Origin of the sequence: Rhodococcus erythropolis R138 (assembly GCF_000696675.2) — a bacterium.
GTDB classification, from domain to species: domain Bacteria; phylum Actinomycetota; class Actinomycetes; order Mycobacteriales; family Mycobacteriaceae; genus Rhodococcus_F; species Rhodococcus_F erythropolis.
Window position 1 is genome coordinate 4,496,404 of the sequence record NZ_CP007255.1, and the last position, 230,686, is coordinate 4,727,089.

Consider the following 230,686-nt stretch of genomic DNA (forward strand, 5'->3'; position numbering starts at 1 on the left):
TCGCAGGACCAGGTTCTCCTTCTTCAGGAAATCGCTGAACGACAGCTCGTGCTTTTCGAGAGCTACTCGGTCCTGTGCGTAGCCGGCCGTGTCCGCGACGACGGTGTCCGCGGTCGGTCCGGCGAGCAGAACGCCGCACTCCTCGAACGTTTCCCGCACCGCAGCCAAGACGAGAGCCTTCGCCCGAGCCACATCCGTGCTGAACCGCTCGGCCCACCACTCGACAGACGGTCCGGCCCACTCGACCTCTGCCGTCGCATCGGACTTGTCGACGCCGCCGCCGGGGAAGACCGTCATGCCCCCGGCAAACGCCATCCCCTGTACTCGTTGAAGCAGGAAGATCTCGATCCCGGATTCGGCATCGCGCACCAAGATGACGGTCGACGCATCCTTGGGCTCGGGGACAGCGTTTGTATTCTCGTTAGCCATGCTTCGCGAACCTACGCGATCTGTGATCTGGGACGCATTTCAGGTCCCACTGAAGCTCACGCGCGATGAGCTCCTGACGGCCTCGCACGTCGTGCGAAGTATCGGCCGTCCGCCTTGTCGAGGCTGATGGACTGGCTGAATGCCGCGCTCAGATTTTCGGCGGTGATGACGTCGTCCAGAAGGCCCTGAGAGACGACCTCCCCTTCCTTGAGAAGGAGTGCGTGAGTGAATCCTGGCGGAATTTCCTCGACGTGATGGGTGATCAGAACGGTAGCCGGGGCGTCCGGATCGGCAGCCAGTTCGGCGAGTCTGGCCACAAGTTCCTCACGTCCACCGAGATCGAGCCCGGCGGCGGGCTCGTCCAGGAGAAGAAGTTCGGGATCGGTCATCAAGGCTCGCGCGATGAGGACGCGCTTGCGCTCGCCTTCGGAAAGCGTCCCGTACGTGCGATCCGCCAGGTGCTCGGCGCCGAGGCTTTCGAGCATCTCCACAGCGCGCGAGGTGTCCATGGATTCGTACTCCTCGCGCCACCGACCGAGAACGGCGTAGCCCGCCGACACGACGAGGTCGCTGACCTTCTCGTCGCCGGGCACGCGGTTCGCCAACGACGACGAGGACAAACCGATTCGCGGGCGCAACTCGTTGACGTCGACCTTGCCGAGAACTTCGCCAAGGAGGTGGGCAGAACCACTGGTCGGGAAAGTCTCACCGGCCGCGATGCGCAGCAGCGAGGTCTTGCCGGCACCGTTGGGTCCGAGCACCACCCATCGCTCGTCCAGCTCCACTTTCCAGGTGACGGGCCCCACGAGAGTGGACCCTCCCCGACGGATGAGTACGTTGTCGAAATCGATGAGCAGATCTGGATCAGGTAGCGGCACCCGAACATCTTCCCGCACATTCTCCGGCCGTTCACGGCAGGATCATCTTGCGTGTCGCCTCTCATCGAAACTCGCACCCCGACGCCCGGGTCTCCGTTCCCACTCGGCGCCAACATCGTGGACTCCGGAACCCAGTTCGCGGTCCACGCACCAGCTGCGTCGAGCGTCCAGATCTGCCTGATCGACCAGGACGGAAACGAAGATCGCGTCGAACTCCGGCAACACACGTACGGAATCTGGCACGGGATCATCGCCGGGATCGGTGCGGGGCAGCGATACGGAATTCGGGCAAGCGGCCCGTGGAATCCGCGCGCCGGACTGAGACTGAATCCACACAAGCTGCTCATCGATCCGTGGGCGCGCCGCATCGAGGGGGAACTCGGTGACCACCGTGCCCTCCTGTCGTACGCCGACGATCCTTTCGGCGACCCGTCTACCCTCGACTCGCTCGGCCACGTGCCGCTGTCCGTGGTGACTCCCGGCCTCGTGCCCGCCGGAGCCCGCCTCGAGACGCCGTGGGAGGAAAGCGTGATCTACGAACTGCATGTGGGCGCGTACACCGCCAGTCATCCAGGAGTACCCGCCACCCACCGCGGAACGTACCTCGGCCTGACGGCACCGGCCGTGATCGATCACCTCGTCTCACTCGGCGTCACCGCCGTGGAACTGCTTCCCGTACAGGCGTTTCTGACCGAGCACAGCGTCCGCGAGCGAGGAATGCGCAACCACTGGGGATACTCGACGGCGTCGTACTTCGCCCCGCATCCCGGATACGCGGCAACTTCGGGCGGCGAAGTCACCGAGTTCCGGATCATGGTCGACGCACTACACGCGGCAGGCATCGAGGTCATCCTCGACGTCGTCTACAACCACACCTGCGAGCAGAGTGTCGACGGAATCAGCGTCAGCTGGCGAGGTTTGGACGGCCCAGGCTACTACCTTCTCGACGGCGACGGCCGCGACATCGACCTGACCGGGTGCGGCAACACGGTCGACGCCTGCTCCCCCATCGCCGTCCGCATGATCACCGACAGCCTCCGCTACTGGGCCACCGAAATGGGTGTCGACGGCTTCCGATTCGATCTCGCGAGCGCGTTGGGTAGGCCGCGCGGCGGCGGCTTCGACCAGCGGGCGTCCATCTTGTCGGCCATCTCCTCCGATCCGGTACTGACCCGGTGCAAGCTCATCGCCGAACCGTGGGATGCCACTGCCGACGGTTACCAGGTCGGAAACTTCGGACTCCAATGGTCGGAATGGAACGACAAGTATCGCAGCACTATTCGCCAGTTCTGGAACGGCGGCTCCAGCGTCCGGAAGGTCGCGTCGCGCCTCGCCGGTTCCGAGGACATCTTTGTCGGCAGCGGCCGTCGCCCATGGGCGTCGATCAACTTCGTCACAGCGCACGACGGGTTCACCGCCGCCGATCTGGTCGCGTACAACCACAAGCACAACGAAGCCAACGGTGAAGACAATCGTGACGGCGCCGATCACAACGATTCGTTCAACCACGGAATCGAAGGCCCCAGCACCGATCCCGAGATTCAGGACGCCAGGGCACGTCATGTACGGGCGCTACTGGCCACGCTCGTGCTGTCGACAGGCACACCGATGCTCACCGCCGGAGACGAGTTCGGCCACAGTCTCGGCGGAAACAACAACGCGTATTGTGTTCCCACACTTGCCTCCCCGGCCGATTCGTGGGCCCTGGACTGGACGGCGGCCGATCAGTCGTTGGTGCAGTTCGTCTCCCGAGCGTTCGGATTACGCCGAGCGGCACCGGCGTTGCGTCAGCCCGAATTCTTCGAAGGCAGAAGAAGACTGGAGCACCCGGACCTCGTCTGGTTCGACGCTGCCGGCGTCGAGTTCGACGACACCGCATGGTACGACGAGAGTCACCGAACGCTGCAGGCCTGGATCGACGGAGCCGACGTTCGGTCTCACACTCGGACCGGGCGCCCACTCGGTGACGACAGTTGGCTCCTGATCCTGCATTCCGGTGGACCGGTTCAGGTCACCGTCGGCACTCCGGAATGGTTCGACGGCACATTGACTGCATCGTTCGATTCGGCGTCACCGACCGGCGAACCTGCCTCCACGGCCGAAGTTCCCGTCGGCACGGAGATCTCATTGACCGGACCCACGGTCTTGGCCTTACGTTCCGTGACACGTCCGCCGGTAACCGCTGCTGTCATGGAATCCGGCAGCACCTTGATCAGTAATTGAATCGTCGGCCCGATCCCGAAGGCGTACAACACTGTTCCGACGCCAACCGTTCCACCGAGGAGCCATCCGGTAGCGAGGACCGCGATTTCGATGCTGGTACGCACGAGCCTGACCGACAAGCCGGTGCGCGCCACCAGTCCTGTCATCAACCCGTCGCGGGGACCCGGCCCCATGCCTGCCCCGATGTAGAGAACGCTGGCCAGTCCGTTGAGGAGGATTCCCGCGACCATGATCGCGGCGCGAACTGGCATGGAATCAAAGACCGGCAAGAAGGCCAGTGAAGTATCCACCGAGATTGCAATGACCACGACATTGGCGACCGTGCCGAACCCTGGCCGCTGACGGATCGGAATCCAGAGCAGCAGTACCACCGCACCGGTAATCGCAGTGATCACGCCGAAACTGAGCGAAACATGCTCGGCCACGCCCTGATGGAACACATCCCAGGGGTCCAGTCCGAGGCCGGCTGTGATCATCATGGCCATCGAGAAGCCGTACAACCACAGACCAACGAACAGCGAGGCGAATCTCCGTATCAACACTCGACCATCTTGAAGGCCACTGGACTGTTCATCCATAGCCAAGTTGTCGATACTGGACTGGTCGGTTAGGTCTCTAAGGAACCGCAATGACTGTCATGGAGCCTGGTGCCACTTCCGTGAAGCCCGCATCACGAACCGCGACAGCCTCCGACCGCTTCAATCGGTCTACTGCCTCGGCCCACTGTTTCGGACTTGCGTCGCGTACCGAGCAGCGAAAGTCGTTCTGCGCCCATACCCAGCACTGTTTCTCGGACATGGCCGCTGCCAACAACATCGAGGCATGCCCTACCTGTGCCGACGCCTTGCCTACCGTCATCTCGAGCTCCGAGTCGATCCACAGCACCGGAAGACCGGGCTCGGGCTGGCCAGGCTCGTCGTGCTCCAGGTCGGTGCCACCGATCTGCAACTTCTTGATTCGCGGGTCCAGTTCTCCGACCGGCCCGGGAACCAGAGCCCGCGCCTGGGCGCCATCCACGTCGACGGTGATTCCCGGTACCTCTTGCGCGGCGAGCCACTGGGCTCCACGCGCTCGGCGAGACACTTTCCGGATCCGGGCACCCACCCACGCCGAATAGTCCTCGTGCCACGGGCCGGGCTCCCCGTCTTCGGTGAACCCGACGCGTTCGTCCAGGCACAGCGCCACTGCCGCCGTTGCGGCAGCCTCGAGCAGTGCAGTGCGCTTCGGCGGGTCTGCCTTCGGGATGTGGAGAATGATCGGCATCGCCAACACCAGTGCCGGATCCGCGGGATCGTCTCGCCCACCGTACCCAGCGGCCAACACCGCGTGGCGCTCGCTCCAGCGAGAATCGGGATCGGAACTGACTGCTGGATCGGAACTCATGGAATCGGTACGCGTCGTACGCCACCGTCGACGGCGTCCGCAGCCTCGACCTCGTCGCGGGTCACACCGAGAATGAACAGCACAGCATCGAGGAAGGGATGCGACAAAGCCGCGTCCGCGACCTCCCGCAACGCGGGCTTGGCGTTGAACGCCACACCCAGTCCCGCGGCGTTGAGCATGTCGATGTCGTTGGCACCGTCACCGACGGCGACAGTCTGTTCCATCGGCACACCGACCTGATCGGCGAACTTGCGCAGCGCAACGGCCTTCGCGGCGCGGTCGACGATTTCACCGATCACACGTCCGGTCAGCTTGCCGTCGACGATCTCGAGGGTGTTGGCGTGCACGAAGTCCAGTTCGAGTTCGTGTGCGAGGCCTTCGATGACCTGGCGGAAACCGCCGGACACCACGCCGCAGTGGAATCCGAGGCGGCGCAGGGTGCGAATCGTGGTGCGCGCCCCCGGCGTCAGTTCGATGCTCTCTGCCACCTCGTCGATGACGGACGCGTCGAGACCGGCGAGTGTCGCCACACGCTGGTGCAGTGATTCGGTGAAGTCGATCTCGCCGCGCATCGCAGCTTCGGTGACGGCGCGGACCTCGTCCTCGACGCCGGCCTTCGCGGCGAGCATCTCGATGACCTCGCCCTGTACGAGCGTCGAGTCCACGTCGAACACGATCAGACGCTTGGCCCGGCGAGCCAGTCCTGCGCGCTCGACTGCGATGTCGACGTTTTCGAGAGCGGCGACCTCGGCGAGTCCGGTACGCAGCTTCGCGTCGCCGTCGACAGTATCGGCTGCGCTGACGCTGAGTTCGAGGCCGGTGACCGGATAGTCGGCGACACCACGGATGGAGTCGATGTTGGCGCCCTGCTTCGCGAGTTCGCGTGCTACCGAGCGCATTGCGCGGGCATTGACGGGGCTGCCGAGAACAACGACCGCGTGAGTGGACACTGCAGGTCGACCTGGATCGGCACCGATTTCGATGTCGACGTTCATTCCGACCGTCGCCATCGCCTGTTCGAGCTCTTCCTGAAGGGCTTCGGGATCGTTCGGGCAGGCCACCATGACGCCGAGTGTCAGTCGACCTCGAATCACCACCTGCTCCACGTCGAGCAGACGCACATCGTGCCGCGACAGCGCCGCGAACAGTACCGAGGTGACGCCAGGGCGGTCCGGCCCGGTCACAGTCACCAGAACAGTGGTGTCAGAGGCACCCACCGAAAACTCCGATCGTTTCTTCGTTCGCGTCTTGATCGTCACTATTGTGCCAAGCGAAAGGCCCCACCCGTTACTCGGGCGGGGCCTTCGCTGATTACTTCAGTGTGTTACTTCGCTCAGGAGCGGCTGTCGGTGCCGGGGTCGCCTTCGTCCCCGACTGTGAGCGGCTCGTGACGAGCATCTTCGAGCACGGTGCTGGCGTTCTTCCCACCGTGACCGGGGCCGACGTGCGCTTCTGCGCGCATTCGCTCCACCATGTGCGGGTAGTGCAGCTCGAAGGCCGGACGCTCGCTGCGGATGCGCGGCAACTCGGTGAAGTTGTGACGCGGCGGCGGGCAGGTTGTCGCCCACTCGAGCGAGTTTCCGTAGCCCCACGGATCGTCGACGGTGACCACTTCGCCGTAGCGGTAACTCTTGAAGACGTTCCAGATGAACGGGAGCGTCGAGGCACCGAGTACGAACGCGAAGATCGTGGACACCGAGTTCAGAACCGTGAACCCGTCCGAGGGCAGGTAGTCGGCGTAACGACGCGGCATACCTTCGGCACCGAGCCAGTGCTGGACGAGGAACGTGCCGTGGAAGCCGACGAACGTGGTCCAGAAGTGCCACTTGCCGAGGCGCTCGTCCATCATGCGGCCGGTCATCTTCGGGAACCAGAAGTAGATACCGGCGTACGTGGCGAACACGACCGTACCGAAGACCACGTAGTGGAAGTGGGCGACGACGAAGTAGCTGTCCGTGACGTGGAAGTCGAGCGGCGGGCTCGCGAGGATGACGCCCGACAGACCACCGAAGAGGAAGGTGATCAGGAAGCCGATCGAGAACAGCATCGGCGATTCGAAGGTCAATTGCCCCTTCCACATCGTGCCGATCCAGTTGAAGATCTTCACACCTGTCGGCACGGCGATCAGGAACGTCATGAACGAGAAGTAGGGCAGGAGAACAGCGCCGGTCGCGTACATGTGGTGAGCCCACACTGCGATCGACAGAGCGGCGATGGCCAACGTTGCGTACACCAGGCCGCTGTAGCCGAAGATCGGCTTACGGCTGAAGACCGGGAAGATCTCCGAGACGATGCCGAAGAACGGCAGCGCGATGATGTACACCTCGGGGTGACCGAAGAACCAGAACAGGTGCTGCCACAGCAGCACACCGCCCGTTGCCGGGTCGAAGATGTGTCCACCGAGATGGCGGTCGACGAACAGGCCCATGAATGCAGCGGTCAGCAGCGGGAACGCCAGCAGGATCAGGATGCTGGTGATGAAGATGTTCCAGGTGAAGATCGGCATGCGGAACATGGTCATACCGGGTGCGCGCAGGCAAATCACGGTGGTGACCATGTTGACGCCACCGAGGATGGTGCCGAGGCCGGCGACAGCCAGACCCAAGACCCACAGGTCGGCGCCGACGCCGGGGCTGTGCAGCGCGCTGGTCAGCGGCGTGTATGCCGTCCAACCGAAGTCTGCTGCGCCACCGGGCGTGACGAATCCGGCCGTCGTGATGATCGCGCCGAACAGGTACAGCCAGTAGCTGAACGCGTTCAGACGCGGGAACGCGACGTCGGGTGCACCGATCTGGAGCGGAAGAATGTAGTTCGCGAAGCCGAAGACGATCGGGGTCGCGTACAGCAGCAGCATGATCGTGCCGTGCATGGTGAACAGCTGGTTGAACTGTTCGTTGGAAAGGAACTGCATGCCGGGTACAGCAAGTTCGGCACGCATCATCAGTGCCATGAGGCCACCGATGAGGAAGAAGGCGATGGAAGTCGCCAAGTACATGATTCCGAGCACCTTGGGATCGGTGGTCGTGATCATCTTGAAAATGAATGAGCCCTTGGGTCCCTGCCGCGGCGGGTAAGGCCTGGCCGGCGCTATCGTGGGGACTGGCTGGGGCGCTACGGCAGTCACTGATCCTCCTGAATGTGCCTTTGGTCGCTCCGCAGACTCCGTCAAAGAGCCCTTGGTTGCGCCCGCAGGGTCCGTCGCCCGGGCTGCGGACAACGGCTTCTGGCTTGCGCTCATCGAATCGTAGACCGTGACTCCGAGGCACCGCGACCCGGTCCTACTCTGCGTCGTACTCGAGCATCCGTTTTTGGGGGCACCAAACGAACGACCTGCGGTTTATGTTCCCTCGGGAGTCCGAACCCACATCCGAATCGGCGTGTCGTACCCGTCGAAGAATTCGGCCGGTGTCCGTTTTCGGCCATCTCCTCCACTGATAAGGTCACCCTCGCCTAACTCACCTCAGGAGTATTCAGTGAAATTCTTTCCCCGCCGCGCCGCGCTGGTAGCCGTCGCAGCCTCGATCGCCTTGGTCGTTCCAGCCTGCTCGAGTAACGACGAGCCCGCTGCAACCACCACCTCGACCGAGTCGGGCGCATTCCCCCGCACGATCGAACACTTCCGTGGAAGCACCGAAATCCCGGCAGCACCCCAGCGGATCGTCGCGCTCGACAACAGCTTCACCGACGCAGTCCTTCTCCTCGAATCCCCGCTCGTCGGCTACGTCGACTACCGCGAGCCCGGTCTGCCCGACTACCTCGGATCCTCGCGGGAGGAATTCGCCGCGGACGCCGTCTCGGTCGGCACGGTCAGCAGTGCAAGCCTCGAGAAGATCGCCGCACTGCAGCCAGACCTCATCATCTCCGCCGAGGTCCGCGACGGGAAGAACTACGAACAACTGTCCGCGATCGCACCCACCGTCTTCACTCAGACGACCGGCCCGACGTGGAAGGACAACATCCGCCTGGTCGGTCAAGCGCTGGGCAAGGAGTCACTGGCCGAGGCGAAGATCACCGAGTACGAAACCCGCGCAGCCACCGTCGGCAAGGAAATCAACGAGAAGGCGAACAACCCGGTCATCTCGGTAGTCCGATTCGCCGGTGAACCGACGGCACGCCTCTACCGCACCACCTCGTTCAGCGGCATCGTCCTTCAGGACGCCGGATTGAAGCGCCCGGACAACCAGGGACCTGACCCCGCCGATGCCGGAAACATCATGATGAAGATCAGCCCCGAGCTGATCAACGAAGCCGACGCGGACGTCATCTTCATCAGCACCTGGCAGGACGCCGAGGGCAAGAGCGCCGAAGCTGCGAAGCCGTTCCTCGAGAGCCCGCTGTGGCAGACCCTTCGAGGACGCAAGGTCGACGTGGACGATTCACGTTGGATGTCGCCGGTCAGCATCCAGGGCGCCCACATGATCCTCGACGACCTCTCGGACACGTTCGAGGTGGACAAGCAGAACAGCTGAGTCGAACAGCTAACCTGAACGGCGCCCGCTCACACAGGAAGCCGTCGACTTGTCTGTTCTCTCACGTACGTCTGTTCTCTCAACCACGTCCGCCCGCACGTCCATTCGTCGTGTCTCGATCCTGGGGATCGCTGCCACGATGCTCGTCCTCGGTGGTTGCTCGTCCGACTCGTCGGACGATCCCGCGAGCACCATCGTCCGGACCACTACGTCGATCGCCGGTGCCGGCGTGATGGGCATCGAACGCGACACCGCCACCGCGTGCCCGACGCCGACGCAAGCCGACCCGGGAGCGGGCCCCGGGGTGAAGCGTCGAGTCGTACACACTGCGGGTGAAACCGAGGTTCCTTCCGATCCCCAACGGATCGTGGTCCTCGACAGCGTCTCGATGGACGCCGTGTGCGCCCTCGGTCTGTGGGAGCGGGTAGTGGGCGCCGCGACCGGTGTCGACTCGCCTCAACCGTCGTACCTCGGTTTCGGCATCTCGGAGATTCCGAGCGTCGGCCCCGTGAGCGCACCCGACGTCAACGCCGTGAAGGCCGCCGCGCCGGACTTGATCCTCGGGTCCAGTCCGGCGTCCGACGGTTTGTACGGGCAACTCGACGCCATCGCCCCCACCGTGTTCGCCGGCGCGGATCCCGTGTACTGGAAAGCGCAGTTCGCCCTCGCCGGCCAGGCACTTGGCCGTTCGTCCGCGGCTGCGACGGAGCTGGACCGCTACCAGCAGGACGTCGTGCAACTCGGCGACGCATTGAATGCATCACAGACGCAGGCATCAGTGGTTCGGTTCGGTTCGAAGGACCTGCAGATCGAGGGTCCCGCATCCTTCGCCGGACAGGTCCTCAGCGACGTCGGCGTCCGGCGCCCACCGGCGCAGCGATTGACCGATGCGACCACAGCACCGATTCCGGCCGACGATCTCAGCGCCGCCGAAGGTGACTTGATCTACGTACTCTTCGACGGGCCGAACGGCCGTACCTACGGCACCGAGATCATGAAGAGCGACCAGTGGCAGGACCTCGCCGCCGCCACCGACCGGCGTGTGTTCGTCGCTGAAGACGAAATCTGGAACGGAAACGGGATGACTGCCGCCCGTGCCGTATTGGCGGACTTGAAGGGAACCTTGAACGGATATGCGAGCTGACTGGAACGAACCGCTACTCCCACATTCGAGGCGGCTCGCCACAACTGTGACGGTCGGGTTCTGATCATGCCGATCCCGGAATTCATTGTCGCTTTGCGCGAGAAGGTCGGTCATGCGCCGCTCTGGCTGTCCGGCGTGAGCGTCGTGATCCGCGACGACGACGGCCGGGTCCTGCTCACCCGCCGCGCCGACAACGGTCAGTGGGCCGTCGTGTCCGGCGTTCTCGAGCCCGGAGAGGAACCGTCGGCGGCGGCGGTGCGGGAGGCGAAGGAAGAAACCGGCGTCGACGCCGAATTGATTCGGATCACGAGTGTCGATGTCACAGAACCCATTACGTACCCCAATGGTGACGTGACCCAGTACCTCGACGTCTGCTTCCTGGCCAGGTGGACCGGCGGAGATGCACACGTGGCGGACGACGAAAACCTCGAGGTCGCGTGGTTCGCGCCGAGCGGATTGCCTTCGGACATGACGGAAACCTCGCGTCTGCGCCTCGCAAAAGCATTGCTGGACAAGCCGGAAGCGTGGTTTCTGCGCTGACCCACTCCCCCATCGACGACCGAAGCCCGATTCCCGCGTGTGCAGGAGTCGGGCTTCGTTGGGTGCAGGGTCGCTCTAGAAATCCCAGTCGTCGTCTTCGGTGTTGACGGCTTTGCCGATGACGTAGGAGCTTCCCGAGCCGGAGAAGAAGTCGTGATTCTCGTCCGCATTCGGTGAAAGTGCCGACAGGATAGCCGGATTGACGTCCGTCTCGTCCTTCGGGAAGAGGCCTTCGTAGCCGAGATTGTTGAGCGCCTTGTTGGCGTTGTAGCGCAGGAACTTCTTGACATCCTCGGTCAGGCCGACGCCGTCGTAGAGGTCCTGCGTGTAGTCGACCTCGTTCTCGTAGAGCTCGAAGAGCAGCTCGAACGTGTAGTTCTTGAGCTCTTCACGCTCGGCCTCGGTGAGCTGTTCGAGGCCCTTCTGGTACTTGTAGCCGATGTAGTACCCGTGCACGGCCTCGTCGCGGATGATGAGGCGGATGAGGTCTGCGGTGTTGGTGAGCTTGGCTCGCGAGGACCAGTACATCGGCAGGTAGAAGCCGGAGTAGAAGAGGAAGCTCTCGAGGAGCGTCGAGGCGACCTTGCGCTTGAGCGGCGACTCGCCGTTGTAGTAGTCGAGAACGATCTGCGCCTTGCGCTGCAGGTTGGGGTTCTCCTCCGACCAGCGGAACGCGTCGTCGATGTCCGGGGTGGAGCACAGCGTCGAGAAGATCGAGCTGTAACTCTTCGCGTGCACCGATTCCATGAAGGCGATGTTGGTGTACACCGCTTCTTCGTGGGGAGTGATCGCGTCCGGGATGAGGCTGACGGCGCCGACCGTTCCCTGGATGGTGTCGAGCAGCGTCAGGCCCGTGAAGACGCGCATGGTGAGCTGCTGCTCCTGCGCGGTCAGCGTTCCCCAGGACGGGATGTCGTTGGAGACCGGCACCTTTTCGGGCAGCCAGAAATTGCTGACGAGGCGATCCCATACCTCGGCGTCCTTCTCGTCCTGGACGCGATTCCAGTTGATGGCGGAAACGCGACTGACCAGCTTGACCATAATTCCTACCTAGCGAGAGAGATACTGCCGAATGTTGGCTTGCCTGAACACTACCCGTTGTGTCGGGTCCGCGATGCCAACACAACAACATGTGTCGCACGCGCCCCTCCACGAGTACAAAAAATGTGATATCAATTAAATATCACTTACCGATGGAAAGCGAGTCCCGCATGACCAGCACACCCACCGTGGCCGAGAAACCGACCGGAGTCGCCACCACAACGATCGCCGAACGCCCAGGCTGGGACCTGTCCGGCAGCTGGATGCTCCTCGGCGGCGTACTTCTCTTCCTGGCCGGAATCGCGCTGTCCGTCGTTGGCGGAGTTCTGGGACTCTTCACCCTGATTCCGGTCGGTGTGGTGCTGTTCATCGCGTCACTCCCCCTGCTGATGGGCCTGACCTTGGTGCAACCGAATCAAGCCCGAGTCCTTCAACTCCTGGGAAGCTCGTACAGCGGCACCCTGCGCACGCCGGGACTGCGATGGACAAATCCGCTGACTGTCCGTCGATCGATCTCGACGCGTATCCGAAACCACGAGACCGGTCAGGCGAAAGTGAACGACGCCGACGGAAATCCCATCGAGATCTCGGCGGTGGTCGTCTGGCAAGTTGCCGACACAGCGCTCGCGTCGTTCCAGGTGGACGACTACGAGGAGTTCGTCTCGGTGCAGACCGAGGCGGCCGTCCGCCATATCGCCGGCAGCTACCCGTACGACGCCGAAGGCCGAGTCTCGTTGCGCGAGAACGCCGATATCATCACCACCACCTTGTCGGAGGAGGTTCACGCCCGCGTGCGTGCGGCGGGTGTCGAAGTTATCGAGACACGCATCAACAGGCTCTCGTATGCACCCGAGATCGCCAGCGCAATGCTTCGGCGCCAGCAAGCGGGTGCAGTGATCGCCGCCCGCAAGCAAATCGTCGAAGGTGCGGTGTCCATGGTCGACATGGCACTCAAGCAGCTCGAGGAAAAGCACGTCGTCGAACTCGACGAGGAACGCAAGGCCACGATGATCAGTAACCTTCTGGTCGTGCTGTGCGGCGACCGCGACGCACAACCGGTGCTGAACACCGGTTCGCTCTACCAGTAAAGGAAAGGCCACATGGCCACGGATCCAGCTCCGAGATCGGAGCGTAAGAAGATCCTGCTTCGGTTGGACCCAGCGGTGCACGACGCGCTTGCCCGCTGGGCCGCCGACGATCTCCGAAGTACCAACGCCCAGATCGAGTTTCTCCTTCGGCGCGCACTCACCGAGCACGGTCGAATGCCGAAGAATGCCGGCAAGATGCACGGTCCAGGCCGTCCGCCGGCCTGATACCCCTGTGCGCCTTTTCGGTAGTAACCACTACCGAAAAGGCGCACGGGGGCGGAGCCCTTTACAGCATGCAGGAAACGCAGCCCTCGACCTCGGTGCCTTCGAGTGCCATCTGACGCAGACGGATGTAGTACAGCGTCTTGATGCCCTTACGCCACGCGTAGATCTGCGCCTTGTTGATGTCGCGGGTGGTGGCGGTGTCCTTGAAGAACAGCGTCAGCGACAGGCCCTGGTCGACGTGTTGCGTTGCGGCAGCATAGGTGTCGACGATCTTCTCGTACCCGATTTCGTAGGCATCCTGGTAGTACTCCAGGTTGTCGTTGGTCAGGTAGGGCGCCGGGTAGTAGACGCGACCGATCTTGCCTTCCTTGCGGATCTCGATCTTCGACGCCACCGGGTGGATGGAGCTGGTGGAGTAGTTGATATACGAGATCGAGCCGGTCGGCGGGACGGCCTGAAGGTTCTGGTTGTAGATACCGTGCTTCTGAACCGAAGCCTTCAGCTCACGCCAGTCGTCCTGGGTGGGGATGTGCAGCTTCGCATCGGCGAAGAGTCCGCGAACCTTGTCGGTTGCAGGCTCCCAGACCTGGTCGGTGTACTTGTCGAAGAATTCACCCGAGGCGTACTTCGACTCCGGGAAACCCTTGAAGTACGAGCCGCGCTCGATGGCGATCTTGTTCGACGCACGCAGTGCGTGGAACAGCACGGTGTAGAAGTAGATGTTCGTGAAGTCGATGCCTTCTTCGCTGCCGTAGAAGATCCGCTCACGAGCGAGGTATCCGTGCAGGTTCATCTGACCGAGGCCGATGGCGTGAGAGTCGTTGTTGCCCTGCTCGATCGACGGCACCGAGTAGATGTGCGTCTGGTCGGACACTGCCGTCAATCCGCGGATCGACACTTCGATGGTCTTCGCGAAGTCGGGCGAGTCCATGGTCTTCGCGATGTTCAGCGAACCCAGGTTGCAGGAGATGTCCTTGCCGACCTTCGAGTAGGACAGGTCGTCGTTGAACAGTGAAGGCGTCGAAACCTGCAGGATCTCCGAGCACAGGTTCGAGTGCGTGATCTTGCCTTCGATCGGGTTTGCCCGGTTCACCGTGTCCTCGAACATGATGTAGGGGTAGCCCGATTCGAACTGCAATTCGGCGACGGTCTGGAAGAACTCGCGAGCCTTGATCTTGGACTTGCGAATTCGCTTGTCGTCGACCATCTCGTAGTACTTCTCGGAGACGTTGATGTCGGAGAACGGAACTCCGTAGATGCGCTCGACGTCGTACGGCGAGAACAGGTACATGTCCTCGTTCTTCTTCGCCAGTTCGAAAGTGATGTCCGGGATCACGACGCCGAGAGAGAGCGTCTTGATGCGGATCTTCTCGTCGGCGTTCTCACGCTTGGTGTCGAGGAAGCGGTAGATGTCGGGGTGGTGCGCATGGAGGTACACGGCGCCGGCGCCCTGACGCGCACCCAACTGGTTGGCGTAGGAGAACGAGTCCTCGAGAAGCTTCATGATCGGGATGACACCCGAACTCTGGTTCTCGATCTTCTTGATCGGGGCGCCGTGCTCACGAACATTGGTGAGCAGCAAGGCAACACCGCCACCGCGCTTGGACAGCTGCAGTGCCGAGTTGATGGAGCGACCGATGGACTCCATGTTGTCTTCGATACGAAGCAGGAAGCAGGACACGGGCTCACCGCGCTGCTTCTTGCCCGAGTTCAGGAACGTCGGGGTGGCGGGCTGGAAGCGTCCGGCGATGATCTCGTCGACGAGTTCGACGGCCAAGTCTTCGTTGCCTGCGGCCAGGGTGAGCGCAACCATGCAGACACGATCTTCGAAACGCTCGAGGTAGCGCTTACCGTCGAAGGTCTTGAGCGTGTAGGAGGTGTAGTACTTGAATGCACCCAGGAACGTCGGGAAGCGGAACTTCTTGGCGTACGCGTGATCGATCAGGAACTTCACGAAAGTACGTGAGTACTGATCGAGAACCTCGGGCTCGTAATAGTTTTCCTCGACGAGGTAGTCCAGCTTCTCGTCGAGGTTGTGGAAGAACACGGTGTTCTGGTTGACGTGCTGCAAGAAGTACTGACGGGCTGCAGCGACATCCATCTCGAACTGGATCTCACCGTTGGCGCCGTACAGGTTGAGCATGGCATTGAGTGCGTGGTAGTCGAGACCGTTGGTGGAATCGCCGCCGCGTGCATCACGCTCTACGCTTCCTGCCGCGATCGTGTCAGTGATGGTTGGCGCCACTGCCCGTGCTCCTTCTCTGTTTCGAGATGATTCCAGAACTCCCCCAAGCCTTCTCGTACTCGGTCGACATCCTCGGCAGTGCCCATGAGTTCGAACCGGTACAGAAAAGGAACGTGGCATTTCTGGGAAATGATGTTTCCTGCATAGCAAAAGGACTCACCGAAATTGGTGTTTCCCGCCGCGATCACTGCTCTGATCAACGACCTGTTGTGTGGATTGTTCAAAAAACGAATGACCGGCTTCGGCACATAACTGGTGTCGCGCCCTGTCACGGTGACCCCGCCACCATAGGTGGGCAGAATCAGCACATAGGGCTCGTCTACACGAAATGAGCCGTCACGGTCATGGATAGGTATACGTGTCGCAGGCAGGCCGAGACGTTGGACGAATCGGTGGGTGTTCTCCGACACGCTGGAAAAATAGACCAGCGAAGTCATCGGTTGTCACCATTTTCTTGTACGGTGCCCGGAACTACTCAGATGTGTCGGCGGAGGTGTCCACCGCCGACACTGCGGCGCTTCAAGCAGCGACGGTCAGGGTCTTGATGCGATCGGGACGGAAACCCGACCAGTGATCTTCACCGGCAACCACGATGGGCGCCTGGAGGTACCCGAGAGCCATGACGTAGTCGCGGGCTTCGGCATCCTCGGTGATGTCGATGATGTTGTATTCGAGACCGGCCTTGTCGAGGGCGCGGTAGGTGGCATTGCACTGAACGCAAGCGGGCTTGGTGTAGACGGTGATGCTCATGAGAGTCCCTCTTTCGCTTAGCCAACAAAGGCCGATGTAGTGATGTTCAGCACCGATTCGACCGATTGCCGGAGTCTCGCTCGAGGCGTTCCGCGTTGTGGTCTCTCAGTGCTCAAGACACTACACCTAGTGGCCGACAGAAACACATAACGCGAGATGTTGTGAGTCACATCGTTGAAATTCCCAGGTAGCCCCAGTTCAGCGCACACATCTTCCGGCGCGTCGGCGTGTCGCCCGTCACATTTCGGCCGCAGGCCCGACAGCATCTGAAAACCACTACTCGGACCTACCATGAGCGTCGTGGAAACACCCCCGAAGGACGAAGCTCCGCGCCACAAGGCAACCGTGACGAGAACGCAGCAGGTGACACCTAAGATGCGCAGAATCACCTTCGGCGGTGCGGGCCTGAGCGACTTCGAGACGAGCGGGAGCCCCGACGAACGGGTGCTCGTCAGATTCCCCCTCGATCCCCCTCACGCCCGTAGTTACACGGTCCGCCGCTGGCAGCCCACGAAGAACGAACTGGAGATCGACTTCGTTCTCCACGGCCACGGCGGAGCTGCGCTCTGGGCCGAGAATGCGCAACCGGGCGAGACCGTAGATCTCTCGACTGCGAGCGGGTGGTTCAAGCCGCCGGCAGAGTGCGACTGGCTGCTACTCGTCGCCGATCATGCCGCACTGCCAGCGATCGGGCGGATCTTGGAAGAAGCACCCGACGGTCTACCGATCCACGTCATTGCACAGGTGCCCGCGCCGAGCGAACAGCAGACGTTCACGACTCGCGCCGACGCTCACTACCGATGGATCGACGAAGCAGACTCACTGCTCGCCGAATTGGCTGCCATTCCCCTGCCTCGCGGCGAGGGCTACATCTGGTGCGCAGTCGAGGCCGCGACCGCCAGACGCATCCGCGCCCATCTGCGTCGAACATCGGAAATCCCGGCACCCCGCATGCACGTGATGGGTTACTGGCGGGAGGACAAGGAGAACTGGGAGCGTCGGTACGCCGTCGTCGCCGACCGTATCGACGCCGCGATGGGCGAAGCGATGATGGCCGGCAAGGATTTCGAGTCGGTTCGCGACGCCGTCGACGACGCGATGGAACGCGAAGGGCTCTAGCGCACATATGGGCGCGACTCGCATACGAGTGAGGGCCATACCTTCCGGCATGGCCCTCACTCGTGAAACGGATTACGCGTTGACGAGCTGCTTGCTGGCGTCGACGAGGTCGGAGACGACCTTGGAGACCTGCGCGAGCACCTCTGCGTTCTCACGCGGGTGCAGCTCACCGAACAGTGCGCCGGTTCCACCGATGCTCAGTGCGGTGTCCTCGACGACCTTGCCGCCGGCGATGCGGACTGCCTTGGTGGTGTCTTCGTGTGCCCACTTGGCGCCGTTGCCGCTGGGCGAAGCGCTGATGACTGCGACAGCCTTGTCCTTGACTGCACCGACACCGTACGGACGCGAGATCCAGTCGATGGCGTTCTTCAGAACTGCGGGGATGGTGCCGTTGTATTCGGGGGTGACGAGCAGGAACGCGTCAGCGTCGCTCGCAGCGGCGCGCAGTGCGTCCACAGCGGGAATGGAAGCACCCTCGACGTCGATGTCTTCGTTGTAGAAGGGGACGTCGGCGAGGCCTTCGAAGACCGTCAGCGTTGCACCCTCGGGTGCGGCGGACACAGCCGTCTCGGCAAGCTGGCGATTGACGGATCCGGCGCGCAGGCTGCCGACGAGAACGAGAACATTGGTCTGTGACATAACGAGATTCCTTCGAGAGTGGTGCGGTTGGTGGCTCCGGTTGAAAGTTATATCAACTAAACGGACCGCGGTCCACTTACATTCCCCGGCCCTGTAACCTGATCCCGTGAGCGCAATCCCCCTCCCCCAGATCGGCGCCGTACCCGTCGAGCGCGGTGACGCAGCACGTAACCGCGTACTTCTGCTCGACGCCGCAGCCCTCCTCGTCGCCGAGCGAGGTGTCGACGCGGTCACGATGGATGCCGTCGCGTGCCGGGCCGGTGTGGGCAAGGGCACAGTTTTTCGGCGCTTCGGCAATCGATCGGGACTGATGCAGGCACTGCTCGATCACACCGAGCGAGAACTGCAGCAGGCATTCATGTTCGGCCCCCCACCGTTGGGTCCTGGCGCGCCGCCGATCGAGCGCCTCATCGCGTTCGGACGAGCCCGGATCGCCATGGTGGAAGTACAGGGCGAAGTCCTCCGAGCGGCGGAAAACGCTCCTGAATACCGCTTCGGCGGTCCGGCACGAGCACTCGGCATCGCTCACGTCATCGGACTTCTTCGAGGAGCCGGCGTCGAGGGCGACCTCGATCTGCTCGCTTCAGCACTGTTGGCACCGCTCGAAGCGTCGCTTGTCCTTCATCAGGTGCGCGATCTCGGGATGACCACCGAGCGCCTGGCCGCCGGCTGGGAAGACCTTGCCCGGCGCGTTACTCGATGTTGACTCCCCAGATCCGTCCCACCACTTAATGTGAGCCCATGCGCATCGCAGCTGCCGTCATCGGCCTCCTGACAATCGCCGCGGTAAGCGGTTGCTCCGCTTCGTCCGACTCCCCCGAGGACAAGACGGACCCCTCCGGCCGCGTCTTCATCTCGACCTCCGTCGACGGAACACAAATTCCCGGCGGTGGCCCGCTGACTCTCGATTTCAGCCAAGCGGGTCGAGTGTCCGCGAGCGCCGGATGCAACACGGCAAACGGCTCGGTCGAGTTCACCGAAGGCAAGCTGACCACCGGCACCATGGCGTCGACCATGATGGGCTGCCCTCCCGGCATCGCCGAATCCGACACCTGGACAACAACATTGCTGACCTCCGCGCCGACGTGGACCCTCGACGGCGACACCCTCACCCTGACATCGGACGACGCCACAGTGACTCTGCAGGACAAGAAGATCGTCACGCCGGATCGACCTCTGCAGGGCACGACGTGGACCGTCACGTCGCTCATCAGTCCCGATGCGATCAGTACGAGCCTGGCTCTGGAGACGTCAGCTCCCGAACTCACGATTGCCGCAGACGGTTCGGTCAGCGGAACCACCGGATGCAATCGCATGACCGGAAGCGCCCAGGTATCCGACACCACAGTCACGTTCACGCCGATGGCAACCACGCGAATGGCCTGCCCCGAGGAGAACATGGACATCGAGCGTCAGATGCTGGCGGTACTCGACGGTGAAGTGAGCTACACCGTCGACGCCGACACGCTGACCCTGCGCAAGCCCGACAACACCGGATTGATACTGACTGCGCAGGCTTGACCAGACGCTGCAGGCTCGATCAGACGTTGTCGAGCAGCCAGCGCCCCAATTCGCGGGCGCTGGCATCGATCATCGCGGGCCAGTCCAAGGCCGAGTCGTCCGCGTGATCGCTGACATGTTTGACGAGGCGGCAGGTAGCACCCGCAGCCTGCGCGGCGAATGCGATGGCAAACCCCTCCATGTCGACCAGATCGGCTCGCTGAGCGAGAGCGTCCCGGGTCGCAGTGTCGGCGATAAATGCGTCGCCGGTCGCCAACACCGAGTCGTCACCGCCGGCGAGTACTAATCGGTCCGCGACGTCGTGCCCCAGCGCTCGGATCGCGGTGCTGCTGATGTCGTGATTGATGACAACCCCGGGAACATAGAGGCCACCGTGGTGCGCGTGCAGCGCACCGGCGGTCCCGATGTTGACGACCAGCGGCAGATTCTCCCGCTCGTACCGCGCGAGAGCAGAGGCGACTGCTGTTGCAGCACTGACCTTTCCAATCCCCGTGATCAGCAGTTCGTATCCTTGCGGCACGTATGCCGCTTCCGACTTCGTCGCACTGACCACCAGAACGTTGTTCGCACTCATGTGCGCGACCGTACCGCCCCGGATACGGTGGCACTGCACGCGCCTGCTCACATCGCTAGAGTCCATTCATGGCCACACTGCGTGAAAGCATCATCGAAGAACTCGGCACAAAGCCGACAATCGACGCCGCAGCGGAGGTTCGCGCGCGAGTCCAGTTCCTGAAGGACTACGTGCGCTCGACCCCCGCCAAAGGGTTCGTTCTGGGAATCAGCGGCGGTCAGGACAGCACGCTCGCCGGAGCCCTCGCCCAACGCGCGGTCGCTGAACTTCGTGAAGAAGGCCACGAGGCCGAGTTCGTCGCCGTTCGACTCCCCTATGGCGCGCAGGCCGACGAATCCGATGCTCAGATCGCACTCGGCTTCATCAAGCCGGACCGCTCTCTCACGGTCAACGTCAAGCCTGGCGCCGACGCCACAGCCCGTGAGGCCTCCGAGGCGTTGGGGAACGGCGAATTACGCGACTTCGTCCGTGGCAACATCAAGGCGCGCGAACGAATGGTCATTCAGTATGCGATTGCCGGTCAGCTCGGCTACTTGGTAATCGGTACCGACCACGCCGCAGAAGCGATTACCGGCTTCTTCACGAAATTCGGTGACGGCGGCGTCGACATCACGCCGCTCACCGGCCTGAGCAAACGTCAGGGCGCTGCGCTACTGCAGGAATTGGGCGCACCCGAGAGCACGTGGCGCAAGGTGCCGACCGCCGACCTCGAGGACGACCGACCCGCACTGCCCGACGAAGTTGCCCTCGGCGTCACGTACTCACAGATAGACGACTACCTCGAAGGAAAGGACGTTTCCTCCGAGGTAGCCGAAAAGCTCGAGAAGATGTTCGCCAACACTCGTCACAAGCGCACGGTGCCGGTCACACCCCTGGATGACTGGTGGAAGTAACTCTTACCAGCGACTAGCTACCGAACAGGCTGCCGAAGACGTCGCCCAGCGAACCCGTTCCCGAAGCCGGATCCTTCTTCGCGAAGTTGGTGGTGCATCCGTTGAACTGCACCGCATCGACCAGCGTCGAGGTGGCAGCGGAGCCGGTCCCGACACTGACGCCGTAGTGGTCGACTACCGCTTTCGGGTTCGCGGCGACGATGTCAGCCAAAGGCACTGACACGCGGTCCTTGGCGCCGTCGATGTTCTGAGTGCTCCACCACACGCCCTTCTGGAGATCCGCGTGAACGCCGCCGTCAGCCGTCGGCGTCGCGTCGGGTCCCGGGACCCACACCAGGGTGGTGAATCCGTTCTCGAACTTTCCGCCGGTGGTTCCGGTGAGGCGGAGCTGGAACGCCGCAGTCGGCGTGGCGGCGCGCTCGGCGAAACCGATCGCCTTGCTGACTGCGTCGGACAGCTTGATACCGCCGGCCGAATGGTAGGAAACCGAACGATCGCCGGTACCGTCGACGGCCAGCTTCAGTGAACCGTCCTTGTCGAGAACGTTGTCGGCCGAGTACGACGCGGTCTGATCCTTCTCGTCGGTGAACGGGATGCCCCACCCGTTCGGCGTCGCTTCGGTGGACAGGGTCGAGCACGAGGCTTCCGGCGCAGAAGAGCCGAGAGAACCGGTGGACGGAAGCGCAGTAGCAATTGCCGGAGCGGTGAGTGCAGCTGCCCCGAGGAGCGCTACGACGACTCCGACACGGCGCGTGGAATTAATCGACATTGAAATACCTTTCACATATCCCGAGTGGAATTGCGCCAAAATTAACACATGTCGACAATTACCAACAGCGAAGGTATTTCTTTTGTCATCCAAACAGATGACAATTCACCTGGGCAATTAGAAGTGCATTTACTCCCCCAAAAGTAGGAGAAACTAAACAAAACGACCAATGCTGGACAATTGACCAACAATGGAGAAAACGGAGATACATGCCACTTGAGCTGGAGTGATCAAGATATAAATATTTGGACCGGGAAACCAAAAAAGGACAATACGACGGCAGCCCACAAATAGCTACGCCGGCAATTCTCGGACTAGCCTCCAGCGAAAGGCGGAAGAATATCGACGGCGCTACCGGAGGCTCGAGAGACGTCGCGGGTCAACTCGTCACCGACGAGGAAAGCCGAGACCGACAGCACTCGCTCCATCTCCGGTCCGTATCGCCCGACCAAGACCGCCACCAACTCGGCAAGTGTGTTGTCGGGCGAAATGGCGACTACCTCGCTACGGCAACCGGATACATCCGCTGCAGCAGCAAAGTAACGAACCGAGATCGAATGCGGATCAGCCACCAATCGCTCCCATACTTCTTTCCGGCGGAACGAAGTCCGCGGCGTCGATGCCGTGCCCTGCCCACTTGTTCCACATCGCACCGCGCCACAAATCCGCAAGTTCGTCGTCACTTGCTCCGGCCCTGAGCGCGGCACGCAGATCAACTTCACGGTCACTGAACAAACATGACCGAATTGTCCCCTCTGCAGTCATTCGCGTCCGATCGCAATCACTGCAGAACGAGCGCGTCACCGAAGCGATGATCCCCACCGTCATTTCAGTCCCGTTGACACGCCATTCTTCAGCAGGAGCCGACGGGTCTTCGCGACCGATTGCGGCCAATTCGAAACGCTCACTCAATACCGACAGCAATTCAGCCGCAGTCACCATGTTCTCGCGCGCCCAAGCATGGTCTGCATCGAGAGGCATTTGTTCGATGAACCGCAATTCGACTCCGGCGTCGAGGCACCACTGTAAAAGGTCCGCCGCGCCGTGGAGCGTTTCGCGCATGAGAACGGCATTTACCTTGAGCGGCGCAAGGCCAGCCACCGCGGCCGCTCGGATTCCCGCGAGAACCGAAGGCAACCTGTCTCGACGCGTCAATTCCGCGAAGTGCGCGCGATCAACCGAATCCAGGGAAACATTCACGCGGGTCAAACCAGCTGCAGCCAGCTTTGCGGCACGATGTTCGAGCCCAACGGCGTTGGTGGTCATGGCAAGTGGAATTCCTGGCACACGCGCGGCGCATCCCGCGATGATCTTTTCGAGGTCACTACGCATCAGCGGCTCGCCGCCGGTGAATCTCACCTCGCGAATACCGACTCGTTCGACACCGATTCCGACTACTCGAACGATCTCGTCGGCACTCAGAAGGTCTTCCGCAGCGATGGCCGGCAAGCCTTCCTCCGGCATGCAATACGTGCAACGAAGTGAACACTTCTCGGTGATCGAGACTCGCAGATCTCTGGCAACACGCCCGAACCTGTCGACCAGGAGATCCGTCTCGGGACGACCGGCGAGGGAGGCAGCGTCAAACCGCACGGTGGGAATTCCCATCGAGACCACTGTCATCACTTCACCAACTTCCGTATTGCTCCAGTATGACCGAAAGCCGTACTCCGTGTGTCGGACGGACCACACCGCCTAGGATCAAAACATGTCGAGGTTGTCGAGGTTACTGTCATGAGCGCGCGTTCGGTCGAGGAACACGCTGCGCACATCTCCGGATTGCTCACCGGCCTGCACACCCTCTCTCCGTCGGCGGTTCCGACGGCAGAAGCGTTGGGGCGCATAACTTGCTCGGATATCGCATCGCCGGTGGACCTGCCCCTCTTCCGCAACTCACAGATGGACGGATATGCGGTCGATGCTGCTTCTGTGGCCTCGGTTCCGACCACACTGACGGTTCGAGGCGTGATCGCCGCTGGAAGCGGAAAACCACCGAAACACCTTCCAGGATCGGCATTTCGCATCATGACCGGTGCGCCGCTCCCCGAGGGTGCCGACGCCGTCGTTCCCGTCGAGGACACCACGGGCGTCACCGAACACGTGGTCACCATCGAACGGGGCAGGTCTGTAGGCGAATTCGTTCGCGAACGTGGCAGCGACATCACTGCCGGAATGCTACTGGTCACGGCCGGAACACACTTGGAACCTCGCCATATCGCCGCGCTGAGCGCTGTGGGCCTGGCCTCGCTCGACACGTACACGAAGCCACGGGTCGCGATAATTACGACGGGCGCCGAACTGAAAAGTGCCGGAACAACTCTCGAACCCGGCGAGATCTACGATTCCAACGGACCAGCTTTGGCAACATTGGCCGAAGCCAACGGCGCCGATGTCGTATCCGTCGCCCGAAGCAGCGACGACCCCGCCGAGTTCCGCGAATTACTCTCGTACGCAACCTCGGTCGCCGATCTGGTTTTCACCTCCGGTGGGGTGTCCATGGGCGATTTCGAGGTGGTGAAGGAAACTCTCACCCCTCTGGGTGCACACTTCGGCCACGTCGCAATGCAACCTGGTGGCCCGCAAGGCACTGCAGTGGTGAACGAAGTGCCGGTCCTGAGTTTCCCGGGCAACCCGGTCAGCACGATGGTCTCGTTCGAGGTCTTCGCCCGCGGCGAACTGCGCCGGGCCGCGGGTCTGCCCGAGATCCCGCGCGAACGGCTGCCACTTACTGCACCGCTGCGTTCGGTGGATGGCAAGCGCCAGTTCCTGCGCGCGCGCAGAACTGCGGACGGTATCGAACTCGTGGCCGGACCCGGCTCGCACCTCGTTGCAGCCATGGCGTGGGCCGACGCCCTGATCGACATCCCCGCCGCCGTGACCGAACTCGGCGCGGGCGATCTCGTCGACGTCCTCCCGCTCTCGACTTCCTCGATTTGATTCACTCGATCTGATTCAAAGGACACTCATGACCGAATTGACACACGTCGACAGCGAAGGCCGAGCGCGCATGGTCGACGTCAGCGCCAAGGCCGAGACGACGCGCATCGCCGTCGCTGCCGGTGAACTCGTCACGACCGCCGAGGTAGTTCGCCTCGTCCGCGCCGACGGCATGCCCAAGGCCGATGTCCTCACCACCGCGCGCATTGCCGGAATCGCCGGTGCAAAAAAGACGTCAGAGCTGATCCCGTTGTGTCATCAGCTCGCGCTTTCGTCGGTCAAGGTGGAATTCGGGTTCACCGAAACCTCGATCACCGTCGAAGCGACGGCAAAGACTCGCGGACAGACCGGCGTCGAGATGGAAGCACTCACCGCCGTCGCGGTAGCCGGCCTGACCTTGCACGACATGGTCAAAGCGGTCGATCCCGGAGCCACTATGAACGGTGTTCGCCTGCTCACCAAAGACGGTGGTAAACACGGACATTGGACCCGCGGCACTCAGAACTCACAGACATCTCCGGCGCACGCCTTCGCCTCGCCACGGTCCGCAACCGTCCTCGTCGCTTCCACCGGCGGTGCCAACGGAACCAGACCCGACACCACCGGACCGACGATCGCAGCCTGGCTACGCGAGCGGGACTTCGAGGTGCGTGGACCGCTTGTGTACGCCGACGCAGACATCGCGGCAGGCATCGCTGACGCCAAGGAGGGCTCCCCGTCGCTTGTCATCAGCACCGGCGGCACCGGTGCTTCCCCCACGGATGCAACGCCGGAAGCTACCCGGGCAGTCTTGACCCGTGAGTTGCCCGGGGTCGCAGAAGCGATCCGAACCAAGGGCCTCGAGAAGACCCCGCACGCGTCACTGAGCCGTGGTGTGGCAGGTCTCACAGGTACGACGGTCATCGTCAATCTTCCGGGTTCTCCCGGTGGAGTGAAGGACGGTCTCGCCGTCCTCGAACCCATCATCGATCACCTGCTCGCGCAGGTCGCAGGCGGAGGAGCACACGATGAGTGAGCTACTGGCTCGGATCTCCGAGCAACCGATTCACGCAGACACCGTCGACGCCGCCGTTGCCGGTCCGAAGAACGGCGCTGTTGTGGTGTTCACGGGAACGGTGCGCAATCACGATGGAGGTCAAGCAGTTTCAGCGTTGGAGTACCAAGCGCATCCGGATGCCGAACGCTTCCTCCAGACGTGCTGCCAAGAGGTTGCAGCCTCGACCGGCCTGCCGGTTGCTGCGATCCATCGCGTCGGTCACCTCGAGATCGGTGATCTCGCACTGGTCGCCGCCGTCGCCGCCCCGCATCGAGCGGAGGCGTTCGCCGCGTGCGCCGAACTGGTGGAGCGCATCAAGCACGAGGTACCGATCTGGAAGCGGCAACACTTCGCGAACGGCGTCTCCGAATGGGTCGGGTTGTAGGTCGAACGCTCCGAGAAGGTAGAGTTGCGATCACTAGGTGCCTGAAATCGGGCATCCAGCGTCGTAGAACGCAAATTTTCTTGCTGAGTGCTCAATGCACCCGCTCTTCTTACGGCGAAGAAGCCTGCCGACCGGCAGCGCCGCCACCACTGTGCTTGATTGTTCGACCGGTTAATTCCCGTGTCGGCATCCGGGCACGAACACGTGCCCGAAAGGCTCTGAACACACTTGTCTGACATCTCTACGCCCGCTACCACCTTCGCAGCCCTCGGTGTGCGCGCACCGCTGGTGAAAGCTCTCGAAGACGGCGGAATCACTTCTCCGTTCCCGATCCAGATCGACACCCTCCCCGACACTCTTTCGGGGCGCGACGTACTGGGCCGCGGAAAGACCGGAAGCGGCAAGACCCTCGCGTTCTCCATCCCCATGGTCTCCCGCCTCGCCGGCGAACTGTCCGGAGGCAAGCGTCGTCCGGGTCGACCGCTCGGCCTGGTGCTCGCACCGACGCGTGAGCTCGCCACCCAGATCACCGCAACCCTCGAACCGTTGGCCGCCGCATACGACTTGCGCGTGACCACCATCTTCGGTGGCGTCTCGCAGCACCGCCAGGTTCAGGCTCTCAAGGCCGGAGTCGACATCGTCGTCGCCTGCCCCGGTCGCCTCGAAGACCTCATGAAGCAGAAATTCGTCAGCCTCGACGCCGTCGAGATCACCGTGCTCGACGAGGCCGACCACATGGCCGACCTCGGCTTCCTGCCCGTCGTCACCCGCATCCTCTCGTCCACCCCGCAGGACGGGCAGCGCCTTCTGTTCTCGGCAACGCTGGACAACGGCGTCGACAAGCTCGTCAAGCGTTTCCTCAAGAACGAGGTCATGCATTCGGTCGACGAGGCCAACTCCCCCGTCGCCGCGATGACTCACCACGTGTTCGACGTCGACGGCGTCGAAGCCAAGAAGGCTCTGGTCGAGAAGCTCGCTTCCGGTACCGGTCGTCGCATCCTGTTCATGCGCACCAAGCACCAGGCACGCAAGTTGGCTCGCCAGCTCACCGAGTCGGGCATCCCGTCAGTGGACCTGCACGGCAACCTCTCTCAGGCTGCTCGCGACCGTAACCTGGCGGCATTCTCCGCCGGTGAAGCGCGCGTCCTCGTCGCCACCGACGTCGCAGCGCGCGGCGTCCACGTCGACGACGTCGAGTTGGTCGTCCACGTCGATCCGCCGGCCGAGCACAAGGCGTACCTGCACCGCAGTGGTCGCACCGCTCGAGCAGGCAGCGCCGGCGACGTGGTCACCGTGGTTCTGCCCGAGCAGCGTAAGGATCTCGCGATCCTCATGCGTAAGGCGGCCATCAAGGTGACCCCGGTTCGTTCGACTGCCAGCTCCGAGCACGTCGTCAAGTTGGTCGGCGACATCGCACCGCACGTGACGCCGGCTCCGAAGGCTCCGGCCCAGCCGAACGGTGGACGCGGACAGCGTCCCGCCGGCCAGGGTGGACGCGGCGGCGCAGCACGTTCGGGTCAGGCGCGCTCCGGACAAGGCGGTCAGTCACGCGGTGCTCGCACCGGCGGAGTTGCCCGTCAGGAACATGCAGGCGGCGGCGCTCGCCGTCCCCGCACCGGCGGCGGCGCTCGCACCGCAGGCTCCACCGGGGGCCGTCCCGCGCGCTAGGCCACCCGGTACAACTCAATAGGTTTCGTAGTGGACAGCGTCGGCCAATGGCCGGCGCTGTCGCCATCCGAAGCGCTCGAGATCCGGAACCTGTTGAAACTCAGTCACCTTCCCGACGCACAGCCACGCAATGGGGCGTACGGGCGACGGAATGCCCATGAGTTCGGTGAGGTACTTCTCGTCGTAGAACGAAACCCAGCCGATGCCGATCTCCTCGGCCACTGCGGCGAGCCACAAATTCTGAATGGCGAGTACCGCCGAGAACAGTCCGGTGTCGTCGACGGTATGACGGCCGAGGATGTTCGGGCCACCGCGTGACGGGTCGTAAGTGACGACGATGCCGGTACCGCTCTCGGCGATTCCCTCGATCTTGATGGGGTCGAACGTCGATCGGCGATCCTCGGGCAAAGACTGCGCGAACTTCAGCCGGGCATCGGCGACGTGTGCCGCGAAGGTATTGAGCGTCTCCGGATTACGAACGACGACAAAATCCCACGGTTGCGTGTTTCCCACGCTCGGCGCGCGATGGGCGGCGTCGAGAATGCGCATCAGAGTTTCGTCGGGGATGACCTCTCCCGAGAACTCGGCGCGAACGTCTCGCCGTCGCCGAATCGCTTCGTACACGGATACATCTGATTCACTCACGCCCCGACGGTATAGCGGTGCAATCCCAGCATGGCGTCGGGGTGCGGTTCGACCGTTTCCTCGCGCACGCAGGCGCGGAGTGCGCTGCCGACCACTCCCGAATCCATCCCGGTACCGATCACAACCAGTTGCGTGGTTCGAGGTTCGCCCGACTTCCACCGCAGCGGCGTGATCCGAACATGATCACCCACCGATTGGATCTCGAATTTTCCTGTGTAACCCGGAATCTCGAAGTTCACGAATCCTTTGATGCGGTACACCCCCGGCGGTTGATTCTCGAGGAAATGCGTCAGAGCCCTGGCATCGAGTGGCATCTCCGACGTGAAATCAACCGATTCGTAGCGGTGGTGCAGGTGATCGTGGTGACACGAGCCGTCCTCGTGATCGTCGTCGTGCCCCTCGCGCAGGAGCTCGTCGAGGCTCAGTTGATCGCCCGGAGCGGGAGGGGTCACCTCACCGGAATCGAACAGCAGAGCAGGGTCTATCCGTGAATGCGCCGTCTCCACTATCGGCGCTCGCGGATTCAACTCGCGAATTCCGGCCGTGAATCTCTCACGCTCGGAGACCGGAACGCTGTCGATCTTGTTGACTACCACCAGGTCTGCCAGGCGGACATGTTGATCGAGCTCGGGATGTTCGCGGCGAACGGTGGAGAAATTGGCTCCGTCGACCAGGACCACCAGGCCGCCGTAGACGACAGACGGGTTCTCACTTCCGAGGACGAGTCGAATCATGTTCCGCGGCTCAGCAAGCCCGCTCGCCTCGATGACGATGACGTCGATCCCGGATTGCCGGTGCGCCAACTTGTTCAGCATCTCGTCCATGTCCGAGACGTCGACAGCGCAGCACAAACAGCCGTTACTGAGAGAGACCATCGAATCGACCTGACCGGCGACCATCATCGAGTCGATGTTGACGGAGCCGAAGTCGTTGACGATCACGCCGATGCGTACACCGTCGTTGTTGCGCAGAAGATGGTTGAGCAGCGTCGTCTTTCCCGAACCGAGAAAGCCTGCGACGACTATTACGGGAATCTGCTTCTTCGCCACCACACAACCTTCCGAAACCACACGTACCGATCAGTGATCGTAGTGGAGTGTGGCTCCGGAAGGTTCACGCTGACAGCAGACTCACACCGTGCAGAGCGGACGGATGTCCGACGTGCCCTCGGTGGTCGGTGACGTCAAGATCGTGCACGCGTTGTATCCACGGGATTCGGCGACCCGACGGATCTCACTCCAGCCGGCCGCGTCGACAATCGGGGACCGTGAGAGCACGAACCCGGAAAGCCTGAGTGGATCGCCCACCAGTGCCCACGAATAATCGTCGGCGATATACGTGACGATGTAGTTGGGCGGACCGTCCAAACTCTCCTGCGAGGGCACCCCGGGGAAGCTCACATGCAACTGGGCACCCGTTGCTGGATCGGTAACTCGGGCATTCCCGACGATCTCGTTGGCTTGGCCGGTCCACGTCGTACACGTGTTCTTCACGCTCACGTTCGACGAATCGACGATCCCGTAACTCGCCCGGGTGTCCTTCGCGCACGCGAGGTTGAAGGGCTGAGGAATCGCCGCCACCTGGTTCCATTCCCCTACGTAGCGCGCGGCGTCCAGGTTCGCCACCGGCTGCAGAGGTTCCCAGAGTGGGCTCGCCTGCGCGGTTCCCGAAAACAGCGTCGCTGCGGCGCACACTCCCGCAATCGCAATCGCACTTCGCCCCGACCACTTCATGTCATTGCTCCTCGTCTGTACAACGCTCGATCGGCATTGGTTCCTCAAGGTATTCGGAGCTGACGGACTGGAGGATGGGGACGTATGTAAAACTACTTTCGGTTTGTTATGGACCTACTTCACAAACCTTATGTAGTCTTTGCTCAAAGATAGCTGAAAGTCGGACGGAGCTACTGTGATGAAGGTTGTCGACTTAGGTCTCGAGCGCACTCGCTATGCAGTCATCGACGAGACGATCGAGTCGAGGTGGCGCCGAGTCACCTCGATGCAGCACGACAGCGTTGCCGTCGTGACTCCACGCGACCGGATCACTTTCGCCGAACTCGAACTCCGGACCGATGCATTGGTCCGCGAACTTCGCCTGCGTGGGTCACACGGGGCTCGCCCGGTTGCGGTCGATCTCGAACCAACCGCCGAGTCGGTGCCCGCCATCCTCGCTACTCTGATTTCCGGTCGGCCCTTGGTCATGATCGACCCACAACTCCCCGAGGCCCGGCGAGCGCACATCATGAGCGCCTCGGGCGCCGTCGCGCTGCAGTCGATCCTCGACGAATCGGCCGCAACCGGCTTCCGTTTCGACAACGCGCTGGAACCATCGAGTTCCGACCCTGCCATGATCGCGTTCACATCAGGGACCAGTGGAGCGCCCAAGGGAGTCGTGTTGAGCCACTCCATGTGCCTGAACAAAGCCGACGAACTTGCCGCAGCAATCGACCTGCGCCCCGATGATCACATCGGAAACCTGTTGCCCGTCAGTTTCGGAGCCGGAATCACGGCCCTGATCATGGGACTGATGAACGGCGTCACGGTCTTCTGCTGGGATCCACGCGTAGACGGAGTTTCGGGAATCGACGACTGGCTGATCGAGAATTCGATCACGACCGCGCACTGCGCGCCGTCATTCCTGCGGGCATGGTCAAGCCTCGAATCCGATGAAGCACCGGATAATTCGCTCGGATCGCTGCGGGTCGTCGTGACGTACGGGGAAGCAGTGCACGGCGAGGACTACGCGCGCCATCGCAGTCACGGCTTCGCTCGCGTCACGTACGTCAACTGGCTGGCCACCACCGAGACCGGTGTCGTCGCGTACAACGCGTTCCCACCACATTCCGAACTACCCGTCGGAGTGGTTCCGGCCGGACGTGCTCGCGACGGCAAGGATGTACAGATCGTCGATGTGAACGGCGTGCCTCTCCCCGACGGAGAGATCGGCGAGATACAGGTTGTCTCGAGCGATCTTGCCGATGGATACCACGGTGACCCGGATCGCACTGCGGCACGATTCACGCGCCTCGGCGACGGAGTGAGCATCTACCGGACCGGTGACCGGGGCCGTATCGACGAACGCGGCGAACTACAACTGCGGGGACGCGTCGACGACGCCGTCAAGATTCGGGGCTATTTGGTAGAGCCGATGGAAGTCGAGGCGCATATTCGTCGAATTCCCGGCGTCTCCGATGTTTTCGTGGCTGTCGTCCTCGAGAACGATCGACCGGAGATTGTCGCCTACGTGGTCCTGACCAAAGCCGTGATGGCACGGTCGGGCGCCGAGATGCGGCGCGAATTGGCGACATATCTGCCGGCCTGGATGCTCCCCCGACATTTTGTTCTGATGCCAGCGTTGCCGCGCAACGAAAGAGGAAAGGTCGATCGAACAGCGCTGCCCTCCGTCGAGGTGCGGTCCACTCCACCGACTCTCGCCGGGCCCGCCGAATTGTGGTTGTCCTCGATCTGGGAGTCGATTCTCGGTATCGACTCCATCGACCGTGATGACGACTTCTTCGAACTCGGTGGCGATTCGCTTGCTTCAACCGAAGTGGTGGCAAAGATTCACGACATGTTCCGGATCCGGATCACGGCGGCGGAGTTCGCGGCCGCCAGCACCGTCAAAGACCTTGCAGCGCTGGTGGATCGGTGCAGAATCGATCCCGATGATCGTGTCTGTCACAACACGATGGTTCCGCTGAAGCTCGAAGGGTCCGGGCGACCGCTGTTCATCATGAACGGAGCGGGGTGCCCATCGACGACGCTGTCCACCTTGTCGAAAGCGCTTCACACCGATCGGCCGGTTTACGCACTTCAGCCACATGGCTTCGAATCTCGCGGACTACCCGACCGGTCAGTGAAAGCAAGCGCCCGCCGTTTCATATTCGAAATCAAGAAGATTCAGCCCACCGGGCCATACCTCCTCGCCGGTTACTCGTACGGCGGCTACGTGGCGCTGGAGATGGCGTCACAGCTGTCCGAGTCCGGTGACACTGTCGAGCACGTCACCGTTCTCGACACCAGAATCTCCACCGAGACTGCCGCACGACTGGCCGGTCGAGCGGGCATCAGCCTGGATCCGTCGATCGTCGATCTCGCACCACAACCATCCACCAATACTCGATGGAAGCCGACCAGGCGCACCGTCGCGGCGATGTGGATCCGCACGCTCTTCGCCGGCATTCTGCAGTACCCACCGGCCACCCAGTGGACGGTGTTCCTCTACATCGGCGGCCAGGCGCTCCGGAAGCATCGGATGCGAACGTGCGCCGCGCCTGTCACGGTGATCCGTGGAGCCACCAACAACCGTGGACGTGAGATCTGGTCACTCATCGCCACAGGCTCCCTCGATTTCGACGACGTCGACGCGTGTCACGAAGACGTCGTCCGTCAACCGTACGTCCGCAAGACTGCGGCGATCATCGATCGAGTCTGCGATCGAGCGTGACCAACTGCGGCTCACGTCCAGCTGTAGAAGGGAGAGCGGCGTGGAGTGACAGCCCATTCGGTCGTCGACGAACAGACCCTTTCCTTGACGAATGCACCCGCCCTGCCCGCAATGACCACTCCCGTTGACTCGTCGACACGAGTGGTCCGCTGGAACACACCTCGCCGCCTCCCGAGACTGATGCACCGGCCTGCGAACTTCGGAGTCACCGGGCGCGGCGCGGAACCTTCGAGTCGATGCAGGATCGTTTCGGCCGCATGGACTCCCAAGGGGATCGCGGCCTGACAACTCATCCTCAGTGAAAGATCACCGACTGCGACGCCATCGCCCGCACCAAAGATGTTGGGGTGGGACGAGCATTCCAGTCGATCGTCGACCTTCAGACGACCGAGATCGTCGACCGGGAGGCCACTTCGGCGCGCCAGCTCGGGGACACCGAATTCTGTCGCGAGAATCGTGCAATCGGCCTCAACCCGTACACCTCCCGCTAGCTCGCAGGACGAACCGTCGATCCGAGTCACCCGGGATTCGGTGACAATATCGACCCCGAGGTCGGTCAATGTTCTGAGAATTGCCGATCGAGCACGCTCTGACAGGTCCGGGGCCACGATTCCTCCGGTCACCAAAGTGATTCGGCTGCTTCGATGCTCAGCCAATTCTGCGGCAGTCTCGATTCCGGTGAGACCGCCGCCGACAACGCAGACCGCAGCCTTCTCGTCGAGAGTCGCCAGCCTGGACGAGAGGCGGACCGCGTCCTCGAATTCGGCGACGCCGAACCCGTGCTCGTCCGCCCCGGCGATCGTGCTGGGTAACTGCCTACTTCCGACTGCGTAGACCAAGTAGTCGTAGTCGAGCACGCTGCCGTCGTCGAGGGTGAGCCTGCCGAGCGCCGCCTCGATCGTCGTCACCTCTCCGAAGACTCGGTGTGCCGCACGCGGTAGCGCCCTGTCGAACGAGACCGTCGCGTCGTAGCCAGCCCTGATGGAGCCGCTTCGCTGCCATGACGCCCGCATATCCTGCCCCGATTATGACCACGTGTGCACTCATGATTCTCCGTTCCGCCAACGGTCCCCATGCTGAGAATGCACGGGATGATCAGGCCTCATCGCGGACGTTATTGAACATTGACGCCCTGGCGTTATGGCGGTCGACACATCTAGGCAGAACTGTGCTGCATGCAATAGAGACTCGAAAAACGCAGGGTCGACAACACTGGCTCGAAAACAACAAATGCTCTGCACCGATTGGTGCAGAGCATTTGTTCGGGTGGAGCTAAGGGGACTCGAACCCCTGACCCCCACACTGCCAGTGTGGTGCGCTACCAGCTGCGCCATAGCCCCGTATTCAATTCACTCTAACAGTCGAACTCGCAGCGGCTTTTCTGCTTTCCGCTTGCTGGAAGAAAGTTACACCACTTGACTCCTGGGCAACAAATCGCCTGGTCAGAGCGAAGCGGCCGCTCCTCGTCCGAGCGGCCGCTTCAGCTCAGGAGGAGAGCTTGGAAACCCAGTCGCTGCTGCCCGTGTCAACGATCTTGCCGTTCGCCACTACCGTGGGCGTCCCGTTCGACCCGACATCCTTGAGCGCCTGGCTGGCGGCTGCGGCATTAGCCGCGGCGGCTTCGACGTTGGTGCCGGAAGAGATGCAGGTTGCCACGTCCTCGGATGCGCCCGCATCACGAGCGATCTGGGCGAGGTCGTCGTTGGTGTGATCGCTGCTGCCGCCCTCGGCAGGCTGCGTGTCGGTCGCGAAAAGCTTGTTGTGGAATGCGGAGTACGCGATCGCGTCACCACCCTGAGCGACGCAGAGCAGAGCGGCGCCGGCCCGTGTGGAGTAGTCACCGCTGCCCGACGCCCGGTTGAGGAAGTTCAGCATGTGGTACCGCACGGCGACGTCACCGTTGTCGACGGCGGCCGCGAGAGCCTGGCCACTGAGGTGCTCGAGGGCAGCGCAGGCCGGGCACAGCGGATCCTCGAAGAGATCAATGGTCGTCGCGGCGGAGGGCTTGCCGAGCAGCACCACTCCGTTGTCCTGCACCGTGACGGCAACTTCGGAACTCTGCACGGAGCCGTAGCCGTCGTTCTGGGGCTTGTTCTTGCTGTTCGTCCACAAGACACCGCCGATGACGAGGGCCGCGATCACGAGCACCGCGAGGCCACCGATGATGTAAGTGGAGCGGCTCGAGACCGGTTCCGGCGAGTATTTGTTCTTGCTGCTCTTGGTGCTCACGCTGATGCAGTCCTTCGTGCGTCGAAACGATTTACCGATTGCTTACCTTGCCACTGAAGACTGAGTATCCACTGAGAACGCCGCGCGTGATCCGGGCCCCAATGCGAGCGGCGAACGCGGGAACACGAGCAGCCAGACGGCAAGTGCCAAGAAGCCCAGGTCCCGGAGAATCTCCTTCAGATAGTCCCAAGCGCCGACGTCGGCTGCACCTCCGCCGCCGAAACATCCGCAGTCGATGGACAATCCCCTGGCCCACACCGAAATGATCACCGCAATGAGAACCGTGAGGATGACCACCGAGACCGCAGCGGATACTCGCACCGCCAACCCGACGAGGATCAGCAGGCCCAGCACTATTTCGACCAGGGGAAGAGCCGTCGCCACCGGACCTACCAGCGACTCGGGCAACAGTTGATAGGCGCGCACCGCGATCTTCGTCTGCACGGGATCAAAGAACTTGAGTCCCCCGGAAATCAGCCAAACGGCCGCCAAACCCAATCGGGCCACAAGACTCACGATGCGAATTGCCACCCGATCGAGAGTACAGAATGCCCGGTCAGTCCAGGTTTGTCCGCGCAGGAGTATCCGTTAGCACCGTCACATCAGTCAGATCTTCGACGACGGATTCGACGGGCTTCGTTCGCGACGGAACGAACAACCAACCCGTCGCCGACACGACTACTACGGCTCCCATCACCGCGAAGGCCGCCGAGTACGACACATGCTGGGCGATCAGTCCGGCACAAATCGGCGCCACTACCCCACCGATGTCGGACATCATCTGGAATACCGCCAGAACGGGTCCGCCTCGGGCCGTCGATCCGACAACATCGGCAACCGCGGCCTGCTGGGCCGGACTCATGAGCCCGGAGCCGACACCAGTCACTGCGGCGATGGCGAAGAACACCACAAGGTTGTCGGTGAATCCCATTGCGATGGTTCCCAGACCGCAGATGAGCAGACCGCTCACGACAAAGGGCTTGCGTCCGAAGCGGTCCGAGAGCCGTCCGGAAACGATCAACACCAACGCGTTTCCGACGGCAAAGATCGTGAGAGCGTAGGCCGCTATCGACGGGTCTCGGTCGAGGAACTCCACGACGAACAGAGGGACCATGGCAACGCGAACTCCGAAGATCACGCCGCCGAAGGCGAGGTTCGATCCGAGCGCTGCCCGGTACACCGGCGACTGAAGCCCTTCTGCGAGAGTCATCGACTTCACATCGACAGCCTTGTCCGGTGACGCCAGGTGAGATCCACGCAGGCTCACGAAGACAACGAGCGCGGCGATCACCAGCGCAACTGCGTAGATGATGAACGGCATCCGCAGACCGAACTGCAACAGCGCACCGCCGACCAGCGGGCCGCCGATCGATCCCATGAGAAAGCTTGTCGCGTACAGCCCCGAGACGCGGCCACGACTGTCCGGCGGTGACATGCGAATAATCAGCCCGAGAGCCGACACCGTGAACATGGTCGACCCGATACCGCCCAACGACCGGAACAGCAGAAGTTGCCAGTACTCCCCCGCGAAAGCGCACGCACCGGTCGAGACCGCGACGATCAAAAGGCCGACGATGTAGACCGGACGCTCACCGAGTTTCTGTACCAAAGTGCCGCTCATCGGCGCGAACACCAATCGCATGAATGCGAAAGACGAGATCACGATCGTGGCGGCGGTGACCGATACGTCGAAGCTGCGCGCGAACTGCGGTAGAGCCGGAGCGACCAACCCGAACCCGAGGGCGATGACGAAGCTGGCGGCGACCAGTACCCAAATTTCCTGTGGCAGCTTGGCTGCACGAGTTTTCATGTCGCCCGGAATTCTAGCCGGGCGACACGAGCGGTCCGCGAGCTAGTTCGCCTTCAAGACGCCGGACACCAAGTCCTTGGCCGCTGCCTGAACCTGAGCCAGATGATCGGCGCCCTTCATCGACTCGGCATAAATCTTGTACACGTCCTCCGTGCCGGACGGCCTCGCTGCAAACCACGCGTTCTCTGTCGTCACCTTGAGACCACCGATCGCCGCGCCGTTTCCGGGCGCCGCGGTCAGTGTCGCCGTGATCGGTTCACCCGCCAGTTCGGTCGCACTCACCTGATCGGGAGACAGTTTTGCCAAGACTGCCTTCTGTGCGCGTGTCGCGGGTGCATCGATCCGTGCGTACGCCGGGCTCCCGAACTTCTCGGCCAACGCGTCGTAATGCGCCGACGGAGACTTTCCCGTCACCGCGGTGATTTCCGATGCGAGCAACGCAAGGATGATGCCGTCCTTGTCCGTCGTCCAGACGGAACCGTCGTGGCGGAGGAAGGATGCACCGGCGCTTTCCTCGCCGCCGAATCCCACCGACCCGTCGAGCAGACCGGGAACGAACCACTTGAAACCGACTGGAACCTCGAGCAATTCGCGGCCCACACTGCTGACCACGCGGTCGATCATCGAGGAACTCACGAGTGTCTTGCCCACCTTGGTGTCTGCGCGCCACCCTGGCCGGTTCGCGAAGAGATACTCGATGGCAACGGCGAGATAGTGATTCGGGTTCATCAACCCGCCGTCGGGTGTGACGATGCCATGGCGGTCGGAGTCTGCATCGTTTCCGGTCGCGATGTCGTAGCGATCCCGAATTCCGATCAGCGACGCCATCGCGTCGGGCGACGAGCAGTCCATGCGGATCTTGCCGTCAGTGTCGAGCGTCATGAATCGCCAGGTCGGATCGACGAGAGGATTCACCACTTCGAGGTCGAGTCGGTGAGTTTCGGCAATCGCGCCCCAGTAGTCGACGCTTGCCCCGCCGAGGGGATCTGCACCGATCCTGATTCCGGCATCGCGGATTGCATCGAGGTTGAGGACAGAGGGGAGGTCTTCGACGTAGTACCGGAGGAAGTCGTAGCGTTCGACGCGGTCCAGCGCCTGCGCCGCCGTGACACGCCGTACCCCGGAAAGCCCCTTGCGCAGTAGCTCGTTCGCTCGATCGGCGATAACCGACGTCGCATCCGTATCCGCGGGTCCGCCGTGTGGCGGGTTGTATTTGAAGCCGCCGTCACGTGGCGGATTGTGTGAAGGCGTCACGACGATGCCGTCGGCCTTTGCCTCCGGTCCGGTCGAGTTGTATCGCAAGATCGCGTGGCTGACAGCCGGCGTGGGCGTGTAGGCATCGCGTGAATCGACGAGGACGACGACGTCGTTGGCGACCAGGACCTCCAGCGCCGACAGCCAGGCAGGTTCCGAGAGCGCATGTGTATCGCGGCCGATGAACAGTGGTCCGTCAATGCCCTGCGAGGCGCGGTACTCGACGATCGCCTGGGTTGTCGCCAGGATGTGAGCTTCGTTGAACGCCGCGTCGAGACTGGAACCGCGATGTCCTGAAGTGCCGAAAAGTACCTGTTGCATCGGGTTCTCGGGATCCGGGGTGCGCGTGTAATACGCGGTGACCAGATGAGGAACGTCGATCAGATCCTCTGGCAGAGCCACTTGTCCTGCTCGTTCGTGCGCCACGAATCCCCCTCGGCCCGGTGGTCGACCACTGTGTCGACGCGACTGTGGACAATTGTCTACCCTGGCCGCGTGGCGTGCACGCTCGACGCCGGATCGGTCAATCCGTAATCTGGATTCCCAACCACGCAGCGGACAGTCCGACGATCAAACTGACGACGATGTAGATCAGCGAGAGGGCCGTCTGGCGCCTCTCGACCATCCCGACATTCTCGTTCGCAAAGGTCGAGTAGGTGGACAAGCCACCGCAGAATCCGGTCGCCAGAAGTGCGGCCATCTCGGTGGAAAGAGCTGCCCCGGTGAACAATCCAAGGAGGAAGCAGCCGATCACGTTCGCGGCGAACGTCGCAGCCGGGAATCCCTTGTACGCGGGTACATACCGCGCCAACAGGTACCGGCCACTCGCACCAGCGCCGCCGCCGAGTGCCACCAGGAGAACTGTCATGCCGACGCTCCGTCCCGCGCGCGGATCCAGCGTTCACCGAGCCCTTTGCCCAGTGCTGCGGCGAGGATCGCGGGAATCAGTGTCCCGAGTACATAGAGAATCGATCGCCACGGACTCTCCGTCACGGCGTGAACCGCGAAGGACGAGAAAGTGGTGAAGCCGCCACAGAACCCGGTGCCGAGAAAGAGGTACCCAACCTTGTTGTGGACGAGGAGGGCCGCGAGAACACCGAGAACGAACGAGCCGACGACGTTGATGACCAGCGTCGTCCAGATGTGGGGAAAGAGCTCCCCCAGCCCGTATCGACTCAGTGCCCCCAATGCTCCGCCGACGGCAACCGCTCCCACCGCACCCGGCAGCTTCAGATCACCCATGCTCTCGCCTCACCCGAAAGAGCCTACGTCCCGGATCGGGCTTTCGGCGGGCGCGGAATGAAGTAACTTGTCCGCTGCTGATACTCGCGATAACCCGGACGCTGTTCCATATGTCGCTCGAGCAACCGCGCACCGGTAGCGAAGACCAGGAAGTACGTCATGGCGATCGGCGAGAGGACAGTCAACACTCCCGGCCACACGGACGCCGAGACGAGGAAGATCCCCCACCAGACGCATGCGTCGCCGAAATAGTTGGGATGCCGCGTCCACGCCCACAAACCTTGATCCATGATGTGGCCACGGCTACCCGGATCGGATTTGAATTCCTCCATCTGCCGGTCGCCGACCGTCTCGAACGTGACGCCGACAATCCACAGCGCGATACCGAGCACAACAAGAAGCCCGAAGCTGCCGTTCGATACTGCTGCGACCTGGATAGGCAGGGAGACGAACCACAACGAAATCCCCTGCGTGAGATAAATCTTGCGGATCGCATACAGCGTTCGATTACCCGTCGCTCGTCCGAGCATTTCTTCGTACCGCGGATCTTCACCCTTGCCGCGGGATCTGATCGCCATGTGCGTCGCCAACCGCAGACCCCAGATCGCCACCAGTGCAAGCATCAACAACCGGCGCCAGAGGTCGCCGGTTCCCACTACCGCGGACACGAGCGCGATCAGAACGAAGCCGGCGCCCCACGACACGTCGACAACATTGTGCCGCCCGATCCGTACACCGATGGTGGCTGTCACTGCCATTCCGACGGCGATCGCCAACAGGCTCGTGAGCGTGACCACTCCGAATGCGCCCCAGTCGAATCCGTTCATCGCCGCGACACCCACTGCGGCCGGACCGATTCCATATCCGATCGACCATCACCGTGCGGCCGGACCGACAGAATCTGATCGACGCCCATCCTGCCGTCCCGAAATGCCATTCCTCCGCCGACGAGGTAGAGACGCCACACCCGAGCGACTTCGACACCCACGAGATCCACGACGCGATCCCAGTTCGATTCGAAGGTCTCGATCCACGCGTCGACGGTCCGCACGTAGTGCTCACGCAGGGCGTGCACGTCCCGGACTTCGAGTCCACCTTCCTCGATCATCGCAACAGTGCGACCGACCGGCCGCATGTACATGTCCGGCGCGATGAACGACTCGATGAACGGACCTCCCCCGGGGTGCGCACCGGTGCGTGACATCTGCTGAATCAGCACACGGCCACCGGCAATAACGTTGTCGTGGAGCGCTTTCACGTATGTCGGATAGTTGTCCTCACCGACATGCTCACCCATCTCGATCGACGCGACCGCATCGAAGGGCCCGTCCGGAATCTCACGATAATCTTGGAGCCGGATCTCGACCCAGTCTTCCAAACCGAGTTCGCGGATCTTCGCGTCGACAAAAGCCTTCTGCTCCGCCGAGATCGTGATGCCGACCACCCGAGCGCCGTACTCACGCGCTGCATGCAGGCTCAGCGAGCCCCAACCACAGCCGACATCGAGGAACCGTAGGCCTCGCGCCCGATCGAGACCGACCTTGCGGCACACCAGATCCAGCTTGTCTGTCTGTGAGTCTTCGAGCGTGTACTCCGGCGCGTCGGAAGTCCAATAGCCCGAGGAGTACGCCATGTTCTCATCGAGGATCAGTTGGTAGAAATCGTTCGACAAATCGTAGTGGTGCCCGATCGCCTCGCGGTCGCGGGCGAGACTGTGCAAGCGGCCCTTCACCTGAGCCTGCGACGACGGTGGAGCCAAAGGTCTCCCGAAAATACCGAAGGATCGCGCAGCCTTGACCGCGGCCAGGACGAGAGACGGGGTCGGGGTAATCGACCCGAGCCCCCGCTCGGCAGAGACCTTCCACACGTGTGTGAGCGCATCACCGAGATCGCCTTCGACGTCGAGTTCACCGAGAACATATGCCTGCGCCGCTCCCAACTCGCCGGGATTCCAGAGCAAGCGTCGCAGCACATTCGGGCTGTAGAGCGTCACTTTCGGAGCATCTTCCGGACCTGCTGTGCTGCCGTCCCAGGCAGTCAATCTCACCGGAAGTTCGCCGCCGACAAGTGGACTGAGGATGTCCGAGAGACGGCCCGCAACGCCGGTACCTTGTGCCGTTCGATCCATCGTGGCGGTCATCGCTGATTCCTCCGATCGAGAACAATTTGCTGGACGTCGAGATATCCCGAGCGAAACCCTGCCTCGGAGTAGCAGAGATAGAAATGCCACATGCGCGCGAACACTGCGTCGAACCCAAGCGCGGACGCTTCGTCGGTGCGAGCACTGAAACGCTCGTCCCACAGCCGCAACGTCTGCGCGTAGTGATCGCCCATCGACATCCGCTCACGCACCCGAAGGGTTGTCATGCGTTCGGTGACGTCCTCTATCGCCCGCACCGACGGGAGAAATCCGCCGGGGAAGATGTACTTGTGCACCCAGGTGTAGGTGTTGCGGGTCGCGAGCATCCGATCGTGCGGCATCGTAATGGCTTGGATCGCCGCGCGCCCACCCGGCGCCAGCAGGGCGTCGATCGTCTGGAAGTAGCTTCCCCAGTACTGGTGGCCGACAGCCTCGATCATCTCGACCGACACGACGGCGTCGTACTCCCCCTGTACTTGCCGATAGTCGAGAAGGTCGACCTGAACGCGATCTGCCAGTCCCGCAGCGCTTATCCGCTTCGCCGCCAATTCCTGCTGTTCGACCGACAGGGTCACTGAGCGCACCGTTGCTCCGCGCTCGGCTGCTCGGATCGCCAATTCTCCCCAGCCTGTGCCGATTTCGAGCACTCGCGAACCGGGACCGACACCCGCACCGTCCAGCAGGCGATCGATCTTCCGATGCTGAGCCGCTGCGAACTCGTCCCACGACGGGGTAGCTCCCACCGACAGATCCTCGAAGAGAGCACTGGAATACGTCATGGTGTCGTCGAGGAACAGTTCGAACATCTCGTTCGAGAGGTCGTAGTGCCGGGAGATGTTCGAGCGCGTGTTCTGCGTCGAATTCCGCTCACTGCGAGGCTGCTTCGGAATGTAGAGGCCTCGTAGCCGCTGCAGGAAGTCGGGAATCAGCGTCGCCACCCGGGAGGCGAAGACTTCCAGGACCGCGGTGAGGTCGGAGGCTTCCCAATCGCCCGCCATGTACGACTCGCCGAATCCGATCAACCCACTGTCGCCCACACGAGCAGCGAAGTCGTCTGGACGGTGGATGACCATCAACGGCGAATCCGGACTACCTCCACCGGAGAACTCACCGTTGGGCATCTGAACGCGCAGCGGCAAGCGCGCGACCGCCTTGTGGAACAGAGCGCGGGCAACCGGCGACGCAACCCTCACTTTGAAACCGCTGGGCACCGTGGCAACGCCCGGCCACCGCTCGGATTCGATCGTGTGAGCGGAAGGTTCGGTGCCGAGAGTGGTTGTGGTCATTGCACTGCCTCCTGCGGGTGATGTTGCGGTCGGGGAACGATGGGTAAGCGCCTGGCCCACAGCCGGATTCCTTGAAATCTGATCTGCGCGGCGACTCGCAGCGGAGCCAGCGGGATGGAGAGCGCACTGCGGACGATCTCGCGCGTCGTCGCCGGCACACAACGACCGGACACCGTGGCTACGAATGGCGCCTTGCCGTCACGGGCCAGAACTATCGAGAGCGCGAGCGCGGTGTCGGGTAGCGGAAGTCGCATCCGGTACTCGCCGTCCAGATCGTTGAATGGAGACACGTAGAACTCTTTGGACGTGCGAGCCCCGCCGCGTTCGTCGGTTTCGAGCAGGTAGCAATGCCGCTCGCCGTAGGTGTTGTGAACCTCGGCAACGACGCACCGCTGACTGCCGTCGTCGTTCAGACACCAGAACACACTCAGTGGGTTGAACACATGCCCGAGAACACGTGCGTTCGCAAGCATGAGGATGCGGCCGCCGGCGAACTCTAACCCGTTTGCTGCCAGGAAAGTCTCGACGTTGGCACGAATCGATCGGGTGGGGTCGCCGAGGTGATCTCCGGCGTCGAACTTCGCCAAGGATCGCAGTGCCTTCGGGAGTTCGGGCAGATCGTCGACGTCGACGAGCCAGCTGTAGCTTCGGTACTCGAACTCGTTGTGCAACGGCTCCGTTCGTACGTGTCGGATGCTCGTATGAACGATGGACGGCGCGATGGGTGCGGACGGCGTCATGGGTGCAGTCACGGCCACCGACCTCCGACGCGTTCGGCGGCGCGCAGGCCAGACAGTGCACCGTCCTCGTGGAAACCCCATCCGTGGTACGCACCGGCAAACGCGAGCACGTCCGAGTCCAACTCGGGAAGCCGCGCTTGAGCGGCGACGGAGGTGGGTGTGTACTGCGGATGCTCGTAGGTCATCTGATCGATCACCGAGTCCGGGGACACCATTTCGTCTCCCCCCAACGTCACCAGGTAGCGCCGACCGGTCTCCGGCAGCCGCTGCAACCTCGTCATGTCGTAGCTGACCAGAACGTGATCTGGCTTCGCGTTGCATTCAGGGATGTAGTAGTTCCACGACGCGCGCGCATTGGTGTTGCCGGGCAGCACATTTTCGTCCGTGTGAAGTTGGGTGTGGTTGACGGAGTACGGCATTGCGCCGAGGACCTGGGATTCGGCAGGCGTCGGATCCGCCAAAATCTTCAGTGCTTGCTGCGGATGCGTTGCGACCACAACTGCGTCGAAGGTCTGGATCTGGTCGTCGCCGTCACGAATGTCGACGCGATCCTCGAACCGGTGGACGGCGCGAACCGGCGTGTTCAGGCGGATATCCCCGATACTTTTGGCGACGAGACGAACGTATTCGCCCGATCCACCGGTGACTGTTCGCCAGGTCGGCGATCCAGTGACGCTCAGCATTCCGTGGTGATCGAGGAACGAGAACAGGTACCGCGCGGGATACTTCAGCGCCGAGCCGGGATCACACGACCAGACTGCCGACACGAGCGGAGTCATGAAGTGAGCGGTGAAGTAGTCGGAGAACCGGCCGCTGCGCAGAAACACTCCCAGTGTCTGGTCGGGTGCCGACGGATCCGTGTTGTCGAGCAGAGCGCGGGCACGGCGATGGAAGCGCTTGACCTCCATCAACATCGACAGAAAGCTACCGTTGACAAGGAGCCCCGGCGTCGGGAGAACGCCGCGCAACCCTTGGCCTCCCGAGTACTCGAGACCGCAACCCCCACACCTGACCGACATACTCATGTCGGATTCCTGCGTAGGCACATCGAGTTCTGCGAACAATCGCAACAATGTCGGATAGGTGCGATCGTTGTGAACGATGAACCCCGTGTCGATGGCGAGGCTTCGCCCTTCCGGGTCGGTGACCGAATGGGTGTCCGTGTGCCCGCCGAGCCGTGAATCCGCTTCGTAGAGGGTGACGTCACTGTCCTTACTGAGCACCCACGCCGCTGTCAGACCTGCGACACCACTACCGACGACGGCCACCTTGCGCTTGTCGGAACTCATCGTCGTTCTCCCATCTTTGTTGCGGCTACCCCGCGACTCATTCGTGCGATTGCATCCGCGACGAGGCGATGCCAGGTCGCCGCCCGACGGAGCATGAAGTGGCCTGCGCCGCCGATGCCGATCCATTCAGCGCTCTTACCCGACTTCTGCAGTTCGTCAACTTTCCGACGAGACGCTGCCGGGTCGGTCCACGAGTCGGCCGTGCCGTGGAGCACAACCAGTGGTGTGTCCGAACGCAGATTCACCGACGTTCCATCGGGCCACCACGGCGCCAGCGCAACCACACCGACCACCGCCGGATCGCCACACAGTTCGGCGGCGACCCGTCCGCCCATCGAGTGGCCCAGCAAAATCACCCGAGCTTGTGCATTACGTTTCGTTATCGCGTCGAGTGCGGCTCGAGCGTCGGCGACCGGACTGCGCTCGGCACCGTTCCAACCACGCACCCGATAGCGAGCCTGCACCGCTTTCACACCGGAGCGGCGAAGCTGAGCGGTGAACGGGCGCATCCGAAGGTTGGACAGATGCCAGGCGCGAGCCGGGCGATGGCTCGAGACCTTTCCTCCAGGCAGCACGAGCACCACCAGGTGCTGGTCACCGTCCTGCTGTTGCCGTCGGTTGGGCGTCATGCATGGCATTCGGAGCCGAAAACCATTTGGATGGGGTTCGTAGAACTTCTTTTGTGAATCGTGAAGCACTCGTCGGTGACGTCCTCGACGCCATGGACGCCAACTTGGTTTCCCATGCCTGCCACCTGCATGAACACTTGCCGACTGCAACGGTCACGGTCACTGCGGACGTTGTCGTCGCAGACAGCGGCCTCGCCGACGACACTTTCAACATCATCGCTGGTGCTCGCTTCGCCGTACCTGCCGACGGGCCCGAAGATCGGCGACTGATCGACATCCTCGCCTCGATTCGGGCAACCGGACATCCGTTCTCCTGGTGGACCGGACCCCGCGATAATCCCTCTGACCTCGGGGCTCGACTGTCCGCCCTCGGCTGCGTGCGCTCCGAGGAAGAACGAGCGATGACGGCGGACCTTGACGTCGTCCCTCATCCGACGCCTGTCCCAGAACTCTCCGTTCATCGGGTGACTACTCGTACCCAGCTCGCCGACTATGCCGCCGTGATGGCCGCCAACTGGTCGCCGCCCTCAGCCGCAGTAATTGGATTCTTCGAAGACACCGCTGATGCCGCCCTCGATGAGCGTTCGCGGAGTTCGTTTGTCGTGGGGTACGCGAACTCCCAGCCTGTCGCCGGAGCCGAGGTCCACTTTGCCGCCGGCGTCGCCGGCCTGTATGGCGTCGTCACACTCGAAACGGCTCGCCGACGCGGATTCGGCTCGGCGGTCACCCTCGCCGCACTCGACATCGCCCGCGAGCGAGGTGCCCGAACAGCAGTACTTCAGGCGTCCAGCGACGGCGCACAGCTCTATCGAAACCTCGGCTTCAAGGATGTCGGCACCTACGCCGAGTACTCGATCGGCAGCAGTTAGACGTCCCCGCGGGGACGCTTTCACCCCGTATCCGTGAAGGTGTCGGCACCTGCATCTACCATCGAACGTACATTCGAAATGATGTCGGACGCGAGCCGGGGGGCAACCATGAACGCAGCATTAACCGAGAACGCAGCACTGATCGATGAAGAAACGCGGGGTTCCGCCCGAGACGACGTGGATCAGCTCGGCTCGGAAATCTGCGCCCTCGTCGGCCAGATCGCCGCGGCCACGGCTCGATTCCTTACCCTCCTGTCGAAATTCGACGAAGACCGCGGATGGACCGGTCCGGGACTTCACTCGTGCGCCCACTGGTTGTCGTGGAAGTGCGGAATGAGCCTGCACACCGGCCGTGAATACGTTCGCGTCGCCAAAGCGCTCCGACCTTTGCCCGAGATGCGGAAGGCCTTCGAGCAAGGCCGCCTGTCCTACTCGAAGGTTCGCGCCCTCACCCGGGTCACCACGCCCTCCAACGAAAAGCAGATGGTTCGGTTCGGATGTGAGGCGCCCGCAGCCCAGATCGATCGTCTCGCCGCAGGTCTGCGTAAAGCAACCGACAACGAATCCGGCAAAACCAAAGCGCCCGAACGTCTTCAGGTCCGCTGGCATTGGGACCCGGATTCGGGCGAATTTGTCATCAAAGGACGCCTGCCTGCGCAGGACGGCGCCCGAATCCTCGCAGCGTTAGGTGTGGCGGAACGTGAACGCACCCGAATCGCCGCCATCCGCCCCGTCGACGAGAAGGCCGCAAAGAACCCGGTCGGAAATATCGGGCCAGGTCTCGTCGCGATGGCAGAGCTCGCCACCGCCGCAGTCACGGACCGCACGTCCAAGGCCGCCGCGAACGAAGTTGTGTTCTTCCACGAAGCGAACACCGTCCGAGTGCCGAGCGGACCCGCATTGCCTCAAAATGCCGCGGAGGAAGTGCTCTGCAACGCCAAGCTTCGCCTGGGAACGACCAAGGAAGGATGCGTTCTGAATCTAGGCCGGCGGACTCGCGTCGTCAGCGCCAAACAAATGTTGGCGTTGAACTACCGCGACGGATGCTGCCGCACACCAGGATGCGGACGGACCCGCTTCCTGCACGCACATCACGTGAGATTCTGGGGACGTGGCGGCAATACGGACTTGGACAATCTGATCATGCTTTGCGGTACCTGCCACCGCGCGCTGCACGACGGCCAGTTCACGATCTCTGCACTCGGCGAGCAGAAGTTCGAGTTCCACTACGCCAATGGAGACGTCATCGACCCAGCACCGCCAACAGAGGGGTTCGCCGATGGCCTATTGCGCGGAGACGTACCCGACGACGCGATCGTGCCGGCATGGAGCGGAGAGCCCCTCCACCTCGATCACGCGGTCAGCGTCATCCTCGACGGCTGGGCCGCGTGAGCAAACATTGGTCTAGTCCAATCTGAATCCGTCGTGAACAATCGGACAACCCTCGCATTCAGGTAGTGCAATTGGTCTAGTCCTATCGCAATATCTTTAGCGTGACCAAGAAAATCGCACGCACCTCAGCCGCTATCACACTCCTCCTCGCCGGCGCTGTTGCTGCCGGAACTGCAACTGCTGCAGCAATTCCCGGATCGTCGGACCTCAATCCGTCGGCCGCCGAGAAGACAGTTGTCATCGGCCTCGACGGCACCATGCTCAGCCACATCAAGACCGCCGACGCTCCCCGTCTCCAGAAGCTGATCGCCGAAGGAACCAGCGGAGAATCTTCCATCCTCGGCCACACCACCATCTCCGGACCGTCGTGGTCGACCATCCTGACCGGAGTCTGGGACACCAAGCACGGTGTCAAGGACAACACGTACGCAGGCGCCCGCTTCGACCTCTACCCGAGCGTGTTCACACGGTTGGAAACTGCACAGCCCTCTCTGCTCACCGAGTCGATCTCCACCTGGGGCGGCATCGACAACATCGCATCCAGCGGCACGCCGAAAGCCGACGTTGTCGTCACCACTGCCGATGCAGGTTCCGGAGCGGCCACCGATGCTGCGACCGCTGACGCCGTCGCCCGCGACATCACTGACAAGGGACCTGACCTGATCTTCACCCAACTCGATCAGGTGGACGGCGCGGGGCACAGCGGCGGCACCAACGGCGCTGCGTACGAAGAGTCCATTGCCTCGGTCGACGCTCAGGTGGGCAAGATTGTCGATGCCGTTGATCAACGCGCAGCGAAGACCGGTGAGAAGTGGACGGTTCTGGTCACTGCGGATCACGGCCACAAGCCTGCCGGAGGGCACGGTGGCCAGACGCCGGCGGAAGCAACGACATTCGTCATTGCACGCGGTGCGGGATACGCGGCCGGCAAGACCACCGACGCGTACACGATCGCCGACATCACACCGACCATCCTCCGAAGCCTGGGCGTTGCATTGCCTGCCGATCTGGACGGTAAGCCGCTGGCCAAGGAAGCTCCCGGCTTCGTCGGCTCGGTCGACCTGGGATTCTTCGGCTCCTGATCGCAAGAAGACCCGGGTGCTCAGCAGAGTGCCGCAGCAAGACCGCAAAAAGGTCGGGCCGGAGAGCGTGTGCTCTCCGGCCCGACCTGTTGTGGAGCTGCCGGGAATTGAACCCGGGTCCTACGTTGAATCGCTAGGGCTTCTCCGTGTGCAGTTCGCTAAGTCTCTACTTGGATCTCCCAGTCTCGCGAACAAGCCAGGATGACGATCCCAGTCACTGTTTGATGTCCCATTCGACTCCGTGACCGAGCCGAACAGTAAAGCCCTCTAGCTGATGCCAGGAACCGGGTCGAGGGCTACCCCGGGCTGACAGACACGCTTCGCTACTTAGGCAGCGAGAGCGTAGTCGCGCTGATTGGAATCGGCGCTTATAGGTTTGCAGCGACGCTTACGGTGGTCTCTTGCCTGCACCGACACGCTTCCCCTAACTCAACACACGCAGTCGAAACCGTTCAGCCCCGTGTGTGCCCCGCGTCTTTCGTGGGGCTATTCACTATAACGCGCCGAAGTTCGGAAGTCATACCAATTAATCGGCGGCACTTTCCGTGTCCCTCGCCGCAGCTGATTCCCTGATAGCTGCGGTCTCACGCTCTGCAGCACCGGTGATGTTGGTGATCATCCCCTGGAAGACAACTCCGTGGAAAGGCAGGATCGAGTACCAGTACGCCCGGCCGGCGAGCCCGCGAGGGAAGAAGACCGCACGCTGATCGAGATGCGAACCCACCGGCCGTCCATTCGCACCCGCCGGACCTTCCAACACTCGCAACTCCAACCATGCTCCGCCCGGGACCTTCATCTCGGCGCGCAATCGGAGCAACTTGCCTCGATCGATTTCTTCGACCCGCCAGAAGTCCAGGGCTTCACCGGTGTTGAGCCGACGTGGATCCCGCCTACCCCGGCGCAGTCCGACCCCGCCGACCGCGCGGTCCATCCACCCCCGGATGGCCCACGCCAAAGGGAATGAATACCAACCATTCTCGCCGCCGATCGACTCGACGACCGACCAGAGGGTCTTCGGATCCGCAGCACAGTCACGTTCGCGGTGGTCTACGTAAACTGCCTCCCCTGCCCAGTCCGGGTCGGACGGAAGAGGATCGGACGGCGCTCCCGCGATCGTCGCGCCGGACCACGCCGTCTCCACCTCACCGGTCTCGATCTTGCGAAGCGCCAAACGCACAGCTTCCCGGTACGGTGTGAGGCCACCGGCCGGAGGCGGGATGAAGTCGTCGATGTCGTGGTTGTGCATCACCGCGTCGTTCTGCAGTGATTCGATCAGTGGCATCGCCAAGCCCCGCGGGATCGGCGTGACCAATCCCACCCAGTGACCTGCCAGACGCGGGGTGAGGACAGGCAAGACGAGGATGCGTCGGCGTACCAATCCTGCGACGTCGGCGTAGGTGTTCATCATCTCGCCGTACTGCATGACATCTGGCCCACCGATGTCGAAGGCGCGGTTGACCTCCGGCGTTGTCGCCGCGGCTGCGATCAAATAGTGAAGTACGTCACGCACCGCGATCGGCTGAATGTTGTTGTGCACCCACTTGGGTGTGGTCATCACCGGAAGTCGATTGGTCAAGTGGCGCACCATTTCGAAGGACGCCGAACCCGATCCGATCACCACCCCAGCTTGAAATACAACTGTCGGAACCTCGGAGTCGAGGAGGATCCGACCGACTTCGAGCCGAGACTGCAAGTGAGTCGACAACTCTCGGTCGGACGGATGAAGCCCGCCCAGGTACACGATCCGGCGCACCCCCGCATCGCGGGCAGCGGCGGCGACGTTCTCCGCGCTTCGCTTGTCGATATCCGAGAACGACCCTCCACCGCCCATGGCGTGAACGAGGTAGTAGACCACGTCGATATCGTCGAAAACACCTGAGAGGGAGGCACTGTCGGTCAGATCCCCACGCTTGATCTCCACGGAATCATGCCAGGGAACATCGCGTAGTTTCTCCGGGCTGCGCACCACCACTCGAACGCGATGGCCCTCTTCGACCAGACGAGGGGCAAGACGTCCGCCGATGTATCCGGTCGCACCCGTGATCAACACTCTCACTGCGTCCATCACCCCACGCTACGCACAATTCAACTGCGAAGCGCGAGTGCAACCTCGAGGTCGTCGTTGGTCAACATCATGTTGATCCCCGCTCCAGCCTTCGCCCCGGCGGCTGCGGCCATGATGACCTGGGCACCCGGGTCGACGACGTTGCCCGCAGCGAACACGCCGGGCACACTCGTCGCCCCCATCATGTCGACTGTGACGAAATCGCCCATCATCGTCTCAGCGCGCTGCGCGCCGAACGCGCGCAAGATCGCATCGTTGGGGTCCATCGTGAGGGCGCCACCGACAAAGACCGCCGAACGCGCGACCACAGTGCCGTCGGCCAACCGCGCGCCGACCAACCGATCATTCTCGACGACGGGACCGACGACCTCACCCTCGACGATCGAAATATCGCGAGCTGCAAGCTTTTCCCGATCTTCGGAACTCAGTTCGGTGATTCGATGGAGGAAGAGAACTACGTCGTCGGACCACTGGCGAACCATGAGGGCCTGGTGCATCGCAAATTCCGCGCTCTTGGCGATGACACCAAGCGGCTGTTCGCGCACGCTGTACCCGTGGCAGTACGGGCAGTGCAACACGTCGCGGCCCCAACGCTCGCCGAAGACTTCGAGTTCGACCGGCAGGCGGTCCGTCAGACCCGTTGCAACAAGGACTTTGCGCACCTGAATCTTGCTGCCGTCAGCCAGTTCTACCGAGAATTTCTCGCCGTCCCGTGTCACGGAGACAACGGTGCCGTCATGGAACTCGCCGCCGAATTTGCGGACCTCACCTCGGCCGATGGTCAACAATTCGGCGGGGTTCATGCCGTCGCGGGAGAGGAATCCGTTCATGTGATCGGCGGCCGCGTTCCGTGGTGATCCGTTGTCGAAGACGATCACGGACCTGCGTGCCTGACCAAGGATGAGTGCGGCGTTCAGCCCCGCCGCGCCGGCTCCGATTACTGCTACGTCGAATGAGTTCTGCGTCATGAATCCAGAATGACAAGAGATCGCGTTCTTGACAAACACTGTTGCCACTTTGGCAAAATAGATCCATGACCGAAACATCGTTCGAAGCCGTTCTAGCCGGCATCGGCCCTCGCCTACGTGCGTTGCGCCAGCAGTCCGACATGACCCTGGCCGACCTGTCAGAGACCACCGACATCAGCGTCAGCACACTCTCGAGACTCGAATCCGGTACTCGCCGAGCCAACTTGGAGTTGCTGCTGCCGATCGCCAAGGCACACGGCGTCCCGTTGGACGACCTGGTGAACAGCAAGATCAAGGACCCCCGCGTTCGAGAAGAACCGCGAACGGTCGGATGCATGACGGTCATTCCGCTGACCAGTCAGCCCGGCAACCTCCAGGCCTACAAGATGATCATCTCCCCCACCGACGACGATCGCGAACCGGGATCCCACGAGGGCTACGAGTGGGTCTACGTTCTGTCCGGGCGCATCCGACTCCAACTCGGCGACCGGGATTTCATCATGGGGGCAGGTGAGGCCGCCGAGTTCGACACCCACATTCCGCACCGCATCAGCGCTGCCGACGGCCGACCTGCGGAGGCGATCAGTCTCTTCGGGAAACAGGGCGAGCGTGTTCACCTACGCGCAGCGCCGGCCGACAGACGCGGCTGAAACACTAGGACTGAAAACGCTGGAACTCGAAAGAATCTAGGCGCCTGCGACGGCAATCATGCCGACCGCCGCCAGCGCCAACAGCATTCCCGCTTGTTGCACGCGGCTTACCCGCTCGCCCAGCATCACCATGGCGAGCAGAACCGTCGCAGCCGGATACAGCGAACCGATCACGCTGACCAGTGAGAGCATTCCGCCTTGGAAGGCGTAGATCATCGTCCCGTTCGCGACGACGTCGAGGACGCTGACGTACACCGCGAGCTTGAGTGGCTCGCCTCGTGGGAGAACGAAGTGACCGGCCGCCACCGCGACCAACCACACCACGACGGTCGCGGCGCCTCGAGATACGGCCAACGCCCACAGCCCGCTGCCCTCGCCGATCTGGTGAAGTGCGATGAACGAGAGAGCAAAGGCGCCACCGCTTCCGACGGTCAGAAGAGCCACTTGCCTGGTGAAGCGGAGAGTGATTCCGCCGGCAACCTCACCCGCGGTGTCGTCAGGTGACTCGCGGCTGACCAGGACGACGGCAACCAGCGCGACGGCTATACCCAGGTACGCGATCAACCCCGGCCGCTCACCGAAAGCGAAGCCGACGAGCACCGGAATACCCGCCACCAGAACAGCTGTCAGCGGCGAAACCACCGACATGGGGCCAGTTGCCAGCGCGAGATAGAACCACCACACCGCCAGACCACTCGTGACGCCCGCGATCGCGCCCCAGATCAAACCATTCAGTGTCAGCGTCCCGGATACGAAAGGTGCTGCGATCAGAACGATGACGAGCGAGAGCGGATACGAGACGATCACCACACGCAGTGCGGCAACTCGTCGTGATGCAACTCCCCCGACGAAGTCGCTGACTCCGTAGGCAACTGCCGCCACGAGGGCAAGCAGGATGGAGGTCAGCGCATGCCCTTGATACGACGACCGAGCTCGCGGGTCACCTCGCGCTCGGCGGTCCGCTTGGCCATGTCCTGGCGCTTGTCGTAGTCCTGCTTACCCTTTGCCAGCGCGAGTTCGACCTTGACCTTGCCGTCGTTGAAGTACATCGACAGCGGAACCAGTGTCTGGTTTCCCTCGCGGGTCTTGCCGACGAGGTGCTCGATCTCACGCTTGTGCAGCAGGAGCTTTCGGGTGCGGCGCGGTGAGTGGTTGTTCCACGTGCCTTGCGTGTACTCCGGAATGTGCAACGAGCGCAACCACACTTCGCCGTTGTCCACGGTGGCGAACGCATCGACGAGCGACGCCTTGCCTTCACGCAGACTCTTGACCTCGGTCCCGACGAGCGCGATTCCGGCCTCGTAGGTGTCGATGATCGTGTAGTTGTGGCGTGCTTTGCGATTGGTCGCAATGACCTTGCGGCCCTTTTCCTTCACTGTCCGGGCCTCTCAGTCCGCTGTCTTGCTGTCGAATGGTTCTTGCTGTTCCAGCATAGAAGCTCGTGCAAACCGATTATTCGCGGACGTACAGACGCAGTGTCACGTACGCCGTCACCGCGGCCATTCCGACGCCGGCAAGCACGAGGATCGGCGAGACGAACAGCACGTCACTGTTGGAGATCCGCGCCACGATATTGGCTTCGTAGACATCGGACAGGACCCCGTCGATGAAGACGTTCTTCGCCGTGAACAGTCCGGCAATGGCGAGCACCGCACCGATCAAGGCCGCCACGACGGCTTCGAGGAGGAACGGAAGCTGGGTGTACCACCGCGTCGCGCCGACCAACCGCATGATGTTGACCTCGGTACGACGCGTGAACGCGGCGATCTGGACCATGTTGGCGATCAGCAGGATGGCCGCGATCGCCTGGACGATCGCGATCGCGAACGCTGCGTTGCGCACTCCACCGAGCACGCTGAACAGTCGGTCCACCAACTCGCGCTGATTGAGCACACTCTCGACGCCGGGCCTCGAACCGAAGGTGTCGTTGATGACGCCGAACCGCTCCGGGTCACTGAGCTTGACCTTGAACGACGCCGGGAAGCTGTCCGGGCTCACCAGCGCTGCCAGCTCGGGCTGGTCCTTGAACACGCGCTCGGTGGCGTCCTTCACGGCGTCTTCGCGGTTGAGGTACTGAACCGCGACGACGGACGGAGTCTGCTCGAGTTCCTTGCGCAACGAACTGCAGATCTCCTGCTCGCAACCGGGATCAGCCGAAGAGATGTCGTCGGTCAGGAAGATCTGCACCTCGACGCGTTCGAGGAAGATCTGCTGGGTCTTGCCTGCCATCTGCACGACCAGCAGACCACCGCCGAAGAGACCGAGGGAGATCGCCGTCGTCAAGATCATGGCGATGGTCATCGTGATGTTGCGGCGTAGGCCGGTCAGTACTTCGCTGAAAATAAAGCTGGCGCGCATCGGGGAATCCGATTCCTTTTCGAGAGGCCGGTTGTTTCACGACAACCGGTGGGCGTACGGGACGTGTGGTCGTAGTCGGCGCTACCTGCCGACGCCGTACACACCCCGCGCTTCGTCTCTGGTCACCTTGCCGAGATCGAGTTCGATGACGCGTCGACGCATGGAGTCGACGATGTGGTGATCGTGGGTCGCCATCACGACGGTGGTGCCTGTGCGGTTGATCCGCTCGAGCAGCAGCATGATGTCCTGGCTCGTTTCGGGGTCCAGGTTGCCGGTGGGCTCGTCGGCGAGCAGCACGAGCGGGCGGTTCACGAATGCGCGGGCGATGGCGACGCGCTGCTGCTCACCGCCGGAGAGTTCGGTGGGCAGTCGATCGGCTTTGCCGGCCAGACCGACCATGTCGAGGACCTCGGGCACGGTGCGCGCGATGACGTTGCGGGGCTTGCCGATGACTTCCAACGCAAAGGCGACGTTCTCGGACACCGTCTTCTGCTGAAGCAAGCGGAAGTCCTGGAAAACACAGCCCATGCTCTGGCGAAGCTTCGGCACGCGGCGGGCCGCCAACTTGTTGACGTGGAAATCCGCGACCTCGATGTCACCGGACGTGGGCGACTCCATCTTGAGCAGCAACCGCATGAACGTCGACTTGCCAGAGCCGGAGGGGCCGATGAGGAAGACGAACTCCCCCTTCTCCACCTCCACGCTGACTTTGTCGAGCGCCGGCCTGGTGGAGGCCTTGTAGGACTTCGACACATTCTTCATGCTGATCACAACTAGCCAGTCTAGCCGTTATCTAACGGTGACCTTGGCGCCACGCGCGAGCACCCTCGTCCTTATCCGGTACCGGTGGTCGCAGGTGACTGTGGCACCGACGTCGGTGCCTGCATTGCCGCGCCAGGTTGCGGGACGGTCGTCGTCGCAGGAGTCGTCGGCACTGTGGTCGCAGACTGTTCGGCGTTTCCCGGAGCAGGCGCTGGACCAGAAGTCGGCGTCGGAGAACCGGAGCTGCCCGTACTCGATTCCGAGGACGGAGCCTCGGAGGTGGTCGTCTGCTCGGTCGAGGACGGCACGGGGGTCGTCGTCGACGGTTGTTTGACCGAAGGTGCGACATACGGCTCGGTCTGCGACGTGTCGACGCTCGGCGGCGGATTTGCTGCCGTTTCTTCCGGATTGAGGTACGTGTGCAGCAGATACGTGAGGATCCAGGCGACCACGAGAATGAACGTCGAGGTGCGCATCCGGCCACCGAAGAGCCGTGACGGAAGCCAGTCCAGGTGAATCAGGCGGTCGAGTCCGCGGCGCGGTTCCTGATCGGTCATTCGCTCGCCTCCTCGGTCCGTGCGGTGTGCAGATCCGGTGACACCGTGATCCCCTGACGTCGCAGTGCTGCGGCGACGCGGACACGAAGTGCTCGCCCGACCTGGAATTGTTTGCCAGGCAGCGTGCGCGCAACCATCCGCACGTTGACCTGATCGACCTCGAGGCTTTCGACGCCCATGACCGTTGGCTCGTCGAGCAGCAGTTTCTTGAGTCCACGGTCAGCCATCGCGTCGACTCCGACCTGACGAAGTACCTCGTTGACCCGGGTGAGGTCGGCAGTCGCCGGAACCGGAACGTCGATGACGGCGCGTGCCCAGTCCTTGGACAGGTTGGTCGCTTTCACGATCTGGCCGTTGGGAACGGTGATGACCTCGCCGTCGGAGTTTCGCATCCGCGTCACGCGCAGGGTCACGTCCTCGATGACACCTTCGGCGTCGTCGGAGGAGCCGGTAATCGCAAGTCGCACGGTGTCACCGAAGCCGTACTGGCGTTCGGTGATGATGAAGAAACCGGCAAGAATGTCCTGCACGACGCGCTGTGCACCGAAACCGAGCGCCGCACCGAGAACAGTTGCCGGCGCCACGAGACTGCCGATCGGCAAATTCAGTTGGTCGAGAACCTTCAGCGTCGCGATCACGTAGATGAACGTGATGACCACCCAGGTGATGACCTGCGCGACCGAGTGGCGATGCTTGGTCGCCTCGGAGCGAACCAGCGCATCGCCCAACTGATAGTTGGAGTCGATCTGGTCGGTGACCTTGTTGCCGCCCCAACTGACCAAACGGGCGAGAATCATCGCGCCGAGCACGGTCATGAGGACGGACAAACCGGTGGTTTGAAGCCAATCGAGCAGGTTCTGCCCAGGTCGAAGTAAAGTCATCGTGCCTTTCGGTATCCGAACGCTATGCGGACTGGTTCTCGCTCATGCGCCAGCGGATGCCGGCCTCGAGGAACCCGTCGATGTCGCCGTCGAGCACTGCCGACGGGTTGTTGACCTCGTACTCGGTACGCAGGTCCTTGACCATCTGGTACGGATGCAGAACGTAGGAACGCATCTGGTTGCCCCACGAGCTGCCGCTGTCGCCCTTGAGCGCATCCATCTCGGCGCGCTCTTCCTGACGCTTGACCGCGAGCAGCTTGGCCTGCAGGACGCGCATCGCCGACACCTTGTTCTGGAGCTGCGACTTCTCGTTCTGACAGGTGACGACGATTCCCGTCGGGATGTGTGTGAGTCGAACGGCGGAGTCAGTGGTGTTCACGGACTGGCCACCCGGACCGGACGAGCGGTAGACGTCGACGCGGATGTCGTTCTCGTTGATCTCGATGTGGTCGGTCGTCTCGACAACCGGCAGGACCTCGACCTCGGCGAACGACGTCTGGCGACGCCCCTGGTTGTCGAACGGGCTGATTCGGACGAGCCGGTGGGTGCCCATCTCGACGGACAGCGTTCCGTAGGTGTACGGGCCCTTGATCGCGAACGTCGCGCTCTTGAGTCCGGCTTCTTCGGCGTACGACGTGTCGTAGACCTCGACGCCGTAGTCGTGCTTCTCCGCCCAGCGGATGTACATACGCATGAGCATCTCGGCCCAGTCTGCGGCGTCGATACCGCCGGCGCCGGAGCGGATGTTGATGAGTGCGTCGCGCTCGTCGTACTCGCCCGACAGCATGGTCTTGACTTCCATCGCCGCGATGTCGTCACGCAGGCTCGCCCGCTCGGCGTCGGCATCGGCCACCGCGTCGGGGCCTTCGTCTTCTGCCAGTTCGTAGAGGATCGGCATCTCGTCGAGCCGCTCGCGTAGTGCAACGATGCGGCGAAGCTCCGCCTGGGCGTGGGATAGCTGGCTGGTGACCTGCTGGGCGTGTTCCTGGTCGTTCCACAGACCGGGGTCGGCCGCCTGGTGCTCGAGCTCGTCGATGCGTCGGCGCAGCTCCTCGACGTCCACAACCGATTCGCAGGTGCGAAGGGTGGTGTCGAGGGCGTTCAGGTCTGCAATTACGTCGGGATGCACGGTTCTCAAGGCTACCGGGTGCCGACCTGGGCTCTGCTGTGCGTCACCCTGTCCGCTCCCCCGTGCGTCACCTATTGGGATCACCGCGACTGGAAGCCTTGCCAACCAGGGTCCGAGGGAACCTACTGGAGTGATGACTGTCACCGACGAATACCTGCAGAACAACGCCGCCTACGCCGAGCAGTTCACCGGTCCGCTCCCCCTCCCACCCAGCAAGCACGTTGCCGTTCTCGCCTGCATGGACGCCCGCATCGACGTCTATCGGGTGCTGGGGATCCAGGAAGGTGAATCGCACGTCATCCGCAATGCGGGTGGAGTCGTCACCGACGACGAGATCCGATCCCTCGCCATCAGCCAGCGTCTGCTGGGAACTACCGAGATCATCCTCATCCACCACACCGACTGCGGAATGCTGACGTTCACCGACGACGACTTCAAGCGATCCATCCAGGACGAGATCGGCATCAAACCCAACTGGGCTGCCGAATCGTTCCCCGACATCGACGAGGACGTCCGTCAGTCGTTGAAGCGCATCGAGAACAGTCCGTTCGTCACCGCGACGACCTCCCTACGCGGATTCGTCTTCGACGTCGCCACCGGAAAGCTGAACGAAGTCCTCCCCGTTTGAGCCGGTAGGTTGTGTACCCGTGACCGATCGCGCATCCGACCTCGCACTCGCCCTCCGTATCGCCGACGAGGCTGACGCGATCACTCGCGCCCGCTTCGGTGCGCTCGATCTTCGAGTCGACGACAAGCCGGACCTCACCCCTGTCTCCGACGCTGACCTCGCTGTCGAGCGTGCAGTGCGCGCGACACTCGGTGAGCACCGACCGGAGGATTCCGTACTGGGCGAAGAATTCGGCGGCGACGCAGCCTTCGAGGGCAGGCAGTGGGTGGTCGACCCCATCGACGGGACCAAGAACTTCGTCCGCAACGTACCGGTGTGGGCCACGCTGATCAGCTTGCTCGAGGACGGCGTCCCCGTTATCGGCGTCGTGAGCGCACCCGCCCTGAATCGGCGATGGTGGGCTGCAACAGGTTTGGGCGCACATACGTCCTTCGGGGACAGTGATGCGCGGGCGATCCAGGTATCCGCCGTCGATCGCAGCGAGTCAGCGAGCCTGAGCTTCTCGAGCCTCTCGGGGTGGAAGGACCGCGGAATTCGCGATCAGTTCGTCGAACTCACCGACCACGTCTGGCGCGTGCGCGGTTACGGGGACTTCTTCTCCTACTGCCTCGTGGCCGAAGGCGCCGTCGACATTGCTGCCGAACCCGAGGTTTCCTTGTGGGATCTGGCAGCGCTCGACGTATTGGTCCGTGAGGCCGGCGGCGCGTTCACCGATCTGGACGGCGGCGCAGGTCCGCACGGAGGCAGCGCGGTCGCCACCAACGGACTGCTGCACGAAGACGTTCTAACCCGCCTGCGGTAACCACCCGAATACCAGAACATCCCACCCGCCGCAAGGGTCCGAGGGAGGAGTTCCGACAGGCCCGTCGGCAGGATTCGGCACGACATCTCGGCCCGTTGACTGGAAGTAGTTGATCACGCACTACTTCCAGGAGAACGATGAACCGGATTTCCAGGCGCACGATTCTGTTCGGTCTGGCCGCAGCGCCCCTCGGGCTCGCGGTGGGCTGCGGCGCCGACCCGGCAGCGAAGAGCGCCACGTTGGCGGTGGCCGGAACTTCGCGTCCGCTACCGATTCCGCCGCTTGCCGAATCCACCGTCGACGACGCAGGTGTTCGCCACTTCACACTCCGTGCCGGTGCCGGAACCACCGAGATCGTCGCGGGAAAACTCACCGACACTTGGGGTTTCAACGGATCCATTCTGGGGCCCACCGTCCGCGCCGAGCGCGGAGAATCTGTCGCATTCACGATCGACAACACACTGGCAGAGCCCACGACCGTCCATTGGCACGGCATGCATCTGCCCGCCAGATACGACGGTGGCCCGCACCAGACCATCGAAGCCGGCGGACGCTGGGAACCGGCGTGGACGATCGGTCAGCCGGCGTCGACGCTCTGGTATCACCCACACCCGCACGGATCCACCGAACGGCACGTGCAGCGCGGCCTTGCCGGACTGTTCCTGATCGACGATGCCGACACGCGGGCGCTGGACATCCCCAAAACCTATGGTGTCGACGATGTTCCGCTGATAATCCAGGATCGTCGATTCCTCGCCGACGGCAGCTTCGACGAATCAGATCCGACCGACATCGGCCTGCTCGGCGACACGATCGTCACCAACGGCATCTCCGACGCCTACCTCGACGTCACCACCGGGGTCGTCCGGTTGCGCATCCTGAACGGCTCTTCCGGCCGTCTCTACAACCTGGGGTTCCCCGACGACCGCGCGTTCGATCTGATTGCCACCGACGGCGGACTGCTCGAATCACCGATTGCGATCAAGCGGATTCAGCTCAGCCCCGGCGAACGAGCCGAGATCGTGGTTCGCGTCGACCCCGGTGCGACGACCACACTGGTGTCGTTCCCGATCGAGGACGGCGGTGGCGTGAGTTCCTCCGACGCCGAGAACTTCGGCATGAACGACCGCTTCGACATCATCGAACTGCGGGGCGTTGCCAGCCGCGCGTCACGGTCGACTCTCCCGGCGCAGTTGGCCGCACTGCCGCGTCTCGATCCGTCGAAGGCTAGCGTTTCCCGAACCTTCGATCTGCAGTGGTACATGATCAACGGGCAACGAATGGACATGAACCGCATCGACTTCGAGGCCGAGGTCGGCGCGACCGAGGTGTGGACGATCACCAACAAGGACAACTGGCCACACAATTTCCATGTCCACGACGTACAGTTCCAGATCCTCGACGTCGACGGTCGCACTCCCCCGCCACACTTGCGCGGACTCAAGGACACCGTCTACACACCGCCGGGCGGCAGGGTTCGCGTCGCACTGCAGTGGTCCGAGTACACCGATCCCACGTTCCCGTACATGTTCCACTGCCACCTGCTGATGCACGAGGACCAAGGGATGATGGGCCAATTCCTCGTCCTCGAGCCGGGACAGAAGGCGGCTCCGATGCAGATGGACATGCAGATGGACATGCCGATGCCTGGTTCGCACTCCGGTCACTGAGAGTTCTGCAAGTGGTACACAGCGAGGCGAACCCGATTGTCGCAACCGGTCTTCGACATCAGGTTCGCCACGTGTGTCTTCACCGTGGTCACACCCAGATGCAGTGAGTCTGCGATCTCCTGATTGCTCTTCCCTTCTGCCACCAGTGCGAGGACCTGCGATTCGCGATCGGTCAGCGGAACCCTCTCTGTCACCGCAGTGTCTGCGATACCACCGATCACCGCTCGATCCACAACGCGGCGGAGAAGTTCCGGAGTGAACACCATCTCGCCCTCGGCGATCCGCCGAATTGCGCCGAGCAGCTCGGCGGGTTCGGTGTCCTTGACGAAGAACCCCGAGGCCCCCGCGGCGAGTGCGGGATACAGATGATCGTCGTCGTCGAAGGTGGTCAACACGAGAATGCGCGCTCGACGACCGGCCTTGACGATCTGCTGCGTGGCACCGATCCCGTCCAGCCCGGGCATTCTCAAGTCCATCAGAATCACGTCGGGATCCAATTCGGCAGCGAGTGCTACCGCCTCGACGCCGTTCGACGCCTCACCGGCCACGGTCATGTCCTCGGCTGCAGCGCACAGCATCCGCAAACCGGCGCGCACCAGTCGCTGGTCGTCGACGATCAGCACGCTGATCACGAGACACCGCCCGAGACAACCAGTGGAATACTCACGTGCACTTCCCATTTCCCGTCACTGTTCGTGCCGGCGGTCATCTCGCCGCCGACCAACTCCGCGCGCTCCTGCATTCCCACCAGGCCATGACCTGCATTCCGGGGCGATCCCTCGACGTCGTTGACAACCCTGACATGCACCCGGTTGTCATCGCGACCGACCGAGACCGATACCAGCCCCTTCTTGTCGCCATGCTTCATGACGTTGGTCAGTGATTCCTGAATCACCCGCAACAACGTCAGCCTCCCGATCGCATCGAGATCGGCTGCGCCTGACTCGACATTCTCCTGGGTATCGAAAACCGACTGCACCTCGAAACCTGCCGCACGCACACGATCTATCGCCGCACCGATTTCCGCGTCGACGGCATCCGGCTCGACCAGAGCGACCTCACCGAGCGAAGGATCACGAAGTGCGACCAGAAGCCGACGGATATCGGCCAACGCATCCGACGCCGTCGCACGCACATCCGCGAGGACCTCACGCACGGCCTCGTCCTGGGGCGCCAAGACATGTTGAGCCACGCCGATTCTCAGGACGATCGATGCCATGTGGTGTGCAACCAGGTCGTGCAGTTCGCGGGCGAGCGCACTGCGCTCCGCAGCGCGGGTCTGCGCAAGATTGTTCGCGGCCAATTCACGCTGCGAGCGCAGATACAGTCCGAGCAGCAGTGGCAATCCCACGTACGCAAGCACTTTCACAGCCGTGGTGACCGAGAAGAATGCTTCGTGAGATTCGAACCAGATCCCCGCGAGCACCGAACCGCACCATCCTGCTGCCGATACGGCAACCATTTCTCTGCGCTCGGCCCGCATCGTGACGTCGACGACGGCGACAGCCCCGAGATACGGAACAAGTTCGGACAGCCCCCAGGCGTCGGCGACGAACATCGGAACGGCAAGCGCCGAGATGGCCAGGGACGCGAAGACCGGCCATCGACGGCCGGCGACGAAGGCGAGCGCCGACAGCATCGACAGTATCCAGTAGGTGACGGGAACTCGATACTCCCCCGGATACGTGCTGGCGATCAACAGGCACGGGACCACCACCAACGGCGCGTAGCGCATATATCGCTGTATCCGATCTGGCACCTCTGTCCGGCTCACCCCTCGAGCCTATGACGCGCATCATTTCGCGGTTTCTCGACAACAGACCTTACTGATGAGTAAGATAAAAATCGTCCAACGCCCCAACACCGAGAAACAGCTGGTGATCATGACCAAGCAAGACAGTGTTGCCCCCGACAAGAGCGCTCAGCGCAGCGAATCGGGCGCGCAGCGCGGCGGCGCCAAGGGTGCGCCCCGCGACACGTCCGCCGTCGGCCTGAACCCGATCAAACGCGACGCCATGGGCGCAGCCATGCGTGTGCTTACCAAGATCACCGGTTCGGAACTGGCCGAGAAGTTCAATCTGCGTCAGACCATCGATCGCGTGACCTACGAGGGCACCAAGACGGGCTTCAAAACCCTGGGTGCCGCCACTCGAGGATTCCAGAAGGTCTCGGGCAACGGTGCACCCAAGCGCCTGCCCGACAACCCGAGCAAGAACGCCGACTACTTCGATCTCACCCCGGACGACGACCAGAAGATGATCGTCGAGACGGTGCGTGAGTTCGCGGCCGAAATCCTGCGTCCCGCGGCCTACGACGCCGACGGCGCAGCTCAGGCCCCCGCCGATCTCTCCAAGCGCGCGGCCGAGCTCGGTATCACGCTGATCAACGTTCCCGAAGAACTCGACGGAGCAGCCGCCGATCGCGGCGCAGTCACCAATTCTCTTGTTGCCGAGGCACTTGCGCACGGAGACATGGGACTTGCACTTCCGATCCTCGCACCGAGCGGTGTTGCAGTTGCACTGACGCAGTGGGGCACCGACGCGCAGCAGAAGACCTACCTTCCGGCCTTCACCGGCGAGCAGGTCCCCGGCGCAGCAGTGGTGGTCAACGAACCACGCGCACTGTTCGATCCGTTTGCCCTGCAGACCAAGGCAGTGCGCTCCCCCAGCGGCTACAAGCTCAACGGCGTCAAGAGCTTGGTGCCCGCCGCGGCTACGTCCGAACTCTTCGTCATCGCCGCGGAACTCGACGGCAAGCCGTCCTTCTTCATCGTCGAATCCGACACCAAGGGACTCGTCGTCGAAGCAGATCCCAGCATGGGTCTGCGCGCCGCCGGCCTGGGTCGCCTGATCCTCACCGACGTCGCTGTGTCGGAGTCCGCACTGCTCGGCGACGGTGACGCCGAGCAGCGCAAGGCCGAATACGCCGACGCGATTCGCCTGGCTCGCCTCGGTTGGGCGTCCATGGCCGTCGGCACCAGCCAGGCAGTTCTCGACTACGTGATTCCGTACGTCAACGAGCGCGAAGCGTTCGGCGAGCCGATCAGCCACCGCCAGGCGGTTGCCTTCATGGTCGCCAACATCGGCATCGAACTCGACGGACTGCGTCTGGTCACGCTTCGCGGCGCTTCACGCGCCGAGCAAGGCTTGTCCTTCGCTCGCGAATCCGCTCTGGCCCGGAAGCTGGCTTCCGAGAAGGGCATGCAGATCGGCCTCGACGGTGTACAACTCCTCGGTGGACACGGGTTCACCAAGGAACACCCGGTCGAGCGCTGGTACCGCGACCTCCGTGCCATCGGCGTTGCCGAGGGCATCGTCCTCATCTGACGCCGCTGAACTTCCAGGAGAACCACGATGATCAACCTCGAACTTCCCAAGAAGCTCAAAGCATCAGCGAACCAGGCACATCAGGTCGCGGCGCAGATCTTCCGACCCATTTCACGTAAGTACGATCTCGCTGAGCACGAGTACCCCGTCGAGCTCGACACCATGGCCGCCATGGTCGAAGGCCTCTCCGATTCCGGTGGAGACATCGGCGGTGCCAGCGGCGGACGGTCCGACGCGAGCGCCAAGGGTGGCAACGCCAACGGCGGCAACATGTCTGCGCTCCTCAACTCGCTCGAAACATCTTGGGGCGACGTCGGACTCATGCTCTCGATCCCCTACCAGGGGCTCGGCAACGCCGCGATCGCCGCAGTGTCCACCGACGAACAGCTCGAACGTTTCGGCAAGGTGTGGGCCTCGATGGCCATCACCGAACCGAGCTTCGGTTCCGACTCCGCCGCAGTGACCACCACCGCCGTTCTCGACGGCGACGAGTGGGTTCTCAACGGCGAGAAGATCTTCGTCACCGCCGGTGAGCGTTCGACGCACATCGTCGTGTGGGCGTCGGTCGACAAGTCGAAGGGCCGAGCGGCCATCAAGTCGTTCGTCGTTCCGCGTGACGCACCGGGCCTGAGCGTTGCTCGCCTCGAGCACAAGCTGGGCATCAAGGCCTCCGACACCGCAGTACTCCTGCTCCAGGATTGCCGCATTCCCGCGGACAACATCCTCGGCAGCCCGGAGGTCAACGTCGAGCAGGGCTTTGCCGGCGTCATGCAGACGTTCGACAACACCCGGCCCCTCGTTGCAGCCATGGCCGTCGGCGTCGGACGCGCGGCTCTCGAAGAACTGCGCGGCATCCTGACCGAAGCCGGTGTCGAGATCTCCTACGACACACCGGTCTACAACCAGCATGCAGCTGCAGCCGAGTTCATCCGTTTGGAAGCCGACTGGGAGGCCGCGTACCTGCTGTCTCTGCGCGCGGCGTGGATGGCGGACAACAAGAAGCCGAACTCGCTCGAAGCGTCCATGTCCAAGGCGAAGGCCGGCCGCACCGGCACCGACGTGACGCTCAAGGCAGTCGAGTTGGCCGGAACCTACGGCTACTCGCAGCGCCCGTTGCTCGAGAAGTGGGGCCGCGACTCGAAGATTCTCGACATCTTCGAGGGCACCCAGCAGATCCAGCAGCTGATCGTCGCACGCCGCCTGCTCGGAAAGTCGTCCGCCGAACTGAAGTGACGGTCGAACTGAAGTGACGGTCGCACAGACCCGATCCCGAAACACTCCGCCCCGCCACCTTTCGAGGTGGCGGGGCGGACTGCTCGGCCGCCATCGTGAAACTTCACCACCGAAACCTGATTGCCCATTAGTGTGTAATCAGTCCTACAACGACGCTCGGAAGAGGTTCACGTATGCCCGGATTGGTCACCAAGGTCACTGACACCATCGGCGCGGCGGGGGTCATGTTCCGAGCCGGACTCGTCCCGTTCCCTCGCCTTGATCGCGGGCTCAAATCCATTGCAGCCGTGGACAAGTACGGACCCTTTGCCGGGCCGGTCCATGCACACGCCGAGAACGGCTACGACGCGGTGGCGATCATCGACGAGCGCGGACCCATCACCTATGCCGAGCTAGAGCGTCAGAGCAACGCGTTGGTCCGGGCGTGGCAGGCCGACGGCATCACGTCCGACTCCGTCATGGGTGCGATGTGCCGTAACCATCGAGGCTTGGTCCTGACCATGCTGGCGGCAGCGAAGAACGGAACGAAGCTCGTTCTCATGAACACGGGCTTCGCTCGGCCCCAACTCGTGGACGTCGCAGCGCGTGAGAAGGTGGTCGCCTTCGTCTACGACGACGAGTTCGCGGACATCGCCGATGCCTTGCCGGACGACGTCGTCGTCTATCGTTCCTGGCCAGAGGGCACGGCCGCGGACGGTTCCACGGCAGCTACTCTCGACGAGGCCATCGCCGGACGCACCACGTCGTCGGTGCCGGCACCCGAGAAGAACGGTGGCTTCGTCCTCCTCACCAGCGGCACAACGGGAACTCCCAAAGGCGCGCCGCGTGGCCACACCTCCCCTCTCGCGTCGGCACAGTTCCTCGACCGCGTGCCGTTGCGCCGCGGACAGACCATGATGATGGCGGCCCCCGCCTTCCACGGAACCGGCGTCTCGCAGTTCGCTCTCGCGTTGGCGCTCGGCCAGACCGTCGTCATGCATCGAAAGTTCGACCCGGAGAACACGATCAAACTTGTCGCACAATACAAGTGCGACAGTCTGGTCGTGGTCCCGACGATGCTCACTCGGATCATCGACCTCGGTCCCGACGTGCTGTCCAAGTACGACACGTCGAACCTGAAGATCATCTTCTCGGCTGGTTCGTCACTCTCACCCGATCTGTGCAAGCGAGTCACGGCCTCGTTCGGCTACGTCCTCTACAACCTGTACGGATCCACCGAGGTCGCGGTGGCGACAGTCGCGACTCCCGAGGATCTGACCATTGCGCCGGGAACCGCGGGCCGCGCGCCGGTGACCTGTCACGTCGAACTGTTCGACGAGAACAACAAGAAGATCACCACCCCACACACGATCGGCAGAATCTTCGTCGCCAGCGGGCTGAGCTTCGAGGGATACACCGACGGGCGTGACAAGGAACGTATCGACGGACTTCTCTCGACCGGCGACGTCGGACACTTCGACGCCAACGGCCTCCTCTTCGTCGACGGCCGCGACGACGACATGATCGTCTCCGGTGGCGAGAACGTCTACCCGCTCGAAGTCGAGAACCTGCTCGCCGATCGAGAGGACGTCTTGGAAGCGGCAGTCATCGGAGTCGAGGACGCCGACTTCGGGCACCGCCTGCGAGCGTTTGTCGTCGTCGCCCACGGCGCCGACCAGAACTCCGACGAGCTGAAGGATCACGTCCGGTCGAATCTCGCGCGCTACAAGGTTCCCCGCGAGATCGTCTTCATCGACGAACTTCCCCGCAACGCCACCGGAAAGCTGTTGCGCCGCGTCCTGATCGAGATGGAGATCAGCGAAGACTGAGCACAGTCACAAAGCGCTGAGCGTCCGGATCAATTCCGCCTCGTCGACGCGAGTGGAGTGCCCGTCGCGGAGCACGACCTCGCCCGCAACCAACACCGTGTCCACGATCTGACGACTGCCCGTCGTGAGAATGGACGCGCCCGGATCTCGCACCGGGAGGCAACCGAAGTCGCGTTCGAACCGAATCATGGTGAGGTCGGCGGGATCGCCCACGGAGATCCCGCCAGACCTGGCCGGCAGACCGAGTGCTGCGTTTGCACCGCCGGATGCGATGTCGATCATGGCTTCGAAGCCGAACAGGTCGGCGCGGCCGCGCGCGGCTCGCTGCACGTAGGCGCCGGTGCGCAGCGTCTCGAGCATGTCCTGAGTGTCGTTGCTGGCTGCGCCGTCCACACCCAACCCCACCGCGATCCCCGCGTCGAGGAAACTCGGGACGGGCGCGATTCCGCTACCGAGGCGCATGTTGCTGACGGGGTTGTACGACACTCCGACGCCGCGCTCCGCCAGCACCTTCTGACCACGGTCGTCGAGTTCGACGCAGTGGACCGCCAGCACCCGGTCCCACAAGAACCCATGGGAATCGAGGTAGTCGACCGCGTTCATGCCCGCGTGTTCGGTACACATCGTGTTGTCGGTCTGCGTCTCGAGCAGGTGAATCGAGACCGTGAGGTCGCGAGCCTGCGCGAACTCACTCACTTCCGACATCCCGTCCGGGGTCAGCGAACGTGGGTTGGGTACCGCGACTGCCACGTCAATGCGGGAACCGGCGACGTCCCGCATCATCTGATCCGTATGTGCGAGAACATCTCCGAGTGGTTGCATGAGCCGCGGATCGAAGCCCCACTTCCTCGTCTTGTCCGCCCGGTCTGCGGTTCCGCGTCCCAGCACCGCACGAATCCCGGTGTCGTGCAACGCCCGGATCACAGCGTCGTGAACCTCGCTGGACGGGTGCGGCCACATGTGTTCGACCAGGGTCGTCGTACCGCTGCGCAATGCCTCCAGCGAGGCTGCGACAGTGGCCGTGTATGCGCGCTCGGAAGTGATCTGAACCGACTCTTCTGCGACCGCGAGTAGCCATTCGAGAAGCGGTGTCCCTTCGGCGATCCCACGCATCAGTGACTGCTGAAGGTGCGTATGGGTGTTGACGAACCCAGGGATCAGATACGCCCCCGATCCGTCCACACTTCCAGGTGTGGCAGTGCCGGTCGACTTCTCGATCGATTCGACCACCCCATTCGAGACGACGACGTCGCGGCCGGTCAGCCATTGCCCGCCGCTGTACAACGTCACGTCCCGGATGATCGCGTCGGTCATGTTCTTGGGCGCGGTAGTCATCGCCAGTTCTCCTGAAAGTGTGTGACGGAACGGATACGGATCAACGCGCGAAGTTCGCGCGTACTCGCTGGTCGATGTAGTCCTCGGCAGTGATCGGCGGGTACTTGCCCGCCGGCCCCTCGATGGTCACGTCGCGGTTCGCCTGAGCGAAGAACGCGAGGCTGTAGCGGGCTCCCCGATAGTCGGTGACTCCGGGACTCTTGACCCGGTGGAAGTTCGACGGCAGGACATCATCACTCCATCTCATCAGCATGTCGCCGATGTTGCAGGTGATCGCTTCCTCGGCCGGCACCACCGACGTCCATTCCTGGGTGTCCATCTCCTTGCCCGGGCACAGTTGCAACCCGCCCTGACCGTCACGCTGGAAAAGCAATGTCAGGCAATCGAAATCGGTGTGCGCTCCGGCACGCCACATCCCTTCGACATCTGCGTCGGCGGCAAGGGGGAAGTAGTGGAGTAGTCGCAGTGTGCTCTGGTAGGTGGCCACCGACGGGTCATGTGCCCTGGTGAAGAAGTCTCGTTCGAATCCCAGCTTCTCGGCGAAGCACGACAACAGGTCCATCGCAATGCCCCAGCACTTGGCTTCGAAGTCCAGGATCGTTTCGCGGAATCCACCCAATTCGTCTGCAGTGGGCCACAGATCACCCATATGCGGGCGGGTCACCTGGTAGGACTCTTTCTGATCAGGCGTTCCGATGGACGGACGCACCTGCGTCATGCTCTCCCAGCCGGAGTTGAAACCCTTCTTGAGCGGATACTGCGCTTTAACCTCAGTGGGCAGTGCAAAGAATCGCTCGGCCGCCGCGAAAGCCTCGCGGACCTGGTCCAGATCGATTCCGTGATTGACGATTTGGAAGAATCCGATGTCGGTCGCTGCCGACCACAACTCCTCGGCGATCTCGCTGCGCCGGTTCTCGAAATCCGAGAGATCGATTCTTCGGACCTCGCGGTCGGTGGTCTCCGTGCCCAGGCCACCCATGCGGGTCTCGCGGTTGAGTTCTGTCATGTCGTACGTCATTTGCCGTGAGCTCCTTCAGCGGATTCCGATGGACCGATCGGTGAATTTGTCGGTGTAGATCTCTTCAGCAGTCAATGACTGCGGTATCGCCGCACCCCCGGCGTTGAGAATGGGCTTCAGTTCTTCGACGGTGTGAGCGACTCGCGTCATGTCAAACGTGCCGACGGATCCGTCTGCCTCGTTCGCGATCAGGCCTTTCTCTTTCAGGAGCTGGGCACTGAACGCTGCTTCACCCTCGGTGTAGGGAGAGAACGACACGTCCTGCGAGACGACGTCGACAATGGCAGCATTCGCCGTATCCGGCGCAGTGATGTAGTCCGCGGTGGCCTGCTGAATGATCGGAACCAGCTTGCTCAAACACGGCGAGAGTGTCTCGACCTTGTCGGCACGAACCGAAACATTGGACGCGTAGATGTCGAAACCCGAATCTTTCAGCAGGTCATAGGAAACCGGCTTGTCCCACGCCGGCGTCTCCTTCTCGTACGTGTACGGTTCCGAATTCGCGAATCCTTGCTGAGCGATGGTCGGGTCACCGACAAATCGCGAGGGAGCTCCGTCGTAGCTCGTGTCGAGCTGAGACTGCTTCAGTAGTCCTTTCGCCACGAGCCACTGCGGAAAGAGTTGCTCCTTGGAAACGACGACACTCGCGGCGGACTTGCCGATATCGGCAACACTCGTCCAGTCCGGATGAGACTCTTTGTCCCACATGAGGATTGCCGGGCTGTATTTGAGCAATGGCGTGACGGCCACAACGGGCTGACTTGCCGCTGCCGCGATCACCTGATCCCCGTGCACCAAGCCGAGAGTGATGGAATCGTCGACGTACATCTGGGAGCTGACGGATTGGAACCCGATTGCCGGTCCCCCGGCCCGCAAGGTCAGGTCGACTCCGGTGTCCTTCCCTCCGGCGACAAGAGTCCCACTGACGGACTTGTCGTCGGTGTCGACCGAATAGCCAGGACCGAGCATCTCGAAGAGCGCTCCCATATCCGACTGTGGCTGCCATTGGAGTTGAACCACAACGTTTTCCGGACAGAGACCCGCAAGGTTCTGCGCCTCGGCAGCTGGTTCGAGAGATTCGGCTTTCGCCGTCTCAGCCTCACTGGAGCTACACGCAGTCAATCCGATGGCTGCACACATGGCCAGTGCCGCGCCCGCCGCTCCCACACTTCTGCGATTGGAATGCACCTTGCGATTTGAATACACAGCGTCTCCTTCGTGAAAACAATTGGGATGTGGGCGAACCAAGAAGGGTGATCCGATGAGCACACTCTGCAGCACGTGGATTACATGCAATCGACTCGTTGTTTCCATCAGGTAACGCGCGCCAGGATTCTCGCTTCACCTGCAATGTCACCTCACATTTACATTCAGCAATCTAGGCGACATACATGCAATTCAAGATAGTTCCTACATCTTGAAGAACTTTTGCATGCATTACTGAACCGGAGGCTCAGATGGAACTCGCGAACACGATGCAGGATGCCGACGCTCGCAAGCTCACCGCGCCGATGCAGATGGTCTTTTCCGATGTCGTCAAGAAGTTCGATACCGGCACTGTCGCGCTGGACGGCATCGATCTGGACGTGGAGCGAGGAGACTTCGTCGCCGTGGTCGGACCCTCAGGCTGTGGCAAGTCGACTTTGTTGCGCATGGCGGCCGGCCTCGAGCGGCCGACCAGTGGTGCGGTTGCCCTCGACACCGAATCAGTTGGCTTCATCTTCCAGGAGCCGACTCTCCTCCCCTGGCGAACCGTGCAGGCCAACGTCGAATTATCGGCTGAACTCGGTGGCGGCGACAAAGCAGCGCGAAAGTTGCGCGCCGACGAGGCAATCCGCGCAGTCGGCCTTGCGGACTTTGCGAAACAACTGCCCAATGCGTTGTCAGGCGGAATGAAGATGCGTGTCTCGTTGGCGCGTGCGCTCACCCTCGCACCCGCTGTGATGCTGCTCGACGAACCTTTTGGTGCGCTCGACGAGATGACACGACTGGAGATGCAGGTAGAACTCCAAAGGCTCTACACCGACAAAGGGTTCACCTCGATGTTCATCACGCACTCGGTATCCGAGGCCGTGTACCTCGCAAACAAGGTGGTCGTCATGACCGCCAGGCCTGGACGAATACATTCGGTCGTGGACATCGATTTCCCGTACCCGCGTAGCCCGGAACTGCGCTACGACGCCCGATACACCGAACACGTCGCCGAGATCTCGGCCAGCCTCCATGGGAGCTCACGATGACCGAAGTCCTTGCAGTACAACAGGGCACCACCGTACGCAATACCGCCGTTCGTACTGATTCTGCGACCACGGCGCAAGCACAGGCACAGTCCGGACGGCCCTCTCGAATGAGAGCGCTCGGCACCTTCCTGCTCTATCCGCTGCTCTCACTTGCCGGCGCGGTCGCAGCGTGGTCGATCGTCAGCTACCTCGTTCTCTCCCCGGAACGTCGATTTCTCCTTCCGCCGCCGAGTCAAGTACTGACGAAGTCGCTACTCGACTGGAAACACCTCTCTCCCATGCTCGAAGCCCTCGCAGTGACGGCACAGGTTGCGCTGGTCGGCTTCGTCGTCGCGGTGGCAGTCGGCGTCGGAACCGGCGTGCTGATGAGCCAGGCCAAGTGGATCGAGCGGATCGTCTATCCATATGCCGTTGTGCTGCAGGTCATTCCCATCCTCGCCATCGTCCCCCTCATCGGGCTCTGGTTCGGCTACGGCATGACCGCGCGCACCCTGGTTTGCGTTCTCATCGCGGCCTTCCCGATCATCACCAACACACACTTCGGGTTGCAATCGGTCGATCGCGGACTGCACGAACTCTTCACCCTCGGCCGCGCCTCGCGTTGGGATCGACTGGTGAAACTCGAACTGCGAGCGGCAATGCCGGCCATTCTCACCGGCATCCGCACCGCCTCCGGCCTTGTTGTCGTCGGTGCCATCATCGGCGACATGTTCTTCGCCAAAGGACAACCCGGGATCGGGACCCTGCTCGACGTCTACCGAAGCCGCCTTCAGTCCGAGGATCTGATCGCCGCGATCGTGATCGCGTCGGTGTTCGGCGTCCTCGTCTTCTCTGCCTTTGGATTCCTCTCACGTGTGCTCGTCGGTAAGTGGCACACGTCCGGCCGCAAGGACTTTAAATGACCCACGAAATTCCCGCCTTCGAAATCCCTACGATCGATATCAGCCCGTACCACACCGGCGAGGCATCGGCTGCAAACGCCACCAACAGCACTGCCTGTGCGGAAGTGGCAGCTCAACTCGATCGCGCGTGCCGGGAGGTCGGATTCATACAGATTGTCGGACACAGCATTCCACGATCGGCGACCGACGGACTGGCCGACGCTCTCGACGAGTTCTTTGCTCTCCCACTGACGGTGAAGAACAACTATCGCCGTCCCTCGTCCGAGAACCGTGGCTACTCGCCACCGAAGTCGGAATCACTCAGCATGAGCCTGGGCGTCGCCGCTGCGAACCAGATGAACGATTTCTACGAAGCAATAGTCGTGGGCACAGAGGTGAGCGACTATCCGGGCGTCGACCTACCCGAGTCCAGCTACGCCGCCAACACTTGGCCTGAGGCCGCGCCCGGATTCCGACCGGCAATCGAAGAGTATTTCCGTCATGCCCAGGGCTTGGCACGAATCCTGATGTGCGCCTTTACTGACGCCCTCGGATTGCAGCCCGAGTACTTCGATTCGATGCTCGACCATTCGATCGACGCGATGAAGATGAACAACTACGCACTGCCTGAGGGCGAGATCCGCATCTCCGGCGACATGACGGGAATGGGCGCTCACACCGACTTCGGAATCTTGACCATCCTGTGGGCAGATCAAGTTCCGGGCCTTCAAGTTCTGAGTGCCGATGGCGTATGGCACGACGTCCAACCTGCCGACAGCGCACTCTTGATCAACCTCGGCGACGCAATGGCACGCTGGACGAACGACCGATGGCGCTCGACAGTGCACCGAGTCGACCCACCTATCGTCGATGGTCAGATCATCCGACGTCGCTCTGCCGCATTCTTTTTCGACGGAAACTACGACGCCGTCATCGAAGCACTGCCAGGGACTCTCGAACCGGGCGAGGTGGGATACCCGCCGATCACGATCGCCGAGAACATCGCGGCCAAAGTGGCCGGACTGAAAGGCGCGACGGCGCCCGACGTCGACAGTCGCAGCGCTGACCGGGTGCGCGCCGCCGGATAGCGCTCCCGGGTACCGTCGATATCGTGCAGGATCGAAGTGAGGACAAGATGACCACCACCGAACGAGCTTTGCTCACCGAGTCCGTGCACGAGACGCTTCGAGAACTGATCTTTTCGGGAGAGCTGGCGCCGGGGACACCACTGAGTGTTCCCGCGCTGGCGAGCAAGCTCAATGTCAGTCGTACGCCGGTCCGCGAGGCCGTGCAGCAGTTGATCTACGAGGGCATCGCGGTCCACACCCGAAATGCGGGTGCAAAAGTCGATTCGCTGGACGCAGAGTCTCTGCGCGCGGTCTTCGAGGTGCGTGAGGTACTCGACGGTCTCGCGGCGTTCAACGCGACGGCCAATGCCACGCATGAAACCGTGTCACAGCTGAACAAGATGGTGCAGGTGCAACGCGAACTTCTCGAGAGCCCGCCGGATCAGCGTCGCGATTCGACGCTGGACCTCGAGTTCCACACCTTGATTCGTGAGACTGCATGCAATCACCCGCTCAGTGAAGCCCTACATCGTCTCGACGGACAGTCACATCTCTACCGTTCGGACATGTGGAGCCTCGAGCTCAATCGGCGGATCGCCGTCACCGAGCACGCTCGTATAGTCGCGGCCATCGAATCGGGTGACGCCTTGGGGGCCAGAACTGCCGCGAGCGCACACGTAGCCGGGCTACTCGTCCGAACAACCCGGACCTGAAGCTTTACCGAAATGACGGGAACAACGTGTCAGGCCAGGTGATGTCGCCGTCGTTCTCGTCCACGAACGTACCGACACAGTCGCGCCCCAAAGCGCTGATCGCTCCCGAGATGACCTCTGGATGCTCGAGCTCGGTGAGATGGTCTGCTCCGGTTCCGGCCCCGGGAACGCCATCGATGTACACCCGGCACTGGCCCCCGTCCAACCGACCGTCCGCCCACTCGCCTGAGCTCTGCACCACCGAATAGTAGGCAGATCCAGGAGTGTCCTCACCGGCATTGAGCTTGGTGAGAACTTCGGAGAACATGCAGGTGTCGTAACCGTCGGCAGGGCCTTGTACGCAGCCACCGGGGCTACCGTACTGAGGAGCACCGATGGCGACGAATGAATCCACTACTTCGGAGCCACCGAGGAACTTCGCGTAGTACCGGGAGCTCAGTCCACCCGCACTGTGCGCGATCACCCCGACGGAGTCAGCGCCGGCAGCGTAGGAGCGAATCGAATCGGCAATCAGCTCGGCGTCGGCCGCAATCATCTTGCCGGGTGCGTCGACGAAGTGTGTCTCGTAGCCCGCAGCGCTCAGTGCCTCGTCGAGGGCGCGGTAGGTCGCCTGGTGCGTTTCTCCCGAGTTGTAGAGCTGCTGCCCTGGAACGATGAAGACCACGCGCTTCGCATCGGTGATCCGCCCACCGGCGGCAGCGCTTCCTGCCGAGAACGCCAGAGCGGTGGCCACCAGCGAAGTAGTCACCGCCATCGCCAAAAGAATTTTCGAGAGTCGCACGTCGCCACCCTACGACGGCTGCGCACAAAAAAGGACCGCCGCACTGGAATCCAGTGCGGCGGTCCTTTTCTAGTAGCGGGGACAGGATTTGAACCTGCGACCTCTGGGTTATGAGCCCAGCGAGCTACCGAGCTGCTCCACCCCGCGATGCATTGACAAAGTTACACGAGCAGATGAACGGAACGCAAATCGCCTGCGCTGGAGCGAAATACACGCCTGAAAGTCGAAGAATCGGGTGACTGGGTTCACAAAATGCCCGTGAGCATCAACACATAACAAGCATGTAACGAACGTACCTCGAAACGGCATCGGAAAGGCTCTACCAGCACAAACGCCGAAAATCCTGGATGGGAGAAGACCAGGTGGTCCGGAAAATCGCGAATCGACCCTCGTTCAGCGCTCCCGTACGGTCGGTCCCGGCCCGAATCAACCGGGCGAACGCCGACCCGCCGCTGCTCCACTCTGCCCCGCGGGATCGGAACCCCCGAAACCTTCGAGGGGCAGAGACACGGAGAGACAAGCGCCCGGGAAAGTCAGCACCATCGCCGACCCGCAGGCCCGCCGATGTCAGCAAGCGCGGAGAGGATTTACCCCGACATGACGTACACCAGCATCAGCAAGCGTGCATTCGGCACATTGGCAGTAGCCGGCGCACTTGTCGCAGTGCCCCTCACCATGAGCACCGGCACCGCTTCCGCAGCCACCCACAACTGGGACGGCGTCGCACAGTGCGAGAGCGGTGGCGACTGGAACATCAACACCGGAAACGGCTACTACGGCGGCCTGCAGTTCTCGCAGAGCACCTGGACCGCCAACGGTGGCACCGGCTCGCCCGCCAACGCTTCCAAGGAAGAGCAGATCCGCGTCGCCGAGAACACCCTGCAGAGCCAGGGCCCCGGCGCATGGCCCGTCTGCGGCCAGCGTCTGACCGTCGCAAGCGAGCCGGCAGTCGAAGAGGCTCCCGCCGCAGCACCGGCTCCCGTCGCCGAGGCACCCGCAGTTGCTCCCGCCGTCGAAATCCCGGCCGAGCTCAAGCCCGCCGCACAGCAGGCTTACGACACCGCTCGTGACCTCGCCGGCCAGTACGGATTCGCCGCACAGTTCCAGCAGCTCTCCGATGCCAACGCACCGATCGTTGCAGCATTGCGCTGATTCAGCTCATACAGCTTCACTGAGCACACAAGAAGGCCCACCATCCGATCGGATGGTGGGCCTTCTGCTATTCATGAACTGACGCCGCTTACCTCGGCAGCGCCTGGTACGCGTCAACAGCCTTCTGCAGGCGGTCGAGCGCAGCACCGTAGCTGGTGAAGTCACCGCTCTGTTGCGCCGACTTCAATGCCGCCATTGCCGAATTGACCTCGGCCAGCGCCTTCGTGACGTCATCCGAAGAAGCCGGCGGGGCCGGTGCCGTCGGAGTAGTCGGCGTTTCCGGTTGCGCTCCGGTATCCGGATCGGGTGCCGGCTGGGTGACAGTCGCTGCCGAACCTGCGCCCGGCCAAATCTGACTGATCGCCTCGGAGACGGTCGGTGCATAACCGATCCGAATGCCGTTGGTGTCGCTGAAGCTCACCAGCACACGCGCCAACTGAGGGAACGCGTTCTGCGAGTTTCGCTGCGAGTACAAAGGTTCGACGTAGAGGATTCCGCCCTCGGCAATCGGCAGAGTCAGCAGGTTTCCGTACTGAATCTTGTTCGACTGCTTGAGCAGTGACACTTCCGAAGCAACACGCGAATCCGACGTCATCGCAGACTGAGCCTGCTGTGGACCCTGAGTCTGCGTATCGGTCGGCAGCTGCAGCACCGTGAACTTGCCGTAGTTCTCCTTGTCGTTCGCCACCGAGATGTAGGCCGACAGCAACTCACGACTGAACCCGACCATCGGACTGGTCAGACGGAAATCCGCCTTCGCGGTGTCCTTGTCGCCCACCAGCACGTAGTACGGCGGCTGGTTGGCCGACGTGTCGATCGTCGGATCACTCGGAACCGACCAGAACGCGTTGTTGGTGAAGAACTCACTCGGATCGTCGACGTGGTACTTCGCCAGCATCTCTCGCTGAACCTTGAACATGTCTTCCGGGTAGCGGAAGTGCGCCTGCAGGTCGTCCGAGATTTCGCTCTTCGGCTTCACCGTGTTCGGGAAGACTCCCATCCACGCCTTCAGAACCGGATCCTGCTCGTCGACCTGGTAGAGCGTGACCGTGCCGTCGTACGCGTCGACCGTGGCCTTCACGGAGTTACGGATGTAGGAGAACTCCTGACGCGGAATGAGGCGCCCGGTCGTCTGGTCGATACTGTCCTCGACCAACCCGTCGAGCGAACTGCGCTGCGCGTACGGGTAGTCCTGGGCGGTGGTGTAGCCGTCGATGATCCACTGCATCTTGCCGTCGACCACTGCGGGGTAGGCAGCGCCGTCGGTCGTCAGCCAAGGCGCGACCTCCTCGACCCTTTCCTTCGGATCACGCTTGAAGATGATCTTGGAGTTCGAGCCGATTGCACTCGAGAACAAGATGTTGCGCTCGGTGTACTTCGCCGCGAATGCAAGACGGTTGAACCAGTTGCCGATCGAGACACCACCCGAACCGGTGTAGGTGTACTTAGAGGTGTCGGTGTCGTACTCACGAGGTCCCTCGCCGTCGACGGAACCGACGATCGAGTAATCGGCGTCCGACTGGCTGATCACCTCGCCGTAGTACGACCGAGGATTGTCCACCTTGAGGTTCTCGTTCTCGGGCGTGGTCGTCAGGTCGCTGACCGAGTAGATCGGGTAACCACCGGTGTTGTTCTGACTGTCGCCCTGCACGGCCGTTACTTCGTTTGCCTGGGCCGCGACGAAACCGTTGCCGTGCGTGTAGACCGTGTGCTTATTGATCCAGTCCGTCTGGTTCCCGGAAAGGTTGTTCGGCGACAGCTCACGCGCGGCGACAACGAAGTCGCGCAACTGGCCGTCCTGTTCGTAGCGGTCGACGTTGAGCGTCTGCGGGAACCCGTAGAAGTTCTTGAGCTGACGCTGAGCGGTGAACGTCGGCGACAGAATGGTCGGATCCAACAGGCGTGTGTTCGCGATCGTGGTCCGGTCGGCCGGAACGTCCTGGGGCTGCTTGGTGCCAACTCCCGGATAGTCGACGTAGTCGACGTTTTCTTCCGTGATCCCGTACGCCTGACGGGTCGCTTCGATGTTTCGTTCGATGTACGTGCTCTCCTTCTGCGCCGCATTGGGCTTGACGGAGAACTGCTCGACGATCATCGGGTAGACCGCACCGACGAGCACCGACGAAAGAACCAAGAGAGCGACTGCCATGGCCGGTATCCGAAGATCCCGCGTGAAGATCGAGGCGAAGAACGCCAACGCGCAGATGACCGCAATCGACAACAGAATCAGCTTCGCCGGCAGAACCGCATTGATGTCGGTGAAGCCCGGACCGGTGAACGTCGGTTCCTTACGACTACTCGACATCAACGAGTACCGGTCGAACCAGTACGCCACCGCCTTGAGGAGCACGAAGGTGCCGGCGATGACAGCCAGTTGAATACGTGCGGCAGTCGTGAATGTCCCAGCGCGCCCGGCCAACTTGATCCCACCGAAAACGTAGTGGGTGACCAGGTTTGCCACGAAGGCAAGCAGAATCGAGACGAACAACCAATTCAGAACGAAGCGGTAGAACGGCAGATCGAACGTGTAGAAGCCGACGTCCAAGTTGAACTGAGGATCGGTGATGCCGAACGGCTGACCGTTGAGGAACAACTGGATCGTGACCCAGTTGGCCTGCGCGATGAGACCGGAGAGAATGCCGATCGCGACCGGAATGATCACGCCGAACAGACGAAGCCTCGACATGACGGTCGTGCGGTAGCGCGCGATCGGATCGTTGGGTCCGGAGACCGGAACGAACACCGGACGTGCGCGGTACGCGAGAAGCATCGCGAGCCACACGATGGCTCCGACGACAATTCCGACCACGAGGAAGAGCACGAATCGCGTCAGCAGAACCTTGGTGAAGACACCGCGGTAGCCGACTTCTCCGAACCACAACCAGTCCGTGTACATGCCGATCAGTCGCGGCCCCACGAGCAGCAAGGCCGCCACTACGACAGCCACCACCAACAAGATTCGACTGCGTCTGGACAGAGAGGGTAAACCTGCGGGGGGCCGCATGCCCACGTGCCACGCTCCAAGATTTGGCGACGCCGTGGCGTCGCAACCGATTGCATCGATCACTGCGGCCACGCCCGAGTGGACTTGGCCGTTTCCGACCACTCTACGTAACAACGGTCACGGGTTGACAACACGGAGAGCAGGGAGCCGGACAGAAGGTGGGAGGATGAACGTGTGAGTGAAGAGAATATGAGCAGATCACCGAGTGCCCTCGCCCGGTGCGTTCATGAAGTTGTCGACCACATCGACGCCGAAGGCTGGGATCAACCGCCGAAGCTGTACGCGTTGGTGCCTACCGAAATGCTCGCCGCGGCCGAACCAGGACTGCTCGACCAACTCGCCGAGGGCGCCGAATACACACCGATCGAACAGGAATCGCTTCCCGAGGACATCATCGGCGGTTCACGGGCACTCGACGAGTTCCTGGCAACGACGCATTGGCCCGAGTCGGTGCAGGGTTGCATCCTGGTTCAGGAGATCGTCGTCCTGCCGCCCGAGGCGGAATCGGATCTCGATCACGCCACGGCGCCGGTATTGACCGATCAGCATGCTGCGGACGAGGTCGCGCGACTGACGGCCAACGCGCATCCCGATCGACGCGAGGCTCGACTGTTCGTCGGCGTGCTCCGTGACGGTCCTTCGCTGTCGCTTCTGCAGATGCGTCCCGACGAGGATGCGGATCCGTACGGCGACCTGGAACTGCTCACCTACGACGGTCTTGCACCTCACCTGGTTCACGCGTTGTACGCGACGCTCGACGAGGTCGAAGAAGACTGAAAAAAGAAGACTGACCGAGCCTGTCTTCGGCAAGGCAGGTTTCAGCAGCGGGGTGCGTCGCCGCCCGTGTTGAGGCTTTCGAGTGAGTCCACTGCGCCGGGCAGGTTGTCGACCTTGACGAGTCGAAGCCCGTCCGGCGCATTCTGTTTCGCCTCGTCACAGTTCTGGGCCGGCACGAGGAAGGTCTCAGCACCGGCTTCGGAGGCGGCGATCAACTTGTACCTGATACCGCCGATCGGACCGACCTCGCCGTCGGAGTCGATGGTGCCCGTTCCGGCCACGAACTTTCCGCCGTTGAGCTCCCCTGGAGTCAGCTTGTCCACCAACGCCAGTGTGAACATCAGTCCGGCAGAAGGACCGCCGATGTCGGCAAGGTTGAACTGCACGGTGAAGGGAACGTCCGGGACCTCGTTGGGCGTGACGCCGAGGTAACCCGATTCGGGCTTGTTGGGCCGCGCCCCGACGGTGACCGGCACAACGGTCTCCACACCCTCGCGAAGGACGGTGACGTTGATCGCGGTGCCGGGCGCGATCGCACCGACCGTGTCCTGAACGCCGGTGATGGTGGTTACCGGAGTGTCGCCGATCTTGACCAGGACATCGCCCTCTTGCAGGGCACCCGCGGCGGGGCCGTCCGGGGTCACCTTCGAGACAGTGAGTGCCACCGGCTTACCGAGAAAGTGCAGTGCAGCCAACTCGGCACTGTCCTCGGACTGCTGGAAGTCGGCGGTGTTGGCCTGCTGAATCTCTTCCTTCGACTTCTCAGGCGGATAGATCTCCGAGCGAGGGACGAGTCCGTTGCTGCCACTCGCCCACAGTCCGAACGCTTCGAAGACGTTGAGGCCGTCGCGAACCGACACCGTTGTCATGTTGAGGTTGCCGTCGGTGGGATCGACCTCGGTCCCCTGGATGTCGACGACGGGCTTACCGTCGACGTCGCCGAGGGTGTTGAAGGTGGGGCCAGGACCGAGTGCGACATAAGGAACAGTGACCATTGTTCCGACGACGCCCAACACGACGATGGGTGCGAGTGCGGCCAAGAGCGTCACTATCCGTCGATTCACCTGATCCAGAGTAAAGCGCGAAGGCGCCGGAGCACCGATCGCACCGCCTGAGCGCCGTGCGTGTTCGCCGTCAGCGTGACTCGGAGGGCGACTCCGACCGCTCGAGCCTTGTACCGTTGAGGTATGAGCAATATGCCGTTCGGCTTCTCCAACTCCGACGACGATCCCGATCGCGACAAGAACGCGGCGGGTGGCAATCCGTTCGGGGGTGGTGACACGCCGTTCGGGTTCGGCGCGGGCGGTGAGGGATTCGATCCGGCTCAGCTCGGCCAGATGCTCACCCAGTTCGGTCAGATGCTGAGCGGGATGGGCTCGTCGATGGGCCAGGGCGGTACTTCCGGCCCGGTGAACTACGACATCGCCAAGAAGCTGGCACGCCAACAGATCGGATCGGTTACACCGATCACCGAGGGCAATGTCAAGGCGATCGCCGACGCCGCACATCTGGCCGAGATGTGGCTGGACGCCGCAACGACGCTTCCGGCCGGAGCGAGCCGCACTCTCGCCTGGACTCCGAACGACTGGCTCGACAACACGATCGACACGTGGAAGCGACTCTGTGATCCGGTGGCCGAGAAGGTGGCGGGCATGTGGGTCCAGGGACTTCCCGCCGAAGCACAGCAGATGGCGGGCCCGATGCTGGGCATGCTCGGCCAGATGGGTGGACTCGCGTTCGGCTCGCAATTGGGCCAGGCACTCGGCCAACTGTCCACCGAGGTGCTCTCCTCCACCGACATCGGCTTGCCCCTCGGACCAGAGGGCACCGCGGCCCTTCTCCCCGCTGCGGTTCAGGCGTTCAGCGAGGGTCTCGAACAGCCGCATCAGGAAGTTCTGGTGTTCCTCGCCGCGAGGGAAGCAGCTCATCAGCGCCTTTACAGTCACGTTCCGTGGCTGCGACAGCGTGTTCTCGCCACAGTCGAGGAATACGCCCGCGGGATCACGATGGACTTTTCGGCAATGGAAGAATTTGCCAAGGACCTCGACCCGTCCGCTCTCACCGATCCGAGCAAGCTCGAAGCGCTGATGCAGCAGGGCACGTTCGAGCCGCAGAACACCCCGGAGCAGAAAGCCGCTCTCGAACGGCTCGAGACTCTGCTTGCGCTGGTCGAGGGTTGGGTGGAGACGGTCGTCACCGCCGCACTCGGCGAGCGACTGCCCGGTGTTGCCGCGATGAGCGAGACGTTGCGGCGTCGCCGTGCCACCGGCGGCCCCGCCGAACAGACCTTTGCGACGCTGGTCGGACTCGAACTTCGTCCTCGCAAGGTCCGTGAAGCGGCCGGGTTGTGGCAGAAGCTCACCGCGGAAGCCGGTATGGACACTCGTGACGGCGTCTGGTCACATCCCGACCTCATGCCCGATTCGAGCGATCTCGACGCACCGGACGGATTTGTCGCCCGGGTCCTCGGCGGCGGCGAAGCCGGCAATTTCGACGACCCGATCGCCCAGCTCGAAGCCGTCGAGGCAAAAGAGCGTGCGGCCGAGGCAGCGATGGACAAGACCCGCGAGGACGACGAAGAGAAGTAATTCCTTCTCGACACATTTTCGCAGTTCAGCCATGCTGACGTCCTGTGGATAACCGTCACTGACGCGGACTCGCCGGCGGCCCGCCGTGCCAGCATCGAACGATGACCGGTGACACGCAAGACGACACCACACATAACAGCACTTCACAGCGATCCGCGGGACCCCGATGGGACCCGCGGATCGCTGTTCTGTCGCGCCCGGACGGTCGGCTGCAGCTGGGATGGACGCCCGGACGTGCCGTCCTGCTGACGCTGCCTGTCGGGGTCGATGTGCGCGCGGTGAAGTCGATCCTCCGCAAAATGGACGGCTCCAGATCCCGCGCGACCATCCTGTGGGAAGCATCGACGCGCGGGATTTCGACGTCGGTGACGGAGAAGTTGCTCGAGCAACTCACCGATTCCGGATTCGTCCACACTGCCGCCAGGAGGACCGTGTCCGTCCGGATCCACGGTGTCGGTCCGCTCTCGGACGCCGTCGAGCGCGCCCTGGTCACCGGCGGGGTAAGCACGCGTCGCTCGCGCGGGTATCGCAACACCGACGTCGTGCGCACGTGGAACGAACAACTGGTGGTCCTGGCCGACGACGTTGTCACTGATCCTCGCCTGGTCAGCGATCTCGTTCGCTGCGGACTCCCCCACCTTTCCGTCCGCATCCGCGACGGCAACGGTGTGATCGGTCCTCTTGTCTTGCCGGGCCAGTCGAGTTGCCTGCGATGCGCCGACATCATCCGATCCGAACTCGACCCTCATTGGCTTCATCTGTCCGCGCAGCTACTCGGCAGCGCCGGCCACGCGGAATCGGCGATGATCCATGCAAGTGTCGCGCTGGCCCTGGCCGAGATCGACTCCGCATTATCCGAGACAGCGGCGACGTATGCGGCGAGTCTGTCGTCGACGCTCGAGATCGCGCTCCGTCCGTATCGGATCACAACCAGGCGCTGGCCTCGGCAAATATCTTGCAGTTGCCAATACCTGGCACCTGTTTCGGGCAAAGGACGCCCCAGTCAGACATGATGGTGTGGTGTCCGAGATCCCACGCAAGAGTTCTGCCCGTACTGCCAAACTCGCGAGCATCCCCCTGGGGATGGCCGGTCGCGCCGCCATGGGCTTCGGACGCAAGCTCGCCGGCGGCGACAAAGGCGAGATCGACGCGCAGTTGAGCGCGAAGGCCGCCGAGCAACTGTTCGCGGTGCTGGGCGAACTCAAGGGCGGCGCGATGAAGCTGGGCCAAGCGCTCAGCGTCATGGAGGCGGCGATTCCGGAGGAATTCGCGGAGCCGTACCGCGAGTCGCTGAACAAGCTCCAGGCCGCCGCCCCGCCGCTGCCGACCAAGCAAGTACACAAGATGCTCGATCAGCAACTCGGAACCAAATGGCGCGACCGATTCCAGTCGTTCGACGACGAACCGACCGCGTCGGCAAGCATCGGGCAGGTTCACCGTGCGGTCTGGGCGGACGGCCGCGACGTAGCCGTGAAAGTTCAGTACCCCGGCGCCGACGAAGCTCTACGCGCCGACCTCAAGACCTTGGGCAGATTTGCCGGTCTCTTCGGTTCGGTCATGCCCGGTGTCGATGTGCGCCCCGTGATCGAGGAGTTCACCGCGCGCACCGAGGAAGAACTCGACTATCGGATCGAGGCGAACAATCAGCGAGCTTTTGCAAAAGAATTCGACGGAGATCCCCAATTCGTGATCCCGCACGTCGTGGCGAGCGCGCCGAAAGTGGTCGTGACCGAATGGATGACGGCAACCCCGCTGACCAGAATCATCGAAAGTGGAACGCCGGAGCAGCGCAATGCTGCCGGTGCACTACTCGCCGAATTCCACTTCGCGTCTCCGGCCCGTGTCGGCTTGCTCCACTGCGACCCGCACCCCGGCAATTTCATGCTTCTCGAGGACGGCCGACTCGGCGTCATCGACTTCGGTGCTGCTGCGCCGTTCCCGAACGGACTGCCACGGGTTCTCGGCACGATGGTGCGCTTGGCTGTCGAGGAACAATTCGACGAATTGACGGAGTTGTTGCGCGCCAACGGTTTCGTGATTCCCGGACGCACGGTGACCGACAAGGAGATCGCGGATTACCTGCGACCCTTCACCGACCCGATCCAGACCGAGTCATTTCACTTCACTCGGTCGTGGCTGCAAAAGGCCGCCGGAACCGCCACTGACTTCAACAGTGCGCAGTTCCGAACGGCCCGTGCACTCAACCTTCCGGCCGAGTATTTGATGATCTTCCGAGTTCTTCTCGGTTCGGTCGGCATATGCGCCCAGTTGGACGCATATGCCCCGTACATGGAAATCCTGACTCGTTGGTTGCCAGGGTTCGCGGAGCCGGTTCTGGATGACACCGGCTCCGCCGAATAGGGCTCTCACGCGCACACGAGTTGCTTGCGTGGGCGCCCCCTCGGTCTCTTGCGCGCTATGACGGCCCCCTGATCGAGGATCTCGCCTCCCCACACCCCCCACGGCTCGGCGCGGTCGAGAGCCGCACTGAGACAACGGGAACGGATGGGGCACTGCGCGCACAGTGCCTTCGCCTGCTCGAGTTCGGCCGGAGCTTCGGCGAACCAGAGATCGGGGTTGGATGCCCGGCACGGCAGGTCGCGGCGGGTGGACGCGACCTCGATGAACGTGACTGCAGCCGAAGTGACGTCGGTGGAAGTTACTGCAGTGGTGGAGTTTTCGGATTCCACGCGGATTGTCTGGGCAGACAACTCGGTCTCCTAGTGCTCGGATGCGAAACTGTGTCGCACGATATGGGTTCGATGGGTGCGAACCTGAGCCGAGTCGGAAACCGGATAAAGAGGGGTATCCAACACAAAGGCCACGGTCCGCAGGGGCTGCGGGTCCGTGGCCGTAAGTGAACGGATGTGTCCTACCGAGAAATACCTCGATGGCTTAAGAACACGGACTCGACAGCTGCTTTCTTTGCTGCTGCTTGAGGGCGCAGGCGGAACGCATGCTGCGCCCATCCCGCTGCACGCGGCAGCATGGGGGCGGCAACAGCGAACTTTGCGCTTGCGCACGCTTCATACGAGATCAAGTTCGTCATTTTTTTGCCACCTCCATTTCGTGTCGGTCCGGATAGTTTCTGCGCACAGGTTGCCCCGTAACACTGAAAACCAGAGTAGAGAATTCGTCGAATCTGCACAACCTATTTTTGACCTGCGGTTATGTAACTCACCGTTGTCGATTCGGATGCATTTCAGATATCGAGTGTTGCCGCACGCAGTTCGCCGCGAATGACAGCTAGTACGTCTTCTCCGAAGTTGTCGAGTTTCTTCGGCCCGATTCCAGGGATCGAAACCAGTCCACGATTGTCTTGTGGTCGTTGTTCGGCAATAGCCATCAGTGTGTTGTCACTGAAGACGACATAGGCCGGAACTTTGAGTTCTCGGGACTTGTCCAGACGCCAGGCCTTGAGGTGCTCGAGCAATTCCAGGTCGACATTGGACGGGCATTTTTCGCAGCGCCCGAGCATTGTCGCCGACGTCCCGATCAACGGTTTGCCGCAGACGCGGCAGCGCGGACGCTTCTTGTTCCCCGACGACGGCGCGGCAACGCGCGAAGCCGGTGAGTCCTCGGGGATGAGCCCGTTGAGGAACCTCGACCGGCGACGGGACTTGCGTCCACCCTCATTGCGAGCCAATGCCCAAGACAGCTGCAGATGCTCGCGGGCGCGGGTAACCCCCACGTACAGAAGCCGACGCTCCTCCTCCACCGCGACGTCGTCGGCGCCCGAATTGGCGTCGCCGAGAACGTGTTGGATCGGCAGGGTGCCGTCGTTGAGGCCGACCAGGAACACCGCATCCCATTCGAGCCCCTTGGCCGCGTGAAGCGAAGCCAGCGTCACGCCCTGCACGGTCGGTGGGTGCCGCGCCTCGGCTCGGGCTGTGAGCTCTTGTAGAAGCCCGGTGAGCGACAGTTCGGGTTCGTGGACGAGCTGTTCTTCGGTCAGCGCCACGAGAGCCGAGAGCGACGCCCAGCGCTCGCGGGCTTGCGTGCCCGAAGGTTCTTCATTGGTCAGACCGAGTGGCGCGAGTACAGCGCGAACCAGTGAAACCAGCGCTTCGCCGTTGTCTGCGCCTTCGGGGAGGTCGTCTCGTCCGGCGGCCTGACGCAGTGCCGCCACTGCCTGACGGACCTCGGTGCGGGTGAAGAAGCCCTCTCCACCACGCACCTGGAACGGAATGCCGAGCTTGGTGAGTGCCTGCTCGTGCGCCTCCGACTGAGCATTGATCCGATACAGAACAGCGATCTCGGCCGCTGGAGTGCCTGCCGCGATCAGCCGTTTGATCGCCCGCGCAACGCCGAGCGCTTCGGCAGGCTCGTCGTCGAACTCCATGAACTCCGGCTCAGGCCCCGGAGCGCGTTGCCCGATCAATTGAAGACGCGTCCCGGCGATCCGTCCGCGCGCTGCACCGATCACGCGGTTCGCCAGCGACACGACCTCAGGGGTGGAGCGGTAGTCCCGTTCGAGCCGGACGACGGTCGCTTCGGGGAATTTCCGCGAGAAGTCCAACAGATAGTTCGGGGTGGCGCCGGTGAAGGAGTAGATGGTCTGATTCGCATCGCCCACCACGGTCAGGTCGTCGCGGTCGCCGAGCCAGGCGTCGAGCACACGCTGTTGCAGCGGGGTGACGTCCTGATACTCGTCGACCACGAAGCAGCGGTACCGTTCGCGGAACTCGTCGGCAACCGTCGAATGCTCTTCGAGCGCAGCCGCGGTGTGAAGTAGGAGATCGTCGAAATCGAGGAGCATGCCGTCCTGGCCACGTGCCTTCAGCTCTTCGTATGCCGCGTAGACCTGCGCAACCTTGGTGGCATCGACCGGCGCCTCGCGATGAATCTTGGCTATCGCGCGTGGGTAGTCCTCGGGAGCGATCAGTGAGGCCTTGGACCACTCGATTTCGCTGGCGAGGTCGCGCACGCTTTCCGTACTGGTGGACAACCCGACACGAGCGGCGGCACTGCTGACAACCGCGAACTTCCGATCGAGCAGACGCCACGGCGTGTCACCGATCACCTGCGGCCAGAAGTACTTGAGTTGACGAAGAGCGGCGGCGTGGAAGGTGCGAGCCTGTACCTGCGGCCCACTTCCACCAACCCCCAGCTCACGAAGCCGTCCACGCATTTCGCCGGCCGCTCGCGCTGTGAATGTCACGGCAAGCACCTGGCCGGCGGAGACATGACCGTCGGCAACCAGATGCGCGATCCGGCGGGTAATGGTGCGGGTTTTGCCTGTTCCAGCGCCCGCGAGGACACATACCGGGCCGCGTGGCGCGAGCACGGCGGCCGATTGTTCTGGATCCAGTCCGGTGTCCGCAGGCATGGGGACCATCATGGCAGGACGTTCCGACACGCCATTCGCCGCGCCCGACGGTATGTGGGCAAGAGAACACGGGCCGATACGGAACAACGCTCTCGGTCGTGGTGTTATATCGGCCGTGACTTCTACCGAAAATGCGCCTGCCCTGACCATCTACTCGACCACGTGGTGTGGCTACTGCCGCCGCCTCAAGACGCAGCTCAACGCGTCGGGGATCGAGTACACCGAGATCGACATCGAGAACGATCCGGCAGCAGCCGATTTCGTCGGCAGCGTCAACGGTGGAAATCACGTCGTTCCGACCGTGAAGTACGGCGACGGCAGCGTCGCGACCAACCCGTCGCTCAACCAGGTCAAGCAGGCCCTGGGTCTTTAGAGCCTTTCAGGCAGCTGTCTGACCCAGCGCTTATTTGACCCAGCTCTCGAGCATTCCGCGAGCGATGGAGATCGAGCCGGGCAGCAGCAGTGGCGCGTCCGCTTCCGAACCCCAGTCGCCGAGTTCGAGAGCGGCACGCACCTCGTCCTTCGTGAACCAGGTGCCCTCGGCGATCTCGCCGTCCGCGAACAGAAGCGGAGCGGCGGGGTCGCCGATTGCGGCGAAGCCCAACATCACCGAGCGAGGGAACGGCCAAGGCTGGCTCCCGAGGTATCGAACGCTGTGCACGTCGATGCCGACTTCTTCCTTGATCTCGCGGACAACGCACGTTTCGAGCGACTCCCCGGCCTCGACGAATCCCGCGAGAATCGAGAAACGTCGCTGCGGCCAGGTCGGCTGACGAGCGAGTAGAACTCGATCGCCGCCGTCGTGCACCAGGCAGATGACCGCCGGATCCGTTCGGGGAAACTCCTCGTGGCCGGTGGACGTGGAAATGCGTGACCAGCCGGACATGGTGGGTTCACTCGGTGCGCCGTCGATAGCGCTGAATCCGGCACTGTCGTGCCAGTTGAGAATCGCGACGGCACCGGTCAACAAACCGGCGTCGGCGTCGTCGAGTGTTCCGCCGAGCATGCGCAACTCGGACAACGTGCCCGCCAGCAGCGACACCCGCACCGCCCAGACGTGGCGATTCTCCCGAATTCCCAGGAACACTGCACCGCGCACCGGTTCCGGACCCAGTTCGGTTGCCTCGGCGAAGACCAACTGACCTTCCGGTGAGACCTTGACCTGACCCCGTGAATTCACACGGAGGAGCAGCGCGTCCGCCCAACCCGTGGTCAGTGCGGCGGCATCCGACCGCAATTCCTCGGCGCGGCCGACGCTCGAGCGTGAGAGCAGCGGTGTTTCGGTCAGCTGGAAGTCGTTCACGCTCACGACATTACTGCGCGCACGAAGCTCGGCAGCACTCAGTTCGTGACGCGGCGGATGTAGAGCAGGCGATCGTTCTCCTCGACGGCGTCCACCTCGGGCGAACCGACGCGAACCAGACGGCCGTCGCGAACTACCCCGAGCACGATGTCGGAGAGATGACGCGGAGAGCCGCCGACCTCGTCACGTTCGACTGCGCGCTCGGCGATCGCGAATCCGGCTTCCGGGGTCAGAAGGTCTTCGATCATCTCCACGACAGTCGGCGTTGTGGTCGCGATGCCGAGGAGTCGACCTGCCGTCTCCGAGGACACGACCACCGAGTCTGCGCCGGACTGACGCAGAAGATGCGCGTTGTCGGCTTCACGGATGGCTGCGGCGATCTTGGCTTTCGGCGCGATTTCGCGGGCTGTGAGCGTCACGAGCACTGCGGTGTCGTCACGATTCGTGGCGACGATGATCGACGACGCATTCTGCGCGCCTGCCAACCGAAGTACGTCCGATTTCGTCGCCGAACCGAACACCGTGACCAGGCCCTTGCTCGCCGCGGAGTCGAGGACTGTCTGATCGGTATCGACGACCACGATCTCCGACGCCGGTACACCGTCACCGAGCATTGCTTCGATTGCCGTCCGCCCCTTGGTCCCGTATCCGACGACGACGGTGTGATTACGCACGTGCTGCCTCCAACGCTGAATTTTGAACGCCTGACGCGAACTCTCGGTCAGAGCTGAAAGTGTGGTTCCGACCAACACGATCAAGAAGAAGATTCGAAGTGGCGTGATCAACAGGACGTTGACCAGGCGCGCCGACGGAGTGAACGGAGTGATATCGCCGTAGCCGGTGGTCGAGAGCGAAACCGTCGCATAGTAGATGCAGTCGAGCAGCGACAGCTCGTTGTCCTGTGCGTCTCGGTATCCGGCGCGATCGATGTACACGATCAACACGGCGGCACCGAGGGCACCCAACGCGATGAGAACTCGCTTGTAGATAGCCCGCGCCGGACTGGTCTGTAGCTGGGGAATGCGCAGCACCCCGACAAGGGCGAAGTCAGGCTGATCGGTCAATGCTTCCGACCTGGTCAAACGCGCCCGGAGCTTACCGGCCATACATCGACTCTCTCACTCGAACTTACGAAATACCTACACGGACATCGGCAGGCAGCGTAACCCTCGAAGATCGACTTCGGAACTCGGGCGCCGAATAGCGTGCGGGTCGTGGCGCCGGTAGTGGCAAGAAGGTCCACCGTGAGGCAGGCTGGGCAAATGCCTTTCACCGGTTCGACGTCCACTCCCAGCCAAGCAGCCGCTCTTCGTTTGTCGGCCCTCCTACTCGGCGCCGGCACCATGCATTTTGCAGCGCCCTCGTTCTTCGACAGCACCGTTCCCCGCCAGCTTCCCGGACAGGCCCGCACCTACACCCAGGTGTCCGGCGTCGCGGAACTGGCGATCGGCGCTGCCTTGGCCGTGCCGAAGACCCGCAAGCTCGGCGCGGGCCTTGCCGCCGCGCTCTTTGTTGCCGTGTTCCCCGCCAACATCCAGATGGCGATCGACTGGTGCCGAAGCCCGAAGACGTCCACCCCGCAGAAGATCGGTTCGATCGCACGTCTCCCCCTGCAGGTTCCGCTGGTGACCGAAGCACTCAAGGCTCGTCGAAACGCAAGCTAATCTTGCGCGCCTGCCGTTCGGATGAGGCGAGCGAGAGCCTCACCGTCCGGCAGGTTCTCGGGAGCGATGGTGCGACCCGATCGAACGTAGTGAAACGCCGCCCGCACCTTGTCGGCCGGAAACTGTTCGTTGCGCCCCGCCGAACGAGCTCTGGCTGACATCAATTCGGCCCAGGCCACCCGATACGCGGCCAACTGCATCACAACAGCGTCCTCGTTGGCGGCCGACGGTTCGGCACCGGTCTTCCAGTCGATCACCGTCCATCCGCCGTCGGGATCGGCGAACACAGCGTCGATCCGACCGCGCAAAACCGTTCCGGCAATGGATGTTTCGAAAGGAACTTCCACTTCGATCGGGCTGCGGTTGGCCCACGGGGACCGCAAGAACGCATCCTGAAGTTTCACCAGGTCGGTCTCGGGACCCGCGCCGGTATCCGCGGCGCCGGGTAGCTCGTCGAGATCCAACAGCCGAGTCGCACCGAACCTTCGCTCGATCCAGGCGTGAAAAGCGGTTCCGCGACGAGCCAACGGGTTGGGCGGATACGGCAGCGGACGACGTAGGCGAGCCGCCAGTTCGTCCGGATCTGCCTTGAGGTCGACGAGCTGAGTCACCGAAAGCTGCGCCGGGAGAATCACTTCGGCACGCGCGTTTGCGCGGGCCTCGCGCTCGGCCAGGAGAACGTCGACGTCCGAGGCCCAGTTCTCCGGATCGTCCTCCGGTTCTTCCGCCTCTTCGCTGTCTTGCGGCAGCGATGCGAGTGCCGACAGGACGCTCGCGGCTCCGGCCTCGACGACGCCGCGCCGCGCACCCAGCGGATCCGGCGGCCACTGCGCCGTACGGGGCGTGGCGGCCAACGGGTTCTCGGTATCGGGTTCCGGGGCCGGCGCCCATTCCTCCACGACGCCGATCGCACTGTGCGAGTCTTCTTCACCGGCATCGTTGTCGGCCGTGACCATCTGATGCAGCTCGTCCAGGAACTCCGAAGGCCCCTTCGGTTCCGAACCGGATTCCGCCCAGTGATGCGCCGAGATGAACAGCGCCCGTTCGGTTCTGGTCAGCGCGACGTAGAACAACCGCCGGTCCTCGTCCAGTCGACGGTTGGACAAGGCCTTCTTGTGCGCCGTTATCGCGTTCTCGAGGTCCTTGCGGTTGTAGAGCTCCTCGAGGTCGAGCACCGGAACTCCGTCGGCCGAATCCGCGTCGACCGCCCGGTCACCACGCAACGACGGTGGCAGTTCGGCGAGCGCCCCGAGCCATGATCCGGACGCGGTGGACGAGGGGAACACCCCGTCGCTGACATGCGGGATCGCCACTACTTCCCATTCGAGCCCCTTCGCCGAGTGCACGGTCAGGATCTGGACCCGATCCGGCGCTACCTCCACTTCGCCTGGCGTGAGGCCCTTTTCGATCTGTTCGGCTGCCGCGAAGAAAGCCAGCATCCCGGTCAGATTGGCCGTCGGACGGGTCGCGTAGTTGGCGACGACGTCGGCGAAGGCGTCGAGGTGCTCGCGGCCCGCGGTCCCGACGACGCCGACTCGGGTCCGTGCGCCCGCCTCGATTCCGATCCCGAGCACCCGCTCGACCTCCGCCACCAATTCGGTGAGCGGCTGGCCGATACGTTCGCGCAACGACGCCAACTCTGCCGCTATCGCGTTGATGCGTGTGTACCCGAGAGCCGAATAGCGTTCTGCCGGGCCTGGATCGGAGATCGAGTCGACCAATCCTGCTTGCTCGGCGTTCTCCCCGGGCAGAGCATCGTGGACCGCCGAGGTGAGCGCCTCGGCGTCGGTGACCGCACCCGCCGTTCCGTATCCCGCGGAGATGGCAAGTTCGCGGGAGCGTTGAGAGAGTGCGGCCAGGTCCTTCGCGCCGATCTGCCATCGCGCGCCGGTGAGCAGCCGAACAGCTGCGCTTCCTGCAAGCGGATCGGCGACCACCCGGAGCATGGCGATCACGTCCGCAACCTCGGGTGTGTGCAGGAGCCCACCGAGTCCGACCACTTCGACCGGCAGACCTTTGGACCGCAAGGCCTCGGCCAGCGGAGCGGCATCGGCGTTCCGGCGGATCAACACCGCTGCCGTGGGTGTCGGGCGGTCTTCGGCACGTGCCGCCTCGTATTCTTCGGCGATCTTCTCCGCCACCCACTGACGTTCCTGTTCGACGTCTCCCAGAAGCGCCAGTCGAACGTCTCCGGCGACGGCTCCCGGCCGTGCACGCAGGGTACTGACGGCCACGCCGCGTCGACGCAACGGTGCCGACGACAGGTTAGCCAGCTCGAGAGCCTCCGGCGGGTTACGCCAACTGGTGAGCAGTTCGAGCGTCGGAGCCGGTTTTCCGTTGGCAAGCGGGAAATCGGTTGCAAACCGGGGCAGGTTGGCCGCCGACGCGCCGCGCCAACCGTAGATCGACTGCATCGGGTCGCCGACGGCCGTCAGCGCCAAACGGCCGTCGGCTCCCCCACCGAACAACGAGGACAACAACACTCGCTGAGCGTGACCGGTGTCCTGGTACTCGTCGAGAAGAACCACCCGAAAGCGCTCACGCTCGGTCTGCCCGACCTCGGGATGCTCGGCGGCGACCCGGGCAGACAGCGACATCTGGCTGCCGAAATCCAATGCGCCTTCACGCCGCAGCGTCTCACCCAGCCGGGCGACGAGAGGCAACAGTTCGATGCGCTTATGTTGCACATCAAGGTAATTCAACAGCTCCTTGCTCGGTCCACCCCGCTGTTTCGGGCCGGCGGGCAGAGTGTGAATCAGCTTGTCCAGCTCGGTGTGTGCCTCGAGCAACTGCTCGGGATCGACCAGGTGCTCCGCCAACTGACCGGCAAGAGCCAGAACGGTCTCGGTGATCGAACCCGGATTCTTGTCGGTGTCCAGATCACTGTCCCAGCCGCTCACGACGCGGTGCGCAACCTGCCACAGTTCGGTCTCGGACAACAACGTCGCCGAGGGTTCGATGGGCAACAGCAGTCCGTGTTCGGAGAGCAACCGTCCCGCGTAAGCATGGTAGGTACTGACTTCGGGTTCGCCGGCCAGAATCCGGGAACGCACTCCGCCGGTCGGGTCGAGTGCCCGCAGAACGTCCGAACCCGCCAGCCGCGCCAACCGCTTGCGGATTCGCGACGTGAGCTGTTGCGCCGCTTTGCGCGTGAAGGTCAGGCCGAGAACCGCCTCGGGGTCGACGAAGCCGTTGGCAACCAGCCACACGACGCGAGCAGCCATCGTCTCGGTCTTTCCGGCACCGGCGCCGGCGACCACCAATGTCGGACCGAGCGGTGCGGCGATCACTGCTGCCTGCTCGGGCGTCGGAGGGTGCTGACCGAGCGCGACCGCCAGGTCGACAGGGTCGATCTTCGGTCGGCGTGCCTTCTGCGTCGCGGCAGCCACTTAGTTACTCACCTGTCGTCCCTCGTCGTGTGCCGGGCAACTCGAACGCACCGGGCAATGTCTACATCCGTCGTTGACCCTGGCCAGATACTGCGGCCCTTGGGTCGCTGCCGCTGCGTTGTGAATGACGTCTCGCCACATCTCGACAGCTTCGGCCGTCAGCGGCGGCTGAACTCGCTGCGCCGCACCGTCTTTCTTGTTGGACTTGGCCACGAATACCAGGCGCGCACCGCCGGGTTGTGTGGCCGGTTCGCCGGCAATCGCACCTTCGGCCGCTGCGACCTGGTACGCCGCCAACTGCGCATGAGATTGCGCGGCCTCGTTGCTGACGGGGTTTCGCGCAGTCTTGACGTCGACAACCACCGGGCGACCTTCGGTATCGCGCTCGAGCCGGTCGATCCGGCCACGTAGCTTGACCGCAGGCGCTCCTTCTTCGCGCGGTTCGAGGACCCCCTCGACCGCGACCTCGACGCCGACTTCGGTCAGCTCACCGCGAGTTGCGTTCATCCAGGCGGTGAACGTCGCCAGCATCTCCCGAGTTCGATTGAGTTCACGGCGCGAGTACCACTGCGATCCCAGATCGATGGATTCCCAGGCATTTTCGAGTGCCTTCTCGACCTGATCCGGTGGAATCCGGCCGGCCAGTGCCTGCACCAAGGTATGGACCAGCGTACCGGCGATCGCATGAGTGTTGTCTCCGTCGCTGCCACCATGACGCTCGAACACCCATCGGAGAGGACATGTTTCGAGAAGCTCGATGGTGGACGGGGATAGTGAAACCGGTCCGTCCTCGGGTTGCCACATGGGAGCAGCGGTACTCGGCTCGGCTGTGCCGTACCACTGATCCGGATGCGCGCCTCGTACTCCGGCCGCAGCCAGACGCGCCAACTGGCGAGCAGCCCGAGAATGCTTCTCGGGGTCGAAATGCGCGATGTCGGGATCACACACCACGCTGCGAAGCTGTGCGACCAGTGCAGGCAGCGACAGAACCCGGGTATCCCCGGTCTCGGGTGCAACGACGTCGAGATCGGAGGACGGGTCGTCCGAGTACGCGTCACCACGGATCAATTCGTCCACGAACCGCGAAGGCACCAAGTCGGTGTCCCCCGAAGCCGATTCGACTGCGGTGATCAGCAGACGGCGACGAGCACGGCTACAGGCGACCAGGAACAACCTGCGTTCTTCGGCCAGAAGCGGCGCGGTTCGCGAGAGTCGTTCGGCAGCCGAGTCACTGCCGTCGGAGACTCCGTTGACCAGGTCGATAAGTGCTTCGGTACGCAGTAGCGAGCCGCGTGCCCGCAAACTCGGCCAGAGCCCCTCCTGCACACCCGCCACCGCCACCACCGCCCATTCGCGCCCCGCCGCGGCGTGAGCGCTGACCACGGTGACGGCGTCGGGAGCGATGACCGATCGGCTCCGCGAGTCGGTCGGTATCTCCTGGCTGGTCAAGTAGTCGACAAAACCGGAGAGTTGCGAACGCGGCAGCCGGTCGACGTAGTTGGCAGCCGCGTCGAAGAGTGCGACTACGGCATCGAGGTCTCGATCGGCTTGTGAGCCGATCGGTCCGCCGCGCGCCGACGCAGCCGCCCAGCGCCGTTCCAGCCCCGTCGCCTGCCAGGCCGCCCACAGAACTTCTTCGACCCCGAGACCACGCTCGAGAGGCACTCGGGCCTTCCGAAGGACCGACAGCACGCGATTGAGGGCCGCAGCTTCGACGTCTGTCAGCTTGCCCATCAGGCGCTTGGACTGCGCACGATCCTCGTCGATCAGTATGAGCCGCAACAACTCCGAGGAGTCCCGATCACTTCCCGATGCCAACTCGACTCGGCGCAGGCCACGACGCAACCGGCGCAGGGTGACCGGTTCGGCGCCGCCGATGGGACCGGCCATCAGGGCAAGCGCGTCGTCGCCGGTGAACTGATCGCCGCCGAGCGCCCGGAGGACCAGCAGCAGGCCGGACACTCCGTGTTGCCGCGCGAGCGGCAATTCGGTGGCAGCGGTCGTGACGGGCACCCCCGCCGCGAGCAGGGCTCGCCGGAGAGGGGCGAGAGTGCGCGGGACCGACCGCACGATGACGGCCATGTCGGACCACGCAATCCCGTCCAGCAGATGCGCCCGGCGCAAGGTATCTGCGACGACTGCCGCCTCTTTGGCCGTCGTACCGAGAACCCGCACCGACGCCCGTCCCGGATTCTCATCGGTGAGATCGGATGGAACCGCGATGCGATGAGCCAAGTTGCCGGGCAGCCGCGCAGCGATCTTGGCCGCGATCGACGCGACGTCGGCGTTGTTGCGATACGTGACGGGCAGAACGATCTGGCGCTCGTCTCCGCGCTCGGCCAGTCCGAGCAGGAACGCCGAATCCGCACCGCGGAATCCGAACACGGACTGATCGGGATCACCGGCGATGACCGTGCCCGCAGTTCCGGTTCCGATTAACCGAACCAGTTGCGCCGCCTGCGGATCCAGATGTTGTGCGTCGTCGACAAGGAGGTGCCGGATCCGAGCGCGCTCGGAGCGAAGCAATTCGGGATCGGTGGCGAACGCGGTCAAGGCCGCACCGATCAACTCGGCCGCGTCGAGCGCCGGCGCCGTCGCCTCCGGAGCCTCGACACCGACACTGCCGCGCAGCAGCACGCCTTGCTCGTAGGCCTCGGCGAACCGCCCGGCCGCCACCCACTCCGGACGGCCACGCTTCTTGCCGAGCTTGACCAGATCTTCGGGGCCGAGCCCGCGCTCGTTGGCTCGCAGCATCAGATCTCGAAGTTCGACGGCAAAGCCGTTCAAACCCAATGCGGGTCGCAGGCGCTCCGGCCACCGGAGCGCACCGTCTTCGATGTCGCCGCGCAACATCTCGCGGAGCACCGAGTCCTGCTCGGCGCCGGTGATCAGGCGTGGCGGCGCGTTGCCGTGTGCTGCGGCTTGAAGCCGGAGAACGGCAAAGGCGTAAGAGTGAACGGTGCGTACCAGCGGCTCACGGGTTGCCTGCGGTCCGCGTTCCTGTTGGTACCCGAGCAACCCAGCGGTGATCTGCTCGCGGACCTGCGTCGCGGCTCGGCGTGACTGGGTGAGCACCAGGACCGATTCAGGATCTTCGCCACCCGAGATCTTCTGCACTGCCAGATCCACGAGAAGGGACGTCTTGCCGGTTCCGGGACTGCCGAGTACCTGCCAGGGATTCCAAGCCGCTGCCGAACCGAAAGAAACAGGGCCGAACGCGAGCTGGAACGGATCCTCGGACGGCGGCGCGAAGAGCCGCGTCGTCCCTTCATCCCACGTTCGGGGTATCGGAGACGGCGCAGTTCGGTGCACCAACCGCGCCCGCGGAATGGTGACCTTGCTGCGTGTTGCCGTCTCACTCACCCAGGCATTCCACCAGAGCGCACCGACAACTCACACATCGCCTGCATCCGGCATGATTGACCTCGTGTCTGCACTCCATACGTATCTCTACGGACCCGTCGGGGCGCCGGAGATCCTTTCGCTGCACGGTCTGACCGGTCACGGCCGCCGTTGGCAGTCGATGGCCGAGAACCAACTGCCCCAAGCGCGCTGGATCTCGCCCGATCTGCGCGGTCACGGGCGCTCGACCTGGGCTCCCCCGTGGAACATCGAATCCCACGTGGAGAGCCTGCTCGAGACACTGGACGAACATGCAAACGGACCGGTGGTGATCGTCGCGCATTCGTTCGGCGGAATGCTGGCGCTTCACCTCGCGGCCACCGCGCCGGAACGCGTTCGTGGGCTCGTTCTGCTCGATCCAGCGATCGGCTTGGATCCGACTTTCATGCAGGAAGTGGCCGAACTCACAATCGGCTCACCGGATTACACCGATGCGGCCGAGGCGTACTCCGAGAAGATTCACGGCTCGTGGGGTGAGGTTCCCACCCAGGACCTCGACGTCGAGATGGCCGAGCACCTGATTCAACTGGGCAACGGGCGCGTCAACTGGCGCCTGTCCACGCCCGCAATCGTGACCGGGTGGGGCGAACTCGCTCGCCCGATCGTGCTGCCACCGCCTTCGATGCCGACCGTGCTGGTTCAAGCGATGAAAGTCCAGCCTCCGTACGTCACCGACGAGTTCCGGGCAGCGCTCACCGAGCACCTCGGTGAAAATCTGACCAGCGTCGAATTCGACTGTGACCACATGGTCCCGCACGTGCGGGCCGACGAAGTTGCCGCCCTCGTTCGCAGCGTGCTCTGAAGGAACCGACATGGCAGCCACCACCGAAGAGCAGATCGAAGAGGTACGGCGACTCATCGCGTCGATTCCGGCCGGTTTCGTGGCGACGTACGGCGATATCGCTGATGCTGCAGGACTTTCCAGTGCTCGCACGGTCGGTTGGATCATGCGGACGGACTCTGCCGACCTGCCGTGGCATCGGGTTCTCGGCGCCTCCGGCAAACCGTCGGCGCACCTGGCTCATCGTCAGATCGCCAAGCTCGAACTCGAAGGGGTACCGATCAAGGAGGGTCGGATCGACCTGAAGAAGGCACGGTTTCACTTCTGATCCCGTGTCACCGGTCGTCCTCACCCCGGCGATGGGGCAGCATGGAGGCATGACCACCACGCCGCCGACTGCCGCCGTCATTCTGGCGGGTGGTCGCGGGACCAGAATGGGTGGTGTCGACAAACCTGGCCTTCTCGTACACGGTCGCAGACTCCTCGACATCGCGCTTTCAGCAACGTCGCATCTCGACGCCGTCGTCGTGGTCGGCCCGCATCGACCTGAACTTGATCCTGGAATCGCCCAAACTCAGGAATCTCCGGCCGGAGCCGGCCCTGTCGAGGCGATCTGGGCCGGGTTGTCTGCGACCCGGTTACCCGATAACGCCGTGGTGGTGGTGCTGGCGTCCGACCTGCCGCACATCGAGGCCGAATCAGTCGACGCCTTGATCGCTGCCACGTCGACGGACAATCCGGTGACGTGTGCCGTGGACGAGAACAACCGAACCCAATTCCTGTTCTCCGCATGGACATTTCGCGAACTCCGGCAACGCCTGTCCACATTGCGGGAGAGTTCGGGGCTCGAGAACCAACCTATGAAAGCGATTGTCACCGAGCCGTTCTCGACGCTGAGTGTCGCTGGTACGACCGACTGCGACACACCGGAAGACATCGATCGCGCGCGAAGCCATCCGCGGCTGACGATCGATCAAGCCCGCGCCGCCGTCAGGAACTCGCTGACAGCATTGCCGCCGCACCGTGCCGATCTCGCCGACAGCCTCGGAGCAACGCTCGCGCAGCCTCTGGTCGCCCTGGGTGATCTTCCCAGGTCAGACGTTTCGGCGATGGACGGGTACGCGGTCTCCGGCGAGGGTCCCTGGCGAATCCGCACCGAGATCCGCATCGCGGGCGCCGACGGGCAACTCGAACTCGGCGAAGGTGAAGCGATTCGCATTGCCACGGGAGCACACCTGCCCCTCGGCGCCACCTCGGTAATTCGTGACGAGTATCTGTCCGTCGACGAGCCATCTCGGATGGTACGGAGACTGCCGGATTCGCCGCACCGCAACGACGCTCGACCACGAGGGGAAGATTGGACCACCGGATTCACGATCGCCCCGACAGGTACCGCGGTGACTCCGGCGGTGATCTCCGCAGCTGCCAGCGGTGAAGTGTTCGACGCCCTCGTCCGTGGTCCGGTACGGGCACGCCTGATAGTCACCGGCGACGAGATCCGGCGGACCGGTCCACTGCGTGAAGGTCAGACTCGCGACTCCGTCGGCGGGATTCTCCCCTACCTACTGGAAAGCAACGGCGTACGGTGCGTGGCGAATTCGCACCTGCGAGACACTGCGGACAGTTTCGAGCGGGTGCTCGCAGACGGAGTCGACCAGGAAGCCGATCTACTCGTCGTCATCGGTGCGACGGGAGGCGGCGCTGCCGACGAAATGCGCAGTGCGCTCGATCGACTCGGCGCTCGCACGATTGTCGGGCGAGTCGCCTCGCGCCCCGGCGGATCTCAGATAACGGCCGTCCTGCCCAGTGGTCTGGTGGTTCTCGGCCTCCCCGGCAATCCGTATGCCGCCGTGACCACCCTGTTGACGATGCTGCCCACCGTCGTGGCCGCCCTGACCGGAAGCGACACGCCGCCGCCACTGCTCGGCATCATCGAGAACGCCGCTGCGGTGAGTTCCGATGCGGTACGCCTGTTGCCGGTGACACAATCCGAAGACGGTCGCTGGCGCGCCGATCCGTCTGTACGTACCGCGCACCTTGCGGGGTTGATCGAACGCTCGGCGTTTGCACTCGTACCGGCACACTCCGACGACGGCGCCGTCGCCGAATTGGTCGTCCTCCCACGCTGATCGGGTCAGCGGTTTCGGCGCCTGCGCCGGCCGACGTCCGCCAGCACGATCACGCCGACCACGATCGCGAGCACCAGCGAATACACGCCCCACAGCACCAAGAACGGCAGCAGCCAGCCGGCATCAACGGTCTGACCGCGCGGTCCGACGCAGTACAGCGTGAAATTGGTGGACGTACCGTCGCCGTCGGTAAAGGAATCCGAGACGACCATCGCGCTCGATGTCGGTTCTTCACAGAAGATCGGTGCCAAGTGCGCGACCTGGCCGGGCCAGATCACCGAAGACAGCAGTGCGGCAAAGATTCCCACGACCACGATCACCGCTACCGAGATCAGTAACGGAGCGATTCGGCGGCTCACAGCGGCTGCACCAGAAAGGGAGTTCCGTCAGGCTCGAAGACCACAAGTACTCGCGAGCGTGGGGATTCCACCATCACGGAGGCGTGTATCGACTCGGTGCGACTGACCGAGATCCCGGAGACTTCGCCGTCGTCGACTCCGCTGCTCGCCAGCGCGTCGTCGACCAACTTCTCGACATTCGCCAATGCCGGCACTTGATCCAGCGTGAACGATCGCGCATCGAGATCGTCGGTGACACTGACTTGCACGGGGATGGGCTCGCCGAGAATGACGCCGTCGAAAGAGAATCTGTCGAGCTGTGACGGCTTCCCGGGGTCACGAACGGTGACCCCGAGCGTCTCGATCGGGCTGATGTCGATGCTGGTCACCGATATCGCGTCGACGCCGTATCTATGTGCGAGGCTGTCGAACCCGCCTCGCACCAACTCCGACGTCATCCCACCGCCACGTTCGCGCATCTGGTTGTCGAAATCCATCCGATCGACGGCACCGATGCATCCGCTCAGACCCGTGGCCGTCAAGGCGATGGCTACCGTCCACAGCGCCGGCCGCACCTGCGAGGACGCCAATTTCATGAGCGGAGCGTACCGCGAGTGTCCGGTTCCATCTCGGTGACCTGCGCGTCGGACGAATTCCTGTCGGCGACTCGTGGGATCATCGCGCCATGAATCGTGTCGACGAAGGATTCGAACCGCCGGACGCATTGGTCGAGTGGTGCCGCTCCCGCACCTTTCCACTGCACGTCCTCGACGACGAAGCGACCGTCGACCTGGATTGGTGGAACGCGCACCTGAAGGACGCCGGCCACACCATCAGCCTGCGCGGGCGTGACCTCGACGGCAAAGTGATCACCGAAGGCCGAGCCATCGTTCAACGCAACGACCTTCGCCCGTCGAGCGACCTCGTTGTCGCCCAGCACGACGGCCTCGGACTGCTCTTTCTCTGCGCGGCCTGGCAGGGCTCGCACGAAAGCAGACGGTTCACGCGGCGGTTCCCCAACGTCTTCAATCCGCATCACCGCGAAGACGAGGATCCGCTGACCCAGATCACAGCCATTCTCGATCACTGTTCGAAAAACAAGTCGATGCCGGTCGTGCGGCGCGACACCTGGTCCGGGTGGCCACTCACGCCCGGCGTGGGGGTATCACTCATGGCCGCTTTCATGTGGGCGGTGGGCGTACAGGACGAAGGCCGACGCGCTCAGATGATCGATCAGTACGGCGTCTCGACACTCATCCACGAGGGCTGGCTCGAGGATCCTTCCGTCACGGGCTTCACGACGCGTCGCTACCGCCGGTACTGCGAACTGCTCGACAGTTGGGCCTATGCCGCCGGCACCCAACCCGAGATCGTCGAGATGTGGTTGGTGAAACGGTGGAGTGCGCGGTTGGCCCAAGCACGCAACGACGTCAGCGCCCCCACCCTGTTCTAACTCTCAGAAAGGCCGTGTCTCAGAAAGGCCAGGCAGGGAGGGTAGGCAGCCCCACCCTCGTCGGCCTCCCGACCAACCAGGCCAAGGTCTCCGCATCCGACAGCGAAGGAACACGTACACCCGGGACCGCTGTCTCCAGTGCGCCCAACTGACGGGCGAGAGTGAATTCCACGAACTCGGCAGGCCAGTCGTGGCAGGTGTAGCCGATGTCGAGGTCCATCAGGTGAATCTCGATCTCGTTCCAGCGCAGAATCGGCAGATCGAATGCCGTCACAGGTTTGCGCCACGGCACCGGCGTGTCCAGTCGATCTGCCTGGATCTCGCACAACGCGTCGACCAGTCTCGTTCCCGAGAAGCGGTAGTCGAGAGCCAACAACTCAGCCGGGCGATCTGCACCTTCCTCGATTGCAGCATTGCGCGCGTCCGGTCCCCCGGGATACATCTCCCCCGATTCGCCGCCCTGCACTCCGGCAACAAATCTGCCCAGCGCGTCGGCGTTGCGCGACATGTGCGTCACGACGTGTCCCCGACTCCACCCGGGGAGCCCGGAGGGCTCCCGCGCCTGCTCTTCGGTCAGTCCGCCGATGAGAGCCTGTGCCTTGACGTCGGAATCACGAACTGCGGCGACCAGGTCGGCATACGTCGGCGTTACGGAGTGAGACGTCATGCAGCGATACTAGTTCCCTTCGCGCACTCTCATACCGATTCACGACAAGGTCCACCACTCCCGGATCGACGCCGAGCGGTTCGGTCACACCATCGGCTCCTGCAGCGTGCAATCTTTCGTGAAACAGTCCGTGTGCGAGGAGGTACGAGGCAACGAACACTCGCTTCGCGCCGCGAACGCGTGCTGCTGCAACAACATCGGCTACCTTCGGTTCCCCGGTCGCGATGTATCCGATGTCCACCCGGACCCCCGCCGCTTCGGCGAGCATCAGCGCAGCACGCTCGACGTCTCGCAGCGCCCGCGCATCGGAGGACCCGGCAGCAGCAAGCACTATCGCGTCGCCCGGATTCCACCCCGCTTCGGTCAAGCGTCGGAGCAGCACGCGCGCAAGCGCCGGATCGGGTCCGAGTGCGGGCGTCACAGTCACAGCCGAGTGCCCACTGATCGCCACTTCGCGTCGAACATCGGTGTGAACGTGGTAGCCGGACGCCAGGAAGGCCGGTACGAGAATCGCTCGCCCCGGAGTGTCCCGGAGGACTTCAGAAGGTGACGGACCGAGCACGTCGACAAAGGCAACGCGCGTGCGCCCGACGCGCGTGCCGACGGCTTCGGCAAGGGCAGCAACCATTTCCACGCCACGTGGGCTACGCGTGCCGTGAGCTACCAGTACGAGTACATCGTCATCGCGTTGCATAGTCACCTGGATTCTGTACGTAGTCGCCGGGGTCGAGGGCAAGTCGATAGCCCCGCTTGACCACGGTCTGAACGGCTTTGGGCGCACCGAGGCACGCGCGCAATCGGGCGACGGCGGTCTCGACGGCATGGGTGTCGCCGCCGCCACCGGGAAGAGAAGCCAGAAGTTCGTCGCGGGAGACGACTCGACCGGGGCTGGCACCGAGAGTGCGGATCAACGACATCGCAGCCGGCGGCAATTGCTTCACTTCACCGTCCACGACAACGCAACCGCCGCGGATGCTGATTTCGTGTTCACCGGCTTGAATCTTGTTGGCTCGCTGCGGGAGTTCGTCGACGATGTGTCGCGCGAGCGCCCCGAGACGCGCCCGCGCCGGGGCTGTGGTCGGTACATTCAAGGCTTCGAGCGGCGCCGAGGTGACCGGGCCGACGCACATTGCCGCCACCGGACCCCGCATCGCGTCGAGAATGTCGCCGAGATCCCCGGTCTTGTCGGCGCGCATCAACATCGACGCAACGGCCGGTGCACTGGTGAAGCTGACGGCGTCGATTCCAGCTGAAGCGATGGCGTCGATCATCCGGTCGAGCAGCGTCGGATCCTCCGGCGGCTCCCATCGATAGACAGGGACCGCGATGACCTCGGCGCCCGCGTCGCGCAGCACCTGACAGAAATCGGGAATCGGCTCCCACTCGGTAGTGGCGCCGTGCAGTTGAACGGCGATTCTTTTTCCCGAGACACCTTCTGCAAGAAGATGTTCGAGCACTTCGGCGGAAGACTCGGATGCCGGAGACCATTCTTCACGAAGGTCGGCCGCGCGGATTGCCCCTTTCGCCTTGGGTCCGCGCGCGAGCAGACGAGCCGAGCCCAACGCGGATCCGAGATTTTCCGCCTCACCCCACCCGTCGGCTGCTTCCAGCCAACCCCGGAATCCGATCCCGGTGGTGGCGACAACCACCTCGGGAGGATCCGAGATGATCTGCTGTGTCACCCTTTCGAGCTCGCGGTCGTCGGCGAGAGGGATGATCCGAATCGCCGGAGCGTGAACGACGTCCGCTCCCCGACGAGTCAGCAACGTCGCGAATTCCTCCGCGCGGCGCGAAGCGGTGATACCTACCGTGAATCCAGCCAACGGCATGTCGTCACTCACGAGACTGCATCGGCGACAGTCGAGCGAACGCCCTGCATCTGAAGGCTGTGTACCTGAACGACGCCTGCCCACACGCGAACTCCGTATACCGGCAGCGCGACCGCGGAGTCGTCCAGCGCTCGGCCGTCGACCAGCGAGAACGCCTGCTTGAGCAGCGGCGAGACCACGATCGGTTCACCGTCCCGGTCGCCGACGAGTCCGCGTGACATCACCGCGGCGCGGCCGTACGGATCGAAGTTGCTGACAGCCCGCAGTGTGCCGTCCTCTAGCAGGAACAGCGCCACCTGCTCGCCGCCGCGAAGAAGCACGGCGACCCCGCGTCCAGGGATCAGATGGCTCAGCGGGCAGGCCGACGTCCATTCGAGTCGATCCGAATCCAGCTTGGCGATCTGCGCATCGATGACACTCATCGAAGTCCTCCTGTCGATCCGGCGACAACGTCGCGCGGGTTCTTGTCTACGTTTCTACGGACCCCGTGTTTCCCACGGGTTACGCGACTATTACCGGCGCGTAGGGATGCTCGGCATACCCATCAGGACTGGAACCTTGCGCACTCCGGTCTCGTCGAACACAACCGTCGGGTCGGCTTCTTCCGGTGCATTCACAAATGAGACGAACCTCGACAGCTTCTCCGGATCACCCAGCACACCAGCCCATTCGTCCTGGTAGCCCTCGACGTGCTTGGCCATCAGAGCCTCGAGTTCTTCGCCGATTCCCAGGCTGTCTTCACAAATCACAGCCTTGAGGTGATCGAGTCCGCCTTCGAGTGATTCGACCCACGGCGCCGTGCGCTGCAGGCGATCGGCGGTGCGGATGTAGAACATGAGGTAGCGGTCGATGTACTTGACCAAGGTTGCGTCGTCGAGGCCTCCGGCAAGCAGCTGAGCGTGTTTGGGCGACTGTCCGCCGTTGCCGCCCACATACAGATTCCAACCGTTCTCCGTCGCGATGACGCCGACGTCCTTGCCACGCGCTTCGGCGCATTCACGAGCACATCCCGAGACGCCGAACTTGATCTTGTGCGGCGAACGCAGGCCGCGGTAGCGGTTCTCGAGGTCGACGGCCATTCCCACCGAGTCCTGAACGCCGTAGCGGCACCAGCTCGAACCGACGCAGCTCTTGACCGTCCGCAGGGACTTGCCGTACGCCTGACCCGATTCCATCCCGGCGTCGACGAGACGCTTCCAGATCGCGGGCAACTGTTCGACACGAGCCCCGAACAAGTCGATGCGCTGACCGCCGGTCACCTTCGTGTACAAGCCGAAATCACGCGCCACCTCACCGATGACGATGAGCTGCTCACCCGTGACCTCGCCGCCAGGCATACGAGGTACCACGGAGTACGTACCGTTCTTCTGGATGTTCGCGAGGAAGTGATCGTTGGTGTCCTGCAACGACGCCTGCTGGCGGTGCAGGATGTGATCGGAGTCCGTCGATGCCAGAATCGAAGCGACTACGGGCTTGCAGATGTCGCAACCGGCGCCCTTGCCGTACTTGGCGATCAGCGCCGAGAAGGTTCTGGTCTGCGTCGACTGCACGATCTGGAACAACTCGGCCCGCGATTGCGCAAAATGCTCGCACAGTGCCTTCGACATCACGACGCCGGAATCGGCCAGCAGCTGCTTCACAGTGGGAAGGCAACCGCCACAGGTGGTTCCGGCGCTGGTGCACGCCTTCACCGAAGCAATGTCGCATGCGCCGGCCGCGATTGCGCCGCAGATGGCTCCCTTGGTCACCGCGTTGCACGAGCACACCTCGGCATCGTCGGGCAGCGAGCCTGCACCCGGCTTCTCCCCCGCAGGCGAGATCAATGTCGCCGGGTCACCGGGTAGTTCGCGACCGACCAGCGGGCGCAGTGACGCGTAGGCCGACGCGTCACCGACAAGAATGCCGCCGAGCAGGATCTTCGCATCATCTGAGACCACGAGCTTCGCGTACGTCCCCTTGGACGCGTCGCTGAGGACAACTTCGAGAGCGCCCGGTGAGGTCGCCATCGCGTCACCGAAACTGGCGACGTCGACGCCCATGAGCTTGAGCTTGGTGGACATGTCGGCGCCCGGGAAATCCGCGGCGCCGCCGAGCAGACGATCGGCCACGATCTCGGCCGTCGTGTAGCCGGGAGCAACCAGACCGTAGCAACGGCCCTCCACCGCAGCACATTCTCCGACGGCATATATGTTCTCGTCCGAAGTCACGCAGCCGAGGTCGGTCAGGATGCCGCCGCGCTCCCCCACTGCGATGCCGGCGTCGCGGGCCAGCTGATCTCGCGGACGAACTCCGGCGGAGAAGACGAGCAGCGACGCGTCGATGGTGGAGCCGTCGGAGAGTTCGACCACAATTCCGTTGTCGGCCTGCGAGATTCCCGCCGTCCCGACTCCGGCGTGAACGGTGAGACCGAGTTCGGTGACGAGGCGAGCGAGCAGTGCGCCGCCGCCCTCGTCGACCTGCATCGGCATCAATCGCGCATTGTGTTCGACGACGTGTGCCGTCATTCCCATGAGCGAGAGAGCATTTGCGGCCTCGAGTCCGAGAAGACCGCCGCCCACCACGACGCCGACAGCGCCAGGACCCGCCTTCTCGGCGGCGGCCCGGATACCGTCGAGGTCGTCGAGGGTGCGGTAGACAAAACATCCGTCGCCGTCGTGCCCCGGTACGGGAGGCACGAACGGATACGAACCGGTCGCCATCACCAGAGCGTCGTAGGAGATCGTCTCGCCGGTTGTCGTCGTGACCGTGCGTGCATCTTTGTCGATCGAGAGCGCGCCTTCCCCCACTCGGAGATCGACCAGGCTGTCGCCGACGTAATCGTTGCCGGCCAGTGCCAATTCCTTGGGGTCCCACGCTCCGACGTACGAGGACAGCCCGACTCGGTCGTACGCTGCGTACTGCTCGTCGCAGAGTACGGTCACCGACCAGTTGTTCGCTTCGTCGCGCGAACGCAGTGCCTCGACGAATCGGTGTCCGACCATTCCGTGTCCGATGACAACAACCGACTTGCTCATGACGCCTACTTCCTGAGGTACGAGATAGTTCTGAGATTCTGCGGACCGCTCACGCCGTGACTGCGACCTTCGCCTCGTCGACGTCTGTGGTCAGCGTCGACGGCTTGCGCAGGAAGACGAACCAGGTGACTGCGATGCAGGCGATGTAGAAGGCCAGGAACACCCAGAAGGCCATGGTCGCCGACTTCGCGGGGCTGCTGTACGACGCGCGCAGCACCAGGTTGATGCCGACGCCGCCCAAACCGCCTACCGCACCGGCAAATCCGATGAGAGCACCGGAGATACTGCGCGACCACGTTGCCTTCTCGCTTCGATCCATGTGGTCGAAGCTCTGAGCCTTCGCCTCGAAGATCGCCGGGATCATCTTGTAAACGGATCCGTTTCCGATGCCGGAGAGCAGGAACAGGGCGATGAATCCGAGAACGAAGGTCACCATGATTCCGGCGCTGGCGACGCCCGCGGTGTTGTCGTCCATCGTTCCGGCCGTCACGAGAATCGATGCAGCGAATGCCATGGCGACAAACGTCCACATGGTGATCTTGCCGCCGCCGATCCGGTCGGCCAGTTTGCCGCCGAGGGGCCGGGCGATCGAACCGAGGAGAGGACCGATGAAGGCGATCTGTGCTGCATGCAGCGCGGCCGCGGCCGGAGTGGCACCGCCGGCGAGGAAGTTGATCTGCAGAACCTGACCGAAGGCGAAGCTGAATCCGATGAAGGAACCGAACGTACCGATGTACAGGAAGCTGATCACCCACGACTCGGAGAACTTGAGTGCCTTGGCCATCGAGCGCAGGTCCGACTTCTGGTTGCCCAGGTTGTCCATGAACAGCGCGGCACCGACGGCAGCGGCGGCAATGAACACGAGATAGACAGCACACACGATCCACGGAGCACGGTTACCGACGGTGGCGATCACCAGCAGACCGATCAGCTGGATCATCGGCACACCGATGTTGCCGCCGCCGGCATTGAGACCGAGCGCCCACCCCTTGAGGCGTTGCGGGTAGAAGGCATTGATGTTGGTCATCGACGACGCGAAGTTGCCGCCGCCGATACCTGCAGTGGCCGCTACCAACATGAACGTGGTGTACGACGCACCCGGGTTCATCATCAGGTAGAGCGTGAGAAGTGTTGGTACGAAGAGGAACAGCGCACTCATGACGGTCCAGTTGCGACCACCGAACCGTGCGGTGGCAACCGTGTATGGAATGCGGAGGACCGACCCGACAAGTGTGGGCACTGCGACGAGGAAGAACTTTCCGGCCGCGTCGATGCCGTAGATATCCGTCGGCATGAACAACACCATCACGGACCAGATCGACCAGATCGAGAAGCCGACGTGTTCGGCTACCACTGACCAGATCAGGTTCCGCTTCGCGATGTCCTTGCCGCCGGATTCCCAGGCGTCGACGTCCTCTGCATCCCAATGCTCGATGTAATGACTCACCAGGGCCTCCTGAATATGTTGGAGACCCAAAGGTAGAAAACGGTTATTGCGCCGGTGCTGCGTGCGATGACCGCGAAGTCAATTGATCCTCACCCGGTAACAAGACCGGGTGTGAGCTAGTTTTTCGCAGGTGCGTGCCAGGAATCCTCGAGCATCCGAGGCTTGCATGCCTGATAGGCGCCCAGGAGCACCACGATCACCGCGACGACGAGCAGGCCGAACGGCGCAGCGTATCCACCGGACACGTCGTGGAAAACGCCGAACAGGAGCGGACCGAGGCAGGCAACGGAGTAGCCGATGCCCTGGGTGAAGCCGGACAGTGCCGAGGAACCGATGTGCGAACGAGTACGCAGGTTGATCAGCGTGAGCGACATCGGGAACGTGCTCGGACCGAGGCCCAGGACGACAACCCACACGACCGGCGCCGCCATCGGGGCAAAGTACAGCCCGCCCATGCCGACCAGGTAGCAGACGGCACACGCAATCACGACAGGGAAAGGATTGGCCATGCGGGCGCACAGGGTCGGCGCACCGAACGCCGCGACGAGCCCGATCACCGAGAACATTCCGACCATCGTTCCGCCGAACGCATCACTGGCTCCGGCGTCACGAAGGATCGAGGGAATCCACGTGAACATCGAATACGTGATCAGTGAGGTCATGCCGAACATGCCGGCCATCCCCCAGGCCACGGGAGAACGCCAGACCTGACCGCGTGGCTGTTCTGCCACTGCCGCAACCGAATCCGATGCATTCTCGACGGACCCGGCTTCGTTCGCGCGAGCCTTGCGCGAGCGAGCGAGGGTGATCAACCACGGCACGGCTGCGGCGAAGCCGAAGGCGGACCACCAGCCGATCGAGAACCTCCACCCGAAGGCGTCGGCAACCGGGACTGCGACGAACGCCGGAACGATGGTGCCGATCTGCACGGCCACGATGTAGACCGAACTCATGGTGGCGAGGCGATCCGAGAAGTACCGCTTGACCAACGGTGGGATCACGACATTGCCGATTCCCATGCCTGCCAGTGCCAGAGCCGAGAGGGCCAGCAACGACCATGTCTGAGACATCATGGCGCGCAACAGCATTCCGACGCCGGCCATGAGCATCGCGACGAGGGCCGTTCGCTCGAGCCCGATACGTTTCGCGATGGCGGGAGTGATGAGACCGAAGATGGCGAACATTGCGGTCGGAACCATGCCGAAGACACCGACGATCGAGGCGGAGAAGCCGATCTCGTCGCGAATCTCGGCCGCCAAGGGCGAGAACGAGGTCACCGCAAGTCGAAGTACGAGCGCAGACATCGCAATCGCAGCGAAGACGAGCACACGGCCTTGTATCAACGAGCGGGTTTCGGTTCTCTCCAGTTGAGCAGTCACCGGGAAATCATAGGATGACCGGACGAACTCGCACAAGCGCGGTATTCTAACGTCACATTCACACCACTTACCCGGACCCGAGGAAACAACCACGTGCAACCCGTTCGACGCGCAAGTCTCATCTCGCAGGTCACCGAACAACTCCGCAACGAGATCCGGAGCGGAACCTGGCCGATCGGTTCCAAAATCCCCACCGAACCGGAACTGTCGGAGCTGACCGGGACCGGTCGCAATACCGTGCGCGAGGCGGTCCAGGCGCTCGTTCACGCCGGAATGCTGGAACGTCGTCAGGGATCGGGCACCTACGTCGTTGCTGTCTCCGACCTCGGTGGCACTCTCGGCAACTACTTTGCCGGCGCCCACCAGCGGGATGTACTCGAACTTCGGCGCGCACTCGACATCACCGCGGCCACCCTCGCCGCCGCACGGCGAACCGAAGACGACATCGCCGAACTGACGCGACTACTCGAGCTTCGCACCGCGTCATGGGAGGGTCAGGACATCGACGCTGCCACCACCGCGGACGTCGCCCTGCACCGAGCAATCGTCGCGGCCAGCCACAACGAGGTCTACCTGGAGTTCTACGACTCCCTGCTCCCGGTCATCGAGACCACGATCCAACAGCACATCGATGCAACCGGCGAAGGGTTCCACTCGCAGCACGCGAACCTCGTCAACGCTGTCGTCGACGGAAACACCGTGGCCGCCTCGAACGCCGCACGCGAGCTGTTCGAGGGCCTGGTCTCGGACTTCGGTACCGGCGCCCCGATCTAGAGCAGCAAGCGCACGATGTCGGAAGTACGGGCCAACCCCGGGAACGCGTCCGCCGTCGAGCGCGGATGCAGAACATGAACTGCCAAGCGGAACATCACCGCACGTAGAAGCATCTGCGGCCACTCGGGGAGATCTTCCCACCGGCCGACCAGTGCCTCGTCGGCACCGCCCCACGAGATCGCGTCGACCACAGCGACGGCGGCGGCCCACGCAGCCGGTCGCCAATACGGCGTGATGTCGGTGATTCCGGGGGCCATACTGCCCGAGAACAGCACCGTCCCGAACAGATCGCCGTGCACGAGCTGGTCCGGGCTCTGCACCGGCTTCCGCAAAGTAGCGAGCCCGGCAATCAGTTCCAGACTTTTGCGACCGTCCGGAGTGGGCGTCTCGAGTTGCTCGACGCCCTTCGCGATCCTCAGCGGAACCGTTTCCCATGCCGCGCGATCAGCGGCGACGAATACGTCGACCTCGGCCCACGGCGGCACCGGCGGTTGTGCAAGGAAGCGCGGGCGCTCGAGCGAGGCCGTCGCCGCATGCAGTCGGCAGGACATCGAGACCACTTCGTCGTGACGTGGTTCCGGCGATCCGACGATGAATGTGTCAGCGCGCCAGCCCGAGACGACGTAACGACCGTCAGTCGAACGCACCGGTCGAGCCAGCCGAACGCCGTCGACTTCGAGGTTCTCTCGCACCTTCGCCGACCACGCTGCGCGGGCATGATCCGCGACTGCTGAAAGGACGACGTCTCCACACAGCCACCCGCCGTCCCAATCCGCACCGAGTGGGATGGGATCGACTTCACGGAGGCCGAAGGTGGAGCACACGTGCTGGGGAGGTTGGCCTGTGCTCACACCCCAACGCTACCGGTGCGCGGCGCCGCCTCCCGCGAGGCGCGCCTAGTAGACCGGCAGACTCGCATCCACCTGGTTCGCCCAGGCGATCGCGCCGCCTTGAACATGAACTGCGTCGGAGAAACCGGCGTTCTTGAGAAAGGCCAGTGCCTCGGCCGAACGAATGCCGGTTTTGCAGTACAGAACTATCTGCTTGTTCTGCGGCAACGTCGCCAGAGCTTCACCGGAAAGGATGCGGTCCTTCGGGATCAGCACCGCCCCCGGCAGATGCATGATGTCCCATTCAACCGGTTCTCGTACGTCTACCAGCTCGATCGATCGTCCCTCGCCGATCATGGCGTCCAGCTCCGGCGCCGTGATCGTCGAGCCGACAGCAGCAGCGCTCGCCTCTTCGGACACGACGCCGCAGAACGCGTCGTAGTCGATCAAGGCGGTGACCGGCACGCGGGTCGGATCACGCTGAAGGCGGATCGTCCGGAACGTCATCGCAAGAGCGTCGTAGATCATCAGGCGCCCGAGAAGCGGTTCGCCGATCCCCGTGATGAGCTTGACCGCCTCGGTCGCCATGATCGAACCGACGGTCGCAGGCAGGACTCCGAGAACACCGCCCTCGGCGCACGAGGGGACCATGCCGGGCGGCGGCGCCTCCGGGTAAAGATCGCGATAATTCAGTCCCGCGCCGTCCGGGGCGTCTTCCCAGAAGACCGAGACCTGCCCTTCGAAGCGGTAGATCGAGCCCCACACGTACGGCTTTCCGGCGATGACGGCGGCATCGTTGACGAGGTACCGCGTCGCGAAGTTGTCCGTACCGTCCAGGATCAGGTCGTACTCCGAGAACAGTTCGACCGCGTTGGAGTTGTCCAGGCGGAATTCGTGCAACCGGACGTCGACGTGCTCGTTTATCTCGAGAATCGACTCCTTCGCGCTGACCGCCTTCGGGCGTCCGACGTCGGAGCGTCCGTGAATCACCTGACGCTGCAGGTTCGACATGTCGACCTCGTCGAACTCGACGATCCCGATGGTGCCCACTCCTGCGGCCGCGAGATAGAGCAGTGCAGGCGAACCCAATCCACCGGCGCCGATGAACAGGACTCGCGCATTCTTGAGCCGCTTCTGGCCGGTCACGCCCACGTTCGGGATGATCAGGTGCCGGCTGTATCTGGCAACTTCCTCCCGGCTCAACTCGGCTGCCGGCTCCACCAGTGGTGGCAATACGACGGGTGTTGCAGACACCGCGAAACACTCCTAGTTCAAGACGAGATCAGGGATTCTCGATCCGGTCACGCTCGAGGGTACGGCCACGGATTGAAGCGGCACGTGAGTCCGTTCATCGGAACGACGCCCTCGGGATCAAGCCTAGCGATGTCGTTGTTCGCGGTTCCGAAGGTCTGCTGCATCATGATCGGTGCGAGTCCGCCTTCGGTCTCGCACGGCTGATGAGCGGCGTATCCGATGGCATGGCCGACCTCGTGATTGATCTGATACTGCCGATACGAGCCGATGTCACCCTGGAACGAAATGGCGCCTCGCACCCATCGCGGTTCGTTGAGCAGGACTCGGTCCATGCTCGGGTTGTAGCAGGATCCTTCGAGTTCGATCTCGTATCCGCAGCCTTCACGGATAGTCATCTGCGAGGTCAAGGAGATCCGGAAGTCCGGCTCGCCCGCGTCGACGCGCCGGAACGCGACCTTGGGATCATTGGTCCAACTCTTCGGATTTGCCAGCGTCTGATCGACCATGCGTCCGTACGATTCGTCACCGCCGAAACCGGTCGTGTCGACGCCGTCCTCGATCTCGACCGTGTACGTGAACTCGCGTTCGGTTCCCTGTCCGACCTTGCCCGTCGTACCCGGTACGACGTGCCACGTTCCGCCGCCCGCGACGGTGAACGGACCACCGTCGGGGAGAGCGCCGGACGGTATCGACGACGCAAAGGTTCCGTCTCCGGCCGGCGGCGCACCGATGACGTCGGTTCCGTCGGTGCTGTGTGCGAGGTCGGCAGTAGCCGACGTCTTGCTCGCGGTGTCTGTGGCGTCCGGACGTACTGCGTCGACGATCACAAGGATGGTGAGCACCACGAGAACCGGAATCGCGTAGGCCCGCCAACCGTAGGTCGAGACGAAGCGCCCGAGCTTGCTCTGCTTTCGCGCTGCCCGGTCGGGCCGCGGATTACGCGGGGTTCGGCCCACTTCTCGTTTGGTCGGATCCCATTGGGCACGCAAGGGCTGATGGGAGGAAATGCCGCGATAGTCGCGTTCGCCGTAGGCACGATCATCCGGCACCTCTGGCCGACGTTCGTCGCGGGGCGCTCCAGTTCCGCTACGCATTCGACGTTCCTCACGTTCAGGGTTCTGCGTAGTTCGTCCACGCATGCGCGGTCCCCCTGGGTCAGTCACGTCGTCCAGAATCTCACACACGGCAAGTCACTCGCCCGGGCTGACCGAAACATGCTGGTCCTGGCGTGTCATGGCAACCCGTCCTGTAACGAGAAAGACCGCTGGTCTCGCTCACCGAGGCACGCGCGACTCGCCCCGGGCGACACACGGTATCGTTCATTCGGCTACGACCGGTGTGACGGAGGATACTGGCGGGTACGCACACGCGACTCGCGGATCCGCGCGCCAACCGAATTTACTTTTGCTCAGATTGGAAGCGACATGACAGAACTCGCGGATCGGACAGACTCCGATCGCGGTACAACGGCTGGCAAGCCTGCCGGAACACGTCGCAGCACCCGACTCCCCCGCGATGCGCGCCGCCTCCAGCTCCTCGCAGCTGCAAGTGAGGTATTCGTCGCGAACGGGTACCACTCGGCCGGTATGGACGAGATCGCCGAGTGTGCCGGTGTCAGCAAGCCAGTCCTGTACCAACACTTTCCAGGCAAGCTCGAATTGTATGTCGCAGTCCTGCAGAGTTATGTCGACAGCCTCATCTCGGGCGTACGCCAAGCCCTGCGATCGACGACGGACAACAAACAGCGTGTCCGCGCCGCAGTCCAGGCGTTCTTCGACTTCGTCGACAACGACTCGCAGGGCTTCCGCCTGGTGTTCGAGTCCGACATCATGGGCGAACCTCAGGTCCAGACACGCGTGGAACAAGCCACCGAAGCCTGCGTCGACGCCGTGTTCGACCTGGTCAGTCAGGATTCCGGACTCGATCCGTATCGCGCGCGCATTCTTGCGGTCGGTCTAGTCGGTGCCAGCCAGTTCACGGCGCGGTACTGGCTCGAAGCCGCGCGGCCGATCCCCAAGGAAGAGGCCGTGGAAATCACCGTGACACTGGCGTGGGGCGGTCTCTCACACGTGCCGCTGCAGGCCGAAACCAAGTAACCGGAACCCGAACGAGAATGGGCGGGCAGTCTCACGACTGCCCGCCCATTCTGCTTTTACAGCTACGCGTCAGACGGTAGGCGCGAATCCGACCTTGCGGATATCGGACGGACCGATCTCCACGTACGCCACACGAGAAGCCTGCACCAGGAACTTGCGGCCCTTGTCGTCGACGAGAGCCAGAACCGGCTCGCGGCCACCGAGGACAGCCGCGACCAGTGTCTCGACCTCGTCAGGGGTCTGTTCGCTGTTGACGATGAGCTCACGCGGGCTGTCGATTACACCGATCTTGACCTCCACGGTCAACCTCCGAACTGTTCGTGAATTACATCCGTTGTCGACGCAAGGCTAATGCAGCAGCGACCGCCCACGCTCCTCTGCACGCTGTGCCCAGAGCGAACAGGCACCTAGACGAGTCCGAGAATCGCCATCCGCTCGGCGTGCTTTGCCTGCATACCGTCGAACAACGCGACAACTCCGTTGAGGTCACCCGAGGCCGAGATCACCAGATCCGTGAGGTCCTCACGCTGCGCCAGCACGAACTGCGCCTGCGTGATTGCTTCACCCAGAAGACGGCGTCCCCACAACATCAGCCGGTCCTTGGCGCGGGTGCTGGCCTCCACTGCTGCCTTCACCTCGAGCACCACGAACTCCGAGTGGCCCGTCTGGGACAGCACGTCCTCGACGATCTCGGCGACATCCGCCGGGAGGGAGTGCCCGATCTCGCGGTAGAAATCGGCAGCGATTCCGTCGCCGACGTACGCCTTCACGAGCGATTCCAGCCACGTCGACGGTGTCGTCGACGCGTGATAGTTGTCGAGAGCACGAACGAACGGGTCCATGACGGCAAAGATCTCGTGGCCACGTTCCGTCAGCGCCGTTTCCAGAGTCTCGAAGTGGTCCATCTCGGCGGCGGCCATGCTGGCGAACGCCACCTTGCCTCGCAGGTCCGGTGCCATTTGTGCGTCCTCCGCCAACCGGTAGAACGCCGAAATCTCGCCATAGGCAAGAACGGCAAACAAATCGATCACGCCGGGGTGATCGGAAGCGACTCGGCCTCCGGTTCCAGCGTCCGTCGAAGCATCAAGATCGTGTGCGCCCATGACTACGAACTGTAGTGCTTCGACGGCCGACGCGACCGCCAAGGACCGCATGTCCGATTCGGTGATCTTCGACATGTCATCGCGAGGGGCGGACAACGTGCAGCTACAATGGTCTTGGGAGTTCGCCAGTTCCCCCGGCTCTTATGATTAGCCGGGACGGCTGCTTTAGATCAGCCGACACGACTGTGCTCACGCGGACCCCACCGATAATGTGCGCGCACCTGCATCGACGGTTGTTGCCCGCTTCGCCGAGATCTCCGGACGGTTCGAATTCGTCCGAGTGGAATTCAGTGCTGAGGCGTAGGCATGACCGAAGAAAAAGAGGGCATCGACATCGGCCGATTTACGGCCTGGCCCCTTACCTTGTGCGTGCGTACCGCCACGAGGAAAGGCTAGTCCCCTGAGCAAGATCACTGTCGACCACGAAGACGAAGCAACCGAGAACACCGTTTCCGTCCAGCTCGACGACACCCATGTACCCCCGAGCTTCGCCGAACTCGGTGTCCGCGACGAAATCGTCCGCGCACTGAACGAGATCGGTATCGAGCGCACCTTCGCCATCCAGGAACTCACCCTTCCGTTGGCTCTCGCCGGTGACGACCTCATCGGTCAGGCCCGCACCGGAATGGGCAAGACCTTCGGTTTCGGCGTCCCGCTCCTGCATCGCATCGTCACCGCCGAGAACGGCACGGCTGTCCTCGACGGCACGCCACGCGCTCTGATCATCGTTCCCACCCGCGAACTGTGCATCCAGGTCGCTCGCGACCTCGAGAACGCCAGCAAGTACCTCCGAGTCGGCGACCGAGGCCTCCAGGTTCTGCCCATCTACGGCGGTCGGCCGTACGAGGCGCAGATCTCGGCACTGCAGAAGGGCGTCGACGTTGTCGTCGGCACCCCGGGTCGCCTACTCGACCTCGCCAACCAGTCGCACCTGATCCTGGGCAAGGTGGGCGTTCTCGTCCTCGACGAGGCCGACGAAATGCTCGACCTCGGATTCCTCCCCGACATCGAACGCCTCATGAGCATGGTCCCCGACAAGCGTCAGACGATGCTCTTCTCCGCCACGATGCCCGGCCCGATCATCACCCTGGCGCGCACCTTCCTGACGCAGCCGACGCACATCCGCGCCGAGGAAGCCGAATCCTCCGCAGTGCACGACCGCACGAGCCAGCACATCTACCGTGCGCACGCTCTCGACAAGGCCGAGATGGTCGCCCGCGTTCTGCAGGCCGAAGGCCGCGGCGCGACGATGATCTTCACCCGCACCAAGCGCACAGCCCAGAAAGTCGCCGACGATCTCGCCGAGCGCGGTTTCTCCGTCGGTGCCGTCCACGGTGACCTCGGACAGATTGCCCGCGAGAAGGCCCTGAAGGGCTTCCGCAACGGCAAGGTCGACGTGCTGGTCGCCACCGACGTCGCCGCACGCGGCATCGACATCGACGATGTCACCCACGTCATCAACTACCAGTGCCCCGAGGACGAGAAGACCTACGTCCACCGCATCGGTCGTACCGGCCGCGCCGGACGCACCGGCATCGCTGTCACGCTGGTCGACTGGGACGACATTCCTCGCTGGCAGCTCATCGACAAGGCACTGAGCCTCGGAATCCCCGATCCGGTCGAGACGTACTCGAGCTCGCCGCACCTCTACGAAGAGCTGTCGATTCCGGCCGACGCCAAGGGCACTGTTCGCAAGGCCAAGCCCGCCCCTGAGAAGGCTGCAACCGACAAGGCGGCAACGGACAAAGCAGACGCGCCGAAGACGGCCGACGCCGACGGCAACGAAGAGAAGACCGCGCCTCGTCGCAACCGGACGCGCCGCCGTACCCGCGCCGGTGCTTCGACCGACGCCGCGACGTCCACCATCGCCGGCGCCACCACAGCTCCCCCTTCGGCACCGGCGGCAACCGCTACCGAGAACTCGGACGAAGACGGAGCGGCCAAGCCGCGTCGCCGTCGGCGTCGTCGCCCCGCGGCTTCCGCGACGGCAGGCGCCGCAGAGTAAGCTGCCGATGTGCTGGCTCCCGAAAGGCGTACTCGCTCAGATGTGATCGGTGCGCTGGCAATCGCGCTGGCCGTAATCGTGGCGGTGACCGTGGTGTGGTTGCGCAGTGATGCGCGCGGAACCACCTCGGTCACCGCCGAATCTCCACTCCCACCTCTGTCGACGTCGGTGTTGTTACCCGACATCCTGAGGCAGACGTGGGAATCTCCCAGTGCCGACTCGACGGCACCGATCACCGTCGGAAATGCCGTCGTCACCGCCGACGGTTCCGACGTGATCGGCCGCGACCCGGCAACAGGCGAAGAAGTGTGGCGATACGCGCGCAACATTCCCCTGTGCGGTGCGATCGGTTCGTGGGATCGCGTCGTCAGCGTCTATCAGGACAATCGCGGTTGCTCTCAGGTCACGTCACTGGTCGCCGACACCGGCGCCCGAAAGGACCAGCGCAACAGCGACGCCGATTCCGCGGTCAGTTTGTCGGCGGACGGCACCTATCTGATCTCACGCGGCAGTGAGCGAATGGAACTGTGGCGCTCGGACCTCGTCCGAACTCTCGAGTACGGCCGGGTCGACGCGAAGGTCAATCCGAACAAGCAACCCCGCACCGGATGCACGCTGCTCGACGCTGCGTCGAGCGCCAACCGAGTCTCGGTACTCGAACGTTGCCCGGGTGAAGCCTCCAACAGGTTGACGGTGATGAACCCCGCACCGAAGGACGCCCAGGAACCCGAAGAATACGGATCATCGATTCTCCTCGGCTCCGAAGGCGCCCGCCTTCTTGCCGTGGCCGGCGAGAAGACGGCGGTCTACCTCCCTGCCGCCAACGGAACCGCTTCTCGCATCACCATTTTCGACGGAACCGGCAATCCGATCGTCGACTATCCGATCGAGGGAGCGGTGACCGAAGGGGCCCGCACCCACGCCGACAAGGCTTCGATCACGTGGTGGACCGGCTCTCAGACGGTCAACCTCCGCCTGAGCGACCTGGCTCCGACGTGGATCGTCAACGGAACGTCAGGGCCCGGAAGCATGGTCGCCGGTCAGATGCTCATCCCCGTTCCGGGCGGCATTGCAGCCGTCAGCCCGTCGGACGGAGCGGTGCAGCGCATGATCGCAGTCGACCGCGGTGAGACGACGACGCCGATCGTGCTCGCCAGTGCGGGCGAGACGATTCTGGAACAGCGCGGCGATACCTTGTTTGCGCTGCGCTAGAAGCTCTCGCCTTCCTCAGAGCGCCAGTTCCGGCGCGAAAGTCACGACTTCATTTCCAGCCCAATGCTTTACGAGATTGTCGGCGAGTTCTCGATAGGCATCCGCGCCCTTGTTCTTTCGCCCGGCAAGGACCGTCGCGCCGGAAGCAGAGGCCTCGGCGAACTTGACGGTGCGTGGAATCGGAGGCGCCAGAACGGCGAGGGAGTAGCGGTCACTGACGTCAGCGAGTACGTCGCGACTGTGCGTGGTTCGAGCGTCGTACAGAGTCGGAAGTGCGCCGAGCAGAACAAGATCCGGGTTGGTGATGGCTTGGACTTCACGAACCGTACGCAGCAACTGTCCGACGCCGCGGTGTGCGAGGGTTTCGCATTGCAGTGGAACCAGAACCGACTGCGCCGCAGTCAATCCGTTGAGTGTGAGCACACCCAACGACGGTGGGCAGTCGATGATGATGACGTCGTAAGAACCCAGGAGCGGAGACAGCGCCCGCTTGAGCGCGAACTCTCGACCGGGTCGCATCAGGAGCAGCGCTTCGGCGCCGGCGAGATCGATGGTGGCCGGCAGGAGATCCATACCGTCGTCCGTTTTCAGCACGGCGTCGACCGCGTCGAGATCACCCGCCAGGACCTCGTTGACCGAACGCTCGAGGCGATCCGGGTTGTGTCCGAGCGAGAACGTCAGGCAGCCCTGCGGGTCGAGATCCACCACCAGAACTCGTTGTCCGAGCGCGGACAAAGCCGCACCGAGAGAAGCGACGGTAGTGGTTTTAGCCACGCCGCCCTTTTGATTCGCCACTGCGAGAACCGTCGTCACACGTAGATCCTTGCGCACTTCGCGCCAGGAGGCGAGCTACACACGCGAGGCAGCCTGCAATGATGGTCGACATGACCTCCCAGTCCGCCCCCTCGTCGATCCCCCTCGGTGCTCGCGTCGTACTCATGCGCCACGGTGAAACCGAGTGGGCACGCACCGGGAAACACACGGGCCGGACCGAGGTTCCGCTGACTCCGCTCGGCGAGATGCAGGCAACCGCGACCGGAAATCGCTTGCGAACCCTCGACCTCCGGAACCCCATGATTCTGACGAGTCCGCGGCTGCGCGCACAGTTGACGGGTGATCTCGCCGGCCTGCCGGAAGAGCGAACCTGGGATGCACTTTCCGAATGGGACTACGGCGACTACGAAGGCCTCACGACGCCCGAGATCCGCGCAACGGTGCCCGATTGGACCGTCTGGACACACCCGTGCCCCGGCGGCGAGCAGACCGATCAGATCCATGCCCGCACCGACATGGTGCTGTCGATGGTGCGTTCGCAGCTACCCGAGCGGGACGTGATCCTGATCGGGCACGGCCACTTCTCACGCGCGCTCATCGCCCGCTGGCTCGAGCTCCCGGTCACCGAAGGAAAGCGTTTCGCGTTGTTCCCGGGCGCTTACACGGTTCTCGGTTACGAGCACGGCGCCAGCCACCTCGTCCATCACAACGTGCCGCCGCTCGTGGAGGCTTGAGGCTTAAGATTCTCCCCATGATCCGACGCGCCACGCCCGCAGACGTCCAGCCGATCACCGACATGATCTACGAGTTGGCGGACTACCAGAAGGCCCTCGACGAGTGCACCGTGAAGGCGGAACAGATCGGCGAGGCATTGTTCGGGCCGGCCGCGACGGCCTTCGCGCACGTCGCTGTGAATTCGGCTGACGACGTCGTCGGCATGGCGCTGTGGTTCCGCAATTTCTCCACGTGGGACGGCGCCCACGGCATCTACCTCGAAGACCTGTACGTCAAGCCCAGCCAGCGCGGATCAGGCCACGGAAAGGCTCTTCTGGCCGCGCTCGCCAAGGAGTGCACCGACAACGACTACACCCGGCTGTCCTGGTCGGTGCTCAACTGGAACACCCCCTCGATCAAGTTCTACGAGTCACTCGGTGCCGACGCGAAGACGGAGTGGACCACGTATCGCCTGACCGGCACCCACCTCGGGGCTCTTGCCGCCGAAGCTGAGTAGGACTGAAGCAGGGTAGGCGTTCCGCCCTACTTGTCCCGCGGCTCTTCGGTCTCGTCCGGGCGTCCCTCTTCCGGCGACACCTCGTCTGCGTACGCTCCGTACTCCGCTGCCATCCATCGAGACGTCGGAGCCGAGAACAGGCAGCCCAGAGCGCCGAGAACGACGACACCCAGAACGATGCCGAGCGGCACCTGATGCGAATCGGTCAGGAGCGACCAGGCGACCGGCAGGAGCAGCAACTGCGCGACGACGGCGATTGCCCGGCCCCACCGGCGGCCCGTCAGCAAAGCGATACCGGCAGCCAACACCGCGCCGCCGAGGATCGCGACCCAGGCGGCAAATCCGTATCCGTTGGTGACGCTCTGATCGTGACCGGTCGCGCCGCGAATCACTGCGACGATCGCGAACCCGGCGGCAACCAGCCCTTGCAGCGTCACGAGGGCACCTGCCCATGTGACTGTCTTGGGCAGGGCGTTCGGACTGGCGGTATTCGGCACGAGGCCAGCCTAGAACACGACACCGGATAGGCTCATGCCCCGTGCGCGCACTGCTGATCGTCAACCCCAATGCCACCTCCACCACCGCTGCCGGTCGTGACCTGTTGGCACACGCCCTCGAGAGTCGGGTGCGACTTACTGTGGCGCACACCACACATCGGGGACACGCTGCCGAACTGGCGCGCGAAGCCCACGAAGACGGCTTCGGCTCGGTGATCGTCCACGGCGGCGACGGAACGGTCAACGAAGTGGTCAACGGACTGCTCGGGTCACCGCATCCCGCGTCGATGAAATCGGTTCCGGTCGGTCCGATCCCGACGATCGCTGTCGTCCCGGGAGGCTCGGCAAACGTTTTCGCGCGCTCACTCGGTATTGCCGCCGACCCGATCGACGCCACAAACCAACTCGTCGATCTACTCTCGGAACGAACGAGACGCCGAATCGGGCTCGCACACTGCGACAACCGTTGGTTCACATTCAACGCCGGAATGGGCCTCGACGCCGATGTATGCGAAGCCGTCGACGCCAGCCGTAAGAACGGTGACGCCGCCACACCCGCCCGGTATGTCCGAACCGCGATCGCGGCGTTCTTCCGTGCCAAGCGAGCCGAGCCCGCCCTGACAGTCCACCTCCCCGATCAGGATCCCGTCTCCGGAGTCCACTACGCGTTCGTGTCGAACTCGAGCCCGTGGACATATCTGGAAGAGCGTCCCGTACACACCAATCCGGGAACGACCTTCGACAGTGGACTCGGCATCTTCGCCATGACGAGCACCAAAGTCCTACCGTCTCTGCGGGTTGTGCGACAGCTCCTCGCACGCGGCGCAGAACCGAAATCAAAGGTCCTTCTACGCACCGACGACGTCCCGACAATCACCATCGAATCGTCGCGACCGATCGGACTGCAGATGGACGGCGACTACATCGGACTTCGCGAAAAAGTCGAATTCACCTCGGTCCCGGATGCACTGGAAGTGTTCGCACCGATTCCGACGTGAGTCAGGCAACACGTTTGACCTGCAAAAACTCTGGTGCCGAATAGTCGAAATCGGGTAAAATGCCGGTGACGCCCAGGTGGCCGTCAGGTGTGTCACAAATTAGTGAGTTGGCCCACGAACCCGTTCAAACCTATTGACATACCGCGAGTTCGTGAAAGCATTCACAAGTAACAGTGCGGAAACATTGATGACGCACACACAAACTCATTGGTACCAAATGGTGTGAATACACACCCAATTAAGGAGCGAAAAAAGATGGACTGGCGCCACAACGCAATCTGTCGCGACGAGGATCCCGAACTGTTCTTCCCGGTGGGAAACAGTGGACCGGCCCTCGCTCAGATCGCTGATGCCAAGGTTGTCTGCAACCGCTGCCCCGTCACCGCCGAGTGCCTGTCCTGGGCTCTCGAGTCCGGTCAGGATGCAGGCGTCTGGGGCGGAATGAGCGAAGACGAGCGTCGCGCACTCAAGCGTCGTAACGCACGTACCCGTGCACGCACTTCCGTCTAGGTAGAACCGAGACGTTCGACTCGCGGCGGAGAACAGCCCCTCCGCACAGTCGAAGACGACAGCCCGACACCACATGGTGTCGGGCTTTTTGTCTGCTCGAATCGCTAACGCTGCTCGAATCAGTAACGCGCAGTGCGTCTACCGAGCGGCACACGCAGAACCGCGTCGGTGCCGCCACCGCTTCCCGGGTGCAGTCCGAGCGAGCCACCGAGTTCAGCGCCCAACAAAGTCCGCACGATCTGGAGTCCGAGCCGATCGGACTTCTCGAGGTCGAAGTTCTCCGGCAGGCCGCGCCCGTTGTCGTGGATGATCACGTCCAACCAGCGCGCAGAACGCTCGGCGCTGAGTGTGACCGTGCCGGTCACTCCCGGATCGAAAGCGTGCTCGATCGCGTTCTGCACCAACTCCGTCAGCACCATGACCAGCGGGGTGGCGCGCTCGGCGGAGAACACTCCGAAACTGCCCTCACGCCGAATCGCCACCGGCACACCCACTCCCGCGACATCGGAGAGCATGGGAACCAACCGGTCGATCACCTCGTCGAGATCCACCTCTTCGTCCACCGACATCGACAAGGTGTCGTGAACGAGGGCGATGGACGTCACGCGCCTCACCGACTCTGTCAACGCCTGTCGCGCTTCGTCGTTGCCGGTTCGCCTGGCCTGTAGACGCAGAAGCGCCGCGACGGTTTGCAGGTTGTTCTTCACTCGATGGTGAATCTCGCGGATGGTTGCGTCCTTGCTCAGGAGAGCGCGATCACGACGCTTGACCTCGGTGACGTCGCGGACGACGACCGCCGCACCGACATGCCGGCCGCCCGGCTTGAGAACCAGGGCTCGCAGCAGAACGGTCGCCCCGCGCGCCTCGATCTCCATACGGCGACCGGGCTTGTCCGCCAACGTATCTCGGATGTATCCCGCAGCTTCCTGAGACTCGAACGGGTCGGTGACCAACGAACGGGTCAACGCCGCGAGGTCTTGGCCCACCAAATCCGAACTCAGACCCATCCGGTGATAGGCCGAGAGCGCGTTCGGGCTGGCATAGACGACGGTGCCTTCGGTATCGAGACGGATGAAGCCGTCTCCCGCACGTGGGCTCGAGTTCGTGTCGGAGCGCGATTCTCGGATCGGGAAGGTTCCGTCGCTGATCATCTGACACAGGTCTTCGGCGCAATCGAGATACGCGAGCTCGAGCGGACTCTGCGCTCGCTGGTGCGACAGGTTGGTGTCGCGGCTCAGAACCGCGATGACTCGCCCGTCCAGACGCACCGGAACGGCTTCCCGACGCGGCGGCATTCCTTCACGCCACGTCTCGTCTTCCCCGCGCACGACGCGGCCCTCGACGAGAGCGCGAAGAACCTGCGGGTGCTCGGACTCGGAAACGACCGTTCCGACTGCGTCCTCCGGAAAAGCCGTCGATGCCGTTGTCGGCCGGCAATGCGCGACGCAGATGACCGTCCCCTCGGATCGGTTCTTCTCCGATTCGGTGCCCACCCACAGGAGAACGTCGGCAAAGGAGAGGTCGGCGAGCAGTTGCCACTCCCCCACGACGCGCTGGAGATGGTCGACCGCCGCACCGGGAAGATCGGTGTGTTCGGCGAGGAGGTCACTGAGAGTGGACATCGTCCGGCTTAGGAGATCACGGCGATCAGATCGCCTTGCTGAATCACGTCGCCGACCTTGACGCCCACCGTCGTCACCGTTCCCGGAACCTCGGCCAGGACGGGAATCTCCATCTTCATGGATTCGAGGATGACCAGGGTGTCGCCGTCCGCAACGACGTCTCCCTCGCTCACGACGACCTGGTAGACCGTCGAAACCATCTCGGCGCGCACGTCTTCTGCCATCGTGAACCTCACTTCTGTCGGAACTGCACTCTGACCACGAAAATACGTCGACGGATCACTCGATCGACCTGCCAATGGAACCACACCGGCATCGGCGTGAAACAATGACGCGAAAGAAACAGAAGGGAGACCAATCATGGGTAAGCGTGGTCGTAAGAAGCGCAGCCGTAAGGGCAACGCCGCTAACCATGGCAAGCGTCCAAACGCCTGACATGTAGCGCAACAAAACGTCCGAGGGGCGGGGAAGCATTGCTTCCCCGCCCCTCGGCGTTACTGCCTTCCGACTGCTGCCGCTCAGATCTTCGCTGACGGGCTAGCTGTCGGTTTCGGTAGTCGTTATGACGATGGTCCGACGCAACTCGACGGTGAGCCGCTGACGCAGGCTTTCCGGCGCGTGGTCTCCACCGCACTTACGGTTGATCAGGCTCTTGACCTTCTCCTCGATCCCGTAGGCCTCGAGGCACGATCCACAATCGTCGATATGACGCTGCAGGCGAGCACGACTCGAATCGTCGCATTCACCGTCGAGCATCAACCAGACGTCGGCGATGACTGCCGAGCAGTCGAGCCTTTCGAATTCGTCCTGCTCACTCATCGTGTGACACCTTCCGTCTCGGTGGCTGCGACTGTGGCTGTGTCGACCGCGCCGTCCCGATTGAATCCCCGGTCTTTTGCCACATCGGCCAAGAGACCACGCAATTGCTTGCGACCACGGTGCAGTCGCGACATCACCGTTCCGATGGGTGTGCCCATGATCTCCGCGATCTCCTTGTACGGGAATCCTTCGACATCGGCGTAGTACACGGCCATACGGAATTCCTCGGGAAGCGACTGCAGCGCCGCCTTGATGTCGTCGTCAGGCAACGCGTCGAGCGCCTCCACCTCGGCCGATCGCAGCCCCGTCGAGGTGTGCTCGGCGGTGGCAGCCAACTGCCAGTCGGTGATCTCGTCCGTCGGATACTGCGCGGGTTGGCGCTGCTTCTTGCGGTACGAGTTGATGTAGGTGTTCGTGAGAATCCGGTACAGCCAGGCTTTCAGGTTGGTACCGGCACGGAACGAACGGAAAGCGGTGTACGCCTTGACGTACGTCTCCTGCACGAGATCCTCGGCATCAGCCGGATTCCGCGTCATGCGCAGGGCAGCGCCGTACAACTGGTCGAGCAGCGGGAGCGCGTCGCGCTCGAACCGGGCAATCAACTCATCCGCAGTTTCGGGCGTTTCGGACACAGCGCCGTCGATAGGTTCAGTTACCCCTGACGGTTCGTCCTTGGGCCGGTCGTGTTCCAGCACTCTGATCCCTTCACTAGCCGTAGGGATCAAGGTTACCGCCAACTGAAGATCCGACCCACGGGCCGGTGGTGGCTCACACACAGCCAGCACGGTCGCTCCTTCGCTTCTCGGGACAAGTTTCATCAACTGGTACCAACACGGGAGTCTGCGACTCTGTTCCCGGCCTGGTCGGATGTACCTGTCGGCGATCCACATAGGGTGCTCCTCATGGCCGGAACAGCGACCCCCGCGACCGCACTTCTCGACAAGTCGAAGACACCGCACCGCGTTCACAGCTACGACCACGATCCTCGCGCCGAATCGTTCGGCGACGAGGCGGTCACTGCGTTGGCCGAGTCGACAGGCGTCGAGGCTGCCCAGATCTTCAAGACCTTGGTCGTCAAACTCGACACCGGCAAGCTCGCCGTCGCGGTCCTGCCGGTCCCGAACAAGCTCTCGCTCAAAGCCGCAGCCGCTGCCCTCGGTGCAAGCAAAGCCGTCATGGCCGATCGCGCCGAAGCCGAGCGCTCGAGCGGCTACGTCTTCGGCGGTATCTCACCGCTCGGCCAACGCAAGAAACTGCCGACCGTGATCGATGCGTCGGCGCTCGACTGGGACCGCATTCTCTGCAGCGCCGGTCGGCGCGGGCTCGAGATCGAGCTGGCTCCGACGGACCTCGCGCAGTTGAGTGGCGCGGTCACGGCGCAAATCACGGCGGGCTGAGTATCCGGTCGCTACGGTCTCACCATGCGACCACACCTGAAAACTCTTGCACTGACCGCTGCAGCGGCAGCTCTCACCGTCTCGCTGACGGCCTGCGGGAGTTCGGACAATGCCGCCAAGGAAGTCACGGTAGTCGGATCAGGGCAGGTCCGCGGGGCGCCGGACATCCTCAATGCCGACATCGGCATCGAGGTGGTTGCCCCGGATGTATCGGGAGCGGTCTCGGAGGCGAATGACAAGGCCCGTCAGATGATCGACGCGATAGTCGCCGCCGGTGTGGCCCCCGAGGACGTGCAGACAAGCGATCTGTCCGTCCAGCCGCAGTACGACGCCAGCGGCGGACCGTTCGTCGGCGGCAACGTGACCGGCTACCGGGCAACCAACTCGGTACGAATCGTCGTGCGCGATCTCGACAAGGCCTCTTCTGTCCTGGACGCCGGCATCGCGGCGGGCGGAAACGCGGCACGGCTCGGCAACGTCGCCTTCGCCATCGACGACGACTCTCAGCTTCTGGCCGACGCTCGCACCCGGGCCTTCGAAGACGCGAAGAACCGTGCCGAGCAGTACGCGGATCTGTCCGGTACGTCGCTCGAGAACGTCGTGACCATCACCGAGGCACACGACACGAGTGGCGGTCAGACCATGCGCGCTCCCGACGCCTCGATGTCCGACATGGTTCTCGCCCCGGGAACCCAGCAGGTCTCGTTCGAGGTGACCGTTACCTGGGCTCTCGGCTGACCACTAGAGCAGGCTGATCTGCTCGCCGGCACGGTCGACGTCCGGCTCGATCAACTCGTGCCCGTTGTTCTTGACACTGTTGACCAGCGGCCGGACTCGATCGACGTCGATCCGCTCGAAGAGGTCCGGTACCGGTTCGAGCAGAGCCGAATCGACGGTGTTGTCGGGATCGAGCCACGCCTCCCAGCGGTCACGAGGCAGGGCGAGGGGCATGCGGTCGTGAACCTGCTCGAGGTGACCGAGAGAGTCGACTGTGACGATCGAGCAGCTCAGGACGGGGCTCGCGTTCTCGACCCTCGGGTCCCGCCAGGCAGACCACACGCCCGCCATGAACAGCCGTGATCCGTCGGCGGGGTGCATGTAGTAAGGAATCTTTGCTGCCTTTTTCCCGCCGGTGGCCTCGGTCTGCCACTCGTACCACCCGTCCATGGGGACCAGGCAACGCTTGAACTTGAAGGCGGTCCGAAACGCCGGCTTCTCCGCCAGCGAGTCGGCGCGGGCGTTGAACAGGACCGGGCCTTTGCCCCGTTCCTTGGTCCACGACGGCACCAATCCCCACCGCATCCGCCGAATCCTCTTGGTCGGATCGCTGTCGGGGTTCTCCCGATCGTGGCGTTCGACGACGGTCAACACCTCGGTCGTGGGGGCCACGTTGTAATCGGCTTCGACGGGCGCCGAGTGGTCCGTCTCGTCGAGCGCATCGAGTTCCACCGCCAGGGTGGCCGGGTCCGCTGTGGTCGCATACCTTCCGCACATGACACCCAGGGTGGCACGGTTTCGACCATTCCCCCACCGATGAGAGAAGATGGACCATGTGAGTCTGAGTCTGTGGAGCGCCCCGAGGGCCCAAGCACCCGTCGATGCAGTGGTGACGCTGCCCGGATCCAAGTCCATCACCAATCGAGCTCTGATTCTTGCCGCACTTGCGGATGGCCCGTCCACGATCACCGGTGCACTTCGCAGCCGTGACGCCGACCTGATGATCGCAGCTCTGCGTGACCTCGGCATCGGCGTCGAGGAAGCCGGCGATCCGACCACGCTTCGCATCACCCCTGGGCCCCTGCGCGGCGGCGAGGTCGACTGCGGCCTGGCCGGCACCGTGATGCGCTTCCTGCCGCCACTCGCCGCGATGGCCGACGGCATCGTCCGCTTCGACGGCGACGAGCAAGCACGCACACGCCCCCTCGGCACCATCTTGGAGGCACTGCGCGGTCTCGGCGCTCGGATCGAGGGTGACGCACTCCCGTTCACCGTCACCGGAACCGGATCCCTACGCGGAGGAACGGTCACCATCGACGCATCCGGCTCGTCGCAGTTCGTCTCCGGTCTCCTGCTCTCGGCTGCTGCCTTCGAAGAGGGTGTCACCGTTCACCACGACGGCAAGCCCGTCCCGTCCATGCCACACATCGACATGACCGTCGAGATGCTCCGCCGAGCCGGAGTTTCCGTGACGACACCGGCCACGGGCGGAGACGCAGACACGTGGCGGGTGGCACCGGGGCCGGTGCGCGCCGTGGACTGGGCGATCGAACCCGATCTCTCCAACGCCACACCGTTCCTGGCCGCAGCCGCTGTTACCGGCGGAACCGTCAGCGTCCCGATGTGGCCGTCGTCGACGACGCAGCCCGGCGACGCGATCCGCGGGATCCTCGCCTCGATGGGCGCCGACGTCACTCTTGCCGACGGCGTGATGACCGTTCGCGGCCCGGAGAAACTGCGCGGCATCGACATCGACCTCCACGACGTGGGAGAGCTGACCCCCACCGTCGCGGCCCTGGCTGCTCTCGCCGAGGGCACCTCGCATCTACGAGGTATTGCACACCTGCGCGGGCACGAGACCGACCGTCTGGCCGCCCTCGCCGACGAGATCAACAAGCTCGGCGGTTCCGTCACCGAAACCGACGACGGCCTCACGATCGTTCCCGCGGAACTCCATGGCGGACAATGGCTCTCGTATGCCGACCACCGCATGGCAACAGCCGGCGCCATCATCGGCCTGGTCGTCGACGGCGTCGACGTCGACGATGTCGGAACCACAGCCAAGACACTGCCCGGCTTCGAGAACATGTGGATCGACATGCTCGAGAGTTCGCCGGCGACACCGAAGGCAAGCTTCTGAGTCCGCGGCAGTACGACGAGTCCGACGTCCGGGTACGTCCCGGCCGCGGATCCCGCCCCCGTACGAAGACTCGGCCCGAACATCTCTCGGCCGAATCGGGGATGGTGGTGTCGAAGGATCGTGGCCGTTGGGGTTGCGTCCTCGGCGGCGATCCCGACCGACTGATCGTCACGATGCGTGCCCGCGAACTTGGCCGAACCCCCATCGTCGTCGGCGATCAGGTGGACATCGTCGGCGATCTGTCCGGCAAAACCGACACCCTCGCCCGCATTGTCCGGGTCTCCGAGCGTTCAACGGTTCTGCGACGGACGGCCGACGACACCGATCCCTTCGAACGCATCGTCGTCGCGAACGCGGAGCAGTTGCTCATCGTCGTGGCACTCGCCGATCCCCCACCGCGCACCGGTTTTGTCGAGCGCGCACTGGTCGCCGCCTACGTGGGTGGCCTGACACCGATCGTCTGCCTGACCAAGAGCGACCTCGAACCACCCGAGGAATTCGCGAGCACTTTCGCCGACCTCGACATCCAAGTGGTCGTCGCCGGTCGCGACGATCCCCTGGACGAACTGACGCAGATCCTCGAGCACAAGTTGACCGCCCTGATCGGACATTCCGGTGTCGGAAAATCGACATTGGTCAATCGCCTTGTCCCCGATGCCAATCGAGCGGTCGGCATCGTATCCGGCGTCGGCAAGGGCCGGCACACATCGACGCAATCGGTGGCACTCCCCCTCGCCGGTGGCGGCTGGGTGATCGACACCCCTGGCATCCGTTCGTTCGGTCTGGCGCACATCTCGCCCGAGAACGTGGTGGCTGCATTCTCGGATCTCGCTGCGGCGATCGAGGATTGCCCGCGCGGATGCACGCACCTCGGGCCGCCGGCAGACCCCGAATGCAAGCTCGACCTGCTGGAGGGCAAATCCGCTCGACGCGTCGTCGCTGTGCGACAACTGCTGGAAGCGATCAAGTCCAACGATCAGTACTGAGCGACACCCCTTGGCTAGAACAGCAAAGCGGCCCGGCACCATGTCGAATGGTGTCGGGCCGCTTGTTGCGTCTGGTCAGCGCAGGCGGGAAATCAGCGCAGGCCGAGGAGGCTGCGCAGCTTGCCACTCTTGCGCTTACGTGCGATGGCGCTCTTGAGACCGTTACGACGCCCGGTCACGGGATCGACAGTCGACGTCAGTTCGCCGTCGAACATCCGCTCCGACGCCGTCTCGGGCGCATTGTCGACGGTGTCCTTGAGGTACTTGTTGGGCAGCGACAGCTTGGCGATGGTGCGCCAGGACTTGGCGTACTGCACGGCAAGTGGGCCCGTCGTGTACGGCAGGTCGTACTTGTCTGCGAGCTGACGCACCGTGACCGCGATGTCCTTGTAGCGGTTGCTGGGCAGATCGGGGAACAGGTGATGCTCGATCTGGTAGCTCAGGTTGCCCGTCATGAAGTCCATGAGCGCGCTGCCCTCGATGTTGGCGCTGCCGAGCATCTGACGCAGGTACCACTGGGCCTGCGTTTCCTTGTCGATGTCTTCCTTGGTGAACTTCTCGGCACCGTCCGGGAAGTGACCGCAGAAGATGACCGCGTTGGTCCACACGTTCCGCAGGGTGTTGGCGGTGAAGTTGGCCGACAACGTGCTCTTCCACGCCGGGCCGGTGATGGCCGGGTAGATGACGTAGTCGCGCAGGACCTGCTTGCCGATCTTCTCGCCGACCTCGCGGAGCTTGCGCTGGGTCTCTTCCTTGTCGGCGCGGCCCTTGGCCACCTTGCCGAGCTCGAGGTGCTGTGCGGCGATGCCGTACTCGAAGAACAGCGCGAGCAGCGTGTTGTAGACCAGATTGCCGGCGTTGAAGGGCTTCCATCGCTGATCGCGGGTGACGCGCAGGAGTCCGTATCCGACGTCGTCGTCCATTCCGAGGACGTTGGTGTACTTGTGATGCAGGTAGTTGTGGGTCTGCTTCCAGTGCGCAGACGGGCCGGTGACGTCCCACTCCCACGAGGTGGAGTGGATCTCCGGGTCGTTCATCCAGTCCCACTGACCGTGCATCACGTTGTGCCCGAGTTCCATGTTCTCGATGATCTTCGAGAGCGTCAGCAGGCCAACTCCGGCGAGCCACGCCGGACGGCGACGGCTGGCGAAAAGCACTGCGCGGCCGCCAATTTCGAGTGAACGCTGCAGGCGAATGACGTTGCGCACGTAACGCGCGTCCTTCTCGCCGCGCGACTCCTCGATGTCGCGACGAATCGCGTCGAGTTCGCGGCCGAGCGCCTCGATGTCGGCGTCCGTGAGATGTGCATATTCCTTGACATCTGCAATCGCCATGGAAAGCCTCCTAGCAGTGAGTTAGGCGCAAAGTAGTAAGTGCAGAACGATCATGACTTCGAATCGTTCAGATCAACTGCACCTACTGTAGCGTAACTTACGGCACCGTAGGTTAGGTTTTTCCCGATGTAACCTATATCACTTCCGGCGCTTCGGCATGCGAGAACGCGCCTGCGACTTGAGTGCGGTCAACAATCCGAGGCGCTTGCCGGTGACCGGATCGGTACGCAGGTCCTCGACCATCGCCATGGCTGCGTCCCGGAACCCTGAGTCGCGGAACCGTAGTTCCGAGGACGTTTCCGGAGCATTGTCCGAGGTCGCAGTCAGCCACTTGTCCGGCAAGGCCAGCTTGTGGATCGTGCGCAGCGCCAGGAGATACTGCTTGAAGAGCGAACCTGTGGTGTACGGGAGATCGAACTTCTCGCACAATGCACGCATCTTCACGGCAATTTCGGGGTAGCGGTTGCTCGGCAGATCAGGGAAGACGTGGTGCTCGATCTGGTAGCTCAAGTTGCCGCTCATGAGTCCCATGAGCTTGCCCGAATTGAAGTTCGCGCTACCGAGCATCTGGCGCAGGTACCACTCGTGACGAGTCTCCTGCTCGAATTCGGCAACGGTGAACTTCTCGGCGCCGTCCGGGAAGTGACCACAGAAGATGACGACGTACGCCCACAGGTTGCGCACGAGATTCGCGGTGGCATTGGCCGTCATGGTCGACTTCCACGCCGGCCCCGTCAGCGCGGGGAACAAGATGAAGTCCTTGCCCACCTGACGAAAGATCTTGCGCGCGAAGTCTTTGTTCGCCTGCGAGTTCAGTTGCCCCTTTTCCGCGCCCTCCAACTCGGCTGCCGCCGTGAGGTCGTGCAGCGCGATGCCCCACTCGAACGTGGCCGCCAAGATCACGTTGGCGATCGGCTGGAAGAGGTTGATCGGCTTCCACGGCTCGTCACGCGTCATACGCAGGATCCCGAAACCGAGGTCCTCGTCCATCCCGACGACGTTGGTGTACGTGTGGTGCTGGTAGTTGTGCGCACGCTTCCAGTGCTCGGAAGGACCGGTCTGATCCCACTCCCACGAAACGGAGTGAATCTCGGGATCGTTCATCCAGTCCCATTGCCCGTGCATGACGTTATGCCCGAGCTCCATGTTCTCGATGATCTTCGACAGGCTCAGCAGGGTCGTGCCGACCAGCCATGCCGGTCGGTACCGACTGCCGAACAGCGCGATACGCCCACCGAGCTCCAACGCCCGCTGGACGCGAATGACGCGACGAATGTAGCGGGCGTCCCGGATTCCACGAGAGTCTTCGATGTCGAGTCGAATCTGATCGAGTTCACGTCCGAGAGCTTCGACATCGGCCTCGGTGAGGTGCGAAAACTCTTTGATATCGGTGATGGCCACCGTGGTCCTCCGTGTGCCTAGAAGCTATGCGTCCAGCGTACAGTCACCGGCGGCAGCGGAGATGCACGTCTGAATCCGCTCGCCCTCCGCGTGCTGTTTTCCCGAGCGTAGGTCGATTGCGTGGCCGGCGACGAGAGGCACGACACACGTCTGGCAGATGCCCATGCGGCAACCGAAGGGCATCAAGGCGCCGGACTGCTCGCCGGCTTCCAGAAGGGTCGTCGCGCCGTCGACGGTGATCGTCTTACCCGACTTCTCGAACGTGACCGTGCCGCCGTCCGCCGAGGCGTCGATGCGCGAAACCGCGAATCGCTCCATGTGGAGTCGATCCTCGATGCCTTCCGCCTTCCAGACGTCTTCGAGCTCGTCGAGCAACGGAAGGGGTCCGCACGCCCAGGTGTGGCGCTCACGCCAGTCGGGGCAGACCGTGTCGAGGGAACTGAGTTTGAATTTTCCGTCGCGGCGCGTGAGCTGAACGTGACTCACGAAGTCCTCGTGCTCGGCGTGCAGTGCCGTGAGTTCGTCGGCGAACATCACGTCGGATTCCGTCGGCGCCGAGTGGATGTGCATGACGTCGGGCAATTGACCGCGCCGGTTCATCGTCCGCAACATGCCCATGACCGGAGTGATGCCACTGCCGGCGGTGATGAACAGGATCTTCTCCGGCGGCGGATCCGGCAACGCGAAGTTGCCCGAAGGCGTGGCCAGTCGAACGATGGTTCCCGACGGCACGGCCCCGCTGACGAGGTGGCTCGAGAGAAAGCCCTCTGGCATGGCCTTGACCGCGATGGAAATGCGCTTGTTCTCCCAGTTGGGAGGCGAAGTAAGTGAGTACGACCGCCAATGCCAGCGTCCGTCGATATGCAGACCGATGCCGATGTACTGCCCCGGCTGGTAGTTGAAGTCGAATCCCCAACCCGGCTTGATGACGATGGTCGCCGAATCCGTGGTCTCAGGCCGGACTTCGACGATCTGACCACGCAGCTCGCGGGCGGACCACAACGGATTTGCGAGGTGCAGATAGTCGTCGGGAAGCAATGGTGTGGTCAGCCGAGCCGCCGCACCACGAAGCAGATTGAGCTTCGACCGCGCTGCCGGAACTACCGACGCTGCCGGTGCCTCGATCCAGTCCTTCAGACCCATCAGACCTCCACCTCTCACCTTCCGAACCCACTGCCTACGGTACCGTAGGTTATCAGGTTACGGTACCGTAGGTTACTTCACGGTAAGCACATTCACAGCAGGTCGAGCAAGAACGGCAACTCCTGCGCGGCGTACCACGCCAACTCGTGGTCCTCCGCGTCGCCGAGCGTGAACTCGGCATCAGCATCGCCGAGATCCGCCGCGTCGACTATGCCAGCAGCGCGCTCGATGTCCGATTCTGCCTGTTCGAGGTCGACATGCACAGATGCAACCTGAGCCATCGTCAGAGGACCCGCCAATCGAACTACAGAATCGTCGAGATCGGGCCGCAACTTCACATCGGCATCGTCGACGTCGGCGGCAACGACAGCACGCCGGAAGGTGACGTCACCTTCGGTTCCGGCGATCAGACGCAGCGACGCACGCGCAGCCTCCCCCATGGCGACCTCGGCCAACTCGTCGTCATCGCCCGCCGCGTACGACTCACGCAGAGTCGGGGTGACCGCAAAAGCCGTCCGGCTCATCGGGTCGAACTCCTGATCTGCGACCAACTTCTGCAAAATCTCGACCGTCGCCGGTACGTACACCCTCATGAGACCACCTTCATGCTCGTTCGTCACCGACTCGCATCCGTCAATTCCTCGAGTGACTCGAAGATCAGCGAACGAACGACGTCGACGTCCGACATCGCGTCACGGTCGGCATTCAAACCGTAGTAGACATTTCCGTCGTACGACGTCAGGGCGATGCTGAGTGTCTGATTCTTGAGCAGTGGCGACACCGGATACATCTCCAGCATCCGAGCCCCACCGAGGTAGAGCGGGAACTGTGGCCCTGGCGCATTGGTGATCATCAAGTTGAACATTCGCTGCGACAGACTACTGGCCGCACGGGAGCTCATCGCATGCAGCGTCGCCGGCGCAAACCCGGACATTCGCACCATCGTCTGCGCGGTGACCCGCCGACCCTGACGCGCGAATGCCTCCGTCGCGTGCGCCACGTGAGAGAGCCGAACAACCGCGTTGGGTTCACCGACAGGCAGGTCGATGAGGAACGACGAAACATGCCCCGGCGCCTGCGGATCGTCGACGTCGGGACTCTCGGGGCCGTCCGTGTACACCGACATGGGCACCATCGCCCGCACGATGGTCGCCTCGGTCACCGGCTCACCACGCGAGAGCAGCCAGTTCCGCATCGCACCTGCGATGACGGTGAGAATCACGTCATTGATCTCGCACCCGTACCGCGCGCGAATACGTCGATAGTCCTCGAGAGACGTCTTGGCCACCGCAAGGCGTCGATTGCGCGAGATGGTGGCGTTGAGCGGGCTCGACGGGGCCACCTGGGTCGCCGTTCGAACCACTTCCGCGAGTTTCCCGAGTGCACTCACAGCCTCGGTGACGGATGTGGTCACGTCGTTGAACGCTGCACGCGCCCGCGCGATCCCCTCCCCCGGGCTCGTCACGAGATCTGCCATTGCACTGACCAACAAGCTGGTATCGCTCGGTGGCCGGGCGGGCATCCACAATTCTTCGGGGCCTGGCGCTCGATTCTTCTCCGGATCGAAGATCACCTGACTGATCTCTGGAGCCGCCTCGCCGTCCACCAACGACGAATGAGACTTCGTGAAGATGGCAAATCTGTTTCTGCTCAGCCCCTCGACCAGGTACATCTCCCACAACGGCCTCGTGCTGTCGAGGGGTCTCGACGTCAGCCGCGCGATCAGATCCATCAGCTGTTCGTCGGAACCTGGTTTGGGCAGAGCCGATCGGCGTACGTGATAGGTGATGTCGAAATCCGAGTCGTCCACCCAGACGGGGCGGGCCAGGCCGAACGCCACCTCACGCACTCGCTGGCGGTAACGCGGAACCGATCCGAGCCGCTCTTCGACCAGACGAAGCAATTCCTCGTGATCGATCCCGTTTCGCAGTTGCCTGAAGATCCCCAACGAGCCGACATGCATCGGCGTCGTCCCGGCTTCGAGGAAGTAGAAAGCAGCATCCTGAGTCGTCAGTCTGTTCACCATGGCTTCGTGTCCCCTCCGTCGCCGAGATCGAACAGAATCGACAACTCCTCGATGGTCGATTCCGAGCCGACGTGGTGGACCCCGACCATCCCGACTGCCACCGCCGCCCGGACGTTGATTTCGAGATCATCCACGAAAACGAAGTCCTCCGGCTCGACGCCCAAACGACTCGCCGCCAATAGATAGATCTCGGCGTCGGGTTTCGCCATCTCGACATCACCGGACAAGATCACGTCGTCGACCAAGACCCCGTCTCCGAGATCCCGCAACCACTGAGCATTGGCACCGCCGGGATCGTTGCTGACGATTCCCGTCACGATTCCGCGGGCCTTCACCGCGCGCACGACCGCGCTCAAGCCGTCGAGATCCGATCCCGGACCGAACAGCACGCCACCGACATCCAACAGAAGTCCCCGCACGCCATCACCCTAAGTCGCGATGGTGATCACGGCGACATCTCGAGCGTTTCGTGTCATGCTTCTCACCATCGCTCGGGGGAGCGAAGTCCGAGACGACCATCTCGGACGCACGATCATCCGGGGGGATGTCATGGAGCAGGACTGCACAATCATTCTCGAGCCGGCACCACAATTCGAGCCTCACGCGCATACCGTCGCGCTTACGCGGCCGCAGTGCCGACCCGACCGAGCGCAGTGCCGAACAGACCGAATGCTGCGTCGCCCACGAAAGTCGCCACACAACGGGACGTCGCCCAGTGCCGGTTTCACTCACGTGCTGGAACCGCAGTTGGCGGGTGCCGACATCTTCTGGAACCGATCACTTCGCCTGGTTCTCGAAACCGTCGACCGGCGACGAAATCCGCGGCAACTCAAGGGCGTATTGACGCCGTCCGTCCTGGAAGTTGTTGCGCGACTTTATACTTCGGAATTTTCGGCCCGGAAGCTGGGCGGCGCGGCCGTTCACCGCACCCACGTTCAAGCAGTGTCGAAGAGTACCGCCGAAGTCTGTGCGACGTACACACGAGGCACGCAGACATTTGCCGTCGCGGGTCGGATCGACCATACAGACGGAACAGGCTGGACGGTCACCGCACTACACGTGGTGTGACCGTCCAGCCTGCTGAGTACTAACTGCGCTGGTAGCTCAGCTGTACTGAACCTCAGCGCTTGCGCTTGGACTTCGGAGCTCGATTGCTCTTCGACTGCGTCCGTGCTGCTTCACGACGTTCGCGGCGCGAGGCGGCCCCGTCACCGGAGTCGGCGGCCGAGTCGCGGGTTGCCTTCGCCTTACCGTCCTCGTCCGGGCCGGTGTACGTCAATCGCGACGGACCTTCGTCGTCAAGTCCCTTGGCGCGCAACGCCGTCGGGGCAGCAGTTCCGGTTGTCCTGGCTGCGGCTTCCTGCGTCGGGAGCGGCTTGGGCGCCGTGGCGGACGCCGCAGCGGCCGAGCCGGCCGTGACGGAAATTCCGCTCGCGGGCTGCGCCGGAGCTGCCTCGACCTGCAGGTTGAAGAGGAATCCGACGGACTCTTCCTTCAATCCGTCGAGCATGCCGATGAACATGTCGTAACCCTCGCGCTGGTACTCGACCAGCGGATCGCGCTGGGCCATCGCACGCAGACCGATTCCCTCCTTGAGGTAATCCATCTCGTAGAGATGCTCACGCCACTTGCGGTCCAGGACCGAGAGGAAGACACGACGCTCGAGTTCACGCATACCGTTTTCGCCGGCGATCGCATCGATCTCGGCTTCGCGCTTCTTGTACGCCGCGTGGGCGTCTTCGAGCAAAGCGGTTCGCAGGTCGTCACGGCTCAGGTCACTGTTGATGCCTGCGCCGTCCTCCCCTGCCAACGTCTTGTGATCGATGCCGACCGGGTAGAGCGTCTTGAGCGCGGTCCACAACTGCTCGAGATCCCAGTCCTCGACGTATCCCTCGGCGGTCGCACCGTCGACGTAGGCGGTGACCACGTCAGTGATCATCTGCTCGACCTGGCCCTCCATGTCCTCACCCTCGAGGATCTGGCGGCGCTCCTTGTAGATGACCGTTCGCTGCTGGTTCATGACCTCGTCGTACTTGAGGACATTCTTGCGAATTTCGAAGTTCTGCTGCTCGACCTGAGTCTGAGCGCTCTTGATGGCCTTCGAGACCATCTTGGCTTCGATCGGGACGTCGTCGGGAAGGTTGAGGCGCGTCATGATCGACTCGAGTGCCGAACCGTTGAAGCGGCGCATGAGCTCGTCACCGAGCGAGAGGTAGAACCGCGATTCGCCGGGATCACCCTGACGTCCGGAACGACCGCGCAACTGGTTGTCGATACGACGCGATTCGTGACGCTCGGTGCCCAGAACGTACAGGCCGCCGGCGTCGCGGACCTTCTCCGCGTCTGCCTTGACCTCAGCCTTGACCTCGTCCAGGACTGCGTCCCAGGCTGCTTCGTACTCGTCCGGCGTCGTGACCGGATCGAGGCCCTTCTTGCGCAGCGCGATGTCCGCGATGATGTCCGGGTTACCACCGAGAACGACGTCGGTACCGCGGCCGGCCATGTTGGTCGCGACGGTGACCGCACCGGAGCGACCGGCCTCGGCGATGATCGTCGCTTCCTTCTCGTGGAACTTCGCATTGAGGACGTTGTGTGCAACGCCGCGCTTGGTGAACTGCTTGGACAGGTACTCCGAGCGCTCGACGCTGGTGGTACCGATCAGGACGGGCTGGCCGTTCTCGTGACGCTCGACGACGTCGTCGACCACCGCGTCGAACTTGGCTTCCTCGGTCTTGTAGATGAGGTCGCCGTTGTCGACTCGGACCATCGGGCGGTTGGTCGGGATCGGGATCACACCGAGGGTGTAGGTCTGGTGAAGCTCGGCAGCTTCCGTCTCGGCGGTACCCGTCATGCCGGACAACTTGTCGTACAGACGGAAGTAGTTCTGCAGGGTGATGGTGGCGAGAGTCTGATTCTCGGCCTTGATCTCCACCTTCTCCTTGGCCTCGATCGCCTGGTGCATGCCCTCGTTGTAGCGGCGGCCGACCAGCACGCGGCCGGTGAACTCGTCGACGATGATGACCTCACCGTCGCGGACGATGTAGTCCTTGTCCTTGGTGTAGAGCTCCTTGGCCTTGATCGCGTTGTTCAAGTAGCTCACCAGCGGAGAATTCGCGGCTTCGTACAGGTTGTCGATACCGAGCTGGTCCTCGACCAGTTCGACGCCCGCCTCGTGCACACCGATGGTGCGCTTGCGGATGTCGACCTCGTAGTGGACGTCCTTCTTCAGCAGCGGCGCGATGCGAGCGAACTCGCTGTACCATTTGCTGGAGCCGTCGGCCGGGCCCGAGATGATGAGCGGGGTTCGGGCTTCGTCGATGAGGATCGAGTCGACCTCGTCCACGATGGCAAACGCGTGGCCACGCTGGACCAGGTCGTCCAGCGAATGCGTCATGTTGTCGCGCAGGTAGTCGAAGCCGAACTCGTTGTTGGTGCCGTACGTGATGTCGGCTGCGTAGGCGACGCGGCGCTCAGCCGGCGTCATACCCGAGAGAATCACACTGGTCTCGAGGCCGAGGGCGCGGTGAACGCGACCCATCCACTCGGAGTCACGCTTGGCGAGGTAGTCGTTGACCGTGACCACATGGACGCCGTCACCGGCGATCGCGTTGAGATAGGCCGGAAGAACACAGGTCAGGGTCTTGCCCTCACCGGTCTTCATCTCGGCGACGTTGCCGAAGTGCAGGGCCGCGCCGCCCATGATCTGCACGTGGAAGTGCTTCTGGTCGATCACGCGCCACGACGCCTCGCGGGCCACGGAGAATGCCTCGGGCAGCAACTCGTCGAGGGTTTCCCCGGCGGCGTAGCGCTCACGGAACTCGGTGGTCTTGGCTTTGAGTTGCTCGTCTGTCAGGCCTTCGACATCGGGCGACAGAGATTCCACATGCTCGGCGATGTGCTTGAGCCGCTTGACCATGCGACCTTCACCAACACGGAGCAGCTTCGATAGCGACAGCGACGGCACAGTCTTCTTCGTCCTCAATCTTCGGCGACAGGGGTCACACACTGAAAATCCGGCCGGGGTCCGAAAACTCCGGCCGGATTCCATGGTAGGCGCTACCGGCGGCGAGCGAGCAAACCCACCACCGATTGGGTCATGTCAGGCGGATCAATCCGTAGTCGAAAGCGTGACGACGGTAGACGACGGACGGCTTGTCCGACTCCTTGTCATGGAAGAGAAAGAAGTCGTGTCCGACCAGTTCCATCTCGTACAGAGCGTCGTCGATGGTCATCGGCTCGGCCGGGTGATCCTTCGTGCGGACCACGCGTCCCGGGCCGTCGTACTCGTCCGGCTCTTGGCCGTTCAGCGAAATGTCCGGTGTGACTCCGAGCGAGTCTGCGTCGACGAGGGAGGCGGTTGCCTCCGCGACGGACACCGGTCGCTTGTCGCCGTAATGGACCTTCTTGCGGTCCTTGGTTCGACGGAGGCGACTCTCGAGCTTGTCGATCACCGATTCGAAGGCGGCGTAGAAGCTGTCTGCGGACGCTTCGGCTCGGGCCACCGGGCCTTTACCTCGAGCGGTGATCTCGACACGCTGGCAACTCTTGGCCTGTCGTCGGTTGCGTTCATGTTGAAGTTCCACGTCGAAGTGGAATATGGAGGGGTCGAAGTGTTCGAGTCGCGCCAGCTTTTCCGAAACGTAGATTCGGAAGTGATCGGGGATCTCGACATTTCGTCCCTTGACTACGACGTCGGATCTCGGAGCTGCGGCATTCTCGGAACGCTCGATGGTGGCGTCCTCGATGAAAAACGAGGCTTGCGAAGGGGTCGTCACTCGTACCTCCCAATTACGGCCCCGCCCCACGGTGGGCGGCGGCAAATTCTGCAAGTACCGAGAGGGGATCCGCCCGGCACCAGTATCGAAGTACCACCTCCTACCAGTATTTTCGGGTGTGCCGCCGACGCTAGTACGTAACGCGCGCGAGTGCCACTGTTCCAACGAAATTCATCTAAGCCCCTGCAAGAACAAGCACGAGAGTTGTCCGAATCCCACTGAGCGTGAGAGCCCGAACCGACTCTGCCGCAGTCGCTCCCGTGGTCAGGACGTCGTCGAGCAGGACGATGTCGCCGTCCCCGACAATCGAAGAGACTGCAGTGGTGTCGAGAGACACATGACCGTTCACATTGGTCACCCGGTCGGCCGCGGACAGTCCGACCGAGTCACGTACTCCTCGCGTCATCCGGAGAATCGGACAGACACGTACCGGACGCCCCTCGACAGAACCAACTTCCCGCTTTTCGCGCACACTCTCGGCTATCCGGCGAACCGGATCACCCCCGCGAGAACGCGCCGCTCGGGCGCGTGTGGGAGCCGGCACCAGCATGATCGGCGTACGACCCCCGCCGCCGACCTCGCCCCACCGTTCCAGAGTGCCCAATGCGCCGGCCACAGCGATCCCCAGAGGCGTCGCGAGGTCTCGACGACCCCGTTCCTTCATCTCGATCACACTGCGCCGCCTGGGGCCGTCGTAGCGGCCGAGTGCCCAGACCGGCACGCCCGGGTCTACGCGCGGACTCAATTGAACCGGATGGTCACGCAGCAGTTCCGCGCACTCACCGCACCACAGTGTCCCCGTGCGGCCACACCCACCACACTCGCGTGGCAACAGCAGATCGAGCAATCCGGCACCGAATTTCTTGTCCCCCATGGCCGAATCATGAATCAGAGCACCGACATGCATCAGTGCACAGACATGCACCAGAGCACAGAGACGTCAGCCAGGTAGAACCGGAATCGCCTTCTGTCCGGTCAGCACAGTCACTTCACGCCAGCGTCGATCCCCGGCGGGGTCGTTGTTGTTCAGTTGGAACACCGCACGCGCGTCGGCGACGTACTCGGTGGTCGGCGACGCATCCACGGAGGTGACGGGAGCGGTCAGGTTTCCACTCGGCAGCGCGTCCATTCGTGAACCGTCTATGGCGACCTGGACGACCGGTATGTCGGCTCCACTGCGCGCGATCACGATGGTGTCGCTGTTGCTCCAGTCGAGTGAGAGCGCGGTACTGCCCAAGCCGGACGCCACCGCACGCGGACTCGTCAGGGCGTAGACCCCGCTGGGTGTGCGCACGACCACGGCCAGGTAGACCTTGCCGTCGATGATCATCGCGGCTCGCACGCCGTCGCGAGAGAGACGCAATTCCGAGATCGTGGAGCCGACCGACGTCAACGCCCCGACATCGACGTTGGTGACCGACACCCGACCGGTTCCTGGTTCGCGGACGACCCGAACGACGGTATTGCCGTTCACGGCCGCCCAGACCGCGTTGTTGTCCAGCTCCCACGAAGGTCGGGTGATGGCGCTGCCTTCGAGCACCGGAGCGGAACCATCGCCGTATGTACCGAGCGACAAGTCGAACCGGGTGGCTGGATCCGGCCGAGCCGTGTCTGCGACGGCTGCGACCAACTTGCCGTCCCGCGAGAGAGCAGCCGCCGTGAGGTTGCCCGCATTGCCCGCGAAACCGGGCACCGGAGTCGCCTCCTGCTCGCTGACGCTCACCAGTGAACCGTTGCGCAGTGCGTGCAGTCCGACGGTCGCACTCGTGGTGGCCAGCGGGTTGGTGGACGCGACGTCGGCGGTGGTCCAGCCTTCCGCATGAGCAGCGTCCAGCGGTTCGCCGTCGATCTCCAGAACGTACGGTCCCGCGACATCGGCATTGGCGAGCGTCCAGATGACTTGCGCTGCAAACAAACCGCGCGTCGCAGCATCCATCGGGTTGTCCAGCCGGAAGTTGATGCGCACACCGCCGAGACCGACTCCGACCTGTCCCGGCTTGCCGTCGGCCTTGGTGATCGGACCGATCACCGACACGCCATTGCCGAGTTCGTTTCGTACAGCCGGCGCCAGCGCTGCCTTCGGTCCGTCGATCATCAGGCCGATCAGCTGAGCTGCCACCTGGTCCTGTCCGCCGGAGATCCAGCGAAGGTCGGGGACGACTGTCTGGCTGGTCGGGTCGAGGAAGAACAACGACTTCCGCTGATATGCGCCGAGGAACTGCGGGCGCTCCATGATCACACCGGGTGGCAGATCGCTGATACGCCATTCGCCATCGGTCAACGTCAGCGTCATCTTCGCTTCGAAGCTGCCCTCTTCGGGGACGTACAGCCCGCCGGGGTCGAGGCGACCGACCTTGTTCACACGAATCGTGTACACCGCTTCGGAACTGGTTCGCGACGCCGACAGGGTGTCGATCTTGTCGACGATGACGGCACTGGCCGCGTCGTCCCAGCGCGCCGAGGCGTCTTTGGTGAGGTACTGACGGGCTGCGGCATGCCGGTTGGACGGATCGGTACTCGCCTTGACGAAGTCACGTACCAGCAAGTCCGGCTCTCGCCCCGATGCCGGTGATTCGACGGAGGTTCCGGGCACAGCTGTTGCCAGAGTTCCGATTGCCTGCGGCGAGGAGGATTCCGGCAAACTCGCGCACGCGCCGGTCAGCAACAGCACGCTGAGCGTTGTTGCGAGAAGTGCCAGACGGCGGCGGGTTTCGATCATGATCGATCCCCACCGTTGGACTCGTTCCGCGAGTCCGATTCGCGCGGAGTCGGCAGGGACGACGTGACCTCGCCGACGGTATCGGCGACGATGTCGGCTTCGCTCGGCGTGCGGACGAACTTTGTGGTCGTCGGTTTGAGAGGCAGTGGGCTCGACACGACTTTCTTGCCACGGGTGCGCGAGAGCGTCAGCCGGAAGCAGGCGCCGACTCCCGGTTCGCCCCAGGCCTCGAGCTTGCCGTCGTGCAGATTCGCGTCTTCGACGCTGATCGCGAGGCCGAGTCCGGTGCCGCCGCTGCGGCGCACGCGGGACGGGTCCGATCTCCAGAACCGGTTGAAGACCAACTTCTCCTCGCCCGGACGCAACCCGACGCCACTGTCGCGGACGATGAAGGCGAGGGCATTGTCGTCGGCGCGAAGGCGAAGCAGAATCGGCTTCCCCTCACCGTGGTCGATGGCGTTGGCCAGGAGATTTCGCAGGATGCGTTCGACGCGGCGCGGATCGACATCTGCCATGACGGGCTCGTCCGGCATGTCCACGATCAGTTCGGTGCCGGATTCGCGGGCGAGATGGCGAACCGTGGAAACGGCCGCTCGCGCACACATACGCACGTCGAGTTGTTCGGATGCGAGTTCCGCGACACCGGCGTCGTGGCGGGAGATCTCGAGGAGGTCCGCCAGAAGCCCCTCGAACCTGTCCAGTTCGGCGACAAGCAGTTCCGACGACCGACGCAGCATCGGGTCGAGGTTCTCGCTGCCGTCGTAGATCAGGTCGGCGGCCATGCGGACCGTGGTCAGAGGTGTGCGGAGTTCATGGCTGACATCGGAGGTGAAGCGTTTCTGGAGACTGCCGAACTCCTCCAACTGGGTGATCTGTTTGGACAGACTCTCGGCCATCTCGTTGAAGGACATGGCCAAGCGCGCCATGTCGTCCTCGCCGCGGACCGGCATTCGTTCCTTGAGTCGGCCGTCTGCGAAACGCACCGCGATTCGTGAGGCCGATCGGATGGGAAGCACGACCTGCCTGGCAACCAACAGCGAAATCGCAGCCAGGAGCACCAGCAACACGGCTCCACCGATCAGCAGGGTGCTTCGAACAAGCGACAGACTCCGGTCTTCGCTTGCGAGCGGGAAGATCAGGTACAGCTCGAGTCCCGATATCGACGACGCGGTGGGGCTACCGATGATCAGCGCGGGACCGGAGTAACCGTTCGGGTTGGACACCGTCGCGAATTGGTAGCTGATCTGGCCGCGTTTGACGAACTCGCGCAGGTTGTCGGGGATTTGATCGACCGGTCCCGAACTCGTCGGCTGGCGCGGCCCGTCCCCGGGCACGATGAGCACCGGGTCGAAGGTGCCGGCCGACCCGGAGGCCTGGCCCGAGGTCTGGTTGCGACGGCTCGTCAGTCCGGATGCAGCGCTTTCCAATTGAACGTTGAGCGCCGTCGAATCGTCGACGCCCGCGAGTTGGTCTTCGACGATGCCGCGGGCACGGTCCATTTCTTCGGTCGCCGCGGTGATCTTCGTTTCCAACAGTCGATCGGTGATCTGACTGGTCAGCACGACACCGAGAATGACGATGACGATCAAGGACAACGTCAAAGTCGAGACGACCACTCGCAACTGGAGCGAGCGTCGCCACGTGTGCGCGAGGGTGTTGCTCATCGAGTGACACCACCGCAGAAATGGCGTCAGCCGTCGGTTGAGACGACGACGCCACCTGGAAACTCCGCTCACGGCGGTCCGGCCTTGTAGCCGACCCCCCTGACCGTCAGAACCACTTCGGGATTCTCGGGATCAGTTTCGACCTTGGCGCGCAAACGCTGAACGTGCACGTTCACCAGACGGGTGTCGGCGGCGTGGCGGTATCCCCACACCTGCTCGAGGAGGACTTCACGGGTGAACACCTGGCGCGGCTTGCGCGCCAATGCGACCAGCAGGTCGAATTCGAGTGGTGTGAGCGAGATCTGCTCGCTGCCGCGGCTGACCTTGTGCGCCGGCACGTCGATCACGATGTCGGCGATGCTCAGCAGCTCGGCCGGTTCCTCTTCGGTGCGGCGCAGGCGAGCGCGAACTCGCGCCACCAACTCCTTCGGCTTGAACGGCTTCATGATGTAGTCGTCCGCACCGGATTCGAGGCCGAGCACGACGTCGACTGTGTCGGTCTTGGCCGTCAACATCACGATGGGCACACCGGAATCCGCACGCAGAACCCGGCATACGTCGATCCCGTTCATTCCGGGAAGCATGAGATCGAGCAGGACGAGATCGGGGCGCGTCTCACGCACTGCCGCGAGCGCCAGGGTTCCGTCGCCTACCACGTAGGGATCAAAACCCTCACCACGCAGCACGATCGTGAGCATCTCGGCGAGTGCCGTGTCGTCGTCGACAACCAGAATCCTTGGTTTCATATCCCTATCGTTGCATCTCGGAGCGATGAATCAGACCGTTACGAGGCCGTGCGGCGTGCCGCGTCTTTCCCTCTACTGTGCCGGAAAGTTCGAATCCCGGCTGCCAGGGTGACCGATCACGCGAAATCCGCGAGCCTGCGTGCCAGATCGGCCGGGTCCGTCTCCGGCCCCACGATCCACCAGGGTGAGGCCCAGTTCGTCGCTGCCAACTGCTTGTAGAGCTCACCGGTTCTGGCCTGCAGACCGCCGTCGCGCTCGTAGGCGTCGAGCTGACGCGACGCGTCCTGGGCCTCACGGGAGCGGGCGCGCTGCTCGGCCAGAGCTACCGGTACGTCGAGGTACAGCTGCAGATCGGGAGCGGGGAGAGCGAGTCGACCCAACTCCAATTCACGGATCCAGGCGACCATCTCGCCGTCCACGCCCTGATGCACTCGCGCCGCGTTGTACGCAGCGTTGGAGGCAACATAGCGGTCGAGGAGAACAATGTCGTTGGTGGACAACAGTTCCGAGATCCGATCCGCAGCACCGGCGCGGTCCAAGGCGAACAGGACTGCCATCGCGTTCACGGATTCGGCCAGGTCTCCGTGTGATCCTTTGAGCGCCTCGGCAGCAAGATCCGCGTGGATCGACTTTCCGTACCGCGGAAAATCCAGAGTCGCGATCGACGTGCCGCCGCGGCGGAGTTCGGTCTCCACTTTGCCGATCAACGTTCGCTTTCCAGCTCCGTCGAGGCCTTCCAATGCCACCAGTGTTCCCACGGCGGACAAGCCTATCCCCCGGCCTGCTTGCGCAGACCGGGGGACGGCGGGCACTACATTCTCAGCGACGAATCGCCGGGTCAGTAGCGGTAGTGCTCCGGCTTGTACGGGCCTTCGACGTCGACGCCGATGTACTCAGCCTGATCCTTCGTGAGCTTGGTCAGCGTGCCACCGAGTGCCTCGACGTGGATCTTGGCGACCTTCTCGTCGAGGTGCTTCGGGAGGCGGTAGACCTCGTTGTCGTACTCGTCCGGCTTCGTCCACAGTTCGATCTGTGCGATGACCTGGTTGGAGAAGCTGTTGCTCATCACGAACGACGGGTGGCCCGTCGCGTTGCCGAGGTTGAGCAGGCGGCCTTCGGACAGCACGATGATCGAGTGGCCGTCGGCGAAGGTGAACTCGTCGACCTGCGGCTTGATGTTGATCCGCGTGACGTCGCCGGACTTCTCGAGGCCTGCCATGTCGATCTCGTTGTCGAAGTGACCGATGTTGCCCAGGATGGCCTGGTGCTTCATGGCCTTCATGTGCTCGAACGTGATGATGTCCTTGTTACCTGTGGACGTGATCACGATGTCGGCCCAGCCGATGGCCTGCTCGACTGTCTTGACCTCGAAGCCGTCCATGAGCGCCTGAAGGGCGTTGATGGGGTCGACCTCGGTGACCGCGACGCGAGCGCCCTGGCCACGAAGTGCCTCGGCACAACCCTTGCCGACGTCTCCGTAACCACAGACCAGCGCAGCCTTGCCGCCGATCAGAACGTCGGTGCCGCGGTTGATGCCGTCGAGCAGCGAGTGGCGTGTGCCGTACTTGTTGTCGAACTTGCTCTTGGTGACCGAGTCGTTGACGTTGATCGCGGGGAACGTGAGTTCGCCGGCAGCGGCAACCTGGTACAGACGCAGAACGCCCGTGGTGGTCTCCTCGGTGACACCCTGGACGGACTCGGCGATCGCAGTCCACTTGCCCTTGTCAGCGGCGAGCGACTGACGCAGAAGCGCAAGGAAGACCTTGTACTCGTCGGAATCCTGGTCGTCGTCCGTCGGCGGCACGACGCCGGCCTTCTCGAACTGTGCGCCCTTGAGCACCAGCATGGTGGCGTCGCCGCCATCGTCGAGAATCATGTTGGCGGGCTCGCCCGGCCAGGTCAGCATCTGCTCCGCTGCCCACCAGTACTCTTCGAGGGTTTCACCCTTCCAGGCGAAAACCGGAACGCCCTTGGGCTCTTCCGGGGTGCCGTGCGGACCGACGACGATGGCGGCGGCAGCATGATCCTGCGTGGAGAAGATGTTGCACGAAGCCCAGCGGACCTCGGCGCCGAGCGCCGTCAGCGTCTCGATCAGAACCGCGGTCTGAATGGTCATGTGCAGCGAGCCGGAAACGCGAGCGCCCTTGAGCGGCAACACCTCTGCGTATTCGCGACGAAGCGCCATGAGGCCGGGCATCTCGTGCTCTGCCAGACGGATTTCCTTGCGACCGAACTCCGCGAGCGAAAGATCTGCAACTTTGAAGTCGATGCCGTTACGGCTCTCGGCCACGGGCGTTGTTGAAACTGAGGTCGTCATCTGCCTCTCCTGGTTGACGTGCAAACTATGCACAAGCCTATCGGTGTACCAGGCTATCGGTTAGACGCCCTCTCCCGCCCGCCCCTCTACTGCGCGACCCTCTCGCGCCACGTCGATGAATGGCCCGAGCAATGTGCCCAGATCCTCCGCCACCGAAACCTCGGACTCCGGCGGCATCGAAATGTAGCTGAGCCCGAGACGCGCAATCGCCCTGGCCAGAATCCCGGCATCGGCGGGTGACGCCTGAATCCACCCTCGCTGGAAGCTCTCCGCAAGCCGCGACGACGCGCGTTCGATGATGACCGCGCTGTCAGTGGTGATCAGGCGAAGAAGGTCCGGCTTGGCCTCACCGGTGAGCAGAGAGATCACCAACGGGTCGGTTGCGCTGGAGGCGAAAAACGATCCGAAGCCCGCCGTCAGTGCCTCGACTGCACGTCCGTCGTTCGCCACCATGGCCTCGTCCACCGCATCGACGAATCCGTCGGCAAGGCGAAGCGCGTATGCCTCGGCAAGCCCTTGCCTCGAACCGAACTCGTTGTAGAGCGTCTGACGACTCACACCGGCATGCTTGGCCAGAACTGTCAGCGTCACCTCGGACCAGTCACGCTCGGTCAACAACTCACGCATCGAATCGAGCACCGACGTACGCAGCAGCAGGCGCGACGCTTCTTTCTGCGGCAGACGAGTTGGCGTCGAAGTCATGGTGACGACACTACCGCCGCGCTCAGGTCCGTTCGACGCCGACGCAACTCACCGCCGCTCGACCTCCACCATGAAGAAGTCGCTCTTCGCCGCGCCGCAGTCCGGGCAACTCCAGTCTTCGGGAATGTCGTCCCAGCGAGTTCCCGGTTCGATACCGTCCTCCGGCCAGCCGACTGCCTCGTCGTACTCGAAGCCGCATTGCGCGCACTGATACAGCTTGTAGTCGTTCATGATTCACTCCCCGCCGTTGCCGGCATCGGCTCGAAGTCCAGCTTTTCCCTCACGCCGCAGTCCGGACAGCACCAGTCGTCCGGCACGGCATCCCACGGCGTTCCTGCCGGAAACCCTTCTCGTGGTGCACCCTTCGACTCGTCGTAGACGTATTCACATACCGGGCATCGGTAGCTGCTCATCACGCTGCTCCGTATCGGGCGAGAATGCGATCACGCTTGGACGGCTGAACGTTGACTCGGGTGATGTCACCGCCGTAATGGGCAAGGACCTTGGGATCCATTACTTTTCGCCACAGCGGCGGAACGTAGGCGAGCATGATCATGCTCGCGTACCCACTGGGCAGGTTGGGCGCACCGTCCATGCTTCGAAGCGTCTGGTAACGACGTGTCGGGTTCGCATGATGGTCACTGTGACGCTGGAGGTGATACAGGAAGATGTTGGTGCAGATGTGATCGCTGTTCCAACTGTGCTCCGGTGCGGCGCGCTCGTACCGCCCACTGTCCAGACGGCGACGCTTCAGTCCGTAATGTTCGAGGTAGTTGACGGTTTCGAGCAGGCAGAATCCGAAGACGGCCTGCAGCACCAGGAACGGCAGCACCGAGAGCCCGAAGACGGCGACGAGGACACCGAAGAGTACGACGGACATCAACCACGAATGCAGGACGTCGTTGCGAATTGTCCACGGCTTCTTACCCAGTCGATCGAGCCTGGCTTTTTCCAGGGACCACGACGAGCGCAGAGATCCCCACACACTGCGCGGCAGGAAGGTCCAGAAGCTCTCGCCGAAGCGAGAAGACGCCGGATCCTCGGGCGTGGCGACCCGCACGTGGTGTCCACGATTGTGCTCGATGTAGAAGTGGCCGTAAAACGACTGCGCCAGAGTGATCTTCGACAACCAGCGCTCGAGATCGTCCTTCTTGTGACCTAGTTCGTGTGCGGTGTTGATCCCGATTCCTGCGACGCAACCGATACTGATCGCCAGACCGATCTTGGAGATCAGCCCCAGTCCCCCGTCGATTCCGAGCCAGGACAGGTCGGTCGCCGACCAGAGATAGCAGGCCAGGACCAGGCTGGCCAACTGGAACGGTATGTAGATGTAGGTGCAGTACCGGTAGTACTTGTCGTTCTCGAGGCGCTCCATCACCTCGTCCGGCGGATTCTCGCCGTCCGGACCGAAGAAGATGTCGAGGATCGGGAGCAGGATGTAGACGAGCAACGGCCCGATCCACCACCACACCGGCGAGACCGCGTTCCACCCGAGACTGTTGAACAACGCGACCAATCCGACGGCAATGAAGACCGCCGTCGGCGGCACCAGGCCGAGCAGCCAAAGATATCTCTTCTTGTCACGCCACTGCTCGGGCGGGAGTGTCTGCCCGGACTGCGAGTTCACGTGCGTCGACACGGTCTACCTCCTCGATTCGGACCGACTCGACAACTGTGAGTCAGTTCACCCTGAGATAGACAGTACTACGCTATTTGTACAAGTGATAGACAAATCATAATCTTTGTACATTTACTCGATTTCGCCGCGTTCACGCTTCCCGATCAACGAATGCTGCCTGCTGTAGGCGAAGTAGATGACAACACCGAGGGCCATCCAGACCACGAACCTCATCCAGGTCTCCACCGACAGGTTGAACATCAACCAGAGACACGCGAGGACAGCCAGGATCGGGATCAGCGGGACCAGCGGCACCCTGAACCCGCGGGGTAGGTCCGGCCGCGTCCGACGAAGCACGAGAACCCCCAACGACACGAGAACAAACGCGAACAACGTGCCGATATTGACCATTTCCTCGAGGGTGCCGATCGGGAACACTCCGGCGAGCACCGCGACCACAACGCCGACCAAGATCGTGATCCGCACGGGAGTTCCGTGCTTGCCGGTCGGCGCCAGGCGTCGCGGCATCAGACCGTCGCGTGCCATCGCGAAGAGCACCCTGGTCTGCCCGAGCATCAGCACCATCACCACGGTCGTGAGACCGGCCAACGCGCCGAACGAGATGACGTTTTTCGCCCACGTGATGTCGTGGAAGGCGAATGCCGTTGCCAGGTTGGAAGTATCGCCCTCGAGTTCGGTGTACTTCACCATCCCGGTCAACACGAGTGTCACTGCCACGTACAGAACCGTGACGATCAAGAGCGAGCCCAGGATGCCGCGTGGCAACGCCTTCTGCGGCTCCTTCGCCTCCTCCGCAGTCGTGGCGACGACGTCGAAGCCGATGAACGCGAAGAACACCAGACTGGCTGCCGCGAGCAATCCGTACCACCCGAATGTGCTGCCACCGGCCCCGGTCACGTACGAGAACAACGACTGGTGGATGCCCTCTCCCGTCGAGCCCGGCTCCGACGGCGGAATGTACGGCGAGTAGTTGTCGGTGTCGATGTAGAACAGACCGACGATGATCACCAGCAACACCACCGCGACCTTGATCGCCGTGATCACCAGTGACACCCTCGAAGAGAGTTTTGTGCCGGTCGCGAGCAGGATCGTGATGACGGCGATCACCAGCACCGCACCCCAGTCGAACGAGATCGGCCCCAACTCGACGATCGGGCTGCGTGAACCCATCACTTCGCCGAGGTACAGCGACCAGCCTTTTGCCACCACCGAAGACGCCAAAGCGAATTCGAGGATGAGATCCCAGCCGATGATCCAGGCGACGAATTCGCCGAATGTCGCGTACGAGAACGTGTACGCGCTACCGGCGACCGGGACCGTCGACGCGAACTCGGCGTAACACAGCGCTGCCAGTCCGCAGGCGATTGCCGCGATGACAAAAGCCAGCGAAACCGACGGCCCGGCGACGTTTCCCGCCGTCCGAGCCGTGAGTGTGAAGATGCCCGCACCGATGACCACTGCGACACCGAACACCGTGAGATCCCACGAGTTCAGCTCTTTCCGGAGTTTGGTCTCCGGCTCGTCGGTGTCCTTGATGGACTGCTCGATCGATTTGGTTCGAAACAGCTTCGACCGTCCAGATCCGGCCTGCTCGTCCTTGACAGCCATTGCCGCCTCCTTGCTGGGGACCAGCAGGTCCCACCATGGGCAAGTAGAGAGATGGCATCAGCCTAAGCCCGCAGGCGCGGCTTTGTTCAGGGTTTGTCGGGAGCCTGTAGATCTGTTTCAGGGCGATCTCCTGCGCTGAGACGATCCAGGTCCGGCTCGATCGTCGATCCGACCGGCACCGCAACCTTGGCAGCAACAAGGATCTCCTCGGGACCGAGGTACTGCGTCTTGCAATGAATGACGCGTTCGATACGAGTTCCGTCGACCAGTGCGTTGAGGATCAGTTCGGTCTCCACCGCCGTTGCGCCCTCACCGATCAGCAGCGACTGCATTTCGATGATCAGAATGACCGCGATGATGCCGAGCAGGACACCGATGCACAGAGTTCCGATGCCGTCGAAGACCGGATTTCCGGTCACCATCGTGAGACCGACGCCGCCGAGTGCAAGGACGAGACCGATCAATGCGCCGGTGTCCTCGAGCAGCACAACCGGGAGTTCCGGGCTACGAGAGGTTCGGATGAAGTTCCACCACGACGCATTTCCCTTGAGCGGTCGTGATTCCTTCGCTGCGGTCCGGAAGCTGTAGCCCTCCAGGCAGATCGCGATGAACAGGATCGCGATTGCCACGAAAGCCGAATTGAGTTCTTCCGGATGCTGAATCTTGTGAATACCTTCGTAGATCGCGAACAGCGAACCGAGGGTGAAGAGCACCAGTGCAACGACGAACGAATAGAAGTACCGGTTGCGCCCGTAACCGAACGGGTGCAGTTGATCTGCCTCACGTTCTGCCTTCTTCTGCCCCAAGAGCAGCAAACCCTGATTGGACGTGTCGGCCACCGAGTGCACCGATTCGGCGAGCATCGACGACGATCCGGTGATCAAGAATCCGGCGAACTTGGCTACGGCAATTCCGGCATTGGCTCCGAGGGCCGCCAGAATCGCCTTCTTGCCACCATGAGCCGACACAATGTCTCCTCGCTATCGACCGAGATTCCTATCGACCGACCACTGCACTGAAAACCTGCGCAGTCGGGGTTCGTGTGGTCAGGTGTACTACGGGCTCGTAGGCAGCAATCCACGCGGCTCGGCCCCGATCGAGGTCGAGAGTGTCGGCACCGCACGTCGCAGTGACCGCGCCGTCGGTGCAGATCAGAATCCGCGGGCCGCCGGCTTCGACAACGAGGTCGGTGGCATTCGAGTCGAACTCCAGACGCGTCAAACGAAATTCAGGTGCGGGCGTGACGTACTCGTATCTGCCTGACCCTGACTGACCTGATCCTGACTGACCTGATCCTGGCTGACCTGATCCTGGCGACGGGGCCGGATCGAGCACTTCGATATCGGCCCCGACGAAGTCCAGAACCCTCAACAGTTCGGGCACGTCGACGTGTTTGGGCGTCAGCCCGCCGCGCAGCACGTTGTCCGAGTTGGCCATGATCTCGACCGCGAGTCCATGGAGATACGCGTGGAGATTTCCCGCAGCGAGAAACAGTCCTTGGCCGGGCTCGAGTGTGACGCGGTTGAGCAGCAGTGCCGCCAGAACGCCGGCGTCGCCGGGGTATGCCTCGCTCAATTCCAGCGCGGTGCGGATCTCGGTCACGAATTCGGCGTCGTGGTGCGCGACGTAGGTGATGCACCCCGCAAGCACGGCAGGGAGCAACGTCCCGAGCACCGTGGACGGCAGCGTGATCCATGTCGTGAACAACGCCCGGAGTCCGTCGGAATCGGGTTGGCCTTCGAGCAGACCGATGTACGGCTCCAACTCGTCGACGGCCAGAGCGCGCAGCAGTTTGACAGTCCGCGTCGGCTCGCGGAATCCGGCAAGCGCTTCAAATCTGCTCAGCGCGACAACGAGTTCGGGCTTGTGGCTGCCGTCCTTGTAGTTGCGAATCGGCGATTCCATGGGAACGCCGAGTGCGTTCTCACGACGAAAACCCTCGTCGGCTTGAACGGCGCTGGGATGCGCCTGAAGCGACAGCGGCTCTTCCGCCGCAAGCAACTTGAGCAGGAATGGGAGTCGCTCACCGAATGCATCGAGGTTCTCACGGCCGAGTTCACGCTCGGGTTCGCGGTGCAGGACCTCGAGCAACGACTCGCTTCCGGATTCGGTGATCACGCGCGCCGGGTCGCCCGGGTGGGCGCCCAACCACAACTCCGCTTCGGGATGATTCGACGGGGTCGCAAGACCGCGTAGTTCGGCAATTGCCGTTCGCGAGCCCCACGCGTAAGAACGTAGTGCACCTTCGAGTTCACGCACTTACTTCGCACCGCCCGTCAACTGCACGTACGCCGCGGCCATGTCTACTCGAGACGCCAACACGAATACCTGCTCCATCTCCGATATCACCACGTTGGTCTGGTCTTCGTCTGCCGCCACCACCAGATCGGCGTCGGCCAGTGCGTCCATCCGGCGTCTCGCCTCCCCGCGCGTGGATTCCGTCGCGAAGACGAACGCCCGCGCCGGTGGGGTCGGCAATGCGCCGTCGAGTTGCGGATCGTGAAAGAACGGGTCGTGGAACACCGAATCACGCGAAGCTGCGTCCGGCGCGAACAGCGCCCGCGCCGAACGAATCACCTCCGACATCTCGGCGGCAGCGGCATTCAGGCCCGAGCTCATCAGCGAAACGCTCGAGAACTCTGCGAGTGCTGTTGTCACGGAACCACTCCCACACAGCACGACCCGTCGGCCGCTCATTCTGGTTGCCAACGACTTGGCCGGGTTGTGGAATACCTCGTTGGCCGGCCCGTCCCGCAGCGCCTCCGCATCAACGGCGTCGGCGATTCGACCGAGCACCGCCGAACGGTCCTCGATCGATCCCTTGCCCTCGATTTCGGCGGCAACGGCGAGGAAGACGGCGAGGAACCGCGTCATCGTGTGCCTCGGCGAGGCGTAGAGCCGCGGCGGCAACGACATGGTGCGCCCGGCCGCCACAGCCCGCATGGGCCCCTCGTCCGGAACGGCGACAACAACTTCGGCGCCACGGCGAACTGCACTGTCGACGGATTCGACCAGGCGCGGATCACCGGCATCGTCACCGGCAACGATGATCACGTCCAACGGTCCGGCCCACGACGGCGTCCGGTCGAGTACGAGGAGCGGACAACCGATCGAATCTCCGACGAGAGCAAGCGCGATCCTGGCTCCGTGCCGAGCGCCACCGGCACCGGCAATCAGCACGACGCTGCGCGGGCGCAGGCCGGCCAGCCGAGAGATCACACCCTCGCCGACGGCCGATGCGGTGGCCCGAATCTGTGCGCCCCCCATGGCCACAGACCGCAGTAACCCTTCCGAATCGGCAGCCGACAAACCCTCGCTGTCGTCGAGGTCGAGAAGCGGCATCGGCGCTGTCATCTCACCGCACCCCCTTCTCCGTTCGCAGTTCCCGCACCGTCCAGCATTCCAGCTCTACGCGGTCCGTGGTGGCAAAGCCCTCGTTCCCGTGGCAGTCGTTCCCGAGATAGTCCCCCAACTATCCCAGGGCTTCGGCTCACCGACAAACCGATCAGACTCGGATTCAAGCCCGGACGATCGCCAGAATTTCGTTCACCAATGCGTCGACATCGGCGGACGTGGGTGCTTCGACGTTGAGTCGCAGCAAAGGCTCGGTGTTGGACGCGCGCAAGTTGAACCAGGCATTTCCCTCGAGACTGACTGTGACACCGTCGAGGCGATCCACCGACTCGGTGCGGTCCGCGAATGCTGCCAGCACAGCGGCAGTGCGATCGGCCGCGTCAGCCACCGTGGAGTTGATCTCACCCGAGGCCGCGTAGCGGGTGTACTCCGCCATCAACTCGGAGAGCGGACGGTCCTGCTCGCCCAGTGCGGCGAGTACGTGCAACGCCGCGAGCATGCCGGAGTCGGCGCCCCAGAAATCGCGGAAGTAGTAGTGAGCTGAGTGCTCGCCGCCGAAGACGGCACCGGTCTCGGCCATCTCCTGCTTGATGAACGAGTGGCCGACTCGGGTACGGATCGCGACGCCGCCGAGTTCTTCGACCAGTTCGGGCACTGCCCGCGACGTGATCAGATTGTGGATGATCGACGCGCCAGGTTCCTTCGCGAGTTCGCGCTTGGCGACAAGTGCCGTCACCGCGGACGGAGAGACGGGGTCGCCCTTCTCGTCGACGACGAAGCAACGGTCCGCGTCACCGTCGAAAGCCAGGCCGATGTCTGCTCCGGTCTCACGCACGTAGGCCTGCAGGTCGACGAGGTTGGCCGGATCGAGCGGATTGGCTTCGTGGTTGGGGAACGTGCCGTCGAGCTCGAAGTAGAGCGGGAGGACTTCGAGAGGCATCGGCCCGAATACGGCCGGCGCGGTATGGCCGCCCATGCCGTTTCCTGCATCGACTGCGACCTTCATCGGGCGCAACGCAGCCAGGTCGACCAATCCGCGGAGGTAGCTCGCGTATTCCTCGAGGACGTCCTTCGTGCTGGCGGTACCTGCCGGTCCGTCGTACGCGGGAACACCCGAGACGACCTCGGCGGAGATGACTGCCAGGCCGGTGTCCTGACCGACGGGCTTGGCGCCGGCCCGGCACATCTTGATGCCGTTGTACTTGGCCGGATTGTGGCTCGCCGTGAACATCGCGCCCGGGCAGTTCAGCAAACCGGATGCAAAGTAGAGCTCGTCGGTCGACGCCAATCCGATGTAGACGACGTCGAGTCCTTGAGCGAGCACGCCGTCACCGAAAGCAGAAGACAGTGTGGGCGACGATGCACGCATGTCGTAGCCGATCACAACCGTCGTGGCAGCGCCGGCCTCGTCACGGACCAGACGGGCGAACGACGCTCCCACGTCGCGGACAAAATCTTCGTCGATCTGCTCACCGACCACGCCGCGCACGTCGTACGCCTTGATGATTGCAGCAACCGACTCGGCTGTTCGCCCCACTGAAAACTCTCCTTGTGCATGCACCCTCACAGACGGGAACGTCCGGGCGCATGGCGTCCGGAGATTCGCAGTACTCGGGTGTGGAAGTACTCGGTCGAGCCTAGCGTCTGCGGCGACGAATCTCGCGTCAGTTGGATGGGTCGGGCAGTACGCGGAGGTGTCCACGACGCCCTGTACGGGCAGTACTCGGAGCCGCGGGACGTATGTCCTCATCTGCGTCGACGTTGGACCTGTTGCGATCTCCGAGACCGGCTTCACGTACAGCTTCGGCCAAAGCGGTCAGATCGTCTTCGTCGGGAGTGCTCGACGCGAATCCGCCTTCGTGGCGGACGAGTTCCCAGCCCTTGGGGGCGGTGATTCGAGAGCCGTGAGTGTCACACAAATCCCATGAATGGGGCTCGGCGACGGTTGCCAGCGGCCCGACAACCGCAGTGGAGTCCGAGTAGACATACGTAAGCGTCGCGACGGCGGGGTTCTTGCACCCGGGGCGGCAGCAGCGACGCAGAGATCTCACAGGTACGGAGCCTAGCCCTCCCCACGTCCGGAACCTACTCGGACACACCGAGCAGTTTCTTCTGTCGTAATCTGGGCGCCATGCCACAAGCCCGCCGCCGACGCTCGGTCACCACTCGTTCCATCGAGCGACACGGCCGTGGCCTGCGCGGACCACTACTTCCCCCGGAGGTGCCGGCCAGGCGTACCCGGGCCGAGAAGTTCGATCTCCTGGTGCTCGACGCCTTCTCGCCCGTCGACCTCGCGTGGCACGACCGGTTGACGAAACTCGACATCGCGGTGGACGAAGTTCCGAAGATTCACGCGCACGATCCGGAGTCGGTCACATGGCCGCCGGAGGTCATCGCAGACGGCCCGGTTCCACTGTCACGACTGATTCCGGCCGGAATCGACCGTCACGGAAATACGACTCGCGCAAGAATTGTGCTGTTTCGCCGCCCATTGGAGCAGCGCGCGAAGGATCCGGAAGAACTCACGGATCTGGTGCACGACGTGTTGGTCCATCAAGTCGGCACGTATCTGGGCGTCGACCCACAGGTCATCGACCCCACACTGCCCGACGAGGACTGATACTGCCGGACGAGCACTGATACTGCCCGACGAGGACTGACGCACCGTCAGACGAAAAAACTGATGTCACACGAAGAAGTAAATCCACACGAAGAACAAAACAGTCGTTGCTTGACCTGCAATTCCCCGTTGCAGGTCAGACTTTCGAAGACCGCCCGTCAGCCCCGACGCTGACAGAACCGATTCAGCAGCAGATCAGATGATCCCCCGCTTGAGTCGCCGACGCTCGCGCTCGGACAACCCTCCCCAGATTCCGAACCGTTCGTCGTTCGCGAGCGCGTACTCGAGGCACTCGTCACGAACTTCACAACCGAGGCAGATCCGTTTTGCTTCCCTCGTCGATCCACCCTTTTCAGGGAAGAACGCTTCGGGATCGGTCTGCGCGCAGAGAGCACGCTCCTGCCACTGATCCTCGATGGTGTCGAACAATTCTTCGAAGCCGGTGACGAGACTCAGCACTGGCCGAGTACTCATCCCGTCGAACTCACTGCTGCAGGCACCTTCTGCTGCGCCTGCTCGGGAATCGGTCTGCGGTTCGTCGCTTACTGTCATTGCGAGAGAACTGATCTCGACATTTTCATTGGGCATCGTTCCGCCTCCTCACCTGTAATAGCGCAGAATTTTCACTCCATCTTCAACCCCACCCCGTCGACCGTTCGAAACTGTGTTCGAAACCGGCCCCGCTGCAAGTGAACTCACAAGTAGCGGTTGGAATGACACATTTGAGATTACACACGTCCAGCGTGTCGCGGTCAAGCTAAACGAGATGAATCCATTAGTATTCCGGCCCCCAATTGACGGGACCTTCTGCCCGCCAGACACGACGACGCGCCGACCGCCTAGGCTCTGTTGTCGTGAACGTGACTGTATTGGTTGGCGGCGTCGGCGGGGCCCGTTTCCTTCAAGGTGTGCAAAATGCGCTCGGAATCGCCGGTGGTGAATCCCTCGAGAAATACGAAGGCCCACATCGCATCACGGCCGTCGTCAACGTCGGAGACGACGTCTGGATGCACGGTCTGCGCATCTGCCCCGATCTGGACACTTGTATGTACACACTCGGCGGCGGTATCGACACCGAACGCGGGTGGGGGCACGCCGGCGAAACCTGGAATGCGAAAGAAGAACTCGCGGCATACGGAGCGAAGCCGGACTGGTTCGGCCTCGGAGATCGCGATATCGCAACGCATTTGATTCGCAGCCAGATGCTCCGCACGGGATATCCGTTGTCCGCGATCACCGAAGCGTTGTGCAATCGCTGGAATCCGGGTGTCGCACTGCTTCCCGTGAGCGACGACCGCAGCGAAACACACGTTGTGATCACCGATCCGGAAGACGGTGAACAGAAGGCGATTCATTTCCAGGAGTGGTGGGTACGCCATCGAGCACAGGTGGAAACTCACAGCTTCGCTCACGTCGGCGCCGAGCAGGCCAAGCCCGCGCCGGGGGTGGTCGAGGCGATCGACGGTGCCGACATCGTGCTGATCGCACCGTCCAATCCCGTCGTGAGCGTCGGCGCGATCCTCGCGGTGCCCGGCATTCGCGGAGCCCTGCGGACCACCGCGGCCAAGGTTGTCGGCCTCTCCCCCGTCATCGGTGGAAAACCGTTGCGCGGCATGGCTGACGAGTGCCTCGAAGTGATCGGGGTCGAGACGACTTCCGAGGCGATCGGTCGCCACTACGGAGCTCGCTCGATCAACGGCATTCTCGACGGCTGGCTCGTCGACGAAGGTGACACGGCCGACATCGACGGGGTGGACGTGCGAAGCATCCCACTTTTGATGACGTCCCCCGAAGAGACCGCAAAAATGGTTCGAACGGCTTTCGAGATCGCCGGAGTCGAACTGTGACCGAGCCCGGAACCGAAGCAAGCCGCGACAGAAATCACTCTCCCGGCGATCACTCCCCCGGCGCCGCAATCGAAGTCATTCCCGTGCTCGGCCTTCCCGAGTTCCGACCCGGAGACGACTTGGCCGCCGCTGTCGTCGACGCGACACCGTGGCTCGAGAACGGCGACGTCGTTGTCGTCACGAGCAAGGTGTTCTCAAAAGTCGAGGGTCGCATCGTTTCCTCGCCGACCGATCCGGAAGAGCGCGACGCAGCACGACGCCTCCTGGTGGATCAGGAAGCCGTCCGCGTCGTGGCCCGCAAGGGCCGCACTCTGATCACCGAGAACAAACTCGGCATCGTGCAGGCCGCATCGGGCATCGACGGCTCCAACGTCGACGGTGCCGAACTCGCCCTGCTCCCCGTGGATCCCGATGCGAGCGCAGCGGGGCTGCGTGCCCGAATTCTCGAGAGCACGGGCAAGTCCGTCGCCGTCGTCGTGACCGACACGATGGGTCGTGCGTGGCGCAACGGGCAGACCGATGCCGCGATCGGTTCCTCCGGCATTCCGGTCCTGCACGGCTACCTCGGGGCACAGGACAGCCAGGGCAACGATCTGATCGTCACCGAGATCGCGATCGCGGACGAGATCGCCGCTGCGGGCGATCTGGTCAAGGGCAAGCTCGGCGGCGTTCCCGTCGCCGTCGTGCGAGGACTCCGATTCGAGGACGACGGTTCGAGTGGCCAGGATCTGATCCGTCGCGGCCCGGACGATCTGTTCTGGCTGGGAACCGAGGAGGCTACGGCGATGGGCCGCGGCCAGGCGCTGCTGTTGCGTCGGTCGGTTCGGCAGTTCGCAGGTGATCCCGTCGACGCGGAGATCATTCGCAGCTCGATCGCCGAGGCACTCACTGCTCCAGCACCCCACCACACGAGGCCTGTTCGATTCGTGTGGCTGCGGACCGAGTCGGTCCGCACGTCGCTTCTCGAGAAGATGCGTGAGAAGTGGGCCGCCGATCTGCGGGCGGACGGTCGTAGCGACGAATCCGTCGACGCGCGGGTTGCCCGTGGAAACATCCTGTTCGACGCCCCCGAGGTCGTCATTCCCTTCTGCGTGCCCGACGGCGCACACAGTTATCCGGATGCCCGACGTACCGCGGCGGAGTCCACGATGTTCACCGTCGCTGCCGGCGCGGCAGTGCAGGGACTGCTGGTCTCGCTGGCCACACGCGGCGTGGGAAGCTGCTGGATCGGATCTACGATCTTCGCCGCCGACCTCGTACGCGAACAGCTCGATCTCCCGGCCGATTGGCAGCCACTCGGCGCAGTCGCAATCGGGTACCCCCTCGAACCACTGACTCCGCGCACGGTCTCCGCCCCCGGGGACGCGTTGGTGGAGCTGTAGGTCATGTCAGCCGAATCGCTGCACGCCTCCGCCAAGGGCGTCCTGGAGGGCTGGTCGACGTCCTCCGAAGCGGACGAGTCACTGCGGCACACGATGCTCGCGTTCCTCGATTCGGCTCCGGACGGCTGCCTTCGTCGCCATGCCCCAGGACACATCACCGCGTCGTCTCTGGTTCTCGACGAGAGTGGCTGCCACGTCTTACTGACCCTGCATCCCAAGGTGGGCAGGTGGATTCAGCTCGGAGGTCACTGCGAGCCCGACGACGAGACGGTAGTCGATGCGGCATTGCGGGAGGCTCGTGAGGAGTCCGGAATTCACGACGTTCGGATAGACGCGGACCTACTCTCCGCCCACACACATCCGATCACGTGCTCACTCGGAGTCCCGACCAGACATCTCGATCTACGGTTTCTTGTTGTGGCGCCGGACAATTCACATATCGTCCGCAGCGCGGAGTCCACCGACCTCCGGTGGTGGCCGGTGGACGCGCTACCGCCGACTGCCGAACGCGAGACCATCGACCACCTGGTAGCGCTCGCCCATCAGCGCAAGAATCAGGACTGAATCGGAGACAGCTCGGGTTGCTTGGCGCTCACGCCGTCGCCCGAAGATGTTCCCTTCACGCGCCGAGCTACCCACGGCACCAAGAACTCTCGCGCCCATTGACGATCCTCGCGACGAGTTTCCGCTTTCGTGAGAACCGGCGCAGGCCCGAGGTCGGGCGCGATCAATCCGTGTTCGACGCCCAGTACGTCGAGCACCCGCGTCGCCATGTTCTCGTGCCCGGCGGGCGACATGTGGAGGCGATCCCAGTCCCACATCCGTAGGTCCTGATATTCGGAGAATCGCCAGAAGTCGACGAGGGTCGCGCCGTGGCGGTCCGCTACCTCGCGAACAAGCTCGTTGTAAATCGCCAGGCGTCCGCGGAGCTTGCCGAAGAAGGCGGACCATCCGGTGTCGTATGCGGTGAACATGAGAACCTGCGCACCGGAAGCAGTGAGCTGGCCGATTGCCGAATCGTAGCGGGCGACCATCGCGTCGATGTCGAGCTTCGGACGCATCATGTCGTTTCCGCCGGCGTAGATGGTCACCAGATCGGGCTTCAACGCCAGAGCGGGTTCCAACTGCTCGTCGATGATCGGTCCGAGTAGGCGACCACGAATCGCCAGGTTGGCGTAGCGGAACTCGGGGTTGTTCACCGCCAGCTGCTCGGCCACTCGGTCTGCCCACCCGCGCAGACCGTTGGGGAATCGTTCGTCGGCGTCGCCGACGCCCTCGGTGAACGAGTCACCGAGGGCAACGTAACGGCTCGGAAGAGAAGTCATACCCGCCAGTATTCCAGTAGGTCAGCTAACGATCACACATCTGTGCTGAAGCGCACGCCACCGTCCGGCAGCGTCACTCCCGGCCACACACGTGCGCCGCGCAACAATTCGCACCGCGCACCGATGTCCGCGCCGTCTCCGATGACGGCGTCGCGGACCAGTGCTCGTGGTCCGATACGGACGCCGAATCCGAGGATCGATCGTTCGACTACCGCACCGGCTTCCACAACGGCGCCGTCGAAGAGAATCGCACCGTCGAGGCGCGCACCTGCGCCGACTTCTGCGCCGCGGCCGACAACCGTGCCGCCGATCAGGACGGCGCCAGGCGCAATTCCCGCCCCGGGGTGAACGAGCGACTCGCCGCGCGGACCTTCGAGAGCCGGCGAAGGCGCGATGCCTCGCACCAGGTCGGCGGAACCGCGAACGAAGTCCTCGGGGGTTCCCATGTCACGCCAGTACGACGAGTCGACGTGGCCGAACACCCGCTTGCCCTCGGCCAGGAGATTCGGGAACACCTCGCGCTCGACCGATACCGGTCGTCCCTCCGGGATCTGTTCGATGATCTCGCGCTTGAAGACGTAGCAGCCGGCGTTGATCTGATCCGTCGGCGGATCCTGGGTCTTCTCCAGGAATGCCGAGACTCGTCCGTCCTCGTCGGTCGGAACACAACCGAATGCACGCGGGTCTCCCACACGAACCAGGTGAAGTGTCACGTCGGCGTCCGTCTTCTCGTGGGTCTCGAGAATGGCGTTCAGGTCGGTGCCACCGAGCACGTCACCGTTGAACACCATGACGTTGTCGCCGCGCAACTTCGGGAGTACGTTGCGGATTCCGCCACCGGTGCCCAGCGGCTCGGTCTCGAAGACGTAGTCGATCTCGAGCCCCATCTTGGAGCCGTCGCCGAAGTAGTCCTCGAATACCTCTGCCTTGAAAGATGTTCCGAGCACCACGTGCTTGATACCGGCAGCCTCGATCCTGGCAAGCAGATGCGTCAGGAACGGAAGGCCGGCTGTCGGAAGCATCGGCTTGGGCGCCGACAGCGTCAACGGACGCAGCCGAGTGCCCTTGCCGCCTACCAGGATTACGGCGTCGGTCGGATTCGGATCGGACATCATTTTCCCCCGTGGTTCGAAACTGATGGGTTGTCGGTCGAGTCGTCGGTGCGAGCGCGCTCGCGAACAGCAGAAGCTACGGCGATCTTGGACCGCACGGCCAGGCCACCGCGCAAGGCAAGTCGCAGCGGAGCCTGCCACCAGTGCGGATGACGATCAGCTTGGAACTGGTATGCGCTGCGATGATGGGCGGGCAGCATCAGTTCCGGATGCCGGCCTGCCGCATGGCCTTTGGCATGGGTCACGACAGCGGAGGGAACAAAGACATTGAGCCACCCGGCTTTTCCGAGGCGATCACCGAAATCGACGTCCTCCATGTACATGAAGTATCGCGAGTCGAACCCGGAGATGGCGTCGAAGGCATCACGTCGGACCAACAGGCACGACCCGGAAAGCCAACCGACGGAGCGCTCGGTGACGGCCTCGTTCTCCTGACGGTAACGGGCAGTCCACGGGTTCTTCGGCCACACGGTGCCGAGCAATGCGTGCCCGACGCCCGAGGTAATGTCGGGCACCGTTCGTGCCGACGGATAGACGCTGCCGTCCGGTTCGAGGACCTTCGGCCCCAGTGCACCGGCCCTTGGCCACCGATTTGCCGCAGCGACCAATTCGTCGAGTGAACCAGGTGCCCATTGGACGTCAGGATTGGAAATCACGACAAATTCGATCGACGAATCGATCTCCGCCACAGCCCGATTTATCGCTCCGCCGTAGCCGATGTTTCCCCCTGTACGAAGCAGACGAACATGCTCGTACTTGGCATCCGCCGCCTCCGGCGCACCATCGGTCGACCCGTTGTCGGCCATGATGACCTGGGGTTTTTCTGTCGTCGCCGCGGCGAGCGTGCTCAAGAAATTCTCGAGATGCTCGCCTGGGGAGTACGTCACCGTTACCACGGCCAGCTTGGGACTCACGCCGGTCAGCCTAGCCGCCCACGGGCACTGCCCCGAACAATGCTCACGCCAGAGCGGCGTGCAGAGCCTCTCGCCACGGACGCAGCGGCGTCATTCCCGCGGTAACCCACGCGCGCTCGGACAAAACCGAATATGCCGGGCGGGGCGCAGGGCGCACGAAGTCCGCGCTGCTGCACGGGCGCACCCGCGCCGGGTCTGCTCCGATCTCCTCGAACACCGCTCGCGCCAACTCGTACCAACTGGCTTGCCCGCCGTTGGTCAGGTGGAACGTCGACGCACCCGTGAAGTCCCGCAGCGCGAGTTCGACGATGCCGCCGGCCAGATCGACGCTGTACGTGGGTGACCCGATCTGGTCGTCCACGACGTTCACGAATTCTCGTTCGGCTTCGAGCCTGCGCATCGTGGCGACAAAATCCGTACCGACACCCGAATACACCCACGCGGTACGGACAACGGCCACGTCGGCGCCCGACTCTCGTACTGCGATCTCGCCGTCCAGCTTGGTTCGGCCGTAGACCGTCGCGGGACCGGTCGGTGCATCGACGTCGTATGGAGTGCTCGCGTCACCCGGAAAGACGTAGTCCGTCGAAACGTGGATCAACCGCGAACCGGCCCGCGCACACGCTCGCGCGAGATTCAGCGGTCCGATCTCGTTGACCGCCCTCGCTGCCTCCTGGTCGGTCTCGGCGGCGTCGACCGCCGTGTACGCAGCGCAGTTGATCAGCACCGAATCGGGCGAGACGAAGTCGTCGACCGCGCGGCTGTCTGTGATGTCGAGCTCGCGGGAACCGACGGCCGTCACAGTGTGACCCGCCGACGTTGCGAGAGCATCGATACGTGTTCCGAGCTGCCCTCGGGCGCCGGTGAGCAGGATATTCGTCACATGGTTGAGTCTGGCACGCCGCGTCGAGGTACTCGCGGCCGAGCATCGGACCAGTAACCTGAAGGGGTGTCCCACCAGCAACCGCAGCGCCGCGCGCGTCCACGACCTGCGCCGATTCGGACCAAGACGAGCCCGGCTCGCATAGCGGTCGCGGTGCTCTCCGTGCTCGTACTGCTGGTCACCGGGTTCGCATGGCGAGGTGTGGACTCGTTGAGAAACAGCCTTGCCACTGCAAGCGGACTCGGCCTCGGTGGGGGCAAGGACGGAGCCATCGACATTCTGATGGTGGGAACCGACAGTCGCACCGACGCACACGGCAACCCGCTTTCACAAAGCGAGCTCGACTCGTTGCGCGCTGGTGAGGAAGTTGCGTCCAACACCGACACCATCATCTTGATCCGCGTCCCCAACGACGGAAGTTCGGCAACCGCGATCTCGATTCCCCGAGACGCGTACGTCAACGTCCCCGGTATCGGTATGTCGAAGATCAACGCCGCGTTCGGTGCCACCAAGGAAACCGAGCGACTGAAGTTGGTCAACAACGGGTCGTCCGACAGCGACGCAGACAAGAAGTCGACGGAAGCCGGCCGGACCGCGCTCATCGGAGCGGTAGGAAATCTGACCGGCATCACCGTCGATCACTACGCCGAAGTCGGTCTACTCGGATTCGTCCTGCTGACCAACGCAGTGGGCGGAGTCGACGTCTGTCTCAACGCGCCAGTCGACGAACCGATGTCCGGAGCCAACTTCGCAGCCGGGAAACAGACACTCGACGGCGCCGACGCGCTGAGCTTCGTGCGACAACGACACGACCTTCCTCGCGGCGACCTGGACCGGATCGTGCGCCAGCAGGTGTTCATGGCGTCCCTCGTCAGTAAGGTACTCAGCGCAAAAACTCTCAGTGACCCCGGCAAACTCAGCCAGCTGACCTCGGCCGTTCAGCGCTCCGTCGTCATCGACGACGACTGGGACATCATCGAATTCGCCAAGCAGTTGCAGAATCTGGCCGGCGGAAAGGTGCAATTCGAGACCATTCCCGTTCTCGACATCAACGGCATGACCGATTACGGCGAGTCCATCGTCAAGGTCGATCCCAAGGCCGTCAAGAAGTACATCGCCGGATTGGTCGGCGCCGACAGCGAGGACTCGGAGGAGACCTCCGAGGCACCGACCACCGTGAATGCGTCCTCGATCACGGTCGACGTCGCTAACGCCAGCGACATCGCGGGGTTGGCCAGCGGGGTTTCCGAGGCATTGAGTGCCCTCGGGTACAAGCAGGGTCAGGTCGGCAACAACACCGGCTCCGACGTCTCCGAATCGACGGTGTTCGCAAAGTCCGCGGACGACGACGCTGCACTCGCGGTGGCCGAGGCACTCGGCGGTCTGACGGTCAAGGCGGATTCGTCATTGTCCTCGGGCAAGGTTCGGGTTGTCATTGCCGAGGACTACAACGGACCGCAATCCGCGGACGCGGTATCCCCGTCCGAAGGCGCGACAAGCACGACTGAATCGGCGAGCACCACCGAGACCAGTCCCACCCCTGCCCCTCCCGGTCCGCCGATCGACGCAGCCTCCAACGGCCCGCGCTGTGTCAACTGAAAAACTGTGTCAACTGACAGCTGTGTGAACTGAAAGCGGTGTGAACTGAACGGCTGCGTAAGCTGATTACGTGCCTTCGCCTGTAGACAACCTGACCGACGCCCTCCTCGGACCGATCCTGGCTGCCGACCCGGCCGGCCCTCGCGTGACCTACTACGACGACGCCACCGGCGAGCGCATCGAATTGTCTGCGAGCACTCTGGCCAACTGGGCGGCAAAGACAGCGAACATGGTTCGGGACGAGTTCGCCCTCGAGCCCGGTGGCAAAGTTGCCGTGCTGCTTCCCGCGCACTGGCAGAGCGTCGCCGTCTTGCTGGGTGTGTGGTGGGCAGGCGGTGAGGTCGTCCTCTCCCCCGACGCCGACGCCGAACTGGCTTTTGTCACTGCCGACCGCCTGGACGATGTTGCGGACGTACCGGAAGTAGCCGCACTCTCACTCGACGCGTTCGGCAAAGGTTTGAGCGATCTTCCGCTCGGCGTCGCCGACTACGCAACCTCCATTCGTGTCCACGGCGACCAGTTCCGTAGCGCCGGAGCCGGTTCGGCGCTGGAAGGCCGGTCCGTAGCGGACACGATCGACGCTGCACGGGCATCGTCGAAGAACGTCGAATTGGCGTCGACGGATCGTGTCCTCTCCAGCCGCACGTGGGACACGGCAGACGAATTGATCGACGGGCTTCTGGCCGTTCTCGCCGCGGGCGCCTCACTCGTGCAGGTAGCCCACCCGGACGCGGAAGCTACCGCGCGCCGAGTGGGCACCGAGAAGGTCACGAAGCAGTTCTGAACGCTAGCTCGCGAGAGCTGTCACCGGTGACACCAGCCCCGCCCGCCTAGCGGGGAGCAGTGACGCGATCACACCGCAGATTCCGCCGATCAACACGATGGCTACCAATTGCGCCCACGGCACTGCGCTGAGGGCGACGTCCTCGATCCCGAACACCGAGGCGGTACCGGCTACACCGAACACCATCCCGAACAGCACTCCGATCACCGATGCGACTCCTGCCACCAGCAGTGCTTCCCAAATCAACATGGCTCGAATTCCCTTCTTGGTCAGTCCGAGTGCGCGAAGCAGTCCGGATTCGCGGCGCCGTTCGAGAACGGACAGTGCCATGGTGTTTCCGACGCCGATCAGAGCAATCAACACCGCTACCGACAGCAACCCGGCAACCACCATGAGCATGGTGTCGAGGATCGAATCGAGCGCCGAGCGCATTTCGGTCATTCCTTGAACATCGCTGCCCGGAGCTTCCTGGCGTGCCAGTTCGGTGATGCGGTCGGTGGCAGCGAGCGCCTCTTCGTCGGTGTCCGTCCCCAACCTGACCCAGTAGGAATCGGTGGTCGACGTGGTGGCGGCTGCACCCAGATCGCCTCGATCCAACAGCGCTGGTTGACCTTTCACACCTTCGATCACGCTGACGTTCACGGCACCGCGATCCCCACGCACCGTCGCCGTCTCGCCCGCCGAGAGTTTGTATTCGGTCAGGTCAGCGGGCGAGAGCACCAACTGACCGGCCGCGGGTACCGAGATCTCGGTACGCAGAACATCTTTCACCCGAGCAGCGTCGACACCGAACCCGGCCAACGAACCGCGCCCGTCGATCGTCAGTTCGGCCTTGTCCAGACCGCTCACCGCGCCGACGCCGTTGACCGCGGCGATGTCTGTGCCCAACCCTGCGGGAAGCGGTGCCGAACCGGAACTGCTCACCATGACGTCGACGGGGAATTGACTGTCCATCGCCGCGGGTGCGGCTTCCTTGACCGTCGCGATTCCCACGACGAGCGTGCTCGTCAAGGCCACCCCGATCAACAGGGCCGTGGCTGTCGCCGAGGTCCGGCGTGGGTTCCGACCGGCGTTGCCTGCTGCCAGGCTTCCCACCGGACCGATCAGTCTCGCCAGCACTCCGCCGGCGGCATTGATCAGCGCGGGCACGATTCGCCCGGACAGTGCTGCGATCCCCAGGAACGAAAAGAGTCCACCGGCAGTCGCCGCCGGCACCTGCTGATTCGTCACTCCCAGAACGGTCATCGCGATTCCCGCGAGCAGTATCACGACGCCCAGAACCCGGCGCACGACCGACACCTGAACGCTCTCGGGCTTGGACTCCATCGGCTGCAGTGCCGCCAGCGGGGAGAGCCTCGTTGCCGCCCGCCCGGGCGCAGATGCAGCGAGCATCGTCATCACGATGCCGACGGCAAGACCGACCAGCACGGTCACCGGGGTGACGCTCAGTGACGAAAGAGGCACCGGCACATCTGCGGCCGTTGCTACGCGACCGATCACCCAGGCAAGTCCGACACCGAGTCCGACGCCGATCACCGAGGCGATCACGCCGACCGCAGCGGCTTCGCTGCGAATGCTCCGGCGAACCTGTTTGGCTGTGGCGCCGACGCATCGCAGCAACGCGAGTTCCTGAGTGCGCGCGGCGAGCAGAACGGCAAACGTATTGGCGATCACCAGCGCGGCAACAACAACGGCAATGGCACCGAAGGCGAGCAACACCGTGCTGAGGATCTTGGTGCCACCCATGTATTCCGCTGCCGCGTTGTCGGTGGCTTCTTCTCCCGTCAACACGGTGGAGTCCGCGGGCAACGCGCTCGCGATCGAATCCACGAGTTGTTGCTGAGAGCGCGAACCGTCACCGGCGACACGGAACTCACGTTTGGCGCTGTCCCCGGCCCACGCGCTCACCTGCTCGGCGGTGGTGAATATCTTGATCCCGCCCAGTCGTTGCGCCGAACCGGAGAGATCGACCAGCCCGACCACCTGCGCGGTGGGCGCAGCGGCACCGACCGTCGAATCCCTTGCCGTGACAGTGATTCGGGCACCCGTCGGTATTCCGGAGTCCGCGCTCACCAACACCTGCCCCAGACCGGCCGGAAGCGAACCCTCCGACAAGTTCTCCCAACGCAATTCGGGATTGTCGGCGATCGAGAGAGCATCCCCGTAGGACGCGCCCTTTGCCTCGGAGTCGACGCGAACATACGTCGACACGTCGTCGGCGACTGCCGAGACGCCCGGCACCGCACTCAGCAGTGCTTCCGTCACGCCTGGACCGGAGGCGACGACATCCGTGGTTTCGTATTGCGTCGCAAGTGATTTACTCACACTCGCATCGACCGTCGAGCCCAATGTCAAAGTCGCGACGATGTATCCGACTGCGATCACCACGGCGAGTATCGAAGCCACATAGCGCCCGGCATGTGCCCGCGCCTGGGCAAAGGCCAGACCCCTCATCGCAGTGCACCCGAAACTGCAGGAACATCAGCCAGGTCGTCGGCACCGAGTGCTCGCATAGCACCGATCACCGAGTCGACGGTGGGACGGTCGATCTCTCCGGCAATACACCCGTCCGCGATCAACACGACTCGGTCCGCATACGACGCCGCCACCGGATCGTGTGTCACCATGACGACCGTCTGACCGGTCTCCCGAACACTGGTGCGCAAGAGGCCCAGAACCTCGGTCCCGGAACGGGAATCCAAATTTCCGGTGGGTTCGTCGGCAAAGATCACGTCGGGCTGCGGCAGTAGTGCGCGGGCGACAGCTACACGCTGCTGCTGACCACCGGACAACTCGTGCGGCAGGTGGTCGAGGCGCTTCGACAGACCCAGTTTCCCGATCACCTCGTCCATCCACTCGGGCGAGGGTTCACTACCCGCCAGCTTCATCGGCAGCAGCATGTTCTCCCGAGCAGTGAGCACCGGTAGCAGGTTGAACGCTTGGAAGACGAATCCGATTCGCTCGCGTCGAAGTTCGGTGAGTTCCGTGTCGCCGAGTTTCGTGACCTCGGTGTCGCCCAGGAAAACCTGTCCACCCGAAACCGTGTCGAGCCCGGCCAGACAGTGCATGAGCGTCGACTTTCCGGAGCCGGACGGGCCCATGATCGCGGTGAACCGCTCACGACCGAAGTCCACGTCGACCCCGCCGAGCGCATGAACCGTGGTCTCACCCGTGCCGTACACCTTGGTGACACCGCGGGCAGTGATCGCCGGCACTGCGGCTGGTTCCGTCGTGGTGTGCGCATGCATTTTTTGCCCTCCGTAAAGCTTCTCGCTATGACGGAATCGACGTTATTGCAGCGCACGTGGTCTCCGCGTCGGAGCGCGGGGCGATCTTGGAGAGCCCGGTGTCATCCCGGGGTAGGACTGAACAGGGCTGCGCGTCAGCCCTCGGTGCCGAGGAGATCTGCGCGCCGGACAAGTCCGATCTGGAAGGCAAAGACGACGGCCTGCACACGATCACGTGAATGGGTCTTCGAAAGAACCCGTCCGACATGGGTTTTCACTGTCGTTTCGGAGACGTGGAATTTTGCGGCGATCTCCGAATTCGACAGCCCGTACGCCATGGCCTCGAGCACCTCGACCTCGCGCGGTGTCAACTCTTCGGGCAACTGCGATTCGGGCGCCGAACCTTCCAGGAGAGGTCCGACGTGCTGAAGCAGTCGCCGAGTGGCCCGAGCTTCGATCACCGCGTCCCCGCGATGCACGGTGCGGATGGCGTCGAGCAACTGTTCCGGTGGCACGTCCTTGAGCAGGAAGCCGCTGGCGCCCGCCCTGATTGCCGACATCACGTACTCGTCGTTGTCGAAGGTGGTGAGCACCACGACCTTCGGCGCATCGGGGTCGGCCAGGAGCCGACGGGTCGCCTCGATGCCGTCCATCTTCGGCATCTGGACATCCATCAGGACGACGTCGACATGTCGGGCCGCCAACTCGGTCAATGCCTGCTGACCGTCCGAAGCCTCGACCACCACGGACAAATCCGGCTGCGAGTCGATGACCATTCGAAAACCTGCGCGGACCAGCTGCTGATCGTCGATCAGTGCCACTGCGATCGGAGCCACGTGTTCGTCCATGCCACTCACCTTAAGACCTTCAGACGTTTCAAGACCTACCCAGACGTTCGTTCATACGGCAGGACGGCCCGGACACTGTATCCGCCGCCTGATTTCGGCCCGGCGGTTACTTTGCCTCCGTGCAGTTTGGCGCGCTCGGCCATTCCGATCAGGCCCTGCCCGCCTGGTGACGATTCGACCAGCGCGGCGCTGCCGCCTCGTCCGTCGTCGGTGATGCCGAGAACGAGTTCGGTTTCAGCCCACGTCATCTCGACGCTCGCCTGTGCTCCTGGCCCCGCATGTTTGAGAACGTTCGTCAGCGATTCCTGGACGATGCGATACGCCGTCAACCCCGCACCCGCAGAGAGTTCGCGTGGTTCACCGGTCACGCTGACGGCGATGTCGAGTCCGCTGCTGCGTAACTCGTGGAAGAGACTGTCGATATCGCCGGCGCCCGGGATGACCGAGAAATCACGGGGCGTGTCCTCACGCAGGACGGACAGAAGCGATCGCATGTCGGTCAACGCTTGGCGACCGGTGGAGGCAATGGTTTCGAGCGCCTGAATTGCAGCCTGAGGATCCTTGGCCGCGCTGTAACGTCCGCCGTCGGCCTGAGCGATGACAACGGTCAACGAATGCGCGACGATGTCGTGCATCTCGCGCGCAATCCTCGAGCGTTCGCTGATCGTCGCGATTTCCGCTTCCTGCGCACGCTCGAGTTCGAGCAACCGTGCGCGCTCGGTCAGACCTTCCAATTGTTTGGTGCGAACTCGACGCAAATCACCGAACGCCCAGACTGCGAGCATGAAGATCATGACGGCCACGGACTGCATGACCTGCGAAGACACCGGGATTCCGTCGTAGCCGAAGTATCGAACAGTTCCGGCAATCGAGCCGAGCAACGCGAGCACCAGGCCGGTGAGCGAACTCCACCGAGCGCCATAGGCGGCCAGCGCGTACAGGGAGATGGGCACGACAACGGCCGATGCGAGCAGTGTGTTGCCGATGAAGATCACGTGTAGAACTGCGAACCCTGCGATCACCATGCCGGAGAGTTCGGGGCGCGAGCGTCGCCATGCCAACGGAACGGTCATACCCAGCGAGACGAACACCGCCAGCGGACTCGCCTCGACCGCAACGACAACGCTGAACAGTGCGGCAACCGTCGCAATGCAGATGTCCACACCGCGAGCATGTTCCGCGCTCCAGCGGACGAAGCGTTCACTAGTCGGAAAACGAGCCATGCCGCCAAGAGTAGCTTTTACTCACGAGCTTTCACTCAGGTGCGGTAACCGCCGTCTTCGAGACCGGCCTCGATTTCGAACCGGTTCCGCGGACCGCGATGACGCAACTCCTCACGCAGGTACAGCAGCCCGAATACGATTCCGTACCTGGCCCATTGGTCCGCGTGAACTGCCTCGTGGCGAAGGACGGATCGAGTCGTGTTTCGCCGGGTGAGGTACACACCACCGAGAGTTGTTCCGCCTCTGGCGAACCCGCCGCGCAGCCCGGAAGCGACAAAGATCCCGGACTCGTTGTCGAAGCGGATGTCCGCGCCGAGAATCCCGGCGTAGAACAGCGCGACGCGAGTGACGAATGCGGACTGCGCGCTGCCCCGACTCGCTCGGATCAGCGGCAGCCCACGCCGTGCACACACGAGAAGATCAGCCCAGCAGTTTCTCGCGAAGCGCCTTGTCCTTGTCGAGCACCATCGCCTCGAGGCTCTCCTGGAAAGCCACCATCCGCTGCTGCAGTGCGGGATCCGAAGCGCCGAGGATCCGAGCAGCCAACAGACCGGCGTTGCGAGCGCCGCCGATCGAGACCGTCGCCACCGGGACGCCGGCCGGCATCTGCACGATCGAGAGGAGTGAATCCATACCGTCGAGGTACTTGAGCGGCACCGGAACACCGATGACCGGCAACGGTGTAGCCGAGGCAACCATGCCCGGAAGATGCGCGGCGCCACCGGCACCGGCGATGATGACCTTGATTCCGCGGCCGGCGGCTTCCTTGGCGTAGTCGAGCATCCGCTGAGGCGTGCGGTGCGCCGAGACGACACCGACCTCGAAGCGGATACCGAACTCGGCCAGAGCTTCGGCTGCAGCTTCCATGGTCGGCCAATCCGAATCGCTGCCCATGATCAGGCCGACCTGCGCGCTCTCACTCACCGTGTACATCCCATCCGTCGGTCCAAACTGCATACGAAAGCCAATGTGCTGCGCGCTCGGCGCGTTCCCGAACTGCGGCAACGTAATTCGGGTCGTCGATGGATCCGGCGCCGCCGACGATGTTGACGTGGCCGATCTTGCGATCCTTGCGCTCGCCCTTGCCGTACAGGTGGATCTTCGCATCGGGCATCCGCGCGAAGAGGTGATGGACACGCTCGTCCATCGTCATCTCGGGCGCTTCCGGTGCACCCAGAACGTTTGCCATCACCGTGACCGGCGCGATCGGCGAGGTGTCGCCGAGCGGGTAGTCGAGAACGGCACGCAGATGCTGTTCGAACTGAGAGGTGCGTGCGCCGTCCATCGTCCAGTGACCGGAGTTGTGCGGGCGCATTGCCAGCTCGTTGACCACGAGAGTGCCGTCAGTCGTCTCGAAGAGTTCGACGGCCATCGAGCCGACGACGCCCAACTCGGAAGCGATGCGCAGCGCCAATTGTTCGGCTTCCTCGGCAACGGCACTCGAAAGGGCGGGGGCAGGTGCGATCACGACGGCGCACTGGCCGTTGCGCTGAACGGTCTCTACGACCGGCCACGTAGCGCCCTGTCCGAACGGCGACCGCGCAACCATGGCAGACAGTTCCCGACGCATCGAGACCATTTCCTCGACGATCAGCGGAACACCCTTGTCCAACTGCTCGGTGACAATGGCTTCTGCTTCGTCCTGATCATCGGTGATCCAGACGCCCCGGCCGTCGTAGCCTCCGCGTGTTGCCTTGATGACAAGCGGCCAACCGTGTTCGGCACCGAAACGCACGACGTCTTCCGCCCACGTCACTTCGGCGTACGCGGGTACAGGTGCGCCCAGTTCGGCAAGTTTGCGACGCATCAGCAATTTGTCCTGAGCGAAGATCAGAGCCTGCGGCGGAGGCTGAACGTTCACGCCTTCGGCAACAAGAACCTCGAGATGTTCGGTCGGCACGTGCTCGTGGTCGAACGTCAACGCGTTGGAACCGACCGCTGCGCGGCGAAGAGCGTCGAGGTCGGTGTGGCTACCGAGCACGACATCGGGGCTGACCTGAGCTGCCGGCTCGTCCGCAGTCCCGGAGAGCACTCGGAGCGTCTGGCCCAGGGCCACCGCCGCCTGGTGAGTCATCCTGGCCAACTGTCCGCCACCGATCATGGTGACGACGGGCATGGATGCTTTTGCCGGTCGAGGGGTGGTCGGGCGGGCGGGGATCTGCGCGGGATCGTTGTTGCCGGTCACGGCTCTCTATGTTGTCATGTGCCGCGTTCGCCCGTTCATTCAGCGTTCCCAATCTGTGATTCTGCTGATGAATCCGCGGCAAATTGGTGGTAACGCGGTTTCGTTTCGTAAACTCATTTGTTGTGCCATTTGTCGACGGGGTCATTGCCCGCATACCCCAACCGTTTCGTGACATCGCTCTGCGTCACAGCGAGCTGATCAAATTCGCGATCGTCGGCGGAACGACCTTCCTGATCGACTCGGGCATCTTCTACACACTCAAGCTGTCGATCCTCGAATCCAAGCCGATCACGGCCAAGATCATCGCCGGCGTCGTCGCGGTGATCGCGTCGTACATTCTCAACCGCGAGTGGTCGTTCAAGAACCGTGGTGGCCGTGAGCCAGCGCACGAAGCTGCGCTGTTCTTCATCATCAGCGCCATCGGCGTCGTCATCAGCTTCATCCCGCTCTACATCTCCAGTTACGTCTTCAACCTGCGCGTACCCGAAGTCAGCTTGGCGACGGAGAACATTGCCGACTTCATCAGTGCGTACGTCATCGGCAACCTGCTGCAGATGGCGTTCCGATTCTGGGCCTTCCGCAAGTTCGTGTTTCCCGACGAGAATCCGGAACCGCTCGAGCTGTCCGACACCACAGGATTGTCCGAAACCACAGCGTTATCCGAAACCACGGCGTTATCCGAAACCACAGCGCCTGACCCGGTCATTCCTGATGCCGAAGAGGAGCTCGGGCACTCCTGAGTTTTGCGTCTGCGCGAGCCTTTCGGTCAGCGCGGTTCGCGGTGCGGAACGACGTCCGCGGTCGGCGCAGTGTTGGCCACCGGCAGGAAGACCGCGAACAAGGCAGGCTTACGCCTCTGCAGTTCCAGTCGGCCCCCGTCGGCCTCGATCAGTGCACGTGCGAGCGCCAACCCGACGCCGGTGGACCCGGCCCCCGAAAATCCTCTGTCGAAGATGTGCGGTGCAAGATCGTTCTCCACGCCGGAGCCTTCGTCGGTGACCTCGACGCACACCATCGAGTCACGACGAGACGAACTGCGACCGGTACCGTCGATCAATCGGACAGACACCGTGCACGTACCTTCACCGTGTTCGAACGAATTGTCGACCAGCACGGAAACAGCTTCACGCAGACGCGAACCTGTGGTCGCGGCCATCACCGCGCGATCGCCGCGTAGGCGGAGCCTGCGTCCCTCTCCGTCGAACTGAGCCTGCCAGTCGCGGGTCACCTGTTCCAGCTCGCCGACTACCGACACCAGACTCGCCGATGACCCACTGGTGCGCGACGAGCGAATCAGGTCGTCGATTCCGTCGGTGAGCCTGTCCACTTGCGCCATGGCTTCCTCGGCCTCGTTCACGACGTCAGGATCTTCGTGAACGGACAACTCGTCCAGGCGCAGCCGCACTGCAGTCAGTCGACTGCGCAGTTGATGCGAGACGTCCGCAACCAGCGCGCGCTCTCGTTGCAGCCGCACCGAAATCTCCACAGTTGCCGCGTCGAGGACGTCGGACACGCGGTCGAGTTCGGGGATGTCGTGCCGACGAGGATCCGGCCGGAAGTCACCTTCGGCGAGGCGCGCCGCCCGGTCGGCCACATCCTGCAGCGGATCGGCAAGCCGACGTGCAGTGACCACAGCGACCACGGTGCCTGCCGTGATGGACAGAAGCACGAGCACACCGACGGCCATCACCGCTTGCTTCTGCTGGGTGCGCAAGTTCTCCGACGGCACCTCGAGACGCAACGAGCCGGACGTTCCCATCGCGAGCGATTCGACGAGTGCGTTCTTGACCGTCGCCTCACCGACGTCGACGCGTGCAGCGCCGTCGACGACGGTCGGATACACGACGACGAGGCGCCCGTCGTTCGGGGTGAGAACCTTGAGCGAATCGGTGTTCAACGCACCTTCGACGAGCCCGTTCGTCCCCTCTTGCGCGATGACCTCAGCGGCCATCCGGTCGAGGCGCACCCGGAGATCACTTCGCGTCACGTCCTCCACCCAGAGCCACGCCGTGTAGATCAGCGGAACCCCCAGCAGCAACGCCGTCATGATCACGACAGCGAGAATCGACTGCAATATGCGACGCCGCATGCCGGCAGTTCCTGATTCTCGAGAAGTTAGTCGGTGTTGATTCGGAAACCGACACCGCGGACGGTGGCAATTCTGCGTTCCACAGCGGGGCCCTCGTCACCGATCTTGCGGCGCAGCCACGACATGTGCATGTCGAGCGTCTTCGATCCACGAAGCTCGACGTCGCCCCACACCTCACGAAGGATCGTATCGCGCGATACTACTTCCCCGGCATGTTCGAGGAGGACCCGCAGAAGTTCGTATTCCTTGTTGGCCAAGGCGATTTCGGAGCCGTTGACGAGTACGCGTCGTGCCGCGGGCTCGAGCCTGATGCCACCGACCTCGACGATCGTGTCCTCGCGGCCACCGTGGCGACGCAGGAGTGCTCGCACACGTGCCATCAACTCGGCGAGACGAAACGGCTTGCTGACGTAGTCGTCGGCGCCGGCGTCCAACCCGACCACGAAGTCGACTTCGTCGGTCCTGGCGGTCAACATCAGCACGGCGAGCGAGGTGCGATGCGCACGAATCTGTCGACAGACCTCGAGGCCGTCCATGCCCGGAAGGCCGAGATCGAGAATCAACAGATCGAAATCACCTTCGAGCGCCTGCTGCAACGCAGCGGGTCCGGTCGGTTCGACCGTCACCGAATACCCTTCACGCCCCAGTGCGCGGGAGAGGGGTGCAGCAATGGCCTCGTCGTCTTCGGCTAGCAATACGGCAGTCACACGAACAGACTACGGACAACACGCCTTTGCACGTTGATTACCAGCCATTTCGATCGTTCGGGTCGTCGTTTTCACCCGCCGGCCGTTGCGGTGGCTGCGATGGTGGCTGCTGCATGGAATCGAAAACCTGGTGATACAGCAGGGCGTGAACGTGCTCGACGTCAGGAATGTCGTCGAACTCGAGCGGATCGTCACTGGCAGAGGCGATGACCAGAGTTCCGGTCTTGAGCATTCGATCGATCAAGCCGTGGCGGAACTGAACATTGCTGATCCGCCCCATGGGGATGTCGATACCGGTATGCGTGAGCACTCCGTGGCGGATGAGCACTCGCCGATCGGTGACGATGAAGTGCGTGAACTTCCAGACCGTGAACGGTGCAACCGATCGCCAGGCCACGACACCGAGCCAGATGATTCCGATGGCAATGGACGACACGGTGCGAGCCGTGCCGTCCAATCTCGTCTGTGCGAGGCCCAACAAGAACCCGGCGACGGCCGTCGCAAGCACGAACGTCAGCGCCGGAAGCACCAACATCTTCCAATGAGGATGGCGATGCAGTATCAGTTCCTCGTCCTGAGCGAGGGCGTCTTCGGGATATCCCATGACGGGAAGTCTGCCATCCCGCACCGACTTTCAGGCACACCGACTTTCAGGCACACCGATCTTCAGGGCACGTTCAGGGCTGCGCGATCTTTCGCAGCACCAACGGGGTCACGACGATGATGATGCCGTACAGCACCATCCACACGCCGACCACGATGCGGAAGACGTCGAGCGAAAGTTCGGGCTGCAGAAGGACGATTGCACCCGCGACGATGCTGATGACTCCGAGCACGATCGACAGACCGCGATCGACGGTGTGCCCGGACGCCGCGTCGACCAGATCGAGAACGCCACGGAATACCCACCAGGCACCGATCACCAATGCGATCAGAACCACCGTCTGCAAAGGGCTACGGAGAACCAGGAATCCGAGGAGCACTGCCAACGCGCCGGAGATCGCGACAAGCGTCCGAGTTCCACCCGAAGCCGTCACGTCCGCGAACGAACGGATGATCTGGACGATTCCGAATCCGAACAACTGAATCGCAATGACCACCGCGACCACGAAAAGGGTGGCATCCGGCCATGCGAGTACCGCGATACCCAGGCCTAATGTGAGGACACCGAGCAGCACCGTCACACCGGTGAGTACGCGGCGAGCGCTCTCGGCCGTCTCGGCTTCGGTCGGAACAACGATCGGTGTGGTCATGACGCCCCTAGGCAGCTCAGTAAATCCCGCAGTTAAATGCAATGAAGGACGGACGGTTGGTTCGAAAACCGGCCAGGGCCAAAAATTAGCACTTTGGTGCCAGAAAATCCGGCAAGGCTCACGATTCGGCTACCGGGGCGGCCCGAAGGTGCGTGATATCACCCGCAGCGACCGCAAAGGTCTCCCCATCTGTTCCCTCGATTTCGATGACGACGCGGCCGGAAGTGTCGATGTCGGTCGCGATACCGAACACCTCCTTGTCGCCCGGCAAGACCGCGCGGACTCGTTTGCCCAGCGTCCCGCAACGCTGCCGGTATTCGGCAGCCAACACAGATGTATCCCATTTCGATGATTCCCAAGCACGGAATTGCGTCGCCAACTCACGGGCGATTGCTCGAACGAGGGTGTCGCGGTCGACAGTCGATGCTTCTTCGATGAGGAGTGATGTAGCGGTCGGGACGGGCAGCTCCTCGACACCCAGGCTCACGTTCAACCCGATGCCCACCACCACCGCGGGATCGGGCGCTGTCCTTGCCACCTCGGCCAGAATTCCGGCGACCTTCTTGTCACCGATGAGAACGTCGTTCGGCCACTTGAGTTCTGCGGGCACTTCGGCCACGTTCCGCAGCGCGTCGACGACCGCGATTCCCGACAGTAGCGGGAGCCAACCCATGTCCGTGAGATTCATTCCAGGCATCGACAGCAGAACCGACATCGAGATCTGCGCTTGCGGCGGACTCACCCAAGTGCGCGAATGACGGCCGCGGGCACTCGCCTGATACTCGGCGATCAGAACGTGACGGTCGGCATCCGGATCTGCCGCTCGCGCAAGGAGATCCGCGTTCGTCGAACCGGTCTCCTCGACAACGTCGAGGCGGTTCCAGAAAACGCGCGCGTCGTCGTTGTCACTGCGCACGAGTGCGCGTCGTAGGGCATTGCCGTCGAGGGGCGGTCGGTTCAAGTCGGTCCACATAGCCCCAGCCTATGACGACAGCGAGAATGTACTGGTCAGTAGCTTGAGCCTACAAGACAGCGACAATCGGACCTGCCTTCGAAGCCCCCCACGCACTCTCGTTAAGCTCACGTCCATGACCACTGTCCAAGAGCCGAACGCGCCGGAGGCGGCGGCCGCACCCGATATCCACACGACCGCGGGAAAGCTCGCGGACCTGCGGAATCGCCAAGCCCAGGCGCAGGCACCGAGCGGCGAAGCCGCCATCGACAAGGTGCACGCCAAAGGCAAGCTGACCGCCCGCGAGCGCATCACCGCCCTCCTCGACGAGGGCTCCTTCGTCGAACTCGACGCACTGGCACGGCACCGAAGTGTGAACTTCGGTCTCGCTGACAACCGCCCGGTCGGCGACGGCGTCGTCACCGGTTACGGCACCATCGACGGCCGCGACGTCTGTGTCTTCTCACAGGACGCCACCGTTTTCGGCGGATCGCTCGGCGAAATCTACGGTGAGAAGATCGTCAAGGTCATGGACCTCGCGATCCGCACCGGTCGCCCCCTCGTCGGCATCAACGAAGGTGCAGGCGCGCGCATTCAGGAAGGCGTCGTCTCGCTCGGCCTCTACGGCGAGATCTTCCACCGCAACGTCCAGGCCTCGGGTGTCATCCCCCAGATCTCACTGATCATGGGACCCGCCGCCGGCGGCCACGTCTACTCCCCCGCACTGACCGACTTCGTCGTGATGGTCGACGAGACTTCCCAGATGTTCGTCACCGGCCCCGACGTCATCAAGACAGTCACCGGCGAAGACGTCACGATGGAAGACCTCGGTGGTGCTCGCACCCACATGGTCAAGTCCGGAGTCGCCCACTACGTCGCTTCCGGCGAGCAGGATGCCCTCGACTACGTCAAGGACCTGCTCAGCTACCTGCCGTCCAACAACCAGGCAGCAGCTCCCCGCGGCGAGATCACCGACCCGATCGTCGGTTCGATCGAAGACAGCCTGACCGCTGAGGACATCGAACTCGACACCCTCATCCCGGATTCGGCCAACCAGCCGTACGACATGCACGAGGTCATCCGTCGCATCCTCGACGACGACGAGTTCCTCGAGGTCCAGGCCGAGCGCGCGATGAACATCATCGTCGGTTTCGGTCGCGTCGACGGCCGCTCGGTCGGCATCGTCGCCAACCAGCCCACCCAGTTCGCGGGCTGCCTCGACATCGACGCCTCGGAGAAGGCCGCTCGCTTCGTGCGTACCTGCGACGCGTTCAACGTCCCGATCATCACCCTCGTCGACGTTCCCGGTTTCCTCCCCGGAACCGAGCAGGAATACAACGGCATCATCCGTCGCGGCGCGAAGCTCCTCTACGCGTACGGCGAGGCAACGGTCGGCAAGATCACGGTCATCACCCGCAAGGCTTACGGCGGAGCGTACGACGTCATGGGCTCCAAGCACATGGGCGCCGACGTGAACCTGGCATGGCCGACCGCTCAGATCGCCGTCATGGGTGCATCCGGAGCTGTCGGATTCGTCTACCGCAAGCAGCTTCTCGAAGCCGCGAAGAACGGCGAAGACGTCGATGCATTGCGCCTCAAGCTGCAGAACGAGTACGAGGACACCCTCGTCAACCCGTACGTCGCCGCTGAGCGCGGATACGTCGACGCTGTCATTCCTCCGTCGCACACCCGCGGACAAATCGTTTCCGCATTGCGACTGCTCGAGCGCAAGGCCGTTTCCCTTCCGCCCAAGAAGCATGGGAACATTCCCCTATGACCGCAACCACCGAGGACATTCTCAGCGAAGATGTCGCACTGGCGGAGACTGCACCGACCAACGGTGCGGTCGTCGAGGGAAGCGCGACGGACGCTTCGCTCACGGAGCTGACCGAGACGTCGACCTCCGACGCGTCGGTCATCAAGATCGTCAAGGGTTCGCCCACCGACGTCGAGATCGCGGCACTGGTCAGCGTGCTTGCCGCGGCTGCCGGCAGCGGTCAGGCTCCCGAGTCGAATGTTCCCGCGGAGACCTGGGGCGATCCGACTCAGTTCCACCGCACGCGTGCGCCGTTCTCGCCGTACGCGTACCTGAACCCCGCGATCCGTCGCAGCTGACGATCACTTGCTGACGTGACTCAACTGGTTCTAGCTTCAGCGTCCCCGGCTCGCCTCGCAGTTCTGCGGGCGGCCGGGGTTTCGCCGCTTGTGCGTGTCTCCGGCGTCGACGAGGACAAGATTGCCGACAACCTCGGCCCCGACGCCGCTCCCGAAAAAGTCGTGACGGTGCTGGCGGAAGCCAAGGCCGCCGAGATCGTTCCCGGCCTCGCCGCCGACAATCTCACCGACGTAGTCGTTGTCGGGTGCGATTCGATGCTCCTGATCGACGGGCAACTTCAAGGCAAGCCGGGCAGCGTAGACATCGCCCGAAAGCGATGGGCCGCAATGGCCGGACGCAGCGCCACTCTCTTGACCGGGCACTGTGTCCTACGCGTCGCCGACGGCCGCATCGTTCGCATGGCCTCGGATCACAGCGCAACAGTGGTTCATTTCGCGCAACCGTCCACCGAAGATCTCGAGGCATACCTGGCAACGGGCGAACCGCTCCAAGTCGCCGGAGCATTCACGCTCGACAGTCTCGGCGGCTGGTTCGTGGAGAGGATCGAGGGTGATCCCTCGAGTGTCATCGGTATCGGATTACCTTTGGTACGAACACTTCTCGAGCGTGTCGGGGTTTCCGTCTCGGATCTCTGGCGCACGCAGAGCATCTTCTGACACGATTTCTCCAAGCACGTTTTCTCCACGCACGTTTTCTCCAAGCACCACTGACCAGCCTCGCATCGGGTTCATGCCGATGCGAAGCTGGTCGTTTTTGTTGTCGCCGAAGAGGCTTGACCCCTCGGGTTTTGACTGTGGTGTTCGCCGGCCGCGGGTGCTGGCCGGGGTCGATCGAGGGCGGTGGGATGAACCACGGTTTGTTGTCGGCGCCGATGCGGATTTCCCATTTCCCGACGAACCCGGATTTGCGGTGCATCAACCGGTGATGTGAACGGCACAGCAGGACAAGGTTGTTCATCACCGTCGGGCCACCGTTAGCCCAGTGCCGAATATGGTGTGCATCCGTCCAGGCCGGTACACACGTGCAGCCGGGGAACGCGCAGCCCTTGTCTCGGGCGATCAACGCCACTCGCTGCTCCGCGGACACTAATCGCTTTCCGGGTTTCGCATCGAGCGGCGCCCCGTGGTCGTCGAGCAGAACAGTCGACAGGAAACAGTCACACCCGAGAAGTCTGGTCTGCGAGACGGACAGTGGTCCGAGCCAGGGCATGTGCCCGACATCAAGATCCGACACAGCCACAGCACCATCGGGCGAGGGTGCGGCGGCGCAGTCCTGATGCTCCGCCAGATCGCGGGCGTTGATGTGCACGTTCACGTGCGGACGTTGACCACCATCGAAACCGGTCTTGGCGCAGTCCAGGTAGCGGCGGATCAGTTCGGTGAACCCGTCCGCCGTGCGTTTCGCTGCGGACCGGGCGTCCGGGGTTCCATCGGGTGCCGGGGTGGGCATCGTCAGATTCGACAATGCCGACAACAACATTTCCCCGGTGAGGGCATCGAAATCGCCGCGCACCACCACCCGACCATTCAACGTCGACGCGATCCGCAACTCATTCCGATCCACATCCTCGGCGGGCGGAATCTCATCGGACTCGAACACTCGCTCCAAAGTCGCGATAACACTCCGCACCTTCGTGGTCGTGGCCTCCACACCGGAAGCAGCAGCCAACAGTAGGTCGATACAGCGAGGCAACGCGGCGTCCGGCATGCCCTTCGGTGGTGATTCGCAGAACGCCACGATCAACACGGCATGCTCGAACGAGCAGTCCCCGCCATCGAACCGGGCAGCCACCGCCGGAAACGGCCGCAGCGCCGCACCCAGGGCGGCGATCTTCTTCCCGTCCCGAACCTGCAGCATCGTGTTCGCCGCCAACCAGCAACCCACCCCGCGGCTGGCGATCACCTGATCATCCGGCCGCAACGACAACTCGTCCACCACCGCCACCCGAACAGCCTCGAGACGAAGAATCTCCGCACTCGCCTCGATAGCAGCAGCACGCAACTCAGAAGCCGTCAACCGCCACAGTCGTCCGCGCAACCCCACTGCAGAACCGGACACCACATCCGACAACAGCATGCTCATTGAATCCCCCGATCCCCTCCTCAGGAGAATACTCGAACACCCGTTCGAGTCAAGGGTATTTTTTTCAGACTGGGGAATTGACCCGCGGCAGGGCAGTCGAGGCCAATCCGATGCCGAGCGCAATTGCTGCGATGATCGCGAGCACGCGGCGTTGGGCTTCGAGAAACGCTTCGCCAGCCGCCGCGCGAGTAGATGCGTACGCGGCATCAACTGCCACTTGAACGGATTGGCCCCCGGCGCCGGCAGTTCCTTCGCGGCGACATTCCGGCGCCACCTCCATCGGTGTTCCGGATGCCAATTGACTTGTCGCGCAATCGACAAATGCCTTTTCGGCGATGTCGACCAGGCCGGGATTCACGCCGGCAGCTTCAAGATTCGCAACGTACTCGGGCCGCTCCCCCTGCACTGCTTGCGGAGCTTGCCCCGCGACGAGCGAGAAGAACACCACTCCGATCAAGGCCAGTCCGATCGAGCTGCCAACCTGCTGAACGGTCGGTAGCAGCCCCGACACCGAACCCGCGTGCGCGGGTTCGACCGTCGCGAGGATCGCGGTCTGCAGTGGCGCCACGAACAGTCCGAGCCCTGCGCCCCCGAGGAGGAGAGGACCGGCGAGCGCGAGCCAGCGTGGATCAGTTCCTTCGTGTTCGAGGATGACCGACAACGCGATCAGCGAGCCGGCAAAGACGACCATCCCCAAGATCAGAACGCGGTTTCCAAGCATCCGGTACACCGCGGATGAGAGAACCGCAGCCACGCCCATGCCGACGGCCCACGGGAGCGTCATCACGCCCGCTCGCAATGCGGAGAACCCGAACCCGAACTGAAGCGTGAGACTGATGGTGAAGATCAACGAAGTCAGGGTTCCGAAGAATACGAACGCAAGAACCGCGCCGATCGCGAAGGCTCGGTCGCGGAAAAGCTCCAGACGAAGGACCGGATCGCCGCCTCGTTTCGCCAGACGCGATTCGTAGAGCACAAACGCCAATGCCACCGGCACCGACATCGCGAGCATGACAACAAGACCTGTGGGCCATCCACGCGCCCTTCCCTCGGCCAGGGGAAGGATCAGCAGGAACAGCGCCAGCGATGACAGTGCGGCGCCGATGAGGTCCAGTGAGCGCACATGCTCAGCGCGAGCATCGACGAGATGGAAATACCCGAGAATCAAGGCGGCGATGCCGATCGGAATGTTGACGAAGAAGATCAGGCGCCAGCCCCAGTCGAAGAGATTCCACTCGATCAGCAGCCCGCCGATCAGAGGCCCACTGACCGTTGCGAGCCCGATGGTCGCACCGTAGATCCCGAACACTCGCGGATGCCTGGCCTTCGGAAACAGACCCGAGATGATGGCAAACGTCTGGGCGGACATCGAACCGGCCGCCAACCCTTGCAAACCCCGGAAGACGATCAACATCGTCGCGCTCTGAGCGAGCCCGCACAGCAACGAGGCCGCGACGAATACGAACAGGGCGGTCAGAAAAACAACCCTACGACCGAACAGGTCCCCCAACCTGGCCGCGGTGATCAACGAACACGCAAAAGCCAGGATGTACACGCTGACCATGAGCAACTGCGCCGATACGCCTGCTTGAAGATCGACGGCGATACTCGGAAGCGCGACGTTGACGATCGTCGCGTCGAGCAACTGCATGAACGCCGCCGCCAGACTCGTCGCCAACCCGAGCCAGGGCGTCAGAGAACCAGCTCGCCGTCCGCCCTTGTGGTCGGCGCCGACAGCGTCACCTAAAGGGTCCGGAAGCACCGAATGATCCTAATCGAACAGGACGCTTCTAGAACCTGTTCTTGTTTAGATTGTAGTATTTCGGACAATTCAGTCCCCCAGATGGGATAGTTCGTCGTCTGCCCATTTTCAGAGCAGGCTTCTCGACGACACACGCAGGAGTTCTACTCGATGGATCTGAACTTGATCACCCATTGGCACCCGCTTCCTGGACGGGTAATCGAATGGGGCGTCACGCATGCTTCCGCTCAACGAGCCGCCGAAGCCGAGATCGACCGAGAACTACCCCCGACCACGATGCAGGATCGCCACCTGCGACGCGCCCGCGTCACCGCAGAGAAGGGCGATCCGCAGTCTCCGTGGATCGGTATCGCCTTCGATTTCGCAGGAACACTCGACCGCGACGCCATGACGCGAGCCCTGCAGCGCTACGTCCGTCGCCACGACACGCTCCACAGTTGGTTCTCCTTCGACGAAGCAACCACCGACGCTGCGGACACCGCGTTCGAGGTCCGTCGACACGTGGTGCCGGTCGAGAGCATCGAACTCGAGTACCGCGTCGGCGACGACGTCTCCGAATCCGAGGCGATCCGCGCACTCGTCGCAACCAAGTTCGCAACGGAAACCAGTGCCCTTCAGTGGCCGGCCTTCGTGTTCGGCGCCGTCGAGCACCACCATGCCGACCTCGAAGCCGATCCGAGCTTCACCCTGTTCCACGCAGTCGACCACGCCCATTCGGACATGAACTCGATGGTGCTGATGTACGCGGAATTGCGTCAGCTCTACGCCGCGGAAACGACCGGGTCACATCCCGAACTAGGCCCCGCGGGAAGTTACGCACAGTTCGGTCGCGTCGAACGCGAGCGAACAACCGAACTGACTATGCAGTCCCCCGAAGTGCACCAGTGGCTCGGTTACCTCATGCGCAGCGGCGGCTCGTTCCCCGGATTTCCGCTCCCGCTCGGGGCGGAAGACGCGCCCAAACCGGCTATCGGTTCACGCTTCGACCTGGCCGACGACAATGAGTGCGAAAGGTTCGGTGCGGTCTGTAAAGCCAACGGCGCCAACTTCATCGGTGGAATATTCACCGCCCTCGCGATTGCGGAATTCGAACTGGCCGGACGCGACAAGTACATCGCCCTCTCGCCGGTCAGCACACGAACCGAGGCCGACTCGTTTGCACAGGGCTGGTACATCAACCTGATCCCGGTCGGCATCGACGTCGACGACAAGCGACGCTTCACCGAGTTGGCAAAGCTCGGGCAGCAGGGGTACCACGACGGCAAGGCACTCCTCGATGTCTCTGTGCAGCAAGTCATCGACCTGGTTCTGTCGAGCTTGGCCGAGTCGGATTCCGCACCCGGCGGATTGTCGAAGACGCTCACCCCGCCGCCGATCGTCTCGTACATCGACGGCCGCCGCATGCCGGATCCCTACAGTTACGCCGAGACGAAGGCAACGGGAATCGTCGGCGGCAAAGAGACGCAGATCGCGTCGATGTGGATCAACCGGATGCACACCGGTACCTGGATCGCCGTGTCCCACCCTGACACCCCCATTGCCCACGAATCGGCCACCCGCTTCGCCGAGCACGTCTCCAAGATCATCAAAACTGTTGCAGCTCAGGGCGACTACTCGTTCTCGGCACCAGAGGGAGCGTCCTGATGCATGTCACCTCGATCGATCGATACGGACTCGAGCCCGGAATCGTCACCGAATGGTCGCTCCAGCCCGCGGACGGCGCCGTCACCGAGTCGGAAGTACCACCGTCGTACAACCAGCATTTCCATCTCGAGACTGCGCGAACACACGGCATGGGCCGGAGTGTGTGGATGGCAGCCGCATTCGACCTTCCCGGAGAACTGAATCGGCCCGCACTCGATCTCGCGCTGCGCCTGTTCATCAGTCGCCATGACACTCTGCACACAGGATTCGAGGTGGGCGAGTTCACCACCACCCGAATGGGACTCGATCCCGACGGCACACACATCGAGACTTCGGAACCTGTGAAGTTCGATTCGACCGAAGACCTCCGAGCGCACCTCAAGAAACGATTCACGACGGTATGCGATCCACTGACCTTCCCCGCCTACACGTTTGCCACGGTCGAACGCGAAGAGCACTACACGGTCCTGAGCGCCTTCGATCACACCCTCGTCGACGGCTACTCGCTGGTCATCGCCCTCGGGGAACTGCGACAGATCTACGAGGGACTGATCGCCATACCCGAACTGACCGACCACGAGGCCGTCGACGCAGTGATGAGCCGACTGGGTGACCCGGGAAGTTTCGTGCAGTACTGCGAACTGGAGGCCGACGCCCTGCTTCCCGTCGACAACGACCCTCGAATCCGAGAGTGGGCAAGATTCTACGAGATTTGTGGTGGCACATCGCCGAGTTTCCCCTTGGATCTCGGCGTCGAGGCAGGAAAGCCCGCGCCTCAGGGCGCCGATGTGCGCGTGCTGCTCGACGAGGAACTGACCGCGAAGTTCGACGAGATCTGCCTATCCGCCGGCGGCAGCGTGTTCACCGGAATCCTCACTGCGATGGGACTTTCCGTCCACTCGTTCACCGGACAGGCGACGCTTCCACTGCAATTCCCGCTGCACATCCGCAAAGATCCACGCTGGGCCGACGCCATCGGCTGGCTCACCACGAGCGCGCCGATCACGGTCCAGATCACTCCCGATGCGGATTTCGGTGCATCCCTTGCACATACGCACGCGTCGTTCCGAGTTGCGTTGACGCTCGAGGGCGTCACCATGGCCCAGGTTCGAGATGCTTTGGGCGACAAGATTCGACGCACGCGCACCGACGTCTTCATGGTGTCGTACATCGATTACCGCAAACTACCCGGCACCGACGATCATGATCTCCTCAACGCTCATCACATCAGCAATGTGACCGTCGCCGACGATGCCCAGTTCTGGATTTCGCGAACGAACCGTGGTCTCTCGCTGCGTTCGCGCTTCCCGGACACCGACACGGCAAACGAAACCATGGTGAATTTCCTCACCGATCTCGACCGGATTCTGAGGGAAGTCTGCGCCCGGGGCGTGACGCCGATCGGAAGTGTCACCGAACAATTGAGAGATTCGAGCGTCGGGGCAGGAACACCGAGGATTTAGTGCCGGCTACGGGTACGAGCAGGCAGAACCGGCTTCCGGGCGTCTCCCCTTGCGCGCAGCGCATAGAATCGATCAAGTCCGTGTTCGAACCGAACGATTCGTCTTCAGGAGTACGCCCGTGCCCGTTGCCCCCGATCCCTCAACCGCGTTTGCCGAGTTCGCGCATCCCGACCGGTTGGTCTCGACGGAATGGCTCTCGGCGAATCTCGGTACGCCGGGCCTCAAGGTCGTCGAATCCGATGAAGACGTGTTGTTGTACGACGTCGGCCACATTCCCGGCGCAGTGAAGATCGACTGGCATCTCGACCTCAACGATCCGGTCACCCGCGATTACATCGACGGTGCGAAGTTCGCAGAGTTGATGAACCGCAAGGGCATCAGCCGCGACGACACCGTCGTCATCTACGGCGACAAGAGCAACTGGTGGGCCGCCTACGCACTGTGGGTCTTCACTCTGTTCGGCCACGAGGACGTCCGTCTTCTCGACGGTGGCCGCGATGCGTGGATCGCCGAGAACCGTGACACCGCTTTCGACGTTCCCGACATCACATCAACGGATTACCCGGTCGTCAAGCGCAACGACGCTCCCATCCGCGCCTTCAAGGACGACGTACTCGCGCACTTGGGCGACGGGCCGCTCATCGACGTGCGATCTCCGCAGGAGTACACCGGCGAGCGCACCCACATGCCCGACTACCCCGAAGAGGGTGCGTTGCGCGGTGGACACATTCCCAGCGCTCTCAGCATCCCGTGGGCGAAGGCAGCGGCACCGGACAGCCGCTTCCGCACCCGCACCGAACTCGGCGAGATCTACGGCGGTCTGTCGGCCGACGACAACATCGTCGCGTACTGCCGCATCGGTGAGCGTTCCAGCCACACCTGGTTCGTGTTGACCCATCTTCTCGGCTACCCGAACGTTCGTAACTACGACGGTTCCTGGACAGAGTGGGGCAATGCAGTGCGCGTCCCGATCGTCCAGGGCGAAGAGCCCGGCGCAGTTCCTTCCTCCGTATCGGCGTCATGAGCACTCTTCCTTCGGCTCTGGCCGAGATCGTCGACGACTTCGCAGCCGTCGGCGCCTCGGACAAGCTCACTCTTCTTCTCGAGTTCAGCCGAGAGCTACCGCCGTTGCCGGCGGAGCTCGAGCAGAGCGCGATGGAGCCGGTCCCCGAATGTCAGTCGCCGCTGTTCCTCTCGGTCGACGATTCGGATCGCGACAACGTCCGCCTGTACTTCAGCGCGCCCCCCGAGGCTCCCACGACGCGTGGTTTCGCATCGATCCTCGCGCAGGGGCTCGACGGTCACAGCGCGGACGAGATCCTCGGTGTACCCGACGACTTCTATTCGGCGCTCGGTCTCGCAGAAGCTGTGAGCCCGCTCCGTCTGCGCGGAATGTCGGCCATGCTCGCGCGCATCAAGCGGCACTTGCGGGGCTGAAAACATGGAGTTCACCGAACTGGCCGACTATGCGATTCCGGCCGGCGCACTCGTCGAATGGTTGCCGTGCGCAACCGGGCCTTGGGTTCCGGATCCGCGGCCCGTCTCCTACATTCACGAGGCACATCTCAACCGTTCCGCTGCAGGCGCGGGCGACAAGTCTTGGCTGGGAACAGCTTTCGAGATTTCCGGCCCGCTCGATGTCGATGCGTTCCGAGTCGCCCTCGGCCGCTGGATCGACCGTCATGAAGTTCTGCGCTCGCATACCGTCCTCGAGCCCTCGAGTGGCGAGATCACCCGGCACACCGTCCCGATCGGCGGAATCGACATCGGGGTCGTCAGCCACGGCTACGACGCGTCCAGCCAGGACAACTTCGACCACCTTCACCGCCTGTTCGACGATTACGCGTCCCCGCACAGTTGGCCGTCGTACGTCTTCGCGACGTTGACGCCCCGCGGTGGCGACGGTCCGTTCACCGTGTTCTTCGCGGCGGACCACTCGATCATCGACGGTTTCTCGATCGTGCTGGTCGCTCACGAGATTGCAGCGCTGTACCGCGAGGCCTCGACCGGCAGCGCTGCAAATCTGTTCCCGGTGGGCAGCTACGTCGATTTCGGTGCCGTCGAACGCGAGCAGATGGCCGACATGGAAGCCGAGAAGGCTGCGGTGGAGATCTGGCGTAAGGCTCTCGGAACGGACGGGTTACCCCAGTTCCCGCTACCGATCGGTGAACGCGGAACCGATTCTCAGAACGGCCTGTCGACCTGGCTACTCGACGCCGAGCAGTCCAAGGCCTTCAGTTCGACGTGTGCAGCCGCCGGCGTGGGGTATTTCGCCGGACTACTCGGCGGACTTGCGGCCGTAGGTCGCGAAGTCGCGGGATCCGATCAATTCGAGGTCGTGACGCCGGTTCACACCCGCAGCGCTCAGGAGTGGGCGGGTGCGCTCGGCTGGTTCGTCGGACTGTGCCCGGTCGAGTTCGCCGTTGGATCGGACTGTTCGTTCGGCGACCTCGCGACACGCGCCGCCGAATCGATCGCTTCGGTCAAGCCTGCCGCCGCGGTCCCGTTCGATCGGATCGGTGAGCACCTCGAAACCCCGATTCGACCGCGATTCGTGGTGTCCTACATGGACGTTCGCTTTGTACCCGAGGCCGCACAGTGGCCCGAATGGAACGCCAGAGCACTTCGAAGCAAGGCATACACGCACGACGTCTACATCTGGATCAACCGCACACCCCAAGGCCTCAATCTCGCAGTCAGGTATCCAGGCAACGAGACGGCGAACGCCGCGGTTCACGCCTACGTGGCCGCACTGCGCCGGACCGTCGAAGAAATCGTCGCCGAACCGGACACCGGCACCTCCGGCAGCTACTCATCGGTAGTTTTCGAAACCGTTTCCTAAGCCGGAGTGGGCTTTAGCGATCCGGTTACAGCCAGCGCCGAAGCGATGCATACACTCCGAAGTGATGCCAATCCCCCGATGGTGAAATCCCAGAGGAATACACCGCGGAGACAGACTATGCGAACCACAGGAGGCTCAGTGCCCAGTCATGCCAGCGCGCACATTACGAAGGTGCTTGTCGCGAACCGCGGTGAAATCGCGGTACGGGTCATCCGGGCGGCCAAGGATGCCGGCTACGGCAGCGTTGCCGTTTACGCCGAGCCCGACGCAGAAGCGCAGTTCGTGAAGCTCGCAGACGAGGCATTTGCCCTCGGCGGACAGACGTCCGCCGAGTCCTACCTCGTGTTCGACAAGATCCTCGATGCCGCCAAGAAGTCCGGCGCCGACGCCATCCACCCCGGCTACGGCTTCCTCTCCGAGAACGCCGACTTCGCCCAGGCCGTCATCGACGCGAACCTCATCTGGATCGGTCCGTCACCGCAGTCCATCCGCGACCTCGGCGACAAGGTCACCGCTCGCCACATCGCAGAACGCGCGAAGGCTCCGATGGCTGCCGGCACCAAGGACCCCGTCAAGGGCGCAGACGAGGTCGTCGCATTCGCCAAGGAATACGGCGTACCGGTTGCGATCAAGGCTGCCTTCGGCGGCGGTGGACGCGGCATGAAGGTCGCCCAGACCATCGAGGAAATCCCCGAGCTGTTCGAGTCGGCCACCCGTGAGGCCATCGCAGCCTTCGGTCGCGGCGAGTGCTTCGTCGAGCAGTACCTGGACAAGGCCCGCCACGTCGAGGCTCAGGTCATCGCCGACCAGCACGGCAACGTCGTCGTCGCCGGTACCCGCGACTGCTCACTGCAGCGTCGCTTCCAGAAGCTCGTCGAAGAGGCTCCGGCTCCATTCCTGACGGACGACCAGCGCGCACGCATCCACGCGTCCGCCAAGGCCATCTGCAAGGAAGCCGGCTACTACGGCGCCGGAACGGTCGAGTACCTGGTTCAGGGCGACACCATCTCCTTCCTCGAGGTCAACACCCGCCTGCAGGTCGAGCACCCCGTCACGGAAGAGACCGCGGGCATCGACCTGGTGCGTCAGCAGTTCCTCATCGCCAACGGCGAAGAACTCTCCATCAAGGAAGATCCCACCCCGCGTGGACACTCCTTCGAGTTCCGCATCAACGGTGAAGACGCCGGCCGCGGCTTCATGCCCGCCCCCGGCCCGGTCTCCGTCTACCGTGAGCCCACGGGCCCCGGCGTCCGCGTCGATTCCGGTGTCGTCGCCGGCGACGTCATCGGCGGACAGTTCGACTCCATGCTCGCCAAGCTCATCGTCACCGGCGCCACCCGCGAAGAAGCCCTCCAGCGGGCATCGCGCGCTCTGGCCGAGTTCGAGATCGACGGCCTCGCGACCGTCCTCCCGTTCCACCGCCACATCGTCGAGAACCCGGCATTCGTCGGTGACGGCGAGAAGTTCGACATCTACACCAAGTGGATCGAAACCGACTGGGAAAACACCATCGAGCCGTACGCCGGTTCCGGTGCACCGGTCGACGACGAGGACGAGGCTCTGCCGCGTCAGAACGTCGTCGTCGAGGTCGGTGGACGTCGCGTCGAGGTTTCCCTCCCGGGCCAGTTCTCGCTCGGCAACGGCGGCGGCGCAGCATCCGGTGCCATCCGCAAGAAGCCGAAGGCACGCAAGCGCGGCGGCGCCGGCGGCGGCGCAGCATCCGGTGACGCCGTCACCGCTCCGATGCAGGGCACCGTCGTCAAGGTCGCAGTGACCGAAGGCCAGGAAGTCGCAGAAGGCGACCTGATCGCGGTTCTCGAAGCCATGAAGATGGAAAACCCCGTCAACGCGCACAAGGCCGGTGTCGTCACCGGACTGTCCGTCGAGCCGGGTGCAGCAATCACGCAGGGAACGGTTCTCGCAGAACTGAAGTAAGGCCTCCGGCCCCGTGCGCCTTTCCGGTAGTCCCCACTACCGGAAAGGCGCACAGTCGTTTGAGTAGGCTGTAACGATGGCTGACGTCCCCGACATTCGCATCGGCACTGCAGAACGCGAGCAGGCACTCGATCTCCTGAGCGAGCACTTCGCCGCAGGCCGCCTCACCGTCACGGAGTTCGACGAGAGAAGCGGAATCGTCAGTGCCGCAACAACTCGCAGTGAACTCGTTCCGGTGTTCGCCGATCTACCGGGCAACTATCAAGCTCCAGGCACCGCTCCCCTGTCGATGGTGACACCTCCCGCCGCACCGGCGGAGCGACGATTCAACCCCGACTGGTCCGGTCGCGTCATGGCCGTCATCCCGATTCTCGCGGTGATCCTGTTCTTCGTCACCGGCACCTGGTTGTGGTTCCTCGCGATTCCCCTCGCCGGTGCACTGCTGTTCGGTACCGACAGGGAACGCAAAGCCAAGCGTCGCCGCGAGCGGGGCTCCGACTGATGGAGCCGATCGAGATCAACGCCGGCGGATGGTATCTGCGAGCACTGCGCGCAGACGAGCGTGTGGACGACCGCCCTGCCCTTGCCGACGGCGGTATCACCGACCCCGATTACGTGAGTCAGCGGAGCGCTCAGTGGCACGAAAACAGCGTCTACTCCTGGGCCGTGTGCCAGCCCAACACCGGTGAGCTTCTCGCCGAGGTCGTTCTGACGCCTCTCGACTCCACCGCCCTGCTGACCGGCTGGGCCCGCGACGGGCACACCGAGGCGCTCACGACAGCCGCCGACGCCGTCACCAGATTCGCCGAAGGTGCACTCGGACTCGTCGTCGTCGAGGGGCAGACGAATTGAAGAACAACCGATACTGGCCGTTGGCGATCGCCGTGGTCATTGCCCTGATCATGCTCTTCTCCCCGGGCTCCACCGTCCCGTCGAGCCCGGAGAACACCGACAAGATCACTCACACGTTGATGTTCGCGGTGCTTGCGATCACCTCGTTGCACGCCCGGATCCCGGCGTGGCTCACCGCGGTGTGGCTCGTGATTTTTGCTGCGACGTCCGAGGTTCTTCAAGCAGCGCTGCCCATTTCGCGTTCCGGTTCGATCTGGGACGGCACCGCCGACCTGCTCGGCATCGCCATCGGGATCGGTATCGTCAGCCTCGTTATGCGGCGTCGAAGGGCCCGCGACGACGAGCCGAGCAGGTCCTGATCAGCTGAGCAGGTTGCTCCGCAATTGTTCCTGGGTCGACGCGTCGATCTTCAGGCCGTCGGTGAAGTAGGCCTCGATCGATCCGTGGACCTGCGCAAGCTCTGCCATCGACGCCTCCAGGTACTCGCGCCTGACACCAAGGACACCTTCGAGCAGGGTCGGATCGATACCCTTGGCCTCGAATCGCTCGAGGAGCGGCGCGAACATCGGCAACAGAACCTTGTTGGTTTCGAGGTAGTCCGCGAAGACCGCGTCCTCGGAGGCACCCAGGAACAGCAGTAGCGCGGCTGCGGCCCAGCCCGTGCGGTCTTTGCCCGTGGTGCAGTGAATGAGTGCCGGCGAGCTGGGCGGCTGCGCCAAGTCGACGAACAGTTGCCGGTACGACGCGACCGCACTCGGCAAGGTCACGAAATCGCGGTAACTTCCCTGAAAGTACTCGAGCGCCTGGCCGCCGCCCAACGCTTCGGCAGCAAACGCCGGGTCGGCGATCATCTGCTGCATCTGAGCCGGAATGGCGCGATACTGCTTGTCCGCCAATACGTCCAGGCCGAGTTCTCGGATTCCGTCCGGCGTCAGATCCGGCGCCGTCTCGCGTTCGGACTCGGTGCGCAGATCGTAGATCGTGACGATGCCCAGATCGGCGAGGGTCTGTGCGCCCTCCGCACTGAGCGATGCCAGATCGGTGGAACGAAACACACTCCCGGTGCGGACGGTGCCACCGAAGCTCGATTCGGGGCCTCCGATGTCTCGGAGGTTCGCCAGGGACGGTACGACGGAAGACAGCTTCGGAGTATCGGTCATACCTAAGAATGTATCTGTCACCGGAAAAGGGCGGCCGGAGAAATAAGATCGAGACACATCATCTCCCGTAATTGCTGCGCTACAGATCCGTAACATGCTCAAGTAATCCTGTGGACATGCCTACAACGAATTCCAGTGGTCTCGGAGCCTTCGATGCGCTCGGTGACCACCAGGCAGTCGCGGCGCTGCTCGAGTGTTGCCATTCCGCCGTGTGGGCACAGGAAATCGCCTCGTCTCGCCCGTTCACCGATCTGGAAGCTCTGTTCGACAAAGCAGATGCGGTGCTGGCCGAGCTTCCCGAGTCCGAGATCGACGACGCTCTGTCCGGCCACCCACGAATCGGTGAGCGAAGCGAAAGCGCGGCCTCGACCCGTGAACAGTCGGGAGTCTCGTCCGCGACAGAAGACGTCCTCGCGGAACTTCGACAGAAGAACGCCGAGTACGAAGAGACATTCGGCCATGTTTACCTGGTCTGCGCGTCGGGGAAATCTGGAACGGAGCTCCTCGACATCCTTCGAGGCCGTCTCCGAAACGACCCGGCGACCGAGCGTTCCGTGCTTCGAACCGAATTGGCCGCCATCAATCGAATCAGGCTTGCCCGTCTGATCGATTCACTCGCCGGAGGCGCAGCATGAGCAAGACCCTGAGCACGCACGTTCTCGACGCGACGACGGGCATTCCCGCGGCGGGGATTCGCGTCAAACTTCGTGATCGAGACGGCGTCACGATCACCAGTGCCGAGACCGACTCCGACGGCCGCATCCCCGAACTTGCTCCCGGTGGTCTGGTCACCGGTCACTACACCCTGACTTTCGACACGGGAACGTATTTCGAGACCAACGGACAAGAGAACTTCTACCCGGAAGTGACAGTGACCTTCCGGGTGGACGACACGGCGCGGGGCTATCACGTCCCACTGTTGCTGTCGCCCTTTGCTTATTCCACCTATCGCGGGAGCTGAACACGTGACTACCGAAAACATCACAACCGGCAACATCACGACCGGTGTTACAAGCACCGACCGGTTGAGCGGATCCATCGAACTTACCGGTCACCAGTACGGCAAAGCTGAGAACAGGGTAGTCCGAATCTACCGCGACACTCCTCGTCACGAGATCCACGACATCAACGTCTCCACCTGCCTGCGTGGAGATTTCGCCGACGCGTACCTCACCGGCGATCAGTCGAAGGTTCTGCCGACCGACACGCAGAAACAAACGGCCTATTCCTACGCCAAGGAAAAGGGTCTGATCTCGATCGAGACGTACGGACTCGAACTCGCCCGTCATTTCGTCGACGACATCGAACCGGTCAGTGGCGCGCGGATCGAGATCGAGGAATACGCTTGGGAGCGTGCGATTGTCGACGGCAGCGAGCACGACTACACCTGGATTCGGAAGGGTCAGGAAGTTCGGACGGCGTCGATCACAATCTCCGATACTGGGACAGCCGATGCCGGGACGTGGGTGATCGGCGGTTTGAAGGACCTGGTGATCCTCAAATCGACCGGTAGTGAGTTCTCGGGTTTCCTCGAAGATCCGTACACGATCCTCGAGCCGACAGACGACCGCGTCATGGCGACGACGTTGGTCGCCCAGTGGCGATTCGTCACCACCGACGTCGACTGGGAATCGGTCTACGTGGGTATCAAGGCACAAATCGTCAAACAGTTCGCGCAGGTGCATTCACTTGCCTTGCAGCAGACGCTCTTCCACATCGGCAAAGCAATTCTCGAAGAGTTTCCGATCATTGCCGAGGTTCGACTGTCGGCACCCAACAAGCATCATTTCGAATATGCACTCGGCCGCTTCGGAGTCGAGAACGACAACGAGGTGTTCCACGCCGCCGATCGTCCGTACGGGTTGATCCAAGCTGCGGTCAGCCGATCCGACGCACCAGACGCGGGGCCGTCGTGGACACCCTATTCAGGCTGGTTGTCGTGACCGACCCGGCCCTCGGGACCACTCTCGTCGTCGCCAATGCCCATGTGGTCACGATGGACAGCGAGCGTTCCGAGCATCCCGACGGCTACGTCGTGATCTCGGGCAACAAGATTGTCGACGTGGGGGCCGGAAAGGCTCCCGTGTACCCCAATGCGCACGTGATCGACGGCAACGGTTGCCTGATCACGCCCGGTCTGGTGAACACACATCATCATCTCTACCAATGGATCACCCGTGGCCTGGCAGCAGACTCGACGCTCTTCGAGTGGCTGACCACGCTGTACCCCGTCTGGGCGGGTATCGACGCCGACGCCGTCCACGTGGCGGCCACCGGCGGACTCACCTGGTTGGCAAAAACCGGATGTACGACCACCACCGACCACCACTACGTCGTTCCCCGCGACGCCGGCGACGTTTTCGAAGCCGAGATCACCGCCGCTGCGCAGGTTGGCCTTCGATTCCACCCGTGTCGTGGGTCGATGGACCTCGGTCAGAGTTCCGGCGGCCTGCCACCGGATCACGTCGTGGAAAAACTCGACGACATCCTGACCGGCACGCAGTCGGTGATCGACCGCTGGCACGATCCGAATGCGGGGTCGATGCTGCAGATCGCGGTAGCCCCCTGCTCACCCTTCTCGGTGACGGAGTCACTGCTCCGAGAGTCCGCGACGCTGGCCCGCGAAAACGGCGTGCGAATGCACACGCATCTCGCCGAGACCCTGGACGAGGAAAGCTTCTGCCGAGAGCTTTTCGGTTGCACGCCGGTCGAATACATGGAACGCGTCGGCTGGGTGGGCCCGGACGTCTGGTACGCACACGCAGTCCATCTCGACGACGCCGGTATCGAGACGATGGCGCGAACCGGAACTGCCGCGGTACACTGTCCGACCTCCAATGCGCGACTGGGGGCCGGTATCGCCCGTGCCGCCGATCTGGTGAAGGGCGGGGTCACCGTGGGGCTCGGTGTGGACGGCGCGGCGAGCAACGAAGCATGCAGTCTGATCGAGGAGTCTCGTCATGCGCTTCTGTTTGCTCGCGCCAAGGGCGGACCGCAGACGATGACGGTGCGAAAAGCCTTGGAATTGGGAACGATCGGCGGCGCACGAGTTCTGGGCCGCGAGGGCGAAATCGGATCGATCGAGGTCGGAAAACTTGCCGACCTGGCGGTGTGGAAACTCGACACCGTCGCGCATGCCGGCATCACCGATCCGGTGGCGGCGCTCGTACTCGGCTCGACGCCCCCGCTGAAGTTACTACTCGTCAACGGGCGAATCGTAGTTGCCGACGGACGAGTCACCACCGTCGACGAGGACGTCGTGGCCTCGGATGTCGCACGCGCACACCGCGACCTACTCGGAAAGGCTTGAGGCAGCGATGGATCTGCACAGCGTCGACGAAGTTCTGGTGCCGCGGACCCGCGCCGAGCTCCCCTGTGCCTCACCCGGTATCGGGTTCATCGGCGGCGGCACCTGGCTGTACTCGGAACCGCAGCCGCACCTGACCACTCTTGTCGACCTTGCGGGCTTCGACTGGAAAGCTGTCGCGGTCGGCGATCTCGGTCTCGAAATCGCGGCCACCTGCACCATCGAGGAACTGTGCCGCGCCGATCTTCCCACCTCATGGTCCGCCGCAGCGCTGTTCCAACACTGCGCCGACGCACTGCTCGCATCGTGGAAGGTGTTGCGATACGCGACCGTCGGCGGCAACATCGCGCTCTCCTTCCCGGCCGGAGCGATGACGACTCTGTGCACCGCTCTCGATGCCGAACTGACGATCTGGCGTCCGGACGGTACCGAATACTCAGTCCCCGTAGTCGATTTCGTCATCGACGATTCTCGCAACGTGCTCGGCCCCGGCGAGATCATCCGCAGTATCCGGATTCCCGTGCATGCACTGACCGCACGTACCGCGATGCGAAAGCTGGCACAGACGTCACTCGGGCGATCGGCCGTAGCCGTTGCCGGACGCTGCGGTGCCGACGGTTTCACACTGGCGATCACCGCCGCGACCCGCCGTCCGTACGCTCTGAAATTCGACGAACTCCCCGACGCCGCTGCACTTGCGGATGCGTTGCACAGCAGGATTCCGGAAGACGCCTACTTCACCGATGTCCATGGAACTGCGCCGTGGCGGAAGGCGATGACTGACCTTCTCTCCGAAGAAATCCGAGGTGAACTGGAATGAAGTACTCGGTGGACGGAGTTCCCCGCGACGACCAGCCCCGCCCAGGACAGTGCCTGCGAACCTTCCTCCGCGAGCACGGAGCGAACTCCGTCAAGAAGGGGTGCGATGCCGGAGACTGCGGCGCCTGCTCGGTTCTGGTCGACGGACACCCCACCCATTCGTGCATATTTCCCGCCCACCGCCTCGGCGGCCGCGACGTCGTCACCGCCGCCGGCCTCGGAACACCGGAGAAACTTCACCCCATTCAACAGGCATTCGTGGATGCCGGTGGATTCCAATGTGGTTTCTGTACAGCGGGAATGGTAGTCACCGCATCAGCGCTGTCGGTCGAACAAAAATCCGATCTCGCGTGCTCGATGAAAGGTAACCTGTGCCGTTGCACCGGTTATCGGTCCATTCGTGACGCCCTCGCGGGTACATCCAATACCGAGACCGCCAAAATAGGCGGGGCACAAGGGCGTTCCATCGCAGCCCCGGCGTCCGCACGCATCGTCACGGGGACCGAGCAGTACACCATGGACTTCTCCCCGGGTGAGAAGCCGATCGGCCTGCTTCACGTCGCAGTACTCGGCAGTCCGCACGCACACGCACACATAACCCGGATAGACACGGCAGCAGCGGAAGCGGCGCCGGGCGTCGCCGCGGTCCTCACCTTTCAGGACAGTCCGGACGTGCTGTTCTCGACCGCCCGGCACGAGGACCGCAACGACGATCCGGACGATACGCGGGTGTTCGACAGGACCGTCCGTTTCCGCGGCCAGCGCGTCGCCGCGGTCATCGCCGAAACCCCGACGCAGGCGGAACGTGCACTCTCGCTGATCGAAGTCGACTACGAGGTACTCGACGCGGTATTCGAACCAGATCTGGCGCGTTCCCCCGGCGCTCCGCTCCTGCACGGCGACAAAGACGAGAGCTCGCGGATCGCAGAAGTCCCTCGCAACGTGGTTGCCGCGCTTCACGATGGTGTCGGCGATCTGGACCGTGCGCTCGCGGATGCCACCGCAGTCGTCGAAGGTACGTGGAAAACTGCGCGAGTCCAGCACGTGGCCTTGGAAACTCACGGCGCAGCGGGGTGGCTCGACGAGGACGGCCGTCTCGTCATCAGAAGCAGCACACAGGTGCCGTTTCTGGTTCGGGACGAATTGGCGCACATCTTCGATCTCGATCGCAGCCGAATCCGGGTGTTCGCCAAGCGGGTAGGTGGAGGCTTCGGCGGGAAGCAGGAACTACTCACCGAAGATCTCGTCGCACTCGCCGTCCTGCGAACGGGTAAGCCCGTTGCTTACGAGTTCAGCCGCAGCGATCAGTTCACCATCGCACCGTCACGGCACCCGATGCGAGTTTCGGTTCGCGCCGGCGCCGATGCCGACGGAACTCTCACTGCACTGGCCATCGACGTCCTTTCCGACGCCGGGGCGTACGGGAACCATTCGATCGGAGTCATGTTCCACGGTTGCGCCGAATCCATGGCGGTCTATCGCGCTGCAACCAAACGCGTCGACGCCGAAGCGGTCTACACGAACAACGTTCCGTCCGGCGCCTTCCGTGGTTACGGGCTCGGCCAGATCATCTTCGCCGTCGAGTCGGCCATGGATCAGCTCGCTGATCGTCTCGGCATGGACCCCTTCGAGTTTCGGCGGCGAAACGTCGTCGTACCCGGAGACGATTTTGTCGACTGGCACGTCGAGGACGGTGATCTCGAATTCGGCAGCTACGGACTGGACCAGTGCATCGACCTCGTCGACAGTGCACTGTCGAGCGGACGCGGCGAGGCTGCACCGGCAGGGTCGCGTTGGCAGATCGGTCGGGGCATGGCAATTGCCATGATCGCGACGATCCCGCCGCGTGGTCACTTCTCCGACACCACCGTCGCACTCGAGGCCGACGGTCGGTACGTCGTGAACATCGGCACCGCTGAGTTCGGCAACGGAACCACCACGATTCACCAACAGATCGCGGCCACCGAATTGCGGACGACAGTCGATCGCATCACGATTGTTCAATCCGACACCGATGCCGGCGGATACGACACCGGAGCATTCGGGTCGACGGGAACGGTGGTCGCCGGCAAGGCGCTCCTGATCGCCTGCGAGCGCCTTCGCGAGCGAATACTGACCCGTGCGGTGCGATTGAGTGGCCGCGGCGCGCAGATCGACGATCTTTCGCCGGACGGGGTCGAAACGTCCCACGGTTGCCTCGATTTCGCGACGTTACTCGAAGGTGGCCCGCTCGCCGCTGACGGTCGCCACGACGGAACACCGCGCTCGGTCTCGTTCAACGTTCACGGTTTTCGCGTTGCCGTCGACACGGATACCGGACGGGTGAAGATCCTGCAGTCGGTTCAGGCCGCCGATGCCGGCACCGTCATGAACCCGGCACAACTGCGAGGGCAGGTGGAAGGCGGTGTGGGACAGGCCCTCGGCGCTGCACTGTCGGAGGAAATCGTCATCGAAGAAGGCCGAGTGATCAATCCTCAGCTACGCAATTACCACGTTCCACAGATCGGAGATTTGCCGATCACCGAAGTACTGTTTGCCGACACGTACGACAAACTCGGGCCTTTCGGCGCAAAATCGATGAGTGAGGCCCCCTTCAATCCGGTAGCACCGGCGTTGGCAAACGCGATAGCCAACGCGTGTGGAGTGCGTATGTACTCCACACCGATGACCCCGGATCGAGTGTGGAGCGAACTCCAGGCCAGAGCCTAGACTTCGCGCTCGAGTACTCGCTCGACTGCGTCGACCGCGTCGTCCAACTCACCGGTGGTCACCGTCAGCGCGGGACGGAATCTGATTCCTCTCTTCCCGGTTGGCAGTATCATCACATGCTCGTCTTCTCGCAGTCGCTGGACGACGCGATCACGAAGGTCACTGTCCGCCAACGTAATCGCGCACATCAGACCACGACCGCGCGGCTCGGTCGCCGCCGCGTAGCGCCCGCAGACTTCGGTCAACCGGGCAAGGAGATGCGCACCCGTGAATCGCGCGCGGTCGATCAGCCGGTCCTGCTCGATGACTTCGAGTATCCGCCGGGCGCGCACCATGTCGGTGAGGTTGCCACCCCACGTCGAATTGATCCGGGAACTGACGTGAAACACATTGTCGCGCACTTCATCCACTCGACCGCCGGCCATGATGCCGCAGACCTGCGTTTTCTTACCGAAGGCAACCACATCCGGATGCAATCCCAATTGCTGATAGGCCCAAGCGGTTCCGGTGATTCCGCATCCCGTTTGCACCTCGTCGAGAATGAAGAGGGCGTCATTCTCACGACACAGCTCTTGCATCGCCTGCAGGAATTCCGGCCTGAGGTGATGGTCACCGCCTTCGCCTTGGATCGGCTCGGCGATGAAACAGGCTATATCGTCGGGGTTGTCGGAAAACGCTCGGCGCGCTTGGTCGAGAGCTTTCCTCTCCGCAGCTTCGACATCGCGACCGTCTGCGAGATACGGCGAGTCGATCCGTGGCCAGTCGAACTTGGGGAATCTCGCGACCTTGCCCGGTTCGGTATTGGTGAGCGACATCGTGTATCCGCTCCGACCGTGGAAGGCCTCGGTCAAATGCAGGACCTTCGTCCCCAGATCGCTTGACAATCCACGGCTTTCGTTCAACCGACTCTTCCAGTCGAAGGCAACCTTGAGCGCATTTTCCACCGCAAGTGCCCCGCCGTCCACGAAGAACAAGTGTGGGAGCGCCGAATCCCCCAGGACCCGAGCGAAAGCCGCAACGAAGCGCGCCATAGGCTCGGTGTAGATGTCGGAATTACTCGGCTTGTTGGAGGCGACAACGGCCAATTCCTGCTGGAATTCCTCGTCGTCGGCGATCGCCGGGTGATTCATCCCCAGGGCGGAAGAGCCGAAGAAACCGAACATGTCCAGAAACTCGGTGCCGTCTCGCAGGTCGCGCAGATACGAACCTTGCGACCTTTGCACATCGAGAATCAGATCGAATCCGTCCACGAGAATGCTGGCCTTCAGCACCTCGTAGACCGGAAAGAGCGCACTGTCACCGAAGTCTCGCATCGCAGTACTCATACTGCGAAGATTATGTCAATTTTACGAAAGTGTCGATAGGAAGCCGTAAAAGTTACGGAACACCCGTCATTCGTCGTAAAAAGTTTGTAGGATGATGGTGCTTCGCGTGTTGACGTTGGCTGCCGTACGGATCTCCTGCAGCAATCGTTCCAACGCGCGAGGTGACGCCACCCGGACCAGGAGGACGTAGCTTTCGCTCCCGGCCACGGAGTGACACGAGACGACGGCCGGTAGATGACGCAAGCGAGCAGGCGCATCGTCGGGCTGCGAAGGATCGAGAGGAGTGATGGCGACAAATGCGGACAGATTATGACCGAGTGCCTCCGGATCGATCTTCGCCGAGTAGCCACGGATCACCTTGCGAGACTCCAATCGACGCACTCTCGACTGGACTGCAGAGATCGAGAGTCCTGCCTTCTCAGCAAGACTCGCGAGAGTGGCACGGCCGTCCAAGACCAATTCACGCATCAAAAGTCGATCGGTTTCGTCGACCGGAACCCCGGCAGCGTCACTGGTTTCTGTTTCTCGCACCTGCGCAGGCTAACGCAATCGGACATTCGTATGGTTGAAACCTGGGAGCTACGTGCACGGTTCGCAGCGGCCCTCGCCAAGATGTATGGCGACGAGGTCCCCGCTTACAACACCTTGGTAGATGTAACGATGCAGGTGAACCGTGATTTTGCCGCCGAACATCCGGATTCGGCGGAGCGCCTGGGCAGCCTGGCGAGAGTCAGCGCCGAGCGTCACGGCGCCATCAGACTGGGGACTCTCGACGAACTACGTGACGTAGCCACCGTCTTCGGCGGATTCGGTATGTTTCCGGTCGGCTACTACGACCTCCGGCTCACCGACTCCCCCATTCCCGTTGTCTCGACGGCGTTTCGCCCCACCGAACCTGCCGAACTCGCCCGGAACCCGTTCCGTGTTTTCACTTCGGTACTGACCGGCTCCGATTCCAGGTTCTTCGACACCGACCTCGAGCGTCGGATCACCGGGTTCCTGCGTCGCCGCACCCTGTTCTCTCCAGAACTTCTGCAGTGGGCACGGCAAGCGAACCGCGGGTGCGGCCTACCGGAGCCCGAGGCGACACAATTCGTCGAAGCGGCGACCTCGGCGTTTCGGCTCGGCACCGATCCCATCGACGCCGGTTGGTATCGCGAACTTGCCGCGATCTCACCTGTCGCCGCAGACATCGCCGGCCAGGGCTCGACACATGTCAACCACATCACCCCGCGAGTGCTCGACATCGACGAGTTGTACCGCCGAATGACCGAGCGCGGCATCACCATGATCGACCGCATCCAAGGCCCGCCGAGATGGAATGGACCGCCACTGCTTCTGCGGCAGACGTCGTTTCGCGCACTCGCCGAAGACAGACGTTTTCGCCGGCCGGACGGATCGGTCACCACAGAACCTGTCCGCGTCAGATTCGGCGAGGTCGAGGCACGCGGAATCGCGTTGACCCGCAGCGGGCGTGCAATCTACGACCGACTGATCGCAACGCCCGCGGACGCCGACTGGGACAGCGAATTTCCGCACAGCGAGGACGGACTCGACGACGCGGGGTTGGCGTACTTCACCTACCGAAACGAAGGAACTGTTGTCGTCCGCGACCCGATCGTCTACGAGGACTTCCTACCGGCATCCGCGGCCGGGATCTTCGCGTCCAATCTCGATTCCGTGACCGGATTCGTTTCCGATGCGCCCGGCGCCGAATACGGGCAGGATCGATTGGAGGGCGCCATCGACCGCACCATCGAAGATCCGTTCGAGCTGTACCGCGCACAACAAGAGGCATCACGTGCCCTGCTTTCTCCCGCCAACAACCACTCCCGCCTACAAACACTTCCGCCTTCAAACACTTCCGCCTTCAAACACAGAGGACTCCCCGTGAACCTGCCTGATCCTTCGAGCCTCGCCGATCGCGCCGAGAGAGCCCTCGCTGCCTGTGGCGTCGAGTGGCCCGCCGGTGATCTGAGCGCACACACGCCGATCACCGGCACACAGCTGCGTACGGTCCGGCAGCACTCCGGCCGAGAGGTCGACGACGCCGTCGAGGCGGCTCATCGAGCGTTCCTCACCTGGCGCACCGTCCCCGCTCCGGCGCGCGGCGCGGTGGTGCGGCGGCTGGGCAGCCTACTTACCGAGCACAAGGAGGATCTCGCGGAGATCGTGACGCTGGAGGCAGGCAAGGTCACCTCGGAAGCTCTAGGCGAGGTACAGGAGATGATCGACATCTGCGAGTTCGCGGTCGGTCTCTCCAGGCAGCTCTACGGGCGCACCATGCCGTCCGAACGTCCCGGCCACCGGTTGTCGGAAACGTGGCACCCGCTCGGCGTTGTCGGGGTCATCTCTGCGTTCAACTTTCCGGTAGCGGTGTGGTCGTGGAATACCGCCATTGCTCTGGTCTGCGGCGACTCCGTCGTCTGGAAGCCTTCGGAAACCACTCCGTTGACCGCTCTGGCATGTCATGCGCTCCTGCGGCGTGCGCTCGCGGATTGTGAAGCACCGATCGACGTGCACCAGTTGGTCGTCGGCGGACGTGACGTCGGTGAGGCGCTGGTGGACAACCCACTCGTGGCCTTGGTCAGCGCCACGGGTTCCGTGCGGATGGGCCGCGCCGTGGCTCCGCGGGTCGCCGCGCGCTTCGGACGAAGTCTTCTGGAGTTGGGTGGGAACAACGCCGCAGTCGTCACGCCGTCGGCGGATCTCGAGCTTGCCGTGCGCGGAATTGTCTTCTCCGCCGCGGGAACTGCCGGGCAGCGCTGCACCTCACTGCGCCGACTCATCGTTCACGAGTCGATCGCCGACAACGTCGTCGATCGCATTGCGTCCGCGTACGCGCAACTCCAGGTCGGTAGTCCCTTCGATTCCGGTGTTCTGGTCGGACCGCTGATCAACGAAGCCGCGTACGAGGCAATGCAGAAGTCCCTCTCGGCCGCGCGCGGCGACGGCGGAACCGTGGTGTGTGGCGGTGATCGCGTCGGCGAATCCGGGTTCTACGTGACACCTGCTCTCGTTCGCATGCCCGCACAGACCGAGGTGGTACGGGCGGAAACATTTGCACCCATCCTCTATGTCTTGACCTACACCGACTTCGACGACGCTATTGCGCTGCACAACGGTGTACCTCAAGGACTTTCATCCTCGATCTTCACACTCGATCAGCGAGAAGCAGAGCGCTTCCTCGCCGCCGACGGCTCCGATTGCGGCATCGCGAACGTGAACATCGGAACGTCCGGTGCGGAGATCGGCGGCGCATTCGGCGGCGAGAAGGAGACGGGCGGCGGACGCGAATCGGGTTCGGATTCATGGAAGGCCTACATGCGCCGAGCCACCAATACCGTCAACTACTCGGACCAGTTGCCGCTGGCTCAAGGCGTCGAGTTCGGCTGAACGCGTTCTGGGCAAAATCGGCGATCGCTTCGATCAACTCCGGGAGCGTCGACAACTGCGGGGCGTGGTCGGTGTCCAGGCTGACCACCTGGGCACCGGGAACAAGTTTTTGCATGGCACGTTGAGCTTCGATCGGCACGGTTCGATCGAGCGTGCATTCGACATACAAACGCGGGACGGTTCCGAATCGTTCTTCCGTCCAGACGGGTGCCATCAGGCGGGCCGACTCCAGTTGTGGAACGAGCATGCGGGCGGCGAAGATCGCATCAGCCACCGGCGCTTCGTGGAAGAACACAGCGGCACCGGCTTCGGGCGGAACCACCGTCGCATTCCCGTCGTCCACGGGGACCAACCAACGTGAGATCCCGACCGGACTTGCCAGACCGACTTCGATGCAGAGCATCCCGAAGTCCATCTGCGATGGAAGCATCATCCCCGCGACGTAAACAAGACCCGCTACCCGCGAAGGCAGTAACTCAGCCACCTGCGAGGCCACGATGCCTCCGCCGGAGTGACCGACGAGGGTGCACTGCCCGTCCAGGGACTCGACGACTGCCACAACATGTTCGGCAACTGCGTCGAGATCGATCACGTCGTCGGGGTTCCAACTTCCCGAGCCTGGAAGCTCCACCACAACGGGATTGAAGCCGGCCGATGTCAGTGGGCCACACACACGATCCCAGACCCAACCGCCGGCCCACGCTCCGTGGATGAGGACGATGTTCCGTGCACTCACTGCTTGATCTCGAGCTCTGCAGCCGAAAGTACCCGAGCCGCCTCACGACCTGCGGCGGCGTTGGACTTTCCCTGCCTCGACCCGGCCAATTTGGCCTTGATGTGATCGCGAACGGTAATGGATTCGTACTCCAAGCCGGAGTCGTCCTGAAAACTCGGCAGAGTCGCAATCACCGCGTCGACGTTTCCGTCGTGGAAGAAGGCCGCCGATCGCCGACGCTTGATGGTGCCGTTCACCACCGGAGGCGCAACTCGGTGCAGCGTGGACATCCACCTGTCGTTGGTCAGTCGCGCGGTGAGATCCCCGAGATTGACCAGTAGCGCGCCGTCGACCGGCCAGACATCGTGCCAGCGTCGGTCGCTCCCGAGTACTTGCAAACCTTCGACCTGATCCGCCCACAGCACGGTGACCAGCCCGAAATCGGTATGTTCGCCCATACCCTTCAACTCACCGTCCAATGTCACCGTCCCTTCGGGTAATGCGTAGTTGTTCATCCGCAGTACGTCGATGGAATGATCGGTGATCGACTCGAAGAATCCTGGGGTCAGACCGAGCGCATCTTCGAAAATGGTGGTCAGTGTGCGTGCCACCCGCTCGCCATGGGCATAGTAATTCTCCACTCGTTCCGTGAAACCTGGCACTGCGGGCCACAGATTGATTCCGTAATCATCCTCCGACAGTTCGAGTTCGGTGAATGATCTGGCTTCGGTTCCGACGTTGAAGGCCTCGAAGAAGTCATTCATCCGAGTCGCGGATTCGACGCCGAGGCTCAAGCTCAGCGACTCGCTCTTGGGCGGGCTGTACCCACGATTCGCGCCCTCGATTCGGTAGCCCGACTTCGTCTCCATCGGCAGTCCGAAGAAGTCGTCCATGGCTTCGGCGAGGCCGGAAGAAACATCGACCGGAATGCCGTGGCCCCGAATCTGGATGAAACCGACAGTCCGACAGGCATGGTCGACTTCGGCGGCCACTCGCGCCTTGTCCTGGTCGGCACCACCGAGCACGTAGGGCGAGATGTCGATGACGGGAACTTCGAAGGGATCAGACTGGGACTGTGACACTGGCGTCTCCTGCAGAGCTGGTGGCGGGTTCAGATTTTGCAGTGGCATGGAGGCTCTCTCGCGATCGCCTCGCGAGTTCACCGAGTCGGGTGTGATTGAACAGCAGATTGAGTGAAAAGGCAGAGGCCGCAGCCAAGGTGATGCCGCTACCGAGGAGGATCTGAGCCGAGGAGGGGAATCGCTCGAACATCCCCTCCGCAAATTCCGGCAGAATACCGATCCCCACCGATACGGCGGCGATCGTGGTGTTGATCGGGTCACTGAGATCGACCTTGCGCAGTGTGTTGATTCCGACCACGGCGACAGTGGAGAACAAGATGATTCCGACGCCGCCGACCACCGGATCAGGCAGGGCTGCAACCACTTCACCCATTCGCGGGATGAGGCCGAGAACGATCAGAATGGCACCGCTGGTAGCGGTCACGTACCGGCTGTACACCCGGGTCGTGGCAACGGCGCCGACATTCTGCGAGAAAACGGTGTCGACAAAGGCATTGAAGATTCCGCCCAGAACTCCCGACATGCCGTCGGCCACCAGCCCGCGTGCGAGATCTGCTTTTTTCAAAGGCTTTCCGGTGATCTCGCTGACCGCCAGCATGCTCGCCGTCGATTCTGCGAAGACGACTGCCATGACGATACTCATCGCCACCACGGCGGTGACGGGAAACTCCGGAGCGCCGAAGTGGAACGGCATCGGGAAGCCCACCCAGGCCGAGCCGCCGACGCCACTCAGATCGATCAGACCCATCGGGATGGCGATCACGGTACCGATCACCAGTGCCATCAGTACACCGAGTTGCGTCCACATCCCGCGACCGAGGCAGATGAACGCCACCGCGACCACAACGACTGCGGCAGCCAGCGCCAGGTTCTTCGGATCGGCGAACGACGGGGAGGTCGGGTCGTTTCCGACGATCAGTCCTCCCGCGACACCGATCAACGAGATGCCGATGACTGTGAGGACGACGCCGGTGACCAGGGGTGGGAAGTATCGGACGATTTTGGCGAACGGGACGGCCAACGCTATGCCGACCACGCCACCGACCAGCATGGACCCGTACACGGCCTGCAGGCCGTACTCCTTGGCGATCAGAATCATCGGCGTCAGCCCGGCGAACGTCGCACCGCAGACGATCGGCAGGCGGACACCGGCAACCTTGCCGACGCCCAGGCTCTGAATGATCGTGATGATGCCTGCAACGAGCAAGTCCGCACTGATCAGCATCGCGACCGTGCTGCGGTCCAGCCCGACTGCGGCACCGAATACCAGCGGAACCGTGATGCAACCGGTGTACATGATGAGGACGTGCTGAAGAGCAAAAGCAGACTGGCGGGCAATGGGGAGCCGCTGGTCGACTGGATGGATGGCCATGCGCCGATCTCCGTCCGAAGCTGGAAGTGTTTCGTGTACGGGACTATTCAGCACGTCGATAATTTCTTACCGTGGTCGAATTTGTTTCGTCTGTGTAATCAAAACTTTCACCAGAGCACTGCTATCTTCGGCACATGGACGACGACCAGAGAGCGATAGCGACCGCGATCGGGGCAGCCGTGCGGACAGCGAGAAAAGAAGCCGGTTTGACGTTGCGTGAGGTTGCCGTGAAGTCAGGGTTGTCGCAGCCATTCCTGAGCCAAACCGAAAACGGGCACGCAGTACCCAGCGTCATGAACCTTCACCGCCTCGCGCAATCGCTCGGCACCACGGCGCACTCACTCTTGGCACAGGGCGAGCGAACTCCGTCCAGCCTCGTCCGCGCCGGCGAGGGGCGAACCTTCGAACTGGCACACGATTCGGTGATCCGATTCTGCTCGACCGGCTCACGGACCATGGAACCCAACGAGATCACGGCAGCACCTCACTCCGAGGCAGGTGAGCACACCGAACATGCCGGCGAAGAATTCATTCATGTTCTCGAAGGATCTGTCGAGGTCGAGGTCGGGTTGGACGAGCACCACGTTCTTCATGTCGGCGATACCCTCCTCTACACCTCGACCATCCCGCATCGGTGGTTCAATCGCACCGCTGCAGTTGCGAGATTCCTCATCGTGAGTTCACCGCCGTCCTTCTAGATACGCCACCGCTGCAGTTCCACACCACAACCCCGGCTCGCGGCTTACCCTGACAGCGTGACCAAGTGGCCGGAACTTGCGCGTGAGATCGCCGATACCGTTCTGTTTCCCGTCGCCGACAGCGTCGACGCCGACGGAGAAATCCCCAGCAGCCATTTCGACGCGCTCGCCGCCGACGGCTTCTACGGCATCGCCGCCCTCGGTGAGGGTGGCCCCAGCAGCGAAGAACTGGTCGAGGTCCTCGAAACCTTGTGCGGCGGTTGCCTCGCGACGACGTTCACCTGGATGCAGCATCACGGCGTCGTCGGAGCCCTGGCAGCGAGTACCAATACGTCTCTGCGCGAACAATACTGGGACGGTCTGGTTTCCGGCACGATTCGCGGTGGGGTTGCCTATGCCGGCGCCATCCCCCGCCCACCGCTCCTGTGGGCGAAGCGGGTGAACGACGGCTACGTCCTCGACGGGATCGCACCCTTCGTCACCGGTTGGGGCATCGTCGATGTTCTCTTGGTGTCGGCGCGCGACGAGTTCGACAATTCCATCGTTCATTCCGTCGTACCGGTGGGCGAGGCCCCGGGTCTGACGATCGAGGAGCTTCCACTGATCGCGGCGCGCGGGAGCAACACCGTCCGAATCGTGTTCGACGCTTTCGAAATTCCCGATACCGACGTCTGTGCGGTCGTCAGCGACGAACAGTTCCAGAGCACCCAACTCCCCGGCTTGTGGCTCAACGGCGCGATGGCCATGGGCATCACCCGCCGCGCCGTGACCGAACTCGCGGATCTGGGAGTCGACGCCGACGCGTTCGAAGAACAAGCCGCCCGGGCGCGCGCCGATCTCGATGCAGCACTGCGCGGCGGCGACATGTCGACTGCACGCGCCCGCGCATCGGAACTTGCGATACGAGCGTCGGCCGCGCTCGTCACCGCGACCGGAAGCCGCGCCCTCGTCGGCAGCAACACCCCCGAGCGGCTCATGCGAGAAGCCACCTTCACTCTTGTCGCGGCTGGTCGACCGGAGATCAAGACAGCTCTCGTGGAACGACTCAGCGGATACTGAGTCTGCACGGTTGCACTCGATTACGCTGGGGCTCATGACCAGTGGAGAACCAGTACTCATCCCGGCCGGAACCGTGTTCACGCCGGAGGACCTGACGTTCTATGCCGATCGCGACTCCCGCAGTCTCGACGACGCCATCGCCGAAGCCGACGTTCTTGTCAGTTGCCCACACTCGGGTTCCGCGATTCCAGCAGAACTCTCACGTTTTCTCGCACCCGAGTTCACACAGCGGCTGCAATTCGACTTCACCGACATGTCCACCAGTCCCATCGTGCGCCGTTGGGCCGAAATAGATTCGCGCATCGTGTACGTGGAGAATCCGCACCCTCGCATGATTCGCGATCCCAACCGTGCGAAGCCCGAAAACCTGGAAGCGTCACTGCGCGAAGCCTTCGCCCGCGTCCACAAGGCCGGTGCAGGCAACAAAGCAGACCTCACCGGCGTCGACGCAGTTCGCCCTGTCACGTTCTCGTTCTACCCCCTGTTGCTCGAGCCGTCCGACGACGCGGGCTGGAAGAACCTCGCCGAGACCTTCACCGAGACAGCCGAACACGGTTTGGGTGTCTACGAAAGAACTCGCGACGCACTGATCGAAGGCATGGTGGAGAAGAGCTTCGAACTCGGTCGATCGTTCACGACGTTGTCGTTCCACGACACGATGAACCACACCACCCGGCGGGACGGCGCCGTCAATGTCGAACGGCCGGAAGCAGATCGACTCCCCGACGTCGTCGCACTCTCCAATCGTGGCGACCACCACGGCAATCGACGCGGCGACAATCCCGTGACGATGGATCCGGAGCTCATTCGCACACTTGCGGTCTCACATCGCAAGGGATTTCAGGTCGACGATCCAGATGCCGTCGCTCTCAATCAGCCGTACCTCGGCAGTTTCGAAATCATCCGAGCCGGAGCCAGATTCGCCGAATTGAGCGCCCGCGCCGCCGAAGCCGGGATCACGTTGAGTGCGGTTCAGGCCGAATTCAAACGAGAATTCCTACTGGGGAACGAACTGGCCGCATACATCATGAAACCCGGCCTCGACTGGCCTACACCCGACGCCGAACGGGTGGACCAGCTCGCCCACGCGTGCAAGGCGAGCTGGGACCACTACCGCAACAGCTGACTCAGCCGAGCACCACTCCGAACACCGCGCCGGCCGCAATCGTCGTGACGGCCAAGATGATGGTCGGCAGGAAGAACGAGTGGTCGACGAGCTTGGAGCCGAGCTTCGTGCTGCCCGAGAGGTCGAAGTTCGCAGCTGCGATCTGCGAACCGTTTGTCGGCAACAGATAGACACCGGCAAACGCTCCGGCCCACATGCCGCTCACCAGGCCGGGTGCAATCCCGGCAGCGAGACCGATCGGCACGATGGTCCTCGTCGCGGTCGACTGGCTGGTCGTCAGGACACAGACCAGGAAGACACCGAGCGCGAAGATCCATGGCGCGGCGTTGACCCAGTCGCCGACGGTGCTCGTGATCAGCTCCGAATGTGCACTGATGAACGTGTCCGTCAGCCATGCCAGACCGAACAGCGCGATGGCCGAGACCATGCCGGCACGGAACACCGTCGACGAGGGCACGTCGGCAACGTTCGGGCGGCACACCAGCAGGATCAACGTACCCACGACGAACATCAGCATTTCGATGATCGGTGTCATCCCCATCGGGGAACCGTCGGCGGCTTCGGGGCGAATTCCCTTGAACAGGCCGAAGATCACGATGGCCAGAACGCCGGCCAGGAAGATCAGTGCCGCGTTTCGTCCGGTCTTCGTCGAGACGAGTTCGGTCTTGGACGCTGCACCAGGTCCGGCCAATTCGCCCGACTTCATCTTCGCCTGTATGTCCGGGTCGTCGTCGAGATCCTTACCGAGCCTGTTGACCGCGATGGAGGAGAGGACGATGCCGACAACAGCGGCCGGGAAGGTGATCTTGATGATGTCGATGAGTTCGAAATCGTAAGGCGGCACGTCGGTCAGCGTGACCATCGCCGCCATCGCCGCGGACACCGGACTACACGCCAGCGCCACACCGGTCGAGACAACCGACAGCGACAGCGGCCGTGACGGCCGCACACCGTTCTTGTACGAGACGTCGTAGATGACGGGGAGCAGCGGGTAGAGGATGTTGGACGTACCGGCACCGACCGAGAACAGGAATGACACCAACGGCGCGATCAGCGTGATCTGTTTCGGGCGAGATTCGATCAACTTGGCCGCGATGGTGACCATCCAGTCGATACCACCGGCCGCCTGCATCATCGACGACGCGAGGACAACGGACAGGACGATGAGGAGAGCGTCGACCGGCGGACTGCCGACGTCCTCTCCGAAGACGAACACGAGGACGGCAACACCTGCGCCGCCCCACAGACCGAGAGCGACACCGCTCGATCTGGTACCCATGACAATCGCCCCGAGCACTACCGCCAGCTCGAGGACAATCTTGACTGCTTCCATCAGGCACTCGCCTTCTCGATAACAAGAGAATCGCTATAACAGGGCAAATAGTATGCTCTGCACTTCGGCTGCGGGCACGAACACGCTGTCGGTGGGAAGGGGCAATATGGTGGTCGTGACCAATGTCCTCGGTAGGTTCTCGCCCGCCACACGCGAGTGGTTCGGTGGCGCGTTCAGCGCTCCGACTGCTGCGCAGCTCGGTGCTTGGGAATCCATCGCAAGTGGCTCTCACACACTTGTCGTCGCACCAACCGGCTCCGGCAAGACATTGTCGGCGTTCCTGTGGGCTCTCGATCAACTCGCCGCGAAGGACGAAGGCGAACGCGCCACCAAAGTCCTCTACATTTCGCCACTCAAAGCGCTGGGCGTGGACGTCGAACGGAACCTTCGCGCGCCGCTGGTCGGCATCACACAGACTGCGAAACGTCTGGGCCTCACCCCGCCCGAGATCACCGTCGGTGTTCGTTCCGGCGATACGTCACAGGCCGATCGGCGCTCGTTGATCAAGCGTCCTCCGGACATCCTGATCACGACGCCGGAGTCGTTGTTCCTCATGCTCACCTCCGCTGCCCGGGAAACACTGGTCGGCGTCGACACCGTGATCGTCGACGAGGTTCACGCGGTGGCGGGTACCAAGCGCGGCTCGCACCTTGCGCTCTCTCTGGAACGTCTGGACGGCTTGCTCGAGCGTCCGGCGCAACGCATCGGATTGTCGGCCACTGTCCGTCCTCACGAGGAAATCGGGCGGTTCCTCGCCGGTTCGGCACCGATCCGAATCGTGGCACCGCCTGCCGCCAAGACCTTCGACCTCACGGTCCGTGTCCCCGTCGAGGACATGACCGAATTGGGTATCGCGACGCCCGCCGACGGTTCCGAATCCCCCACCCCGCAAGCCGGTTCGATCTGGCCCCACGTCGAGGAACAGATCGTCGACCTCGTGCTCGATCACCGATCGTCCATCGTATTCGCCAACTCTCGTCGCCTCGCCGAACGATTGACAGCCAGGCTCAACGAGATTCATGCAGAACGCATCGGTCTGGCCGTCGAGAAAACACCTCGCCCGCCCGCGCAGATCGGAGCTCCCACCGAGGTCAACTACGGCGCAGAACCCCTCCTTGCTCGCGCCCACCACGGATCGGTCAGCAAAGACCAGCGAGCCCTCATCGAAGACGATCTCAAATCGGGTCGATTGCGATGCGTCGTCGCCACCAGCAGTCTCGAACTCGGAATCGACATGGGCGCCGTTGACTTGGTCATCCAGGTGGAGGCGCCGCCCTCGGTTGCCAGCGGCCTGCAACGTGTCGGTCGCGCCGGCCACCAGGTCGGCGAGATCTCACGAGGCGTCGTCTTCCCCAAACATCGCACCGACCTGATTCACTGCGCGGTGACCGTCGAGCGCATGGTCGAAGGCAAGATCGAGGCGATGGCCGTTCCCGCCAATCCCCTCGACATCCTTGCCCAGCAAACTGTTGCGGCCACCGCTCTGGAACCGATCGACGTCGACGACTGGTTCGAGACGGTGCGCCGAAGCGGTTCCTTTGCAACGCTTCCCCGTTCGGCCTACGAGTCGACTCTCGATCTGCTCGCCGGGCGGTACCCCTCGGACGAGTTCGCCGAATTGCGTCCGCGCCTGGTCTGGGATCGCGAGTCCAACACTCTGACGGGCCGCCCGGGTTCGCAGCGCTTGGCAGTCACTTCCGGCGGCGCCATCCCCGACCGCGGCCTCTTCACGGTCTACATGGTCGGTGAGAAAGCATCAAGAGTCGGCGAACTCGACGAAGAAATGGTCTACGAATCCCGGGTAGGCGACGTCTTTGCGCTCGGCGCCACCAGTTGGCGGATCGAGGAGATCACCTTCGATCGGGTTCTGGTCAGCCCCGCCTACGGCATGCCCGGTCGTTTGCCCTTCTGGCATGGCGACGGACTCGGTCGCCCTGCCGAACTCGGACAGGCGTTGGGACAATTCGTTCGAGAGACCGCGCTGGGTAACGAAGCCGACGTCGTCGAGCGTTGTCGCGTGGGCGGGCTCGATCACAACGCCACAACCAATCTGATCCAACTCGTCGGTGAGCAGAAGAATGCCACCGGGCAGGTCCCGTCGGATCGAACGCTGGTTGTCGAGCGCTTCCGCGACGAACTCGGCGACTGGCGTCTGGTGCTGCATTCCCCGTACGGCCAACGGGTACACGCACCGTGGGCCCTCGCCATCGGGGCCCGCTTGCAGGAACGATACGGCGTCGATTCCAGTCCGACGGCCTCCGACGACGGCATCATCATCCGTCTCCCCGACACCGAGAACGAACCTCCCGGCGCCGAACTGTTCACCTTCGACGTCGAGGACATCGAAGATCTGGTCACCCAGGAGGTGGGTGGCTCGGCATTGTTCGCCTCCCGATTCCGCGAATGTGCCGCCCGCGCACTGCTTCTCCCACGCCGCAATCCCGGCAAGCGTGCCCCACTGTGGCAGCAACGTCAGCGGTCGGCGCAACTGCTGGACGTCGCCCGCAAGTTCCCGACATTCCCGATCCTGCTCGAGACCGTGCGTGAGTGCTTGCAGGACGTCTACGACCTGCCGGCACTGAAGGAATTGTTCGGCAAGATCGAACGGCGCCAGATTCGAATAGTCGAAGTGGAGACGCCCTCGCCTTCACCATTCGCGAGTGCGCTCCTGTTCAACTACGTCGGCGCGTTCATGTACGAGGGCGACAGCCCCCTGGCCGAGCGACGCGCCGCCGCACTGTCGTTGGACTCCACGCTGTTGGCCGAACTCCTCGGCCGCGTCGAACTGCGCGAGCTGCTCGACGCCGGAGTGATCGAGCAGGCAGAACGTGAACTGCAACGGCTCGCTCCGGACCGCAAGGCCAAGGACCTCGAGGGCGTCGCCGACCTCCTCCGCATGCTCGGCCCGCTGACCACCGAAGAAGTCACCGAACGCTGTCTCGAGGATCCGGTCTCGTGGCTCGACAAGTTGGTCGCAGACAAACGTGCCCTCCACGTCTCCTATGCGGGCGAGAGCTGGTGGACCGTCGTCGAAGATGCAGCGCGCCTTCGCGATGGACTCGGCGTTCCCCTACCCATCGGGGTTCCGGCCGCGTTCATCGAGCCGGTCGATCAGCCACTCGACGACCTCCTGAGCCGATACGCACGCACCCACGGACCATTCACTCTCACGGATGCAGCTGCACGCTTCGGTATCGGAGTATCCGTCGCGCGTGACGTTCTCGGTCGGCTCGCGCTCGAAAAGCGTGTTCTCGAAGGAGAATTCCGACCGTCTGCAACTGGGAGCGAATGGTGCGACGCCGAAGTCCTGCGCCGCTTGCGGCGTCGCTCGCTCGCCGCGGCACGGCAAGAGGTCGAGCCGGTCAGTACCGCAACGCTCGGACGTTTCCTTCCCGGTTGGCAGCATGTGGGCGGCACGCTGCGCGGAATCGACGGTGTTGCAACGGTAGTGGATCAACTTGCCGGCGTTCCGATTCCGGCGTCCGCTCTCGAATCGTTGATCCTGCCGAGCCGAGTCGCCGACTACTCCCCCGCGATGTTGGACGAACTCACCTCGACGGGTGAAGTCCTGTGGTCCGGATCCGGAGCAATCTCCGGCAAGGACGGGTGGGTAGTGCTGCACCCCGCCGACCTGGCACCGATCACGCTCAATTCGCCCGCCGACACCGACGTCTCGGAGTTGCAGAAGCGCATCCTCGACCTGCTGTCCGGCGGCGGTGCCTACTTCTTCCGCCAGTTGGTCGACGCGTTGCAAACTACGGAGTCGGCTGCAGACACGGTCGACAGTGCGGTGACGACGGCACTGTGGGAGTTGGTGTGGCTCGGACACATCGGTAACGACACCGTGGCACCGCTGCGCGCACTTCTCTCGGACACCACCAGAACCACCACAAGTCACCGATCGCCTCGACGTGTTCCTCGTGCCCGTCCGTACCGCGGAATGGCGCGCGCTTCCACCCCGGCGCGCACGGGACCGGCAACCGCTTCCGGTCGGTGGTTCCAACTGCCGGCCATCGAACCGGACCCGACCATCCGGGCGCACGCCACTGCCGATCTGTTGCTCGAACGGTACGGCGTCGTCACCCGCGGTTCTGTGATGAGCGAGAACGTGCCGGGCGGTTTCGCGTTGATCTACAAGGTACTGAGCACGTTCGAGGACAACGGGCGCGCTCGACGCGGATACTTCGTGGACACCCTGGGCGGCGCTCAATTCTCGACGCCTCCCGTGGTCGACCGCTTGCGCACGTTCGGTGATTCCATCGAGGGGCGCCACACCTCCTCGGCTGCAGTCACTCTCGCGGCGTGCGACCCGGCCAATCCATACGGCGCAGCACTGCCGTGGCCGGCGTCGGGGGGCGAAGAGTCACCCGGACACCGACCCGGACGTAAGGCGGGAGCACTGGTCGTTCTGGTGGAGGGCGAGTTGGTTCTGTTCGTCGAGCGCGGCGGTCGCACCATCCTGACATTCAGTGACGACGGCGGAACTTTGCGCCGGGCAGCGCTGTCGCTTGCCCAGAAGGTGACTTCTCGCGCTGTCGACAAGTTGGTAGTGGAGAAGGTCGACGGAGAGACCATCCACGGCAACGATTTTGCTCCCGTCCTGGTCGAAGCCGGCTTCGCCGCCACTCCTCGCGGATTCCGGTTGAGGTCATGAGGATTGGGGTCATGATGGTTGCGATCGTGAAGTGCTGGAGCGGCGACCATGCCTGAGGGCGATACCGTGTGGCGGGCCGCCAACGATCTGCGCGCTGCCCTGGCCGAGAAGGTACTCACCACCTGCGATGTCCGCGTTCCTCGCTATGCCACCGTCGATTTATCGGGACATCGTGTGGATTCCGTCGCCAGCCGCGGAAAGCATCTGCTGATCCGCGTGGGCGAAGCGTCAATTCACACGCATCTGAAGATGGAGGGTCAGTGGCAGATTTATCGCCCCGGCGAGCGCTGGCGCAGACCCGCCCACCAAGCGCGCATAATCTTGGCCACCGAAGACTCTGTAGCAGTGGGCTTTTCACTGGGAATCACCGAGATCCTCGAACTGGGGCAGGAACAGGAGGCCGTCGGGCACCTCGGACCGGACCTGCTCGGGACCGATTGGGACAGTTCCGTGGCCGTCGAGAATCTTCGCGCTGCAGACTCCGTACCGATCGGAATCGCGCTCCTGGATCAGCGCGTGATGGCCGGACTGGGCAACGTGTACCGCAACGAGATCTGCTTCCTACGAGGCATTCACCCGAAGACGCCGACACACCGCGCCGGGAACCTCGACGCGATTGTGGATCTGTCATTCCGCACCATCAACGTCAACAAGTCGCGTCGCATCCGGGTCACCACCGGCGACACCCGCCCAGGTAGGCAAACGTGGGTGTACGGCAGACGCGGAAAACCTTGCCGCCGATGCGGAACCCGCATCAGAGAAGACACCCTCGGACCGGATCAGCTCACCGAGCGAAATATCTTCTTCTGCCCCGTGTGCCAGCCGTTCACGCCTGGTTAGCGTTGATCAGCAGCCGGACGCAATGGCGCACAAATCGCTCGCGCTCGACGACGATCGAGCCGTCCAGATAACCGATGAACAGTGTGAACAACGCCCCGACCAGCCCGACTGCCACCAGCTGCTTGTCCACCGGATCAGCAATCTCGGACAACTGGTCGTACACCAGGTCCACGAACGCCGGCATCGATTCGATACCGCGTCCGCTCAGCACCGGCTCCGAGAGCGGAGCGATCAGAAGCACTCGCCCCATTGCCGGGTCGTCGACCATCAGCTTGACGAAAGCGTCGACCGCAGCGGTGGCGACTGCCTCGGATGTCGTCTCGGACTCCACTGCCGTGGCGAGCGCCGACTGCGCGCGCTCGGCGACAAACGTGTGGACCGCGACAACGTACTGATCGCGATCGGTGAAGCTCTCGTAGAAGTACCGCTCGGTCAGACCAGCGGCCTTGCAGACCGCTCGCACGTTGACGGCCGGACCGTCGACCGCACCGAGCAGTGTCACTCCGACGTCGAACAACGTCGCCTTTCGAGTGGCCCTGCGTTCTTCGATGCTCACAACTTCCCCACTTCGCCGACACTTGTTCTTCAATGCACCCGGTATTCGATCCTTGACTACCGCTGTTGTCGATCCTAATCTGACAACATGCGTAGTCAACTTGGCGACAGCAGCACCCCGGTTCCCCTCGGTCCGGATTCCCTGACCTGGAAGTATTTCGGCGACTGGCGCGGGATGCTCCAAGGTGTCTGGGCAGGTTCGATGCAAAACATGCACCCTGGTCTCGGCGCCGGGGTCGAGGAGCACTCGCAGTTCTTCGACGAGCGCTGGGAACGGCTGTACCGCTCGCTGTACCCCATTGCCGGCGTGGTCTTCGACGGCGATCGCGCGCAGCAGACAGCCGAAGAAGTCCGTGGCTATCACACACGGATCAAGGGCATCGACAAGCTGGGACGCCGGTACCACGCACTTGATCCCGACACCTTCTACTGGGCGCACGCGACATTCTTCATGGGCACCATCGTCACCGCCGAGAACTTCTCCGGTGGCCTGACCGAGGCCCAGAAACGACAACTCTTCACCGAGCACATTCAGTGGTACCGCCTGTACGGGATGAGCATGCGCCCGGTTCCCGAAACCTGGGAAGCATTTCAGGAGTATTGGGACCACATGTGCCGCAACGTACTCGAAGACAACAAAGCGACCCGCGACGTCTTGGATTTGTCGGGGCTGGGAAAGCCCCCGTACATGACGTGGCTACCCGATCCCTTGTGGCGGCTCACGCGGATTCCCCTCGCCCGCGGATTCGTGTGGCTGACAGTGGGCATGTACGACCAACCGGTTCGCGACCTTCTCGGCTACTCGTGGACCAGTCGCGATCAGAAAATTCACAACGCTGTCGGCCGCACCGTCAACGCCGTCTTCCGCCTGGTGCCGTGGCGATACCGGTATCAACCGCGCGCTCGCGCGGGGTGGGACCGAGCCAGCGGCAGAATTCCCGCCGGGGCTCCACTGGTCCACACGCCGGCCCGCAATCTACCGCCGCTCGAGCAGCGAGATAATCCGATGCACTACAGCCCGAGGGTCTGATCTGCCATGCTCTGAACATGGAGTGGGACCTGCGAACACTGCTGAACCGGCCGATCACGTCTCACGGTGCGCCGCTGGGACAAGAACGTGTGGCGGCGAGAACCACCGCGTACATCTACGGCAACATTCTTGTCCTCGCCGCACTCGTCCCGGTGACAAAATCTCAGGAATCACTGGGCGCCGCGATTGTGGTCGGCACGGCATTGTCGACGTACATCGCCCACACATTTGCCGAGAGCGTCGGCGAGAGCATTCGCAACGACCGCCGTCTCACCACCGCGGAGAGAATCGACTCGCTGCGCGATTCTGTCCCGATCCTCACCTCCGCGGTTGTTCCTGTCGCCATTCTCGCGACGGCGTGGTTCAACTTCCTGGAACCACGGACGGCGCAGTTGATCGCGGAAATCGTCTTGATCCTGCGCATCGGATCCACCAGTTACGTGATCAGCCGTCTTCACGGCGAGAAGGTCAGCACGAACACACATCTGGCAGCCTTCGGCCTCGCTGCCGTCGCCACCCTCATAGTCGGCTTGAAGATAGTGCTCACTCATTGACGAGCCACAAGTGCAAATTGCCAGGCCTGAAGGGGTACTGCCGTTACCCGGCTGAGCAGTCACTCCCACCGAACCAGTGGCCGCCGCTACCGTGGACGACATGAGCATCCCGAGCCTGAAACTGAACAACGGCGTCGACATCCCCGCGCTGGGCTTCGGCGTCTACCAGACCCCGCCGGACGAAACTCTCGCCGCAGTCGAGTCCGCGCTGTCGGTGGGTTATCGCCATATCGATACGGCTGCGGCCTACGGCAACGAGAAGGGCGTCGGCGAGGCGATCCGGCGATCCGGTCTCGATCGCGGTGAGATCTTCGTCGAAACGAAAGTCTGGATCACCGACTACGGATACGACGAGACCTTGCATGCCTTCGACAAGAGCGCAGGCAAACTCGGAGTCGAGCAACTTGACCTCCTCATCCTTCACCAGGCGTTGCCGAGCGAGTTCGAGCGCACCATCGACGCGTACAAGGCGCTGGAAACACTTCTGGCAGACGGCAAGGTTCGTGCCATCGGAGTCAGTAACTTCATGCCGGATCACCTCACCCGACTATTGGACGCAACGTCCGTAGTGCCGGCGGTCAACCAGATCGAGGTCCATCCATACTTCAGGCAGTCGACCTTGCTCGAGGCCGACGCCGATCACGGCATTCTGTCTCAGGCATGGTCACCGATCGGCGGAATCACGTTCTATCGCGACGGCTCTCACGGCTCAACCCTCGAGGACGCCACCATCGGCGCTATCGCTTCCTCTCACGGCAAGTCTCCCGCACAGGTGATGCTCCGCTGGCACCTCCAGCAGGGCCGCCAGGTGATCCCCAAGTCGGTGACTCCCTCGCGCATCGCGGAGAACTTCGACGTGTTCGACTTCGAACTCACCGCCGAAGAACTCTCCGAAATCGACGCACTCGACACCGGAGTTCGCGGCGGTCCCGAACCCGAGGTCATCACTCGCGAGAAGTTCGGAATCGAGATCCCCGAAGCGTGAAAGACCCAGCAGCTCGGGTGGTCTAGCTGGCGCTCCACCCTCCGTCGATGGTGTACGACGCCCCCGTCACCATCGACGCCTCGGTCGATGCCAACCAGCCCACCAGCGATGCCACCTCCGCAGGCTCGACCATCCGTTTGATCGCGCTCTCGGTGAGCATCACCTTTTCGACAACCTCGGATTCACTGATTCCGTGAACCTTTGCCTGGTCGGAGATCTGGGATCGCACCAGTGGCGTCAGGACGTAGCCCGGATTGACGCAGTTGCTGGTGACACCGTGTGGGGCGCCTTCGAGCGCAACAACTTTCGACAGTCCTTCGAGTCCGTGCTTCGCCGTGACGTACGCACTCTTGAATGCCGAAGCGCGGAGCCCGTGGACCGAGGAAATGTTCACGATGCGACCGAAACTGTTGCGGTACATGTACGGCAGGGCGGCCCGAGCGAGGAGGAATGGCGCTTCGACCATGAGGCGCTGAATCTTCCGGAAGTCCTCGACGTCGAAATCCTCGATAGGACTGACCCGTTGAATGCCGGCGTTGTTGACGAGTATGTCCGTCTCGAGTGACAGATCCACGAGTTGGTCGGTGTCGAGGAGATCGACGGCCCACGCCGTGCCGTCGATCTCGTCGGCCAGGGACTTCGCGGCGACGTCGTCGAGATCGGCGACGGTCACGTGCGCGCCGCGGGCGGCGAGGAGTCGAGCACACGCCTCGCCGATCCCGCTGGCACCACCGGTGACCAGAGCAGACTTTCCGGTCAGCGTCATACAGACACACCGGCCCGCTCGTCGGCGAGAACACGGGCGTCAGCGGCGTCGACGGACTCGAGCGAGATTCCCTTGGTCTCCCGCGCGAAAATGACTGCAACGATGGTGACCAGGGATGCCAGCAGGAGATAGATCGCGATGGGGACCGAGGAGTCGAACTTGCTCAGCAATCCGGTCGCGATGATCGGAGCCAGTGAACCCGCCACGATGGACGTGACCTGATAACCCAGGGAGACACCGGAGTAGCGCATCCGAGTCGGGAACATCTCGGCCATGATCGCGGGTTGGCCTGCGTACATGAACGCGTGGAACACGAGCCCGATGATGATTGCCGACAAGATGACTGCATTGTGCCCGCTGTTCATCATCGGGAAGGCGAAGAATCCCCACGTTCCGGCGGTGACGGCGCCGATCATGTACACCGGGCGTCGACCGATCGTGTCGGACAGTTTGCCTACCAACGGAATCACTGCGAAGTGCACGGCATGTGCCATCAGCATCCACCAGAGGATGTGCGCCGTGTCCGCATGAACGACGACCTTGAGGTAAGTGATCGAGAAGGTCACCACGAGGTAGTACATGATGTTTTCGGCGAAACGCAGCCCCATCGCGGTCAACACTCCGCGCGGGTAACGCTTGACGACCTCGAAAACGCTGTACGAGGTTGCCTTGACCAGTTCTGCTTCCTTCTGCGCCGCAATGAAAATGGGAGCATCGGTGACCTTGGTCCGAACGTAGTACCCGACCAGAACGATCACCGCGGAGAGCCAGAAGGCAACGCGCCAGCCCCAACTCATGAAGGATTCGTCCGAGAGCGTCGACGTCAGGATCAACAGCACGACCGTCGCCACCAGGTTGCCCATCGGCACGCCGGCCTGAGGCCACGACGACCAGAATCCGCGCGATCGATTCGGGCTGTGCTCGGCGACCAGGAGTACCGCCCCACCCCATTCGCCGCCGACCGCGAATCCTTGGATGAAGCGCAGCGTGACCAGCATTGCCGGCGCCCAGTAGCCGATCTGACCGTAGGTAGGCAGGCAGCCCATCAAGAACGTTGCGGCGCCGACCAACAGCAAACTGAACTGCAGCAACTGCTTTCGGCCGAATTTGTCTCCGAAGTATCCGAAGACGATTCCGCCGAGTGGCCGGGCGGCGAATCCGACGGCGTAGGTGATGAAAGCCGCGATGATCGCATCCAGCTCGTTGCCGCCGCCGGGGAAGAAGACCTTGCTGAAGACCAGCGTGGCCGCCGTGCCGTACAGAAAGAACTCGTACCACTCGACCACGGTGCCCGCCATCGAGGCGCCGACCACCTTCTTCAGCCCCGATGGTGGGGCTTGGCTCTCAGGTTTCGGCATGTTGTCGACGCTCATCGTGGACTCCCTCGTCTTCAGTTCGCGATTCGCCTGCTCTTCACGATCAGGAATGTGACCGCTCGCACATTTTTGTGACTCGATGAGTATCAGTGCAGATTGATGGCACGACAATGACAAATCTCGCACCATATAGGTGCAAAAATGCAGATATGACTCTCGGACTGAGCCCGGACGACCTACTAGTGCTTCTCGCGGTCGGTCGCACCGGTCGCTTCAACACCGCCGCCGACGACCTCGGCCTCAATCACACCACCATCTCGCGCCGCATTTCCTCGCTCGAGAAGTGTCTCGGCGGCCGTGTCCTGGTTCGCTCGTCCGGCGGCTGGGAGCTGACCGACCTGGGCAGACAAGCCCTCAGCGCGGCCGAGCGCATCGAGGCCGCGGTGAACGAACTGGCGCTCGACTCCACCGGTCAGCAGCAACTCGACGGCGTCGTGCGAGTCTCGGCGACCGACGGATTCAGCGCATACATCGCGGCGCCCGCCGGCGCCGCGGTTCGCAGACGCCATCCCCGCGTCAGCGTCGAGATTGTTGTCGCAACCAGAAAGGCGTCGCAGATACGCTCGGGCCTCGACATCGAGGTTGTGGTCGGCAAGCCTCAGGTTCACCGCGCCGAAGCAGTCCATCTGGCCGACTACGCGCTGGGTTTGTACGCGTCCCGAGACTATCTACGTCAGAATGCTGTTCCCGAGAGTGCCGCAGATCTGGCCGATCACTCGCTCGTGTACTTCATCGACTCGATGCTGCAGGTCGACGAACTCGATCTGGCTCGCAAGCTCACAGTTTCCATGCCCGAGGCCGTCACGTCCACCAACGTGTTCGTCCACATCGAGGCAACGCGCGCGGGTGCCGGCATCGGCCTTCTCCCCTGTTTCATGGCCGAGCAGCACGACGATTTGATTCGCGTTCTACCGGCTCACATCGAGGTGGGACTTTCCTATTGGTTGGTGGCCCGTTCGGAATCCTTGCGACGCCCGGAGGTCGCAGCGGTGGTGACAGCTCTTCGAGAGACGGTGGATCGCAAGCGATCTCAACTCCTCGGTTCTCCCGGGACGAACGAAGCGCTCAGTCCAGAGTCGAACGATGCTGGACGATGACCTTGCGCGCCAATTCGGCGATCTTGACGTTCATGTTTTGTGAGGTTCGCACCAGAATGTCGAAGGCCTCGTCGTCGGACACACGATGCAGTGCCATCAGCAGACCGACGGCCTGACCGATTTCGCGGCTGCTTGCCAGACCACGTCGCAGCGAGTCGGCATCCTCGCCTCGCGTCAGCGCAGTGACGGCCACGGATGCAAATGACGCCAACATGATCGCGTGGTCGGCAACGGTTTCGGTGAAAGCCCCCGGAGTGTCCGAGAAGAGGTTGAGGGCACCGAACTTCTGACGATCGACCATCAGCCGGAACCCCATCGATCCGCGAATGGGTGTCTCTGCCACTACTTTCCGAGCGAACTCGGGCCACTGATTCGGGGTGCGAAGGTCCGACTCGAGTTGCGGCGCCTCCGTATCGAGGGCGTCGATGCACGGCCCCTCACCGGTGGCACGCTCGAGATCGTCTGCATAATCGGCGATCTCGTCGCTCGCCGCTACGGTGACGTTGGTGTTTCCACGTCGCAGCATCAGACTTGCGTGGTCGCAACCGGGAATCAACTCGACAGCCGCCGAACAGATCGCGGAGTACACCTCGGCGCTGTCTGCCGCGGAGTAGAGGATCTCCGCCAACGCCGCGAACACTGCCTTGGGTTCTGTCAGTGCTTGGTCGCGCTCAGCCATCTCCATACACCTCGGGGTCTACCGTTCATCGAATTCTTCATCGAACGGTACAAACCTTACTTACTCGACCTGATGGGGTCGCCGCCGCTCGCCGATTCCCGCCCGTCCGTCCCCTGAAAAGCCTCCGTAGCTGCGCGGTGATGCAGCGCCGTGACCGTGGTGATCTGCTTGGACACCAGGTCGTTGAGTTCGCGGTACTGCTCCTCGGTCTCCCCGGCCGGAATGTCTCGCAGGACCTCCCACATCGCACTCTTGCCGCACAGAGCGGTCCGCATGATCTCGAGAGTTGCCAACTTCACGAGACGGTTGCGCCAGATTGCGTCGACGTGAACGAGGCGTCTGATCCGATTGACCGTCGCGTCGATCTTGGAGTACCGCGGCAGAGATATGCCCTGGGTGTCCTCGATCAGTTGCAGCAGCTGCTCGATCTCGTACTCGAGCTCACCCGGCAACGAGTCCAGCTCACCGTCGGCCCAGGCACCGT

The 230,686-nt window shown here is 63.0% G+C and carries 217 protein-coding genes, 2 tRNA genes, 1 other RNA gene and 2 pseudogenes (2 of these 222 running past the window's edge); 89 read left to right on the top strand and 133 right to left on the bottom strand.

Going from position 1 to position 230,686, the window contains the following annotated elements; translation table 11 throughout:
- Nucleotides 1-429: the 5' portion of an NUDIX hydrolase gene (locus tag H351_RS20595; protein ID WP_029255094.1), read on the bottom strand. The gene continues 390 nt to the left of window position 1, outside the view; 429 of the gene's 819 nt are visible here — the first part of the coding sequence; its start codon is at nt 427-429; its stop codon lies off the left edge, out of view.
- 56 nt (nt 430-485) lie between these two features.
- Complete coding sequence (locus tag H351_RS20600; protein WP_003944728.1) at nt 486-1,307, bottom strand: ABC transporter ATP-binding protein; 822 nt, start codon at nt 1,305-1,307, stop codon at nt 486-488.
- A gap of 51 nt (nt 1,308-1,358) precedes the next feature.
- Between H351_RS20600 and glgX the strand changes: the two are divergent.
- Nucleotides 1,359-3,401, top strand: a pseudogene (glgX, locus tag H351_RS20605) (glycogen debranching protein GlgX); the annotation flags it as partial.
- Here glgX and yczE read toward each other — a convergent pair.
- The 4 genes from yczE to ctaD form a co-directional block, all read right to left on the bottom strand.
- Entirely contained in the window at nt 3,314-4,108 is a 795-nt protein-coding gene (gene yczE, locus H351_RS32205; RefSeq protein WP_029255092.1) for a membrane protein YczE, read from the bottom strand. The pseudogene glgX and the gene yczE overlap by 88 nt on opposite strands.
- 37 nt (nt 4,109-4,145) lie before the next feature.
- The gene (locus H351_RS20610; protein ID WP_029255091.1) at nt 4,146-4,913 is read right to left on the bottom strand and encodes a peptidyl-tRNA hydrolase; all 768 of its coding nucleotides are present in this window, start codon (nt 4,911-4,913) and stop codon (nt 4,146-4,148) included.
- Nucleotides 4,910-6,130 carry a phosphoserine phosphatase SerB gene (gene serB, locus H351_RS20615; protein ID WP_020969288.1) on the bottom strand — a complete coding sequence of 407 codons (1,221 nt, stop codon included), beginning with the start codon at nt 6,128-6,130 and terminating at the stop codon, nt 4,910-4,912. Before serB ends, H351_RS20610 begins: the two co-directional genes overlap by 4 nt.
- 116 nt (nt 6,131-6,246) lie before the next feature.
- A complete protein-coding gene (gene ctaD / locus H351_RS20620; RefSeq protein ID WP_020907234.1) occupies nt 6,247-8,037 on the bottom strand; it encodes an aa3-type cytochrome oxidase subunit I in 1,791 nt (596 codons plus the stop codon).
- 349 nt (nt 8,038-8,386) lie between these two features.
- Here ctaD and H351_RS20625 point away from each other — a divergent pair, with 349 nt between their 5' ends.
- The 3 genes from H351_RS20625 (at nt 8,387) to H351_RS20635 (ending at nt 11,066) form a co-directional block, all read left to right on the top strand.
- Nucleotides 8,387-9,382, top strand: coding sequence for an ABC transporter substrate-binding protein (locus H351_RS20625; RefSeq protein ID WP_019747891.1), 996 nt, complete (start codon nt 8,387-8,389; stop codon nt 9,380-9,382).
- A gap of 49 nt (nt 9,383-9,431) precedes the next feature.
- Nucleotides 9,432-10,526 (top strand): iron-siderophore ABC transporter substrate-binding protein, encoded by a 1,095-nt coding sequence (locus H351_RS20630; RefSeq protein WP_029255090.1) that lies wholly within the window; start codon nt 9,432-9,434, stop codon nt 10,524-10,526.
- 66 nt (nt 10,527-10,592) lie between these two features.
- Nucleotides 10,593-11,066: an NUDIX hydrolase gene (locus H351_RS20635; protein WP_029255089.1), complete on the top strand. Its 474-nt coding sequence runs from the start codon at nt 10,593-10,595 to the stop codon at nt 11,064-11,066.
- Between the two features lie 75 nt (nt 11,067-11,141).
- On the opposite strand, the gene nrdF is transcribed toward H351_RS20635, so the two are convergent.
- Nucleotides 11,142-12,107: a class 1b ribonucleoside-diphosphate reductase subunit beta gene (gene nrdF / locus H351_RS20640; protein WP_003944744.1), complete on the bottom strand. Its 966-nt coding sequence runs from the start codon at nt 12,105-12,107 to the stop codon at nt 11,142-11,144.
- 170 nt (nt 12,108-12,277) lie between these two features.
- On the opposite strand from nrdF, the gene H351_RS20645 reads away from it, so the two are divergent.
- Both H351_RS20645 and H351_RS20650 read left to right on the top strand, forming a co-directional pair.
- The gene (locus tag H351_RS20645; RefSeq protein ID WP_029255088.1) at nt 12,278-13,195 is read left to right on the top strand and encodes an SPFH domain-containing protein; all 918 of its coding nucleotides are present in this window, start codon (nt 12,278-12,280) and stop codon (nt 13,193-13,195) included.
- A gap of 12 nt (nt 13,196-13,207) precedes the next feature.
- Nucleotides 13,208-13,420, top strand: a complete 213-nt coding sequence (locus tag H351_RS20650) for a type II toxin-antitoxin system antitoxin (protein WP_003944723.1) — start codon at nt 13,208-13,210, stop codon at nt 13,418-13,420.
- A gap of 61 nt (nt 13,421-13,481) precedes the next feature.
- Here the strand turns inward: H351_RS20650 and nrdE are convergent, their stop codons facing one another.
- The 3 genes from nrdE to nrdH form a co-directional block, all read right to left on the bottom strand.
- Nucleotides 13,482-15,665 (bottom strand): class 1b ribonucleoside-diphosphate reductase subunit alpha, encoded by a 2,184-nt coding sequence (gene nrdE / locus H351_RS20655; RefSeq protein ID WP_029255087.1) that lies wholly within the window; start codon nt 15,663-15,665, stop codon nt 13,482-13,484.
- A complete protein-coding gene (nrdI, locus tag H351_RS31505; protein ID WP_003944767.1) occupies nt 15,623-16,102 on the bottom strand; it encodes a class Ib ribonucleoside-diphosphate reductase assembly flavoprotein NrdI in 480 nt (159 codons plus the stop codon). The genes nrdE and nrdI overlap by 43 nt, the downstream gene beginning before the upstream one ends.
- An 82-nt stretch (nt 16,103-16,184) precedes the next feature.
- Nucleotides 16,185-16,415 (bottom strand): glutaredoxin-like protein NrdH, encoded by a 231-nt coding sequence (nrdH, locus tag H351_RS20660; protein WP_019747886.1) that lies wholly within the window; start codon nt 16,413-16,415, stop codon nt 16,185-16,187.
- Nucleotides 16,416-16,706: 291 nt separating this feature from the next.
- Between nrdH and H351_RS20665 the strand changes: the two genes are divergently transcribed.
- Nucleotides 16,707-17,534 carry a siderophore-interacting protein gene (locus H351_RS20665; protein ID WP_029255086.1) on the top strand — a complete coding sequence of 276 codons (828 nt, stop codon included), beginning with the start codon at nt 16,707-16,709 and terminating at the stop codon, nt 17,532-17,534.
- Between the two features lie 72 nt (nt 17,535-17,606).
- Here the strand turns inward: H351_RS20665 and H351_RS20670 are convergent, their stop codons facing one another.
- Entirely contained in the window at nt 17,607-18,173 is a 567-nt protein-coding gene (locus H351_RS20670; protein ID WP_019747884.1) for an NAD(P)H-dependent oxidoreductase, read from the bottom strand.
- 106 nt (nt 18,174-18,279) lie between these two features.
- On the opposite strand from H351_RS20670, the gene H351_RS20675 reads away from it, so the two are divergent.
- Complete coding sequence (locus tag H351_RS20675) at nt 18,280-18,879, top strand: TetR/AcrR family transcriptional regulator (protein ID WP_019747883.1); 600 nt, start codon at nt 18,280-18,282, stop codon at nt 18,877-18,879.
- Nucleotides 18,880-18,914: 35 nt separating this feature from the next.
- The gene (locus H351_RS20680; RefSeq protein WP_029255085.1) at nt 18,915-19,694 is read left to right on the top strand and encodes an META domain-containing protein; all 780 of its coding nucleotides are present in this window, start codon (nt 18,915-18,917) and stop codon (nt 19,692-19,694) included.
- 19 nt (nt 19,695-19,713) lie between these two features.
- On the opposite strand, the gene H351_RS20685 is transcribed toward H351_RS20680, so the two are convergent.
- Nucleotides 19,714-20,268, bottom strand: a complete 555-nt coding sequence (locus H351_RS20685) for a nucleosidase (protein WP_019747881.1) — start codon at nt 20,266-20,268, stop codon at nt 19,714-19,716.
- Between the two features lie 68 nt (nt 20,269-20,336).
- Between H351_RS20685 and nadE the strand changes: the two genes are divergently transcribed.
- Entirely contained in the window at nt 20,337-21,161 is an 825-nt protein-coding gene (nadE, locus tag H351_RS20690) for an ammonia-dependent NAD(+) synthetase (RefSeq protein WP_019747880.1), read from the top strand.
- 13 nt (nt 21,162-21,174) lie between these two features.
- Here nadE and H351_RS20695 read toward each other — a convergent pair whose 3' ends face one another.
- The 3 genes from H351_RS20695 to moaA form a co-directional block, all read right to left on the bottom strand.
- Nucleotides 21,175-21,930 carry a hypothetical protein gene (locus H351_RS20695; RefSeq protein WP_020969281.1) on the bottom strand — a complete coding sequence of 252 codons (756 nt, stop codon included), beginning with the start codon at nt 21,928-21,930 and terminating at the stop codon, nt 21,175-21,177.
- 314 nt (nt 21,931-22,244) lie between these two features.
- Entirely contained in the window at nt 22,245-22,502 is a 258-nt protein-coding gene (locus tag H351_RS20700; protein WP_003944706.1) for a MoaD/ThiS family protein, read from the bottom strand.
- Nucleotides 22,495-23,553, bottom strand: coding sequence for a GTP 3',8-cyclase MoaA (gene moaA, locus H351_RS20705; RefSeq protein WP_019747878.1), 1,059 nt, complete (start codon nt 23,551-23,553; stop codon nt 22,495-22,497). Before moaA ends, H351_RS20700 begins: the two co-directional genes overlap by 8 nt.
- Before the next feature lie 111 nt (nt 23,554-23,664).
- On the opposite strand from moaA, the gene H351_RS20710 reads away from it, so the two are divergent.
- The 4 genes from H351_RS20710 to H351_RS20725 all read left to right on the top strand — a co-directional run bounded on the left by H351_RS20710 (nt 23,665) and on the right by H351_RS20725 (nt 27,956).
- Nucleotides 23,665-24,867 carry a molybdopterin molybdotransferase MoeA gene (locus H351_RS20710; RefSeq protein ID WP_029255084.1) on the top strand — a complete coding sequence of 401 codons (1,203 nt, stop codon included), beginning with the start codon at nt 23,665-23,667 and terminating at the stop codon, nt 24,865-24,867.
- 28 nt (nt 24,868-24,895) lie between these two features.
- Nucleotides 24,896-25,882 (top strand): bifunctional molybdenum cofactor biosynthesis protein MoaC/MoaB, encoded by a 987-nt coding sequence (moaCB, locus tag H351_RS20715; RefSeq protein ID WP_029255083.1) that lies wholly within the window; start codon nt 24,896-24,898, stop codon nt 25,880-25,882.
- Nucleotides 25,875-26,288: a molybdenum cofactor biosynthesis protein MoaE gene (locus tag H351_RS20720; RefSeq protein WP_007731311.1), complete on the top strand. Its 414-nt coding sequence runs from the start codon at nt 25,875-25,877 to the stop codon at nt 26,286-26,288. Before moaCB ends, H351_RS20720 begins: the two co-directional genes overlap by 8 nt.
- Nucleotides 26,289-26,516: 228 nt before the next feature.
- Nucleotides 26,517-27,956, top strand: a complete 1,440-nt coding sequence (locus H351_RS20725; protein ID WP_029255082.1) for a DEAD/DEAH box helicase — start codon at nt 26,517-26,519, stop codon at nt 27,954-27,956.
- A gap of 15 nt (nt 27,957-27,971) precedes the next feature.
- Here the strand turns inward: H351_RS20725 and bluB are convergent, their stop codons facing one another.
- The 3 genes from bluB to H351_RS20740 all read right to left on the bottom strand — a co-directional run bounded on the left by bluB (nt 27,972) and on the right by H351_RS20740 (nt 30,334).
- The gene (gene bluB, locus H351_RS20730) at nt 27,972-28,601 is read right to left on the bottom strand and encodes a 5,6-dimethylbenzimidazole synthase (RefSeq protein WP_019747874.1); all 630 of its coding nucleotides are present in this window, start codon (nt 28,599-28,601) and stop codon (nt 27,972-27,974) included.
- Nucleotides 28,598-29,650, bottom strand: coding sequence for a CobW family GTP-binding protein (locus tag H351_RS20735; RefSeq protein WP_029255081.1), 1,053 nt, complete (start codon nt 29,648-29,650; stop codon nt 28,598-28,600). The genes bluB and H351_RS20735 overlap by 4 nt, the downstream gene beginning before the upstream one ends.
- Nucleotides 29,651-29,731: 81 nt before the next feature.
- Entirely contained in the window at nt 29,732-30,334 is a 603-nt protein-coding gene (locus tag H351_RS20740) for a lipocalin family protein (protein WP_021334361.1), read from the bottom strand.
- Between the two features lie 178 nt (nt 30,335-30,512).
- On the opposite strand from H351_RS20740, the gene H351_RS20745 reads away from it, so the two are divergent.
- A complete protein-coding gene (locus tag H351_RS20745; protein WP_029255080.1) occupies nt 30,513-33,047 on the top strand; it encodes an AMP-binding protein in 2,535 nt (844 codons plus the stop codon).
- A gap of 11 nt (nt 33,048-33,058) precedes the next feature.
- Here the strand turns inward: H351_RS20745 and H351_RS20750 are convergent, their stop codons facing one another.
- The 14 genes from H351_RS20750 to H351_RS20815 all read right to left on the bottom strand — a co-directional run bounded on the left by H351_RS20750 (nt 33,059) and on the right by H351_RS20815 (nt 45,666).
- A complete protein-coding gene (locus tag H351_RS20750) occupies nt 33,059-34,060 on the bottom strand; it encodes an NAD(P)/FAD-dependent oxidoreductase (RefSeq protein ID WP_244891379.1) in 1,002 nt (333 codons plus the stop codon).
- 254 nt (nt 34,061-34,314) lie between these two features.
- Nucleotides 34,315-34,387 (bottom strand) — tRNA-Ala (locus H351_RS20755).
- Between the two features lie 145 nt (nt 34,388-34,532).
- The gene (locus H351_RS20760) at nt 34,533-35,276 is read right to left on the bottom strand and encodes a DsbA family protein (protein WP_007731305.1); all 744 of its coding nucleotides are present in this window, start codon (nt 35,274-35,276) and stop codon (nt 34,533-34,535) included.
- Between the two features lie 42 nt (nt 35,277-35,318).
- Nucleotides 35,319-35,807 carry a MauE/DoxX family redox-associated membrane protein gene (locus H351_RS20765; RefSeq protein WP_019747868.1) on the bottom strand — a complete coding sequence of 163 codons (489 nt, stop codon included), beginning with the start codon at nt 35,805-35,807 and terminating at the stop codon, nt 35,319-35,321.
- Between the two features lie 25 nt (nt 35,808-35,832).
- A complete protein-coding gene (locus H351_RS20770) occupies nt 35,833-37,086 on the bottom strand; it encodes an MFS transporter (protein ID WP_029255079.1) in 1,254 nt (417 codons plus the stop codon).
- A 42-nt stretch (nt 37,087-37,128) separates the two neighbouring features.
- Nucleotides 37,129-38,766 carry a phosphoglucomutase (alpha-D-glucose-1,6-bisphosphate-dependent) gene (gene pgm, locus H351_RS20775; protein ID WP_021334357.1) on the bottom strand — a complete coding sequence of 546 codons (1,638 nt, stop codon included), beginning with the start codon at nt 38,764-38,766 and terminating at the stop codon, nt 37,129-37,131.
- 97 nt (nt 38,767-38,863) lie between these two features.
- Nucleotides 38,864-39,208: a fluoride efflux transporter CrcB gene (gene crcB / locus H351_RS20780; protein WP_019747865.1), complete on the bottom strand. Its 345-nt coding sequence runs from the start codon at nt 39,206-39,208 to the stop codon at nt 38,864-38,866.
- Entirely contained in the window at nt 39,205-39,582 is a 378-nt protein-coding gene (locus H351_RS20785; protein WP_019747864.1) for a fluoride efflux transporter FluC, read from the bottom strand. The genes crcB and H351_RS20785 overlap by 4 nt, the downstream gene beginning before the upstream one ends.
- Nucleotides 39,583-39,605: 23 nt before the next feature.
- Nucleotides 39,606-40,409 carry a DUF1295 domain-containing protein gene (locus H351_RS20790; RefSeq protein ID WP_020969269.1) on the bottom strand — a complete coding sequence of 268 codons (804 nt, stop codon included), beginning with the start codon at nt 40,407-40,409 and terminating at the stop codon, nt 39,606-39,608.
- Nucleotides 40,406-41,722: an SAM-dependent methyltransferase gene (locus tag H351_RS20795; RefSeq protein ID WP_051636468.1), complete on the bottom strand. Its 1,317-nt coding sequence runs from the start codon at nt 41,720-41,722 to the stop codon at nt 40,406-40,408. Before H351_RS20795 ends, H351_RS20790 begins: the two co-directional genes overlap by 4 nt.
- Complete coding sequence (locus H351_RS20800; protein WP_029255077.1) at nt 41,719-43,008, bottom strand: SAM-dependent methyltransferase; 1,290 nt, start codon at nt 43,006-43,008, stop codon at nt 41,719-41,721. The genes H351_RS20795 and H351_RS20800 overlap by 4 nt, the downstream gene beginning before the upstream one ends.
- Nucleotides 43,005-43,748 (bottom strand): DUF1365 domain-containing protein, encoded by a 744-nt coding sequence (locus tag H351_RS20805; protein ID WP_029255076.1) that lies wholly within the window; start codon nt 43,746-43,748, stop codon nt 43,005-43,007. Before H351_RS20805 ends, H351_RS20800 begins: the two co-directional genes overlap by 4 nt.
- Nucleotides 43,749-43,756: 8 nt before the next feature.
- Complete coding sequence (locus H351_RS20810) at nt 43,757-45,037, bottom strand: NAD(P)/FAD-dependent oxidoreductase (protein WP_029255075.1); 1,281 nt, start codon at nt 45,035-45,037, stop codon at nt 43,757-43,759.
- Nucleotides 45,034-45,666 (bottom strand): dienelactone hydrolase family protein, encoded by a 633-nt coding sequence (locus tag H351_RS20815; protein ID WP_029255074.1) that lies wholly within the window; start codon nt 45,664-45,666, stop codon nt 45,034-45,036. Before H351_RS20815 ends, H351_RS20810 begins: the two co-directional genes overlap by 4 nt.
- 53 nt (nt 45,667-45,719) lie before the next feature.
- On the opposite strand from H351_RS20815, the gene H351_RS20820 reads away from it, so the two are divergent.
- The 3 genes from H351_RS20820 (at nt 45,720) to H351_RS20830 (ending at nt 49,009) form a co-directional block, all read left to right on the top strand.
- On the top strand, nt 45,720-46,535 hold the full coding sequence (locus H351_RS20820; RefSeq protein WP_029255073.1) for a GNAT family N-acetyltransferase: 816 nt from the start codon (nt 45,720-45,722) through the stop codon (nt 46,533-46,535).
- 108 nt (nt 46,536-46,643) lie between these two features.
- Complete coding sequence (locus tag H351_RS20825) at nt 46,644-47,927, top strand: HNH endonuclease signature motif containing protein (RefSeq protein WP_029255072.1); 1,284 nt, start codon at nt 46,644-46,646, stop codon at nt 47,925-47,927.
- Nucleotides 47,928-48,028: 101 nt separating this feature from the next.
- Nucleotides 48,029-49,009, top strand: coding sequence for an alkaline phosphatase family protein (locus H351_RS20830; protein ID WP_029255071.1), 981 nt, complete (start codon nt 48,029-48,031; stop codon nt 49,007-49,009).
- A gap of 89 nt (nt 49,010-49,098) precedes the next feature.
- Here H351_RS20830 and ssrA read toward each other — a convergent pair.
- The 3 genes from ssrA to H351_RS20840 all read right to left on the bottom strand — a co-directional run bounded on the left by ssrA (nt 49,099) and on the right by H351_RS20840 (nt 52,042).
- Nucleotides 49,099-49,469: a transfer-messenger RNA gene (gene ssrA / locus H351_RS31510) on the bottom strand.
- Nucleotides 49,470-49,535: 66 nt separating this feature from the next.
- The gene (locus H351_RS20835; protein WP_029255070.1) at nt 49,536-51,074 is read right to left on the bottom strand and encodes an SDR family oxidoreductase; all 1,539 of its coding nucleotides are present in this window, start codon (nt 51,072-51,074) and stop codon (nt 49,536-49,538) included.
- 20 nt (nt 51,075-51,094) lie between these two features.
- Nucleotides 51,095-52,042, bottom strand: a complete 948-nt coding sequence (locus tag H351_RS20840) for an NAD(P)/FAD-dependent oxidoreductase (RefSeq protein ID WP_029255069.1) — start codon at nt 52,040-52,042, stop codon at nt 51,095-51,097.
- A gap of 65 nt (nt 52,043-52,107) precedes the next feature.
- On the opposite strand from H351_RS20840, the gene H351_RS20845 reads away from it, so the two are divergent.
- Complete coding sequence (locus H351_RS20845) at nt 52,108-52,692, top strand: helix-turn-helix domain-containing protein (RefSeq protein ID WP_007731290.1); 585 nt, start codon at nt 52,108-52,110, stop codon at nt 52,690-52,692.
- A 36-nt stretch (nt 52,693-52,728) separates the two neighbouring features.
- On the opposite strand, the gene H351_RS20850 is transcribed toward H351_RS20845, so the two are convergent.
- The 7 genes from H351_RS20850 to prfB form a co-directional block, all read right to left on the bottom strand.
- Nucleotides 52,729-53,586 carry a DMT family transporter gene (locus H351_RS20850; protein ID WP_081051174.1) on the bottom strand — a complete coding sequence of 286 codons (858 nt, stop codon included), beginning with the start codon at nt 53,584-53,586 and terminating at the stop codon, nt 52,729-52,731.
- A gap of 8 nt (nt 53,587-53,594) precedes the next feature.
- On the bottom strand, nt 53,595-54,068 hold the full coding sequence (smpB, locus tag H351_RS20855; RefSeq protein ID WP_003942330.1) for an SsrA-binding protein SmpB: 474 nt from the start codon (nt 54,066-54,068) through the stop codon (nt 53,595-53,597).
- A 76-nt stretch (nt 54,069-54,144) separates the two neighbouring features.
- Nucleotides 54,145-55,050: a permease-like cell division protein FtsX gene (gene ftsX / locus H351_RS20860; protein WP_003942367.1), complete on the bottom strand. Its 906-nt coding sequence runs from the start codon at nt 55,048-55,050 to the stop codon at nt 54,145-54,147.
- A gap of 81 nt (nt 55,051-55,131) precedes the next feature.
- Nucleotides 55,132-55,812: a cell division ATP-binding protein FtsE gene (gene ftsE, locus H351_RS20865; RefSeq protein ID WP_020969258.1), complete on the bottom strand. Its 681-nt coding sequence runs from the start codon at nt 55,810-55,812 to the stop codon at nt 55,132-55,134.
- 71 nt (nt 55,813-55,883) lie between these two features.
- A complete protein-coding gene (locus tag H351_RS20870; RefSeq protein WP_019747850.1) occupies nt 55,884-56,369 on the bottom strand; it encodes an Rv3103c transmembrane domain-containing protein in 486 nt (161 codons plus the stop codon).
- Nucleotides 56,366-57,250, bottom strand: coding sequence for a mechanosensitive ion channel family protein (locus tag H351_RS20875; RefSeq protein ID WP_019747849.1), 885 nt, complete (start codon nt 57,248-57,250; stop codon nt 56,366-56,368). The genes H351_RS20870 and H351_RS20875 overlap by 4 nt, the downstream gene beginning before the upstream one ends.
- Before the next feature lie 22 nt (nt 57,251-57,272).
- Nucleotides 57,273-58,379 (bottom strand): peptide chain release factor 2, encoded by a 1,107-nt coding sequence (gene prfB / locus H351_RS20880; protein ID WP_003942364.1) that lies wholly within the window; start codon nt 58,377-58,379, stop codon nt 57,273-57,275.
- A 133-nt stretch (nt 58,380-58,512) separates the two neighbouring features.
- Between prfB and H351_RS20885 the strand changes: the two genes are divergently transcribed.
- The 3 genes from H351_RS20885 (at nt 58,513) to H351_RS20895 (ending at nt 61,479) form a co-directional block, all read left to right on the top strand.
- Entirely contained in the window at nt 58,513-59,007 is a 495-nt protein-coding gene (locus tag H351_RS20885; RefSeq protein ID WP_019747848.1) for a beta-class carbonic anhydrase, read from the top strand.
- Nucleotides 59,008-59,026: 19 nt separating this feature from the next.
- Complete coding sequence (hisN, locus tag H351_RS20890) at nt 59,027-59,809, top strand: histidinol-phosphatase (RefSeq protein WP_029255067.1); 783 nt, start codon at nt 59,027-59,029, stop codon at nt 59,807-59,809.
- 137 nt (nt 59,810-59,946) lie between these two features.
- Nucleotides 59,947-61,479, top strand: a complete 1,533-nt coding sequence (locus H351_RS20895) for a multicopper oxidase family protein (protein WP_029255066.1) — start codon at nt 59,947-59,949, stop codon at nt 61,477-61,479.
- On the opposite strand, the gene H351_RS20900 is transcribed toward H351_RS20895, so the two are convergent.
- On the bottom strand, nt 61,473-62,111 hold the full coding sequence (locus H351_RS20900) for a response regulator (RefSeq protein WP_059016354.1): 639 nt from the start codon (nt 62,109-62,111) through the stop codon (nt 61,473-61,475). The two genes, H351_RS20895 and H351_RS20900, sit on opposite strands and share 7 nt — an antisense overlap.
- Nucleotides 62,108-63,214 carry a sensor histidine kinase gene (locus H351_RS20905; protein ID WP_029255065.1) on the bottom strand — a complete coding sequence of 369 codons (1,107 nt, stop codon included), beginning with the start codon at nt 63,212-63,214 and terminating at the stop codon, nt 62,108-62,110. The genes H351_RS20900 and H351_RS20905 overlap by 4 nt, the downstream gene beginning before the upstream one ends.
- Before the next feature lie 142 nt (nt 63,215-63,356).
- Between H351_RS20905 and H351_RS20910 the strand changes: the two genes are divergently transcribed.
- The 3 genes from H351_RS20910 (at nt 63,357) to H351_RS20920 (ending at nt 67,846) form a co-directional block, all read left to right on the top strand.
- A complete protein-coding gene (locus H351_RS20910; protein WP_029255064.1) occupies nt 63,357-64,805 on the top strand; it encodes an acyl-CoA dehydrogenase family protein in 1,449 nt (482 codons plus the stop codon).
- Nucleotides 64,806-64,832: 27 nt separating this feature from the next.
- The gene (locus H351_RS20915; RefSeq protein ID WP_003942363.1) at nt 64,833-66,038 is read left to right on the top strand and encodes an acyl-CoA dehydrogenase family protein; all 1,206 of its coding nucleotides are present in this window, start codon (nt 64,833-64,835) and stop codon (nt 66,036-66,038) included.
- 173 nt (nt 66,039-66,211) lie between these two features.
- On the top strand, nt 66,212-67,846 hold the full coding sequence (locus H351_RS20920; protein WP_003942348.1) for an acyl-CoA synthetase: 1,635 nt from the start codon (nt 66,212-66,214) through the stop codon (nt 67,844-67,846).
- A gap of 6 nt (nt 67,847-67,852) precedes the next feature.
- Here the strand turns inward: H351_RS20920 and H351_RS20925 are convergent, their stop codons facing one another.
- The 3 genes from H351_RS20925 to H351_RS20935 are packed head-to-tail and all read right to left on the bottom strand — an operon-like array spanning nt 67,853 to nt 71,405.
- The gene (locus tag H351_RS20925) at nt 67,853-69,181 is read right to left on the bottom strand and encodes an amidohydrolase family protein (RefSeq protein ID WP_051636467.1); all 1,329 of its coding nucleotides are present in this window, start codon (nt 69,179-69,181) and stop codon (nt 67,853-67,855) included.
- Nucleotides 69,182-69,221: 40 nt separating this feature from the next.
- The gene (locus H351_RS20930) at nt 69,222-70,199 is read right to left on the bottom strand and encodes an isopenicillin N synthase family dioxygenase (RefSeq protein ID WP_020907141.1); all 978 of its coding nucleotides are present in this window, start codon (nt 70,197-70,199) and stop codon (nt 69,222-69,224) included.
- Between the two features lie 15 nt (nt 70,200-70,214).
- Entirely contained in the window at nt 70,215-71,405 is a 1,191-nt protein-coding gene (locus H351_RS20935; RefSeq protein WP_244891380.1) for an ABC transporter substrate-binding protein, read from the bottom strand.
- 251 nt (nt 71,406-71,656) lie between these two features.
- On the opposite strand from H351_RS20935, the gene H351_RS20940 reads away from it, so the two are divergent.
- Genes H351_RS20940 through H351_RS20955 form a run of 4 tightly spaced genes read left to right on the top strand, consistent with a single transcriptional unit; the run spans nt 71,657 to nt 75,100 of the window.
- Nucleotides 71,657-72,439 (top strand): ABC transporter ATP-binding protein, encoded by a 783-nt coding sequence (locus H351_RS20940; RefSeq protein ID WP_019747838.1) that lies wholly within the window; start codon nt 71,657-71,659, stop codon nt 72,437-72,439.
- The gene (locus H351_RS20945; protein ID WP_020969249.1) at nt 72,436-73,341 is read left to right on the top strand and encodes an ABC transporter permease; all 906 of its coding nucleotides are present in this window, start codon (nt 72,436-72,438) and stop codon (nt 73,339-73,341) included. Before H351_RS20940 ends, H351_RS20945 begins: the two co-directional genes overlap by 4 nt.
- On the top strand, nt 73,338-74,408 hold the full coding sequence (locus tag H351_RS20950) for an isopenicillin N synthase family dioxygenase (RefSeq protein WP_029255061.1): 1,071 nt from the start codon (nt 73,338-73,340) through the stop codon (nt 74,406-74,408). The genes H351_RS20945 and H351_RS20950 overlap by 4 nt, the downstream gene beginning before the upstream one ends.
- A gap of 47 nt (nt 74,409-74,455) precedes the next feature.
- Nucleotides 74,456-75,100 carry a GntR family transcriptional regulator gene (locus H351_RS20955; protein ID WP_020907137.1) on the top strand — a complete coding sequence of 215 codons (645 nt, stop codon included), beginning with the start codon at nt 74,456-74,458 and terminating at the stop codon, nt 75,098-75,100.
- Nucleotides 75,101-75,104: 4 nt separating this feature from the next.
- On the opposite strand, the gene H351_RS20960 is transcribed toward H351_RS20955, so the two are convergent.
- Nucleotides 75,105-75,881, bottom strand: coding sequence for an esterase/lipase family protein (locus H351_RS20960; RefSeq protein WP_029255060.1), 777 nt, complete (start codon nt 75,879-75,881; stop codon nt 75,105-75,107).
- 73 nt (nt 75,882-75,954) lie between these two features.
- Nucleotides 75,955-76,028 (bottom strand) — tRNA-Met (locus H351_RS20965).
- Between the two features lie 450 nt (nt 76,029-76,478).
- Between H351_RS20965 and H351_RS20970 the strand changes: the two genes are divergently transcribed.
- The gene (locus H351_RS20970) at nt 76,479-77,033 is read left to right on the top strand and encodes a transglycosylase family protein (RefSeq protein WP_019747833.1); all 555 of its coding nucleotides are present in this window, start codon (nt 76,479-76,481) and stop codon (nt 77,031-77,033) included.
- Between the two features lie 88 nt (nt 77,034-77,121).
- Here H351_RS20970 and H351_RS20975 read toward each other — a convergent pair whose 3' ends face one another.
- Nucleotides 77,122-80,037, bottom strand: coding sequence for a UPF0182 family protein (locus tag H351_RS20975; RefSeq protein WP_223257968.1), 2,916 nt, complete (start codon nt 80,035-80,037; stop codon nt 77,122-77,124).
- A 174-nt stretch (nt 80,038-80,211) separates the two neighbouring features.
- On the opposite strand from H351_RS20975, the gene H351_RS20980 reads away from it, so the two are divergent.
- Nucleotides 80,212-80,814 carry a PPA1309 family protein gene (locus H351_RS20980; protein ID WP_019747831.1) on the top strand — a complete coding sequence of 201 codons (603 nt, stop codon included), beginning with the start codon at nt 80,212-80,214 and terminating at the stop codon, nt 80,812-80,814.
- Between the two features lie 41 nt (nt 80,815-80,855).
- On the opposite strand, the gene H351_RS20985 is transcribed toward H351_RS20980, so the two are convergent.
- Nucleotides 80,856-81,878: a YlbL family protein gene (locus tag H351_RS20985; protein ID WP_029255058.1), complete on the bottom strand. Its 1,023-nt coding sequence runs from the start codon at nt 81,876-81,878 to the stop codon at nt 80,856-80,858.
- Nucleotides 81,879-82,001: 123 nt separating this feature from the next.
- On the opposite strand from H351_RS20985, the gene H351_RS20990 reads away from it, so the two are divergent.
- The 3 genes from H351_RS20990 to H351_RS21000 all read left to right on the top strand — a co-directional run bounded on the left by H351_RS20990 (nt 82,002) and on the right by H351_RS21000 (nt 85,763).
- The gene (locus tag H351_RS20990; protein WP_024487215.1) at nt 82,002-83,402 is read left to right on the top strand and encodes a zinc-dependent metalloprotease; all 1,401 of its coding nucleotides are present in this window, start codon (nt 82,002-82,004) and stop codon (nt 83,400-83,402) included.
- A gap of 101 nt (nt 83,403-83,503) precedes the next feature.
- On the top strand, nt 83,504-84,415 hold the full coding sequence (locus tag H351_RS20995; protein WP_029255057.1) for a hypothetical protein: 912 nt from the start codon (nt 83,504-83,506) through the stop codon (nt 84,413-84,415).
- A gap of 4 nt (nt 84,416-84,419) precedes the next feature.
- Nucleotides 84,420-85,763 (top strand): ABC1 kinase family protein, encoded by a 1,344-nt coding sequence (locus tag H351_RS21000; protein ID WP_020907132.1) that lies wholly within the window; start codon nt 84,420-84,422, stop codon nt 85,761-85,763.
- A 5-nt stretch (nt 85,764-85,768) separates the two neighbouring features.
- Here the strand turns inward: H351_RS21000 and H351_RS21005 are convergent, their stop codons facing one another.
- Nucleotides 85,769-86,092 carry a WhiB family transcriptional regulator gene (locus H351_RS21005; RefSeq protein WP_003942321.1) on the bottom strand — a complete coding sequence of 108 codons (324 nt, stop codon included), beginning with the start codon at nt 86,090-86,092 and terminating at the stop codon, nt 85,769-85,771.
- Between the two features lie 512 nt (nt 86,093-86,604).
- Nucleotides 86,605-88,743 (bottom strand): ATP-dependent DNA helicase UvrD2, encoded by a 2,139-nt coding sequence (locus H351_RS21010; protein ID WP_029255055.1) that lies wholly within the window; start codon nt 88,741-88,743, stop codon nt 86,605-86,607.
- 103 nt (nt 88,744-88,846) lie between these two features.
- Here H351_RS21010 and H351_RS21015 point away from each other — a divergent pair, with 103 nt between their 5' ends.
- On the top strand, nt 88,847-89,104 hold the full coding sequence (locus H351_RS21015) for a mycoredoxin (RefSeq protein WP_003942350.1): 258 nt from the start codon (nt 88,847-88,849) through the stop codon (nt 89,102-89,104).
- 30 nt (nt 89,105-89,134) lie between these two features.
- On the opposite strand, the gene nudC is transcribed toward H351_RS21015, so the two are convergent.
- Both nudC and H351_RS21025 read right to left on the bottom strand, forming a co-directional pair.
- On the bottom strand, nt 89,135-90,034 hold the full coding sequence (gene nudC, locus H351_RS21020) for an NAD(+) diphosphatase (protein ID WP_007731249.1): 900 nt from the start codon (nt 90,032-90,034) through the stop codon (nt 89,135-89,137).
- A gap of 38 nt (nt 90,035-90,072) precedes the next feature.
- Entirely contained in the window at nt 90,073-91,140 is a 1,068-nt protein-coding gene (locus tag H351_RS21025; RefSeq protein ID WP_003942296.1) for a potassium channel family protein, read from the bottom strand.
- Between the two features lie 156 nt (nt 91,141-91,296).
- Here H351_RS21025 and H351_RS21030 point away from each other — a divergent pair, with 156 nt between their 5' ends.
- Nucleotides 91,297-91,698 carry a DoxX family protein gene (locus H351_RS21030; protein ID WP_019747824.1) on the top strand — a complete coding sequence of 134 codons (402 nt, stop codon included), beginning with the start codon at nt 91,297-91,299 and terminating at the stop codon, nt 91,696-91,698.
- Here the strand turns inward: H351_RS21030 and H351_RS21035 are convergent.
- The gene (locus H351_RS21035; protein ID WP_029255054.1) at nt 91,695-95,087 is read right to left on the bottom strand and encodes an ATP-dependent helicase; all 3,393 of its coding nucleotides are present in this window, start codon (nt 95,085-95,087) and stop codon (nt 91,695-91,697) included. The genes H351_RS21030 and H351_RS21035 overlap by 4 nt on opposite strands.
- Entirely contained in the window at nt 95,088-98,450 is a 3,363-nt protein-coding gene (locus H351_RS21040; protein WP_020969239.1) for an ATP-dependent helicase, read from the bottom strand.
- Between the two features lie 52 nt (nt 98,451-98,502).
- Here H351_RS21040 and H351_RS21045 point away from each other — a divergent pair, with 52 nt between their 5' ends.
- Genes H351_RS21045 through H351_RS21055 form a run of 3 tightly spaced genes read left to right on the top strand, consistent with a single transcriptional unit; the run spans nt 98,503 to nt 101,399 of the window.
- Complete coding sequence (locus H351_RS21045) at nt 98,503-99,291, top strand: alpha/beta hydrolase (RefSeq protein WP_019747821.1); 789 nt, start codon at nt 98,503-98,505, stop codon at nt 99,289-99,291.
- A gap of 10 nt (nt 99,292-99,301) precedes the next feature.
- Entirely contained in the window at nt 99,302-99,598 is a 297-nt protein-coding gene (locus H351_RS21050) for an MGMT family protein (protein ID WP_019747820.1), read from the top strand.
- Nucleotides 99,599-99,647: 49 nt separating this feature from the next.
- Nucleotides 99,648-101,399: an NTP transferase domain-containing protein gene (locus tag H351_RS21055; protein ID WP_029255053.1), complete on the top strand. Its 1,752-nt coding sequence runs from the start codon at nt 99,648-99,650 to the stop codon at nt 101,397-101,399.
- A 5-nt stretch (nt 101,400-101,404) separates the two neighbouring features.
- On the opposite strand, the gene H351_RS21060 is transcribed toward H351_RS21055, so the two are convergent.
- Entirely contained in the window at nt 101,405-101,758 is a 354-nt protein-coding gene (locus H351_RS21060; RefSeq protein WP_019747818.1) for a hypothetical protein, read from the bottom strand.
- Nucleotides 101,755-102,333 (bottom strand): hypothetical protein, encoded by a 579-nt coding sequence (locus H351_RS21065; RefSeq protein ID WP_029255052.1) that lies wholly within the window; start codon nt 102,331-102,333, stop codon nt 101,755-101,757. Before H351_RS21065 ends, H351_RS21060 begins: the two co-directional genes overlap by 4 nt.
- 89 nt (nt 102,334-102,422) lie before the next feature.
- Here H351_RS21065 and H351_RS21070 point away from each other — a divergent pair, with 89 nt between their 5' ends.
- Nucleotides 102,423-103,190, top strand: a complete 768-nt coding sequence (locus H351_RS21070; RefSeq protein WP_003942311.1) for an 8-oxoguanine DNA glycosylase OGG fold protein — start codon at nt 102,423-102,425, stop codon at nt 103,188-103,190.
- Between the two features lie 19 nt (nt 103,191-103,209).
- Here the strand turns inward: H351_RS21070 and H351_RS21075 are convergent, their stop codons facing one another.
- The 7 genes from H351_RS21075 to H351_RS21105 form a co-directional block, all read right to left on the bottom strand.
- Nucleotides 103,210-103,857, bottom strand: a complete 648-nt coding sequence (locus tag H351_RS21075) for a maleylpyruvate isomerase family mycothiol-dependent enzyme (protein WP_029255051.1) — start codon at nt 103,855-103,857, stop codon at nt 103,210-103,212.
- Nucleotides 103,802-104,551 carry a sirohydrochlorin chelatase gene (locus H351_RS21080; protein WP_029255050.1) on the bottom strand — a complete coding sequence of 250 codons (750 nt, stop codon included), beginning with the start codon at nt 104,549-104,551 and terminating at the stop codon, nt 103,802-103,804. Before H351_RS21080 ends, H351_RS21075 begins: the two co-directional genes overlap by 56 nt.
- A complete protein-coding gene (locus H351_RS21085; RefSeq protein WP_019747814.1) occupies nt 104,538-105,698 on the bottom strand; it encodes a uroporphyrinogen-III synthase in 1,161 nt (386 codons plus the stop codon). Before H351_RS21085 ends, H351_RS21080 begins: the two co-directional genes overlap by 14 nt.
- Entirely contained in the window at nt 105,695-106,108 is a 414-nt protein-coding gene (nirD, locus tag H351_RS21090; RefSeq protein WP_019747813.1) for a nitrite reductase small subunit NirD, read from the bottom strand. Before nirD ends, H351_RS21085 begins: the two co-directional genes overlap by 4 nt.
- A gap of 90 nt (nt 106,109-106,198) precedes the next feature.
- Nucleotides 106,199-108,700 (bottom strand): nitrite reductase large subunit NirB, encoded by a 2,502-nt coding sequence (nirB, locus tag H351_RS21095; RefSeq protein ID WP_029255049.1) that lies wholly within the window; start codon nt 108,698-108,700, stop codon nt 106,199-106,201.
- Between the two features lie 49 nt (nt 108,701-108,749).
- A complete protein-coding gene (locus H351_RS21100) occupies nt 108,750-110,150 on the bottom strand; it encodes an MFS transporter (RefSeq protein ID WP_085989607.1) in 1,401 nt (466 codons plus the stop codon).
- A gap of 113 nt (nt 110,151-110,263) precedes the next feature.
- Nucleotides 110,264-111,526 carry an MFS transporter gene (locus tag H351_RS21105; protein WP_019747810.1) on the bottom strand — a complete coding sequence of 421 codons (1,263 nt, stop codon included), beginning with the start codon at nt 111,524-111,526 and terminating at the stop codon, nt 110,264-110,266.
- A gap of 93 nt (nt 111,527-111,619) precedes the next feature.
- Here H351_RS21105 and H351_RS21110 point away from each other — a divergent pair, with 93 nt between their 5' ends.
- Nucleotides 111,620-112,300 carry a FadR/GntR family transcriptional regulator gene (locus H351_RS21110; RefSeq protein ID WP_020907120.1) on the top strand — a complete coding sequence of 227 codons (681 nt, stop codon included), beginning with the start codon at nt 111,620-111,622 and terminating at the stop codon, nt 112,298-112,300.
- On the opposite strand, the gene H351_RS21115 is transcribed toward H351_RS21110, so the two are convergent.
- From H351_RS21115 to H351_RS21125, 3 genes are read right to left on the bottom strand one after another with little or no spacing between them, the layout of a single operon-like run.
- Nucleotides 112,297-113,151, bottom strand: a complete 855-nt coding sequence (locus H351_RS21115; protein WP_007731227.1) for a TIGR02569 family protein — start codon at nt 113,149-113,151, stop codon at nt 112,297-112,299. The genes H351_RS21110 and H351_RS21115 overlap by 4 nt on opposite strands.
- A gap of 45 nt (nt 113,152-113,196) precedes the next feature.
- On the bottom strand, nt 113,197-114,384 hold the full coding sequence (gene moeZ / locus H351_RS21120; protein ID WP_029255048.1) for an adenylyltransferase/sulfurtransferase MoeZ: 1,188 nt from the start codon (nt 114,382-114,384) through the stop codon (nt 113,197-113,199).
- A gap of 47 nt (nt 114,385-114,431) precedes the next feature.
- Complete coding sequence (locus H351_RS21125) at nt 114,432-115,478, bottom strand: DUF3152 domain-containing protein (protein WP_153212496.1); 1,047 nt, start codon at nt 115,476-115,478, stop codon at nt 114,432-114,434.
- 330 nt (nt 115,479-115,808) lie between these two features.
- Between H351_RS21125 and H351_RS21130 the strand changes: the two genes are divergently transcribed.
- On the top strand, nt 115,809-116,480 hold the full coding sequence (locus H351_RS21130) for an HTH-type transcriptional activator FasR (RefSeq protein ID WP_003942309.1): 672 nt from the start codon (nt 115,809-115,811) through the stop codon (nt 116,478-116,480).
- Between the two features lie 69 nt (nt 116,481-116,549).
- On the opposite strand, the gene H351_RS21135 is transcribed toward H351_RS21130, so the two are convergent.
- Both H351_RS21135 and H351_RS21140 read right to left on the bottom strand, forming a co-directional pair.
- Nucleotides 116,550-116,780 (bottom strand): DUF3107 domain-containing protein, encoded by a 231-nt coding sequence (locus H351_RS21135; RefSeq protein WP_003942312.1) that lies wholly within the window; start codon nt 116,778-116,780, stop codon nt 116,550-116,552.
- A 107-nt stretch (nt 116,781-116,887) separates the two neighbouring features.
- On the bottom strand, nt 116,888-117,583 hold the full coding sequence (locus tag H351_RS21140) for a ferritin-like fold-containing protein (protein ID WP_029255047.1): 696 nt from the start codon (nt 117,581-117,583) through the stop codon (nt 116,888-116,890).
- A 400-nt stretch (nt 117,584-117,983) separates the two neighbouring features.
- Here H351_RS21140 and H351_RS21145 point away from each other — a divergent pair, with 400 nt between their 5' ends.
- Both H351_RS21145 and H351_RS21150 read left to right on the top strand, forming a co-directional pair.
- Entirely contained in the window at nt 117,984-119,588 is a 1,605-nt protein-coding gene (locus tag H351_RS21145) for a DEAD/DEAH box helicase (RefSeq protein WP_029255046.1), read from the top strand.
- Nucleotides 119,589-119,597: 9 nt separating this feature from the next.
- Nucleotides 119,598-120,800, top strand: a complete 1,203-nt coding sequence (locus tag H351_RS21150; RefSeq protein WP_029255045.1) for an Rv3212 family protein — start codon at nt 119,598-119,600, stop codon at nt 120,798-120,800.
- Between the two features lie 15 nt (nt 120,801-120,815).
- Here the strand turns inward: H351_RS21150 and H351_RS21155 are convergent, their stop codons facing one another.
- A complete protein-coding gene (locus H351_RS21155; protein WP_003940948.1) occupies nt 120,816-121,613 on the bottom strand; it encodes a ParA family protein in 798 nt (265 codons plus the stop codon).
- A gap of 71 nt (nt 121,614-121,684) precedes the next feature.
- Between H351_RS21155 and H351_RS21160 the strand changes: the two genes are divergently transcribed.
- Both H351_RS21160 and H351_RS21165 read left to right on the top strand, forming a co-directional pair.
- Entirely contained in the window at nt 121,685-122,308 is a 624-nt protein-coding gene (locus tag H351_RS21160) for an acid phosphatase (protein ID WP_019747801.1), read from the top strand.
- Nucleotides 122,309-122,325: 17 nt separating this feature from the next.
- Nucleotides 122,326-122,805, top strand: coding sequence for a GNAT family N-acetyltransferase (locus tag H351_RS21165; RefSeq protein ID WP_003940724.1), 480 nt, complete (start codon nt 122,326-122,328; stop codon nt 122,803-122,805).
- Between the two features lie 26 nt (nt 122,806-122,831).
- On the opposite strand, the gene H351_RS21170 is transcribed toward H351_RS21165, so the two are convergent.
- Nucleotides 122,832-123,302, bottom strand: a complete 471-nt coding sequence (locus H351_RS21170; protein WP_019747799.1) for a membrane protein — start codon at nt 123,300-123,302, stop codon at nt 122,832-122,834.
- A 41-nt stretch (nt 123,303-123,343) separates the two neighbouring features.
- Between H351_RS21170 and H351_RS21175 the strand changes: the two genes are divergently transcribed.
- Complete coding sequence (locus H351_RS21175; RefSeq protein ID WP_019747798.1) at nt 123,344-124,300, top strand: diacylglycerol/lipid kinase family protein; 957 nt, start codon at nt 123,344-123,346, stop codon at nt 124,298-124,300.
- A gap of 255 nt (nt 124,301-124,555) precedes the next feature.
- On the top strand, nt 124,556-124,810 hold the full coding sequence (locus H351_RS21180; RefSeq protein ID WP_003940950.1) for a WhiB family transcriptional regulator: 255 nt from the start codon (nt 124,556-124,558) through the stop codon (nt 124,808-124,810).
- 119 nt (nt 124,811-124,929) lie between these two features.
- Here the strand turns inward: H351_RS21180 and H351_RS21185 are convergent, their stop codons facing one another.
- Nucleotides 124,930-126,432 (bottom strand): sensor histidine kinase, encoded by a 1,503-nt coding sequence (locus tag H351_RS21185; RefSeq protein WP_019747797.1) that lies wholly within the window; start codon nt 126,430-126,432, stop codon nt 124,930-124,932.
- An 8-nt stretch (nt 126,433-126,440) separates the two neighbouring features.
- Nucleotides 126,441-126,656, bottom strand: coding sequence for a biotin/lipoyl-binding carrier protein (locus H351_RS21190; RefSeq protein ID WP_007731208.1), 216 nt, complete (start codon nt 126,654-126,656; stop codon nt 126,441-126,443).
- A gap of 136 nt (nt 126,657-126,792) precedes the next feature.
- On the opposite strand from H351_RS21190, the gene H351_RS32945 reads away from it, so the two are divergent.
- Nucleotides 126,793-126,867 (top strand): 50S ribosomal protein bL37, encoded by a 75-nt coding sequence (locus H351_RS32945; protein WP_022597109.1) that lies wholly within the window; start codon nt 126,793-126,795, stop codon nt 126,865-126,867.
- 102 nt (nt 126,868-126,969) lie between these two features.
- Here H351_RS32945 and rsrA read toward each other — a convergent pair whose 3' ends face one another.
- Both rsrA and H351_RS21200 read right to left on the bottom strand, forming a co-directional pair.
- Nucleotides 126,970-127,251, bottom strand: a complete 282-nt coding sequence (gene rsrA, locus H351_RS21195) for a mycothiol system anti-sigma-R factor (RefSeq protein WP_003940722.1) — start codon at nt 127,249-127,251, stop codon at nt 126,970-126,972.
- On the bottom strand, nt 127,248-127,946 hold the full coding sequence (locus H351_RS21200; protein WP_019747795.1) for a sigma-70 family RNA polymerase sigma factor: 699 nt from the start codon (nt 127,944-127,946) through the stop codon (nt 127,248-127,250). The genes rsrA and H351_RS21200 overlap by 4 nt, the downstream gene beginning before the upstream one ends.
- 207 nt (nt 127,947-128,153) lie before the next feature.
- Between H351_RS21200 and ybaK the strand changes: the two genes are divergently transcribed.
- The gene (gene ybaK, locus H351_RS21205; protein ID WP_029255044.1) at nt 128,154-128,648 is read left to right on the top strand and encodes a Cys-tRNA(Pro) deacylase; all 495 of its coding nucleotides are present in this window, start codon (nt 128,154-128,156) and stop codon (nt 128,646-128,648) included.
- A 24-nt stretch (nt 128,649-128,672) separates the two neighbouring features.
- Nucleotides 128,673-129,386, top strand: a complete 714-nt coding sequence (locus H351_RS21210; RefSeq protein ID WP_021332569.1) for an SIMPL domain-containing protein — start codon at nt 128,673-128,675, stop codon at nt 129,384-129,386.
- 3 nt (nt 129,387-129,389) lie between these two features.
- Here the strand turns inward: H351_RS21210 and H351_RS21215 are convergent, their stop codons facing one another.
- Nucleotides 129,390-130,142 carry an SOS response-associated peptidase gene (locus tag H351_RS21215; RefSeq protein ID WP_029255043.1) on the bottom strand — a complete coding sequence of 251 codons (753 nt, stop codon included), beginning with the start codon at nt 130,140-130,142 and terminating at the stop codon, nt 129,390-129,392.
- 49 nt (nt 130,143-130,191) lie between these two features.
- Here H351_RS21215 and aroA point away from each other — a divergent pair, with 49 nt between their 5' ends.
- Entirely contained in the window at nt 130,192-131,505 is a 1,314-nt protein-coding gene (aroA, locus tag H351_RS21220; protein WP_029255042.1) for a 3-phosphoshikimate 1-carboxyvinyltransferase, read from the top strand.
- Nucleotides 131,454-132,491: a ribosome small subunit-dependent GTPase A gene (gene rsgA, locus H351_RS21225; RefSeq protein WP_007731200.1), complete on the top strand. Its 1,038-nt coding sequence runs from the start codon at nt 131,454-131,456 to the stop codon at nt 132,489-132,491. Before aroA ends, rsgA begins: the two co-directional genes overlap by 52 nt.
- 92 nt (nt 132,492-132,583) lie before the next feature.
- Here the strand turns inward: rsgA and H351_RS21230 are convergent, their stop codons facing one another.
- The 6 genes from H351_RS21230 to H351_RS21255 form a co-directional block, all read right to left on the bottom strand.
- A complete protein-coding gene (locus tag H351_RS21230) occupies nt 132,584-133,825 on the bottom strand; it encodes a fatty acid desaturase family protein (protein ID WP_019747790.1) in 1,242 nt (413 codons plus the stop codon).
- Nucleotides 133,826-133,963: 138 nt separating this feature from the next.
- The gene (locus tag H351_RS21235) at nt 133,964-135,226 is read right to left on the bottom strand and encodes a fatty acid desaturase family protein (RefSeq protein WP_020907111.1); all 1,263 of its coding nucleotides are present in this window, start codon (nt 135,224-135,226) and stop codon (nt 133,964-133,966) included.
- A gap of 24 nt (nt 135,227-135,250) precedes the next feature.
- Nucleotides 135,251-136,369: a ferredoxin reductase gene (locus H351_RS21240; protein WP_003940928.1), complete on the bottom strand. Its 1,119-nt coding sequence runs from the start codon at nt 136,367-136,369 to the stop codon at nt 135,251-135,253.
- A gap of 92 nt (nt 136,370-136,461) precedes the next feature.
- Entirely contained in the window at nt 136,462-136,962 is a 501-nt protein-coding gene (locus H351_RS21245) for a DUF6912 family protein (protein WP_029255041.1), read from the bottom strand.
- 23 nt (nt 136,963-136,985) lie between these two features.
- Entirely contained in the window at nt 136,986-138,395 is a 1,410-nt protein-coding gene (locus H351_RS21250) for a WS/DGAT/MGAT family O-acyltransferase (RefSeq protein WP_020969222.1), read from the bottom strand.
- Nucleotides 138,389-138,814 (bottom strand): HAD-IA family hydrolase, encoded by a 426-nt coding sequence (locus H351_RS21255; protein WP_021343720.1) that lies wholly within the window; start codon nt 138,812-138,814, stop codon nt 138,389-138,391. The genes H351_RS21250 and H351_RS21255 overlap by 7 nt, the downstream gene beginning before the upstream one ends.
- Before the next feature lie 55 nt (nt 138,815-138,869).
- Between H351_RS21255 and H351_RS21260 the strand changes: the two genes are divergently transcribed.
- Nucleotides 138,870-139,463, top strand: coding sequence for an Rv3235 family protein (locus tag H351_RS21260; RefSeq protein ID WP_020969220.1), 594 nt, complete (start codon nt 138,870-138,872; stop codon nt 139,461-139,463).
- 52 nt (nt 139,464-139,515) lie between these two features.
- On the opposite strand, the gene secA is transcribed toward H351_RS21260, so the two are convergent.
- The 18 genes from secA to H351_RS21345 all read right to left on the bottom strand — a co-directional run bounded on the left by secA (nt 139,516) and on the right by H351_RS21345 (nt 159,970).
- Complete coding sequence (secA, locus tag H351_RS21265; RefSeq protein WP_019747784.1) at nt 139,516-142,359, bottom strand: preprotein translocase subunit SecA; 2,844 nt, start codon at nt 142,357-142,359, stop codon at nt 139,516-139,518.
- Nucleotides 142,360-142,489: 130 nt separating this feature from the next.
- Nucleotides 142,490-143,170, bottom strand: a complete 681-nt coding sequence (gene hpf / locus H351_RS21270) for a ribosome hibernation-promoting factor, HPF/YfiA family (RefSeq protein WP_003940893.1) — start codon at nt 143,168-143,170, stop codon at nt 142,490-142,492.
- Nucleotides 143,171-143,345: 175 nt separating this feature from the next.
- Entirely contained in the window at nt 143,346-144,077 is a 732-nt protein-coding gene (locus H351_RS21275) for a ComF family protein (protein WP_019747783.1), read from the bottom strand.
- Nucleotides 144,078-144,110: 33 nt separating this feature from the next.
- Complete coding sequence (gene lpqB / locus H351_RS21280; RefSeq protein WP_019747782.1) at nt 144,111-145,889, bottom strand: MtrAB system accessory lipoprotein LpqB; 1,779 nt, start codon at nt 145,887-145,889, stop codon at nt 144,111-144,113.
- A complete protein-coding gene (mtrB, locus tag H351_RS21285) occupies nt 145,886-147,625 on the bottom strand; it encodes an MtrAB system histidine kinase MtrB (protein ID WP_019747781.1) in 1,740 nt (579 codons plus the stop codon). Before mtrB ends, lpqB begins: the two co-directional genes overlap by 4 nt.
- Nucleotides 147,622-148,299, bottom strand: a complete 678-nt coding sequence (gene mtrA / locus H351_RS21290) for an MtrAB system response regulator MtrA (protein ID WP_003941013.1) — start codon at nt 148,297-148,299, stop codon at nt 147,622-147,624. The genes mtrB and mtrA overlap by 4 nt, the downstream gene beginning before the upstream one ends.
- A gap of 116 nt (nt 148,300-148,415) precedes the next feature.
- Nucleotides 148,416-149,057 carry a dTMP kinase gene (locus H351_RS21295; protein WP_019747780.1) on the bottom strand — a complete coding sequence of 214 codons (642 nt, stop codon included), beginning with the start codon at nt 149,055-149,057 and terminating at the stop codon, nt 148,416-148,418.
- Between the two features lie 80 nt (nt 149,058-149,137).
- Nucleotides 149,138-150,616, bottom strand: coding sequence for an adenosylhomocysteinase (gene ahcY / locus H351_RS21300; RefSeq protein WP_021332564.1), 1,479 nt, complete (start codon nt 150,614-150,616; stop codon nt 149,138-149,140).
- Nucleotides 150,617-150,676: 60 nt separating this feature from the next.
- Complete coding sequence (locus H351_RS21305; protein WP_021332563.1) at nt 150,677-151,318, bottom strand: TetR/AcrR family transcriptional regulator; 642 nt, start codon at nt 151,316-151,318, stop codon at nt 150,677-150,679.
- A gap of 48 nt (nt 151,319-151,366) precedes the next feature.
- Nucleotides 151,367-151,549 (bottom strand): rubredoxin, encoded by a 183-nt coding sequence (locus H351_RS21310; RefSeq protein WP_003940894.1) that lies wholly within the window; start codon nt 151,547-151,549, stop codon nt 151,367-151,369.
- Nucleotides 151,546-151,731 (bottom strand): rubredoxin, encoded by a 186-nt coding sequence (locus tag H351_RS31515; protein WP_003940827.1) that lies wholly within the window; start codon nt 151,729-151,731, stop codon nt 151,546-151,548. Before H351_RS31515 ends, H351_RS21310 begins: the two co-directional genes overlap by 4 nt.
- A complete protein-coding gene (locus H351_RS21315) occupies nt 151,731-152,957 on the bottom strand; it encodes an alkane 1-monooxygenase (protein WP_020907102.1) in 1,227 nt (408 codons plus the stop codon). The genes H351_RS31515 and H351_RS21315 overlap by 1 nt, the downstream gene beginning before the upstream one ends.
- Before the next feature lie 111 nt (nt 152,958-153,068).
- The gene (locus H351_RS21320; protein ID WP_019747776.1) at nt 153,069-154,565 is read right to left on the bottom strand and encodes an amino acid permease; all 1,497 of its coding nucleotides are present in this window, start codon (nt 154,563-154,565) and stop codon (nt 153,069-153,071) included.
- An 86-nt stretch (nt 154,566-154,651) separates the two neighbouring features.
- Nucleotides 154,652-155,533 carry a cation diffusion facilitator family transporter gene (locus H351_RS21325; protein WP_029255039.1) on the bottom strand — a complete coding sequence of 294 codons (882 nt, stop codon included), beginning with the start codon at nt 155,531-155,533 and terminating at the stop codon, nt 154,652-154,654.
- 28 nt (nt 155,534-155,561) lie between these two features.
- A complete protein-coding gene (gene manA, locus H351_RS21330) occupies nt 155,562-156,824 on the bottom strand; it encodes a mannose-6-phosphate isomerase, class I (protein ID WP_029255038.1) in 1,263 nt (420 codons plus the stop codon).
- Nucleotides 156,825-157,919 (bottom strand): hypothetical protein, encoded by a 1,095-nt coding sequence (locus H351_RS21335; RefSeq protein ID WP_020969214.1) that lies wholly within the window; start codon nt 157,917-157,919, stop codon nt 156,825-156,827.
- A gap of 163 nt (nt 157,920-158,082) precedes the next feature.
- Nucleotides 158,083-159,456, bottom strand: a complete 1,374-nt coding sequence (locus tag H351_RS21340) for a phosphomannomutase/phosphoglucomutase (protein WP_019747772.1) — start codon at nt 159,454-159,456, stop codon at nt 158,083-158,085.
- Nucleotides 159,457-159,583: 127 nt separating this feature from the next.
- Nucleotides 159,584-159,970, bottom strand: coding sequence for a DUF3499 domain-containing protein (locus H351_RS21345; protein WP_029255037.1), 387 nt, complete (start codon nt 159,968-159,970; stop codon nt 159,584-159,586).
- 80 nt (nt 159,971-160,050) lie between these two features.
- Here H351_RS21345 and H351_RS21350 point away from each other — a divergent pair, with 80 nt between their 5' ends.
- Nucleotides 160,051-160,539, top strand: a complete 489-nt coding sequence (locus tag H351_RS21350) for a metallopeptidase family protein (RefSeq protein ID WP_003940797.1) — start codon at nt 160,051-160,053, stop codon at nt 160,537-160,539.
- 195 nt (nt 160,540-160,734) lie between these two features.
- Here H351_RS21350 and H351_RS21355 read toward each other — a convergent pair whose 3' ends face one another.
- The gene (locus H351_RS21355; RefSeq protein WP_020907098.1) at nt 160,735-161,013 is read right to left on the bottom strand and encodes a WhiB family transcriptional regulator; all 279 of its coding nucleotides are present in this window, start codon (nt 161,011-161,013) and stop codon (nt 160,735-160,737) included.
- 380 nt (nt 161,014-161,393) lie between these two features.
- Between H351_RS21355 and cofD the strand changes: the two genes are divergently transcribed.
- Genes cofD through H351_RS21370 form a run of 3 tightly spaced genes read left to right on the top strand, consistent with a single transcriptional unit; the run spans nt 161,394 to nt 164,332 of the window.
- A complete protein-coding gene (gene cofD, locus H351_RS21360) occupies nt 161,394-162,386 on the top strand; it encodes a 2-phospho-L-lactate transferase (protein ID WP_003940958.1) in 993 nt (330 codons plus the stop codon).
- Nucleotides 162,383-163,768: a coenzyme F420-0:L-glutamate ligase gene (locus H351_RS21365; protein ID WP_021343712.1), complete on the top strand. Its 1,386-nt coding sequence runs from the start codon at nt 162,383-162,385 to the stop codon at nt 163,766-163,768. The genes cofD and H351_RS21365 overlap by 4 nt, the downstream gene beginning before the upstream one ends.
- 3 nt (nt 163,769-163,771) lie before the next feature.
- Nucleotides 163,772-164,332: an NUDIX hydrolase gene (locus H351_RS21370; protein WP_019747768.1), complete on the top strand. Its 561-nt coding sequence runs from the start codon at nt 163,772-163,774 to the stop codon at nt 164,330-164,332.
- Here H351_RS21370 and H351_RS21375 read toward each other — a convergent pair.
- The 4 genes from H351_RS21375 to rfbD are packed head-to-tail and all read right to left on the bottom strand — an operon-like array spanning nt 164,323 to nt 168,002.
- On the bottom strand, nt 164,323-165,093 hold the full coding sequence (locus H351_RS21375) for an SGNH/GDSL hydrolase family protein (RefSeq protein ID WP_019747767.1): 771 nt from the start codon (nt 165,091-165,093) through the stop codon (nt 164,323-164,325). The genes H351_RS21370 and H351_RS21375 overlap by 10 nt on opposite strands.
- A 32-nt stretch (nt 165,094-165,125) precedes the next feature.
- Nucleotides 165,126-166,208, bottom strand: coding sequence for a mannose-1-phosphate guanylyltransferase (gene manB, locus H351_RS21380; protein WP_019747766.1), 1,083 nt, complete (start codon nt 166,206-166,208; stop codon nt 165,126-165,128).
- Complete coding sequence (locus tag H351_RS21385; RefSeq protein ID WP_019747765.1) at nt 166,205-167,119, bottom strand: glycosyltransferase family 2 protein; 915 nt, start codon at nt 167,117-167,119, stop codon at nt 166,205-166,207. The genes manB and H351_RS21385 overlap by 4 nt, the downstream gene beginning before the upstream one ends.
- Before the next feature lie 43 nt (nt 167,120-167,162).
- A complete protein-coding gene (gene rfbD, locus H351_RS21390; RefSeq protein WP_020907092.1) occupies nt 167,163-168,002 on the bottom strand; it encodes a dTDP-4-dehydrorhamnose reductase in 840 nt (279 codons plus the stop codon).
- Nucleotides 168,003-168,068: 66 nt separating this feature from the next.
- Between rfbD and H351_RS21395 the strand changes: the two genes are divergently transcribed.
- Nucleotides 168,069-169,601: an LCP family protein gene (locus H351_RS21395; RefSeq protein ID WP_276328030.1), complete on the top strand. Its 1,533-nt coding sequence runs from the start codon at nt 168,069-168,071 to the stop codon at nt 169,599-169,601.
- Nucleotides 169,602-169,671: 70 nt separating this feature from the next.
- Nucleotides 169,672-170,385: a TIGR03089 family protein gene (locus tag H351_RS21400; protein ID WP_019747762.1), complete on the top strand. Its 714-nt coding sequence runs from the start codon at nt 169,672-169,674 to the stop codon at nt 170,383-170,385.
- A 3-nt stretch (nt 170,386-170,388) separates the two neighbouring features.
- On the opposite strand, the gene H351_RS21405 is transcribed toward H351_RS21400, so the two are convergent.
- From H351_RS21405 to H351_RS21435, 7 genes are all read right to left on the bottom strand, one after another.
- Nucleotides 170,389-172,839, bottom strand: a complete 2,451-nt coding sequence (locus H351_RS21405; protein ID WP_029255034.1) for an FtsX family ABC transporter permease — start codon at nt 172,837-172,839, stop codon at nt 170,389-170,391.
- Complete coding sequence (locus H351_RS21410; RefSeq protein WP_021343705.1) at nt 172,836-173,633, bottom strand: ABC transporter ATP-binding protein; 798 nt, start codon at nt 173,631-173,633, stop codon at nt 172,836-172,838. Before H351_RS21410 ends, H351_RS21405 begins: the two co-directional genes overlap by 4 nt.
- A 134-nt stretch (nt 173,634-173,767) precedes the next feature.
- The gene (locus H351_RS21415) at nt 173,768-174,460 is read right to left on the bottom strand and encodes a response regulator (RefSeq protein WP_019747759.1); all 693 of its coding nucleotides are present in this window, start codon (nt 174,458-174,460) and stop codon (nt 173,768-173,770) included.
- Nucleotides 174,461-174,495: 35 nt separating this feature from the next.
- The gene (locus H351_RS21420) at nt 174,496-175,683 is read right to left on the bottom strand and encodes a sensor histidine kinase (protein WP_019747758.1); all 1,188 of its coding nucleotides are present in this window, start codon (nt 175,681-175,683) and stop codon (nt 174,496-174,498) included.
- Nucleotides 175,684-175,718: 35 nt separating this feature from the next.
- Nucleotides 175,719-176,096, bottom strand: a complete 378-nt coding sequence (locus H351_RS21425; protein WP_019747757.1) for a hypothetical protein — start codon at nt 176,094-176,096, stop codon at nt 175,719-175,721.
- A gap of 7 nt (nt 176,097-176,103) precedes the next feature.
- On the bottom strand, nt 176,104-176,616 hold the full coding sequence (purE, locus tag H351_RS21430; protein WP_019747756.1) for a 5-(carboxyamino)imidazole ribonucleotide mutase: 513 nt from the start codon (nt 176,614-176,616) through the stop codon (nt 176,104-176,106).
- Nucleotides 176,600-177,799, bottom strand: coding sequence for a 5-(carboxyamino)imidazole ribonucleotide synthase (locus H351_RS21435; protein ID WP_020907084.1), 1,200 nt, complete (start codon nt 177,797-177,799; stop codon nt 176,600-176,602). Before H351_RS21435 ends, purE begins: the two co-directional genes overlap by 17 nt.
- A 191-nt stretch (nt 177,800-177,990) precedes the next feature.
- Here H351_RS21435 and H351_RS21440 point away from each other — a divergent pair, with 191 nt between their 5' ends.
- Entirely contained in the window at nt 177,991-178,608 is a 618-nt protein-coding gene (locus H351_RS21440; RefSeq protein WP_021332550.1) for a GtrA family protein, read from the top strand.
- Between the two features lie 26 nt (nt 178,609-178,634).
- On the opposite strand, the gene H351_RS21445 is transcribed toward H351_RS21440, so the two are convergent.
- The 5 genes from H351_RS21445 to H351_RS21465 all read right to left on the bottom strand — a co-directional run bounded on the left by H351_RS21445 (nt 178,635) and on the right by H351_RS21465 (nt 182,890).
- Nucleotides 178,635-179,957 carry a sensor histidine kinase gene (locus H351_RS21445; protein WP_019747754.1) on the bottom strand — a complete coding sequence of 441 codons (1,323 nt, stop codon included), beginning with the start codon at nt 179,955-179,957 and terminating at the stop codon, nt 178,635-178,637.
- Nucleotides 179,958-179,983: 26 nt separating this feature from the next.
- A complete protein-coding gene (locus H351_RS21450; protein WP_003940916.1) occupies nt 179,984-180,664 on the bottom strand; it encodes a response regulator transcription factor in 681 nt (226 codons plus the stop codon).
- A gap of 37 nt (nt 180,665-180,701) precedes the next feature.
- Complete coding sequence (locus H351_RS21455; RefSeq protein WP_021343702.1) at nt 180,702-181,268, bottom strand: PH domain-containing protein; 567 nt, start codon at nt 181,266-181,268, stop codon at nt 180,702-180,704.
- A gap of 73 nt (nt 181,269-181,341) precedes the next feature.
- Complete coding sequence (locus tag H351_RS21460) at nt 181,342-181,917, bottom strand: HdeD family acid-resistance protein (protein ID WP_003941007.1); 576 nt, start codon at nt 181,915-181,917, stop codon at nt 181,342-181,344.
- Between the two features lie 118 nt (nt 181,918-182,035).
- The gene (locus tag H351_RS21465) at nt 182,036-182,890 is read right to left on the bottom strand and encodes a biotin--[acetyl-CoA-carboxylase] ligase (RefSeq protein WP_020907080.1); all 855 of its coding nucleotides are present in this window, start codon (nt 182,888-182,890) and stop codon (nt 182,036-182,038) included.
- 115 nt (nt 182,891-183,005) lie between these two features.
- On the opposite strand from H351_RS21465, the gene H351_RS21470 reads away from it, so the two are divergent.
- From H351_RS21470 to H351_RS21480, 3 genes are read left to right on the top strand one after another with little or no spacing between them, the layout of a single operon-like run.
- Entirely contained in the window at nt 183,006-184,646 is a 1,641-nt protein-coding gene (locus H351_RS21470; protein ID WP_003940853.1) for an acyl-CoA carboxylase subunit beta, read from the top strand.
- Nucleotides 184,643-184,984 (top strand): acyl-CoA carboxylase subunit epsilon, encoded by a 342-nt coding sequence (locus H351_RS21475; protein ID WP_019747751.1) that lies wholly within the window; start codon nt 184,643-184,645, stop codon nt 184,982-184,984. The genes H351_RS21470 and H351_RS21475 overlap by 4 nt, the downstream gene beginning before the upstream one ends.
- 15 nt (nt 184,985-184,999) lie before the next feature.
- On the top strand, nt 185,000-185,641 hold the full coding sequence (locus tag H351_RS21480; protein WP_007731146.1) for a Maf family protein: 642 nt from the start codon (nt 185,000-185,002) through the stop codon (nt 185,639-185,641).
- A 127-nt stretch (nt 185,642-185,768) separates the two neighbouring features.
- Here H351_RS21480 and H351_RS21485 read toward each other — a convergent pair.
- Together H351_RS21485 and H351_RS21490 are read right to left on the bottom strand one after the other, a co-directional pair.
- Nucleotides 185,769-187,067 (bottom strand): annotated as a pseudogene (locus H351_RS21485) (HNH endonuclease signature motif containing protein); the annotation flags it as partial.
- Nucleotides 187,068-187,131: 64 nt separating this feature from the next.
- Nucleotides 187,132-188,829 carry an MFS transporter gene (locus H351_RS21490; RefSeq protein ID WP_019747749.1) on the bottom strand — a complete coding sequence of 566 codons (1,698 nt, stop codon included), beginning with the start codon at nt 188,827-188,829 and terminating at the stop codon, nt 187,132-187,134.
- A 150-nt stretch (nt 188,830-188,979) separates the two neighbouring features.
- Here H351_RS21490 and H351_RS21495 point away from each other — a divergent pair, with 150 nt between their 5' ends.
- From H351_RS21495 to H351_RS21535, 9 genes are all read left to right on the top strand, one after another.
- The gene (locus H351_RS21495; protein ID WP_020907077.1) at nt 188,980-190,473 is read left to right on the top strand and encodes a condensation domain-containing protein; all 1,494 of its coding nucleotides are present in this window, start codon (nt 188,980-188,982) and stop codon (nt 190,471-190,473) included.
- The gene (locus H351_RS21500; protein ID WP_029255032.1) at nt 190,473-191,936 is read left to right on the top strand and encodes a condensation domain-containing protein; all 1,464 of its coding nucleotides are present in this window, start codon (nt 190,473-190,475) and stop codon (nt 191,934-191,936) included. Before H351_RS21495 ends, H351_RS21500 begins: the two co-directional genes overlap by 1 nt.
- A gap of 118 nt (nt 191,937-192,054) precedes the next feature.
- Nucleotides 192,055-192,960, top strand: a complete 906-nt coding sequence (locus tag H351_RS21505; protein ID WP_019747746.1) for a sulfurtransferase — start codon at nt 192,055-192,057, stop codon at nt 192,958-192,960.
- Nucleotides 192,957-193,373, top strand: coding sequence for a SufE family protein (locus tag H351_RS21510; RefSeq protein ID WP_019747745.1), 417 nt, complete (start codon nt 192,957-192,959; stop codon nt 193,371-193,373). Before H351_RS21505 ends, H351_RS21510 begins: the two co-directional genes overlap by 4 nt.
- Before the next feature lie 4 nt (nt 193,374-193,377).
- Nucleotides 193,378-194,778: a condensation domain-containing protein gene (locus H351_RS21515; protein WP_020969197.1), complete on the top strand. Its 1,401-nt coding sequence runs from the start codon at nt 193,378-193,380 to the stop codon at nt 194,776-194,778.
- Between the two features lie 138 nt (nt 194,779-194,916).
- Entirely contained in the window at nt 194,917-196,713 is a 1,797-nt protein-coding gene (locus H351_RS21520) for an acetyl/propionyl/methylcrotonyl-CoA carboxylase subunit alpha (protein WP_019747743.1), read from the top strand.
- Nucleotides 196,714-196,789: 76 nt separating this feature from the next.
- Nucleotides 196,790-197,215, top strand: coding sequence for a DUF1707 SHOCT-like domain-containing protein (locus H351_RS21525; RefSeq protein ID WP_029255031.1), 426 nt, complete (start codon nt 196,790-196,792; stop codon nt 197,213-197,215).
- On the top strand, nt 197,215-197,565 hold the full coding sequence (locus H351_RS21530; protein ID WP_003940792.1) for a hypothetical protein: 351 nt from the start codon (nt 197,215-197,217) through the stop codon (nt 197,563-197,565). Before H351_RS21525 ends, H351_RS21530 begins: the two co-directional genes overlap by 1 nt.
- Nucleotides 197,562-197,924, top strand: a complete 363-nt coding sequence (locus H351_RS21535) for a VanZ family protein (RefSeq protein ID WP_020907073.1) — start codon at nt 197,562-197,564, stop codon at nt 197,922-197,924. The genes H351_RS21530 and H351_RS21535 overlap by 4 nt, the downstream gene beginning before the upstream one ends.
- Here H351_RS21535 and H351_RS21540 read toward each other — a convergent pair whose 3' ends face one another.
- A complete protein-coding gene (locus H351_RS21540) occupies nt 197,925-198,725 on the bottom strand; it encodes a tyrosine-protein phosphatase (protein ID WP_029255030.1) in 801 nt (266 codons plus the stop codon). It abuts the gene before it with no gap.
- 116 nt (nt 198,726-198,841) lie between these two features.
- On the opposite strand from H351_RS21540, the gene uraD reads away from it, so the two are divergent.
- The 6 genes from uraD (at nt 198,842) to H351_RS21570 (ending at nt 205,560) form a co-directional block, all read left to right on the top strand.
- On the top strand, nt 198,842-199,360 hold the full coding sequence (gene uraD, locus H351_RS21545) for a 2-oxo-4-hydroxy-4-carboxy-5-ureidoimidazoline decarboxylase (protein WP_019747739.1): 519 nt from the start codon (nt 198,842-198,844) through the stop codon (nt 199,358-199,360).
- Nucleotides 199,357-199,686, top strand: a complete 330-nt coding sequence (gene uraH / locus H351_RS21550; RefSeq protein WP_029255029.1) for a hydroxyisourate hydrolase — start codon at nt 199,357-199,359, stop codon at nt 199,684-199,686. The genes uraD and uraH overlap by 4 nt, the downstream gene beginning before the upstream one ends.
- Before the next feature lie 64 nt (nt 199,687-199,750).
- Entirely contained in the window at nt 199,751-200,668 is a 918-nt protein-coding gene (pucL, locus tag H351_RS21555) for a factor-independent urate hydroxylase (RefSeq protein ID WP_024487453.1), read from the top strand.
- Between the two features lie 53 nt (nt 200,669-200,721).
- Complete coding sequence (locus H351_RS21560) at nt 200,722-202,035, top strand: 8-oxoguanine deaminase (protein WP_244891502.1); 1,314 nt, start codon at nt 200,722-200,724, stop codon at nt 202,033-202,035.
- A 7-nt stretch (nt 202,036-202,042) separates the two neighbouring features.
- Nucleotides 202,043-202,852 carry an FAD binding domain-containing protein gene (locus tag H351_RS21565; RefSeq protein WP_029255026.1) on the top strand — a complete coding sequence of 270 codons (810 nt, stop codon included), beginning with the start codon at nt 202,043-202,045 and terminating at the stop codon, nt 202,850-202,852.
- A complete protein-coding gene (locus H351_RS21570; RefSeq protein ID WP_029255025.1) occupies nt 202,849-205,560 on the top strand; it encodes a molybdopterin-dependent oxidoreductase in 2,712 nt (903 codons plus the stop codon). Before H351_RS21565 ends, H351_RS21570 begins: the two co-directional genes overlap by 4 nt.
- On the opposite strand, the gene lat is transcribed toward H351_RS21570, so the two are convergent.
- Both lat and H351_RS21580 read right to left on the bottom strand, forming a co-directional pair.
- A complete protein-coding gene (gene lat / locus H351_RS21575; protein WP_029255024.1) occupies nt 205,557-206,885 on the bottom strand; it encodes an L-lysine 6-transaminase in 1,329 nt (442 codons plus the stop codon). The genes H351_RS21570 and lat overlap by 4 nt on opposite strands.
- 66 nt (nt 206,886-206,951) lie before the next feature.
- On the bottom strand, nt 206,952-207,416 hold the full coding sequence (locus tag H351_RS21580; RefSeq protein ID WP_019747732.1) for an Lrp/AsnC family transcriptional regulator: 465 nt from the start codon (nt 207,414-207,416) through the stop codon (nt 206,952-206,954).
- 30 nt (nt 207,417-207,446) lie between these two features.
- Between H351_RS21580 and amaB the strand changes: the two genes are divergently transcribed.
- Entirely contained in the window at nt 207,447-210,281 is a 2,835-nt protein-coding gene (gene amaB / locus H351_RS32950; RefSeq protein ID WP_420876473.1) for an L-piperidine-6-carboxylate dehydrogenase, read from the top strand.
- Here amaB and H351_RS21595 read toward each other — a convergent pair.
- The 3 genes from H351_RS21595 to H351_RS21605 are packed head-to-tail and all read right to left on the bottom strand — an operon-like array spanning nt 210,232 to nt 213,450.
- Nucleotides 210,232-211,017 (bottom strand): alpha/beta fold hydrolase, encoded by a 786-nt coding sequence (locus H351_RS21595; RefSeq protein ID WP_029255023.1) that lies wholly within the window; start codon nt 211,015-211,017, stop codon nt 210,232-210,234. The genes amaB and H351_RS21595 overlap by 50 nt on opposite strands.
- Nucleotides 211,014-212,078: an isopenicillin N synthase family dioxygenase gene (locus tag H351_RS21600; protein WP_029255022.1), complete on the bottom strand. Its 1,065-nt coding sequence runs from the start codon at nt 212,076-212,078 to the stop codon at nt 211,014-211,016. The genes H351_RS21595 and H351_RS21600 overlap by 4 nt, the downstream gene beginning before the upstream one ends.
- On the bottom strand, nt 212,059-213,450 hold the full coding sequence (locus tag H351_RS21605) for a uracil-xanthine permease family protein (protein ID WP_029255021.1): 1,392 nt from the start codon (nt 213,448-213,450) through the stop codon (nt 212,059-212,061). Before H351_RS21605 ends, H351_RS21600 begins: the two co-directional genes overlap by 20 nt.
- A 134-nt stretch (nt 213,451-213,584) precedes the next feature.
- On the opposite strand from H351_RS21605, the gene H351_RS21610 reads away from it, so the two are divergent.
- From H351_RS21610 to H351_RS21620, 3 genes are read left to right on the top strand one after another with little or no spacing between them, the layout of a single operon-like run.
- A complete protein-coding gene (locus H351_RS21610) occupies nt 213,585-214,148 on the top strand; it encodes a helix-turn-helix domain-containing protein (RefSeq protein WP_003940980.1) in 564 nt (187 codons plus the stop codon).
- Nucleotides 214,149-214,205: 57 nt separating this feature from the next.
- The gene (locus H351_RS21615) at nt 214,206-215,207 is read left to right on the top strand and encodes an acyl-CoA dehydrogenase family protein (RefSeq protein ID WP_029255020.1); all 1,002 of its coding nucleotides are present in this window, start codon (nt 214,206-214,208) and stop codon (nt 215,205-215,207) included.
- Between the two features lie 34 nt (nt 215,208-215,241).
- Nucleotides 215,242-216,333, top strand: coding sequence for an N-formylglutamate amidohydrolase (locus tag H351_RS21620; RefSeq protein ID WP_029255019.1), 1,092 nt, complete (start codon nt 215,242-215,244; stop codon nt 216,331-216,333).
- 1 nt (nt 216,334) lies between these two features.
- On the opposite strand, the gene H351_RS21625 is transcribed toward H351_RS21620, so the two are convergent.
- Nucleotides 216,335-217,666: an anaerobic C4-dicarboxylate transporter family protein gene (locus tag H351_RS21625; protein ID WP_020907057.1), complete on the bottom strand. Its 1,332-nt coding sequence runs from the start codon at nt 217,664-217,666 to the stop codon at nt 216,335-216,337.
- Between the two features lie 106 nt (nt 217,667-217,772).
- Here H351_RS21625 and H351_RS21630 point away from each other — a divergent pair, with 106 nt between their 5' ends.
- Nucleotides 217,773-222,320 (top strand): ATP-dependent helicase, encoded by a 4,548-nt coding sequence (locus H351_RS21630; RefSeq protein WP_020969179.1) that lies wholly within the window; start codon nt 217,773-217,775, stop codon nt 222,318-222,320.
- Between the two features lie 48 nt (nt 222,321-222,368).
- Nucleotides 222,369-223,160, top strand: a complete 792-nt coding sequence (locus H351_RS21635; RefSeq protein ID WP_019747722.1) for a DNA-formamidopyrimidine glycosylase family protein — start codon at nt 222,369-222,371, stop codon at nt 223,158-223,160.
- On the opposite strand, the gene H351_RS21640 is transcribed toward H351_RS21635, so the two are convergent.
- On the bottom strand, nt 223,147-223,716 hold the full coding sequence (locus H351_RS21640) for a TetR/AcrR family transcriptional regulator (RefSeq protein WP_019747721.1): 570 nt from the start codon (nt 223,714-223,716) through the stop codon (nt 223,147-223,149). The genes H351_RS21635 and H351_RS21640 overlap by 14 nt on opposite strands.
- An 87-nt stretch (nt 223,717-223,803) precedes the next feature.
- Here H351_RS21640 and H351_RS21645 point away from each other — a divergent pair, with 87 nt between their 5' ends.
- The 3 genes from H351_RS21645 (at nt 223,804) to H351_RS21655 (ending at nt 226,284) form a co-directional block, all read left to right on the top strand.
- Nucleotides 223,804-224,745: an oxygenase MpaB family protein gene (locus H351_RS21645; protein ID WP_019747720.1), complete on the top strand. Its 942-nt coding sequence runs from the start codon at nt 223,804-223,806 to the stop codon at nt 224,743-224,745.
- Nucleotides 224,746-224,762: 17 nt separating this feature from the next.
- Nucleotides 224,763-225,299 (top strand): hypothetical protein, encoded by a 537-nt coding sequence (locus H351_RS21650; protein ID WP_019747719.1) that lies wholly within the window; start codon nt 224,763-224,765, stop codon nt 225,297-225,299.
- Nucleotides 225,300-225,399: 100 nt separating this feature from the next.
- Nucleotides 225,400-226,284 carry an aldo/keto reductase gene (locus tag H351_RS21655; protein ID WP_029255018.1) on the top strand — a complete coding sequence of 295 codons (885 nt, stop codon included), beginning with the start codon at nt 225,400-225,402 and terminating at the stop codon, nt 226,282-226,284.
- Nucleotides 226,285-226,306: 22 nt separating this feature from the next.
- Here the strand turns inward: H351_RS21655 and H351_RS21660 are convergent, their stop codons facing one another.
- Nucleotides 226,307-227,050 carry a 3-hydroxybutyrate dehydrogenase gene (locus H351_RS21660; protein WP_029255017.1) on the bottom strand — a complete coding sequence of 248 codons (744 nt, stop codon included), beginning with the start codon at nt 227,048-227,050 and terminating at the stop codon, nt 226,307-226,309.
- Complete coding sequence (locus H351_RS21665; RefSeq protein WP_029255016.1) at nt 227,047-228,423, bottom strand: MFS transporter; 1,377 nt, start codon at nt 228,421-228,423, stop codon at nt 227,047-227,049. The genes H351_RS21660 and H351_RS21665 overlap by 4 nt, the downstream gene beginning before the upstream one ends.
- Before the next feature lie 152 nt (nt 228,424-228,575).
- Between H351_RS21665 and H351_RS21670 the strand changes: the two genes are divergently transcribed.
- Nucleotides 228,576-229,523, top strand: a complete 948-nt coding sequence (locus tag H351_RS21670) for a LysR family transcriptional regulator (protein ID WP_029255015.1) — start codon at nt 228,576-228,578, stop codon at nt 229,521-229,523.
- On the opposite strand, the gene H351_RS21675 is transcribed toward H351_RS21670, so the two are convergent.
- On the bottom strand, nt 229,492-230,208 hold the full coding sequence (locus H351_RS21675; RefSeq protein WP_019747714.1) for a GAF and ANTAR domain-containing protein: 717 nt from the start codon (nt 230,206-230,208) through the stop codon (nt 229,492-229,494). The two genes, H351_RS21670 and H351_RS21675, sit on opposite strands and share 32 nt — an antisense overlap.
- Nucleotides 230,209-230,258: 50 nt before the next feature.
- Nucleotides 230,259-230,686, bottom strand: partial view of a hypothetical protein gene (locus tag H351_RS21680; RefSeq protein WP_021332531.1) — the 3' portion only. The gene runs 115 nt beyond the window's last position; only the last 428 of its 543 coding nucleotides appear in the window; the start codon falls outside the window, past its right edge; the stop codon is at nt 230,259-230,261.

Bases quoted from the DNA above. Each gene is read 5' to 3' on its own strand.
- H351_RS20805 (WP_029255076.1), bottom strand. From the start codon at position 43,748: ATGACGCCGTCCGCACCCATCGCGCCGTCCATCGTTCATACGAGCATC.
- H351_RS21650 (WP_019747719.1), top strand. From the start codon at position 224,763: ATGGAGTGGGACCTGCGAACACTGCTGAACCGGCCGATCACGTCTCAC.
- H351_RS20750 (WP_244891379.1), bottom strand. From the start codon at position 34,060: ATGCGGGCGTCATGGCAGCGAAGCGGCTCCATCAGGGCTGGCTACGAC.
- H351_RS21525 (WP_029255031.1), top strand. From the start codon at position 196,790: ATGGCTGACGTCCCCGACATTCGCATCGGCACTGCAGAACGCGAGCAG.
- H351_RS21515 (WP_020969197.1), top strand. From the start codon at position 193,378: ATGGAGTTCACCGAACTGGCCGACTATGCGATTCCGGCCGGCGCACTC.
- H351_RS21460 (WP_003941007.1), bottom strand. From the start codon at position 181,917: ATGACCACACCGATCGTTGTTCCGACCGAAGCCGAGACGGCCGAGAGC.
- H351_RS21355 (WP_020907098.1), bottom strand. From the start codon at position 161,013: ATGAGTACTCGGCCAGTGCTGAGTCTCGTCACCGGCTTCGAAGAATTG.
- H351_RS21630 (WP_020969179.1), top strand. From the start codon at position 217,773: ATGGTGGTCGTGACCAATGTCCTCGGTAGGTTCTCGCCCGCCACACGC.
- H351_RS21070 (WP_003942311.1), top strand. From the start codon at position 102,423: ATGAATCGTGTCGACGAAGGATTCGAACCGCCGGACGCATTGGTCGAG.
- H351_RS21030 (WP_019747824.1), top strand. From the start codon at position 91,297: ATGCCTTTCACCGGTTCGACGTCCACTCCCAGCCAAGCAGCCGCTCTT.
- H351_RS21500 (WP_029255032.1), top strand. From the start codon at position 190,473: ATGCATGTCACCTCGATCGATCGATACGGACTCGAGCCCGGAATCGTC.
- H351_RS20800 (WP_029255077.1), bottom strand. From the start codon at position 43,008: ATGACCACAACCACTCTCGGCACCGAACCTTCCGCTCACACGATCGAA.
- H351_RS21215 (WP_029255043.1), bottom strand. From the start codon at position 130,142: ATGTGCGGAAGGTATGCGACCACAGCGGACCCGGCCACCCTGGCGGTG.
- H351_RS21645 (WP_019747720.1), top strand. From the start codon at position 223,804: ATGCGTAGTCAACTTGGCGACAGCAGCACCCCGGTTCCCCTCGGTCCG.
- H351_RS21540 (WP_029255030.1), bottom strand. From the start codon at position 198,725: ATGACCGATACTCCGAAGCTGTCTTCCGTCGTACCGTCCCTGGCGAAC.
- H351_RS20885 (WP_019747848.1), top strand. From the start codon at position 58,513: ATGACTGTCACCGACGAATACCTGCAGAACAACGCCGCCTACGCCGAG.
- manB (WP_019747766.1), bottom strand. From the start codon at position 166,208: ATGATGTCCGATCCGAATCCGACCGACGCCGTAATCCTGGTAGGCGGC.
- H351_RS21670 (WP_029255015.1), top strand. From the start codon at position 228,576: ATGACTCTCGGACTGAGCCCGGACGACCTACTAGTGCTTCTCGCGGTC.
- rsrA (WP_003940722.1), bottom strand. From the start codon at position 127,251: ATGAGTGAGCAGGACGAATTCGAAAGGCTCGACTGCTCGGCAGTCATC.
- H351_RS21045 (WP_019747821.1), top strand. From the start codon at position 98,503: ATGATTGACCTCGTGTCTGCACTCCATACGTATCTCTACGGACCCGTC.
- ahcY (WP_021332564.1), bottom strand. From the start codon at position 150,616: ATGACGACCTCAGTTTCAACAACGCCCGTGGCCGAGAGCCGTAACGGC.
- H351_RS21565 (WP_029255026.1), top strand. From the start codon at position 202,043: ATGGATCTGCACAGCGTCGACGAAGTTCTGGTGCCGCGGACCCGCGCC.
- H351_RS21475 (WP_019747751.1), top strand. From the start codon at position 184,643: ATGACCGCAACCACCGAGGACATTCTCAGCGAAGATGTCGCACTGGCG.
- H351_RS20925 (WP_051636467.1), bottom strand. From the start codon at position 69,181: ATGACTACCGCGCCCAAGAACATGACCGACGCGATCATCCGGGACGTG.
- lpqB (WP_019747782.1), bottom strand. From the start codon at position 145,889: ATGATCGAAACCCGCCGCCGTCTGGCACTTCTCGCAACAACGCTCAGC.
- H351_RS20915 (WP_003942363.1), top strand. From the start codon at position 64,833: ATGATCAACCTCGAACTTCCCAAGAAGCTCAAAGCATCAGCGAACCAG.
- H351_RS20870 (WP_019747850.1), bottom strand. From the start codon at position 56,369: ATGACCGATCAGGAACCGCGCCGCGGACTCGACCGCCTGATTCACCTG.
- H351_RS20970 (WP_019747833.1), top strand. From the start codon at position 76,479: ATGACGTACACCAGCATCAGCAAGCGTGCATTCGGCACATTGGCAGTA.
- H351_RS31515 (WP_003940827.1), bottom strand. From the start codon at position 151,731: ATGAGCAGCTACCGATGCCCGGTATGTGAATACGTCTACGACGAGTCG.
- H351_RS21510 (WP_019747745.1), top strand. From the start codon at position 192,957: ATGAGCACTCTTCCTTCGGCTCTGGCCGAGATCGTCGACGACTTCGCA.
- H351_RS20745 (WP_029255080.1), top strand. From the start codon at position 30,513: ATGAAGGTTGTCGACTTAGGTCTCGAGCGCACTCGCTATGCAGTCATC.
- H351_RS21025 (WP_003942296.1), bottom strand. From the start codon at position 91,140: ATGGCCGGTAAGCTCCGGGCGCGTTTGACCAGGTCGGAAGCATTGACC.
- moaCB (WP_029255083.1), top strand. From the start codon at position 24,896: ATGACCGAATTGACACACGTCGACAGCGAAGGCCGAGCGCGCATGGTC.
- H351_RS20650 (WP_003944723.1), top strand. From the start codon at position 13,208: ATGGCCACGGATCCAGCTCCGAGATCGGAGCGTAAGAAGATCCTGCTT.
- H351_RS21245 (WP_029255041.1), bottom strand. From the start codon at position 136,962: ATGAGGGTGTACGTACCGGCGACGGTCGAGATTTTGCAGAAGTTGGTC.
- H351_RS20685 (WP_019747881.1), bottom strand. From the start codon at position 20,268: ATGAGTGCGAACAACGTTCTGGTGGTCAGTGCGACGAAGTCGGAAGCG.
- H351_RS20955 (WP_020907137.1), top strand. From the start codon at position 74,456: ATGACCACCACCGAACGAGCTTTGCTCACCGAGTCCGTGCACGAGACG.
- H351_RS20720 (WP_007731311.1), top strand. From the start codon at position 25,875: ATGAGTGAGCTACTGGCTCGGATCTCCGAGCAACCGATTCACGCAGAC.
- uraH (WP_029255029.1), top strand. From the start codon at position 199,357: ATGAGCAAGACCCTGAGCACGCACGTTCTCGACGCGACGACGGGCATT.
- nrdH (WP_019747886.1), bottom strand. From the start codon at position 16,415: ATGAGCATCACCGTCTACACCAAGCCCGCTTGCGTTCAGTGCAATGCC.
- H351_RS20945 (WP_020969249.1), top strand. From the start codon at position 72,436: ATGACCGAAGTCCTTGCAGTACAACAGGGCACCACCGTACGCAATACC.
- H351_RS21075 (WP_029255051.1), bottom strand. From the start codon at position 103,857: ATGACGTCTCACTCCGTAACGCCGACGTATGCCGACCTGGTCGCCGCA.
- H351_RS20835 (WP_029255070.1), bottom strand. From the start codon at position 51,074: ATGGACGCAGTGAGAGTGTTGATCACGGGTGCGACCGGATACATCGGC.
- H351_RS21190 (WP_007731208.1), bottom strand. From the start codon at position 126,656: ATGGCAGAAGACGTGCGCGCCGAGATGGTTTCGACGGTCTACCAGGTC.
- H351_RS21435 (WP_020907084.1), bottom strand. From the start codon at position 177,799: ATGCCCGTCGTCACCATGATCGGTGGCGGACAGTTGGCCAGGATGACT.
- H351_RS20795 (WP_051636468.1), bottom strand. From the start codon at position 41,722: ATGACCGCCACGATGGATCGAACGGCACAAGGTACCGGCGTTGCGGGC.
- H351_RS21405 (WP_029255034.1), bottom strand. From the start codon at position 172,839: ATGAGGGGTCTGGCCTTTGCCCAGGCGCGGGCACATGCCGGGCGCTAT.
- H351_RS21465 (WP_020907080.1), bottom strand. From the start codon at position 182,890: ATGTGGACCGACTTGAACCGACCGCCCCTCGACGGCAATGCCCTACGA.
- H351_RS20665 (WP_029255086.1), top strand. From the start codon at position 16,707: ATGAGCGTCGTGGAAACACCCCCGAAGGACGAAGCTCCGCGCCACAAG.
- yczE (WP_029255092.1), bottom strand. From the start codon at position 4,108: ATGGATGAACAGTCCAGTGGCCTTCAAGATGGTCGAGTGTTGATACGG.
- H351_RS20710 (WP_029255084.1), top strand. From the start codon at position 23,665: ATGAGCGCGCGTTCGGTCGAGGAACACGCTGCGCACATCTCCGGATTG.
- ftsX (WP_003942367.1), bottom strand. From the start codon at position 55,050: ATGCGCGCCAGCTTTATTTTCAGCGAAGTACTGACCGGCCTACGCCGC.
- H351_RS20975 (WP_223257968.1), bottom strand. From the start codon at position 80,037: ATGCGGCCCCCCGCAGGTTTACCCTCTCTGTCCAGACGCAGTCGAATC.
- H351_RS20825 (WP_029255072.1), top strand. From the start codon at position 46,644: ATGAACGCAGCATTAACCGAGAACGCAGCACTGATCGATGAAGAAACG.
- H351_RS21375 (WP_019747767.1), bottom strand. From the start codon at position 165,093: ATGACTTCTCTTCCGAGCCGTTACGTTGCCCTCGGTGACTCGTTCACC.
- H351_RS21260 (WP_020969220.1), top strand. From the start codon at position 138,870: ATGCTTCTCACCATCGCTCGGGGGAGCGAAGTCCGAGACGACCATCTC.
- H351_RS21455 (WP_021343702.1), bottom strand. From the start codon at position 181,268: ATGGGATATCCCGAAGACGCCCTCGCTCAGGACGAGGAACTGATACTG.
- H351_RS21310 (WP_003940894.1), bottom strand. From the start codon at position 151,549: ATGAACGACTACAAGCTGTATCAGTGCGCGCAATGCGGCTTCGAGTAC.
- H351_RS20670 (WP_019747884.1), bottom strand. From the start codon at position 18,173: ATGTCACAGACCAATGTTCTCGTTCTCGTCGGCAGCCTGCGCGCCGGA.
- H351_RS21305 (WP_021332563.1), bottom strand. From the start codon at position 151,318: ATGACTTCGACGCCAACTCGTCTGCCGCAGAAAGAAGCGTCGCGCCTG.
- H351_RS21080 (WP_029255050.1), bottom strand. From the start codon at position 104,551: ATGCAACGCGATGACGATGTACTCGTACTGGTAGCTCACGGCACGCGT.
- lat (WP_029255024.1), bottom strand. From the start codon at position 206,885: ATGAGTACTGCGATGCGAGACTTCGGTGACAGTGCGCTCTTTCCGGTC.
- purE (WP_019747756.1), bottom strand. From the start codon at position 176,616: ATGTACACGGTGAGTGAGAGCGCGCAGGTCGGCCTGATCATGGGCAGC.
- H351_RS21140 (WP_029255047.1), bottom strand. From the start codon at position 117,583: ATGGGCGCACACGATCTTGATGCTTCGACGGACGCTGGAACCGGAGGC.
- H351_RS21660 (WP_029255017.1), bottom strand. From the start codon at position 227,050: ATGACGCTGACCGGAAAGTCTGCTCTGGTCACCGGTGGTGCCAGCGGG.
- H351_RS20610 (WP_029255091.1), bottom strand. From the start codon at position 4,913: ATGAGTTCCGATCCAGCAGTCAGTTCCGATCCCGATTCTCGCTGGAGC.
- amaB (WP_420876473.1), top strand. From the start codon at position 207,447: ATGGTTGAAACCTGGGAGCTACGTGCACGGTTCGCAGCGGCCCTCGCC.
- nrdI (WP_003944767.1), bottom strand. From the start codon at position 16,102: ATGACTTCGCTGGTCTATTTTTCCAGCGTGTCGGAGAACACCCACCGA.
- H351_RS21495 (WP_020907077.1), top strand. From the start codon at position 188,980: ATGGATCTGAACTTGATCACCCATTGGCACCCGCTTCCTGGACGGGTA.
- H351_RS21010 (WP_029255055.1), bottom strand. From the start codon at position 88,743: ATGATGGTCCCCATGCCTGCGGACACCGGACTGGATCCAGAACAATCG.
- H351_RS20635 (WP_029255089.1), top strand. From the start codon at position 10,593: ATGCCGATCCCGGAATTCATTGTCGCTTTGCGCGAGAAGGTCGGTCAT.
- H351_RS20940 (WP_019747838.1), top strand. From the start codon at position 71,657: ATGGAACTCGCGAACACGATGCAGGATGCCGACGCTCGCAAGCTCACC.
- H351_RS21560 (WP_244891502.1), top strand. From the start codon at position 200,722: ATGGACAGCGAGCGTTCCGAGCATCCCGACGGCTACGTCGTGATCTCG.
- H351_RS21165 (WP_003940724.1), top strand. From the start codon at position 122,326: ATGATCCGACGCGCCACGCCCGCAGACGTCCAGCCGATCACCGACATG.
- H351_RS20740 (WP_021334361.1), bottom strand. From the start codon at position 30,334: ATGAAGTGGTCGGGGCGAAGTGCGATTGCGATTGCGGGAGTGTGCGCC.
- H351_RS21230 (WP_019747790.1), bottom strand. From the start codon at position 133,825: ATGGCGATTGCAGATGTCAAGGAATATGCACATCTCACGGACGCCGAC.
- H351_RS21655 (WP_029255018.1), top strand. From the start codon at position 225,400: ATGAGCATCCCGAGCCTGAAACTGAACAACGGCGTCGACATCCCCGCG.
- H351_RS20990 (WP_024487215.1), top strand. From the start codon at position 82,002: ATGAGCAATATGCCGTTCGGCTTCTCCAACTCCGACGACGATCCCGAT.
- H351_RS20845 (WP_007731290.1), top strand. From the start codon at position 52,108: ATGACCGAAACATCGTTCGAAGCCGTTCTAGCCGGCATCGGCCCTCGC.
- H351_RS21625 (WP_020907057.1), bottom strand. From the start codon at position 217,666: ATGGAAGCAGTCAAGATTGTCCTCGAGCTGGCGGTAGTGCTCGGGGCG.
- H351_RS21055 (WP_029255053.1), top strand. From the start codon at position 99,648: ATGACCACCACGCCGCCGACTGCCGCCGTCATTCTGGCGGGTGGTCGC.
- H351_RS21635 (WP_019747722.1), top strand. From the start codon at position 222,369: ATGCCTGAGGGCGATACCGTGTGGCGGGCCGCCAACGATCTGCGCGCT.
- H351_RS21570 (WP_029255025.1), top strand. From the start codon at position 202,849: ATGAAGTACTCGGTGGACGGAGTTCCCCGCGACGACCAGCCCCGCCCA.
- ybaK (WP_029255044.1), top strand. From the start codon at position 128,154: ATGGCCGGAACAGCGACCCCCGCGACCGCACTTCTCGACAAGTCGAAG.
- H351_RS21610 (WP_003940980.1), top strand. From the start codon at position 213,585: ATGGACGACGACCAGAGAGCGATAGCGACCGCGATCGGGGCAGCCGTG.
- H351_RS21665 (WP_029255016.1), bottom strand. From the start codon at position 228,423: ATGAGCGTCGACAACATGCCGAAACCTGAGAGCCAAGCCCCACCATCG.
- H351_RS21320 (WP_019747776.1), bottom strand. From the start codon at position 154,565: ATGGCTGTCAAGGACGAGCAGGCCGGATCTGGACGGTCGAAGCTGTTT.
- H351_RS20895 (WP_029255066.1), top strand. From the start codon at position 59,947: ATGAACCGGATTTCCAGGCGCACGATTCTGTTCGGTCTGGCCGCAGCG.
- nirB (WP_029255049.1), bottom strand. From the start codon at position 108,700: ATGAGCAAGTCGGTTGTTGTCATCGGACACGGAATGGTCGGACACCGA.
- moaA (WP_019747878.1), bottom strand. From the start codon at position 23,553: ATGACAGTGGTCTCGATGGGAATTCCCACCGTGCGGTTTGACGCTGCC.
- H351_RS20840 (WP_029255069.1), bottom strand. From the start codon at position 52,042: ATGACGCAGAACTCATTCGACGTAGCAGTAATCGGAGCCGGCGCGGCG.
- H351_RS21410 (WP_021343705.1), bottom strand. From the start codon at position 173,633: ATGCATGCGCACACCACGACGGAACCAGCCGCAGTGCCGGCGATCACT.
- H351_RS21180 (WP_003940950.1), top strand. From the start codon at position 124,556: ATGGACTGGCGCCACAACGCAATCTGTCGCGACGAGGATCCCGAACTG.
- H351_RS21350 (WP_003940797.1), top strand. From the start codon at position 160,051: ATGCCACAAGCCCGCCGCCGACGCTCGGTCACCACTCGTTCCATCGAG.
- crcB (WP_019747865.1), bottom strand. From the start codon at position 39,208: ATGACAGTTCTCCTGGTGGCACTCGGCGGCGGCGCTGGTGCGAGTGGC.
- H351_RS21050 (WP_019747820.1), top strand. From the start codon at position 99,302: ATGGCAGCCACCACCGAAGAGCAGATCGAAGAGGTACGGCGACTCATC.
- H351_RS20645 (WP_029255088.1), top strand. From the start codon at position 12,278: ATGACCAGCACACCCACCGTGGCCGAGAAACCGACCGGAGTCGCCACC.
- H351_RS20770 (WP_029255079.1), bottom strand. From the start codon at position 37,086: ATGAAAACTCGTGCAGCCAAGCTGCCACAGGAAATTTGGGTACTGGTC.
- H351_RS21420 (WP_019747758.1), bottom strand. From the start codon at position 175,683: ATGGCTCGTTTTCCGACTAGTGAACGCTTCGTCCGCTGGAGCGCGGAA.
- H351_RS20930 (WP_020907141.1), bottom strand. From the start codon at position 70,199: ATGACGTACGACATGACAGAACTCAACCGCGAGACCCGCATGGGTGGC.
- H351_RS21445 (WP_019747754.1), bottom strand. From the start codon at position 179,957: ATGCGGCGTCGCATATTGCAGTCGATTCTCGCTGTCGTGATCATGACG.
- uraD (WP_019747739.1), top strand. From the start codon at position 198,842: ATGCCTACAACGAATTCCAGTGGTCTCGGAGCCTTCGATGCGCTCGGT.
- H351_RS21415 (WP_019747759.1), bottom strand. From the start codon at position 174,460: ATGGACGAACACGTGGCTCCGATCGCAGTGGCACTGATCGACGATCAG.
- H351_RS20790 (WP_020969269.1), bottom strand. From the start codon at position 40,409: ATGAACGGATTCGACTGGGGCGCATTCGGAGTGGTCACGCTCACGAGC.
- H351_RS21250 (WP_020969222.1), bottom strand. From the start codon at position 138,395: ATGGTGAACAGACTGACGACTCAGGATGCTGCTTTCTACTTCCTCGAA.
- H351_RS20695 (WP_020969281.1), bottom strand. From the start codon at position 21,930: ATGTCGATTAATTCCACGCGCCGTGTCGGAGTCGTCGTAGCGCTCCTC.
- H351_RS21605 (WP_029255021.1), bottom strand. From the start codon at position 213,450: ATGGCCATCCATCCAGTCGACCAGCGGCTCCCCATTGCCCGCCAGTCT.
- mtrA (WP_003941013.1), bottom strand. From the start codon at position 148,299: ATGAAACCAAGGATTCTGGTTGTCGACGACGACACGGCACTCGCCGAG.
- nadE (WP_019747880.1), top strand. From the start codon at position 20,337: ATGGCCACACTGCGTGAAAGCATCATCGAAGAACTCGGCACAAAGCCG.
- H351_RS20950 (WP_029255061.1), top strand. From the start codon at position 73,338: ATGACCCACGAAATTCCCGCCTTCGAAATCCCTACGATCGATATCAGC.
- nrdF (WP_003944744.1), bottom strand. From the start codon at position 12,107: ATGGTCAAGCTGGTCAGTCGCGTTTCCGCCATCAACTGGAATCGCGTC.
- H351_RS21530 (WP_003940792.1), top strand. From the start codon at position 197,215: ATGGAGCCGATCGAGATCAACGCCGGCGGATGGTATCTGCGAGCACTG.
- H351_RS20785 (WP_019747864.1), bottom strand. From the start codon at position 39,582: ATGGGTGATCTGAAGCTGCCGGGTGCGGTGGGAGCGGTTGCCGTCGGC.
- H351_RS21370 (WP_019747768.1), top strand. From the start codon at position 163,772: ATGTCAGCCGAATCGCTGCACGCCTCCGCCAAGGGCGTCCTGGAGGGC.
- H351_RS20680 (WP_029255085.1), top strand. From the start codon at position 18,915: ATGCGCATCGCAGCTGCCGTCATCGGCCTCCTGACAATCGCCGCGGTA.
- H351_RS21130 (WP_003942309.1), top strand. From the start codon at position 115,809: ATGACAGAACTCGCGGATCGGACAGACTCCGATCGCGGTACAACGGCT.
- H351_RS21275 (WP_019747783.1), bottom strand. From the start codon at position 144,077: ATGCATGTCGGTGCTCTGATTCATGATTCGGCCATGGGGGACAAGAAA.
- H351_RS21125 (WP_153212496.1), bottom strand. From the start codon at position 115,478: ATGCGTAGCGGAACTGGAGCGCCCCGCGACGAACGTCGGCCAGAGGTG.
- H351_RS21335 (WP_020969214.1), bottom strand. From the start codon at position 157,919: ATGACAGCGCCGATGCCGCTTCTCGACCTCGACGACAGCGAGGGTTTG.
- H351_RS21240 (WP_003940928.1), bottom strand. From the start codon at position 136,369: ATGGGTCTGAAGGACTGGATCGAGGCACCGGCAGCGTCGGTAGTTCCG.
- aroA (WP_029255042.1), top strand. From the start codon at position 130,192: ATGGACCATGTGAGTCTGAGTCTGTGGAGCGCCCCGAGGGCCCAAGCA.
- H351_RS20810 (WP_029255075.1), bottom strand. From the start codon at position 45,037: ATGAGTTCCGACAAGCGCAAGGTGGCCGTCGTCGGTAGTGGTGTCGCA.
- H351_RS21620 (WP_029255019.1), top strand. From the start codon at position 215,242: ATGACCAGTGGAGAACCAGTACTCATCCCGGCCGGAACCGTGTTCACG.
- H351_RS20905 (WP_029255065.1), bottom strand. From the start codon at position 63,214: ATGCGCTACGCGCCGTTGGTGGTGGTCCCGTGCCTGTTGATCGCCAGC.
- H351_RS20815 (WP_029255074.1), bottom strand. From the start codon at position 45,666: ATGACGCCCAACCGACGGCAACAGCAGGACGGTGACCAGCACCTGGTG.
- H351_RS21210 (WP_021332569.1), top strand. From the start codon at position 128,673: ATGCGACCACACCTGAAAACTCTTGCACTGACCGCTGCAGCGGCAGCT.
- H351_RS21470 (WP_003940853.1), top strand. From the start codon at position 183,006: ATGACCACTGTCCAAGAGCCGAACGCGCCGGAGGCGGCGGCCGCACCC.
- nirD (WP_019747813.1), bottom strand. From the start codon at position 106,108: ATGAGTGTCATCGATGCGCAGATCGCCAAGCTGGATTCGGATCGACTC.
- H351_RS21185 (WP_019747797.1), bottom strand. From the start codon at position 126,432: ATGTCCACTCTCAGTGACCTCCTCGCCGAACACACCGATCTTCCCGGT.
- H351_RS21065 (WP_029255052.1), bottom strand. From the start codon at position 102,333: ATGAAATTGGCGTCCTCGCAGGTGCGGCCGGCGCTGTGGACGGTAGCC.
- H351_RS21160 (WP_019747801.1), top strand. From the start codon at position 121,685: ATGACCTCCCAGTCCGCCCCCTCGTCGATCCCCCTCGGTGCTCGCGTC.
- H351_RS21675 (WP_019747714.1), bottom strand. From the start codon at position 230,208: ATGGAGATGGCTGAGCGCGACCAAGCACTGACAGAACCCAAGGCAGTG.
- H351_RS20920 (WP_003942348.1), top strand. From the start codon at position 66,212: ATGCCCGGATTGGTCACCAAGGTCACTGACACCATCGGCGCGGCGGGG.
- H351_RS20995 (WP_029255057.1), top strand. From the start codon at position 83,504: ATGACCGGTGACACGCAAGACGACACCACACATAACAGCACTTCACAG.
- H351_RS20875 (WP_019747849.1), bottom strand. From the start codon at position 57,250: ATGACTTTACTTCGACCTGGGCAGAACCTGCTCGATTGGCTTCAAACC.
- ftsE (WP_020969258.1), bottom strand. From the start codon at position 55,812: ATGAAGAATGTGTCGAAGTCCTACAAGGCCTCCACCAGGCCGGCGCTC.